Raw genomic sequence first — 230,686 nt, 5'->3', positions numbered from 1 at the left:
CGCCGACATCCCGCTCGACAAGATGTCGGTGTCGATGACCATGAACGGCGCGGTGCTGCCGATCCTGGCCGGCTACATCGTCGCGGCGGAGGAGCAGGGGGTTTCCCAGGACAAGCTGAGCGGCACCATCCAGAACGACATCCTCAAGGAGTTCATGGTCCGCAACACCTACATCTACCCGCCCGAACCCTCGATGCGGATCATCGCCGACATCATCGAGTACACCTCCCAGCACATGCCGAAGTTCAATTCGATCTCGATCTCCGGCTACCACATGCAGGAGGCAGGCGCCACGGCGGTGCAGGAGCTGGCCTTCACCATCGCCGACGGGCTGGAATATGTCCGCGCCGCGATGTCGAAGGGGTTGGCCGTGGACAAGTTCGCGCCGCGCCTGTCCTTCTTCTTCTCCATCGGCATGAACTTCTTCATGGAGATCGCCAAGCTGCGCGCCGCGCGCCTGCTGTGGTCCTCCCTGATGCAGGAGAAGTTCCAGCCGAAGGACGTGCGCTCGCTGGCGCTGCGCACCCATTGCCAGACGTCGGGCGTCTCGCTGACCGAGCAGGACCCCTACAACAACGTCATCCGCACCACCATCGAGGCGATGGCGGCGGTGCTGGGCGGCACCCAGTCGCTGCACACCAACGCCTTCGACGAGGCGCTGGGCCTGCCGACCAAGACCTCGGCCCGCATCGCCCGCAACACCCAGCTGATCGTCGCCGAGGAAGCCGGCGTCACCAAGGTGGTCGATCCGCTCGGCGGCTCCTTCTACATCGAGCATCTGACCCACAGCCTCGCCAACGCCGCGCTTGAGCTGATCGGCCGGGTCGAGGAGATGGGCGGCATGACCAAGGCGGTCGAGAGCGGCATGCCCAAGCTGCTGATCGAGGAGGCCGCCGCCCGCCGCCAGGCCGCCATCGACCGCGGCGAGGAGGTGATCGTCGGTGTCAACAAGTACCGTCCGGAGAACCCGGAGGGCGTCGACGTGCTGGACATCGACAACACCGCCGTCCGCGAATCGCAGATCGCCCGGCTGAAGCAGATCCGCGCCAGCCGCGACGAGGCGAAGTGCCGCGAGGCGCTGGAGGCCCTGACCAGGGCCGCCACCGACAAGACCGGCAACCTGCTGGCCCTGGCGGTCGAGGCGACCCGCGCCCGCGCCACCGTCGGCGAGATCTCCGACGCGCTGGAGAAGGCCTTCACCCGCCATGTCGCGGTCATCCGCTCGGTGTCGGGCGTCTATGGCTCGGCCTATGACGGCGACGAGGGCTTCAAGAAGATCCAGGAGGACGTCGCCGCCTTCGCCGCCGAGGAGGGCCGCCGGCCGCGCATCCTGGTCGTCAAGATGGGCCAGGACGGCCACGACCGCGGCGCCAAGGTGATCGCCACCAGCTTCGCCGACATCGGCTTCGACGTCGACATCGGCCCGCTGTTCCAGACCCCGGACGAGGCCGCCCGCCAGGCGGTGGAGAACGACGTCCACATCATCGGCGTGTCGAGCCAGGCCGCCGGCCACAAGACGCTGGTGCCGCAGCTGGTCGAGGAGCTGCGCCGCCAGGGCGCCGGCGACATCCTGGTGGTGTGCGGCGGCGTCATCCCGCCGCAGGACTACGACTATCTCTACAAGGCCGGCGCCGCGGCGATCTACGGGCCGGGCACCAACATCCCGAAGGCGGCGGCCGACATACTGGGCATCCTGCGCAAGCGCAGGGCGGCGGCGTGAGGCATGGAAACGGGAGGGACTGCGGTCCTTCCCGTTGTTGTTCGTGACGGCCCCGGTCTGGACAGGGAGGGGGCTCGGCCCTATCCTTGAACCATACTGCATGATCGGGAGCCGTTCGATGTCCAGGATCGACCCAGCCGGGAAGAATGAGCCTCCCGCCTCCGATAGGTTGGAAAACGCGTCATGCGTTTCGTCCATCGATGCCGAAAAGAAAAAATGGATGGAAGACAATCGGGCCGCCTTCGCCGCCTATGACGCGCTGGTCGACAGGCTCGGTGTTTTCGGCGAAGAATATCGGGCTTTTGAATGAAGTTTCTTGACGTTTGCCTTAATCCGGCAGCGCAAGGGAAGAAAAACCATCCCATTCCCTATCTTCTGATCGTCCAGGGTGATTATGTCGGCGTCGACCGGACCCGCGTGATCGTCCCTCTGATCCGGTCGTCGGAGGTGGGGATTCCAATTCCCAGGATCATGCCTTCGATCACGGTCGGTGGTGAGGAGTTCGTGATTGTGACGCCGCAAATCGGCGCTTTGCCGGTGACGAAAATCGGTGCCGTCGTCGCATCGGCCTTCGATGCGCAATCGGATATACGACGCGCCATCGATGTCCTGACTGGCGACTTTTGACCGTCGCCACCCGTGGGGCCGGGCCGCTGGTGGTGGTCGAGGGGCTGCAGCGCCAGGGCGCCGGCGACATCCTGGGCATCCTGCACAAGTGCAAGGCGGCGGCGTGAGGCGGCGGGCACTTGATCCTGCCCATGGCCATGCGCATAGTGACTGCGCATGGCCATGGAGAGACCGATGCCCGACACGCGCCTGCCGTTCGACGCCTCCGCCCCGAAACGGGCGACCAACGTCAGCCTCAACAGCGACCTGCTGGAGCAGGCGAAGGCACTTGGCATCAATGTGTCGCGGGCGTGCGAGCGCGGTCTGGCCGACCAGATCGCCGAGTTGCGGCGCAAGCGCTGGCTGGAGGAAAACCGCGAGGCGCTGGCGTCGTCCAACGCCTATGTCGAGGCGCATGGGCTGCCGCTGGCCCGATACCGGCCCTATTGACGGGGCCTTGCCGATGGCCCGCTTCGACGTTCACCGCCGCCTCGACGGTCCAGGCTATCTGGTCGACCTTCAGGCCGACATCCTGCGCGATCTCAACACGCGCTTCGTCGCGCCGCTGCTGCCGCCGGACGAAGCGCCGCGGCCGGCCGTCCGGCTCAATCCCGTCGTCACCGTCGAGGGCAAGGCGCACGTCATGGCCACCCAGTTCGCCGGAGCCGTCCGGGTTGCCGACCTCGGCCCCTGCGTCGGCAGCCTGCTGGCGGAGGACACCGCCATCGTGGCGGCGCTGGACATGCTGATCGGCGCCTGACGCCTTTGGCCGGAGACCCGCATCCCGTGACCGTCGCCGCCGAATCCGACCTCTATGCCCCGGTCAAGGCCTTCCTCGAAGCCCAGGGCTATGACGTCAAGGCTGAGATCCACGGCTGCGACCTCGTCGCCACCCGCGGGGCCGAGCCGCCGGTGGTGGTCGAGCTGAAGAAGCGCTTCACCCTCGACCTCGTGCTCCAGGGCGTCGACCGGCTGGCGCTCAGCGACAGCGTCTATCTCGCCGTGCCGCAGCCGGGGCGCAAGGCGACCGGCCCGTCGCCGCTCGACACGGACGTGAAGAAGCTGTGCCGGCGGCTCGGGCTCGGCCTGATGATGGTCGATCCGGGGCTGGCGGACGGCCACCGCGTCGCCGTGCTGCTCGACCCGGTGCCCTACACCCCGCGCAAGGACAGGAAGCGCACCCACCGCCTGCTGGGCGAGCATGCGCGCCGGGTCGGCGACCCCAACCGCGGCGGCTCGACCCGGGTCGCCATCGTCACCGCCTACCGCCAGGACGCCCTGCGCATCGCCCGGCTGCTGCGCGCCGGCCCGCTGAGCGTCGCGGCGCTGCGCAAGGCCGGGGCGCCGAAGGATGTCGGGCCGATCCTGCAACGCAACGTCTATGGCTGGTTCGAGCGGGTCGGGCGCGGCACCTACGGCCTGACGCCTGCGGGGCTGCAGGGGATCGAGACCTTCGCCCCGGCGCTGATCGAGGAGGTGACGGCGCCTGCGGCCACGCCTATGATCGGCCCGTCGAATCCGTGAACCCAGCCGGGCGGGGCCGCCTTGTCGGACTATATCAGCAACCTCGTCGTCTTCTTCGTCGTCGTCGATCCGCCGGGGCTGGTGCCGCTGTTCATCGCGCTGACCCGCGGTTTCGAGGACCGCCACAAGCGCATCATCGCGCTGCGCGGCACCGCCATCGCCTTCGTCGTGCTGGTCTTCTTCGCCTATTTCGGCAAGGTCGTGCTGGAGACGCTCTCCATCGAAATGCCGGCCTTCCGCATCGCCGGCGGGGCGCTGCTGTTCTGGATCGCCTTCGAGATGCTGTTCGCCAAGCGCTCCGAACGCAAGGAGCGCGACACCGGCGAGGCGATGACCGACGAGGACGCCCACGACGTCGCGGTGTTCCCGCTGGCGGTGCCGCTGATCGCCGGGCCGGGCGCCATCACCTCGATCCTGCTGCTGATGGACCGCGCCGGCGGCACGGTGGCGGGTCAGGCCAGCGTGCTGGGGGCGGCGGCCACCGTGATCGGCGGGGTCACGCTGATCCTGCTGGGCGCCGACCGGGTGGGCCGGCTGCTCGGCCGCACGGTGATCCACACGGTCAGTCGGGTGCTCGGCATCGTGCTGGCCGCGCTGGCGGCGCAGACCATCATTTCCGGCATCACCGCGGTCTATCCGCCGCATTAGGCCGGATCCCCTTACCCCTCCGTCGATCCCCCATCGGCGTCGCGGCCTGAGCCAAGGGACTAGTCCCCTTTCCGGGCGGATCTCCCACCCTACATGGGGTCTTGCCACGGCCGCCGCCGCGCTGTTCCCGGTTCCGGCCCGTGGCTTCGCTCGCCAATCGCAAGGGCCAACCACAAGGGGCGGCGGCCATGGACCTCGACCCGTTGATCCTGTCGCGGATCCAGTTCGCGTTCACGATCTCCTTCCACATCCTGTTCCCCAGCTTCACCGTCGGGCTCGCCTGCTGGATCGCGCTGCTGGAGGCGCTGTGGGTCGGCACCGGCAAGGGCATCTACCGCAGCCTGTCGGAGTTCTGGACCCGCATCTTCGCGCTGTCCTTCGGGCTGGGCGTGGTGTCGGGCATCGTCATGTCCTACCAGTTCGGCACCAACTGGAGCCGCTGGTCGGACACGGTCGGCAATGTGCTGGGGCCGCTGATCCAGTACGAGGTCGTCACCGCCTTCTTCCTGGAGGCCGCCTTCCTCGGCATCCTGCTGTTCGGGCGCGACCGGGTGCCGCGCGGCATCCACCTGATGGCGGCCTGCCTGGTGGCGCTGGGGACGCTGCTGTCGTCCTTCTGGATCCTGTCGGCCAACAGCTGGATGCACACGCCGGCCGGCTTCGAGATCCGCGACGGCCGCTATTTCGTCACCGACTGGTGGCAGGTGGTGTTCAACCCGTCCTTCCCCCACCGCCTCGCCCACATGGTGACGGCGATGTTCCTGACCACCGGCTTCGTCGTCGCCGGCATCAGCGCCTGGTACCTGCTGAAGCGCCGCCATGTCGAGCATGCGCGGATCGGGCTCGGCATGGCGCTGAGCCTGATCACCGTGCTGGCGCCTCTGCAGATCTTCCTGGGCGACCAGCATGGGCTGAACACGCTGGAACACCAGCCGGCCAAGATCGCCGCGATGGAGGGCAGTTGGGAGGGCGGCCCCCGCGCGCCGCTGGTGCTGTTCGCCATCCCCGACGTGGAGACTGAGACCAACCGGTGGGAGATCGGCATCCCCGGCCTGTCGAGCCTGATCCTGACCCACGACATCGACGGCGCCGTGCCCGGCCTGAAGCAGTTCCCCGCCGACGAGCGGCCGAGCCCGGCCATCGTCTTCTGGACCTTCCGCCTGATGGTCGCCATCGGCGTCCTGATGCTGGCGGTCGCCGCGACCCATCTGGTCCTGCGCGTCCGCGGCCGGCTCTACGGCAGCGACCGCTTCCACCGCCTGCTGGTCGGCTGCATGCCCATCGGCTTCGTCGCCATCCTGGCCGGCTGGTTCACCACCGAGATCGGGCGCCAGCCCTGGGCCGTCTACGGCCATCTGCGCACCGCCGACGCGGTGACGCCGTCGCTGACGACGGAGGCCGCGCTGGTCTCGCTGATCTCCTTCGTCGTCGCCTACACCGTCATCTACGGGGCCGGCACCTATTACCTGATCCGCCTGCTGCGCGCCGGGCCGTCCACCGTCGGGGACCGGCCGCCGCCGGAGGCGCGGAGCGCGAAACGGCCGCTGTCGGGATCCGATCCATCCACCGAAGCCGCGGAGTAGACCGATGCAGGAAATTGCGGAAGGCAGCCTGCTGACCCTGATCTGGGTCGGTATCGTCGGCTTCGCGGTGTTCATGTATGTGCTGATGGACGGCTTCGACCTCGGCATCGGCATCCTCTACCCCTTCGCGCCGAGCGGGGAGGACCGCGACACCATGATGACCACGGTGGCGCCGGTCTGGGACTTCAACGAGACCTGGCTGGTGCTGGGCGGGGCGGGGCTGTTCGCGGCATTTCCCATCGCCTATGCGGTGGTGCTGCCGGCGATGTATCTGCCGCTGCTGCTGATGCTGATCGCCCTGATCTTCCGCGGCGTCGCCTTCGAGTTCCGCTTCAAGGCGCGGGCGGGCCGGCATTGGTGGGACCGCTCCTTCTTCGTCGGGTCGGTGCTGGCGACCTTCGCGCAGGGCGTCGTGCTGGGCTCCTTCATCCAGGGCATCCCGGTGGAGGGGCGGCAGTTCGCCGGCGGCATGCTGCATTGGCTGTCGCCCTTCAGCCTGTTCTGCGGCGCGGCGCTGGTGGCCGGCTATGCGCTGCTGGGGGCGACCTGGCTGATCTGGCGGACCGTCGGGCCGCTGCAGGACTGGTGCTACCGGATGGCGCGCCGGCTGATGCTGGTGGTGCTGGCCGGGGTCCTGGCGGTCAGCCTGTGGACGCCCTTCCTGCTGCCGCAGATCGCCGAGCGCTGGTTCTCGATGCCCAATTTGATCCTGCTGGCGCCGGTGCCGATCGTCACCGCCGCGCTGGCCGTCGCCCTGTGGCGGGCCGTCGCCGACGGGCGGGAGGTGGCCCCCTTCGTCCTGTCGATGGCGCTGTTCGGCCTGTCCTATCTCGGCCTCGCCATCAGCCTGTGGCCGACGCTGATCCCGCCCGGCGTCACCGTCTGGCAGGCGGCGGCCCCGCCGGAGACGCAGATTTTCCTGCTGGTCGGCATGGCCTTCCTGATTCCGTCGATCCTCGGCTACACCGCCTATTCCTACTGGGTCTTCCGCGGCAAGGTGACGGGCGGCTTCGGCTATCATTGAAGCGGGGCGGGGGCATCCGCTGTTGAGCCCGGACGCCGCCCCGGCCTAAAAGGAGCCGGTCACGCGGAAGAGGGGAGGGTTCGGACCATGGACTTCGACATCAGCTTTGCCGAGGCGATGCTGCGCCGCGGCGCCGGCCTGCTGGAGGCCGCCGGGGCGGATGCTGCTGCTGCGGACGCCGACCCCTTCGCCGCGCTCGCCCGGCTGCTGGCCGCCGCCGCGGCGACCGACGCGCCGCTGGTGGTGCTGAGCGAGGGCGGCAGCCATCCCGCCCTGTTCGAGGAGGCCGCCCGCCGCAGCGCCGAGCCGCCGGCCGCCCGCCTTGCCGGCCTCGCCGCCACCCGCCAGGGCGAACGCGCAACGATGTACGAGTTCGACGGCAGCGGCCCGCTGACCGGCAACCGCATCGTCGCCGCCCTGCTGCGGCCGGAGGACCGGCCCGACCTGCTGCATGTCTACATCGCGGTCGGCCGGCTGCGCGGCGGCGAGGCGCAGATCACCGTGGCGCCCGCCCTGCTGCGCTTCGACGCCGCCGCCCTTGGCCGGACGCTGGAGCTGCTGGGCGACGCGGTGTCGCGCAGCGCCAACGCCGCCGCCGCGGCGCTGGCCCACGCCTCGGCCATCCTGCCGATGGACGGCCAGGGGGAGGGCGGCATGCCGGCGGCGCTGCTGGACCTCTACTGGCACGGCCTGACCCTCGCGTCGGTGCGGGCATCGTCGGCGCTCCCGCAGCAGGCACATATGGCTCCCTCTCCCGGGGCGTGAGAGGGCATCACCCTCCCCCGCTCCCTATTCCGCCGGGACGTCGCGCTCCAGCTCCTCCAGCCAGATGCGGGCGTTGCCGTCCGACGGCGCCCGCCAGTCGCCGCGCGGCGAGAGCGAGCCGCCGGCCGACACCTTCGGCCCGTTCGGCATCGCCGACCGCTTGAACTGGCTGAAGCCGAAGAAGCGGCGCAGGAACACGCGCAGCCAGTCGCGGATCTCGGCCGGGTTGTAGGCGCGGCGCTTCTCCAGCGGGTAGCCCTCCGGCCAGTCGCCGCGCTCCGGGTCCGACCAGGCATGGCGGGCGAGGAAGGCGATCTTCGCCGGCCGGAAGCCGTGGCGCAGCACGTAATACAGGGTGAAATCCTGCAAATCATAGGGCCCGACCACCGATTCCGAGCTTTGCAGCGCCTTGTCGGAGCCGGCCGGCACCAGTTCCGGCGAGATCTCGGTCTTCAGGATGGCGTCGAGCGTCTGCGACACCTCGGCCTGGAACTGCCCGGTGCGGCCGACCCAGCGGATCAGATGCTGGATCAGCGTCTTGGGCACGCCGGCATTGACGTTGTAGTGGGACATCTGGTCGCCGACGCCGTAGGTGCACCAGCCAAGAGCCAGTTCCGACAGGTCGCCGGTGCCGAGCACGATGCCGTCATGCTGGTTGGCCAGCCGGAACAGATAGTCGGTGCGCAGGCCCGCCTGCACATTCTCGAAGGTGATGTCGTACACCGCCTCGCCGCGGGAATAGGGATGCTCCATGTCGCGCAGCATCTGGTTGGCCGCCGGCCGGATGTCGAGCTCCCGCGCCGTCACCCCAAGCGCGGTCATCAGCCGCCAGGCGTTGGACCTGGTGCCGTCGCTGGTGCCGAAGCCGGGCATGGTGTAGGCGAGGACGCCCGTCCGCGGCAGCCCCAGCCGGTCCATGGCGCGGGCGGCGACGATCAGCGCATGGGTGCTGTCCAGCCCGCCCGACACGCCGATCACCACCCGTTCGATCCGCGCGGCGCGCAGCCGCTGCACCAGCCCGGCGACCTGGATGTTGTAGGCCTCGTAGCAGTCCTGCTCCAGCCGCTCCGGATTGGCCGGGACGAAGGGCAGCCGCGGCACCACGCGCAGCAGCCCGACATCCTCGCCGGGCGGATCGAGCCGGAAGGCGACGGTGCGGAAACCTCCGGTGGCACCTCCGTGCAGCCTGCGGTTGTCGTCGAAGGTGCCCTGGCGCAGCCGCTCCTGCCGCAGCAGGTCGAGATCGACGTCGGCGACCGCCATCTGGGCGCCGTCGGGGAAACGGTCGGTTTCCGCCAGCATCTCGCCATTCTCGAAGATCGAGGTCTGGCCGTCCCAGGCGAGGTCGGTGGTCGATTCCCCCGTCCCGGCCGACGAATAGAGATAGGCCGCGAGGCAGCGCGCCGATTGCGACTGGGCCAGCAGCCGGCGGGTGTCGGCCTTGCCGATGGTGATGTTGCTGGCCGACAGGTTGGTCAGCACCGTGGCGCCGGCCAGCGCCGCCGTGGCGCTCGGCGGCACCGCGACCCACAGATCCTCGCAGATCTCGGCATGGACGACCAGTCCCGGCCGGTCCTCCGCCGCGAACAGCAGGTCGGGGCCGAAGGGGGCGGTCAGGCCGCCGACGCGGATCGTCCCGCCCGCCGTGCCGGTGCCGGACGCGAACCAGCGGCGCTCGTAGAATTCGCGGTAGTTCGGCAGATGCAGCTTCGGCACCACCCCCAGCAGCCGGCCGCGGTGGATCGCCACCGCCGTGTTGTAGAGCCGCCCCTCATGCAGCAGCGGGGCGCCGACCAGCAACAGCGGCATCAGATCGGCCGACGCCTGCACCAGTTCCAGGATCGCCCGCTCTACGGCGTCGATCAGCGGATCCTGCATCAGCAGGTCGTCGATGGCATAGCCCGACAGCGCCAGTTCGGGGAACAGGGCCACCGCCACCGCCTTGTCGTGGCAGGCGCGCGCCGCGTCGAGGATCGCGGCGGCATTCGCCGCCGGGTCGGCCGGGGTGCAGCGGGTGGTGCAGGCCGCCACCCGCGCGAAGCCGTGCCGATAGATCGAGGTGAAGCTCATATCCCGTTCCCGCTGCCGCCCATCGTCCGGACGCATCGCATGATGATGCGCAAGCCGCAAACATAGCAGGATTTTCGGCCGCGTCAGGTCCCTATGCCCGGCTTTCCCGGACTTGCGGCCGGCGAACCGTCAGAGCCGCGAATGAAAAATCGGACTCATACATTGGTTATAAAACCAAAGTCGAATCGATAGATCGGGTCGAGGATGCCAATTGAAACGATGACACGGAAGCCTCGCGCTTTCCGAAAGGCAAGTTGATTTATCGGAATCGGACGGATATAGCCTGTGCTTCGTTTGGTCTATCGACCTGAAGGGACTCGTTTAACGCCGTGACATCGGACAACCCGGTTACGCAATCCTCCCGGAACGATATCGCGGCACAGGAGTCCGATGCCGCGACCGTATCGGTCCCGGATCTCCGGCCGGAGGGTGAGTTGCGGACCGAGCCGGCCTGCTGCATCGTCGGGATCGGCGCCTCGGCCGGCGGGCTGGAGGCGTTGCAGCGGTTCTTCGCCGCGGTGCCGGGCGACAGCGACCTCGCCTATGTCGTGGTCCAGCACCTGTCGCCGGTGCACAAGAGCCTGATGGTCGACCTGCTGGCCAAGCACACGGCGATGGAGGTGGTGCAGGCGACCGACGGCGTTCCGGTGCAGCGCAACACCGTCTATTTGCTGCCGCCGGCCAAGCATCTCAGCATCGAGGACCGCCGCCTGCGCCTGACCGCCAAGGATGCGGGCAGCGGCCTCAGCCTGCCGATCGACATCTTCCTGACGGCGCTGGCGCGCGACCAGGGGCCGCTCGCGCTCGGCGTCATCCTGTCGGGCACCGGGTCGGACGGCACCCGCGGCCTGATGGCGATCAAGGCGGCCGGCGGCTTCACCGCCGTGCAGCGGCCGGAAACCGCGCAGTTCGACGGCATGCCGCGCAGCGCGCTCGCCGCCGGCCAGATCGACGCCATCCTGCCGCCGGACGAGTTGCCGGCCAAGCTGATCGAACATGCGCGCAGGGCGCTGACCCGCGCCCGTCCCCTGCCGACCCGCAGGCCGCGCGACGACGGCGACGACCCGCTGGCCCAGATCGTCGCGGTCATCCGGTCGGTCACCGGGGTCGATTTCTCGCATTACAAGCTGGCGACCCTGCTGCGGCGGATCGAGCGGCGGATGCAGGGCGCCGGGCTGGACTCGATGGAGGAGTATGCCGCCCTGCTGCGGCGGAACAGTGCGGAGACGGTCAGCCTCTACAAGGAGATGCTGATCGGCGTCACCCGCTTCTTCCGCGACGAGGCCGCCTTCCGCGTGCTGGCCGACAAGGTGATCCCCGGACTGCTGGCGAACCGCAGCCCGCTCGACATGATCCGCGTCTGGGTCTGCGGCTGCGCCAGCGGGGAGGAGGCCTATTCCATCGCCATCCTGTTCGCCGAGGCGCAGGAGCGGATGGGCCGCAATGTCGACGTCAAGATCTTCGCCACCGACATCGACAAGGATAGCATCGAGCATGCCAGCCTCGGCGAGTATCCGCGCGCAATAGCCGAGGATGTGTCGCAGGAGCGGCTCGCCCGTTTCTTCACCCTGCGCGGCGAGACCTATGTGGTGGCGCGCGACATCCGCCGCATGGTGGTGTTCGCCGCGCACAACATCATGCGCGACCCGCCCTTCACCAAGATCGACCTGCTGAGCTGCCGCAACCTGCTGATCTACATGGACCAGCCGCTGCAGCGCAAGGTGCTGGGCCTGTTCCAGTACGCGCTGCGCCAGGGCGGCTTCCTGTTCCTCGGCACCAGCGAGACGCTGGGCGACCTGCAGCCCGACTTCCACACCATCGACAGCCGCAACAAGATTTACCAGAGCCTGCGCGCCGGGTCCTTCCGGCTGTCGCGGCTGCTGGTGCCGACCGTCGCCGACCTGCCGTCCCGCCCTGGCGGGGACGGCCTGGCCCAGGGTGGGAGCTATGGGGGAGGCCTCGGCGGCGGCCATGCGCTGGACGAGGGCGCCGCCATCGACGAGGCGATCGGCGCGCTGATGAAGGCCTATGTGCCGCCCTGCCTGCTGGTCGACGAACAGCACAACATCATGCATGTGTTCGGCGACGCCTCCGCCCTGCTCAAGCTGCCGCCCGGCGGGGCGACGCTGAACGTGCTGAAGCTGTTGCCCTCGTCGGTCGCCATGGTGACCGGCACGGCGTTGAACCGCGCCTTCCGGTCGGGCGAGGAGTTCTCGCTGTCCGGTATCCCGGTCAAGGACCGCGAGGGCATCGCCGCCATCGGCCTGCGGGTGCAGCCCTATGCCGTGCGCAAGACCGGGCGCCGCTTCGCCCTGGTGGTGCTGGACCGCGCCGACGTGCCAACCCTGCCGATGCGCGAGTCCGACTTCGACCTGAATGCCGACGCCGCCGAGCGCATCCGCGGGCTGGAGCAGGAGCTGCTGTCGCGCGGCGAGAATCTCCAGGCGACCATCGAGGAGCTGGAAACCGCCAACGAGGAGCTCCAGGCCACCAACGAGGAGCTTCTCGCCTCCAATGAGGAGTTGCAAAGCACCAATGAAGAGTTGCAGTCGGTGAACGAGGAGCTCTACTCGGTCAACGCCGAATACCAGGCGAAGGTCGAGGAGCTGACGGAGATCACCAACGACCTCGACAATCTGCTGCTCTCGACCGAGATCGGCACGGTGTTCCTCGACGACGACTTCGTCATCCGCCGCTTCACCCCGGCGGCGGCCGGCTTCATCAACATCATCCCGCGCGACATCGGCCGCTCCATCGCGCACCTGTCGACCAACATCGATTATCCGGAGTTCCTGGCCGACATCGAGGCGGTGTTCCGGGGCAGCGAGCCGGTGGAACGCCACGTCAAATTGCACGATTACCGGTTGCACGGTTCCCGCCTGCGCGACGGGGGCGGGCCGGGCGCGCGCTGGGTGCTGACCCGCATCCTGCCCTACCTGACCGACAAGAGCCGGGTGGCCGGGGTGGTGGTGACCTTCGTCGACGTCACCGACACCAAGCGGGCGGAGGAGCGGCTGCAGAGCGTGCTCGACAGCCTGCCGGAGCATATCGCCGTCACCGACCGGCAGGGCCGGATCGTCATGGTCAACGCGGCGTGGCGCGGCTTCGCCGAGCGCAACGGCGCCCCGGCGCTGGACCGCTGCGGCGTCGGCACGAATTATCTCGACGTCTGCCTCGCCCCGGACGGGGGAGGGGCAGGGGACGGAGATGGCGAGGAGGGCGGGATCGGCCGCGCCGTGCATGACGGGCTCCGCCGCATGCTGGACGGCGAAGCCGACGGCTTCACCATCGAATATCCCTGCCATTCGCCGGGCGAGCGGCGCTGGTTCCTGATGCATGCGAACCGCCTGAACGACGGCAGCGGCGGCATCGTCGTAAGCCACATCGACATCACCAACCGCAAGCTGATGGAGTTGCAGCTGGGTGGAATCAATGCCGGGGGCACGGGGAAACGATGAGCGACGAGTCCTCCGGCCGTTTGCGGCGGCGTGCCGAAACCGCCCTTGGCGGCGGTGTCGAGGCGGCGGACCTCACCGCCACCTCGATGAAGGAGCTGCTGCACGAGCTCTATGTCCATCAGGCGGAGCTGGAGATCCAGAACGAGGAGCTGCGCGGCGCCCAGCAGGCGCTGGAGGCGTCGCGCCTGCAATATCTCCAGCTGTTCCAGTCGGTGCCGCTGGCCTGTCTGGCGGTGAACGCCGCCAGCATCGTCGGCGAGGCCAACGCCGCGGCCGAGCGGCAGTTCGGCCTGCCGATGCTGCGGCTGAAGGGACGGCCCCTGACCCTGCTGGTCGACAGGCTGGATCATGGCCGCCTGTTCACCGCGCTCGGCCGGCTGCGCGAGACCGGGCAATGGGTCCGGCAGGAGTTCCGCTATGTCGGGCCGCAGGGCGCGGTCATCGACGGGCTGACCGACGCCCGCAGCGTGGCGCTGGACGACGGCGACCGTGGCGACGTGCTGCTGACCATCACCGACGTGACCGAGCGGAATCTCTGGCTGCGCGAGGTCCAGCAGGCGCGCGACGACGCCGAGCGGGCGCGGGCCGACTACCACCACATCCTGCAATCGGTCGGCGACGGCATCCTGGGGGTGGACGCCGACGGGCGCATCCGCTTCGTCAACGCCGCGGCGACGGCGATGACCGGGCGCCTCGACCTCGACCTGATCGGACGCCCGCCGTCCGACCTGCTGGCCGGCCCGGATCCGGAGATGGAGGGTGCCGCGGAGGGCGTGGCGGAGGGCGGTGCCGCGCGGGCGCTGTCGCTGTCGCTGACCGACGGCCGGCCGCGCAGCGTCGTCTGCGAGCGGCTGCGGCGGCAGGATGGCGGCCTGATGCAGGTGGAGGTCTCCGTCTCGCCGATCCTGGCCTCCGGCAAGGGCTTCGCCCCGCTGGCCGCCCCGGTTGCGGAGCGCATCCAGGGTGCCGTCGTCGCCTTCCGCGACGTCACCGCCCGGCGCTCGGCGGAAGCGGCGCTGAATCTCAGCGAGCGGCGGCACCGGGTGCTGGTGCAGTCGCTGCACGACGCGCTGGCGATGATCTCCGCCGACGGCGGCAGCCTGCTGGCGAACGCGATGGCGGAGCGGCTGCTGGGCGGCCCGGCCCGGCCGCTGCTCGACCCCACCGCGCCGGGCTATGACGGCGACGGCCGGCTGGCTCCGGCGACCGCCCCCGACACCCTGGTCCCGACCACCGCCGGGCGCCGCTTCATCGACGCCAACGGCAACCGGATGCACGGGCTGCCCCCGGCGGCGGAGGCGGCGCACAGCGGCAGGCCGGTGGTGGAGCGCATCGTCGGCGTGGTCGAAGGCGACGAGGCGACCGCCCCGACCCGCTGGCTCAGGGTATCGAGCCATCCCGTCGCCGATCCGGCGGGCCGGGTCGAGGCGGTGGTGTCCAGCGTCGCCGACATCACCGCGGTGAAGGCGCTGGAGCGCGAGCTGAACGTCGCGCTCGACGCCCGCGAGCGCTTCCTGGCGGCGGCCAGCCACGATCTGCGCCAGCCGGTGCAGGCGCTCGTGCTGCTGTCGGACCTGCTGCTGAAGGAAAGCCTGTCCGGCGAGGCCCGGCGGATGGCGGAGCAGATCCAATCCTCGCTCGGCGGGCTGGGCGGCATGCTGGACGGGATGCTCGACATCTCCAGGCTGGAGGCCGGCCTGGTCGCGCCGAACCCCGAGCCGGTCGATGTCCGTGCCCTGCTGACCCGCCTGCACGGCGAATTCGCTCCCCTTGCCGAACGGAGCGGCCAGCACCTGCGCATGGTGGCGCCGCCGCTGACCACCCGGACCGATCCCGGCCTGCTGGAGCGGGTGCTGCGCAACCTGCTGGCCAACGCGCTGCGCTATGCCCCCGGCGGTCGGATCCTGCTGGGCGCGCGCCGCCGCGGCGACCGCTTGCAGATCGAGGTGTGGGACAGCGGCATCGGCATCGCCGACCGGCATGTCGACCGCATCTTCCAGGACTTCTTCCAGGTCGGCAACGCCGCCCGCGACCGCCGGGAAGGGCTGGGGCTGGGGCTGAGCATCGCCAGGCGGCTGGTCACCATGCTGGGCGGCGTCATCGACGTGACCTCCTCGCTCGGCCGCGGCAGCCGCTTCACCGTCACCCTGCCGCTGACCGGGGGCCGGCCCGGCGGCCGCGAGCAGGCCGGCACCGGCGGCGGCGGCAAGCCGTCCGGCGAGGGCACCGACCGGCTGATCATGCTGGTGGAGGACGATGCCGTCATCCGCATGGCGCTGGTGCTGATGCTGGAGGAGTGGGGCTACCGCGTGGCCGAGGCCGGCAGCGGCCCCGAGGCCGACGGCCTGCTCGACGATCTGGCCGAAGCCGGCGATGTGCCCGACCTGATCCTAGCCGACTACCGGCTGCCGGAGGGGACCACCGGGCTGATGGTGATGGACATGGTGCGCCGCCGCCTGTCGCGCGACGTGCCGGGCATCCTGCTGACCGGCGACACCTCGGCCGACCGCCTGCGCGAGGCGGCCGGCGCCCAATGCGCCCTGCTGCACAAGCCGATCCAGCCCGCCCGCCTGCAGGACGCGGTGGTCGCGGCCCTGAGCACGGCTCCCGGCGGGTGAGGCGGCGCGGGAGCGGGGCCAGGACCCGGGGCGGTCGAGCTTCCCGCAAAGGCGGGAGCCGGGCTTTTCCGGCAAATCCCCCATGCGACCCCTGGATCCCCGCCTGCGCGGGGATGACGGAAACACGCCCTTTCGCGACACTCTGATTTCCCCGTCACGCTTTCGGTCTTGTCCGATGCCATATCGCACCGACGAAAGCCGTGTGCCGTCCCGAGGCAGGTCGATGCAAGTCACGTCCGTTGTTCTGACGGCATCGCGGCGCGAGGTTTGGCGAGTTCCTGCTCCAGGTAGCCGCGCGCGGTGCGGCAGCGTGCGCGCAGCAGGTCCAGATCCGCAGCAAGCTCAATGTGCCGCTCACCGCTGGCACGGATGAAGTCGAGCTGGTCGAAAAGCGGCTTTGCCCGTTCTTCCGTGCCGGCATAAGAGGCGAGGCGCCCGATTGCCTCGGCCAGATGGATCAGGACAAACGGCGTGGTTCTCCCCGCGTGGCGGATCTGGTCGAAGGCAGTCCGCACGATGGCCTCGTATCCCATCAGCGCGCAATGCACACGGACACGGCCATCGGCATCTTTGTGCACGGACGGCTCAAGAGGCGTCTCGTAGAGACGCGCAAGTGCCGACGTGAGATTGTCAATCACCGCGATGGATGTGAATACGTCGTTGATACCCGGCGATAGTGCGCGAAGAGCGATCTCCACCAGTTGACGGATGCCGAACTCCAGGTCCTGGACCGGCGTCCGCTCGGAGCCGAGGACGACGGCTCCGCGGATTGCCGAGATCAGCGTGTCGTTGCAAGCTGAGGGTGGGTGCACCGCAACATGCCGCCCGCGCGCCAGCACATAGTCACCGGGCCGCACGCCGAGCCAGATCACCGCGTCGGCGCGCCGAGCCTCATCGGCCAAGCGGTCGAACCCGATGGCTTGAACGTAGCCGTGCCGGCCCAGGCAGACCCAGGCGGCACCCTCGCCGGGGGCAGCAATATCGGCCGCTACCGGCTCCTTGCTGTCGACCAATCGGGCGATGGAACGCTCCAGCTGGGCCGTCACATCGCGTACGGCGTTGTCGTACATGATTGATCGGGCCAGCCGGTGCACATAGAACAGCAGCACGAACATGCACAGCGCCGAAAGGCCGGTGCCGACCGAAACGGCCAGATGTGGGACGCCATCCCCCGTCGTGTCGCCGATGGTACGGAACACGACAAGCAGGTAGAGGATCGTCGCGACGAAAAGACCGATCACGACTTGTGTCGGCCAATCGCCCATGAAATTGCGGACCATCCGTGGCCCGAGCTGCCCGGCGGCCAATGTCAGCACCACCACGGTGATCGAGACGACCAGCGAGCTCATGGTGATCATGCCGGACAGGAGCGCCCCCAGCAGCCTGCGGGCGTTGTCGGCATCGCCGCTGTAGAGCAGCCAGAACTCGGCGGCACTGTCGCTCGGCATTCCGGTCGAGGTCAGCAGCAGGACGGCCAATGCAACCGCTGCAATGCTCATCAGCAGCGGCACGAACCAGAGGCTCGCGCGGATGAAGCTCCAGTAAAGGCGCAGGCGTTCCATTATGGGCCTCGGGACTGCTCCGTTGACGCATCCAACGGCCCAGCTTCACCGCTTGATCCTCCGCTGAGTACGATTTCAGGGCTTTTCCCGCTCGTTTGGTGAAACGTCCCAGCTTTCGGCGGGCCGCTGCGTCGAACGACGCACCCGCAAACGCAAGGCTGTTAAATCGCCCACATCAAACGCATCCCGGATCGAATGGCAGCGGTTGAGCGGCCGAATGACGCTTGCAACCCGTTCCATCTTGCAATCACCGTCCAAAGCCTCCGCCATCCCCGCCACCCCGACGGCCAGCCGCCGAACGGTCCGGAAACCCAGCCTGGCGGCGGCTTCCCGGGCAAGCCGGGATGGCTTCGGGAGGGAGGGCGACGCCCTTCGTCGTGGCAGTCGCCCCTCCCGTGGCGCTTCGATGTCCCGGTGCGATTGCGCCGGTCTCAGAACCCGGTGAAGCGGGTGAAACCCTCCGCCGGCTCGCGCTCCGTCGGGAAGTTGTTCTCAGGTGCCGACCGGTCGGCATGGCCGAGCGCCATGCCGCTGGCGATGATCTCGGTGTCCGGCAGCCCGAGATGGCGGGCGGTGATCGCATGGCGGTAGCAGAAGGCCGCCTGCGGGCAGGTCTCCAGCCCGAAGCCGCGGGCGACGAGCATCACGGTCTGCATGAACATGCCGAGGTCGAGCCAGGCGCCCTTGCCCATGTCGCGGTCGATGGTGAAGAACAGCCCGACCGGAGCGCCGAAGAACAGCCAGTTGCGGCCATGCTGCCGCGCCATCCGCTCGCGGTCGCCCTTGCCGATGCCGAGCGCGCCGTAGAGCGCCCAGCCCACCGCGCGGCGCCGGGCGAGATAGGGCTCGCGCCAGTGCTCTGGATAATAGGGATATTCCGGCACCTCGGGATCTCCCGCCTCATGGGCGGCCAGCAGTTCCGCCGACAGGGCGGCGCGCGCCTCCCCGGCGATGGCGTGCACCTTCCAGGGCTGGATGTTGGAGCCGCTCGGCGCGCGGGCGGCGAGGTCGAGGATGCGCAGAACCGTCTCGCGCTCCACCGGGGTCGGCAGGAAGGCGCGCACGCTGCGCCGTCCGGCGACGGCGTCGAGGACGGGCAGGGGGGCGGGCTGGGCGGAGAGGGCGGGGGTATCCTTCATGCTTTCGGGCATCGGCTTTCCGGCGCTGGTTCGGGTCACTCGTCCGGCAGCATGCCCTGCGGCAGGTTCTCGCGGAAGATCACTTCGCCGCGCGGCGTCTCCACCCCCTGCATGGCTGGCCGTCCGGCGCGCAGGTTGGTGAAGATGCCGACGCAGGCCGACAGCGTGTTGCGCGGGTCCTGGGTGATGACCGCGTCCAGCGTGCCGTCGATCAGCATCGCGCGCGTCTCGTTGGTCAGGCCGTGGCCGACGAAGACGATCTCGCGTTCCCGCCGCGTCTCCTTCAGCGCGCGGGCCACCCCCTCCGCCCCGCCGCCGATGTTGTAGACCCCGGCAAGGTCGGGATGCAGGCCGAGCAGCATGCGGGTCTGGCGGTAGCTCTTGCCCTCGTCGTCATGGCCCTCGCGCAGGCCCACCACCTCGATGCCGGGCGCGACCTCCTTCAGGACATGCAGGAAGCCCATCTCGCGGTCCTCGTGGGCGCGGTAGCTGAGGCTGCCGGCGATCATCGCCACCTTGGCCGTCCGCCGCCCGAGGAAGCGCGCGATCAGATAGCCGGCCGTCCGGCCCGCCGCCCGGTTGTCCAGCCCGACATAGCCGGCCCGCCGGCAGTTCAGGATGTCGGAGATCAGCGTCACCGCCGGCACGTTGCGCTCGGCCAGCGCGTCGACCGCCTCGCGCACCGCCGGATGCTCCAGCGCCATGAAGGCGACGCCGTCGGCCCGCCGGCCGTGCTGGAACAGGCTGCGGGCCAGCAGTTCCGGATTGAAGCTTTTGATGAATTCGACCTGGGCCTTCACCCCTTGCGGGGCGAGCAGGGCGTCGGCGCGGCGGATCATCTCGCCGAGCCCGGTCAGGAAGCGGTTGTTGCCGGCCGGCAGCAGGAAGGACAGCCGCATCGGCTTGGCCGCCACCGCCGGATGCAGCTCGGATTCCGGCAGATAGTCGAGATCCGCCGCCGCCTTCAGCACCCGCTGCACCGTGGCGGCGCGCACCCCCGGCCGGTGGTTCAGCACGCGGTCGACCGTCGCGGTCGACACGCCCGCCGCCTGCGCGATGTCGACCACCCGCGGCAGGGCGCGCGACAGGGTGGCGGCTTCCGGTTCATTCTTCAGCGAAACCATCAAAAACCATCATCATTCGTGTTTGACACTGATCGGCTGCGGACCTACCGTCCATTCAACAATCATCAATTGACATCAGATCACATCAGAAACGCAAGGCCGGAAAACACCATCGGCCGCAACCCAATGGGAGGATGGACAATGACCAGTTTGACCCGCCGCAAGATGCTGAAGGCGATGGCGACCGCTCCGGCGGTGCTTCCGGCGCTCGGTGCGGCCGGCGCCGTCATCGGCATGCCGCACATCGCGCGCGCCGCCGAGTTCGACCTGAAATACGGCAACAACCTGCCGCTGAGCCACCCGCTGAACGTCCGCGCCCAGGAGGCGGCGGAGCGCATCGCCAAAGAGTCGAACGGCAAGGTCTCGGTCAAGATCTTCCCCAACAACCAGCTCGGCGGCGACACCGACATGCTGTCGCAGGTGCGCAGCGGCGGCCTGACCTTCTTCACGCCGTCGGCGCTGGTCATCGCCACGCTGGTCCCGGTCGCCGCGATCAACGCGGTGGGCTTCGCCTTCTCCGACTACGATCAGGTCTGGAAGGCGATGGACGGCAAGCTGGGCGCCCATGTCCGCGAGGCGATCTCCAAGGTCGGGCTCTACGCCTTCGAGAAGATGTGGGACAACGGCTTCCGCCAGATGACCAGCGGCGACAAGGCCATCGGCTCGGCCGCCGACATGAACGGCCTGAAGATCCGCGTTCCGGTCAGCCCGCTCAGCATCTCCATGTTCAAGGGCCTCGGCGCCGCCCCGGCCAGCCTGCAGTTCAGCGAGGTCTATTCCTCGCTGCAGACCCGGATCGTCGATGCGCAGGAGAACCCGCTGCCGATCATCCAGGTCGCCAAGCTGTACGAGGTGCAGAAGTTCTGCTCGCTGTCGAACCACATCTGGGACGGCTTCTGGTTCATCGCCAACGGCCGCGCCTGGAAGGGGCTGCCGGCGGACATGCAGGCCGTGGTTGCCAACGCCATCAACGACGCCGGCATGGCCCAGCGCGGCGACATCAAGGCGCTGAACGCCTCGGTCCGCGCCGACCTGGAATCGAAGGGGCTGACCTTCAACCAGCCGTCGCCCGACAGCTTCCGCGCCAAGCTGCGCGAGTCGGGCTTCTACGGCGAATGGAAGGGCCGCTTCGGCGACGAGGCGTGGGGCCTGCTGGAGGAGGCGGTCGGCAAGCTCGCCTGACCGCATCCCTCCCCCCCTCCGGTCCCCGTCGCATGAAGGAATCCCCCGCCATGTCCCACCTGTCCGAACCGGTCCACGGCTATGCGGAGGCGCCCGGCGGCGCGTCCGCCGAGGGGGCCGCCGGCGGTGCCGCTTCGTTGTTCCGCAAGATCGACCACGGCCTGTCCGTCGGGGTGGAGGTCGTGGCGGGCCTTCTGGTGCTGGTCGAGATCGTCGTCCTGCTGGCGGGCGTCGCCGCCCGCTACCTGTTCCACACCCCGCTGGTCTGGTCGGACGAGCTGGCGTCGATCCTGTTCCTCTGGCTGTCGATGCTCGGGGCGGTGGTGGCGCTGCGCCGGGGCGAGCATATGCGGATGACCGGCCTCGTCAGCCGCGTCGGCCCCCAGGCGCGCAGCCTTTTGGAATGCATCGCCATCACCGCGCCCATCGCCTTCCTGGTGCTGGTGCTCTACCACGCCGTCGACTACGCGGTTGAGGAGCAGTTCATCACCACCCCGGCGATGGAGGTCTCCAATGCCTGGCGGGCCTCCGCCCTGCCGGTCGGGCTCGGGCTGATGCTGGTGGCGGCGCTGTTCCGGCTGCTGCGGGTCGCCCGGCCGCGCACCGTGCTGGCGGCGGCGCTGGTGACCGGCGTCATCGTGGCCGGCTTCTGGGTCGCCGGGCCGGTGCTGAAGCCGCTGGGGCAGCTCAACCTCGTCATCTTCTTCGTCGGGCTGGTCGCCGCCAACGTCTTCGCCGGGGTGCCGATCGCCTTCTCCTTCGCGCTCGCCACCTTCTCCTATCTGGCGCTGACAACCTCCACGCCGCTGCTGGTGATGGTCGGCCGGCTGGACGAGGGGATGAGCCACCTGATCCTGCTGGCGGTGCCGCTGTTCGTCTTCCTCGGTCTCCTGATCGAGATGACCGGCATGGCCCGCGCCATGATCCAGTTCCTCGCCAGCCTGCTCGGCCATGTCCGCGGCGGCCTGTCCTATGTGCTGATCGGCGCGATGTACCTCGTCTCCGGCATTTCCGGCTCGAAGATCGCCGACATGGCGGCCATCGCCCCGGTGCTGTTCCCGGAGATGAAGAAGCGCGGCGCCCCTCCGGGCGATCTGGTGGCGCTCTTGTCGGCGACCGGCGCCCAGACCGAGACCATCCCGCCCAGCATCGTGCTGATCACCATCGGTTCCGTCACCGGCGTCTCCATCGCGGCACTCTTCACCGGCGGCATGCTGCCCGGCGTGGTGCTCGGCGCCTGCCTGTGTTTCGTCGTCTGGCGCCGCTACCGCAACGAGGATCTGAGCCATGTCGAGCGCACCCCCGGCCGCGAGATCGGACGGCTCGCCATGGTGGCGCTGCCCGCCATCGCCCTGCCCTTCGTCATCCGCGCCGCGGTGGTCGAAGGCATCGCGACGGCGACCGAGGTGTCGACCATCGGCATCGCCTATTCCGCAATCGTCGGGCTGCTGATCTACCGCCAGTTCGACTGGCGCCGGCTGAAGCCGATGCTGATCGAGACGGCATCGCTGACCGGGGCGATCATCTTCATCGTCGGCTGCGCCACCTCGATGGCCTGGGGCCTGACCCAGTCCGGCTTCTCGTCCGACCTGGCGGCCTTCATGGCCGGCATCCCCGGCGGCGCCTACGGCTTCCTCGCCATCTCCATCGTCGCCTTCATCATCCTGGGCAGCGTGCTGGAGGGCATCCCCGCCATCGTGCTGTTCGGCCCGCTGCTGTTCCCCATCGCCCGCGCCGCCGGGGTGCACGAGGTGCATTACGCGATGGTCGTCATCTTCGCCATGGGCATCGGCCTGTTCGCCCCGCCCTTCGGCGTCGGCTATTACGGCGCCTGCGCCATCAGCAAGGTCAATCCCGACGAGGGCCTGAAGCACATCTGGGGCTATGTCGGCGCCCTGCTGGTCGGGCTGGTGATCGTCGCCGCCATCCCCTGGATTTCGACCGGTTTCCTCGCCCGCTGAAGGCGGGCTCGGTTCTAGCGCCCGCTGAGAGCCGCCGGTTTCCTCAAGTCCCCTTCATATCCGGAGTTCTTTCAATGAGCCGATTCTTCGGCCAGATCCGTCAGGCTGGCTACGTCGTGCGCGACATCGAGGCCGCCATGGACTATTGGAGCCGCACGCTCGGCATCGGTCCCTGGTTCTATAACGAGCGGGTTCCGATCCGGAACTACAGCTACCGCGGCGAGAGCTACGAGGTTCACAACTCGGTGGCGCTGGCCAATTCCGGCCCGCTGCAGATGGAGCTGATCCAGACCCGCAACGACGCGCCGTCGATGTACCGCGACTTCCTCCAGGCCGGGAACACCGGGCTGCAGCATGTCGCCTACTGGACCGAGGATTACGACGCCGACCTCGACCGGCTGCTCGGCCAGGGCTTCAAGCCGGTGATGAGCGGCGAGGTCGGCGAGAAGGGCCGCTTCATCTATTTCGACACCGAATACCATCCCGGCACGGTGATCGAGCTGTCGGAGGTCGCCGGCCCGAAGGGCAGGATGTTCGACCTGATCCGCGAGGCGTCGATGGGCTGGGACGGCAGCGACCCGGTGCGGCCCTTTCCGGACCTGAGCAAGCTGTAAGGGGCGCTTTGCCCCCTCCCTGACCCTCCCCCACCTGCGGTGGGAGAGGGGACTGCCGCCGCTTCGACATTCACGTCGCGCCACCAAGCGTCCTACCCCCTCTCCCGCGAAGCTCTCGCACAAAGCCATGCTTTGTGCTGACGCGACAGGCGGACCGAAGGTCCGCTGAGAGCGGGGGAGGGATGGGGAGGGGGCAACCAGCTCAGCAACTCACGCCATCACAAGGCCACCCCCATGCACGCCGACCGCATCGAAGCGACATACCTGATCGAAACCCCCCTCGCCCCGGCCAAGGTGGCGGAGGTGATGGCGGGCGAGCAGTCCTGCGGCACCTTCACCCGCGTCCATGGCGAGACCGACGACCTGCGCGCCCGCGCCCGCGCCATCGTGGAATCGGTGGAGAAGCTCGACGTCGCCGAAACGCCGGCCCTGCCCAACAGCTGGCTGGAGCGCCAGCGCAATTCCGGCCCGTGGCAGCGGGCGCGCGTCACCATTTCCTTCCCGACCGGCAACATCGGCGCCAACCTGCCGACGCTGGCCGCCACCGTCTCCGGCAACCTCTACGACCTGGGCGAGGTGACCGGCCTGCGGCTGGAGAGCCTGCGGCTGCCGCAGGCCTACCGCGACCGCTTCGACCGTCCGGTCCACGGCATCGCCGGCACCCGGCGGCTGACCGGGGTGGCCGACGGGCCGCTGGTCGGCTCGATCCTCAAGCCCAATGTCGGGCTGTCGGCCGAGGAGACCGGCGATCTGGTCGGCACCCTGTGCGCCGCCGGGCTCGACTTCATCAAGGACGACGAGATCTGCGCCGATCCGGTGCATGCGCCGCTGGCCCGGCGCATCCCCGCGGTGATGGACCGGGTGCGCCGCCACCAGGACCGCACCGGCAAGCATGTGATGGTCGCCTTCAACATCACCGACGAGACCGACGCCATGCGCCGCCATGCCGATCTGGTGGAGCGCGAGGGCGGGTCCTGCATCATGGTCAGCCTGAACTGGTGCGGCCATTCGGCGGTGCAGACGCTGCGCCGGCACAGCGGGCTGGTGCTGCACGGCCACCGCAACGGCTTCGGCGCCCTGTCGCGCCATCCGCTGCTCGGCATCGGCTTCGACGCCTATCAGGCGCTGTGGCGTCTGGCCGGCGTCGACCACATGCATGTGCATGGGCTGGACGGCAAGTTCGCCCAGCCCGACGCCGAGGTGATCGACGGGGCCCGCGCCTGCCTCGCGCCGCTGGCGACCGATGCGGCGGGCCCGTCCGATGCCGTCATGCCCGCCTTCTCGTCGGGGCAATGGGCCGGCACGGTGCCTGTCACCTGGGAGGCGGTGGGGACGGCCGACCTGCTGTTCATGTCCGGCGGCGGCATCATGGCCCATCCCGACGGCCCGGCCGCCGGGGTGCGCAGCATCCGCCAGGCCTGGGACGCGGTGCGCGCCGGCCGCGGGCTGGAGGATGCCGCCGCGGAGCAGCCGGAGCTGCGCCACGCCCTGGATTTCTTCGGAAAGAAGGGCTGAGGGCGATGGCGGCGATCCCGAAGCTCGGCTGGTACGGCGACGACTTCACCGGCGCGACCGACACGCTGGCCGCGCTGGCGAAGGCGGGCCGGCGGGCGCTGCTGTTCCTCGACGTTCCGGACGTCGCCCGGTTGGGCGATGCCGGCCCGCTCGATGCGGTCGGCATCGCCGGGGCGGCGCGCAGCATGGCGCCCGACGCCATGCGGGCGGAGTTGGAGCCGGTCGGCCGCTTCTTCGCGGCGCTGGGCGTGCCGGTGATGCATTACAAATGCTGTTCCACCTTCGACAGCGCGCCCGCGGTCGGCAGCATCGGCGAGGCGCTGCGCACGCTGACGCCCCATTTCCCCAACCGCTTCCGCCCTGTGGTGGGCGGACAGCCGAACATCGGCCGCTACTGCCTGTTCAGCACCCTGTTCGCCGCCGCCGGCACCGGCGGTACGGTCCACCGCATCGACCGCCACCCGACCATGAGCGTCCACCCCGTCACCCCGATGGCCGAGGCCGACCTGCGCCGCCATCTCGCGGCGCAGGGGCTGGGGGGCGTGGCGGCGCTGCATTATCCCGACTACGACCTCGACGCCGCCGGCCTCGACGCCCGGCTGGAACGGATTTTGGACGGGGCGCCGCCGGCGGTCCTGCTGGACGTGGCGCACACCGCCGACCTCGCCACGGTCGGGCGGCTGATCTGGAGCCATGCCCGCCGCAGCCCCCTGCTGGCGGTCGGGCCGAGCAGCGTCGCCCAGGCGCTGGCCGCCCATTGGGACGAGGCGTCTTCCGCCACCGTCCAGAATGAGCCGCCGCTCGTCCCCGCCGCGTCGCCGGTCTTCCTGATGGCCGGCAGCCTGTCGCCGGTGACGCGCCGGCAGGTCGAGGCTGCCGGCTCCTACACCCGCATCCGGGCCGACGCCGCGGCGCTGTGCGACGATCCCGGCTATGCCGCCTCCCTGCTGAACGAGGTCGCCGCCGCGCTCTGCGCCGGCCGCCACACCCTGGTCTGGACCGCTCCCGCCGAGCCCGGCACCGCCGATACCGCGCGCGCCGGCCGGGTCGCCGCCGCCACCGCGGCGTTCGTCGTCGCGGTGCTGCGGGCCGTGGCGCTGCGGGGGGTGCCGCTGCGCCGGATCGGCATCGCCGGCGGCGACACCTCCAGCCTCGCGGTGCGGGCGCTCGGCTGCTGGGGGCTGTCCTACCGCTGCACCCTGGCGCCCGGCGTCACCGTCAGCCGCACCCATGCCGACGACCCGGCGGTCGATGGGCTGGAGTTGATGCTGAAGGGCGGCCAGATGGGCGGCGACGACCTGTTCGAGCGGCTGCTCGGCTAGATCGGATCGCGTAGAATCGCCATCGATTTGAAGCGTGAATCCGATCGCCAGACATAAGGCTGGAGTTGCGAGCGTTTCCTCTTGAACGCTCGCAACTCCAGCCGGGCGTCGGCGAATGGTGCTTGACATGCAAATGATAATCGTTATCATTCAGGCATTCGAACGCACCTATAGCGGAAGCCAGACCGTCAGCCTCCCATGCTCGAAGGTCAGCCACCGTCTTTTTCCACCATGGCCGGGGTGTCCGGCCGCTGGGCGAAGACGGCGAAAACGCAATTGAAAACCGGGTCGACGCTTCCGTAACGGCCCAACCCGGACTGGTCCGGGAAAAGCCGGTGCCATGCGTTCCACGGCCCCGGCCCCGACCGTCAACCAACCAACCGTCAAGCACGTGGGCGCGGCGTCCGGCTCATGACCGCCGAACGCCGCCGGGACGATCACGCCGTGACGGATGCGCCGGGAGCCTGTCCCAGGCGCGCGGCCACGGCTTCCCAATCCACCAGCTGCTCCAGGAACGCCGCGAGATAGTCGGGACGGCGGTTGCGGTAGTCGACGTAATAGGCATGCTCCCAGACGTCGCAGCCCAGCAGCGCGTGCCGGCCGTGCGCCAGCGGGTTCTCCCCGTTCGGGGTGCGCATCAGGGCCAGCCGCCCGTCCGCTTCCTCGGTGAGCCAGACCCAGCCGGAGCCGAACTGTGCGACCCCCTCCTTGACGAACCCGCTCCTGAACGCATCGACGGAACCGAAGCTGTCGACGAGGCGGCGCTCCAGCGCGCCGGGAACCGCCCCGCCGCCGCCCGGCTTCATCCAACTCCAGAAATGGATGTGATTCCAGTGCTGGCCGGCATTGTTGAAGATGGCCTGGGCCTGCGGATCGGCAAAGGACCGCCGGACGACCTCTTCGAGCGGCAACCCGGCGAAAGCCGATCCGGGAACCAGCTCGTTGAGCTTGGCGACATAGGCGGCGTGGTGCTTGCCGTGATGGAGCGTCATGGTTTCCAGCGACATCGCCGGCCCGAGCGCATCCGGGGCATAGGGCAGGTCGGGCAGAACGAACGCAGCGGTCATCGTTTCCTCCTTCGCCAAGGCCGCCCGGCCATTGCAACGAGCCATTGCATCGGCATGGCGGAGCGGCTAAAATTCCAAGGACAAACTTGGTTTATTCGGTGGCGGGTAATATGTCAAGTCATGGCTTGGAAAATTGCGCCTCATCCTCGACGGCTGCGACCGACAGGCTGTTGACCGTCCTGAAGACGCACGGTCCCCAGACCACGGCGGAATTGGGGCAGGCGCTTGGAACGACGGCGGAGAACGCGCGCCAGCAGTTGGGCAGGCTCGCGGCCGAGGGCCTGGTCGAGGCCCGTGCCCGGTCGCGCGGGGTGGGCCGGCCGGCCCAGGTCTGGCATCTGACGCAGGCCGGCCACGCGCGCTTTCCCGATGCCCATGCCGAGTTGGCGGTGCAGCTGATCCGCGCCATCGGCGAGACGCTGGGGCAGGAGGCGCTCGATGCGCTGATCACGGCGCGCCGGGACGACGCCGCGGCGCATTACATGGCGGAGTTGAGGGATGCGACTGCCGTGAAGGACCGCGTGGCGGGCATGGCGGCGATCCGAAGCCGGGAAGGCTATATGGCCGACTGGTGGGAGGAGGCGGACGGTACGCTGCTCCTCGTCGAGAACCATTGCCCGATCTGCGCCGCCGCCGCCACCGATCAGGGCTTTTGCCGTGCGGAACTGGACGTTTTCCAGCGGGTGCTCGGGGACGATGTTCCGGTCCGGCGCATCGAGCATATCCTGGACGACAAGCGGCGCTGCGCCTATCGGATCGCGCCGGCGCCGGTATGAGACGGGGCGCACGGCCCGGCCCGGCCCGGCGTGACGAGGGCGAGGGCGATGGCGGGCGACGAGGACCGCGCTATTTGCCGGCGGTCAGGGTACGGGCCAGCACCTTCGGACTCATCCCCGTGTGGCGCTGGCACAGCGCCACGAAGCTGCTGATGCTGTCATAGCCGAGCATGAAGGCGGTATCCGTTACCGACCTGCCCGCCGCAAGCAGGTCGATGCCGTGCATCAGCTTGGCGATCTGGAGCCACTCGCCCACCGGCAACCCGGTGTCGAGCCTGAACTTGCGGGTGAGGCTTCGGCGCGACATGCCCGCGGCGGCAGCGATCTCATCGAGCCCGACCTGCTCGTCCGGCCGGTCCATCCACGTTTCCACCGCACCGCGCAGGCGACTGTCCTGCGGCATCGGGAGCATCATGAGCCCGCCCCTGGCCTCGATCAACTCGTCTTGCAGGACAGCGAGCAGTCGTCCGGTTGCGCCGGAGATTACCGGATGCAGCCGAGCGGCAGCCAGCCGCTCGACCAGGGCGCCGACCAGGGGGGTGCAGCGCATCACCGCGGGCTCATCGGGAAAGCCCTGGCAGAACTCGGGCGCGAGATAGAGCCGGACGCCGTCGGTATTGGCGGTGTCGCCGGCATGGTCGGTGAAGGGAGGCACCCAGCACAGGTGGCCGGCGGGGATGAGCCAACGGCCGGTCGGCGACTGCGATCTCATATATCCCGACCGAAGCAGGAAGAACTCACCATGCGGATGGCGATGGGCGCCACGGGCGAAATGATCGTCCCCGCCGGTCGCCGCGCTGCGCAGCGCGGCGCCGTCGAGCCCGTCGAGGGCAGGGGCATCGGCTCCCGGCCAGATCGCTGCCATTGGCCCAAAACCATCAAAACTTGACCTGTTGCAAGACGCGCACCTTAGTTGGTTCCGGCATAAAGGCAAGGCATTGCAGGAGGTCGCCATGTCTTTGTTCCGTCCGGGGTCCGCACGCGCGGCCCGGCTGCTCGTCATCGCTGCCGCCCTGTCGATTGCGGGATGTGCCGGCACCACCGTGCACGAGGTTGCGAGCCGGCCGCCGACCCTGTCTTCGCTTCCCCCGAGAAGCATCGGGGTGGTCATCGAGGACGAAAGCCTGCCGCCGGAGAAGCCGTCTCGCCGCGCACGCCAAGCCGCCGACCTGCGCACCGTGTCCGCTGCGCTCTCGGAGCGCATCCCGAAGCTCCTTGCCTCCCATCGCCTTGCCGTGGTGCCGGCCGGGCAGCCTCCGGACCTGATCCTGCGGTGCCGCATTCTGGCTCTCCGCAGTGGCAGCAAAGCACTTCGCGTGTTCGTCGGCTATGGTGCCGGCAAGACCGTGTTGCAGGTCGGCGTGACCTTGGCCGATCCGGCGGCGCGCGACGCGCCTCTGCTCGACTTCGCGACACACTCCACGACCGGGAGCATGCCGGGTGGTGGCTATGGCATTCCCGCGCTGGTGGGCGAAGGGCTCAAAGCGCTGCAGAAGGACGGCCTTGCCGTCGAGGTCGACCAGACCCTGCAGGCGATAGACAGTCGGGTCGGCGCCTACTTCCTGTCGCAAGGCTGGCCCTACCCGACGCTCCCGCAGCAGGGGGAGCCATGAGGCAGCCCATGCAGCCGCGCAACCCGGAAGTTCCGCCATCCATGGCCGAGCGTCGTACCCACCGGCTGCCGGTCCGGGCAAGCCTGCCTAGCCGGCCGAAACCTCGACCTCGACCCCGACCGCCGGCTCGTGCCGCACCGGGAAATTGACCGAGCGGGCGATGAAGCACTTTTCCGCCGCCTCATGGTGCAGGGCCAGCGCCTTCTCCATGTCCGCCGCCCCCGCTCCCGGCGCCAGCGTCACCCGCGGGCGGAGGACGACGGCGCTGAACTGGCCGGCGCCGCTCGATTCCTCGACCATCACCCCCTCGGCCTCGTCGGCATAGGCGGTGACGACGATCCCGGCGGCGGCACAGAGATGCAGGTACCAGAGCTGGTGGCAGGAGGACAGCGCGGCGACCAGCAGCTCCTCCGGGTTCCAGCGCGCCGGATCGCCGCGGAAGGCGGGATCGGCCGAGCCGGGGATCGCCGGCTTGTCCCCCGCGCCCAGCCTGTGGTCGCGGCTGTAGCCCCGGTAGGACGAGGTGCCGCTGCCGAGATTGCCGGTCCAGTCGAGCCGCACGGCATAGCGGTGTTCCCTATGCGTCATCGAACCCCTCCGTCTATTGCATCACCACCATCAGCAGCACCGGCAGCCCGACGAAGGCCATGGCGGTGGATCCCAGCACCATGCCCGCCACATCCTCCGGCGCATTGTCGTAACGCAGCGCCCACAGATAGTTGAAGACGGCGACCGGCATCGAGCTCTGCACCAGCACCACGCCGCGGGCCGCCCCGGTCAGCCCCATCGCCCAGGCGACCAGCAGCCCCATGGCGAAGCCCACCCCCAGCCGGAAGGCCGACATCGACAGCGCCCGCACCGCCCCCGACAGGCGCAGCTTCGACAGCGCCACCCCCAGCGAGAACAGCATCAGCGGCACCGCGCAGTTGCCGAGCAGCGTGGTGGTGTTGCCGATCCACACCGGCAGCGGCACATCGGCCAGCTGGACCGCCACCGCCAGCCCCACCGCATAGATCGTCGGGGTGCGCACCATCTGCCCCAGGTCGAAGCGCCCGGCGGCCAGCGCCGGGCCGAGCGTGAACTGCCCGACCGACATGACGGCATAGAACAGCACGGCAAGGCTGAGGCCGCTCTCGCCGAAGGCGAACAGGCAGACAGGCAACCCGAGGTTGCCAGCATTCGGGAAGGCCATCGCCGGCACATAGACCCGCAGCGGCAGCCCCGCCGCCCGCAGGACCGGCACCGACGCCAGCGCGGTCAGCCCCATGCAGGCGGTCGCCGCGAGCGCCATCTCGCCCATGGCTCCGGCCGACAGGTGCAGCCGGGTCAGCGCGGAGAAGACGAGGCAGGGCGACGACACGTTGATCGCGAAGGTGGTGATGAAGGCGCTGTCATAGGGGAGGCTGGCGCGGGTCCAGCCATATCCCAGCGCCGCCACCACGAACACGGGGGCCAGCACGGCGAAGGCGTCGGACAGAAGGGCGAAGGCGGGCATCGGCGCTGACGGGAACCTGTGCTGCAACCGGTGGCGGGGCGGGCGAACTGTCCGCCACCATGGCGGCATTCCCACCCGGCGTCACCTCCGCGGGGCGGGGGCCGGGCGCAGGGCAGCCTCGCAAAAAAAGCCGCCCGTCCCGCCCGCCCCGGGATGTGCAATCTCCCGCTGTGGCGGAGCGGCGGCACCTGCCGGTAACCCCGAGTCGCCAGGGCCGGGCCATGGCGCTACAGTCGCCCCCAGTCGTCGCCAGTGGGTGGCCGGCCGCTCCGGCCGCAACGACGGCCCGGTCGCGCTCGCTTTTGTGCAAAATTTAACATAAGGCAGTAACGATTTGTAACGAGGCTTGAGCGACAAGAGGGCACCCACTAGGGTAAGACTGGACTCATTCCGCGGATTTGCATGACACCTTCGCCGGGCGCCAAGACCGTTGTTCGACCCCTGAACAATAAGGCGCAATACGCCAAACGACAGCCCAGCCCGAACAGTCGCCGTTTCTCGCTGCGGTCCGTTCTGCTCTGGATTCTTTTGTTGCTGTCCGCCGGCTTGTTTCTTGCGCTGGCAGCCTTGCCCGTCGGGCGACTTGCAAGTGCCGCGATCTCTGTCGGCGTGGTTGTGGCCGCCTTCGTGCTGGGGCGCTTCGCCCAGCGATTCTGGCACGCCCGCACCCTGACCGTGCTGCTGCTGGCCTTCGTCACCTTCCGCTATTTCTTCTGGCGGCTGACCGGCACGCTGCCGCCGGTGGACGATCTGGTCAACTTCGTTCCCGGCGTGACCCTGTTCGCGGCGGAGGCGCTGTCCTTCGTCCTGTTCCTGACCTCGCTGTTCGTCATCATCGATCCCATCGCCCGCGAGCCGTCGGAGCCGACCGGCGATCCCGCCCTGTGGCCCAGCGTCGACGTCTACATCCCCTCCTACAACGAGGAGCCGGAGCTGCTGGAGACGACGCTGGCCGCCGCGGTCTGCATCGACTATCCGCGCGACAAGCTGCATGTCTATCTGCTGGACGACGGCGGCACCGACCAGAAGCTGGCCCATGCCGACCCGGAGCAGGCGGCGGCGGCATTGCGGCGGCGCGAGACGCTGACCGCGCTGTGCGACAGGCTGCAGGTCACCTACATGACCCGCCCGCGCAACGAGCATGCCAAGGCCGGCAACATCAACCACGCCTTCCAGAAGACGTCGGGCGACCTGGTGCTGATCCTGGACGCCGACCATGTGCCGACGGTGGGCATCCTGAAGGCGACGGTCGGCTTCTTCCAGCAGGACAACGGCCTGTTCCTGGTCCAGACGCCGCATTTCTTCGTCAACCCGGATCCGGTCGAATACAACCTCGGCACCTTCGAGCGGATGCCGAGCGAGAACGAGATGTTCTACTACTCGATCCAGCCGGGGCTCGACCGCTGGAACGGCTCCTTCTTCTGCGGCTCCGCCGCCGTCCTGCGCCGGGCGGCGCTGGAGGAGGTCGGCGGCTTCAGCGGCGACACGGTGACGGAGGATTGCGAGACGGCGCTTGAGCTGCATTCGCGCGGCTGGCGCAGCGTCTACCTGCCGCGCCCGCTGATCGCCGGGCTGCAGCCGGAGACCTTCGACAGCTTCATCGCCCAGCGCTCGCGCTGGACCCAGGGCATGATCCAGCTCTTCCTGCTGAAGAATCCGCTGCTGAAGCGCGGGCTGACCGTCTCGCAGCGCCTGTGCTATCTCAGCACGATGCTGTACTGGTTCTTCTGGTTCTGGCGGCCGATCTTCCTGCTGTCGCCGCTGTGCTACGCGCTGTTCGGGCTGGAGATCTACCGGATCAACCTGCCGGACTTCGCCTGCTTCGTCATCCCGCACGTCTTCGCCGCCGCCTTCCTGTCGCAGTTCCTGCACGGGCGGATGCGCTGGCCGCTGTTCTCCGAGCTGTACGAGTATCTCCAGTCCTTCCATGTTTCCCGCGCGGCGCTGGCGACGCTGATCCGGCCGCGCGACCCGGTGTTCAAGGTCACGGCCAAGGGCCAGTCGGTGGAGCAGGACGGCTTCTCGCCGCTTGCCACCCCCTTCATCGTCACCACCCTGCTGCTGCTGGCCGGCCTGGCGATGTGCGCCTGGCGCTATTCCGTCTTCCCGGAACACCGCGCCGCCATCCTGCCGGTGGCGGTGTGGAACTCGCTGAGCCTGCTGCTGGCGCTGGGCGGCCTCGCCGTCGTCTACGAGCGCAAGCGCGTCCGCCGGCAGGAGCGCTTCACCGTCGACCGCCCGGCCGTGCTGACGCTGGCGGACGGCAGCGCCATCGACCTGTCGGTCGCCGACGTGTCGGCCGGCGGCGTCGGCCTGCTGGCCGATCCGCGCTGGCGCGAGCAGCTGGCCCGGCCGGACGCGGCGCCGGTGCTGACCATCACCGCGACCGAGACGGAGGCGGCGACCACCACCGGCGTCCGCATCCACCGCATCGAGATGCGGGGCGGCGAGCTGGCGGTCGGCGCCGGCTTCGCCCCGCGCGACCGCCAGGACATCGTCGAGATGGCGCGCTTCGTCTTCGGCAACAGCGTCGGCTGGGACGATTTCCTCGACCGCAAGCGGGTGGGTGCCCCGACCTTCTTCGGCGGGCTGCTGTTCTTCGCCACGCGGGTGGTGCCGCGGCTCGGGCATGTGCTGCTGGCGCTGCCGGGCGCCCTGCGCCGCATCCTGACCTTCCAGGCGCCGTAGCGATCATGTCCGGTTCGTGCGCACATACCGCCGGCCGCCGCCGGCCCGGCCGGGCTCTGCCGGCCCTCCTGTCGGCGGCCCTCCTCCTGCTGGCCCTCTCGCTGTGGCTCGGCTGGGCCGCCCCGGCGCTGGCCGCCGACAAGCGGGTGATCCCGCTGTCGAACCTGCGCGACGGCCAGGCCGAGGTCACGCTGCATGGCGAGACGGAGACGGTGGCGCTGCGCGCCGTCCTGCCGCCGGTGGTCGGGCTGACCTCCGTGGTGCTGGCGCTGACCTATGAGAACGGCATCGACATCCTGCCCGAGAAGGGCTCGATGTCGGTCTTCATCAACGGCTCGCCGGTGGCCGACCTGCCGCTCGCCGCCTTCAAGGGTCCGGTCAATGCCGCCATCACCCTGCCGGCCAGCCTGATCCGGCCGGGCGAGAACCGGATCGTCTTCCAGACCAACGCCCAGCACCGCGCCATCTGCACGGTGCGCGGCACCTACGACCTGTGGGCGCGGATCGACCTTGCCGCCTCGTCGCTGACGCTGGTGTCCGACGGCGGCGTCCCCACGCCCGACCTCGCCATGATGCGCCAGCTGCTGGCCGCATCCGACCGTGCGCGCGAGCCGCTGGCGATCGTCGAGCCCGGCGGCGGGATCGACGCCGACGAGCTCGGCTGGGGCTCGATGGTGGCCCAGTCCTACGGCCTGCTGCTGGGCGACCAGACGCCGCGGGTGGTGGCGGTTTCCGTGCCGCCGAAGGGGGCGGAGGCTGGAGCGGCCGGTTCCGTGCCGATGCTGGGGCCGACGCTGGAAAGCCTGCCGCTGCCGGGCGGCAAGGCCATCCTGATCGGCACCCGCGACCGCATCGCCCCGCTGCTGGGCGAGGCGCGCGCCGCGGCCATCACCGGCCCCTTCCTGGCCGTCTACCCGCTGCCGGCCGGCGGCGGTACCGGTGGCGGCACCGGTGGCGGGGCCTTCGTCGCCGTCGCCTCCGGCCGGACCCAGCAGGAGGTCGATCAGGCGGTGATGCGGCTGGCCGACGTCACCCGGCCGCTGCCGACCCAGAGCTCGACGATCGTCGCCGACGCGGCCGGCCCGCCTGCCGTCGCGCCGCGCGTGCCGGTCCAGGCGGAGGGGCGCTACCGCCTGTCGGAGCTGGGCTTCCAGACCGTCCGGCACAGCGGCTACCGCTATGCCGGACGCTTCGGCCTGACCCTGCCGACCGGCTTCGCCCCGGTCAGCGACCGCTCCATCCTGTTCCACGTCAATGCCGCCTTCGAGGGCGACCTCGGCCCCGGCGCGATCCTGAACGTCCGGGTGAACGGCCAGCCCGCCGGCGCCATGGAGATCGACAAGCGCTCCAGCAGCATCGTCGAGAATGGCGAGATGCCGCTGCCGATGACGCTGTTCCGCCCCGGCCCGAACCTGATCGAGGTCGAGGCGGAACTGCCGCCGGCCGGCGGCACCGACTGCGTCTTCGCGGTGCGGCGGCCGACCTTCACCCTGTTCGACAGCTCCGCCATCGAAATCCCCGGCTTCGCCCGGCTGGTCACCCTGCCCAGCCTGGGCGGCTTCGCCAACACAGCATATCCCTATGGCGGCACCGCCGGGACCGAGCCGGCGCCGCCCTTCGACCTCGTCGTCGTCGGGCGCGACCCGGCCTGGTTCGGCGCCGCCTGGAGCCTGACCGCCCGGCTGGCGCAGCGGGCGGGCGAGCCGATGACGGTGGTGCCCTATGTCGGCTGGGACGGCGGGCCTGCCGACAACGCGCTGATCGTCGGGCCGGTGGCGGCGCTGCCGCAGGCGGTCTTCGCCTCGGCCCCCATCCCGGCCGACCGGCTGGCCGGGCTGCTGGAGGCGGGCTCGCTGATCGCCCAGGCCGGCGCCCGCGGCGAGCCGATGCCGGCGGCCGACCGCCGGGCGCTGGTCGACCGGCTGCGGCTCGGTTGGTCGGGCATTCCCGCCCGCCAGGGCAGTGCGCGGGCCGGCGCGGTGTCGGCCATGGGGCTGGCCGGCAGCGCGCTGGCGGCGGACGGCGGCGCCCAGGGCGGCGTCCAGGGCGGCTCGCAGGACCGCTGGCAGCGCATGGCCGGCGACGCCAAGGATGCCGGAGCCTCCGGCGGCTGGATCCCCGACTGGGCCCGGCGGGCCATGGCGGCGGCGGCGCGCTACGTCAACCACTGGACGGCGGAGGATGCGCCGGTCGACGTCGTCGCCCTGACCGAGAACACCGAGACGCTGCCCGAAGCCGCCCTGCTGCAATACCGCGCGCCGGGCACCGAGACGCTGACCTGGACGCTGCTGACCGCCTCGGATTCCCGTTCGATCGACCGCGCCATGCGCAGCCTGGGCGAGGCGGGGCAGTGGGACAAGCTGCGCGGCGGCGGCGCCTTGTGGAGCAGCGCCGCGCCGGCCGTCACCACGCTGGAGGCGTCGCGGCCCTACCAGATCATCCTCAACCCCTTTGACATCGGCAACCTGATCCTGATCCTGGCGCGCAACCTGTCGCAGCGGATCGAGCTGCTGTTCGCGCTGCTGATGGGGACGGCGGTGCTGCTGACGGTCGCCATGCGGCTGCTGCTGAAACACGGGAATCGGGAACGGAGCGGGTCATGACGGCGACACGGCGCGAGGTGCTGATCGGGACGGCCGCCCTCGGGCTGGCGGCGGCACTGCCGGCGGCGGGGCCGGGGCTGGTGGGCGGAGCGCTGGCGGCGCCGTTCGACGGGTCGGCATGGCGCCGCTACGCCGACCGCTTCCTGCAGCCGGACGGGCGGATCGTCGACAGCGGCAACAAGGGCGTCAGCCATTCCGAAGGGCAGGGCTACGGCATGCTGCTGGCGGTGGCGGCCGGCGACCGCGCCGCCTTCGACTGCCTGTGGGGCTGGACCCAGCGCATGCTGATGGTGCGCGGCGACGGTCTGGCCGCCTGGCGCTGGATGCCGGACGGCGGCGTCACCGACCGCAACAACGCGTCGGACGGCGACATGCTGATCGCCTGGGCCCTGCTGCGCGCCGCCGAGACCTGGGGCGACGGGGCCTACCGCAGCGCCGCCATCGCCATCGTCAGGGCGCTGGCCGCCGCGGTGCTGGTCGAGCAGGCCGGGCTGACCGTGCTGCTGCCGGGGCGCGACGGCTTCCGCAAGGGCGACGCGCTGGTGCTCAATCCCAGCTATTGGATCTTCCCGGCGATCCGCGCCTTCGCCGCCCTGCCCGACGGGGGACGCTGGGGCCGGCTGGCGGAGTCCGGCCTCGTCCTGCTGTCGAAGGCCCGCTTCGGCGGTTTCCAGCTGCCGCCGGACTGGCTGGCGCTGGACGCGGACGGCGCCGTCGCCGTCGCCGACGGCTTCAAGAAGCAGTACGGCTACGACGCGGTGCGGGTGCCGCTGTATCTGGCCTGGGACGGCTATCGCGATCCCTATTATTTCCGTCCCTACGCCATGCTGGCGGCGAGATATGGCGGGGCGGCGATCCCCGCCACCGTGTCGCTGCCGGGCGGCACCACCACCCAGGTCGCGGCGTCGGTCGGCATGCTGGCGGTCTACCGGCTGGCCTCGGCGCTTGCCGGGGCGGGCAATGCGGTGACGGTGCCGCCGCTGGCGCCGGACGAGGATTACTACTCCAGCACCTTGGCCCATCTATCCGCGCTGGCGGCGCAAAGCCTGGGGATCGAGCCGTGACCCGTCCTGCCTTCCGCACTCTTCCCGCCCTCCTTCTCGCCGGTGCGGCAACGCTGTGCTGCGGGACCGGCGCCTGGGCGCAGGCGAACGGCGGCGGCCGGGCGCTCGCCCCCGGCGTGAAGGTGGAGGTGGCGCCGGCGCCCGGCAGCGGCTCCGCGCCCGCCGCCGGCAAGGTGGACGAGACGGCGCTGCGCTATTACGCCCGCATCGGCGACGTCGAGCGGCTGGAGGCGGAGATCGCCCGGCTGCGCGCGCTCGACCCCGGCTGGGAACCGCCCAAGGATCTGTTCGCGCCGCAGCCGACCGCCCCCGGCGTCGACGAAAGCCCGTTCTGGGCCCAGCTTTCCGCCGGCAAGGTGGCGGAGACGCGCGCCGCCATCGCCGAGCAGCGGCGCAAGACCCCCTCCTGGCAGCCGTCGCAGAAGCTGCTGCAGGAACTCGACCTCGCCGAGGGGGCCGGCCGCCTGCGCTCGGCCAGCGACACCAAGCGCTGGCAGGACGTGATCGACGCCGCCGCCGCCCAGCCGGAGGCGGTGGCCTGCAACCGGCTGGACAATGCGTGGCGTCTGGCCGAGGCCTATGCCGAGCTGAAGCAGGCCGACCGCGCCTTCGAGACCTACCGGACCGTCGTCACCACCTGCCCCAAGGCCGCGGAGCGGCGCGACACCATCTTCAAGGCGTCCCGTTATCTGAGCCCGGAGCGGCTGCGCGAGCTGACGGCGCTGGGCGCCACCGCCAACCCGGCGGCGGGAGAGGATTATTCCACCGTCCGCGCCGTGGAGGCGGAGCTGGAAACCGGCCGCCTGCTGGACCGGCTCGGCGCCGCCGGCGCGGGGGCCAAGGCGGGCGCCCTGTCGGAGGCCGACCGCTCGCGGATCGAGGGCATCGTCCGCGAGAAGCAGGACGCCGACGGCGCCATCGCGCTCGGCTGGTATTTCCAGCGGCAGAAGAACTATGCCGAGGCCCAGGCCTGGTTCTCCCAGGCCAACGGCTGGGCGCCCTCCGACAAGGCGGCGGAAGGGCTGGTGCTGGCCTACAACGGGTTGGGCGAGAAGGCGCAGGCCCGGGCCGCCGCCGCCCCCTGGAAGGGCAAGTCCTCCCGCATCGATCAGGCGCTGAAGGCGGTCGACCCGCCGCGCGGCCCGGCCGGCGGCTCCGGCCGTCCCAGCGGCCCGCAGGGGCCGAGCCCGCTCGACCGGGCGCTGGCCCGCCACGATTATGCCGAATGCCTCGGCATCATCCGCAGCGCCATCGCCCGCAGCGGCCCGACCGCCGCCCTGCTGCAGCAGCGCGGCTGGTGCCTGCTGGAGATGAAGCGCCCGTCGGAGGCCGAGGCCGCCTTCGCCGAGGCGCAGGTCCTGGCGGCGCGCGAACCGGCCAAGGGTGAACCGGCCAGGAGCGGAAGCTCGGGCAAGGGCGCCGCCTCCGGCCTGCCGCAGGCGGCGACGCGCGAGCAGGAGAACGTCTATGGCCAGGCGATCGCCCGGCTGACGACCGGCGACGTCGTCGGCCTGACCCGCGACCTGCCGCGCGCCAACATGACCGCGGCGCAGAAGGCGGAGATCCGGGTCGCGCTGCTGGCGACCGAGGCCAACCGGGCGCTGGAGGACAAGCGCTACAACGACGTGCTGCGCCTGCTCGACGCCCGCAAGGCGCTGGAGCCGGAACCGCGCAATCTCGGCATCGTGCGCGGCTGGGCGCTGTACAACCTGATGCGCTACGACGAGGCCTATGCCCAGTTCAAGGCCATCGACGACCGGCTGAGCACCGAGGACTCGCGCGAAGGCCTCAGCATCACCTGGAAGACCATCTACCATGACTGGTAAGGGGACCGCGATGACTGGAACCTCCAGCGGAAGCCGCGCCGGGCTCCGCCCGCACCGCGCATCCGGGACGGCGATGCGGACCGCGACACGGGGCGCGACACGGGGCGCAACATGGGGGGTGCTGGCCGCTTGCGTCCTGCTGACCTCGGGCTGCGCCGGCTGGGTGCGCGACAACCTGACCCAGTCGCCGACGCCCTGGCGGCGGATCCAGCCCGCGGCCCTGCCGGTGACGCTGCCGGAGAGCCGCGATTTCCCCATCGTCGCGGCGCGGACGCGCGACACCGGGACGGTCTACAAATCCTACATCGTCGTGCTGGGCAACCCGACGGTGCTGCCGGGCGAGAACCGCCTGTCCATCGACGTGCAGACCCTGCCCGACAGCCTGATGGGCGCGCTGGTCCAGCCGCCGCGCATCTTCCCGGTGCCGCTCTACACCATGGAGACGCTGACGGCGGCGACGGCGCGCGAGTTCCCGGAGATGCGCGTCAAGGTAGCGGATTACGCCCGCCGCAACCGCTACGGCGACTACGACTATGTCACCGCGCAGGATGCGGAGAATTCCTGCGTGCTGGCGTGGCAGCTGATCACCGACCGCAAGCGGGTGCTGCCGGAGCGGATCGAGGCGGTGCGGCTGGAATACCGCGCCTGCGGCGTCGGCTCCGATGTCCGCGCCCTGCTGGCGCCCTTCGACGCCATGACGATGACCCTGCCGGAAACCATGCTGGAGGCGCCGGACCCGGACGGCCCTTGACCGGACCGACCAAACGCGGACCTGTCCAAACGCTGGCCTGTCCAAACGCGACAGCGGCCCGTCTTTGCTGTAATCAGGGGTGGTCCTGCACTCCCCGATGACAGAGCCGGCTGCCGATGACCACCGTTTCCGAAGCCCTGCGCATCGCCGTCGGTCTGCACCAGGGCGGCCGGCTGGCCGAGGCGGCGGACATCTACCGCAAGATCGTCCAGGCCGCCCCCGGCACGGCCGATGCGTGGCATCTGCTGGGGGTTCTGAACCACCAGTCCGGCCAGTCCGGCGAAGCGGTGCGCCTGATCGGCGAGGCGATCCGGCGGGATCCCCTCTGCGCCGCCTACCATGACAATCTCGGCTCTGCTCTGCGCGCACTGGGGAAGGCGGCGGAGGCCGGCGGCCGGCACCGGGCGGCGCTGGCGCTCGATCCCGGCTGGGTCAAGCCGTTCGGCAATCTGGCCGGCGCCCTGACCGACCTGGGCGACGGCCCTGCCGCCGCCGCCGCCCTGCGCCGTGCCCTGCGGCTGTCGCCGGACAGCGACTCCCACTTGCTGCGGCTCGGCGATTGCCTCTATGCGCAGGACCGCATCGCCGAGGCGGAGGAGGCATACCGCCGCCTGGACATGCTCCAGCCCGGCCGCCCCGACTGCCTGTACCGGCTGGGCCTCTGCCGGCTGGCGGACAGCCGGCTGATGGCGGCCACCCTGGCCACCGCCGGGCGACTGGTCGACCGCGCGGCGATGGCGGAGGCGGTCGACGCCTTCGCCCGCGCCGCCGCCGGCGGCCATGCCGCCAGCAGCGCGGATGCCGGCCGCAACCTGTTCGGCACCGCCATCGTCGCCCTGCAGACCGGGGTGATGGAGGACGGGATGCTGGCGCGGGTCGCGGAGGCCGGGCGCCGCCGGCTGATGGCCGAGCCGCGCGACGGCGGCGCCCCCTCCGCCGTCCTCTCCTCCGCCCTCTCTGTCGTCTGCTACCACCTCTACCGCAAGGGACGGCTCGACCTTGCCCGCCGCTATTTCCGCAAATACGCCCGCCACTGGCCGGCGCAGGCGATCGCCGCCGATTTCGAGATGCTGCTGTGGTCGATGGTGCGCAGCGAAGCGGCCTTCTTCGACCGGCTGGCCGCCGAGCCGCCCGGCCTGTTTGCCGGCACCGGCCGCCGCATCGCGGTTCCGCCGCGCGCCGATGGCCGGCCGATCCTGCTGGTGGGCTGCGACGAATCCTATTGGCAGCGGTTCGGCGCCGCCTTCCTGGCGTCGGCGCGCACGCACGCCCCGTCCTGCGCCGTGCATGTGCATGTCGTCAACCCGTCGGTCGGGACCGAAGCGGCGCTCGTAGAGCTGGCCCGCGCCGGGGAGCCCGCACTGTCCCTGTCCTTTGAGACCGTCGAACTCGGCGGTTTGCCCGACCCGGTGCGGCTGACCTGGTTCGCCTCCGCGCGCTTCGCGGTGACGCAGCAGCTTCTGCGGCAAGGGCCAGGGCAGGGGGGCGGCCCGGTGATCCAGGTCGACGTCGATGCGCTGCTGCTCGCCGATCCGGGGGCGGCGCTGGCCGGTTGGGGGGACTGGGATGTCGCGGTGATGCAGGACCGGCGGGGCCGCGGGCCGACCCGCGATTTCCTGGCCGGATTCCTGGCCTTCAACCGGACGCCGGCCGCGCAGCGCTACCTCGACCTCGTGGTTGCCTATATCGGCCGGCATTTTGCGGAGGGGCGGGCCTATTGGGGGCTCGATCAGGCCGCCCCCTTCTGCACCCACGATTACATGGTCCGCGCCGGCTGCGCGCCGGCCCTGGTCCGTTTCGACTTCCAGACCTTTCCCTTCCTGCATTTCCTGGAGAAGTGACCCCGCCTCACGCCGCCTTGGCCGTCCGGTCGCGCAAGCTGTCCTCCAACGCCCGCCAGCGCGGCTCGACCGTTTCCCATGCGCGCTGCTTGACCGGCCCGAAGCCGCGGATCTCCTGCGGCAGCGCCGCCAGCTCCACCGCGGCGGCGAGCCGGTCGGCGCTCAGCCGCTCCGCGATCTCCGCCACCGTGGCCTCGTATCGGACGATCAGGGCGCGCTCCATCCGGCGCTCCGCCGTATGGCCGAACGGGTCGAACGCCGTGCCGCGCAGCCGCCGGCAGGCCGCCAGCCCGCGGAACAGCGGCAGCACCCAGGCGCCCAGCGCCATCTTGCGCGGTTCGCCATGGCCGTCGGTCTCCCGCGACAGCAGGGGCGGGGCGAGGTGGAAGACCGGCTTCCAGTCGCCTTCGAACCGCTCGCCCAGGCTCCTGGCGAAGGCCGGATCGGCGTGCAGCCGCGCCACCTCGTATTCGTCCTTGTAGGCCATCAGCGTGAAGGCGCTGCGCGCCACCGCCTCGGCCAGCGCGGTCGAACCGGGGGCGACCCGCGCCTCGGCCTGTCGCGCCCGCTCGACCAGCGCGCGGTAGCGTTCGGCATAGGCGCGGTCCTGGTACTCGGTCAGGAAGCCGGCCCGCCGCTCGACGATGGTGGCGAGATCGCCCGCGGGCGCCTCCTCCTCGACGCCCAGCCCGGCCAGAACCTCCGGCCGATGGGCTGCGAGCCGGCCGAAGGCGAAGGCGCGCAGGTTGGCGGCGACCCCGGTGCCGTTCAGCTCGATGGCGCGGGTCAGCGCCTCCAGCCCGACCGGCAGCAGCCCCTTCTGGAAGGCGACGCCCATCAGGAAGACGTTGGCGAGGATGCTGTCGCCGAACAGGGCGGTCACCACCCGGTTGGCGTCGACCGCCTCGACCCGGTCGGCCCCGGCGGCGCGGCGCAGGCTCCGCAGCAGGGCGCCGGCATCCGGCAGCTTGCTTCCGTCGCGGGTGAAGGCGCCGGTCGGGGCGACATGGCCGTTCGCCACCACCCGCGTCCGCCCCAGCCGCACCGTCTTCAGCGCGTCCGGCGAGGCGGCGACCAGCGTGTCGCAGGCCAGCACCAGCTGCGCCCGTTTCGGGTCGATGCGCGACTGGTTCAGCCTTGCGGCGTCTTCCGCCACCCGCAGATGGCTGTAGACCGCGCCGCCCTTCTGCGCGAAGCCCATGAAGTCCAGCACCGAGGACGCCTTGCCCTCCAGATGCGCCGCCATCGCCAGCAGCGCGCCGATGGTGACGACGCCGGTGCCGCCGACGCCGACGATCAGGATCTCCGCCGGTTCCTCCCTCATCGCCGCCGCCGGCAGCGGCAATCCCGCCAGCTCGTCGGCGAAGCGGGCGGCGACCCGGTCCGGATCCGGCTTGCGCAGGCTCCCGCCGACCACCGAGACGAAGCTCGGGCAGAAGCCGTCGGCGCAGGAATAATCCTTGTTGCAGCTGGATTGGTCGATCTGCCGCTTCATGCCGAACTCGGTCGGCTTGGGCTGCACCGACAGGCAGTTGGACTTCCGGCCGCAATCGCCGCAGCCCTCGCAGACCAGATCGTTGATCACCATCCGCCGCGCCGGGTCGGCCAGGGTGCCGCGCTTGCGGCGGCGGCGCTTCTCGGCGGCGCAGGTCTGCTCATAGACGATGGCGGTGACGCCGGGGATGCCGCGCATCTCGCGCTGGACGGCGTCGAGCGTCTCCCGGCGATGCACCGTCGTGAAGGGGGCCAGCCCCGACCGGCTGTCGTATTTCTCCGGCGCGTCGCTGACCACGGCGATGCGGGTGATGCCCTCCGCCGCCAGCTGGCGAGTGATGGCGTCGACCGAGATCGGGCCGTCGACCGGCTGGCCGCCGGTCATCGCCACGGCATCGTTGAACAGGATCTTGTAGGTGATGTTGACCTTGGCGGCGACCGCCTGCCGGATCGCCAGCAGCCCGGAATGGAAATAGGTGCCTTCCCCCAGATTCTGGAACATGTGCGGGCGCTTGCTGAAGGGAGCCTGCCCGACCCAGCTCACCCCCTCGCCGCCCATCTGGCTGAGGCCGACGGTGTCGCGGTCCATCCAGGACGCCATGAAATGGCAGCCGATGCCGGCCATCGCCTTGCTGCCGTCGGGCACCCTGGTCGAGCTGTTGTGCGGGCAGCCGGAGCAGAAATAGGGCGTGCGGGCCAGCGCGGGGGCGGCGGGCGTCTCTCCCGGCAGCAGCCCGGCCAGCAGCTCGGCCAACCGCCCGGTAAGGTCGCGCTGCGGGAAGCGGCGGCGGATGCGCTCCACCAGCGCCCGGGCGACGATCCATGGGCGCAGCTCGCCGGTGGCCGGCAGCAGGGCGGCGCCGGCCTCGTCGGTCTTGCCGACCACGGCGCGCGGCCGCTCCCCGGCCGGCAGATGGTAGAGCAGATCCTTCAGCTGGCCCTCGACCACCGGGGCCTTCTCCTCCACCACCAGGATCTCCTCGGCCCCGCGGGCGGCCGACAGGGCGAAGCCGGGCTCCAGCGGCCAGGACAGGCCGATCTTGTGGACCGACAGCCCGATCTCCGCCGCCTCGGCCGGGCCGATGCCCAGCACCCGCAGCGCCTCCATCAGGTCGAGATGCGCCTTGCCGGCGGTGAGGATGCGCAGCCAGCCGCCGGTCCCCAGCACCGTGCGGTCGATGCGGTTGACGCCGGCGAAGGCCTTGACCGCCGCGACCTTGGCGGCCAGCCGCTCCTCGATGGCGAGGCCGGGCAGGTCGGGCCAGCGGTAATGCAGCCCGCCCGGCGGCGGCTCGAACGCCACCGGCAGGAACGGCGCATCGAGCCGTGGCAGACGCACGGTCGCCGCGCTTTCCACCGATTCCGAGATCGCCTTGAACCCGACCCAGGCGCCGGAGAAGCGCGACAGCGCGTAGCCATAGAGGCCGAACTCCAGATAGTCGCGCACGCCGGCCGGGTTCAGCACCGGCATCGACCAGGCGATCATGGCGAGGTCGCTCTGGTGCGGCATGCTGGACGACACGCAGCCATGGTCGTCGCCGGCCACCGCCAGCACGCCGCCGCGCGGCGAGCTGCCATAGGCGTTGGCATGCTTCAGCACGTCGCCGGAGCGGTCGACCCCCGGCCCCTTGCCGTACCACAGGCCGAACACGCCGTCGACGGTGCCCTCGCCGGAGGATTCGACCTGCTGCGACCCCATCACCGCGGTCGCGCCCAGATCCTCGTTGACGCCGGGGACGAAGGCGATGGCGTGGCTGTCCAGATGCGGCCGGGCCTGCCACAGCGCCTGATCGAGCCCGCCCAGCGGCGAGCCGCGATAGCCGCTGACGAAGCCGGCGGTGTTCAGCCCGGCCCGCCGGTCGCTGTCCGCCTGGAGCAGCAGCAGCCGGACCAGCGCCTGGGTTCCCGACAGGTAGACCTGCCCCTCGGCGCGGGTGTAGCGGTCGTCCAGGCGATAGCCGCGGTCGATCGCGGCGGCTTCGGCGCACAGGCCGCCCCGCAGACTGCTCGGCATGCCGTCCATGTCCCGTCCCCTCGATTATCGTTCGTTGGGACGAGTGTGCGCCCTTCGCAGGCAAATGATTTTGCGGGTTGGCCGGGGATGGCGGGGGTTCGGAAAATCCTGTTGCGGATTGTTGGCGTGCTGAGCGAAATCCTTGCGCGGTCCAGCCGGCGCCGTTACCGGTTCGGCTGCTCCGCCTGACGCAGGCCGGCGCGGGGTGGGACCGACGTCAGCAGGTCGCGGAACCACCGCTGCGCCGGATGGACATCGTTGCGGCGGTGCCAGGACAGGGCGAAGGGGATCGACGGCAGGTCCAGCGGGGCCGGCATGATGCAAAGCCGCTCCGCATGGCCCGACGCGGCGACAACGCCTTCCATCAAGGTGGCGACCATATCCGACCGGGCCACGAGGACCGGGGCGGCGTACAGGTGCGGCAGCGTCAACGCCAGCCGGCGCTTCAGGCCCCGCTTGGCCAGGGCCGCATCGACCACCCCGTAGCTGTCGTTCTCCGGCGACACCAGAAGGTGCGAATGCTCCAGGAAGCTGTCGAGCCGGAGAGGCGGGCGCAGGGTCGGATGTCCCTTGCGGACGACGCAGACGAAACGTTCCTCGAACAATGGCCGGCTGAGGATCCTGACGGTGGGCGTCGGCGGCACGCCCACCGTCAGGTCGACCTTGCCCGTGTCGAGCATGCCGATGGCATCGTCCCGCGCGATGAAATTGCGGATGCGCAGGGTGATGCCGGGAGCCTGTTCGCGCAACACCTCCAGCAAGCTCGGCAGCAGGGCGTAGGTCGGGTGTTCCGACAGGCCGAGGCCGAAGCTGGCGGTCGAGGTCGACGGATCGAAGCTCTGCGTGAACTCCAGCGCCCGCTGGAGTTCGGCAAGGGCGTGGGTGATCGGCTCCGCCAGGTCGAGCGCGAGCGGCGTCGGCTGCAGCCCGTTCGGCCCGCGGACGAACAGCTCATCCTTCAGCAGCCCGCGCAGGCGCGCCAGGGCGGCGCTCATCGCCGGCTGGGTGCGGCCGATGCGCGTCCCGGCCCGCGTTACGCTGCGCTCGGCCATCAGGGCGTCGAAGGCCACGAGCAGGTTCAGGTCGATGCCATGCAAATCCATGACATGGATGTTGCCACATATCAAAGATCGATTTCAAACATGAACCGGCGCCGGGTAACGTCCCCTCATCGCACCGCAGTCAGGAGACGCCACGATGACACCGAAGACCGAAACGCCGGCCGAAACCGGCCTCACGCCACTGGACCGGCTGGCGATCGAGACGCTCTACCGTGCCTTCAGCGAAGGCAACCCGGACCTTCTCGACGAGGCCGTGACCGAGGATTGGCAGGACATTCCCCTCAATCCGGGCCAGCAGCCGGGGCGCGAGGGGATGAAGCCGCTGATCCGCGCGTTCCGTGCCGCATTCCCGGACACGACCATCGAGATCCTGGAGATCGTCGGCGCCCCTGGCCGGGCCGCCGTGCGCGCCGTGATGACCGGAACGCACAGCGGCGACTGGTTCGGGATCGCCCCGACCGGCCGCTCCTTCCGGATGGCGATCCACGAGTTCCACCGCATCGCCGACGGCAGGCTGACCCATACCTGGCACCTGGAGGATTGGTTCGGCTGGATGAACCAGATCGGTGCCCGCCCTGTCCTGACGCAGGAGACCGCTCGATGAAAGCCATCCGGCTGTCCGCCTGCGGCGCGGGTTCCAGGCGGCTGGCTTCAGGCGGCGTCGACCCGCAGGGACCGGCGCGGCGGAGCGTCTTCCAGCCCATGGAAACGGCACCGCCACAGCGACTCCCGCGATGGAGCGACAGCTTGGTTTCATTCCTGTCCGCGTGAGACGCGAAACCAATGCTCGGCGTATTGCCGGCAGAGTTCCGCTTCCACGCCGTCACCGGCGCGTTCGGCATCGACGGCGCGGGCGAGCCACTGAGACTGTTTTTGAAGCGCCGATCCGTTCACACGGGCAGGTGTCGGTCGAACCCCGGCCGAAGCGGCGGTGGGGCGGGACTTGCTGAAATTCGGTCGCGGCATTGGTACGCGGGGCCTGGAGGGTGGCATTGGGCCTACCGGCTTCCTTGGATGGAATCGAGGGTCATCCTCTGACCCGGCAAAGTCTACGCCGCGCATCGCCACGATGCGCGAAAATTCTCCGGTGCCGCGACGGCACCAACATCCGCCGGCATTCCTGGAATGCGGTGCGGTGCGGTGATTGTCGTCACTCCATGTCCGGTATGTGGCTTCGGCGACAGCAAAAACACCAATGCCGGCCTGACGTCAAAGCCGTAATCCGGCAATAAAATCGGGAATTTCCACTCGGCGGTATTTTTGCGCTTGTAAGAATCCGGGGCATATCTTATTTTCTGTTGGTCGACGTTGCTCTGGGCTTTGTTATTCTGATCCTGAACAAGGATCTGGGTCTCTTCCCGTAGTGAATTGATGCCCTGTCCAATGTTGTGCAGGGCAACGCCAGGAAGGGGACTGACCCATGGCTATCGGTACCGTCAAGTTTTTCAACGCCACCAAGGGCTTCGGCTTCATCCAACCCGAAGACGGCACGCCCGACGTGTTCGTTCACATCTCCGCCGTCGAGCGCGCCGGGATCAGCAACCTCGGGGAAGGCCAGAAGCTTTCCTTCGACGCGATCCGCGATCCGCGCCGTGGCAAGGTCGCTGCGGAAAACCTGCGCGCGCTGTGAACGCAGCGGGTTCGGAAAAGAAGGGCGGCTCAGGCCGCCTTTTTTCGTACCGAAATCCTTTTGCACTGAAATCCGGGACCACCGCCACCGGGACCGCCGGCGCTTGATCCCGGTGCCGCATCGCCACCTTCGGTGCCCGCGCCTGATGCAAGGCGTGCCCGATGCGGGACTTGCCTGACGGCCTGCCTTGGGGGCAGGGCCGAATTCACGAAATGGACAGACATGAACGGTTTTAAGGACGCAGGGCTCTCGGAGCGCCTGAATACGGCTGCGGGCGCAAAGAAGGCCCTGCTCGAGAAATTCAAGGCGCAGCCCGGCGTGAACGATCCTGCCTTCGCGGAGCGGGAAGAGGCCCGGCGTGCCGTGCGCCTCGCCCGCGAGGCCCGCGAGGCCGAACGTCGTGCCGCGCGCGACGCCCGCAAGGCCGCCGAGCAGGAGGCATTGCAGGCGGAACAGGCCGAGCGGGCCGCCCGCGAGGCATTGGAGGCCCAGGAAACCGCCCAGCAGGCCGCGAGCCGGGTGGCCATGGCGGCGGAGGCGAAAATTGCCCGCGACGCCCGCTATGCAGCCCGCAAGGCCAGGAATCGCTAACGCACCGCGTTGGACGGCAGGAGACGAGAAGCGGAAAATCGGGAGATCTCTGCCATTCCGCTTCAAGTCTCCACAGGCCATGCGATAAATACTGCGCATGGCTGGCAAGCATCCGGCTTCGCTCCCGAACGCCGAATAATCTTGATATTGCGGCGCAATGCCCTATTCTACGCATATTGATCGCTGGAGGCTTGAACGTCTCTTGAGAGAGACGCGGTAGGTTTCATGGCGTGGCACTCTGCCGCGCTCCTCAGCAAGTCGCAACTCCCTCGTTCGACCCCCCTCCTGGCGAGATAGCCGGCGCTTGACCGTTCCCCAATCGGGGGCGTGGTCCGCTTTGCGCCGTCATGCTTGTGGAAGGTTCCACTCCTTGTCCGAACTGATTGTTTCCGAACAGACTTTCGCTGAACTCGGCATTCATTCCAAAATCGCCCAGGCTCTCGGTGAGCATGGCTACACCACGCCGACGCCGGTCCAGGCGGCCGCCATCCCGCCGGCGCTTGCCGGCCGCGACATCCTCGCCACCGCCGAAACCGGCACCGGCAAGACCGCGGCCTTCATGCTGCCGGCCCTGACCCGCGTGGCCGAAATGCCGGTTCCGGGCATTGCCGCGCCGCGCATCCTCGTGCTTGCCCCGACGCGTGAACTGGCCAGCCAGGTCACCCAGGCGGCGCGCAAATACGCCCGGCCGCTGCGCATGAACATCATCGACGTGGTCGGCGGCATGCCGTATGGCGAGCAGCTTCGCATGCTGTCGCGCCCGGTGCATGTCGTGGTGGCGACGCCTGGGCGCCTGATCGACCACATCGACCGTCAGCGGATCGATCTCAGCGCCGTCGAGGTGCTGATCCTCGACGAAGCGGACCGCATGCTGGACATGGGCTTCCTCGACGACGTCGAGCGGATCGCCGATGCCTGCCAGGCCGGCCGCCAGACGCTGCTGTTCACGGCCACGCTGGACCGCCGCATGGCCCAGCTGGCCGGCAAGCTGCTGCGCAACCCGGAACGCGTCGCCGTCGAAAGCCAGGCCACCGCGATCAACGTGGAACAGCGCCTGCACCATGCCGACGACATGGACCACAAGCGCCGCCTGCTGATGCACTTCGCCGGCCAGGAAGAGGTCGGCAAGGCGATCATCTTCGCCGCGACCAAGCGCGATGCCGACGCGCTGGCCGAGGAGCTGAGCGCCGCCGGCCATGCTGCCGCCGCCCTGCACGGCGACATGGACCAGTCCAAGCGCAACCGCACGCTCCAGCGCCTGCGCACCGGCCAGGTCCGCCTGCTGGTGGCGACCGACGTGGCGGCACGCGGCATCGACGTGCGCGACATCACCCACGTCATCAACTTCGACCTGCCGCGCTCGGCCGAGGACTATGTCCACCGCATCGGCCGCACCGGCCGGGCGGGCGCATCGGGCATCGCGGTGTCCTTCGCATCCCGATCCGATCGCGACACGCTGTCCCGCATCGAGCGCTTCACCGGCGCGACGCTGGCGATCCACACGATTTCGGGCATCGAGCCGCAACGCTCCTTCTCCGGCGGTAGTGGACGGCCGGCGGGCCGCCCGGCCGGTGGCCGCGGAGGAGCGAGGCCGTGGCAGCGCGACGGCGGCCAGGGCAGGCCGTCGCAGGCCCGCGCCGGCCGCTGGTAAGCGCGGTTCAGGCAGTACGAGACCGAACAATCAGGCGCGGTTCCCCCGGGGACCGCGCCTGATGTCTTGTGGGCCTGATGGCGGCGTCGGGCAATGCCACGGAAAAATGGGGCCGGCCGGTCCGGACGGTGCGTCGTCCGGATGGCGCCGATCCCGATACCCGACAATCGGGAATTCAGGAATTGGGCGGCAATCCAGTCCTTTCCGCGACAATGGCCGGATGCCCCCGGCCGCTCCCTCATGCGACCGCTGGGACGGCCAGCCTCTAAGCAAAAAATCCCCATATCAGAAAATAATCCTATATCCTGCCGCGCAGTCCCAGCCCCCCATGGAGCCGCACCATGCCCCTCGACGCCCGCACCCTTCCGCAAGACCGTCTTCCCTATTGGGCCGAGGAGCCGCCGGCCCCGGCGGGTGGCTCGCTGGTTCCCGGATCGCAGTTCCACGAGGAGCAATGGATCATGGCCGCCGGCATGCTGGCCCGTGGCAGCTCCTTCCTTCATGTCGCCCGCGCTATGGGTTGCAGCCGCACCACCCTGTGGCGGGCCTATTACGGTTCGAAGGATTTCCGCATCCGGGTGTGGTGGGAGCGCGAGGCGCTGAACCGCGAGGCGGAATTGCGCCTTGCGTCGCTGCGCGCCCTGGTGGCCGAACAGATCGAGCGGCTGGTTTCGGCCGGCGACCCCTCGACGGTGCGCTGGCTGGCCGAGCGGCTCGGCCTGTTCGCCGGCCTCGACGCACCGGCCCACCGCGGCATGCCGGCCCAAACCCCGGCCCCGACCTCTGCCCCGACCTCTGCCCCGGCCCCGGCCCAAACCCCGGCCCCGGCCCCTGTCCCGACCCCTGTCCCTGCCGCCGCGCCGGCCTCCGGATGGAACACCGGCCGGAAGATGTTCCACGACGTTCCATCCACCTTCCCGGCCGCCGCCCCCGCCGGTGCTCCCGTCTCTGCTCCCGGCGGGGCGGACGGCCGGCGGCTCACGCCCCCCGGATCAGCTCCGCGTACCAGCGTGCCGACTCCTTCGGGATCCGCGCTTGCGTCGTGAAATCCACCCGGACGATGCCGAAGCGGGTGCCATAGCCGCCGCCCCATTCGAAATTGTCCAGCAGCGACCAGACGAAATAGCCCCGCACGTCGGCGCCCTGCGCCTTCGCCTCCGCCATTGCGGCGATGTAGGCCTGGAGGTAGGCCAGCCGGTCCCCATCCACCACGCGGCCCTCGGCGTTCGGCGTCTCGTCCGCCTTGGTGCCGTAGCCGTTCTCGGTGACGTAGATCGGCAGGCGGTAGCGGCGGGTCAGATCCAGCAGCGTGTCGCGGAAACAGCCGGGATCGAAGGGCCAGTCGATGGCAGTCCGCTCCATCTCCGGCGGCGGTGCGCCGAAGCCGAAGCCCCAGATCAGGCTGTCGTCCTTCTGTCCATAGACCGGGGCGTAATGGTTCAGCCCGAACCAGTCGACCGGCCGGGCGATGCGCGCCATGTCGCCGGCCTGCACATAGGGCTCGATGGCCTGGGCGATGCGCGGCGGGTAATGTGCGAGCAGCTGCGGCTCGGGGAAGGCGCGGTTCCAATGCTCGTCGAACAGGGCCGCCGCCTCGACATCCTCCGGCCGGCCGGTCGCCGGCCGCATCGGCTGGACGCTGTGGACGGCACCGATCGAGGCGCCCGGCACCAGGGCCCGCAGCGTGTCGACCCCGGCGCCATGGGCGAGGTTGACATGGTGGATCGCCTTCAGGTGGGCGGCGCGGTCGGCGATGCTGGGGGCTCCCCAGCCGAAGGCCCAGCCGAACAGGGTGAAGACCGAGAACTCGTTGAAGGTCGCCCAGCGCTTCACCCGGTCGCCATAGCGCCGGGCGCACAGCGCGGCATAGTCGGCATACCAGCCGGCGCTGTCGCGCACCGTCCAGCCGCCCAGATCCTGCAACGCCTGCGGCAGGTCCCAGTGATAGAGGCAGAGCCAGGGCTCGATCCCCTTCTCCAGCAGCCGGTCGATCAGCCGGTCGTAGAAATCCAGCCCCTTGCCGTTGGGCGCCCCCCGCCCGCGCGGCAGCACCCGCGGCCAGGAGACCGAGAAGCGGTAGGCCTGCAAGCCCAGCGCGGCCATCAGATCCACGTCCTCGGGCATCCGGTGGTAATGGTCGCAGGCGACGTCGCCGCTGTCGCCATTGTCGACCCGGCCCTTCAGCCGGCAGAAGCTGTCCCAGATGCCGGGCGCCCGCCCGTCGGCCCCGGCGCCCCCCTCGATCTGGTAGGCGGAGGTGGAGGCCCCCCACAGGAAGTCTTTCGGGAAGGCGGGACGGTCGGCCATGGCGGTTCACCGGGGAAGGGATGCCCCCCGACTCTACCCCTTTCCCGCCGGCGGGGAAGGGGGCGGATCGCCGCCCCGGTCCCGGCTTGCGGCCGTCACGATATCGCGGTCGACAGGACCGCCCGCCGCTCCTATGGTCACGGCGGTTCGACGCGAGATGTCAGAAAGGAACGGGCGCATCATGGCGAAGAAGGACGGAGCCAACGGCAAGGGCGGCCAATTTGCCGGGACGCCGGCCGACCGGCTGGTCCGGCTGTGGCGCAACAACGACGAGCGCTTTCCGGCGCTGCTGGACGAGGTGCTCGACGCCAACCGCCAGGGCGTGATCGAGGCGGCGCTGGGCAAGATGCGCGAGGAGGAGGGCTACGACTTCCTCGACGAGGTCGAAACCTTCGCCGAAGCGGTGCTGGGCACCGACGAGCATGGCGACCCGATCATGACGACGCTGTTCTGGCTGGTGCTGGAGGTCGAGGGACGGCTGGACGCGCCGCCGCCGGTCGACACCATCGAGCGGGCGCTCGATTCGGCCGGGCTGCTGGAGAAGGCCACCGACATGCGGCTCCTGCCGCTGTGGCTCGACCCGGAACCGCTGTCCTACCTGGAGGCCGCCGACCGCCGCGTCCTGCTGCGCCGCCTGCTCTCCTCGGCGGCGGAGGCCGAGGCCTTCGTCCGCGAACAGGATCTGCTGGCCGACCCGGAGGAGGGCGGCACCCGCCTCGTCGGCGTCGTCGGGCTGGTGATGGAGGAGGATCCGGAGCAGGCGGGCGAGGGGATGCCCGACCCGCTGAATCTCGGCTTCGGCGGCGAGGCCGGGGAGCCGGAGATCGACCCGATCGAGCAGGAGCGCATCCGCCAGGCGATGGCCGCCTTCGCCGAGGCGGTGTCGGCCGCCGACCCGCGGGTGCGGCGCTGCGAGCCGGTCGGCGGGCTGAACGACCTGCTCGACTTCACCGCCGAAGGGGTGTGGCCGGACGATCTCGACCTCAATTTCGACGAGGTCGACGACTTCCTCGACATCACCGGCAACGAGACCGGCGACGGCATCCTCGACCTGACGGTGGAGGAGACGCCCGATGGGTTGCAGGTCCGGGCCTTCAACTCCGACGGGCTGCTGCTCGACGAACGCGGCTTCGACCTCACCGGCGACCGCGCCGCCGAGGCGATCGCCCGGATGAAGCGGCGCTGCCGGCGGGTCGGCACGGTCTGATCAGCGCCTTGCCGGCCTGATCAGCACGCAGGCGACGGCGGCGAGGATCAGAACCAGCGCCGCCGCCAGCCGCAGGGTCAGCGGGTCGCCCAGCAGCAGCACGGCGCCGCCGACCCCGACCACCGGGATCAGCAGGGTGCTGACCGCCGCCTCTCCCACCGTCAGGCGGCGGACGGTGACGTACCACAGCGCCTGCGCCACGCAGATCGAGCAGACGATGTGCCAGGCGAAGCCGACCCACACCGCGGCATGCAGCTCGGACAGCGCCGGCCGCGCCTCGCTCCCCGCCAGCACGATCATCGGCAGGGCGCAGAGGACATATTGCCAGCCGGTGATGACCATCGGGTTGCTGCGCCAGGCCCGCCGCTTCATCACGATGGTGCCGAGCGCCCAGGCGAGCGCCGCCACCAGCATCACCGCCGGTCCGGCCAGCGCCGACGCCAGCGCCGATGGGGGGGCGGACAGCGCCTCCGGCCCCAGCAGCACCAGCAGCCCGGCCAGCCCGCAGGCCAGCCCGAGGATCTGCCGCCGCCCCGGCCGCTCCCCCAGCAGCGGAATCGCCAGCAGCGTCGCCCAGGCCGGCATGGTGAAGGCGATGATCGCCGCCTGCGAGGTCGGCATCAGGCTCTGGCCCAGCGCGGTGCAGAGGTTGAAGACCAGCACGTTGCACAGGCCGCCCGCCGCCAGCGCCGGCCATTCCTCCCGCTCGACCCGCAGCCGGTGCCCGGCCAGCTTCGCCGCTCCCAGCAGCAGCACCGCCCCGGCGGTGAAGCCGATGGCGCGCAGGCTGAAGATCGGCATCTGGGTCAGGATGGTCTTCACCGCCGGCCAGTTCAGGCCCCAGAACAGGCTGATGGTGGCGATCAGGATGTATTTGACCGGATCGCGGCCCGCCCCGGCGGCGGCGATTGCCGTCATGCCGCGGCCTTGCCGCCGAAGCCGTCCCCGAAGCCGTCCAGGAAGCTCGACAGGTTGGCGGACAGCGCGTCGATGGCGTAGCCGCCCTCCTGGACCAGCACCGTCGGCAGGCCGGCGGCGGCGATCAGCGCGCCCATCCGGGCGAAGCCGGGGGTGGTGACGCCGAAGGCGGCCAGCGGGTCGTCGATGAAGGTGTCGAAGCCGAGCGAGACGAACAGCATGTCGGGGGCGAAGCGGCCGATCTCCGCCAGCCCATGGCCGATGGTCGCCAGCACGGTGGCCTCGTCGCTGCCGATGGGCAGCGGCAGGTTGAGGGTATAGCCCTCGCCGCGGCCGGTGCCGCGCTCCTGGGCGTAGCCGGCCATGTGCGGATAGAACTCCGCCGGATCGCCGTGGACCGAGACGAAATAGACGTCGTCGCGGTCGTAGAAGATGTCCTGGGTGCCGTTGCCGTGATGGACGTCGACGTCGATGATGGCGACCCGCGCCGGCCGGCCCTGGGCGCGCAGCAGAGGCAGCACCGATTCGGCGGCGATGGCGACATGGTTCAGGTAGCAGAAGCCGCCGGCCATGTCGCGGGTGGCATGGTGCCCCGGCGGCCGGCACAGCGCGTAGGCCGCGCGGTCGGCCCCGGTGGCGACCAGCTTGGCCGCATGGATGGCGGCGTTGGTCGCGGCGCAGGTGGCGGCCCAGGTGCCGGCGCCGATCGGGCAGGCGGTGTCGAACATGTGCCAGCCGGCCTGTCCGACGATGCCGGTGGGGTAGTTGGGCGACGCCTGCATCCGGTGGACGTTGGGCAGCACCACCTCGCCCATGTCGCCGGCCGCCACCCAGCGCGCATGGGCGGTCTCCAGGAACGCCAGATAGGCCGGGGTGTGGATTGCGGCGCGCGGGGCCGGGCCGTAGTCGTCGGGACGGATCAGCTGCTCCCCGCGGCTTTCGATCAGCGAGGCCAGCGCGCCGACCCGTTCCGGCTTCTCGGGCAGGGCGCGCAGCAGCCCCTTGTTGAAGTAGGTGGCGGGGCGGTGCAGGGCGGTGTCGGGATGGTGGACGAACTTCATGGAAGGACTCCGGGAGACTTGTGGACGTGGTGCCCCCACCCTCCCACGCTGCCGCGTGGGTCCCTCCCTCCCCCGCTGGGCAGGAGAGGGAAAGGGCGCATCCCCTCCCCCGCCCAGCGGGGGAGGGTCAGGGTGGGGGCAAGGGCCGGCGCCTTACGGCTGCCCGGCGGTGGCGACCAGCGCCTCGAACAGCACGGCGGCGCCGCGCGCCCCGTCGGCGGGGGCGATGTTCTCGACCTCGTTGTGGCTGATGCCGTCCTCGCAGGGGATGAAGACCATCGCGGTCGGCACCTTGCCCGCCACATAGACCGCGTCGTGGCCTGCGCCCGACACGATGTCGCGATGGCTGAAGCCGAAGCCCGCCGCCGCGTCGCGCACCCGGTCGACCAGCTCCGCCGCGAAGGGCGTCGGCGGGAAGTGCCAGAAATCGGCGATCTCGGCCGCGACCCCGTTCCGTTCGGCGATCGCGGCGACGGCTGCGCGGAAGCGGCGGTCCATGTCGGCCAGCGTGCCGGCATCCGGGTGGCGCAGGTCGACGGTGAAGAAGACCCGGCCGGGGATGACGTTGCGCGAATGCGGGTGGACGTCGAGGATGCCGACGGTGGCGCAAGCGTCACCCGCCGTCTCCAGCCCGACCTGCTGCACCGCCTGCACCATGGCCGAGGCGGCGACCAGAGCGTCGCGGCGCAGGCGCATCGGCGTCGGGCCGGCATGGGCCTCGACGCCCGTCACCGTCACCTCGTACCAGCGCTGGCCCTGGGCGCCGGTGACGACGCCGATCTCCTTGCCCTCGACCTCCAGCACCGGCCCCTGCTCGATGTGGGCCTCCAGATAGGCATGCATCGGGTGGTCGACCGGGGCGTCGCCGGCATAGCCGGTGCGGACCAGCTCGTCGCCGAGCCGCGCCCCGTCCTGCGCCACCTTGTCGAGGATCTCGTCCAGGGCGAAGACGCCGGTGACGACGCCCGATCCCATCATCGGCGGCGAGAAGCGCGAGCCCTCCTCGTTGGTCCACACCGCGATCTCGACCGGGTGCAGCGTCTCGACCCCGCGGTCGTTCAGCGAGCGCACCACCTCCAGCGCCGCCAGCACGCCGAACACGCCGTCGAAGCGGCCGCCGGTCGGCTGGGTGTCGAGATGGCTGCCCATCACCACCGGCGGCAGGCCCGGGTCGCGGCCGGCGCGGCGGGCGAAGATGTTGCCGATGCGGTCGACCGTCACCGTGCAGCCGGCGGCCTCGCACCAGGAGACGAACAGGTCGCGGCCGTCCTTGTCCTCGTCGGACAGGGCGAGGCGGCAGCTGCCGCCCTTGGGCGTCGCGCCGATCTTCGCCATCGCGGCGAGGCTGTCCCACAGGCGGTCGCCGTCGATCGGCAGGTTGGAGGGGAGGGACATGGGGACTCCGGGTGGGGTTTGTTGGTTTCTGGAGGAGGGGCTGTTGCGGTTGCCCCCTCCCTAACCCTCCCCCGCTCTCGCGGGAGAGGGAACTCCGCCGCTTTGGGAAAAGTTCACGTTGACAAGCGTCCTACCCCCTCTCCCGCGAAGCGGGGGAGGGATGGGGAGGGGGCATCGGTTGAGGGGGCCAACTTAAGCCGCCGCCTCCCGCCGCTCCCGCGCCTTCAGGTCGACCATCGCCAGCACCGCCCGCAGCATCGGCACGTCCACGCCGGTGCGCTCGGCCAGCTCGATGACCGATCCCAGGATCGCGTCCAGCTCCAGCCGGCGGCCGGCCTCATAGTCCTGGAGCATCGAGGTCTTGAAGTCGCCGACACCGGCGGCCATGGCGATGCGCTCGTCCACGCTGGTGGCGAAGGCGACGCCCAGCCGCTCGGCGACCTCCTTGGCCTCCAGCATCATGGCGCGGCCGGCCTCCCGCGTGCCGGGGTCGTTGCACAGCCGGCCGAGCGTCGATCCGGTCAGAACGCTCAGGGGATTGAAGGCGAGGTTGCCCCACAGCTTCACCCAGATCGCCTGGCGGATGTCGGCGGTCTTGGCCGGCTGGAACCCCGCCTGCCCGAACAGGGTTACGATGCGGTCCACCGCCGGGTTGTCCCTATCGGCCGCATCGCCGAAGACGAAGCGCTGGTCGCTGACATGGCGCAGGCGGCAGGGGCCGTCGCCCTCGACAGCGACGAAGGTCGTCGCCCCGACCACCCGGTCGGGATCGATCGAGCGCCAGAGCAGCCCGTCGGGATCGACGCTGGCGAGCGGCCGGTCGGCCAGCGGTTCCGGCTGGCGGTGCGGATACCACCAGGGAACGCCGTTGATCATCGGCACGATGGCCGTCTCAGGCCCCAGCAGCGGCGCCAGCGTGTCGATGGTGCCGCGCAGCGCATGGGCCTTGACGCAGAGGAACACCAAATCCTGCGGCCCCAGCGACAGGCTGTCGTCGGTGACGCGGGGAGCGATGCGGGCGACGCGGTTCAGCGGCGTGACCATGGTCAGGCCGTTGCGGCGGATCGCGGCGGCCGCGTTCGGCCGGGCGACCAGCGTGACCTCGGCGTCGGTGGCGCCCAGCCGGGCGGTCAGCAATCCGCCGACCGCGCCGGCCCCGATGATGGCGACCTTCATTCAGTGCGCTCCCGCCCGGTTTGCCTGAACCTTGCCGGACTGCAGGTCGTCGGGGATATGCCACGCCTTGCCGGGAATGGCGTCGAGCAGGCTGCGGGTGTAGGCGTCCTTCGGGTGGGTGAAGACCTCCCGCGCGGTTCCCATCTCGACGATCCTGCCGCGCCGCATCACCGCGATGGTGTCGCAGACCTGGGCGGCGACGCGCAGATCGTGGGTGATGAACAGCATGGCGAGGTTCAGCCGCTTGCGGATGTCGTCCAGCAGTTCGAGGACCTGTCCCTGCACCGACACGTCGAGGGCCGAGACCGGCTCGTCCGCCACCAGCAGCCTGGGTTCCATGGCGAGCGCACGGGCGATGCCGATGCGCTGGCGCTGGCCGCCGGAGAATTCATGCGGGTAGCGGTCGGCCGCCGAGCCGTCGAGCCCGACCATCGCCAGCAGCTCCCGTGCGCGGGCCAGCGCCTTGCTCCGGTCCTCGCCGAAGGCCACCGGCCCCTGTGCCACGATGTCGCCGACGCGGTGGCGCGGGTTCAGCGAGGCGTAGGGATCCTGGAACACCATCTGCACCGCCCGCCGGTAGGGCCGGAAGCCCTTGCGGTCGAGCGCCAGCAGGTCGGTGCCCTCGAACAGGATGCGCCCCGAATCCGGCTTGATCAGCCCGACGATGGAGCGGCCCAGCGTCGATTTGCCGGAACCCGACTCGCCGACCAGCCCGACCGTCTCGCCGGGATGGATGGTCAGCGACAGGTCGTCGCCGGCCACCACCTGCTTGGACTTCTTGAACAGGCCGCCGCCGACATTGAACACCTTGCGCACCTTGTCGGCGACCAGCAACGGCGCGCCGGCCCTGGCGTGGTCGTCGCGATGCTCGATGTAATGCGGGACCGAGGCGATCAGCTGCCGGGTGTAGGGATGCTGCGGCCGGTTCAGCACGTCCGCCGCCGGGCCGTACTCCACCATCCTGCCATGGCGCATCACCGCGACCCGGTGGGCGATCTCCGCTACCACGCCGAAATCATGGGTGATGAACATCATGCCCATATGGCGTTCGGCCTGGATCGAGCGGATCAGGTCGAGGATCTGCTTCTGGGTGGTGACGTCCAGCGCGGTGGTCGGCTCGTCGGCGATCAGGATGTCGGGCTGGCAGGCCAGCGCCATGGCGATCATCACGCGCTGGCGCTGGCCGCCCGACAGCCGGAAGGGATAGGCGTCGGCCAGTTCCGCCGGGTTGGGCAGGCCGACCTGGGCCAGCAGTTCCACCACGCGGGCGCGTCGTGCCTGGGCGGTCAGGCCGGTGTGTTCGCGCAAGCTCTCGGCGATCTGGCGGCCGACCCGCATCAGCGGGTTCAGCGCGGTCATCGGCTCCTGGAACACCATGGCGATGCGGCCGCCGCGCAGGGAGCGCTGTTCCGCCTCCGGCATGGTCAGCACGTCGCGGCCCTTGAACAGCAGGCTGCCGCCGGATACCCGGACATGCGGGGCGGGCAGGAGGCCCATCATGGCGTGGGCGGTCATCGACTTGCCGGAACCGGACTCGCCGACCACGCACAGGATCTCGTCCGGGTTCAGGGTGAAGGTCAGGTTGTCCACCGCCAACGGGCGGTCGGCGCCCGGCGGCAGCGCGATGCTGAGGCCGCGCACATCAAGGAGAGGCGTGGTCATGGCGGCGGTCTCCGGCGGGGTGCGGGACGGTTCGGACAGGCTCATCGGCTCAGCCCCGCGACCGGGCGAGCTTCGGGTTCAGGGCGTCGTTCAGCCCTTCGCCGACGAGGTTCAGCGCCAGCACGGTCAGCACGATGGCCAGTCCGGGGAAGACGCTCATCCACCAGGCCTGACGGATCACGGTACGGGCGGCGCCGATCATGTAGCCCCAGCTCATGGCGTTGGGATCGCCCAGGCCGAGGAAGCTCAGCGAGCTTTCCAGCAGGATCGCGGTCGCGACCATCAGCGAAGCCGAGACGATGATCGGCGACAGGCTGTTGGGCAGGATCTGGCGCAGGATGATGGTGCCGTTGCTCTGGCCGGTGGTGATGGCGGCCTGCACGAACTCGCGCGAGCGCAGGCTGAGGAACTCGGCACGGGCGAGCCGGGCCAGCGGCGGCCAGCTGACGACGGCGATGGCGAGCACGATGGTGGTCAGGCTTGGGGTGAAGATGGCGACCAGCACCACCGCCAGCACGAAGTTCGGTATGGTCTGGAACAGCTCGGTGAAGCGCATGATGGCGTCGTCGATCCGGCCGCCATGGAAGCCGGCGAGCGCTCCCAGGGTGACGCCGATGGCGAGCGCGGCGGCGGTGGAGGTCAGGCCGATCAGCAGCGATACCCGCGCGCCATGGGCGATGCCCGACGCGATGTCGCGGCCCAGCATGTCGGAGCCGAGCAGCGCATCCTCCGAGAGCGGCGGCTGGAAGGGAGCGGTCGCCATCTCCCACGGGTCGGCGGGGAACAGGATGGAGGCGAAGGCCGCCAGCGCCACGATGGCGGCGAGGAGGACGAGGCCGATGACGGCGCCCTTGTTGCGGGCGAAGGCCCGCCAGAAATCCGACTTCATCATTGGGACACCTGAATCCGGGGATCGACGAGGCCGTAGAGGATGTCGGTCAGGATGTTGAAGAGGATCACCATGACCGACGTGACCAGGAAGATGCCCAGCAGCACCTGATAGTCGCGCTGCAGCACCGCCTCGAAGGCCAGCCGGCCGATGCCGGGCCAGGCGAACACGGTTTCGATCAGGATGGAACCGCCGACCAGCTGCCCGGCCTGGATGCCGGCCACGGTGATGACCGGCAGGATGGCGTTGCGCAGGACGTGGCGGGTGACGATGCGGCCCTGCGACAGGCCCTTGGCCTTGGCGGTCTTGATGAAATCGAGGCCGCGCACCTCCAGCATCGAGGCGCGGGTGAGGCGCGCATAGCCCGCCATGTAGAACAGCGCCAGCGTGATGACCGGCAGGATCAGGTGGGCGGCCACGTCGGCGACATGGGCCAAGCCGGTGTATCCGGCGCCGATGGTCTCATAGCCGAAGGCCGGCAGCCAGCCGAGCTGGATGGAGAACAGCAGGCTCAGCATCAGACCGATCCAGTAGATCGGCGTGGCGTAGGCGAGCAGGGCGACCACGGTGATCGCGCTGTCGGCCCAGGTGCCGACCGTCACCGCCGCCAGCGTGCCGAGCGCGACGCCCAGCGCCAGCGCCAGCAGGAAGGCGGTCAGCGTCAGCACCAGCGTCGCCGGCAGCCGTTCCGCCAGGATGTCCCAGACCGGCCGCTGCTGCCGGTAGGAGAAGCCGAGATCGCCCTGCACGATCTTGCCGACATAGGTGGCGAGCTGTTCGTGGAGCGGCCGGTCGAGCCCGAACTGCTCGCGCAGCTGCGCCACGAATCTCTCGTCTGCGGCTCCCGCTTCGCCGGCCATCACCATGGCCGGGTCGCCGGGGGCGGCGTGGACGAGGAAGAAGTTCATCACCACGATGGCGATCAGGATCGCGGCGGCCTTGACCAGGCGGCTCGCGAAGAGTTGGGCGAATCCCAGCATGGGCAGATTCCTAACTTGCGGACGATGCCCCCCTCCCTCCCACGGCTCCGCCGCGGGTCCTTCCCTCTCCCGCAAAGCGGGGGAGGGGCAGGGAGGGGGAAGCAGCGCGTCTCGTTACTTCGCCAGCCAGACGCTCTCATAGGTGTCATTGACACCGATGGCGGTGGTGTTGGCGTTCTTCACCCGCTTGTCGAGGAAGGTCGGGAATTCCATCTCCAGCAGCCAGACGACCGGGAGGTCGTCGGACAGGATGCGCTGGACCTCGCTGTACTGTTCCTGGCGCTTGGCCGGGTCGATCTCCTGCGAGGCCTTGGCGAACAGCTCGTCCACCTTCGGGTTGGAATAGCCCATGGTGTTGGTGAACAGCACGCCCTTGCGGATGTTCGACGAGATGTAGGTGCGGGCGACGCCAAGCGCCGGGTCGCCGTACTGGTAGAGGAAGTTGGTGGTGATCTCGTAGTCCCAGTTGGAGACGCGCTGTGCCCAGCCGGCGGCGTCGGTGCTTTCCAGGACGACGCTGACGCCGACCTTGGCCAGCGCCTGCTTCAGATACTCGCCCAGCCGGGTCCAGGTCTCGCCATAGGGCATCGGCATCAGCTTGACGGTGGCGCGCACGCCCTTGGCGTCGGGCTTCAGCCCCATCTCGTCGAGCAGCGCCTTGGCCTTGTCGAGATTCGGTTCGTAGGTGGTGACCTTCGGATCGTAGAACTTGACCACCGAGTTGATCGGGCCGGTCGGCACGCGGCCCAGGCCGAACCAGATCTTGTCGCGGATGAACTTGCGGTCGATGGCGTAGGCGATCGCCTTGCGGAACCGCTTGTCGTCCAGCGGCTTGACCCGGTGGTTGATCTCCAGCCACGACATCGGCGCGACGAACTCGTAGCCGGCGGTGGTCATGGTCAGGTTGGGCAGCGCCTTCATGCGTGGAACCTCGAAGGGCTCCAGGTCGCTGTACTGGGTCTGCTGCACCTGCCCGCTTTCCAGCGCCAGCGAGCGGCTGGCGGCGTCCGGGATCACGCGGAAGGTGATGCCGTCGAGATAGGGGAGGTCCTTCTTGAAATACTCGTCGTTGCGGACGAGCTGGATGTAGCTGCCCTTCACCCATTCCTTCAGCTTGAACGGGCCGGTGCCGATGGGCGTGTTGTTGGCCGGGTTGGCGCGATAGTCGGTGCCGTCATAGAGGTGGGCGGGGACCATCGGGGCGGACGACACCTCGAAGGACTGGATGAAGGCCGGGAACGGCTCCTTCAGCTTGAACTCGACGGTGTAATCGTCGGTTGCGGTGATGCTTTCGCAGCGGCTGAACACGGCGCGGGCGCGCGGATGCACCTCCATCAGGAACTTGGAGGTCGAGAACACCACGTCCTTGGCGGTGAAGGGCTTGCCGTCATGCCACTTCACGTTCTGGAACAGCTTGAAGGTGTAGGTCAGGCCGTCCGGCGACACCGTCCAGCTCTCGGCCAGCGAGGGGAGCGGGTTCAGCTTCTGGTCGTAGGTCAGCAGGCCCTGGTAGATCTTGCCGGCGACCGTCTGGGTCGGGCCCTGCTGGTTCAGGCCCAGCATCAGGGTCGGGGGCTCGGGCTGGACGATGGAGTTGAGGACACCGCCGCGAACGGGCGTTTCCTGGGCCATGGCCGGGGCGGCGACCAGGGCGGCAGTGCCGGGGATGGCGAGCGATGCTGCCAGCAGGCCGGCGGCGGCGGCGCGGTGGACGCTGCGGCGGAAACCGCGTTGGAAGCTGGCGGGGATACCGGAAAGGCGTCGTGTCATCGGGTGTCCTCGTCTCCAGAAGTTGTCGGTGTGGTCAGCGACCCTGTCGTGTCGATTGTTTTTTGGCCGGGGGGTGTCGGCCGGTGTTCACCGCGGCCCGGTCGGGCCGGTGGTGCCGTCCAGCCAGCGCAGCAGCGAATCCCATTCGAGGACGCCGGCACGCGGATAGGCGCGTTCATATTGCTGGGCGGTGTGCTCGCACACCTCCGGAGCGGGGTAGACCAGCGGACGGCCGCCGGCCAGCGCCATGACCTGCTGCTTGCAGGCCTGTTCCAGGTAGTACATCAGCACCGCCGCCTCGGCGACGTCCTGGCCGACGGTCAGCAGGCCGTGGTTGCGCAGGATCATGCTGTGGTGGGTGCCGAGGTCGGCGACCAGCCGCTCGCGCTCGGCGAGATCGAGCGCGATGCCTTCGTAGGTGTGGTAGGCGATGCGGTTGTACCAGCGCAGCGAATGCTGGGTGATCGGCAGCAGCCCGTCGGCCTGGGCGCTGATTGCCATGCCGGCATCGGTGTGCAGGTGGATGACGGCGCCGACGTCGGGGCGGGCGTGATGGACGGCGCTGTGGATGGTGAAGCCGGCCGGGTTGATGGCGTCGCCCTCGCGCTCGTCCACCAGATTGCCGTCGATGTCGACCTTCACGAGGTTGTCGGGCGTCACCTCGTGGAACATCAGCCCATAGGGGTTGATCAGGAAATGGTCGGGGGTGTCGGGGATGCGGGCCGACATGTGGGTGTAGATCAGGTCGGTCATGCCCAGCCGGTCGAACAGCTTGTAGGCGGCGGCCAGATCGGTGCGGGCCTTCCACTCTACGTCGGAACAGTCGCGGGTGGCGCGCGGCGGGTGGGCGGCGTTTGCTGTCAGCTTTGCAGCGATCATCGGGCGGCGTCTCGTGGAATGAGTGGCTTGCGAAAGGCGGGTCAGACGGGTTCCAGTCCGCACCAGCCGGCGATGAACAGCGCCAGCACGCGGGTCACGTCGCGGAGGCTGTCCAGCGACACCGACTCGTCGATGCCGTGGATGCGCGTCGCCTCCGGGCCGTAGCAGGTGGCGGGGGTATCGCCGTAGAGCTGGAAGAAGCGGGCGTCGGTGGTGCAGGTCAGCGCCACCAGTTCCGGGTCGCCGCCGCGCACCGCGCGGTGGCTGTCGGCCAGCATGGTCACCAGCGGGTGGGCCGGGTCGATCTCGCAGCCGGCGGCCTGGAAGCCGTTCCACACCAGCTCGATGCCGACGCCGGCGAGTGCCGGGTCGGTGGAGCGGGCCTGCTCCACCGCCCGGGTCACCTCGGCGCGGACCGCCTCCGGCTCCTGCCCGGGGAAGAAGCCGAGCCGGAGGTCGAGCGCGCAGCGCGTCGGGACTGACGACGGCCACTCGCCGCCCTCGATCCGGCCGAGATTGATATTGACGGGATGGGCATGGCCGCAGAAAGCCGGGTGGCGGCAGGCCGGCTCGTTCCAGCGCACCTCCAGCGCCTTCAGGTGGGCGGCCAGCGCATAGGCCGCCTCGATGGCGTTGGTGCCGGCCGAGGTGTCGAGCACATGGGCCGGCGTGCCGGTCAGCACCAGCCGCAGCCACATTACCCCGACCTGGGCGATGGAGATGGAATGGTTGAACGGCTCCGGGATCACCGCGGCGTCGGCGCGGTAGCCGCGGTGCAGGCAGGCGAGCGCGCCGTTGCCGGTGCATTCCTCCTCGATCACCGACTGGAGATAGACCGGTGCGGCCGGTTGCAGGCCCAGCTTGCGCAGCGTGGCGAAGGCTGCGGTGTAGGCGGCGATTCCCGCCTTCATGTCGCCGGCCCCGCGGCCGTAGAGGCGGCCTTCGGCGATGCGCGGTTCGAAGGGCGGGGCGGTCCACAATTCGGCCGGTCCAGTCGGCACCACGTCGATGTGGCCGTTCAGGATCAGCGAGCGGCCCTTGGCCTCGCGCGGCCTGTGGATGCCGACGACATTCTCGCGGCCGGCATAGGCGCCGGGGCGGACAGGCGGCGAGAAGCCGGGCATGCGGGAGATGGCATCCTCGTCCACCTCGAACCGGTCGACCTCCAGCCCCAGCGCGGCGAAGCGGTCGGCCATCAGCGCCTGCGCCCCGGCCTCGTCCCCCAGCAGCGACGGCTGGCGCACGAGATCGGACAGCAGGGCCACGCAATCATCCTGCATGGCGTCCGCCGCCTCCAGGATCGCGGCACGCAGGCCGGCGTCCGGCAACGCATGGTCGAGACGGTGTTCCGGTTCCCGTGTCATTCCGAATCCTTTTCGCCGCTGCGGGACGGTCGCGCGGGCCGATGGAAAAAGACGAAGCGATTGCGATGCGGCCCATCACAAATGGATATGGCCGCCATAGCGGAGGTCTGAGTTGTTCTGGCATGGCGATGTTTGAAAGCCGCCATGTGTCGATTAGGCGGTGATGAAAGCGATGAGGCAAATAAGCATTTTTCATTTAGGGCATGAATTTGATTTATGCCGCAGTTGCTCAGTGAGCGATCATGTGCGTAGAATTTGGGCGGACAGGTGCCTGCATCGGATAAGGGCAGCGGAAAAGAGGGGGGTGCGGTGAACGAAACCGAGGCGGAACGGCAGGCTTTGGCCCGTCTGGGCCAGCAGATGGACTGGAACCTGCTGCGCACCTTCATGGTCATCGTGCAGGAGGGGAGCATCACGCGGGCCGCCGTCCGCCTGTTTTTGACGCAGCCGGCGGTCAGTCTCGCCCTCAAGCGGCTGGAGGAGCAGTTGGGCCGGACGCTGATCGATCGCGGTCCCGGCCGTTTCACCGTCACCGCCGCTGGCGAGCAGGTCTATGACGAGGCGGTGACGATCCACGCCACGGTATCGCGCCTGGGTGCCCTGGTGCGCGACGCCAAGGACGAGATCAGCGGCCATGTCCATATCCTGATGACCAGCCGCATCCAGACCCCGTTGCTCGACCGGTCGCTGCGGGAATTCCACCGGATGTACCCGCTTGTGACTTTCCGCATCGACGTCATGGCCTCGGCCGACGCGCACATCGCCTTGCAGCAGCGGGTCGGCGCCATGGCGATCTGCCTGCTGCGCGAGCCGATCCCCGGGCTGTCCAGCCAGGTCTTCCTGCGCCAGACCTACCGGCTCTATTGCGGCCCGGATTTCCGCCTGTTCGGCCAGCGCGACATCGACATCGCGGAGTTGCGGCACGAGAGCTTCGTGTCCTTCACCTCCGACCAGATCGACGGGGCGCTGTCGCCGCTGACCCTGTTCCGCGCGCGCGAGGGCTTCGCCGGCCGCGTCGTCGCCTCCTCCGCCAACCTGGAGGAGGTTCGACGCATGATCCTGTGCGGCCTCGGCATCGGCCCCCTGCCGGAGCACATCGCCGCGCGCGACGTGGATGACGGGATGTTGTGGGAACTGCCGCCTTATGAAGGCATCGCCCCGGTCAACGTCCATCTGATCTGGAATGAGCAGGCCAAGCTGAACCGTGCCGAGCGGGCCTTCCTGGAATATCTGCAGAACGGCATCGCGACCGCGCCGGCTCGGGAATTGGCAGGGGCGTCGGGCGGTTTGGCGGGGGATGCAGCCTCGCCTTAGCAGGCTGTCAGAGGTGCTGTGGTAATCGCTCCAGCAGCTGCTGCTTCGCCACCGGCAGCCGGAACCGTCCCCGTCGACGTTGGAGCCTAAATCGGTTGGAAGTCAGTGTCCAACGCGACCCCCGGCTGCGCCATGAGCTGGGCGGGGAGGGAAGGGGAGCCGTTGCCACGATGCTCCCCACCGTCAACCGATCCGCCTGTCACACGCAAGCTGCTCAGAGGGGAAATTCGTTGGCCAGCGTGACATGATGATGGATGCGGCCATCGAAGTAACGGGCGAGCACGGCCTCCGTTGCTTCCTTCGCCTTCTCGCGCTCCGGGCTTGCCAGTGCCGTCTCGACCGTCTCGCGGTCGGGATAGTTGATCGCCAGGATCAATGGGATTTCCGGCGCGCCGGCATCGCGGTCTTCCGTGAAGGCCACGCGGACATCCAGCGCGCCGGGGAGAGCTTTCCATCTCGGCAGGATGCTCTCCAGCACCGCCGCCCGGAAGGCCTCGGTCTGGCCGGGCTTGACCGTGCCCTCGAACAGGGCAAAACGCGTGATCATTGCGGAATCTCCTTCTTTGCGCCCTTGAAGAACTCCATCAGCGCCGCCTGATCCTCCCCGCCGAGGCCGGCGGCGGTCAGCATGCGGTGCACCTCCGCGCAGACGGCGGTCAGCGGCATGGCGGTGCCGGTGCGCCGCGCGAGGTCCTGGGCGCCGTTGAGGTCCTTGACCATGTTGTCGATGCGGCCGGTGCGCCGGTAATCCTTGGCGACATAGCGCGGCATGTATTCCTGGAGGATGGCGCTGTCGGCCCTGCCGCCCTTCAGCGCCATCGGGATCCTGGCGGCATCGACGCCGGCGTCGATGGCCAACTGGGTCGCCTCGGCCACCGCCAGGAAATTCAGCCCGCACAGAACCTGATTGATCAGCTTCGTCGTCTGGCCGGCGCCGGACGGTCCCATGTGGGTGATGTTGCTCGCGACGTCCTTGAGCACCTCCCGGGCGTCGGCCACGTCGCGATCCGTCCCGCCGAGCATCAGGGTGAGCTGGCCGATGAGCGCCTTCGGCGCGCCGCCCGACAGCGGGCTGTCGACCCAGCGCAATCCCTTGTCCGCCGCATCGGCGGCAAGCGCCCTGGTCGCGTCCGGATCGATCGAGGACATGTCGACGATCAGCGTCCCGGGCTTCGCGCCCTCGGCGATGCCGCCCGGACCGAACATGGCGGCACGGACGATCCCGGGCGAATTGAGGCTGAGAATGACGCAATCGGCCGAGCTTGCCGCCTCGGCGGCGCTGGCTGCCGTGGCGGCCCCCTTCGCCTCCAGCACGGCGATCTTCTCGGGATCGAGATCGAAGACGATCAGGCTGTTGCCGGTCTCCAGAAATCGCGCACCGATGGCGCCGCCCATGGCTCCCGCGCCGATCAGCGCAATCGTCCTGCTCATCGCTCCCCCTCTTCCAACGCTGCGATCACACCCGTGACGATCTGGTCAAGTGGCTGGTCGATGTTAACGATAACGGCGCCTTCGTCGGCCGTTGGCGGCTCCAGCGCCGCGAACTGGCTGTCGAGCAGCGAGGATGGCATGAAATGGCCCGGCCGGGCATTCATCCGCGCCAGGATCACATCCCGTGCGCCAGCCAGATGGATGAAGCGCACCGGCTTGCGGGTTGTCTCGCGGATCCTGTCGCGATAGGCGCGCTTCAGCGCCGAACAGCCAATGATGGTCATCGCCCCGTCCTGGGCCAGCATCTGGCCGACGCGCAGGAGCCAGGGCCAGCGGTCCTCGTCGGTGAGCGGGATGCCGGCGCCCATCTTGCGGATGTTGGGTTCGGGATGAAGATCGTCCCCATCGACGTAGGTGGCGCCGAGCCGCTCGGCCAGCGCGCCGCCGACCGAGGATTTTCCGCAGCCCGATACCCCCATCAGCACGAAGCGGCTGACGCCGCCCGCGCTAGAGCGAAGCCGTGATGCCGCCGTCGACATAGATCACATGCCCATTCACGAAAGAGGAGGCTTCGGAAGCCAGGAACACGCAGGCGCCGACCAGTTCCTCGACCCGGCCCCAGCGTCCGGCCGGCGTCCGCTTCTCGAGCCAGGCCGAGAAGTCCGCATCGGCGACCAGAGCGGCGTTGAGGGGAGTGTCGAAATATCCCGGCGCGATCGCATTGCACTGGAGGCCGTAGCGTGCCCAGTCGGTCGCCATGCCCTTGGTCAGGTTGCCGACCGCGCCCTTGGTCGCGGTGTAGGGGGCGATGGACGGGCGGGCCAGCGTGGTCTGGACGCTGGCGATGTTGATGATCTTGCCGGCCCGGCGGCCGATCATATGGCGGGCAACGGCCTGCCCGACATTGAAGACGCTGGAGACGTTGGTCCGCATCAGGCGCTCGAAGGCGTCGGCCGGGAACTCCTCCAGCGGCGCACGGAATTGCATGCCGGCATTGTTGACGAGAATGTCGATCGGCCCGCTATCCACCTCGAACCGGTCGACCGCCTCGCGGGCGGCCCGGTGGTCGGTCACGTCGAAGGCCAGGATTGCGGCATCCTGGCCGATCTGCGCGGCGGCCCGTGCCAGCTTGTCGCTGTCCCTGCCGTTCAGGACCACCGACGCGCCGGCCGCGGCAAGTCCCTTGGCCAGGGCGAGCCCGATGCCCTGCGACGAGCCGGTCACGAGGGCGCGCCGGCCTTTCAGGCTGAAAAGTTCCAGAGACACCGTTTCCTCCCGATTTTTTTTTGCCTCGACAGGCATCGCAACCCCTGTTTATGTTATCGATAACACGACGGTCAAGAGCTTTCCGAGGGAGGAATTTAAAATGGAAAAACCCGAGATCCTGCAGGTGGGCCCCTATCCGGACTGGGACGAGGGCCCGCTGAACGAAGCCTACCGGACGCACCGCTATTTCGAGGCGGCCGACAAGGCGGCCTTCCTGGCCCAGGTCGGGCCGTCGGTCCGTGCCATCGCGACGCGGGGCGAGCTAGGCGCGAGCCGCGCCATGATCGATGCCTGCCCGAAGCTGGAGATCGTCGCGGTCTATGGCGTCGGCTATGACGCCGTCGATCTGGAGGCCTGCCGCGAACGCGGCATCCGGGTGACCAACACCCCCGATGTCCTGACGAACGACGTTGCCGATCTCGGCGTCGCGATGATGCTCTGCCAGTCGCGCGGGATGATCGGCGCGGAAGGCTGGGTCAGGAACGGCGATTGGGCGGCCAAGGGCCTCTATCCGCTGAAGCGCCGCGTCTGGGGCCGGCGCGCCGGCATCGTCGGGCTGGGCCGCATCGGCTTCGAGGTGGCCAAGCGCCTTCAAGGGTTCGGTATGCAGATCGCCTATAGCGACGTCGGCCCGAAGAGTTATGCGGCGGGCATGGAGTATGTCGCGGATGCGGTCGCCCTCGCGGAGCGCTCGGACTTCCTGTTCGTGACGCTTGCCGCATCTGCCGCCACCCGTCACATCATCAACCGCGACGTGATCGCCGCGCTTGGGCCGGATGGGATGCTGATCAACATATCCCGCGCGTCCAACATCGACGAGGAGGCGCTGCTCGACGCGCTCGAAGCCAAGACGCTGGGCTCCGCCGCCCTGGACGTCTTCGAAGGCGAGCCGAAGCTCAATCCGCGTTTCCTGGCCCTCGACAACGTGCTGCTCCAGCCGCATCACGCGTCGGGCACGATCGAGACGCGCAAGGCCATGGGCCAGCTCGTCCGCGACAACATCGCCGCCCAGTTCGCCGGGCAGCCGCTTCCGACCCCGGTTCTCTGAGGAGATCGTCCATGAAAGCCATCGTCGCCCATTCCGCGAAGGATCTCCGCATCGAGGACCATCCCGATGCGGAACCGGCCGAAGGCGAGGTCGGGCTCGCGGTCGCCGCAGGGGGCATCTGCGGCAGCGACCTGCATTACTACCAGCATGGCGGGTTCGGCGCCGTCCGGCTGAAGCAACCGATGATCCTCGGCCATGAGGTTTCGGCCAGGGTGGCCAAGCTCGGTCCCGGCGTCACCGGGCTGGAGGTCGGCCAGCTGGTTTCGGTGTCGCCGTCGCGGCCCTGCCGGACCTGCCGTTACTGCCAGCAGGGACTGCACAACCAGTGCCTCAACATGCGCTTCTACGGCAGCGCAATGCCCTTTCCCCATATCCAGGGGGCCTTCCGGGAAACCCTGGTCGCCGATGCCGTTCAATGCGTTCCGGCCGACGGACTCGGCGCCGGCGAGGCGGCGATGGCCGAACCGCTCGCCGTGGCCCTGCATGCCACGCGGCGGGCGGGCGATCTTCTGGGGAAACGTGTTCTGGTGACGGGTTGCGGCCCGATCGGCATGCTGTCGATCCTCGCCGCGCGCCGCGCCGGCGCCGGCGAGATCGTGGCGGTCGACCTGATGGACTTCACGCTCGACATTGCGAAAGCCGCGGGCGCCGACCGCGTGATCAATTCGAGGGAGGAGCCGGAGGCACTCTCGGCCTATTCGGCCGACAAGGGCACCTTCGACGTGCTCTATGAATGCTCCGGCGCGGCTGCCGCGCTCACGGCCGGCATAGGGGCGCTCAGGCCGCGCGGGGTAATCGTCCAGCTCGGCCTCGGCGGCGACATGTCGTTGCCGATGATGGCGATCACCGCCAAGGAGCTTGAACTGCGCGGTTCCTTCCGCTTCCACGAGGAATTCGCCATCGGCGTCGATCTGATGCGCAAGGGCCTGATCGACGTCAAGCCGCTGATCTCCCACACCATCGCGCTGCCTGACGCCCATGCGGCCTTCGACCTCGCCTCCGACCGCGGCCGGGCGATGAAGGTGCAGATCGCCTTCGACCCGTCGCTTTCCAGCTCCAGCCTGCCGGTCTGAAGCGGTCGCCGATCGGTCGGCGACCATGGCGGCGGGGTGACCCCCGCCGCCGCCCACCCTATCAACCGCCGGTCGGTATCATCGCTTCCATTTTCCGGGGCGCGTGCTGCCGCGGGTGAGCACCTCGAATCCCAGGTCGTGAACCCTCGTCGGACGTTCCGGGGACTGGCTCTCCTCGGACGCCTGCACGCCGAGGGCCCCAAGGATCACCTCGGCGGTCCTGAGGCCGATCGCCCGCGCATCGACCCGCATCGTCGTCAGCGACGGAACGCACTGCCGGCCGATCTCGAAATCGCCGAAGCCCATGATGGACAGGTCGTCCGGCACGCGGATCGAGCGCCGTTGGCACTCCATCAGCACACCGACGGCGTGCAGGTCCGACGCTGCGAAGATGGCCTCCACATCCGGGGCTTCACGGGCCACCATCTCCATCGCGTCGGCCCCTTCGGTGAAGGACAGCGGAACATGGGAGTGCCGGAAGATCAGATCGTCGGGCGTGCCGGTTTCCCGCAAGCCGGCGGCAAAGCCGGCAAGCCGCTGTTCGGCGCGGAAATCGCGCGCCTCCCCGGTGTCGCAGGGGCCGACGGCGCAGACCCGCCGGTGCCCCAGCCCGACGAGATGATGGGCCGCGGCGCGGCCGACCTCGAAGTTGGAATAGCCCACCACATAGTCGATGGGCCGGTCCTGCAGATCCCAGATTTCCACCACCGGCACGCCGGCCTCGAAGAGCATCCCCGTTGTCTTCCGGGAATGCTCGATCCCGGTCAGCACGATCGCTTCCGGACGCCGCGTCAGCACGGATTGGATGACGCGCTCCTCCTCGTCGAGCCTGTAGAGCGTGTAGCCGATGAGCAGCTGGTATCCTGCGCTGTGCAGCCCCTCGCTCAACGCCTGCGCGGTGTCGGCGAAGTTCGAGTTCATCAGAGTCGGCAGGATCAGCGCGACGAAACCGCTTCGACGCGACGACAGGCTGCCCGCCACCCGGTCCGGAACATAGCGCAACTGCTCCACCGCCTGGAGGACGCGCTGCCGGGTTTCCTCCGCCACCAGGCTGGGGTCGGTGAGGACGCGCGACACCGTCATGGTGGATACACCGGCCAGGCGCGACACATCGCGCATCGTGGGTTTTGCTCGGCGTTTGGTCATGTGCCTCTTCTGGCTGGGGGCAGTTACCGGAAATCACGGCTTGCTGGCAATGGCATCGTCGACGGGGCGCGGAGAGCTGTCCACCATCCCTGTCATCCACAGGAGCAGATTTTCTCATCGCAGATGTTAACGATACCATACCGTGATGCTTTGGCGCGAACAATCAATCACAGATATCATCGGATCGGGGCCGGCCTCAAGCCCGGCGATTGCTTCCCACATTGCTTCTGTTTCAGGCTCGGCAGGAGCGCGCGCCCCCGATAAAATGGCACCCTGCGACTCCAATCCCCCTTGACGAGTGCGGTGTTATCGATAACACTCGACACCCAGTCTAAGACATGCCTGATTGTCAAGTGCACAGCACGGTGATTCGGGCATGAGAAGAATACAAAAGGGGGGAGTGCCATGGGCCGACTTGTGTCGTTCCTCTGGACCTGGATCGACGCCATCATGGCAATACTGATGGCGTCGATGATCGTCCTCGTGTTTACCAACGTGGTCATGCGGTACGGCTTTTCGTCCGGACTTCGGGTGTCCGTCGAGCTGTCCCGCCTGGGGTTCGTTTGGGTGGTGATGCTGGGCGCCGTCGTCGCGTTGCGCCGGGGCGAACACCTCGCGGTCTCGGAATTTTCCGAGGCGTTCTTTCCGCGAGCCGTCCCCTTCCTGCGCCGCTTCGCATGGCTCGTCATTCTCGTGTCGGTTTCGATGCTCTTTTGGGGCGCCTTGCGGCAGACCATCGCGAACTGGAGCAACATTTCACCGCTCACCGGGCTGCCGACCGGGGTGATGTACCTGGCTGGCGCTGTTTCCGGCCTTCTCATGGCGTTCGTGGCGATCGCCCGGCTTTTCGGCCCCCCGGAAACCGTCAAGACCGCGCCGGAGAACAAATGATGGTTTTGATCCTGTTTCTCTCGGTTCTTCTCATCAGCATCCTGATGGGGCTTCCGGTCGCCTTCGCGCTGCTACTCTCCTCCATGGCGCTGATGCTGCATATGGATCTGTTCAGCGCCGATGTGCTCACCCAGTCCCTGATGAACGGCGTCGACAATTTCCCGCTGCTTGCCGTTCCCTTCTTCCTCGTCGCCGGCGAGGTGATGGCGCATGGCGGCCTGTCGCGGCGCATCGTCCAGCTGGCGGCCACCCTGGTCGGCCATCGCAAGGGCGGGCTGGGCTATGTGGCGATCATCACCTCGGTCCTCCTGGCGGGCCTGTCGGGTTCGGCCGTGGCCGACGCTGCGGCGCTGGTGTCGATCCTCTACCCGATGATGCGGAAGTCCGGATATCCGGAAGGGGCCTCGATCGGCCTGCTGGCGTCGGGCGGCATCATCGCGCCGGTCATTCCGCCGTCATTGCCTCTGATCATCATCGGCGTGGCCGGCAACATCTCCATCGCCAAGCTGTTCCTCGGCGGCATCGCGCCCGGCCTCATGATGGGCGCGACCCTGATGGTCGTCTGGTGGATGATCATGCGGAAGGAAGCGGTTGAGACCACGCCGCGCGCCACGGCGGCGGAGCGCCTTGCCGCCCTGCGCGACGGCGTGTGGGCGCTGCTTTTGCCGATCATCATCATCGGCGGCATCCGTTTCGGCATCTTCACCCCGACCGAAGCGGCGGTGGTCGCCGCCGTCTACGCCATCGCCGTGTCCACGCTCGTCTACCGCGAACTGACCTTGAAGGGCTTCTACGACATCCTGATCGTGGCCGGCCGGTCCACCGCCATGGTGATGTTCCTCGTCGGTGCCGCGATGGTCGCCGCCTGGCTGATCACGGTTGCACAGCTTCCCCAGCAGCTGGCGCTGCTTCTCGGCCCGCTGGTCGACCATCCGCGCGTGCTGATGGCCGTGATCATGCTGATCGTGCTGCTGGTCGGCATGGTCATGGATCTGAGCCCGACGATCCTGATCCTGGTGCCGCTCTTCATGCCGATCGTGAAGATGGCGGGAATCGACCCGGTCTATTTCGGATTGATGTTCGTGATCAACACGTCGATCGGCCTCATCACCCCGCCGGTGGGAACGGTTCTCAACGTGGTCTGCGGCGTCGGCCATGCGCAGATGAGCACCGCGGTCAGAGGAGCGCTGCCGTTCATCGCCGCCTACTCGCTTCTGCTGATCCTCTTCATCCTGTTCCCATCTCTCATCATCGCTCCGATGAAGTTCTTCGCCGGCTAATCAAGTCCGGTCAATCAAGGGAGGAATACCAATGAACAAGCTCAAGACTCTGGGCATGACGGCCTTTCTGGTGCTGGCATCCTTTTCCGCCTCCGCCCAGACCAAGTTGAAGCTCGGCCATGCGGCGCCGGAGACGGATCTGCAGCAGGCGATGTCGCTCTACTTCAAGGAGCAGGTGGAAAGCCGCTCCAAGGGGGCGATCAGCATCACCGTGTTCCCACAGGGTCAGCTCGGCAACGACGCCCAGATGATCGACGGAACCCGGTCCGGCATCACCGACATCACCATCTCGGGTCTCAACAATTTCACTGGCCTGGTTCCCGAATCCGGCGTGTTCGAGCTGCCCTTCATCTTCCCGACGCGCCAGGTGGCCTACAAGGTTCTCGATGGCGACATCGGTGCGGGGATCGCCGGCCAGTTCGGCAAGCATGGCCTCAAGGTTCTCGGCTTCCCCGAGAACGGCTACCGCAACATCACCAACAACCGTGGCCCGATCCGCGTTCCCGCCGACCTCAAGGGCCTGCAGATGCGCGTCAACAATTCGCGCGCCCTCAACGACATGTTCGCCCTGCTCGGCGCCAACCCGCAGCAGCTTCCGGTTGCCGAGCTCTACACCGCGCTGGAAACCGGTGTGGTGAACGCCCAGGACCATCCGGTCGGCATTGTCGTCTCCTTCAAGTTCAACGAGGTGCAGAAGTACCTGTCGCTGACCCAGCATGCCTATTCGCCGCTGGCCATGGTGATGAACGACAAGAAGTTCCAATCCCTGAGCGAGGCCGACCGAAAGATCATCGTCGAATCCGCGAGGGACGCCGTCGCCAAGCAGCGCGAGATGAACATCGCCAAGGAAGAGAGCATGATCGCGGAACTGGAGAAGGAGGGTATGAAGGTCAACCGCGACGTCGATGCGGCCGCCTTCCAGACCGCGGTTCGCCAGGTCTGGGACGGGTTCACCAAGGCCAACGGCGACAAGCTCGTCAACGCCATCGTCGACGCGTCGAAGTAATCGGGTCGCAGGCAGCGCGGCCATTCGAGGCGCTGCAGCCGGCTTCAGCAGGAGCCGGCTGCAGCGCTTTTCATGTTGCAGCTGCGGCAAAGCACCGGGCCACGGGGGCACAGGAAGAAGCCCGGGGCTCACGCCCCCGGTGCCACCACGAAGCAGGCCATGCCGAGAGTCACCAGCCCGCTGCAGGCGCTGGCCGCATCCTGCTGCGACAGGCCGGACAGGCGGGCACGGTAGAGCGGCCCGGTCTGGGTATCGACAGCCTGCACGACCCGCTGCGAGCGCGACAGCACCGGCATCGAGGTCCGGGCGCGGTCGATCACGCGCTGGCTGTCGTCGGGCGAGCGGAAGGCGCCGAGCTGCACCGTCCACACCCCCCCGCCGGCGCTGGCGATCGCCGGCATCGCCGTCACCGGGCGGGGTGCCGGTGCATCGGGGGTGGAGGTGTCGGGTGCGACGACCCGCACCGCCTGCGCCGGTGCCGCGGCCGGGGCAGGGAGCGCTGCCACGCTGATCGGTGGCCGGCTCGCCGCCGGGCGATTGCCGGCGGGCGGTGCATAGGATGGAACGGAGTTGGACGAGGACGGCCGCGACGTTGCGTAGGACGAGCCGAAATCGGGGGAGGAGTCCGACGACGGAGCGCTGACCAGCACGATGTCGGCACCGTTGGGCGCCGGGGTGCGGTTCAGCCGCGGCCCGACCGACGCGATATAGCGCCGCGTCTCGCCCGGCAGGTTGCGCTTGCCGGCCAGATAGTCGCCATAGCAGCCCGGGCCGCAATTGTAGGCGCCGAGGAAACCCGGCGCGCCGAACAGATTGTACATCTCGCGCAGATAGGCGGTGCCGGCGATGATGTTGTCATGCGGGTCGAACGGGTCGGAGCCCAGATCGTGCTTGCGCCGCATCTCGTCATAGGTCGCCGGCATCACCTGCATCAGGCCCATGGCGCCGGCCTTGCTGACGATCGGCTTGCCGTTGGCCATGGTGCGCCCGCCGCTTTCCTGGCGGATCACCTCGCGGATCCACAGCTCCGGCATGTCGAACCGCTTCGACGCCTCGGCGACGTGGGTGTCGATCTCGGCCTGGGATACGGCGCGTGGTGTCCCGCCGCCGCCGGCGCAGGCGGTCAGCAGGGCGGACAGGGCGGCGCAGGTCAGCAACGGCTTCAGGCGACGCACGGAACCCCCGGTCATCGTTCGTTTCTATCGTTTGGATAAGCCCGATTTGGAGGTAGCGACCTTTGCACATTCCAGCCCCGCCGTAAACCGTCCCGGCTGTGACCTTCGGCGCGGCCGGGGAACGCGGAGGGGGGAGGGCGGACGAGTCCTTCGGCGGGCAAGCGGCCGGACGGGCATCTATCGTCAGGAGCCATGCCGATCAGCTCTCACGGTTCAGCTCTCGCGGTCGTCGTCGGGATCGCGGCGGGTGGCCAACTCGCGCAGCAGCCGCTCCTTGGCGGTGCGCCGGCTCGGGCGTCCGGCAGCCCGCCCGAACAGCCCGCCCAACAGCCCGCCGGGCCGCGGCCCCTCCTCCGGCTCGTCGGCGGTCTGGGCGCGGTCCGCCTCGCGCCGGGCCAGCATGGCCGCGCGGTCGACCAGCGGGTTGCGCAAGCGGCGTGGCAGCGCCTTGAACGCGAGGTTGGCGCGCTCCAGGTCGGCCATCGATTCGGTGGACCGTGCGATGCGCAGCGCCACCCGGAACAGGTCCAGCCGCCACGCATCGTCCGGCGCATGCGGCAGGGTCTCCGCCGCCGCCAGCAGGGTATCCAGCCCCTTCCCGGTCAGCCCGCCGGTGGTCCCGTCACTCTTCCCGTCGCGTGCCATGCCGCCTTCGTCGCCGTCGCGCTGTGAGCGGACTTTAGGACGCCGGCTGCCGCTTTGTCTGCCCCCAAGCGGGGACCACGCCGTTTGGATAAAGGAGGAGCGCCGTCCGGACGCGAAACGGCCCCTCCCCGGCGCTTGGAGAGGGGCCGCTCAACACTGCGCAGCCCTTATTCGGCCGCCTGCGACACCGTCAGCCCCAGGCGTTTGGCGACGCCTTCGCCATAGGCGGGGTCCGCGGCCAGGAAATGCTTCAGCTGGCGCTGCTGGATGAACAGCGGGGCCTTGGCCAGCGTGCCGGCGATGTTGTCCATCAGCCGGTCCTGCGCCTCTGGGCCGATCAGGCGGAACAGGGCGCCTGCCTGGGCATAGTCGTCGTTGCCCTCGCGATGGTCATAGTGGGCGGCATCGCCGCTGATGCGCAGCGGCGGCTCGCTGGCGACACCGGTCTGGGCCGGGCCGCCGAAGCTGTTCGGCTCGTAGTTGGGCCGGCCGCCGCCGTTGCCGTCGGTGCGCATGGCGCCGTCGCGCTGGTGGTTGTGGACCGGGCAGCCCTGCGGCTTGTTCACGGGGATCTGCGCGTAATTGCCGCCCAGCCGGTAGCGGTGGGCGTCGGCATAGGCGAACAGCCGGCCCTGCAGCATCTTGTCCGGGCTGAAGGAGATGCCGGGCACCACGCTGGCCGGGCTGAAGGCGGCCTGCTCGGTCTCGGCGAAGAAATTCTCCGGGTTGCGGTTCAGCACCAGCTCGCCGATCTCGATCAGCGGATAGTCGGCGTGCGGCCACACCTTGGTCAGGTCGAACGGGTTGATGCGGTAGGCGTCGGCCTCGGCCTCCGGCATGATCTGCACCGACACGGTCCAGGCCGGGAAGTCGCCGTCCTCGATCGAGGCGTACAGGTCGCGGGTTGCGTGGTCGGGGTCGATGCCGCCCATCGTCACCGCCTGCTCGGCAGTGAAGTTCTGGATGCCCTGGCGGGTCTTGAAATGATACTTGACCCAGAAGCGCTCGTTGACCGCATTGATCCACGAGAAGGTGTGGCTGCCGAAGCCGTCCATGTGGCGATAGCTGCGCGGGGTGCCGCGGTCGCTGAACAGGATGGTCAGCTGGTGCATCGTCTCCGGCGACAGCGAGAAGAAGTCCCACATCGCGATGGGATCCTTCAGGTTGGTGGCCGGGTTGCGCTTCTGGGTGTGGATGAAGTCGGGGAACTTCAGGGGATCGCGCAGGAAGAAGACCGGCGTGTTGTTGCCGACCAGATCGTAGTTGCCCTCCTCCGTGTAGAATTTCAGGGCGAAGCCGCGCGGGTCGCGCTCGGCGTCGGCGGAGCCCTTCTCGCCGCCGACGGTGGAGAAGCGCAGGAAGACCGGCGTCTCCTTGCCCACCGAAGACAGGAAGGCGGCCTTGGTCCAGCCGGTCACGTCGCGGGTGACACGGAAGCTGCCATAGGCGCCGGCGCCCTTGGCGTGGACCACGCGCTCGGGAATGCGTTCGCGGTTGAAGTGGGCCAGCTTCTCGATCAGGTGGAAGTCCTGGAGCAGCAGCGGACCGCGCGGCCCGGCGCTCAGCGAATTCTGGTTGTCGGGAACGGGCTGGCCGAAGCTGGTGGTCAGAATGCTCATCCGGGTCGTCCTCTCGAAGGCGGTGTCGCTCGATGCCGCGTTGCTCGGGGCGGCATCATTGTCTCGCCTCTGGTTATCCGGCGTCTTGAACGATATATCCAAGACATTGAAGGAAATGCTCCAATAGGCACTGTCTATGACTCTCGCCGGCCTGTCCCTGCGTGACCTGGAATATGTCGTCGCCGTCGCCGAGCTGCGCCATTTCGGCCGGGCGGCGGAGCGCTGCGCCGTCAGCCAGCCGTCGCTGAGCGCCCAGATCCGCAAGCTGGAGGAGACGCTGGGGCTGGCCCTGTTCGAGCGGACCAGCCGCAAGGTGCTGCTGACCCCGCGCGGCGAGCCCATCGTGGCGCAGGCCCGTATCGTACTGGACGAGGCGCATCGGCTGATGGCGCTGGCCGATGGGTCGGACGGCCGGCTGACCGGCCGGCTGCGGCTTGCGGCGATCCACACGCTCGGTCCCTACCTGTTCCCCCATATCCTGCCGCCGCTGCGCTCGGCTTGGCCAGACCTGACGCTGACCCTGTCGGAGGGGCGGACCGACGCTCTGCTGGAGGAACTGCGCGACGGCCGGATCGATGCCGTGCTGCTGGCCCTGCCGGTGGAGAGCGATGGTCTGGTGGCCGAGCCGCTGTTCTTCGAGCCCTTCCTGCTCGCCCATCCCGTCGGCCACCGGCTGTGCGGAACGCCCGGCCTGTCGCTGGGGGATCTGGACGCCGGCGAGCTTCTGCTGCTGGAGGAGGGGCATTGCCTGCGCGATCAGGCGCTGGCCGCCTGCGGCTTGACCGCGCGCGGGGGTGGCGTCCACGCCACCGGGCTGGAGACGCTGCGCCACATGGTGGCGGCCGGGGCCGGCTGCACGCTGATGCCGCTGCTGGCGGCGCAAGGGGTGGACGGCAAGGCCGCCGATGTGGGCGGACTGGTGGAGTACCGGCCCTTCGATGGCGGAAAGCCCCCCGGCCGTGTCGTCGGCCTGGTCTGGCGGGCCAGCGATCCGCGCGGCCGCGGCCTGCGGGAGCTGGCGGACTTGCTGCGGCGCGGGGCGCCGGCCGGCACGGAGCCGCTCCTATCCCAAAAGGTCGACTGACGGCGGAAGGAACAAGCGCCCATCGGCCGGGTTGAAGGCTCGGCTCGTGCTTCTCACTATCCTGGGGCACGGGCACGACTTTCGATCCAGGCGGAGAATTGGGCGATCATGGCGAATATCCTGAGGCAGGCGACACGGCTCGGTGAAGGATTGCCCTTTCCGCTGGGCGCGACATGGGACGGGCTGGGCGTCAACTTCGCCTTGTTTTCCGCCAACGCGACCAGGGTCGAACTGTGTCTGTTCGACGAGAATGGCGAGGAGGAGCTCGAGCGGATCGAGCTTCCCGAATTCACCAACGAGATCTGGCACGGCTATTTGCCCGATGCCCGCCCCGGCCTGCTCTACGGCTACCGCGTCCATGGGCCGTACGAGCCGGAGCAAGGGCACCGGTTCAACCCGAACAAACTGCTGCTCGACCCCTATGCCAAGGAGCTGGTCGGCGAGATCCGGTGGAACCCGGCCCATTTCGGCTATGTGATGGAATCGGGCGACGACCTGACCTTCGACAAGCGCGACAGCGCGCCATTCATGCCGAAATGCAAGGTGATCGATCCTGCCTTCACCTGGGGCCGCGACCACAAGCCGGGCACCGCCTGGGACCGCACCATCTTCTATGAGATACACGTCAAGGGCTTCACCAGGCTGCATCCGGCGGTGCCCGACAGCCTGCGCGGCACCTATGGCGGCATGGCGGTCAAGGAGGTCGTCGACTACATCAAGTCGCTGGGCGTCACCTCGGTCGAGTTGCTGCCGGTGCATGCCTTCGTCCAGGACCAGCATCTGGTCGACAAGGGGCTCGCCAACTACTGGGGCTACAATTCCATCGGCTTCTTCGCGCCGGAGCCGCGCTACGCCGCGTCGGGCAACGCAATCAAGGAATTCAAGGAGATGGTGGCCCATCTCCACAATGCCGGGCTCGAGGTGATCCTCGACGTCGTCTACAACCACACCGCGGAAGGAAACGAGCGCGGCCCGACCCTGTCCTTCAAGGGCATCGACAACGCGTCCTACTACCGCCTGCTCCCCGACCAGAAGCGCTACTACATCAACGAGACCGGGACCGGGAACACCGTCAATCTCAGCCATCCGCGCGTGCTGCAGATGGTCACCGACAGCCTGCGCTACTGGGCGACGGAGATGCATGTCGACGGTTTCCGCTTCGACCTCGCCACCATCCTGGGGCGCGAGCCCTACGGCTTCGACGAGGGCGGCGGATTCCTCGACAGCTGCCTGCAGGATCCGATCCTCAACAGCGTCAAGCTGATCGCCGAGCCGTGGGACTGCGGCCCCGGCGGCTATCAGGTCGGCAATTTCCCGCCGGGCTGGGCGGAGTGGAACGACAAGTTCCGCGACACCGTCCGCGCCTTCTGGAAGGGCGACGAGGGCAAGCTGCCGGAGGTGGCGCCGCGGCTGTGCGGTTCCGCCGACCTGTTCGACAAGCGCGGGCGCAAGCCCTGGGCCAGCGTGAACTTCATCACCGCCCATGACGGCTACACGCTGAACGACCTTGTCTCCTACAACGACAAGCACAACGGGGCGAACGGCGAGGACAACAAGGACGGCCATTCCCACAACCTGTCCTGGAACCATGGCGAGGAGGGGCCGACCTCCGATCCGGAGATCAGGGAGCTGCGCGAGCGCCAGAAGCGCAACCTGCTGGCCACCCTGTTGCTATCCCAAGGCTCGCCGATGCTGCTGGCCGGCGACGAGTTCGGCAACACCCAGCACGGCAACAACAACGCCTATTGCCAGGACAACGAGACGGCATGGCTCAACTGGGACGGCATCGACGAGGACGGGCAGGCGCTGATCGAGTTCGTCCGCCGGGTCATCGCGGTGCGCCAGTCCTTCCCGATGCTGCGGCGGGGGCGCTTCCTGTCGGGCGAGTACAATGCCGAGTTCGACATCAAGGACGTGACCTGGCTCACCCCCGCCGCCGACGAGATGGACGAAAGCCATTGGCATGACGGCAATGCCCGCTGCATGGGCATGCTGCTGGACGGCCGCGCCCAGGCCAGCGGCATCAAGCGGCCGGCGATGGACGCCACGCTGCTTCTGGTCATCAATTCGCACCATGACGTGGTCGGGTTCACCTTGCCCGAGGTGACGGGCGGCAATGTCTGGCGCTGTCTGGTCGACACCAACCTGCCGGATCCCGACGAGGCGCCGCGCGTCGACACCGGCGACACCTATATGGTGACCGGCCGGTCGCTGCTGCTGCTGGCGCTGGAGCCGGAAGGCAAGACCTCCTTTGCGCTCCGCCGCGCCGCCCACGCCCTGCGCAACGTCGCCGAAAGCCCGACCCTCACCTTCAACGACGACGGTGCGGAGGCGGAAGCCACCCCCGCGCCGTCCGCGGCCCCCGAGGAGAAGGAGCCGGTCGTGGCGGAGGCGGACGAGGCGGAAGCGGCCGAAGCCGCCGCGAACCCCGATCCGGCCAAGCCCGACGGCAAGAAGCCGAGCTGACCCGCCGCATCTCCCTCCCCCGCCCGCCGGGGGAGGGACCTCAGGATCCGACCGTCATGAAACTCTTCGAATGCCAGAACTGCCACCAGCCGCTCTATTTCGAGAACACGCTGTGCGAGCGCTGCGGCTACCGGCTGGGCTATCTGCCGGACGCCCGTACCCTGTCGGCCATCGACCCCACCAGCGATGACGGGGTGTGGAGCGCGCTCGCCACCACCGAACCGCTCTACAAATTCTGCGCGAATGCGGAGCTCGATGCCTGCAACTGGATGCTGCCCGCCGATTCGGCGGAGACGCACTGCGCCGCCTGCCGCCACAACCGCACCATTCCCGACCTGTCCGACACCGCCAACCTCACGCTCTGGCGCAAGCTGGAACTGGCGAAGCATCACCTGTTCTACACGCTGACCAACCTGAATTTGCCGCTCGAAACCCGGACGGAGAATCCGGAGGAGGGACTGGCCTTCGACTTCCTGACCGATACGGTGGCGCCGGACGGCACGGTGACGCCGGTGCTGACCGGCCATGCCAACGGGCTCATCACGATCAACATCGCCGAAGCCGACGACGCGGAGCGCGAACGGCGCCGCTCCGACATGGGCGAGCCCTACCGCACGTTGCTCGGCCATTTCCGCCACGAGATCGGCCATTATGTCTGGGACCGGCTGGTCCGCGACGACGAGGCGGTGCTGGAGCGCTTCCGCGCGCTGTTCGGCGACGAGCGCGAGGATTACGGCGAGGCGCTGCAACGCCACTATGCCAACGGCGCACCGCCCGACTGGCAGGCCAATTATGTCAGCTCATACGCCACCGCCCACCCATGGGAGGATTTCGCCGAGACCTGGGCCCATTACCTGCACATTGTCGACACGCTGGAAACCGCCCGTGCCTTCGGCCTGCGGATCCGTCCGCGCATCACCGAAGGGGCGGACCTGAAATCGGAGATCGACTTCAACCCGCACAAGGCGACGGACATCGACGACCTGATCGAGCCCTGGCTGCCCCTGACCTATGCGGTGAACAGCCTGAACCGCAGCATGGGCCAGCCCGATCTCTACCCCTTCATCCTGTCGCCGTCGGTGATCGAAAAGCTCGGCTTCATGAACCGGATGATGCGGGACCTGTAGCCTGGGGCCGGCCGCCTCACTCCGCCGTCTGCCGGACCCAGCGCACCGCGCGGTTGCGGCCGTCGCGCTTGGCCTTGTAGAGCGCGGCGTCCGCATGCCGCATGACGGTCGCCATGTCGCCGTCATCCTCCGGCCATGCGGCGATGCCGATGGAACAGCCGACGCGCACCTTCTCGCCGTCGATCGACACCGGTTCGTTGACGGCGGCGATGATGCGGGCGGCAAGCTCTCCAGTGTCTGGGGCGGGGCGGCCGGGGCGGCGCGGCAACACGGCGGCGAACTCGTCGCCGCCCAGCCGGGCGATCACGTCGTCGTCGCGGAAGATAGTGGCGAGCCGGCCGCCGACCTGCCGCAGCACGGCGTCGCCGGCGTCGTGGCCCAGCCGGTCGTTCACCGGCTTGAAGCCGTCGAGGTCGATGTACATCACCGTCGCCGAGCCGTTGCCGCCGGTGGAGGCCTCCACATACTGTTCGAAATAGCGGCGGTTCGGCAGCGCGGTCAGCCGGTCCTCGTAGGCGATGTCCTCCAGCCGCATCAGGGCCGCGTCCTTGTTGGTCAGGCTGTCGACCATGTCCCGCAGCGAGGCGGACAGCCGGCGGATCTCCGCCGCGCCGCCGACGTCGGGGATCTCGACCCCGCGTTCACCGTTGCCGATCCGTGCCGCCGCGTCGGCGATGGCGCTCAGCGGACGGGAGATGCGCCCGGCGGCGAACCAACCGGCCAAGCTGAAGAGAAGGGCCAGTACGATGCCCGAGCCGACGATGATCTGCTGCAGCCGCTCGGACTGGGCGAACACGATGTCGGCGGGCTGCCGGGCGACCACTGTCCAGCCCAGTCCGGCGTAGTCGTGGAGCCCCTTGCCGTGGGCCACTCCGGTCACGTAGGTGACGCCGTCCGGCCAGACATCGGCGCTCCAGCCGTCGCGCGCCCTGGTGGACAGCACCGGCACCGGCAGCGGCCTGCCGACCGATCCGTCCGGGCCGATCAGCACGGTGCCGTCGGCCGACAGGATGAAGAGCGACAGGCCCTTGAGGTCCGCCAGCGGTTCGATCAGCTGGCGGATCGAGGCATGCGCCCATTCCCAGCTGTAATGGGTGGCGAGCACGCCGACCACGGTGCCGTCGGATTTCTGCAGCGGGGCGGAGACGTCGACGAATTTCGGTGTTTCGCCCTGCAGGTACGGTACCTGGCCCTTGAGCGCCACCGCCTCGTGGACGTCGCCGACGAACAGCCCCTTCATCCCCTCCTGGTGGACCGGCCGCCTGGAGATGTCCGCTCCCAGCAGCAGCCCGTTGGAGGCGGCGACCACCCGGCCGCTGGCGTCGGTCATGCCAATCCAGGCGATGGTGGTATCGCGACGCTTCAACTCGTCGATGGTCGACTGCGCCACCGCCGGATCCTTCAGCGCGTCGATCCGCGACAGCGCGGCGATCTGGTTGGCACGTGCCCACATGGTCGAATCGAGCTGCCGCGCCAGCGACTGCGCCAGCCCGGTCATCGAACTGCCGACCTCCTGGGCCAGTGCGTCGGCGGCGCTGTCGCCGACGAACAGGCCTTTCGCGAGTGCCGAGCCGAGCACCAGGACAGCGATGGTGACGGCCACGGTTGCGCGGAGGCCGAGCGGACGGCGGCGATGAGGAGCGGCCATTTCGCCGGGTACTTCGGTGGGCGTCGTCGCGGTCACGGTCGGATGATCTCGGTCAATGCTGCCACACGATCATCCTACCCCGAAATGCAAGGTCAAGGAAAACCCTGGGGAATCCCTAAGATATTTCGGCCTGAGGGTCGCGGCCATGGGCCGGGCAGGGTTGCGAATTCGCCGAAAAAGTTTGCCGAGCTGACTTTCAGCGTATTGCTAAAAAAGGAAAAGGCCGCTAGCAATAAAGCCGCGGCCCGAGTTTAGGGAGGAAACGCCTGAAAGGCGATCAAAACAACAAATAATGCTGCGTCGCCGAAAATCCAGCCCCTTACGGCTGGATTTTTCGTTTCCGGCGCAAGGATCCGTCGCATATTCCGTGTTGCCCCGGTGGATGGGGGATTCCCCGAACGGTTGGTTGCGCTATCATGTCGGCCCAACGAACCATACAGCCGGGAAGAAACCCCATCATGAAACGGCGTGCGTTCCTCACCAGCGCCGGCGTCGGCCTTGCCGCCGCCGGAACCGTCGCGGCTCCGGCCATCGCCCAGACCCAGCCCGAGATCAAGTGGCGCATGGCGTCGAGCTATCCCAAGAGCCTCGACACCATCTATGGTGCGGCGGAGTTCATCGCCAAGCGCGTTTCCGACGCCACCGACGGCAAGTTCCAGATCCGCACCTTCGCCGCCGGCGAGATCGTCCCGGCGCTCCAGGTGCTGGATGCGGTCCAGAACGGAACGGTCGAGTGCGGCCAGTCGGCGGCCTATTTCTATGTCGGCAAGGATCCGACCTTCTGCTTCGACACCGCCATGCCGTTCGGCCTGAACACCCGCCAGCACATCGCCTGGATGATGCATGGCGGCGGGCTGGAGCTGATGCGCGAGGTGTTCAAGGACTACAACATCCACCACATCCCCGCGGGCAACACCAGCGCCCAGATGGGCGGCTGGTTCCGCAAGGAAATCAAGAGCCTGGAGGATCTCAAGGGCCTGAAGATGCGCATCGGCGGCCTGGTGGGCCAGATCCTGACGCCGTTCGGGCTGGTGCCGCAGCAGCTGGGCGGCGGCGACATCTATCCGGCGCTGGAACGCGGCACCATCGATGCCGCCGAGTTCGTCGGCCCCTATGACGACGAGAAGCTCGGCTTCCACAAGGTCGCCAAATACTACTACTACCCCGGCTGGTGGGAGGGTTCGGCCCAGATCCCGCTGATGTTCAACATGCAGGCCTGGGAGCAGCTGCCGAAATCCTACCAGACCATCATGGAGCAGGCCTGTTGGGAGGCCAACACCTGGATGATCGCCAAGTACGACACGCTGAACGCCGCCGCGCTGAAGCGGCTGGTCGGCGGTGGCGCCGTGCTGCGCGCCTTCCCGCGCGACATGATGCAGGCCTGCGAGAAGGCGTCGTTCGAATTCTACGACAAGCTCGCCGCCAGCAACCCGCGCTTCAAGAAGGTCTATGACGGCTGGAAGCCGTTCCTGGAGCAGGAGCGCCTGTGGTTCCGCGTCGCCGAGAACGGCTTCGACAGCTTCGTCTACAGCCAGTCGTCGCTGCAGCGCTGACCGGGGTTCCGGAACAGGCTTTGGGGCGGATCCCGTGCGGCGATTCGCCCCGCCCTCCGTGCAAATGGTGGATTTTCACGGTTTCCTCAGTTCGCACCGGCGATCATCGGCCTTCTCAATCGCATGCGAATGGAGCACACTGCCGGTCGAAGCATGGGCATGGGCTTCGCAATTGCACAAAAAATTGGCAAGCTGTTGAATTGATCACAACATAGCCATTCCTCTTGTCTATTTTCTTAAACGCATGGTACCGTCAGGGCCAGAAAGACGGACCGGACCGGGGTGGCGTTCCCGGGTGCCCGGTCCCTTCTGACGGGAGCGGACGGATGGACGGCGGGATGATCGCGACGACACAATCCCTGGTGCGCTTCACCGGGGTGCAGAAGACCTACGATGGCGAGCATCTCGTGGTGAAGAGCCTGGATCTCGACATCCGCAAGGGCGAGTTCCTGACCCTGCTGGGGCCATCGGGGTCTGGCAAGACCACCACGCTGATGATGTTGGCCGGGTTCGAGGTGCCGACCCACGGCGAGATCTTCATCGGCGACCGGCCGATCAAGAACGTGCCGCCGCACAAGCGCGACATCGGCATGGTCTTCCAGAACTACGCCCTGTTCCCCCATCTGACGATCGAGGAAAACGTCGCCTTTCCGCTGTCGGTCCGCGGTGTTCCGAAGGCGGAAATCAAGGAACGCGTGGCCGCCGCGCTCGACATGATCAAGCTCGGCTCCCTCGCCGCCCGCCGGCCCGGCCAGCTGTCCGGCGGCCAGCAGCAGCGCGTGGCGCTGGCGCGCGCCCTTGTGTTCAACCCGGCGCTGGTGCTGATGGACGAACCGCTGGGTGCGCTGGACAAGCGCCTGCGCGAGCACATGCAGCTCGAGATCAAGCGCCTGCACGAGACGATGGGCCTGACCGTCGTCTACGTCACCCACGACCAGGGGGAGGCGCTGACGATGTCCGACCGCATCGCGGTCTTCAACGACGGCATCGTCCAACAGATCGACCGCCCCGACGCGCTGTACGAGCGCCCGGTGAACAGCTTCGTCGCCAACTTCATCGGCGAGAACAATGTTCTGAGCGGGGTTGTTGAAAATATCGAACAGGGCTGGGCCCGCGTGGCGCTGGACGCCGGCGGTTCGGTGGTGGCGCAGGCGGTGAACATCGGCGGCGCCGGCAACCGCACCTCGCTGTCGCTCCGGCCGGAGCGCGTGGCGATCGAAACCGGCGATTCGGGCGACACCGCCATGAATCGCCTGCCGGCCACCCTGACCGACCTGATCTACCTCGGCGACCACACGCTGGCGGTGCTCGCCACCCCGGCCAATCCTGAATTCATGGTCAAGCTGCCGGCCGGCTCCTATGCCGGTCTGGCGCCGGGCCAGGACGTGTTCATCGCCTTCCGCCCGGAGGACTGCCGGGCGTTGGATCCGGTCTGAGGACGTGGTTCCTCGGGTCGGGGTGCCCTCCACCAACAACAACCGCGATTGATAAGGACGGGGAAAATGTCGAAGATTAAGGTGGCTCTCGGTTTCGCTGCGACCTTCACCGCCCTCACGGCCCTGGCCTCCGCCGCCAGCGCCCGCGACCTGACCGTCGTGTCGTGGGGCGGCGCCTACCAGGATGTCCAGAAGAAGGTCTATTTCGAGCCGTTCAAGGCCACCGGCACGGCGATGAACGACGAATCCTGGGACGGCGGCGTCGGCGTCCTGCGCGCCAAGGTCCAGGGCGGCGCCTCCACCTGGGACGTGGTCCAGGTCGAGAGCGACGAGCTGGCGCTGGGTTGCGACGAGGGCCTGTTCGAGAAGATCAATTATTCAAAGATCGGCGGCGAGGAGGCCTATCTGCCGGCCACCGTCAACGCCTGCGGTGTCGGCGCCATCGTCTATGACTTCGTGCTCGGCTACGACAAGGACAAGCTGAAGGACGCGCCGAAGAGCTGGGCCGACTTCTTCGACACCAAGAAGTTCCCGGGTAAGCGCGGCCTGCGCCAGGGCGCCAAGACCACGCTCGAGATCGCGCTGATGGCCGACGGCGTGGCGCCTGCCGACGTCTACAAGGTGCTGGGCACCGATGCCGGCATCGAGCGTGCCTTCAAGAAGCTCGACACCATCAAGGGCGACATCGTCTGGTGGAAGGCCGGCGCCCAGCCGCCGCAGCTGCTGGCGTCCGGCGAAGTGGCGATGACCTCGGTCTACAACGGCCGCATCGACGCCGCCAACAAGAACGAGAAGAAGAACTTCGGCATGGTGTGGAACGGCGCGCTGTTCACCATCGACAGCTGGGTCATCCTGAAGGGCAGCCCGAACCAGGACGCCGCCTACAAGTTCCTGAGCTTCGTCGGCAAGGCCGAGAACCAGGCCAAGCTGTCCGAAGGCATCGCCTACGGCACGTCGAACAAGAAGGCCCCGTCGCTGCTGCAGAAGGCCGTCCTGGCCGACCTGCCGACCGCGCCGGACAACATGAAGAACGCGATCGAGATCAACACCGACTTCTGGCTGGAGAACATCGACCGCCTGACCGAGCGCTTCAACAAGTGGGCGGCCAAGTAAGCGTCTGAGCAGTATCTCCCTCTCCCGTCCCGGGAGAGGGAAGGGTGAGGGGCACCACAGGAATCCCGAACCGCATGGTTCCTTGGATTACCCCTCACCCGGCGCCTTCGGCGCCACCCTCTCCCGGGGCGGGAGAGGGAAGGGATTTTTCAACAGGACAATGCCGATGACAGCCGCCTTCGTTGCCGGCGCCGACGTGCCGTTGAAGCGTCGATTGAAACGGGCCGAGCGCGCCCGGCAGTTCCGCGCGCTGGGTCTGGTGCTGCCGCTGCTGGCCTTCCTGCTGTTCACCTTCGTCGTGCCGCTGGCCGGCATGATCTGGAAGTCGGTCGACGATTGGGAGGTGCCGCAGGTGCTGCCCCAGACCGTGGCGGCGCTGGAGCGCTGGAACGGCCAGGGACTGCCGGACGAGGCCGCCTTCGCCGCGCTGGCCGCCGACATCCGCATCGCGCGCGAGGCCGGGACGCTGGCCGTCGCGGCCAAGCGGCTGAATTATGTCGTCAACGGCTACCGCACCACGCTGCTGGCCACCGGACGCAAGCTGAAGGAGCAGCCGGCGCCCGGCACCGCGAAGGAGACGATGATCGAGATCGCCCCGGCCTGGGGCGAGCGGCAGAGCTGGACCGCGATCAAGAGCGCCAGCGGCCCGGTCACGAGCTATTACCTGCTGGCCGCCGTCGACCTGACCCGCGACGCGGAGGGCGCCATCGTCGCTGCTCCGGCCGACCAGTCGATCTACCGCGACGTCTTCGGCCGCACCTTCGAGATCGGCTTCGGCGTCACCGCGCTGTGCCTGCTGCTGGGTTTCCCGGTGGCCTATCTGCTGGCGAACCTGCCGACCGGCCGGTCGAACCTGCTGATGATCTTCGTGCTGCTGCCCTTCTGGACCTCGCTGCTGGTGCGGACCTGCGCCTGGATCGTGATCCTGCAGAGCGAGGGCATCGTCAACGGCTCGCTGCAATGGCTGGGCGTCATCGACGAGCCGATGCGGCTGATCTACAACCGGTTCGGCGTCTACATGGCGATGACCCATGTGCTGCTGCCCTTCATGATCCTGCCGCTCTACAGCGTCATGCGCGGCATCTCGCCGGCCTACATGCGGGCCGCCGCCTCGCTGGGGGCGCCGCCGGCCACCGCCTTCCTGCGCATCTACCTGCCGCAGACCATCCCCGGGATCGGCGCCGGCTGCCTGCTCGTCTTCATCCTGGCCATCGGCTACTACATCACGCCGGCCCTGGTCGGCGGGGCGGCGGACCAGATGATTTCCGCCTTCATCGCCTTCTACACCACGGAAACTGTCAACTGGGGCCTCGCCTCGGCGCTGGGCGCGGTGCTGCTGCTCTCCACGGTGGTGCTGGCGGTGCTCTACGGCAAGCTGGCGCTCGGCCGCCAGACGACGGGAGGTCTGAAGAATTGAGCGCGAACCACTCCCCGCAGACCGCCAGCCAGCGCATCGCCTGGATCGCGACCGTCGTGTCGGCGACGCTGGTGTTCATCTTCCTGATGGCGCCGATCCTGGCCATCGTGCCGCTGTCCTTCAGCTCCAGCACCTACCTGACCTATCCGTTGCCGGGATTCTCGTTGCGCTGGTACGAGGAGTTCCTCGGCTCGGCGCGCTGGATGAACTCGCTGAAGAACAGCATGATCATCGGCGTGGCCTCGGCCGTGCTGTCGATGGTGCTGGGCACCCTGGCCTCGCTGGGGCTGGCGCAGTGGAAGAGCAAGTGGAAGCCGCTGGTGCTGGCCATCGTGCTGTCGCCGATGGTGGTTCCGGTCGTCATCACCGCGGTCGGCGTCTATTTCTTCTTCGCGCCGCTCGGGCTGACCGGCAACTATCTCGGCCTGATCCTGGTGCATACCGCGCTGGCGACGCCCTTCGTCGTGATCACCGTGTCGGCCACCCTGCAGAGCTTCGACATGACGCTGGCGCGCGCCGCCGCCTCGCTGGGGGCGCCGCCGTTGCTGACCTTCCGCAAGGTGATCCTGCCGCTGATCCTGCCGGGCCTGGCATCGGGCGCCCTGTTCGCCTTCGCCACCAGCTTCGACGAGGTGGTGACCGTGCTGTTCCTCGCCGGGCCCGAGCAGCGCACCCTGCCCAGGGAGATGTTCAGCGGCATCCGCGAGAACATCAGCCCGACCATCACCGCGGTCGCGGTGGTGCTGACGGTGATCTCGGTCTGCATGCTGTCGACGCTGGAGTTGCTGCGCCGGCGCAACGAGCGGCTGAAGGGGAACGCGGGGTAGGGGAGTCGGCGTTGGAGCACCTGCCCCCTCTCCCGCCCAGCGGGGGAGGGGCGGGGTGGGGGCCAACTCAGCCGGGCGTCACAGATACGGCGGCGTGCAGGCGCTGATCAGCTCGCACTCCACGTCGCCGATGTTGCGGAACCGATGCGGGATGCGGCTGTCGAAGAAATAGGCGTCGCCGGGGCCGAGCAGCTGCTTGCGGTCGCCGACCGTCAGCTCGATCTGGCCCCTGACGACGATGCCGCCCTCCTCGGACTCATGCTGCAGCATGGTCCGGCCGGTGTCGGCGCCGGGGGCGTAGCGTTCATGGAGGATTTGCAGGTTGCGGCTGCGCAGGTCGCCGACCTGCCGGAAGGAGACCTGTCCGACCGTGCCCTTCAACTCGCCGGCCAGCTCGATCAGCTCGCTGCCCTTGAAGAAGATCTGCTCGGGCGGTGGCAGATCGTCGGAGGAGAAGAATTCGGCCAGCGTCATCGGAATGCCCTGCAGCACCTTGCGCAGGGACGACACCGACGGGCTGCTGCGGTTCTGCTCGATCAGCGAAATGGTGCCGTTGGTCACTCCGGCTCGCTGGGCGAGCGCCCGCTGGGACAGCCCATGCTGCTCGCGGATCTGCTTCAACCTGGCGCCGACATCGAATTCCATCACCGGACTCCTGCTCCACTCCTGTTAACGCAATAGCCGATTCGCACAACCCCGTCATTAGAATATGAACAGTTAAACAGGGGTTGTTTAATTTATTAAACATGGTACGCTTCTTTCCAACATCGAGGCCCCTGAGCCGGAAGCCCTTGAAGTGAAAGGGCGATCCGGCCGGGCGCGGCCTGCCGGTCCAATCTCTCAATCCAGGGCGATCGAACATGCTGTCGTTGAACGACCAGGGTCTTCTCCGAACCAAGGGCTACGTGAACGGTGCGTGGCGCGCGGCCGATTCCGGGAAGAGCTTCCCGGTCACCAACCCGGCCACCGGCGCCGTCATCGCCGAGGTCGCCGACATGGGCGCCGCCGAGACGCGCGAGGCGATCGCCGCCGCCGACGCCGCGCTGCCGGCCTGGAAGGCCAAGACCGCCAAGGAGCGTGCGGCCATCCTGCGCCGCTGGTACGAGCTGATCCTGGCCGCTCAGGAGGATCTGGCCCAGCTGATGACCGCCGAGCAGGGCAAGCCGCTGACCGAATCGCGCGGCGAGGTGGTCTACGGCGCCTCCTTCATCGAGTGGTTCGCGGAGGAGGGCAAGCGCGCCTATGGCGACGTCATCCCCAGCTTTGCCGCCAACAAGCGCATCGTCGTCCTGAAGGAGGCCATCGGCGTCGTCGCGGCGATCACGCCGTGGAACTTCCCGAACGCCATGATCACCCGCAAATGCGCCCCGGCCCTGGCCGCCGGCTGCACCGTGGTGGTCAAGCCGGCCGAGGACACGCCGCTGTCGGCGCTGGCGCTGGCCGAGCTGGCCGAGCGTGCCGGCATCCCGGCGGGCGTCTTCAACATCGTGATGGGCCGCGACCCGGCCGCCATCGGCCACGAGCTGACCCACAGCCCGATCGTCCGCAAGGTCAGCTTCACCGGCTCGACCGAAATCGGCAAGCTGCTGATGCGGCAGGCCGCCAGCACGGTCAAGAAGGTGTCGCTGGAGTTGGGCGGCAACGCCCCCTTCATCGTCTTCGACGACGCCGACCTCGACGAGGCGGTCAAGGGCGCCATGGCGTCGAAGTATCGCAATGCCGGCCAGACCTGCGTCTGCGCCAACCGCCTGCTGGTCCAGGCCGGCGTCTATGATGCCTTCGCCGCCAAGCTGGCCGAGGCGGTCAAGCAGCTGAAGGTCGGCAACGGCGTCGAGCCGGGCGTGACCCAGGGGCCGCTGATCAACGCCGATGCCATCGCCAAGGTCGAGGAGCTGATGGGCGACGCGCTGGAGAAGGGCGCCAAGGTGACGCTGGGCGGCAAGCGCCACGCGCTGGGCGGCACCTTCTTCGAGCCGACCATCCTGACCGGCATCACCACCGAGATGCGCGTCGCCCGCGAGGAGATCTTCGGCCCGGTCGCCCCGCTGTTCAAGTTCGAGACGGAGGAGGACGCCATCCGCATGGCGAACGATACCGAATTCGGCCTCGCCGCCTATTTCTACAGCCGCGACATCGGCCGCGTCTGGCGCGTGGCGGAGAAGCTGGAATACGGCATCGTCGGCATCAACGAGGGCATCATCTCGACCGAGGTGGCTCCGTTCGGCGGCGTCAAGGAGTCCGGCATCGGCCGCGAAGGCTCCAAGTACGGCCTCGACGATTTCATGGAAGTCAAATACCTCTGCGTCGGCCTCGGCGCCTGACGCTTGCCCGACTTGCCTCAAGGATAAGACGATCATGAGCAACCAGTCCTACGTCGCGCGGCGCGAAGCCGCCGTTTCCCGTGGCGTGTCCGCCGGTCTGCCGATCTATGTCGATCGCGCCGAGAATTCGGAGCTGTGGGACATCGAGGGCAAGCGCTTCATCGATTTCGCCGGCGGCATCGCGGTGCTGAACACCGGCCACCGCCATCCCAAGGTGATGGCGGCGGTCAAGGCCCAGCTCGATCGCTTCACCCACACCTGCGCGATGGTCACGCCCTACGAGAGCTATGTCGAGCTGGCGGAGAAGCTGAACACGCTGGTCCCCGGCCCGACCCCGAAGAAGACCGCCTTCTTCACCAGCGGCGCCGAAGCGGTCGAGAATGCGGTGAAGATCGCCCGTGCCGCCACCGGCCGTCCCGGCGTCGTCGCCTTCTCCGGCGGCTTCCACGGCCGCACGCTGCTGACCATGGGCCTGACCGGCAAGGTCGTGCCCTACAAGGTCGGCTTCGGCCCGTTCCCGGCCGAGATCTTCCACGTTCCCTTCCCCAACCCCTACCGCGGGATCGGCGAGGCCGAGAGCCTGAAGGCGCTGGACAACCTGTTCAAGTCCGACGTCGATCCGGCCCGTGTCGCCGCGATCATCATCGAGCCGGTGCAGGGCGAGGGCGGCTTCAACATCGCCTCCCCGGCCTTCCTCCAGTCGCTGCGCGCCGTCTGCGACACCCACGGCATCGTGATGATCGTCGACGAGATCCAGACCGGCTTCGCCCGCACCGGCAAGCTGTTCGCGGTCGAGCATGCCGGGATCGAGCCCGATCTCGTGACCATGGCCAAGAGCCTGGCCGGCGGCTTCCCGCTGTCGGCGGTGACCGGCAAGGCGCATCTGATGGACGCCCCGGTTCCGGGCGGCCTCGGCGGCACCTATGGCGGCAACCCGCTGGCCACCAGCGCCGCGCTGGCGGTCATCGAGGCCATCGAGGAGGAGAAGCTGTGCGAGCGCGCCCAGGTGATCGGCGAGCGCATCGCCGACCGCTTCCGCGCGATGGGGCAGCGCAACAGCCTGCCGGTGGTCGGCGACGTCCGCAACCTCGGTGCCATGGTCGCCATGGAGCTGGTGACCGACCGCGAGACCAAGGAGCCGGCGGCCGACCTGACCAAGGCGCTGGTCGCCAAGGCGGCGGAGAAGGGCCTGATCCTGCTGTCTTGCGGCACCTACGCCAACGTGATCCGCGTGCTGGTTCCGCTGACCGCCTCGGATGCCCTGATCGACGAAGGTCTGGACATCATCGAGCGTTCGCTGGAAGAACTGGTCTCGGCGTGATGTTCCTCCCTCCCCCGCCCCGCGGGGGAGGGAGACCGATAATGCAGGAGGAAGAGACCTTGGCCGGACCCTTGTCGCACATCCGGGTGCTGGAGCTGTCGCGCGTGCTGGCCGGCCCCTGGTCGGCGCAGACGCTGGCCGATCTCGGCGCCGACGTGATCAAGGTGGAGCGGCCGGGGGCCGGCGACGACACCCGCGCCTGGGGGCCGCCCTGGGCCGGCGACCAGTCGGCTTATTTCCTGTCGACCAACCGTGGCAAGCGGTCCATCACCATCGACTTCGAACGGCCGGAGGGGCAGGAACTCGTCCGCAGGCTCGCCGCCCAGGCCGACGTCGTCATCGAGAACTTCAAGGTCGGCGGGCTGGTCAAGTACGGGCTGGACTATGACAGCCTGAAGGCGGTCAACCCCCGGCTGGTCTATTGCTCGATCACCGGCTTCGGCCAGACCGGGCCGTACCGCAACCGCGCCGGCTACGACTTCATGATCCAGGGCATGGGCGGGCTGATGAGCATCACCGGCCAGCCCGATGGTGAGCCGGGCGGCGGTCCGGTCAAGGTCGGGGTCGCGGTGACCGACATCTTCACCGGCCTCTATGCCACCATCGGCATCATGGGCGCGCTCGCCCATCGCGACCGCACCGGCGAGGGGCAGCAGGTCGACCTCGCCCTGCTCGACGTGCAGGTGGCGGTGCTGGCCAACCAGGCGATGAACTGCCTGGTCGGCGGCACGCCGCCGCAGCGCCTCGGCAACGCGCACCCGAACATCGTGCCCTATCAGGCCTTCGCCACCCGCGACGGCCACATCATCCTGGCGGTCGGCAATGACGGCCAGTTCGCCAAGTTCTGCACCGTCGCCGGGCGACCGGAGCTGGCACGGGACGAGCGCTACGCCACCAACCCGGCCCGTGTCGCCAACCGCAAGGAACTGGTGGCTGTGCTGGAGGAACTGATCCACGGCCGCGACAGCCATGACTGGCTGGGCGCGCTGGAGGCGGTCGGCGTGCCTTGCGGCCCGATCAACGACCTCGCCGCGGTCTTCGCCGACCCGCAGGTCCAGGCCCGCAACATCCGCCAGGACCTGCCGCACCCGACGCAGGGCAGCGTGCCGACGGTGGCGAGCCCGATCCGCTACAGCGCCACGCCGCTTGTCCACGACACCGCTCCGCCGACGCTGGGCCAGCACACCGACGCGGTCCTGGCCGAATCCCTCGGCCTGGGCGAGGCCGACATCGCGGCGCTGCGGGACAGCGGCGTGATCTGAGGCGGCGAAAGCGGACATCGTGACGGGGGGCCATCGGCGTCGGTTGCACCCCCCTCTTGTGGTAACGGACGCTTCGGCGTCAGGCCCGGCGAACGCCACGCAGGAATTCGTCAACCGCGGAACTGAGGGTCCTGGCTTCCCGCGAGAGTTCGCCTGCGGCGTCCAGCACCTGGCCCGCCATGCTGCCGCTCTGGCTGGCGGCTTGCTGTGCCTGAATGACGTTGACCGAGACCTCCTTGGTTCCGGAGGCCGCCTGCGTGACATTGCGTGAGATTTCCCCGGTCGCCGCGTTCTGCTCTTCGACGGCGGACGCGATGGCCGTGGTGATTCCGCTCATCTGGGTGATCGTCGCCCCAATACCCTTGATCGCTTCGACGGCGTCCGTGGTGACCGCCTGCATGCTGGCAATCTGAGCGGCGATCTCGTCCGTCGCACGGGCGGTCTGGGTCGCCAGATTCTTCACCTCCGACGCGACCACCGCGAACCCCTTGCCGGCATCGCCGGCCCGCGCGGCTTCGATGGTCGCATTCAGTGCCAGCAGGTTCGTTTGTCCGGCGATGCTCTGGATCAGCGTCACGACCTCGCCGATCTTCTGCGCGGCGTTGGCCAAGCCGGCAACGGTGTCGTTGGTTCGTGCCGCATTCTGGACCGCCTGCGTGGCGATCTGCGAGGAGGCGTTGACCTGTTTGGAGATTTCGACCAACGACGCCGACATCTCCTCGGCGGCGGCGGCCACGGTCTGGACGTTGGCGGAGGTCTGCTCGGCGGCCGCCGCCGATGCGCCGGCCTGCCGGCTGGTCTGCTCCGCGGTTCCGACCATCGACGTTGCCACCGACTGCATCCTGGTCGACGCAGTCGCGACGCTCTCGACCACCGACTTGACGCTGGCTTCGAAGCTCTGGGCCAGCGCCGCCATGCTCGCCTTGCGTTCCGCTTCCGCCTTTGCCTTGTTTCCCTCCTGTTCGGCAGTCAAGCGGGCATTCTCGATGGCGTTGTGCTTGAACACCTCGACGGCCTTTGCCATGGCACCGATTTCGTCCCGGCGGTCCTGTCCGTCGATCAGAACGCTGTTGTCACCGGCGGCCAGCCGCCCCATGACGGCGGTGATGCCGCGGATCGGTCCGGCGATGCCCCGCGACAGCAGGAGGCCTGCGCCGGCCGCGATGAGGATCTGGGCGGCGCCGCCGACGAGGTTGACCGTGTAGGAGGCTGAAAATGCCTCGGCCTGGTCCGCGGCGCGCTTGACGAGCAGGTCTCGCTCCATCTTGTCGATCTCGGCGATCTTGGCGCGCAACCCGTCCATCGATGCCTTTCCCGCACCGGAAGCCTCCAGGGCGCGTGCCTGTTCGCGGCTTTCCGGCTTGGCCATCAGCGCGATCTCTTTTTCGGCGACCGTCGTTCGCCACATCTGGGCGAACCGGTCCACTTCCGCCAGGCGGGCCTGCTGCACCGGATTGTCCGCAGTCCGTTGCTTTGCTTTCGCGAAGGCCTCGGCATAGGCACGCTGGCCAGCCCGGTACGGCTCTAGGAACTTGTCCTCGCCTGCAACCAGATAGCCACGGACACCGGTTTCCTGGTCCACCATGGACGCCATGATCTTGGAGACCTCTTCGAGAACCTCATATGTATGGGTGGTCCAGTCATTCGATCTCTCGATGAATGAGAGCTTGGAATAGCTGAAAAAGGAGACCGTCATTGATACGGCGACCAGAGATACGAATGCTCCGCCAATTTTCTTTGCGATCGAAAGATTTGCGAGGCTGAACATGGTCTTCTTCACTCCCAATACATCTTTATGACCTTGAGGTCAGGGGGCGGTAACTGGCCGGAAAAAACGCATTCAGCCATGAGATCATGCATTTTATTTCCTGCTCACATCTACCCCGGCATGTCCCTAGAGTATGAATGAGATATTAATGGCGTCTGTTCGTGCAGTTAGGTGTTGCTCCTATTGATATCCTGCAAAGCATTTGGTTCTAATCATTGACTAAGGTGCTGTTTCAAAAGAATGAATAGAGAGCCTCCCGAAAACCGGAGGTGGCTTTTGGCAAGTTCGGTGCATTTTAACGATGCATCCGCAAAAGGGCTGTGGAGCGCTTCCCTGGGTTGAGGCGGCCGGTCGGTGCGGCAGCGCTCCCGTCTCCTTTGTGGCTGGCTTACGGCAAGACATCGAACGTTCGCGCAGATGATGCCCTCGCCGCCCCGGTATCCGCCTGCATCGGCGCCAGCCATGGCGTATCGGCAACCGTCCTTGTCGCTCTTTGCCGTCGGGTGGGGCTTGCGCTGGATCGGTATTCCCGCAATACCGTTTCCCGTACGAAACGGTGGCAGGCCGAAATCTGCCGTCCTTCACGAATCATGCACCCAATCGAACCCCGGGCCGCTTTCCCATGACCGCCGCACCCGCGACCGACACCCGCCTCGGCATCCTGATGATGCTGGGCGGGATGACGCTTTTCACGCTGAACGATGCACTCGGCAAATGGCTGGTGGCCGACCATCCGGTCGCCATGCTGATCGCCGTGCGCAGCCTGTTCGGGCTGGCGGTGCTGGCGCCGATGATCCTGCGCGACGGCGTCGCCGCCGTCTTTGCCGTCCGCCGGCTGCCGCTGCACATGCTGCGCGTGGTGCTGATGACGGTGGACGTGGCCTGCTTCTACTGGGCGGTCGGCTATCTGCCGCTGGCCGACGTCATGACCATCTACATGGCGGCGCCGCTGATCGTCACCGCGCTGTCGGTGCTGGTGCTGCGGGAGAGCGTCGGCTGGCGCCGATGGGTGGCGGTGCTGGTCGGTTTCGCCGGCGTCGTGATCGTGCTCAACCCGACCGGCCGTTTCGATCTTTGGCCGTCGCTGGTGGCGCTGACCGGCGCCTTCATCTTTTCCGGCGGCGTGATCTCCACCCGCATGCTGCGCGACTCGTCCAGCCTGACGCTGGTCGGCAACCAGATGGTCGGCGGCCTGCTGATCGGCGGAGCGGCTCTGCCCTGGTCCTGGGTGGCGCCGGATTGGCTGGGATTCCTCCTGCTGGGGCTGCTGGGCATCTCGGCACTGGCCGGGCATGCCCTGATGAACCGCTCGCTGCAACTCAGCCCGGCCGCGGTGGTGGTCCCGTTCCAGTATGTCTCGATCCTGTGGGCGGTGATTCTCGACCTCGCGGTCTGGGGCACCGCGCCGACAATCCGCATGGGGATCGGCGCCGCCCTGATCATCGGCAGCGGCCTGTTCATCGTCTATCGCGAGCAGCGCCTGAAGCGCGGTGCGGTGGGCGGGGGCGTGGCGGAGGTGCCGTGAGCGGGCGTTCGATGCCGGCCTCCCCTCACTCCGCGAAGAAGCGCGGCTCCAGCGCGATCGTCACCGGTTCCGCCGGGCGCCAGCCATAGTCCCGGATGACGTCGTTGGACTCGGCCGGCCTGCGGTCGCCCTGCAGCGACCAGGTGATGTGATAGGTGGAGCCGTCCGGCCGGTCGCTGGCGCCGTCGATGGCGACGATCAGCGCCTGCACCCCCTCGTCGTCGTCGACGGTGCCGATGACCTCGCCGTGGGTGGCGGCGGGCAGCGCCTCCTGCGGGCCGACGCCGAAGGTCAGCGTCACATGGTCGGCGACCAGCCGTTCATAACGTGGCGGGAACAGGGCAAGCAGACGGTCGCGCTCCTCCGCGGGCAATTGCCATCCGGTGTATCCCGATCCCATGACCCGATCCTCCGAGCCGCAAGGCGCCGACGCACTCACTGCCGGCCGCCATTCATGATCCCGTCCATGATCTTGTTCGCCTCGGCCGACCCGGCAATCAGCTCGATCATGCGGATGGCGGTGTAGCCTGTGCGCGGGTTGCCGCCGGCCTGCCCGGCGAGCGCCTGCCGGGCCTTCTCGGTCAGCGACGCGGTGGTCTTCCGGGTCATCGCCTGCAACTCGCCGCGCAGGCCGAGCGTATCGGCGATGGTCGCGCATTTGCGCAGGGCACGCGCCTGGTTCTCCGCCTGGGCCAGCTGCGCCCGCCCGTCCTTGCCGCCGTCCAGCCCGCCCAGCGCCGCGACGATGCCGCTGTCGGCATCCTGCAGCACCTGGTCCCTGACCATGCCGTGGACGGAATTGCGGACCTGCTTCAGCCGCTGGTCGAACTCCCGGTTGCGGCTGTGCTCCATCGCCGTGCGGGTGGCGTCCAGGCTGGCGACGAGGCCGAGCGCGAGGTCGGCCACCGCCATGCGGTCGGTGCCGGCGCCGGGCGGAGCATTCTGGAAAGCGCGCGAGCGCTCCTCCATCTGGGCGACCACCGTGCCGCTCAGCGCCATGAACAGGGCGGCGCGGTCGGCAGGCTTCTGGCCCAGATCCATGTCCCACAGGCCGCTCAGCAGCACCGACGGGTCGGTCAGGCGCGAGGCGGCGAGCAGGACGAAGATCCGCAGCGCGTCCGGCTTGGTACGCGAGACGCGGCGGCCGATCGCCTGGATCGCCTCGACATGGTCGGCATGCAGCTTCGGCACCGGCTTGGGCGTCAGCGCCGCCTTCAGCTCGGCCACCTCGGGCGCGATCGACAGGATGGTGGCGATGTCGGCCAGCGCGCGCACCCGGTCGGGGTTCATCCGCAGCTCGAGCGCTTCGCTGTAGTGCCCGGCCACGGCGCCGTCGGCAAGCCGTGCCGCGGCGGTCGCGCATTCGGCCCAGAACGCCTCGGTCAGCGCCTTGCGCTCCGGCCCGGCCTGCAGGGCGGGGGCATAGCCGCGCAGTTGCTCCTTGCCGACCTGCGCCTCGACCAGCGGCCACAGGCTGTTCATCAGCGACCGTTCGATCACGCTCAGCGGCATCGGGTCGGCCTTGCCCAGCGCCTCGAACAGATCCTCGAACGGGTCGCAGAACAGCCGTTTCAGGGTCGGCCGGCGGCTCAGCCGCAGTTCGACCAGACGCGGGCGGATGACGGCGATGGTCCGCTGGATGTCGGGATGGTCGTTCATCTGCTCCAGCAGCCCGACCACCTGACGGAACTTGGCCTCGTCGATGTCCAGCAGCCTGTCGCCCAGCGCGACCAGATCCCTCATCTCCATGGTCAGGCCGCCCTTCCCTTGATCGTCTCGATCCGCATGACGAGATCGACGTCCAGCTGGCCGCTGCGCCAGTCGACATAGGCGCGCACCGACCGCCGCTGCGACGTGATCAGCTTGTCGGCCAGCAGCGCCTGGTCGGCGCGGCCCTCGTCCCTGGGCAGCAGCGGGATGACGCGGAAGATGTCGTGGACGGCCATGTCCTGGGTGTAGCGGTCCTGGGTGAGGGCGTCCGACCACAGCAGGATCAGGTATTCCCAGCCATCGAGCAGCCAGGACAGCCGGCTGGACGCCTTGCGGATCTGGGGGCGCTTGGTCTCCCACTGGCGCAGCAGCGGTTCGAAGGCGCCCATCGCCTGGTCGAGCTGGCCCATCACGGTGCGGGCATGGTTGACCGTGTGTTCCGCCACCTCGGCGCAGAAGCCGCCGATGGGGGCCGCTTCCGACACATTGTCCGTCGCCCAGTCGATCATGCTGTCGCGGAAGCCCTGCAGGTCGCGCATCAGCCGCCGCAGCCGCGCCGGCTTGGGCGACGTCGCCAGCCCGATCGGCTCCATCAGCACCGCCAGCTCGGCGATGCGGCCATAGAGTTCGGTCGGCTCCAGCGCCATCCGCTGGGCCGCCTTCATCATCAGCTCGCGGGTCAGCTTCTGCCCGTCCGCCGAGGTCAGGCCGATCCGCAGGATCTCGGTCGATTCCAGCCCGACCGCCTTCAGTGCCTCGACGATCAACTGGTAGTTGATCAGCAGCCGTTGCTCCTCGTCGTCCTGCAGCGCCGCTTCCGCCGCCGCGACGGCGCCGGCGCCGGCCAGACCGCAGCGCGCCGCCTCCAGCACCGCCTTGCGGATGTCGTCGGGCGAGCAGCCATCGGCCTTGGCGATCAGGTCGTGCAGCATGCGATCGTGCACGGTCATCGGGAAGGCCAGCGGCAGCGACTTCCACGGCACCACATAGACGCCGCGCCCTTCCGACAGGTTGGGAACCAGCACCTCCAGCAGGTCGCGGCTGTCCTTGCGCACCCGGGTCTGCGCCAGGACCGGCGTGGTGAAGGCCACCGCGGCGCCGCGTTCCTCGAAGGTGGAGGGGGCGAAATTGGTTAGGGATCGCATCTTGTCTGCGGCCGTGGATGGCAGTGAAGGTCGAAGCCGGCGGGTCGACCGATTACGACGCGTGAAAGCTGAATTTTGCGTTAAATACGATATAGACCGCCAAGGGGATAGCACGTTCGGGCGGGTGTGAAGGCTCTCTCGCGGTAGCCCGCGCCCCGGGCCTTCGCCGTTCCGTCCCCTGGCCCGTTGAGGATAGGGTTGCGCGGGGGAGGGCCGGCAGGATGGCAGCGGTGTTCAAGTGGATCGGCTACGGCCTGTTGGGGTTGGCCGGTTTCGTCGTGATCGGGATCGGGGCGTTCCTGTTGCTGTTCGACTGGAACGATGCCCGCGGCTTTGTCGCCCGGCGCGCCTCGGCCACCCTGAACCGCGAGGTCGCCATCGACGGCAATCTGCGCGTGCAGATCGGTAACCCGATCCGCATCCATGCGGAAGGGCTGCGCGTGGCCAATGCCGGATGGGCCGAAAACAAGGACATGGTGGCGATCCAGGCGCTGGACGCCACGCTGCGGCCCTGGCCGATCCTGCGCGGGAACTGGGAACTGCCCGAACTGACGTTCCAGGCGCCCCGGCTGATCCTGGAGAAGAACGGCAAGGGCGAGGCCAACTGGAATTTCGGCCCGCCCACGGCGGGCAGGGAGATCGCGAAGGAGGCCGCCACCCCCGACAAGCGCGGCGACCTGCCGGTGATCGGCCGGCTGTCGATCGCCGACGGCAGGCTCCGCTACCGCGATCCCACCGGTGACATCGACATCGACAACACCATCAGCACCGCGACCGGCGACAACGGTACCGACACGGTGAAGCTCGACGGCAAGGGCGATTTCGCCGGCAAGCCCTTCACCCTCGCGGTGGAGGGCGGATCGCTGCTGTCCCTGCGCGACGACCGGACGCCCTATCCGATCCGGATCGACGCCGCCGTCGGCAGGACCAAGGGCCGGATCGAGGGATCGGTGGCCGAGCCGGTGAAGCTGGAGGGCATCGACCTGTCTGTGGCGCTCAGCGGCGACGATCTGGCGGAGATCTTTCCCATCCTCGGCATTCCCACGCCCAAGACGCGCCCCTATTCCATCTCCGGCCACTTGTCGCGCGAGGGCGGGCTCTGGGCCTTCCACGGGATGAACGGCAAGGTCGGCGAAAGCGACCTGTCCGGCGACTTGTCGGTGGACACCAACCGCGAGCAGCCTCTGGTGAAGGCCGAGCTGACCTCCGACCGGCTGGCGGCGCAGGATCTCGTCGGCCTGATCGGAGCCTCGCCCCGCGGCAGCGGCGACTATCCCACCCGGGCGCGCGGCCGTGTCATCCCGGCCACGCCGGTCAACGTGGAAATTCTGCGCAACGCCGACATGGACATCCGCCTGCGCGGCAAGCATGTGGAGGCTCCCTTCACCCCGCTGGAGGATCTCGATCTGACGATCCGGCTGACCGGCGGCGACCTTCATTTCGACCCGCTGTCGCTCGGCATCGGCGGCGGGCGGATCACCGGAGCGGTTCAGGTGGACGGCAGCCGCAAGGTGCCGGCGCTGCGCACGAACCTCGACATCCGCGCCATGAAGCTGTCGACCTTCTTCAAGGAGACCTCGTTCGCCGGCCAGATCGGCGGCACGGTGGCCGGGCGCATCCAGCTGGCCGGCAGCGGCGGCACGGTGGCCGACCTGCTGGCGAACTCCGACGGCAAGATCGGCATGTCGGTGGACGGCGGCCGCGTCACGTCCCTCGCGGTCAAGGGGCTCAAGACCAATATCCTGGAGACGCTGGGCGTCGTCCTGACCGGGTCGAAGCCGATGCCCTTCAACTGCCTGGTCGCCAACATGTCGGTGGAGAAGGGCATCGCCCGGGCCGAGGCGCTGGTGCTCGACACGCCGGAAACGCTTGTCACCGGCAAGGGCACCGTCAGCCTGCGCAACGAGGCGCTGGACCTGCGCATCGTCGGCGATTCGAAGGAAGCGCAGATCTTCGCCACCCATGTCCCGGTGCTGGTGCGCGGCACCCTGGGCGCTCCCGACATCGGCATCGACCCCACCGAGTCGGCCGCCCGCGGCGCGGCGGCGGTGGCGCTGGGCGTTCTGCTGACGCCGCTTGCCGGCGTGCTGCCGTTCCTTGACCCGGGCAGCGATGAGCAGCCACAGTGTGGCCGGCTGGTGCGGGACGCCCGCTCGCCGGACAAGGGATCGACCGAGGGGGCGCCCGCATCCGGCTCGGCGCGCTGACCGTCACCCGGCTCCTCCGGAGCCCGGCCGCCGTTTCGTCATATCCCGGTCCAGGTCCACGATCTCCGTCAGGAAGGACACCGCGCCACTCTATGACCATCGAACAGATGTTTTCGTTCGGCATCATCGGCGCGGTGATCGCGCTGCTGATCTGGGACCGGCTGCGCTACGATCTCGTCGGAATGCTGGCCCTGCTGGCGTCGGTGGCTGCCGGCATCGTTCCCGCGAAGGAGGCCTTCCAGGGATTTTCCGACGACATCGTCGTCATCGTCGGCTCCGCCCTGGTGGTCAGCGCCGCCGTCGGCCGCTCCGGCGTGGTCGAGGCGGCGATGAGGCCGCTGGCTGCGCGGATGACCACCGTGTGGGCGCAGGTGGTGATCCTGGCCGGGGCGGTGACCCTGCTGTCGGCCATCGTCAAGAACATCGGCGCGCTGGCGATCTTCATGCCCATCGCCCTCCAGGTCGCGCGCCGGACCGGCACGCCGGTGTCGATGCTGCTGATGCCGATGGCCTTCGGGTCGCTGCTCGGCGGGCTGATGACGCTGGTCGGCACCTCGCCCAACATCATCGTCTCGCGCGTGCGCGCCGAGATGACCGGCGAGCCCTTCCGCATGTTCGACTTCACGCCGGTCGGGCTGGTGATCGCGGTGGTCGGCGTCGCCTTCCTGGCGGTGGGCTACCGGCTGCTGCCGAAGGGGCGGGCGTCGGCCGCCGGGCCGGCCTTCAACATCGACGACTACACGGCGGAGGCGCGGCTGCCCGCCGGTTCCCAGTTCGTCGGCCGCACGGTGGCGGAGCTGGAGAAGTTCGGCGAGGGCGAGGTGACGCTCGCCGCCATCGTGCGGGAGAATTACCGGCGCTACGTCCCGTCCGGCCACTGGGTGCTGTTCGCCGACGACATCCTGGTGCTGGAGGGCGACACCACGGCGCTGGCCGACGTGGTCAAGCGCGCCGGCCTGCGCATGATGCACGACAAGGACCTGGAGGGGGTCGAGAACGAGGACGACATCGCCGTCGTCGAGGCGGTGGTGGAGCAGCGCTCCGCCCTGACCGGGCACAGCATCGAGGAGCTGAGCCTGCGCGAGCGGTACGGCGCGAACCTGCTGGCGCTCAGCCGGCGCGGCCGGCCGATCCGCCAGCGGCTGCGCCGGGTCCGCCTGCAGCCGGGCGACCTCGTGGTGCTGCAGTGCCGGCAGGCCGCCATGTCGGACACGCTGGCCGAGCTGGGATGCCTGCCGCTGGCCGGGCGCGACCTCGCCATCGGCCGCACGCCCAAGCGCGCGGTGGCGGTCGCCGTGCTGGCGCTGACGGTGGTGCTGGTCGCCACCGGCGCGTTGCCGGTCGCCATCGCCTTCTTCGGCGCGGCGGTGGCGATGACCGCCTTCAAGGTGGTCACCCTGCGCGAGGCCTACGATGCCGTGGAATGGCCGATCCTGGTGCTGCTGGGCTCGCTGATCCCGGTCAGCGAGACCCTGCGCACCACCGGCGGGACCGAGCTGATCGCCGGCTTCCTCTCCGGTGCGGCGCAGAGCCTGCCCCCCATCGGAGCATTGGGGCTGATCATGGTGGCGGCGATGGCGGTGACGCCCTTCCTCAACAACGCGGCGACCGTGCTGGTGATGGCGCCCATCGGCGCCAGCCTCGCCACCCATCTGGGTCTGCGGCCCGATGCCTTCCTGATGGCGGTGGCGGTGGGGGCCGGCTGCGACTTCCTCACCCCCATCGGCCACCAGTGCAACACGCTGGTGATGGGGCCGGGCGGCTACCGGTTCGGCGATTACTGGCGGCTCGGCCTGCCGCTGTCGATCATGGTGGTGGTGTTGGGCACCGCGGCCATCGCGCTGTTCTGGCCGCTGGTGCCGCACTGACCGGGCTGACCGGGCTTCGCCCGGGTGGGGCGTGTCGCCCCGGGCGGGACGGGGATTGCGGCCTCACGGATTTGTGTAGCGAGCGACCGGTTCCGTCCACTGCCGGACTGGTGTAGGCTTCCCTCTGGCAAGAGCCGGGCGGGAGGCGGAGATGTCGGTGTGGCGCCGCTATCTGGTGAAGGACGTGACCGGACGACTCGTCGACCTGCCGAGTCGCCTGTTCGACAGTGCCGATGACGGCACAGCCCCCTTGCCGCATTTCGCCGGACGCTGCGTCGAGCTGGTGGCCGCGGTGATCGTCGGCGACCGTGTCTCCCACGGCCGCGTGACCGAGCTGGCCTTCACCAAGCTGTATTTCGACCAGCTCGGCTATGTCGACGCCGCCAAGCGCGAGCGGATGATCCGCCTGATGCTGGAAAGCTGCGCCGACCGCCGCTGCGGTTCGCACCGGCAGGATTCGCACCGGCAGGGCGACTGTTCCCGGCTGGCCCACCGCGCCGGTGCCGCCCGCGACCAGCTCAGCCGCGAATTCGGCTGGGAACCCAAGCCCGACGAACGCGACGCGGCGCTGAGCCGCCTCGACCCTGCCCGCCTGCGCGCCGCGCATCGGGAACCCGCCCAGACGCTTCACTGACGGGCGCCATGGGGGAGGGGGCCTTTTCGATCGGCCGCCCACGGCCCATATGCAGGCCATTCCCAGCTTGGAGCCTTGCGAACCGTCGATGAGTCGTCCCGATCCCGCCCAGACGCTGTCTTTCGCGCGCGTGCGCCAGTTGGCACTGATCGGCGCCGGATGCACCATCATGCTGCTCGGCGTGCTGATCGCACCGCTTCCGGGGCCCGGCGGCCTGCCGGTGCTGCTGCTGGGCGGCGTGCTGGTGTTGCGCAATTCCGCCGACGCCCGCCGCCTGTTCGTGCGGGGCAAGCGGCGTTATCCCCGCATCTTCAGTCCGGTGGAGCGCATCCGCATGAAGCTGCGCGACCGACGGTTGCGCAAGATGAACCGCGGCTGAGCGGAAGGCTATCGGACGGCTTTCCTGGCAGCCTTCCGCAAGGCCCCGGGTCAGCCCTGCGGAAGCGGATGCTGGACAGCGCCGCCCCGCTGCCTCCATCTTGTGCGCCGGTTCGCATGAGGAGGCATACCGGTGAAGTCCGGCAACGCGCTGCTGTCCAGCTACGGCACCACCATCTTCGAGGTCATGTCCCGCTTGTCGGAGGAGCATGGCGCGATCAATCTTGGCCAGGGGTTCCCCGACGACCGCGGGCCGGCCGACGTGCTGCAGACCGCGGCCGATGCGCTGCTGACCGGCTGGAACCAGTACCCGTCGATGATGGGCACCCCCGACCTGCGGCAGGCGCTGGCGGGCCATGCCCGTCGCTTCTACGGGCTGGACGTCGACTGGAAGACCGAGACCATGGTCACCTCCGGCGCGACCGAGGCGCTGACCGCCTGCCTGCTCGGCCTGATCGATCCGGGCGACGAGGTGGTGCTGTTCCAGCCCATGTACGACAGCTACCTGCCGATCGTCCGGCTGGCCGGCGGCGTGCCGCGCTTCGTCTCGCTGAAGGCGCCGGACTGGAGCTTCAGCCGTGCCGACCTGGAGGCGGCCTTCTCGCCCCGCACCAAGCTGGTGCTGATCAACGATCCGCTGAACCCCGCCGCCAAGGTCTTCGGCCGCGAGGAGCTGGAGCTGATCGCCGAGTATGTGCAGCGCTTCGATGCGCTCGCCGTCTGCGACGAGGTGTACGAACACATCGTGTTCGACGGCCGCCGCCACATTCCGCTGATGACGCTGCCGGGCATGCGCGACCGCTGCCTGAAGATCGGTTCGGCCGGCAAGACCTTCTCGCTGACCGGCTGGAAGGTCGGTTACGTCACCGCCCCGCCGCACCTGCTGCAGCCCGTGGCCAAGGCACACCAGTTCCTCACCTTCACCACCCCGCCCAACCTCCAGGCCGCCGTCGCCTACGGGCTCGGCAAGGAGGAGGGGTATTTCACCGCCCTGGCCGGCGGGCTGCAGGCCAAGCGCGACCGGCTGTCGGCCGGACTGCGCTCCGCCGGGTTCGACGTGCTGCCGGGGGCCGGCACCTATTTCGTCGTCGCCGACATCTCCCGCTTCGGCTTCGACGGCGACGATCAGGCCTTCTGCCGCTGGCTGGTGGCGGAGGCGAAGGTCGCGGCCATCCCCGTCAGCGCCTTTTTCGTGGAAAACGCGCCGACCACCGTCGTCCGCTTCTGCTTCTCCAAGAAAGACGAAGTGCTCGATGAGGCCATCGCCCGTCTGCGCAAGCGTTTCGCCACCCAATAGGCGCGGACAACAAAGAATGTTCTCTGTGGTGATTATCGAAATTTTTGACAAGTTTTAACTGATCGATGCGATGATCGGCCTGCCCCCGCCGATCACTCGCCGACAGCAGCAGAGCGGCCGGGGCGGTGGAACGGCGGAGCGCACGGCATGCCACGTCTCCCGGCCTTTCGGTTCCCATCCTTCCGGAACGGCGTCCTGGCGGGCGCCGCCCTGGCGCTCGCCGGGGTGTGGGGCGGCTATGCCGTGATGGCCTCCGCCATGCTGGACAACCAGACCCGCGAAGCCGTCGCCAATGCCGAGGCGACGGTCCGCGCCTATGAAAGCAGCACCAGCCGCACCCTGCACGACGTCGACATGACGCTGCGCTTCTTTGCGGAGCGCTATGCGGAAGGCGGCCTGCCCCGTGCCCGCCGGATCATCGACGACGGGTTGTACGATGCCGCCCTGATCCATCATTTCAGCATCTTCGCTCCCGACGGTACCCAGCTCTTCCGCAGCGAGGGCACCGGTCCGCCCGATACGCTCGACGGCACCGACGCCCTGGCCTACCACCGGGACGAGGGACGGGCGCTGATGAAAATCGGGCCGTCCCGGGGCGCGTCGGCCACCGGCCATCCCCTGCTGCGGCTTTCCCGCCGGCTGGAGGATTCAGCGGGCGAATTCGCCGGGATCGCGGTCGCCAACCTCGACCCGGACCGGCTGTCCGGCTTCTACCGGCAGGCCGACGTCGGTCGTCACGGCGTGGTGACGCTGGTCGGGCTCGACCGGATCATCCGCGCCCGCGGTGCCAAGGACGGGCGCGATGCCGTCGGGCTGGCCGTCCCGGACTCGGCGCTGTGGGCGGCGGCCCGGCGGTCGCTGACCGGGGTCTATTGGCAGGACAGCGCCGTCGACGGCATCCGCCGCGTCATTGCCTATCGCCCGGTCGAAGGCTATCCGCTGATCCTGACGGCCGGCATCGCCGCGGTGGACATCGCCGAGGCGGTCGCCGGCTTCCGCCGCCAGATGCGGATCATCGCCGGGCTGCTCAGCGTGTCGGTGCTGCTGGTCGCCGGCTTTCTTCTGATCCAGCACCGCAATTCCGAACGGCTGGCCGTCGCGCTGGCGGTCAACCGCGATTTCCTGGCCCGCGTCAGCCACGAGCTGCGCACCCCGCTGAACGCCATCCTCGGCTTTTCCGAGATCATCGGGGGCCAGATGTTCGGTCCCGACGCCGGTCCGCGCTATGCCGACTATGCCCGCGACATCCACGCCTCGGGCCGGCATCTGCTGACGCTGATCGACGACATCCTCGACCTGTCGCGCCTCCAGGCCGGCAAATTCGCCCTGCATATGGAGGATGTCGATCCCGTCGCCGCCGCCGAATGGGCGGTCCGCATCGTCACTCCCCAGGCGGAGCAGAAGAACATCCGGCTGGAGATCAACCGCCCTCCAGTGCCGGCCGTCCTGCGCGCCGACGAACGGGCGCTCAAGCAGATGCTGCTGAACCTGCTCGGCAACGCGCTGAAATTCACCCAGGAGAACGGGCGGGTCAGCATCTCGATAGGGCGGGGCGTCCATGGCCGCTGCATCCTGCGGGTGACCGACAACGGCATCGGCATGACGGCGGAGGAATTGCGGCAGGCGTCCGTTCCCTTCGGCCAGGCGTCGGCCCTCACCACTCATCCGGGGCGCGGCACCGGGTTGGGCCTGCCGATCGTCAAGTCGTTGATCGAGGCCCATGGCGGGCATCTCCGCATCGACAGCCGTCCCGGACAGGGCAGCCAGGTGACGCTGGAATTCACCGGCTGACGCTTCGCCGTCCCGGTGGGCGGCCCGGTGGGGCGATCTCCTGGCGGACGATCTGCCGGCGGGCGCCGCAAAGCCATGGCGAAACCCCTGCCGCTTGGGCATACTCCGCGCCGGTTTTGTCCAGGTCCGAGCCGACGCCAGGGCTGTCCCCGGTCATGCGGTTTCGGATCCACCGGGGAATTGGGGCCTGTCTCGAATGTTGCGTGCGCTGGCGCGTGTCTGTGCCGTTCTCGTCGCGTGCTCCGGCACGTTCGTCGTCACCCGGACGCTGGCCGCCGATCCGCCGGCCGAACCAGTCCCCTTCGGCGTCGCGAGCGTCGAGGTGGTGGCGGAGCGTGATACCCCCCAGGCCTGCTTCACCTTCACCGACCGGCTGGAGCGCTCGCGCGCGGTGAACTACCGCGACTATGTCGTGGTCGAGCCGGCGGTGGACGGTGCCGCCATCGCCCGCGACCGCACGCTGTGCGTGGAGGGGCTGCGCCATGGCGAGACCTTCCGGGTCACGCTGAAGGACGGGCTGCCCGGCGCCGACGGCAAGCGGCTGCCGGCCGCCGACACCCGCGAGGTGCAGGTGCCCAACCGCAAGGCGTCGCTCGCCTTCCGCGGCGCCGGCTACATCCTGCCGCGCGTCGGGGCGGAGGGGCTGCCGCTTCGTTCGATCAACCTCGACCGCGCGAAGCTGCAGGTGCTGCGCATCGTCGACCGGGCGCTGGTCGAGAAGATCTATTTCGGCCGCATCACCCAGCAGATGACCGACTACGACATCGGCGAGATCCTGGACAAGGCGGGGCAGGAGGTGTGGCGCGGCGAGATGGGCATCGGCAACCAGCCCAACCGCACCGTCACCACCGCCTTCCCCATCGACGCCGTGCTGGGCCGGCTGGATCCCGGCGTCTATGTCGCCGTCGCCGGCGTAGACGAGATCAAGCCGGGCGGCTGGGACCGCAAGGCGACCCAATGGTTCGTCGTCTCCGACCTCGGCCTGAACACCATCCTCGGCGAGGATTCGCTGGTGGTCTTCGCCCGCTCGGTCCAGACCGCCGCGCCAGCCGCGGGCGTCGACCTGCGTCTGGTCGCCCGCAACGGCGCCGAACTGGGCCGCCTGCAGACCGGGGCGGACGGGCTCGGCCGCTTCGACCTCGCGGCATTGCGCGCCGCCGGGACCGAGCCGGCGCAGGCGCTGTTCGCCGCGCGCGGCGACGGCGACTTCGCCGTGCTCGACCTGACCGCCGGCGGCGCCCCGTCGGCCGAGTCGCCGGACAAGCCGGCGCCGATCCGTCCGGTTGCCGGCGGGCCCGACGCCTATCTCTACACCGAACGCGGCATCTACCGGCCGGGCGAGACGGTGCAACTGACCGCCCTGCTGCGCGACGCCGAACTCAACCCGCCGCCGGCCGGCAAGGCGTTGACGCTGCGCATCCTGCGCCCCGACGGGTTCGAGGTGGAGCGGCGGACGGTCGCCGACAGCGGGGCCGGCGGCTACGCCACCCGCATCGACCTGCCGATGAATGCCTATCCCGGCAACTGGCTCGTCACCGCCCATGCCGAACCGGACGGCCCCGCCATCGGCAAGGTCGAGTTCCTGCTGGAGGATTTCGTGCCGCCGCGGCTGGACCTGACGCTCGCCTCCGCGACGACCGAGCTCGCGGCGGATGGCGAGGCGGACATCGGCCTCGACAGCCATTATCTGTACGGTGCGCCGGCCGCCGGCCTGCCGGGCGAACTGACGGTGACGCTGCGCGCCGCCGCCAACCCCTATCCCACCTTGCCCGGCTATCATTTCGGGCTGGTGCAGGAGGAGGTGAAGCCGGCCCGCGCCGACCTGCCGGGCTTCATCACCGACCAGAACGGATCTGCCCGGCTGAAGGTGAAGCTGCCGCGCCCGCCCGACAGCACCCGCCCGCTGGAGGCGGTGGTGCGCGCCACCCTGTTCGACATCGGCGGGCGCCCGGTCGGCCGCGACTTCGTCCTGCCGGTGCGCCACCAGCCCTTCGCGATCGGCATCAAGCCGCGCTTCGAGGGCGACGGCGTTCCGGAGGGGGCGACCGCCGGCTTCGACGTCGTCGCCGTCGGGCCGGACGGCAAGCCTGCCGACCGCGCCGACCTCTCCTACGAGCTGTTCGAGGAGGAGTACGACTATGCCTGGTACGAGGCGAACGGCCGCTGGGACTACAAGGTCACGGTGAAGGACCGGCGCGTCACCGGCGGCACCCTGTCGGTCCAGGCTGCCGGCCCGGCCGCGGTCGAGGCGCCGGTCGCCGCCGGCCGCTACCGGCTGGAGGTGTTCGATCCCAAGACCGGCGTCGCCACCAGCCTGCGCTTCGCCGCCGGCTGGTGGATGACCCCGACGGCCGGCGAACGGCCGGACGCGGTCGACGTGTCGGTGATGATGCCGGCCTACCGTGCCGGGGAAAGCGCCTGGATCTTCGTCAAGCCGCCCTATGACAGCCAGGTGCTGGTCGCGGTCGCCGACCGCGGCGTCACCTTTGCCGTCACCCGCGCCATCGGCCCGCAGGGCGCCTTCCTGGAAATCCCTGTCGGCCAGGGCTGGACCAGCGGCGCACACATTCTGGCGACCGCCTTCGCCACCTCCGACCCGCAGTCGAAGACGCCGCCGCGCCGCGCCGTCGGCCTGTCCTGGCTGGCGATGGACAAGGCGCCGCGCACGCTGGATGTCCGCCTGTCCACCCCGGCGGAGGTCGAGCCGCGCCGCGCCATGACCGCCGACGTGACGGTGGAGGGCGTGGCCGAGGGCAAGCCCGCCTTCGTCACGCTGGCCGCCGTCGACGAATCGGTGATGCAGCTGACCGACCAGCCCTCGCCGGATCCGGCGCGCCATTATCTGGGCAAGCGGCCGCTGACCGTCGAGCTGCGCGATTCCTACGGCCGCCTGATCGATCCGGCCAGCCTGGACGCCGCCCGCCCGCCGGCCCAGCCGGCGCCGCGGCTGCGCCAGGTTTCCGGGCCGGTCCCGCCCAAGTCGGAACGGGTGGTGTCGCTCTATTCCGGCATCCTGACGGTGGGTGCCGACGGCAAGGTCGCGGTGCCCTTCGAGCTGCCCGACTTTCAGGGACGCCTGCGCCTGATGGCGGTGGCCTGGAGCGAGGGGCGGACCGGCCGTGCCGACAGCCAGCTGCTGGTCCGCGATCCGGTGGTCGCCGACGCCGTGCTGCCGCGCTTCCTCGCGCCCGGCGATTCGGCGCAGGTGCTGCTGTCGCTCGACAACCTCAACGGCCCGTCGGGCGACTACCGCATGACGCTCGGCGCGGAAGGGGCGGTGGCGATCCTGCAGGGCGGGGAGGATGCCGGGATCGACGTGCCGAAGCTGGCGCGCGGCAAGCGGGCCACTGCCGGCCGGGTGCTGACCGCCACCGCCATCGGCGCCGGGCATGTCACGCTGGACGTCACCGGGCCGGACGGCCTGCGCGTCACCCGGCGCTGGGACGTCACCGTCCGTTCGGCCTCGCCTGCGGTGTCGCGCCACAGCGTCGCCGCCCTGCCCACCGACAAGGGGCTGGCGATTCCCGCCGACATCGCCGCCGGCCTGCGCCCGGAGACCGTCGCCATCGGCGCCACCGTTTCCTCCCTGCCCGACCTCGACGTGCCGGGACTGCTGTTCGCGCTCGACCGCGCCGCGCTGGGCGGTGCGGAGCAGACGGCCAGCCGCATCCTGCCGCTGCTGTCGATGAGCGACCTCGCCGCCGGCCTCGGCATCGCGCCGGAGGACCGCATCAAGGCGCGGGTCCAGCGCGGCATCGACCGGCTGCTGACCTTCCAGCGGTCCGACGGTGCCTTCGCGGCGTGGTCGCCGAAGGGCGACCTCGATCCCTGGCTGACCGCCTACGCCGTCGACGTGCTGGGCCGGGCGAAGGCCGCGGGCTACCGCATCCCGGACCAGCCCTACCGCAAGGGATTGGACTGGCTGAAGCAGGCCATCGACAACGCCTGGGTGGAAACCGCCGACCTGCCGGGCCGCGCCTATGCCCTCCATGTGCTGGCGCGGGCGAAGATGATCGACGCCGGTGCCGTCCGTTATTTCCGCGAGAATTACTGGGACCGGCTGCCGACCGACTTCAGCCGGGCGCAGATCGCCGCCGCCATGGCCGTGCTCGGCGACCAGCCGGGGGCGGCCGAGGCGTTCGCCAAGCTGACCGGCGCCCGCATGGTGACCGCCGGCCTGCGCGACCAGGGCTCCTCCCTGCGCGACGAGGCCGGCGTGGTCGCGCTGATGGCCGAGAGCGGCGCGGTGGAGCGCGACCGCATCTTCCAGGCGGGCGACCGCGTGGCGAAGACCTTCGCCGCCGTCCGCACCACCAACCCGCAGGAACAGGCGTGGCTGCTGCTGGCGGCCAAGGCGCTGGCCGACCGGGCGGCGCCGATGAAGCTCGCCATCGCCGACCAGACGGTGGAGAACGCCAAGCCGCAATTCCTGCGCATCGACCCCGCCGCCCCGCCGGCAATCCGCAACCTGGGCGGCGAGGTTCGCCAGACCCTGTCGGTGGCCGGGGTTCCCGACCGGCCGGCGGGGCCGGAAGAGCAGGGGATGACCATCCGCCGCCGCCTGTTCGACATGGCCGGCCGGCCGGTCGACCCTGCCGGGGTGCGTCACAACGACCTGCTGGTGGTGATCCTGGAGGGCGAGGTCGGCGACCCGCTCGACCATTCGGTGCTGGTCAGCGATCCGCTGCCGGCCGGCTTCGAGATCGAGAATGTCCGGCTCGCCAACAGCGGCCAGCTCGGCAAGCTGTCCTGGCTGGGCGACTTGTCGGCGGTGCGCAACGTCGAGTTCCGTGACGACCGCTTCGTTGCCGCCGTCGATCTGCCGAAGTCGGCGCCCCGCTTCCGCCTGGTCTATCTGGTCCGTGCGGTCACACCCGGCGACTTCGCGGATCCGGGTGCCCAGGTGCAGGATCTGCAACGCCCGCACCTGTCTGCCCGCACCGGGGTGTCGCGGCTGCGCGTGCTGCCGGAGTGATGCCAGCGGCACTGGTCATAGACCTGTACCGCTGGAGGGCCGCGACTGCGGCCCCGCGGGCACATGCCCGCGATAGCCAAGCGGGCGGACGCCCGTGCCGGCGATTGAGGAAATGGCTTTCGATGGGGGACCATCGAAAGCCATTGGTATGAAGTGGGCGGGCGGGGCGGACAACCGGTCCCCCGCCCGCCCACAGCCCTACAGATAGCTCTGCTCCCTCCTGTGCTCCTCGCGCCGGCGGGCGAGCAGGGTCAACGCGGCCACCACGACCGCGAAGCACAAGGTCAGCAGAACGTAGAAGGCCAGTGCGAGGCCGACCGTCATGGTGCCGACCAGCACCATGGCCAGTATCCAGACGCCCAGCGATACGATGGCGCGCGCCGACATGGGTTGTCTCCTATACCCTGTCCCGATCCGTCCGAATTTCGGAAGTCCGGAAAACCACCCGGAAATTCCGCCGCGGCCTTCTGCGGCCGTCTGTCCGTCGCCGTGCCCGCTCCCCATCTTCGAAGTACGGGTGAATGCCGGGCGCACGCGTCTGCCGCAAAGCCTGCCATAGCCTCCGGCCGTGCCGGGGCGTGGCATCCTGTCACTGCGCGGGCGCGCCGCACCTGTTCGAACACTCGCCGGACCCGGCGGGACGGCCGGCAAAATGATTTGCTTGGTCAACGAGTCTGTTGACAGCGCGCGGCATCGACCTTACCTTTACGTAAACGTTAAGGACGTGCATCGGAAGGAAGCGGCGTGGAGCGGAGTTCGATCGGCATCGGCGCGATGGAGCGGACGGAGGAGGGGAGTGCGGCGGCCGGCTGCGCCCCCATGCCCACGCCCCGGCTCGCAATCGGCGAACTGGCCGGGGAATTCGGCCTGACCCACCGCACCATCCGCCATTACGAGGACGAGGGGCTGCTGGCGCCGGAGCGGGTCGGCAATGCCCGCGTCTACGGCCACCGCGACCGTGCCCGGCTGGCGCTGATCTGCCGGGGCAAGCGGCTGGGTTTCAGCCTCGCCGAGATCAAGGATTTCCTGAACCTCTACGACACCGACGACGCCCAGGTCGAACAGATGCGCTACATGCGCAGCCTTGCGCGCCGCCGGATTTCCGCCCTCGAACAGCAGCTTGCCGACGTCCAGCAGACGCTGGCGGAGCTGTGCACCATCGACACCCAGATCTCCGAGCATCTTCGCCGCAACGGCATCACGGAGACGCAGGACATGGAGGAGAAGCACTCATGAAGTCGGTCGTCATCGCCGGTTACGCCCGTTCGCCCTTCGCCTTCGCCCACAAGGGCGAACTGACCAAGGTCCGCCCCGACGATCTGCTGGCCCGCGTCATCGCGGCGCTGGTTGAGCGCACCGGCCTGAAGACCGACGACATCGAGGACGTCATCGTCGGCTGCTCCTTCCCCGAGGGCGAGCAGGGGCTGAATGTCGCCCGCACCATCGCCTTCCTGGCCGGGCTGCCGCAGACTGCGGCGGCCACCACGGTCAACCGCTATTGCGGCTCGTCCATGCAGTCGATCCATCAGGCGGCGGGCGCAATCCAGATGGGGGCCGGCGAGGTCTTCGTCTGCGGCGGCATCGAATCGATGACCCGCGTGCCGATCATGGGCTTCAACCCGATGCCGAACCCGGCGCTGAAGGCGAGCTACCCGGAAGCCTATTGCTCGATGGGCGTCACCGCCGAGAATGTCGCCCGCAAATACGCCATCTCCCGCGCCGAGCAGGAGGCGCTGGCCGTCGCCTCCCACGCCAAGGCCGCCGAGGCGCAGGCCTCCGGCCGTCTGTCCGACGAGATCGTCGGCATCGAGACCCCGGCCGGTCTGGTCGACAGGGACGGCTGCATCCGCCCCGGCACCAGCGCCGACAGCCTGTCCGGCCTGAAGCCGGCCTTCACTGCCGACGGCACGGTCACCGCCGGCACCTCCTCGCCGCTGACCGACGGCGCCGCCGCCGTGCTGGTGACGACCGAGGAGTATGCCCGGGCCAACGGCCTGCCGATCCTGGCGAAGATCCGCTCGGTCGCCGTTGCCGGCTGCGCGCCCGACCTGATGGGGCTGGGGCCGGTCCCCGCGACCCGCAAGGCGCTGACCCGTGCCGGCCTGTCGATCGCCGACATCGACATCATCGAGATCAACGAGGCCTTCTCCTCCCAGGCCATCGCCTGCATGCGCGATCTCGACATCGACCCTTCCCGCATCAACCCGGACGGCGGCGCGCTGGCGCTCGGCCACCCGCTGGGCGCCACCGGCGCCCGCATCACCGGCAAGGCGGCCGCCCTGCTGAAGCGCGAGGGCAAGCAGTTCGCGCTGGCCACCCAGTGCATCGGCGGCGGCCAGGGCATCGCCACCATCCTGGAAGCGGTCTGACGACGGGATCGGGGAGGAAACGACCATGAAGATCGAACGCGCCGCCGTGATCGGTGCGGGCGTGATGGGCGCCGGCATCGCCGCCCATTTCGCCAACGCCGGCATCCCCTGCGTCCTGCTCGACATCCCCGCCAAGGAGGGTGCCGACCGCAGCGCCATCGCCAAGGGCGCGGTGGCGAAGATGCTGAAGACCGATCCGGCCCCCTTCATGCACCCGAAGAACGCCAGGCTCATCACGCCGGGCAATCTTGAGGATGACCTGAACCTGCTGGCCGACGTCGACTGGATCGTCGAGGCCATCGTCGAGAATCCGGCGATCAAGGCCGACCTCTACAAGCGCATCGATCCGGTGCGCAAGGCCGGGTCGGTGGTGTCGTCCAACACCTCGACCATCCCGCTGGCGGTGCTGACGGACGGGCAGGGCGAGCGGTTCCGCCGGGACTTCCTGATCACCCACTTCTTCAACCCGCCGCGCTACATGCGCCTGCTGGAGATCGTCGGCGGTCCCGACACCAGGGCGGACGCGCTGGCGGCCATCGCCGACGTCTGCGACCGCCGGCTCGGCAAGGGCGTCGTCCATTGCAAGGACACGCCGGGCTTCATCGCCAACCGCATCGGCGTCTTCTGGATCCAGTCGGCGGTGAATGCCGCGGTCGATCTGGGATTGACGGTGGAGGAGGCGGACGCCGTCGGCGGCCGTCCGATGGGCATCCCCAAGACCGGCGTGTTCGGCTTGGTGGATCTGGTCGGGCTCGACCTGATGCCGCACATCAACAAGAGCATGTCGGCCACCCTGTCGGCCGGCGACGCCTATCGCGGCCAGATGCGCGAGCACCCGGTCATCACCCGGATGATCGCGGAGGGCTACACCGGCCGCAAGGGCAAGGGCGGCTTCTACCGCATCAACAAGGCCGGCGGCGGTAAGGTCAAGGAGTCGGTCAATCTGCTGACCGGCGAATACGCACCCTCGGAGAAGGCCCGGCTCGACAGCGTCCAGGCTGCCAGCCGCGACCTGCGCAAGCTTTGCGAGCATCCGGACAAGGGTGGCCGTTTCGCCCGCCGCGTCCTGGCGCAAACGCTGGCCTACGCCGCCAGCCTGGTGCCGGAGATCGCCGACAGCATCGTCGCCGTCGATGAGGGCATGCGGCTCGGCTACAACTGGAAGCAGGGGCCGTTCGAGCTGATCGACCGTCTCGGCACCGGCTGGTTCGCCGAGCTGTGCCGGTCCGAGGGCATTCCGGTCCCGGCGCTGGTCGAGGCCGCGGCCGGCCGCCCCTTCTACCGGGTGGAGGACGGCAGGCTCCAGCACCTGACGACATCCGGGGTCTACGACACGGTGGTGCGTCCCGACGGCGTGCTGCTGCTGTCCGACATCAAGCGCGCCGCCGGCAAGCCGGTGTGGAAGAACGGCTCGGCCAGCCTCTGGGACATCGGCGACGGCGTGCTGTGCGTCGAGTTCACCAGCAAGATGAACGCGGTCGACGCCGACATCATGGCCGCCTACGAGAAGGCGATGCGTCTGGTCGGCGACGGCAAAGGCGATTGGAAGGCCCTGGTCATCCACAACGAGGCCGACAATTTTTCGGTCGGCGCCAATCTCGGCCTTGCCCTCTTCGCCCTGAACATCGGCCTGTGGCCGCAGATCGAGGAGATGGTGGAGGGCGGACAGCGCACCTACCGCGCGCTGAAATACGCGCCCTTCCCGGTGGTGGCGGCGCCCAGCGGCATGGCGCTCGGCGGCGGCTGCGAGATCCTGCTGCATTCCGACCATGTCCAGGCCCATGCCGAGACCTATGTCGGCCTCGTCGAGGTCGGCGTCGGCCTGATCCCGGCCTGGGGCGGCTGCACCGAGATGCTGGCCCGCCATCAGGCCAACCCCAAGGCCCCGCACGGACCGATGCCCGGCATCGCCAAGGCCTTCGAGATCATCAGCACCGCCACCGTCGCCAAGTCGGCGGCCGAGGCCAAGGAGCTGCTGTATCTGCGCGGCTCCGACGGCATCACCATGAACCGCGACCGCCTGCTGGCCGACGCCAAGGCCAAGGCGCTGGAACTGGCGGCGGGCTACTCCCCGCCGGAGAAGAGCACGGCCTATGTCCTGCCCGGTCCCAGCGCCAGGGCGGCGATGGAGCTTGCGGTGGAAGGCTTCGCCCTGCAGGGCAAGGTGACGCCGCACGACAAGGTGGTGTGCGCCGCCCTGGCCGAGGTGCTGAGCGGCGGCGAGGAGGCCGACATCTCCAAGCCGATCGGCGAGGACCATGTCCTGCGGCTGGAGCGCGAGGCCTTCATGGGTCTGGTGCGCACCGGCGGCACCATCGACCGGATCGAGCACATGCTGCTCACCGGCAAGCCGCTGCGGAACTGAGGGGGAGGAACGAGAGATGCCGATCTACAAGGCTCCGCTTGAGGATGTGCGCTTCGTCCTGGACGAGATCGTCGGGATGGACAAGCTGTCGGCCCTGCCGGGCTATGAGGACGCCACGCCCGAACTCGTCGGCCAGGTGCTGGAGGAGGGCGCCAAGCTGTGCGAGGAGGTGCTGTTCCCGCTGAACCAGTCGGGCGACGGCGAGGGCTGCCGCTTCGAGAATGGCGAGGTCCGCACGCCGGCAGGCTTCAAGCAGGCGTACGACACCTATATCGCCGCCGGCTGGCAGGGCCTTGCCTGCGACCCGGCCTATGGCGGGCAGGGGCTGCCGAAGCTGGTCAACATCATGCTGGAGGAGTTCATCTGCTCCGCCAACCTCAGCTTCGGCATGTATCCCGGCCTGTCGCTCGGCGCCTACAACGCGCTGTCGATGTACGGCTCGGACGAGTTGAAGCAGCGCTTCCTGCCGAAGCTGGTCGATGGCACCTGGTCCGGCACCATGTGCCTGACCGAGCCGCATTGCGGCACCGATCTCGGCATCATCCGCACCAGGGCGGTGCCCGACGGGGAGGGTGCCTACAAGATCACCGGCACCAAGATCTTCATCTCGGCCGGCGAGCATGACCTGACCGAGAACATCCTGCATCTGGTGCTGGCCCGCCTGCCCGACGCCCCGGCCGGAACCCGCGGCATCAGCCTGTTCCTGGTGCCGAAGTTCCTGCCGAACGAAGACGGCACGCCGGGCGCCCGCAACGGCGTCGCCTGCGGCTCCATCGAGCACAAGATGGGCATCAAGGCATCCTCGACCTGCGTCATGAACTTCGAGGACGCCACCGGCTGGCTGGTCGGCGAGCCGCACAAGGGCATGCGTGCCATGTTCGTTATGATGAACGCGGCCCGGCTGGCCGTGGGCATCCAGGGGCTGGGCTTGGCCGAGGTCTCCTACCAGAACGCCGTCAACTACGCCCGCGAACGGCTCCAGGGCCGGTCGCTGTCGGGGGTGAAGGCGCCGGACAAGCCGGCCGACCCGATCATCGTCCATCCCGACGTACGCCGGAACCTGCTGACCGCCCGCGCCTTCACCGAAGGGGCGCGTGCCCTGGGCGCCCTGACCGCCTACAAGCTCGACGTGGCGGAAAGGCATCCCGACGCCCGGACCCGCCGGGATGCCGACGAGTTCGTCCAGCTGATGACGCCGATCGTCAAGGCGCTGTTCACCGACATCGGCTTCGATGCGGCCAACATCGCCGTGCAGGTCCATGGCGGCCACGGCTTCATCTGGGAAACCGGCGTCGAGCAATATGTCCGCGACGCCCGCATCTGCCAGATCTACGAGGGCACCAACGGCATCCAGGCGCTCGACCTCGTCGGCCGCAAGCTGCCGCAGGACATGGGGCGCCTGCTGCGCCACTTCTTCCACCCGGTCGGCCGCGACATCGAGGCGGCGATGGAGAAGGACGAGCTGGGCGAGTTCGTCATGCCGCTGGCCAAGGCCTTCGCCAAGCTGCAGCAGGCGACCGCCCTGATCGCCCAGAAGGGACTGAAGAATCCGGAGGAGGCGGGGGCCGCCGCCAGCGACTATCTGCGCCTGTTCGGGCTGGTCGCGCTCGGCTGGAGCTGGCTGACCATGGTGGAGAAGGCGCAGGCCGGGCTCTCGGCCGGGACGGGCAACGCCGCCTTCTTTGATGCCAAGATCAAGACCGCGCGCTTCTACATGACCAAGCTGCTGCCCCAGGTGAACAGCCTGTTCATCACCATCGCCGCCGGAGCCGCTCCGCTGATGGAGCTGGAAGAGGCCGCCTTCTAGCAGACCCTGTGGCGGCACCTGTCCGTTGCACCCTCCGGGATGCACAACTCCAGGCCGGTCCAGCACCGTCAACGGTGCCGGGCCGGCCTCTTTTCATGCCTTGCGCACAGGATCAAGGGTGCATCCGCACAATGATCTAGAATTGTCATAAGTCTTTGGGAATATCGCCGATGGGCTGTGCCGGTACCGTCCGAACGGCATCCTGCATCGCAGCAAAAGTTAATTTTCGGTTGTCCGCTCTCTCCCCGGCGTGTTACATCTGAATAGAGATTACGTTCGGCCGGTGCCTGCTATATCCTTTGGATTTTAGGGAATATGCGGGTGGCGACAGCCCCCTCCTTTTATCACGTCCCTGGGGCGACTTTCGGAGGGCAGGCATGGTGCGGGAGTTTAAGCGATGAAAATCCTGATCGGTGATGATCACGTCCTGTTCCGGGAAGGTCTTCGCCGTCTGCTTGAGCAGCTTCGCGAAAATGCGACCTTTGCCGAGGCCAGCAATTTCGACGAGCTTCTGGACATGGCGGCGGTGAAGGATGAGGCCTACGACCTTGTTCTGACCGACCTGCGCATGCCGGGATGGCCCGGATTCTCCGGCATCGGCATGCTGCGCGACCGGCAGCCGAACGCCAAGGTGGTCGTCATCTCGGCGTCGGAGGCGCAGACCGACGTGCGGGAGGCGCTGGAGAACGGTGCCGCCGGCTACATCCCGAAATCGTCCAGCGTGAAGATCATGCTGAGCGCGCTCGACCTGATCTTCTCCGGCGGCGTCTATGTCCCGGCGACGGTCCTGCGCGAGGGGATCGAAGGCGACCAGCGCGGTGGCGGATCGGTGATGCCGCCGTCCGACCCGCAGCTGGAACAGTTGCTGACCCAGCGTCAGCGCGAGGTTCTGGACCGTCTGCGCGAAGGCAAGTCGAACAAGCAGATCGCCCACGAGCTTGGGCTGTCCGAGGGGACCGTGAAGATCCACATGACCGCGATCTTCAAGTCGCTGGGCGTGCGCAACCGCACCCAGGCGGCGATGGCCTTTCCGCAGTCGCACTCGGCCTGAGCCGGCCTCGCCCGATCCGAAATGCAAAGAACCCGCCGGAGCAGTCCGGCGGGTTCTTTGCATTTCGGGCCTCGCGGCTCGATCCGTCCTGCCTTGCGGCTCATCCCATCCCGGCGACATAGCCGCGCAGCGATTCGACCTCCAGTTCGGCGTCATCGATGCGGGCCTTCACCACGTCGCCGATGCTGATGACGCCGATCACCCGGCCGGCCTCGACGATGGGGACGTGGCGGATGCGCCGTTCGGTCATCACCGCCATCATGTCGGCCACGGTGTCGGTGGGGGCGGCGGTGATGAGCTCGCGCGTCATCAACTCGGCGGCCGGGCGGTCGAGGGCCGCGGCGCCATCGCGGGCGATGGCCCGGACGACATCGCGTTCCGACAGGATGCCGACCGGCTGCCCGTCCTCGGCCAGCACCAGCACGGCGCCGATCCGGTGCTCGGTCAGCAGGCGGGTGACGGCGGCCACCGTGTCGGCCGGTGCGGCGGCGACGATCCGGTTGCCCTTGCGCTTCAAAACGGCTGCGACATGCATGGCGGTATGGCCCCTCTTCCGATGAACCCGATACTGGAATCATGGGGATGACCGTACAATCCGCAAGGCGATGGGATAAAAGAAAAGGCGGCCTCCCCCGGATGGGGAAGGCCGCCTGCGAGGTGTCCGGGACGGATCCCGAAGCCCGTTCTTAGAAGCGGTAGCCGATGCCGACGCCGACCAGCCACGGATCCAGCGTGACCTTCGAGGTGACCGGCAGCGCGCCGTTGACGGTGGCGGTGACGTCGGTCTTCAGGAAGATCTTCTTGACGTCGACGTTCAGCGACCAGTTGCCGGTCAGCGCCACATCGACACCGGCCTGCAGGGCCCAGCCGAAGCGGTTCTTGTACTCGACGTCGGTGATGCGCAGGCCGGCCGGGTTCGGGTTGTTGGCCGCGTCCTCGTTGTAGAACAGGGTGTAGTTGATGCCGGCGCCGACATACGGGCTGATGCGCTCCTTCGGCATGAAGTGGTACTGCAGCGTCAGGGTCGGCGGCAGCAGGGACACCTTGCCGATCTCGATGCCGCCACCCAGCGCGGACGCCAGGTTGCCGTGGACCTTGTGGCGGCTGGTGCCGGCGATCAGCTCGGCCGCGATGTTGTCGGTGAAGAAGTAGGAGAAGTCGACTTCGGGGATGTAGTCGTTGCCGACCCTGGCCTTCCCGATGTCACCCAGCGCGCTGTTGTTCAGGGTGCCCTTTTCCTGCGGCAGCACGGCCAAGCCGCGCGCACGGACGACGATGTCGCCGGCCGACTTGCCCTTGAAGTCCTGGGCAAGCGACGGGGAAGCGATGGCGACGAGGGCCGAGGTCGCCAGCAGGGCGGCGGCGGCGCGCGACAGGATGCTCATGGGGTCTGCTCCAGGCAATGCGTTGTTTCTGTTCTGTGGCATCAGCCGATGGAGGTATTACCAGACCCGGAGTAAGGGTACTAGGGGGGCACAACCGATCCTCGCCCGATGCAGCAGCTCTGCAACAGTGACGAGTTGTCGCATGGACAATGAAATCAAGGAGTTGGCTTGATGGCCCGCTGTGGAATCAGCGCCACGCAGTTCTGGACGATGGCATAGCACTGTCCAAGTCGCGCGCTTCCGCCGGATGCACCGCCATAGACCACGCGCTCGACCACGCCGTTTCTCAAGCTGAAGGTTGCTTCGCAGTCATAGCTGCTGACTTCGTAGCCATAGCCCGCTCCGCCATAGCCGTAACCGTAATACGGCCAGCCCCAGCCGCCGCCGTAATAGCCCAGCGGCGGCGGGCTGGGGTAGGAGACGAGGCGGGAACTGCGGTAGGTGAAGAATTCCCGGTTGTCGACGGCGGCCTGCCGTTCGGGAACCCCGGCGCAGGACAGCAGCGTCTCCTTGGGCATGCCGATCAGCGCGGTCTGCGCGACCAGCGCCTCGTCGGCCGCCGGATTGGCGCAGCCGGCGAGCGCGGCGGCTGCGGCCAGCGCCGCGACGGCGAGCGAGCGGCGCATCGCGCGATCCTTCATGCTTCGACGCGTGGTCATGGCATGCCCTCCTTGGTCACCGCTGCCGGGCGGGCGACAGGTCGGCCTCCGACACCCCAAGCGCCCGCACATCGTCCGGCAGGCCCCGGCCGGACGCCAGCCCGGCAGCCACCCGGCCCATGGCCGGAGCCGTCTGGATGCCGTAGCCGCCCTGGCCGGCCAGCCAGAAGAAGCCGTCCGCGTCGGGCGCGAATCCGACCACCGGCACCTTGTCTGCCACGAAGCTGCGCAGGCCGGCCCAGCGATGCGCCAATCTGCGAACGGAAAAGCGCGATGCTTGTTCCAGCCGGTCCACCGTTTCGGCGACGTCGATGTCCTCCGGCTGCACGTCGCAGGGGGCGACCGGGGTCTGGTCGGCGGGGGAGGCGAGCAGGCGCCCGGCGTCCGGCTTGACGTAGAAGGTCTCGGCCACGTCCGTCACCATCGGCCAGCTGTCGAGTCCCTGCTTGTCGGCCGGATCCTCGAACACCGGATCGAAGGTGATGGCGGTGCGGCGCTTCGGCACCAGCCCGACGGCGGCAACGCCGGCCAGCGCCGCCAGCTCGTCCGCCCAGGCCCCGGCGGCATTCACCAGCACCGGCGCGGCGAACGCCCCGGCCGCGGTGTCAGCCACCCACAGCCCGTCGCGGCGCTCCAGCCCGCGCACGCCGGCATCCGTCACCACCCGGCCGCCGCGCGCCTTCAGCCCGCGCAGATAGCCCTGGTGCAGGGCATGGACGTCGATGTCGCGCGCCTCGGGCTCCCACACGCCGCCGGCGGCGTAGTCCGGGCGCAGGAAGGGGGCGCGGGCCAGCACCTGCGCCCTGTCGAAGCGTTCGACCGAGGGGGTGAGGCGCCGGCCCTCCTGGTATTCCGAATCCAGCCGGTCCGTCTCATGGTCGCGGCCGACGATCAGCACGCCGCGCGGGGTCAGCAGGGCGTGGTCGGCGAAGCCGGCGGGCGGGTCGGTGTAGAAGTCCCAGCTGGCGACCGTCAGGGCACGGATCGGCGCCGGGCCGTAGGTTTGGGTGTAGAGCGCAGCCGAGCGGCCGGTCGAATGATAGCCGGGCTGCGATTCGCGCTCCAGCACCAGCACCCGGCCTTGCGCCGCCAGCTCATACGCGGCGGACGCGCCGGCGATGCCGGCCCCGACCACCAGGAAATCGACCCGCTCCACGTTCAACGCTCCTCGGCGAATTTTTTCGGCCGCCTACGGCACGGCGGCGCTTTGGCTTGGCATGTGATCGGGCAGGGCCACCATTTCAAGGATCAATTTCTGCCGCAGGGCTGCGATGAAACTGTCCTGGTCCATGGCGCTCTTCACGAAGCTGCCGGGGCCGCCGATGACGTTCTCCTCGAAATACTCCTCCAGCCAGGGGAATTCGTCGAGGATGGCGAGGCCGTTGACGACGATGCCGCGCCGCGTCACCCGGTCGCGCGCCTCCGCCGGGTCGATGCCGCCGTTGGAAAAGCCGTTGGAGATCAGGTCGATCACCTGCCGCGGCGCCTTGCCGCCACGGTCGAACAGCCTGGCGGCCTCGACGATCGCGCTGCCGATGGCGGTGGAGTCGCCCTGGAAGCCGCGGGGCAGGGCATCGATGCGCTCGGCGAGCCGCCCGGCATCCTCCGGCTTCGCCAGCCGGGTCCAGGGGATCAGCACCCGCAGGCTGTTCGGGCCGGAATAGGCGGCCAGCGTCACGAGGGCGCCCGCGGATGCAAGCGCGTCGGCCACCGCCGGGTCGCGGAAGGCGGCGGCGTGGCCCTGCAGCTGGAACTCCAGATCGCCGGTGGTGATGGAGGCCGAGCCGTCGAGCGCCAGCACCAGCGCCACCCCTGCCTTCCCGTCTGCGGCTTTCCCGCCCGCGGTTTCCGCCGCCCGGGCGGCGGCGCCCATCGAAGAACCGGCCATCGTCAGAAGCACGAGCAGGGCGGACAAGACGGCACGCGGCATTCCGGCACTCATTCCATCGTCAGACATGCGCCAGGGCGTGACGCACCACCTTCACCATCACCGACGGCAGCGCGTGATCGCCCAGCCGGTCGAGCGGCACCCAGTTGCCGTCCGCCCGCCGCCAGTCGGCGCCGGCCTGCGCGGCGACCACCTCAAGCTCCAGGTGAAAATGGGTGAATGTATGGCGGACGAGGCCGGGCAGCCGGCGCCAGCGGGCGGCGAGCGGCTGCTGCGCCGTCACCGCCGCGTCGCCGGGCAGCTCAGGCCCCCAGCCGGTCGACGGCACCTCGGCCATGCCGCCCAGCAGCCCTTCCTCCGCCCGGCGCCGCAGCAGCACGGCGCCCTCGGGGTTCAGCAGCCAATAGGCGACGCCGCGCCGGGTCGGCTTCTCCGCCTTGGCGGTCTTGCGCGGCAGGCTCTCGGCGATGCCGGCGGCGCGCGCCTCGCAATGGGCCGCCCAGGGGCACAGCATGCATTTGGGCTTGCGCGGGGTGCAGACGGTTGCGCCCAGATCCATCATCGCCTGGGCATAGTCGCCGGGGCGGAAGTCGGGCGTCAGGGTGGCGGCCAGCCGCCGCAGGGTCGGCTTGGCGCCGGGCAGCGGCTCCTCCACGGCGAAGATGCGGGCGATCACCCGCTCGACATTGCCGTCCACCACGGTCGCCTTGCGGCCGAAGGCGATGGCGGTGATGGCCGCCGCGGTGTAGGCGCCGATGCCCGGCAGCTCCAGCAGCGCCACCTCGTTGTCCGGGAAACGGCCGGCATGCCCGTCCGCCGCCCCATCCGCCACCACGCGGGCGCATTTGTGCAGGTTGCGCGCCCGCGCGTAGTAGCCGAGCCCGGCCCAGGCGACCAGCACGTCGTCCAGCGGCGCGTCGGCCAGGTCGCGCACGGTCGGCCAGCGCTCGGTGAAATTGCGGAAGAAGGGGGCCGCGGCGGGAACCGTCGTCTGCTGCAGCATGATCTCCGACAGCCAGACCCGGTAGGGGTCGGCGGTCTCGCCCGGTCTGGCACGCCAGGGCAGGTCGCGGCGGTGGCGGTCGTACCAGTCCAGCAGCAGCCGGGCGGCCGTCTCGGGGTCTGGTGCGGTGGAGGCTCGATTGTCGGAATTTGGAATCATGGTCGGGAAGAAATAGAGGGTCCGGAGCGTCTGGGGAAGGGAGAGGGCCCGGCGAGCAGGGGCATCGGACCGGTGCGGTGCTGGGCATCGGCCCGGGCTTGCGCTAGGGTGCCGCCAACCCACATGACCCGGAACCCGTCCGCCAAGGCCGGGGCGCCGCACAGGAGCGATCGCAGAGCATGAACGGACCCCGTCGCATCGGCCAATCCGTGCCGGACGTCGCCGGCAAGGTGCTGGGCAAGCGCGGGCTTGCCTTCGGCGCGCTGATCACCGACTGGCCGTCCATCGTCGGGCAGCAGCTGTCGCTGCGCACCGCCCCCGACAAGCTCAGCTTCCCCCGCGGCAAGCGCGAGGAGGCGACCCTGCACATCCGCGCCATGGGAGCCATCGCGCTCGAACTCCAGCATCTGGAGCCGCAGATCATCGAGCGGATCAACGGCTTCTTCGGCTATCGCGCGGTGGCCAGGATCAAGCTGATCCATGCCGCCTTGCCGTCGGCCCCGTCGCCGGTGGTGCGTCCGCGCGCCTTGACGATGGACGAGGAGATCGGCATCACCGCCACCACCGCGGCCGTCGAGGACGAGGAGCTGCGCGCCACGCTGGAACGCTTCGGCCGCTCGCTGATGGCCCGTCCGAAGAGATCCCCTCCTCCCAGGGGGTGAGGGGCAATTCCGGGCACCGCGCTGGACGCGCCGGGACATCATTGTCTATACATCAACATCTTGTAGGGATGAGGGCAAAGTGAACCGCAAAATTTTGGGACGCAGGAATTTCGGGCTGGCCGGTCTTCTGGCCGTCGGCGTCACCGCCGCGTTCGGCACCGCCCTGACCGTGGCCCCGTCGGCCGCGCAGGCCGCGGCGACCCTGCCGCCGGTGTCGGAGATGATGGCCGACCGCGTGCTCGGCGATCCCAAGGCGCCAGTGACGATCCTCGACTATTCGTCGATGACCTGCCCGCACTGCGCCCATTTCCACGTCGATGTGCTGCCGAAGATCAAGGAGGCCTACATCGACACCGGCAAGGTCAAGCTGATCTTCCGCGACTTCCCCTTCGACCAGGCGGCGCTGAGCGCCAGCATGCTGGCCCATTGCGCGCCGGCCGAGCGCTACTACCCGCTGACCGACGTGCTGTTCAAGAGCCAGTCGACCTGGAGCCGCGCGTCCGACCCGACCAAGGCGCTGGCCCAGTACGGCAAGCTGGCCGGCATGAGCCAGGAGACCATCGACGCCTGCTTCGCCAGCAAGGAGCTGGCCGACGCCATCCTGAACAGCCGCCTGACCGGCCAGAACCAGCACAAGGTCGAGGCGACCCCGACCTTCATCCTGAACGACGGCAAGGCCCGCGTCGACGGCGCCCAGTCCTTCGAGGAGTTCTCCAAGGCGATCGACAAGCTGCTTAAGTAAGTCTGTCTGCACGGTTCGTATCAGTTATCGCCCCCTCCCCGGCCCTCCCCCGCTCTCAGCGGACCTACGGTCCGCCTGTCGCGTCAGCACAAACCGCAGGTTTGTGCGAGAGCTTCGCGGGAAAGGGTGCCTTATGCGAAGCGGCGGCAGTCCCCTCTCCCGCGAAGCGGGGGAGGGTTAGGGAGGGGGCAGCCGTCACCCGACGACGTCACCCCCTAAAGCCCAGCACATCGAAGGTTCTTATCCCAGTGCAGTTCACGCGTCTCCGCCTGTCGGGCTTCAAGTCTTTCGTCGATGCCACCGAGCTGGTCATCGAACCCGGCATGACCGGCATCGTCGGTCCAAACGGCTGCGGCAAGTCCAATCTGGTCGAGGCGCTGCGCTGGGTGATGGGCGAGACGTCGGCCAAGCGCATGCGCGGCGACGACATGGACGACGTCATCTTCGGCGGCACCTCCAGCCGCCCGGCCCGCAATCTGGGCGAGGTGACGCTGGCGGTCGACAACCGCTCGCGCACCGCCCCGGCCGGCCTCAACGAGCATGACGAGCTGGAGATCACCCGGCGGATCGAACGCGGCTCCGGCTCCGACTACCGCGTCAACGGCAAGCTGGTGCGGGCGCGCGACGTGCAGCTGCTGTTCGCCGACAACGCGTCGGGCGCCGGCTCCCCGGCGCTGGTCAGCCAGGGCAAGGTCGCGCAGATCATCTCCGCCAAGCCGCAGGACCGCCGCGCCCTGCTGGAGGAGGCCGCCGGCATCACCGGCCTGCATTCCCGCCGGCACGAGGCCGAATTGCGGCTGAAGGGGGCGGAAACCAACCTGACCCGCCTCGATGACGTGATCGGGGCGATGGACACCCAGCTGCAGAGCCTGAAGAAGCAGGCGCGGCAGGCCGCCCGCTACCGCAACCTGTCCGACCAGATCCGCAGGGCCGAGGCGGTGCTGTGGCATCTGCGCTGGCTGGCGGCGCAGGAGGAGCGCGCCCGTGCCCATGCCGCCTTCGCCACCGCTGAGGCCGGGGTGCGCGACCGCATGCTGGCGGTCAACCAGCTGGCCGCCCGCCGGACCGAGGCCGCCGCCGGGCTGCCCGACATCCGCCAGGGCGAGGCGCGCGCCGCGTCGGCGCTGCAGCGGCTGGTGATCGCCCGCGAACAGCTCGACGCCGAGGAGAAGCGAGTCGCCGACCAGCAGCGGGCGCTGGACTCCCGACTGCGCCAGATCGCCGGCGACCTCGGCCGCGAGGAGGCGCTCGCCGCCGATGCTGGCGAGGCGCTGGCCCGGCTGGAGGCCGAGCGCGACCGCCTGACCGCGGCACAGGCCGACGAGGAGATGCTGGAGGAGGCCGCCGCCGACGCGCTGGCCGATGCGCGCGAGCAGGTCGAGGCGCTCGACGGCGAGCTGACCCGCCTGACCGAGGCGGTCGCCATCGACGAGGCCCGCCGCGCCGCCACCCAGCGTCAGGCCGCCGAACTGGAGAACCGTGCGGCCACCCTTGCCAAGCGGCTGGCCGAGCAGCAGGCCCAGCGCGCCGCGCTGGAGGCCGAGATCGCCGCCCGCGCCGACCTGTCGGAGGCCGAACTGGCGGTCGAGCTGGCCGAACAGCGGCTGGAGCAGGCCCGCGACGCCGCCGAGGCCGCCGAGCAGGCCAAGGCCGATGCCGAGCCGGCGCAATCCCGGGCGCGGGAGGCGCTGTCTGCCGCCGACTCGGCCGGTGCCCGGCTGCGCGCCGAGGAACGGGCGCTGGCGGAATTGCTGGAGGCCGGGGCCGGCGGACCCTTCCCGCCGCTGGTCGATGCGGTGACGGTGTCGCCCGGCTATGAGGGCGCCTTGGCCGCCGCCCTTGGCGACGCGCTGACCGCTCCGCTGGACGAGGCCGCGCCGGTGCATTGGCGCACGCTGCCCGGCTATCAGGCCGTCGCGCCGCTGCCGGGCGGGGCCGAGCCGCTGTCGATGCGGGTGGAGGGGCCGTCGGCCGCCGCCCGCGCGCTGGCCCATGTCGGGGTGGTCGCCGATGCCGCCGCAGGGGCGGCTCTGGCCGCCGGGCTGGCGCCCGGGCAGATCCTGGTCAGCCGCGACGGCGGGGCGTGGCGCTGGGACGGGCTGACGGTGCAGGCCGGAGCGCCGACCGCCGCCGCCATCCGCCTGAAGCAGCGCAACCGGCTGGCAGAGCTGCGCGTCGAGCTGGAGCTTGCCGAGGAGCGGGTGGAGCTGGCGCGCGAAGGGCTGGAGACCGCCCGGCGGGCGGTGGAGGAAGCCGCCCAGGCCGACCGCCGCGCCCGCGACGCCGTGCGCGAGGGCTTCGCCGCCGTGAGTGCCGCGCGCGACCGTCATGCCAAGCTGGCGCGCGAGGCCGACGCTGCGTCCTCCCGCCTCGCCGCCCTGGTCGAGGCGCTTGAGCGCCTTGCCGCCGACGAGCGCGAGGCGGCGTCCCGCCGCGACGAGATGCTGGAGCTGCTCGACTCCTTGCCCGACCCGCGCGAGGGGCGCGAGCGGGTGAACGAGCGGCGTGCCGCCCTGGCCGAGCGCCGCGCCGTGCTGTCCGAGCGGCAGAACGCCCTCGACCGCCTGACCCGTGAGGCGCAGGCGCGACGCCAGCGTCTGGCCGCGATCCAGGCCGAAACCGCCTCCTGGGACACCCGCTCCGCCGGGGCCGGCGGCCGGCTGGCGGAGCTGCGCCAGCGGGCAGGGGAGGCGGACGGCGAGATCGCCACGCTGTCCGGCCGCCCGGCGGAGATCGCGGCGGAGCGACAGGATTTGCTCGACCGCATCGCGGTGGCCGAGCGCGAGCGCAAGCGTGCCGCCGACGCGCTGGCCGACGCCGAGGCCCGGCTGGCCGCGACCGAGCGGGCGCTGCACGATGCCGAAGCGGCGCTGGCCGACGGCCGCGAGGCCCGCGCCCGTGCCGAGGCGGCTGTGTCGGCCGCCCTCCAGCAGGAACGCACCTTGACCGAGCGCATCGCCGAACGGCTGGAGTGCCGGCCGGAGGACACCCGCGCCGCTGCCGACCTCGACCCCGCCGAACCGATGCCCGAGCCGGGCGCGGTCGAGTCCCGGCTCGACAAGCTGACGCGCGAGCGCGAGGGTATGGGGCCGGTCAACCTGCGCGCCGAGATCGAGGCGGCCGAGCTGGAGGCGCAGATCGGCGGCCTGCATGGCGAGCGCGAGGATCTGACCGCCGCCATCGCCCGGCTGCGCCAGGGCATTTCCGGCCTGAACCGCGAGGCGCGCGAACGGCTCGTCGCCAGCTTCGACATCGTCAACCGCGATTTCCAGGAGCTGTTCACCCGCCTGTTCGGCGGCGGCAAGGCCCATCTGGAGTTGGTGAATGCCGAGGATCCGCTGAATGCCGGGCTGGAGATCTATGCCAGCCCGCCTGGCAAGAAGCTACAGGTGCTCTCACTGCTGTCGGGGGGCGAGCAGGCGCTGACGGCCTTGTCGCTGCTGTTCGCCGTCTTCCGCTCGAACCCGGCGCCGATCTGCGTGCTGGACGAGGTCGACGCCCCGCTGGACGAGGCCAATGTCGGCCGCTTCTGCGATCTGGTGGAGGACATCGCCCGCCAGGGCGACACCCGCTTCCTGATCATCACCCACCACCGCCTGACCATGGCCCGCGTCGACCGGCTGTTCGGCGTCACCATGGTCGAGCGCGGCGTGTCGCAACTGGTCAGCGTCGACCTGAGCCGGGCGGAGGAATTGCGCGGGGTGGCGTAAGGGGGGTATCGGCTTCGATTGCCCCCACCCCAACCCTTCCCCGCTCTCAGCGGACCTATGGTCCGCCTGCCGCGTCAGCACAAAGCGGAGCTTTGTGCGGGAGCTGGGCGGGGGAGGGGACAAGTGCTTATTCATAGGAGTGGCGGCAGTCCCTCCCCCGCCCAGCGGGGGAGGCTAGGTGGGGGCATTCGTCAGCCAACTCACTCCCCCTTCATCTCCCCCCTCATCCCCCCCGCTTCCACACCGTCGTCTCGATGTAGCGGCTGGCCAGGAACCGGTAGGTCTGCTTCTGCAGCTGCTCGATCTTCGCCGAGCGCTCCATGCTGATCTCGTCCCAGCCGCGCAGCAGATCCTCCCATTCCAGCAGCTTGGCGCGCAGGTCGTCGCGGATCTTGCGGATGAACTGGATGGTCGGGTGGAAGTTGCGCAGGGCGCCGACGATGTCGCCGGTCTGGGCGTCGGCCTGATCGAAGATCATGTCGAATTCGCGCAGCGGCTTGCGGATCAGCCCCTGCATGCGGTTCAGCTCGCTGCAGAAGGTGCGGTCGGTGCGGTAGATGGTGGCGAGCTTGCCCATCGCCAGCTCGATGCGCCGGATGTCCTTGAAGCGGTCGCGCAGCGCCTCGATGTAGGACAGCTCCTGCGCCAGATCGTCGACGCGGTCGGTCAGGTACTGTTCCGCGTTGTTGGTCAGTTTCAGCCGCTCGGCGATCTTCCCGAAGGCGGCAGACATCCGCTCCTTGGTCTGCGGATCCTCGACCAGCTGCTCCAACTGGTCGATGTCGGACACGATCATCTCGCTGCCGGTGAAGGAGGAGACGATCTGCACGGTCAGCCGGCCCTTGGCGATGATGCGGTGCTTGTCGTCCACCGACCAGGAGGCGCGGCCGTCCAGCAACTCGCCCGGGATCTCCTCGCCGGGGCGGATCAGCTTCACGAAGGCCAGCCCCTGTTCGATGATCTCCAGCAGGCGGGCATCGTGGCTGCCATCCTCGATCTGGAAGGACTCGAGCAGGGTGGGAAAGGCCAGCGTCGCCTTCAGGTCGCCCAGCAGGATGTTCAGCACCGCCTCCTTGCCGTTGGGCTCCTGGCAGAAGAAGGCGCCGGGCAGGCTGAAGACCTTGTGCTGGAAGTCGAAATGCGTGTCCCGCATCGGCTGGACCAGCACATTCTCCTTCGCCGCCTTGTCTGCGACCGACGCCTCCGCAGGGTCGGCGGCAGGGCCGGGGCCGGCCGGGTCCGGGGAGGTGGCAGGCTCGCCGCTGGCGGGGGTGTCGGTCATGGGCGGCATGGCGGGGGCGGAACTCGGCGGTGGGTTGCTGCAGTGGATTGCCTGGGCAGACTACAGCAGATCGCGCAAACGGAACCACATCATTGCGAGGACCAGGGCCGGCGTGCGGAAACGCCGTCCGCCGGGGAAGGGCAGGTGGGGGACGCGGGCGAACACGTCGAACCGTCCGGCGGTGCCGGCAACCGCCTCGGCCATCACCCGGCCGGCCATGCCGGCCAGCGCCACGCCATGGCCGGAATAGCCGTGCGCGAACAGCGTGGTCGGCGACAGCCGGCCCAGATGCGGCATGCGGTTCATGGTGATGGCGACCCGGCCGCCCCAGCAATACTCGATCTCGGCGTCGCGCAGCTCCGGGTAGACCGCCAGCATCTTCAGCCGCATCGCCTGCTTCAGGCCCGGCGTGTCGACCCCGGAATAGCTGACGCCGCCGCCGAACAGCAGCCGGTGGTCGGCGGAGCGGCGGAAATAATTCAGCGAGAACTTCAGGTCCGACACCGCGATGTCGGTCGGCAGCAGCGACGCGGCGCGCGCTTCCCCCAGCGGTTCGGTGGCGATCATGTATGTGGCGACCGGCATGATGTGGCGGTCCAGCGCCGGGGCCAGCCCGCCGAGATAGGCGTTGCCGGCCAGGATCAGGTGCTTCGCCCTCACTCCCCCGCGCCCGGTGTCGACCCGCGGCGCCGGGCCGTCGTCGATCGCGATGGCGCGGCTGTGCTCGAAGATGCGCACCCCGGCGGCATCGGCGGCGCGGGCCAGCCCCACCGCGTAGTTCAGCGGGTGCAGATGGCCGCTGCCCTCGTCCAGCAGGCCGCCGATATAGGCGTCGCTGCCGACATGCGCGCGGATGCCCGCCCGGTCGAGCCGCCGGACCCGGCCGTAGCCGTAGCCGTCGCGCATCTCGCGCTCCAGCGCCGCCACGTCCTCCATGTGGCGCTGCTTCAGCGCCGCGAAGGCGAAGCCCCATTTCAGGTCGCAGGCGATGGCGTGGCGCTCCACCCGCTCCGCCAATTGGGCCTTGGCCTCCTCGCCGAAGTCCCACAGGCGGCGCGCATCCTCCTTGCCGACCCAGCCCTCGATGGTCGCCATCGGCTTGTTGTAGCCGGTGATGATCTGGCCGCCGTTGCGCCCCGACGCGCCCCAGCCGCAGCGCTCGGCCTCCAGCAGCACGACGTCGAGGCCGCGTTCGGCCAGTTCCAGCGCCGCGGTCAGGCCGGTGTAGCCGCCGCCGACGATGCAGACGTCGCAGGCGGTCTCGCCTTCCAGGATCGGGCGGTCGGGGCGTGGGGCGGCGGAGGCCGCGTACCAGCTGTTCAGGTAGGTCGCTTTCGGCATGGCCGCAGTTAAGTCCCGGCCGATGGGGCAGGTCAACGGTAAGGCGGAAATTTCACCGGACCGTCATGCTGAACCCACTGGCGCGGGCCGCGGGAAGGGCGTCATAGTGTCGCTGTCGTTCACAGCACGGAGGGGGCTGCCCATCGCCCGGAGCGGTCCGCCATACCCATGGGTTTTATGGAAGACTTCATCAAGAAGAACCGCATCACCGAAGTCGAATGCCTTGTGCCCGACATGTCGGGCATTGCGCGGGGCAAGATCGTCCCCGCCGAAAAATTCCTCCGCATCCTGCGCGACCGCGGCCTGCGCCTGCCCGAGGCGATCTTCGTCCAGACCGTGACCGGCGAGTTCCCCGACGACGAGGACATCACGTCCGACGAGAATTCCGACATCTACATGATCCCGGACGAGCGCACGATCCGCTTCGTGCCCTGGTACACCGAGCCGACGGCGCAGGTCATCACCGACTGCGTCTATGCCGACGGCCGGCCGGTCGACGTCTCGCCCCGCCATGTCCTGAAGCGCGTGCTGGCGCTGTACGAGGAGCGCGGCTGGAAGCCGATGGTGGCGCCTGAGCTGGAATTCTTCCTGGTCCAGGTCAACAAGGATCCCGACTACCCCCTGGTTCCGCCGGTGGGCCGCAACGGCCGGATGGAAAGCGGCCGGCAGGCCTTCGGCATCGATGCCGTCAACGAATTCGACCCGATCTTCGAGGCGGTCTACGATTTCTGCGAGAAGCAGGACATCGACATCGACACGCTGACCCACGAGGCCGGCGCCGCGCAGATCGAGATCAACTTCAACCACGGCGACGCGCTGGAACTGGCCGACCAGGCCTTCCTGTTCAAGCGCACGGCGCGCGAGGCGGCGATCCGCCACCAGATCTATGCCACCTTCATGGCAAAGCCGATGCAGGGCGAACCCGGCAGCGCCATGCACATCCACCAGTCGGTGGTCGATAGCGACAGCGGCCGCAACCTGTTCTCCAACCCCGACGGCACCGACAGCGCCCTGTTCATGGCGCACATCGCCGGGTTGCAGAAATACCTGCCCTACGTGATGCCGCTGCTGGCCCCCAACGTCAACAGCTACCGCCGGCTGGTCCCCAACTCCGATGCGCCGATCAACGTGCATTGGGGCCGGGACAACCGCACCACCGGCCTGCGCGTGCCGGTGTCGCAGCCCGACGCCCGCCGGGTCGAGAACCGGGTCGCCGGGGCGGATGCCAACCCCTATCTCGCCATCGCCGCGTCGCTCGCCTGCGGCTATATCGGCATGACCCAGGGGCTGGAGCCGAACGACCCGATCAAGGGTTCCGCCTACCGCCTCGCCTTCACCCTGCCGCGCCACCAGTCGGAGGCGCTGACCAAGTTCAATGCCTGCAAGCCGTTGAAGGAAATCCTGGGTGAACGCTTCATCGACGCCGTCACCTGCGTGAAGCAGACGGAATACGAGGCCTACAACCGCGTCATCAGCTCCTGGGAACGGGAAAACCTGCTGCTGAACGTCTGATCCCGGCGGCTTCCACCGCTTTCCACCGGGGGGCGGCCCGTGGGGAAACCCGCGGGCCGCCCTTTTACGTATCCGGTCCCCGGCTCCTGCGCCTGCCCGGTGCCGCGCATCCTGCCGGCCGTTTAGCGCTTCGCACCGGCCGACGCCCCGTTTGCCGGCTTTCCTGCCGATGCACCCCGATCGGGCGGAACGGCTGCGCCGGCCGCGAACGGTATCCGCCGGCAGCCCTACCCATACGGGTGCGCCCGCCCAGGCCGTCCGATGGGCCGGCGCCGCATCCATCCCCATCCGCGCCGCCCCTTCGTTGGCGCCAAGCATAAAAACGCAAGATCTCCGCTAACACCATTATGACCGCCGGCGTACCGGAATCGAAGACGGTCCAAGTAAAATTGCAGTGTATTTTCCAAACATATTCGGAGACGGCAAAATGCGGCCCGGTCCGGGCGTCGGATTTCGTGCGCGCTCTATTTGTTATCTCCTTTGAAAACGGTCAAGACGCCAGGCCGTCTTTTCCTGGGCCGCAGCGGTTCACGGCAGCCGCCGTCGCGGCGTGCCTCCGACCGCCCGGCCGGACCCCGCGGCCGGCAAAAAAAGCACCTGTCAGACGCAACCGATGGATGGCCAAGCATGAGCATGCAACCTGCGATCCCGTCCCTTCGAACACGCCTTCACAGCGTCGGTCGGGTCCAGCGCAGCGTCGTCGCCGCATTGATGTTCATCGTGCTGACCACCGGCCTGCTGGGGCTGGTCCTGCATCGCGGCGGCCATGCCAGCAACCTGACCGACATCCAGAATCTGGTCGTGCTGGAGAATCCCGACCTGATCCCGGTCGATTCCTGGGATCCGATGATCGCGGCGCTGGATTGGCTGCACGAGCGCCCCGGCGAGAATGTCTATGACGGGGTCTTCTTCAAGCAGCACGTCAAGTTCCAGTATCCGGTGACCTCGCTGCTGCCGCTGGAGGCGATGAAGGCGCTTGGGGTGCTGGACCTCCACGCCTTCTCGCGGATCAACCTGCTGCTCGTGCTGGCGACGGCGGCCGGCATGGCGATCCTGGTGCTGGAGATGGCGGCCTGGCTGCGGTTGCCCGGCGCTCGCGACGACCGGGCGACCCAGCTTCTGCTGGGCGGCTTCGGCTTCGCCGCGACCCTGTGCTTCTACCCGGTGCTGAAGGCCTTCTCGCTGGGGCAGGTCCAGGTCTGGCTGAACGCCGCCTTCGTCTTCGCCTGCATCGCGCTGCTGCGCGACCGGCGGATGCTGTGCGGCGCGCTCCTGGGGGCGTCCTCCCTGATGAAGCCGCAGATGTCGCTGTTCCTGGCCTGGGCGCTGGTGCGCGGCGACTGGCGGATGGCGGCGGGCTGGGCCGCCGTGGTGGTGCCGGGAGTGGCGCTGGCGACGCTGCTCTACGGCTTCGCGCCGATGGTCGACTATCTCGACGTGCTGCTGTTCATCGGCCGGCATGGCGAGAGCTATCACGTCAACCAGACCGTCAACGGGCTGGTCAACCGGCTGCTGCACAACGGCAACAATCTCGACTGGTCGGCTGACTCCTTCGCCCCCTACCATCCGGCGGTCCATGCCGCGACCCAGATTTCCGGCCTCGCCTTCGTCGCCGTCGGCCTGCTGTGGCGGCGTCGCGACCGCGGGGCGGAACGGATCGTCGCCTTCACCGTGGCCGGCGTCTGCTTTACCGTCGGCTCGCCGGTCGCCTGGGTGCATCACTTCGGCATCCTGCTGCCGGCCTTCGCGCTGGCCTTCCTGATCCTGATGGAACCTGGGGCGCGGCGTTCGGCGACCGCGCCCGCCGTGCTGGCCACCGTGTTGGCGGTTGCCTATTTCCTTGCCGGCAACCTGCTATTCTGGCCGCTCAACGCGCTGGCCGACACGCCGCTGAACATCCTGCAATCCTACCTGTTCCTGGCCACGCTGATGCTGCTGGCGCTGCTGTACCGTCTTGCCGGCTGGCACGACCGTGCGGCCCTGCCGCCGTGGAGCGGGGCCGAGGCCGGCGGCACCGACCTCACTCCCTCCACCCTCACCGCCACCACGCTCACCCCTGCCACTCCTGCGGAGCCCCCCGCCGTCGAAGAGCCGCCCTTGTTCGTCGACCTCGACGGCACGCTGCTGAAGACCGACCTGCTGTATGAATCGCTGTTCGGCCTGATCAAGGCGCAGCCCTGGGCGGCGCTGCTGGTCCCGCTCTGGCTGGCCGGTGGCAAGGCGCGGCTGAAGGCCGAACTGGCCCGTCGGGTGGAGATCGACCCGGCCTCCCTAGTCTACAACCCCGCCGTCCTGGAACGGCTGGAGGCGGAGCGCAGCCGTGGCCGCCGGCTGGTGCTGGCCACCGCCGCGCACCATCGCTACGCCGATGCCATCGCCCGGCACCTCGGCCTGTTCGACCAGGTGCTGGCCAGCAACGACGGCGTCAACCTGAAGGCCGGGCGCAAGTGCGAGGCCATCCGGGCGCAGGTGCCGTCGGGCGTCTTCGACTACATAGGCAACGACGAGGCCGATTTCGCGATCTGGCGCGCCGCCCGCCGCGGCGTGGCGGTGAACGCCTCGTCCGCCGTGATCCGCCATGCCGCGACGCTCTGCCCGCTGGAGACCATCGCCACGCCGGGCCGGCCGCGCCTGCTGCTGATCCTGCGGGCGCTGCGCCTGCACCAGTGGCTGAAGAACCTGCTGGTCTTCGTGCCGCTGCTGGCCGGCAACAAGCTGGGCGAGGTCGGGCCGACCCTGCAGGCGATGGCGGCCTTCCTCGCCTTCGGCCTGTGCGCGTCGAGCATCTATGTGCTGAACGACCTGCTCGACCTGCCGGCCGACCGCCGCCACCCGCGCAAGCGCCGCCGGCCCTTCGCCTCGGGAGAGTTGCCGCTCGATCTCGGCCTGTCGCTGATCCCGGGGCTGTTGCTGGCGAGCGTCGCCGTCGCGGTGCTGGCCCTGCCGCCGCTGTTCCTGGCGGCGCTGGCCGCCTATGCCGGCTCGTCGCTGTTCTACAACCTGTTCGCCAAGAACCGGGTCATCTGGGACGTGATGCTGCTGGCCGGGCTCTATTCGCTGCGCGTGCTGGGCGGCGCCACCGCGACGGCCATCGTCCCGTCCTTCTGGCTGCTGGCCTTCTCGATGTTCCTGTTCCTCAGCCTGGCGATGGTGAAGCGCTATTCCGAGATGGACAGCATGCTGAAGCTCGGGCTGGGGCAGGCGGAGGGCCGCGGCTACCTGACCGCCGACATGCCGGTTCTGCAATCCATCGGCGTGTCCGCCGGCTTCCTGTCGGTGCTGGTGATGGCGCTCTACATCAACAGCCCGGAGGTCGGCCGCGTCTATGACCGGCCCGAGGCGCTGTGGATCGTCTGCCCGCTGCTGCTCTTCTGGATCGGGCGGGTGTGGCTGCAGACCCACCGCGGGCTGATGCACGACGACCCGGTGGTCTTCGCCGCCCGCGACAAGTGGAGCATCGCCATCGGCCTGGTCTGTGCCGTCGCGCTCGCCCTCGGCCGGGCCTGAGCCCGACAGCCGTTCCTTTCCCCTTCTTCCCGCCCCCTTCTTCCCGGAGCCCCCATGCCCATCGGCATCGTCGGATTGATCCTGCTGAGCGTCACCCTGTCGGCCCTGGCGCAGATTTCCCTGAAGATCGGCATGTCCAGCCCCCAGGTCTCGACCGCTCTGGCGGCGGGGGAGGCGGGGCGGATCGCCCTGTCTGTGGTCGCCACGCCGCATATCCTGACCGGGCTCGCCTGCTACGGGTTGGGGATGGTGGTGTGGCTGGCGGTTCTGGCCAAGGTCGACGTCACCATGGCCTATCCCTTCGTCGGGCTGGGCTTCCTGGTCACGCTGGCGCTCGGCGTCCTGCTGCTGGGCGAGACCCTGACGCCGGTCCGGCTGGTCGGCACGCTGCTGGTGGTTCTGGGTGTGGTGCTGACCGCACAGAGTTGACAGGATAAAATCCCGCTCCCGCACCCCGTATTCCTGAATATGACGGCGCTGTGACAATAGTCGCGGCGCCTTCTTTTTTGCAGTGCGTCAATATTATCGGCACACGACTGGCTGTATTTGAGTGAATACCATGATATGGCAACGTTCTGTGCCGTCGAATCTTTCAAATTCAAAATGGAATGTCATGATTCGGGCATTGACCGGAAATGTTCGGTGGGTATAACTGACAGCATATTCGCGAGCAAAAACACCAGAAGACACAATTTTTAGCGACAGGCGGCCCTGTTGCCGGCCGATGGCCGTCATCCGGGAAAAGGATTTCCTTTGCCGGCCGCGACGCCTTCCGTGCGGGATTTTGCATCCGCGCGGTCGCGGACGGCCGCCGTCCTCATCACCACCCGCATCCCCCACTGTCGATCCCACACTGCCGAGGAGTCGTCCGCCGATGAGCACCGAGCCCCAGAACAAGACGTCCGTCCGCCCCTATGGTCCGGCCATTGTCGAGGCCATTTCGACCGGCGACCTCGCGAAGATGAAGGAGGTCGCCGCGGCGGCCGAAGAGCATCTGGCCCAGTACGGCGACGTCGGTCGGCTGCTGCAGCATCTGAAGATCGAGATCGCCAAGGCCGAAGCCTCCGCCTGAGGCCGGCCATACCGGTTCCGCACTCCGTTCCCATCCCGCGTTCCACCGACAGGAGACCTGAAAGATGTCCGAACTGGCCCGCTTCCCGCATTACCCGATGTACATGGCCACCATCACCGACGCGATCGCCAAGGGCGATCTCGCCCAGATGAAGACCCTCCAGGCCCAGGCCGAAGAGGTCCTGACCGCCTATGGCGACATCCCGACCGCGCTGCAGCTGCTGAAGGTCGAGATCGCCAAGGCCGAGGCCGCCGCCGGCTGATCCGGCATGTGCCCGCCCCGACGGACTCCGGTCCGGCGGGGCGGTGCGCCGTCCATCCGCAGATGCTGATTTCGCAGACCGCAGACCGCAGACCGCAGACCAAGGATCCCGGCATCATGGACCAGACGATTCCCGGCCTCGTTCCCGCCCGCTCGCCGTCCGAAGAGCCGCCGCGGGACCATGTCCCGGCGCGTTTCTGCGACGCGGAGGATTACCGCCGGCTGGTTCCCGTCCATGTGGTGTGGGAGATCACGCTGGCCTGCAACCTGAAATGCCTGCATTGCGGCTCGCGCGCCGGCCGCCCCCGCCCGGACGAGCTGGACACCGGGGAGGCGCTGGACCTCGTCGACCGGCTGGCGGCGCTGGGCACCCGCGAGATTTCGCTGATCGGCGGCGAGGCCTATCTGCGCCGGGATTGGCTGGAGATCGTCCGGCGCTGCCGCAGCCACGGCATGCGCACCTCGATGCAGACCGGCGCCCGCAACCTGACCGACGGCCGCATCGATGCGGCGGCGGAGGCCGGGCTGCAGGCCATCGGCGTGTCCATCGACGGCATGCCCGAGCTGCACGACCGCGTCCGCGGCGTTCCGGGATCCTACGAGCAGGCCATCGGCGCCCTGCGCCGGGCCAAGGCGCGCGGGCTGGCGGTGTCGGCCAACACCCAGATCGGCCCGGAAACCCCGGACCATCTGCCGGCGATCATGGACGCCATCATCGAGGCCGGGGCGACCCACTGGCAGATCCAGTTCACCGTCGCCATGGGCAATGCGGTGGACAATCCCGACCTGATCCTCCAGCCCCATCGGCTGATCGAGGTGATGCCGCTGCTGGCCCGGCTCTACCGCGAGGGGCTGGACCGCGGGCTGCTGATGGTGATGGGCAACAATGTCGGCTATTATGGCCCGTACGAGCGGCTGTGGCGCGGCTTCGGCGACGAGGCGCAGCATTGGAGCGGCTGTTCGGCCGGCCAGACCGGGATCGGCATCGAGGCGGACGGCACGATCAAGGGCTGCCCGTCGCTGGCGACCTCGCTCTACGCCTCCGGCAACATCCGCGACATGACGCTGGAGGACATCTGGCGCCTGTCCGACCGCATGGCCTTCGCCCGCACCCGCTCGGTCGACGAGCTGTGGGGCTATTGCCGGACCTGCTATTACGCCGACGCCTGCCGCGCCGGCTGCACCTGGACCTCCGAATCGCTGCTGGGCAAACGCGGCAACAATCCCTACTGCCATTACCGGGTGCTCGACCTCGCCAGGCATGGCCTGCGCGAGCGGGTGGTGAAGATCAAGGACGCCCCGAAGGAGGCCTTCGCCATCGGCGAGTTCGCCCTGATCACCGAGCCGATTCCCGGCGTGGATTCGCCGGGCCTGCCCGAGCGCGACCCGGCCAAGGTGCATCGCCACAGTTACGAGCGGTCGGAGGAAGGCGGCGCGGTGCCGCCCAGCCTGACGCTCTGCCGCGCCTGCAACCAGTATATCTGGCCGCACGAGACCGATTGCCCCCATTGCGGTGCCGACGTCGCGGCGGCGGCGGCCCGCCACGACGTCGACAGCGCCCGCCGCCGCGCCCTGATCCGCGAGACCCAGCGCCTGCTGGACGAAGCCAGAGCGGCGAAGGCGGCGGCGAAGGCGGCGGCGAAGGAGGCGGCAAAGGAGGCGGTTGCGACGGCCGGGGCCGGCGCCAAGTCCTGAGTTCCTCCACGGCGACTTTCGCCATTCCGGCCAAGGCGCTGGGGCCGAAGCGAATCTGCGCCCCCGACCGGACCCAGACCGTTGACAACGCACCCGGGCGTGGGTGCAATAGCGCCCGCGCTCAGGGTTCGCCGTGGGGATGAAGCGGCACCCGCAACAGAAACGAACAGGTCGGGGCAAACCATGAAAAAACTCGCTCTCAGCCTCATCGGCGCGGTCGCGGCGGTCGCCATCGCCGGGCCGGCGCTGGCCCAGTCCAAGAAGCCGGTCAACATCTACATCTGGAACGATTATCTGGGTGAAACGACCCTCGCCGACTTCACCAAGGCCACGGGCGCTGAGACGAAGGTCGACCTGTACGACAGCCTGGAGCTGCTGGAGCAGAAGGTGCTCGTCGGCAAGTCGGGCTACGACGTCATCGTCCCCACCGCCGAGCCGACGCTGTCGCGCCTGATCCAGGCCAAGGTGGTGGGGCCGCTCGACAAGTCGAAGATCCCCAACTACAAGAACATCGATCCCAAGGTCCTGAAGCTGCTGGAGAATTCGGATCCCGGCAACAAGTTCGCGGTGCCCTATCTCGGCGGCACCGTCGGCATCGCCATCATCCCGGAAAAGATCAGGGCGGTCGCCCCCGACGTGGCGCTCGACAGCTGGGACCTGATCTTCAAGCCCGACGTGGCGAAGAAGGTCGCGGCCTGCGGCATCACCGTGATGGATTCGGCCATCGACGTCATCCCGTCGGTGTTGAACTATCTCGGCCTCGACCCGAACTCCGAGAAGAAGGAGGATCTGGAGAAGGTCGAAAAGACGCTGATGGCGGTCCGCCCCTACATCAAGCGCTTCGTGACCGGCGAGAACATCAACATCCTGGCCGGCGGCGACGCCTGCGTCGTGATGGCCTACAATGGCGACGCCATCCAGGGCGCCGCCCGCGCCGCCGAGGCCAAGAGCGCCAAGGTCGAATACGTCACGCCCAAGGAAGGCGTCCAGGTCTGGTGGGACACGCTGGCGGTGCCGGCCGACGCGCCCAACAAGGACGGGGCGTACCAGTTCATCAATTTCGCGCTCGACCCGGCCAACATGGCCAACATCTCCAACAAGGTCAGCTACGCCAACGCCGTGCCGGCCTCGCTGCCGATGGTCGCCGACGACATCAAGTCGAACCCCGGCATCTTCCTGCCGGCCGACAGCACGATGAAGCTGTTCTCGCTGAAGCAGATCAAGCAGGCCACCGACCGCGCCCGCACCCGTGTGTGGACCAAGGTCAAGACCGGCAAGTAAGCCGATCCCGTGGGGCGCCCACCGGCGCGCCGACCCGCCCCGGCCGATCCCCAGCGATGGGGAACGGCCGGGGCGTCGTCATGAAAGAGGATACCGGATGGCCGGTCAGCAGATTCGCAAGCCCACCCGCCTGGAACCATGGCAGGACGCGGGCCAGACCCCTTATGTCCGTATCGAGAAGGTGACCAAGACCTTCGGCGACTTCGTCGCGGTGGACGAGGTCAGCCTGTCGATCTACCGCAACGAGTTCTTCGCGCTGCTGGGCGGCTCGGGCTCGGGCAAGACGACGCTGCTGCGCATGCTGGCGGGCTTCGAACAGCCGACCGAGGGCAAAATCTACATCGACGGCGTCGACATGGCCGGCATCCCGCCCTATGAGCGGCCGGTCAACATGATGTTTCAGTCCTACGCCCTGTTCCCGCACATGACGGTGGAGCAGAACGTCGCCTTCGGCCTCAAGCAGGACGGGGTTGCCAAGGCGGAGATCCGCGACCGGGTGGCGGAGATGCTGGGGATGGTCCAGCTGTCGGCCTTCGGCAAGCGCCGCCCGCACCAGCTGTCCGGCGGCCAGCGCCAGCGCGTCGCGCTCGCCCGCTCGCTGGTCAAGCGGCCGAAGCTGCTGCTGCTGGACGAGCCGCTGGGCGCGCTCGACAAGAAGCTGCGCGAACGCACCCAGTTCGAGCTGGTGAACATCCAGGAGAAGCTCGGCGTCACCTTCATCGTCGTCACCCACGACCAGGAGGAGGCGATGACCATGTCGTCGCGCATTGCCGTGATGAACCATGGCGTCATCGCGCAGGTGGGCACGCCGACCGAGATCTACGAATATCCGCACAACCGCTTCGTCGCCGAATTCATCGGCTCGATCAACATGTTCGAGGGCCGCGTGGTTTCGACGGAGGGCGATCAGGTCCTGGTCGCCTCGGAGGAGGCCGGCTGCGAGCTGCTGATCGCCCACGCCACCCCGGCCCCGGCCGGGTCGCCCGTCTCGGTCGCCATCCGGCCGGAGAAGATCGCCCTGTCCAAGGAGCCGGCGGAGGCCGGAGACGGCCGCAACGGCACCACCGGCATCGTGCGCGAGATCGCCTATCTCGGCGACGTGTCGATCTATCTGGTGCAGCTGCCGACCGGCAAGACGGTGCGGGTCACCGCCCCCAACGTCACCCGCCGCACCGAGATGCCGATCACCTGGGAGGACGAGGTCAGCTTGAGCTGGCGGCCCTTCGCCGGCGTGGTGCTGACCCAATGAACGCGGTCGTCTCCAGCCTCGTTTCCGGGCTCAGCCGGATCGGGCTGTGGGGCCGCGGCGTGGTCGTCGCCATCCCCTATCTGTGGCTGCTGCTGTTCTTCCTGGTGCCCTTCCTGATCGTCTTCGGCATCAGCTTCTCCGAATCGATCATCGCCCAGCCGCCCTATTCGTCGCTGGTCGAGTGGCTGACCGACGAGGATGCCGGCACCTCGAAGCTGCAGATCCTGCTGAACATCGGCAATTACTTCCGGCTGGGCGGCGACGACCTCTACATCCTCGCCTACCTGAACTCGCTGCGGATCGCGGCGGTCACCACGCTGCTGTGTCTCGCCATCGGCTATCCCATGGCCTACGCCATCGCCAGGGCCGACCCGGCGCGGCGCGGGCCGCTGATGATGCTGGTGATCCTGCCCTTCTGGACCAGCTTCCTGATCCGCATCTATGCCTGGATCGGCATCCTCAAGGGCAACGGCGTCATCAGCAACCTGCTGGAATGGACCGGGATCACCAGCGGGCCGGTGGAGATCCTCTATTCCGACTGGGCAGTCTATATCGGCATGACCTATTGCTACCTGCCCTTCATGGTGCTGCCGCTCTATTCCACGCTGGAGAAGATGGATCCCAGCCTGCTGGAGGCGGCGGCCGACCTCGGCTCGCGGCCCTTCAAGTCCTTCCTGGCGATCACCCTGCCGCTGTCGCTGCCCGGCATCGTCGCCGGCTCGCTGCTGGTCTTCATCCCGGCGGTCGGCGAGTTCGTGACGCCGGAGCTGCTGGGCGGTCCCGACACGCTGATGATCGGCCGCGTGCTGTGGAACGAGTTCTTCGCCAACCGCGACTGGCCGGTCGCCTCGGCGGTCGCCATCGCGCTGCTGCTGGTGCTGGTGGTGCCGATCATGATCTTCCAGCATGTCCAGGGCAAAGAGGCGGAGGCCGGCCGATGAGACGGATCGGGTTCCTGTCCTGGGCGCTGTGGTTCGGCTATGCCTTCCTCTACGTTCCCATCGCCCTGCTGATCGTCTACAGCTTCAACGAGTCGCGTCTGGTGACGGTGTGGAGCGGCTTTTCGACCAAATGGTACGGCGAGCTGATCCACAACGACACCCTGCTCGACGCGGCGTTGCTGTCTTTCCAGGTGGCGGCGGTGTCGGCGACCGTGGCGGTGCTGCTCGGCACCTGCGCCGGGCTGGCGCTGACGCGCTTCGGCCGGTTCCGCGGGCGCACCCTGTTCGGCGGCATGATCACCGCGCCGCTGGTCATGCCCGAGGTCATCACCGGCCTGTCGCTGCTGCTGCTGTTCGTGGCGATGGAGCAATGGCTGGGCTGGCCCGACGGGCGCGGCGTCACCACCATCACCATCGCCCACACCACCTTCACCATGTCCTATGTCGCGGTGGTCATCCAATCCAGGCTGGCCGGCATGGACGGCAGCCTGGAGGAGGCGGCGATGGATCTGGGCGCCCGCCCGGCCAAGGTCTTCTTCGTCATCACCCTGCCGCTGATCGCCCCGGCGCTGGTCGCCGGCTGGCTGCTGGCCTTCACCCTGTCGCTGGATGACGTGGTGGTGGCCAGCTTCGTCTCCGGCCCCGGATCGACGACGCTGCCGATGGTGATCTTCTCCAGCGTGAAGTTCGGCATCAGCCCGCAGATCAACGCGCTGGCCACCCTGATGGTGCTGGTGGTGGCGACCGGCATCTTCGTCGCCAGCCTCGTCATGGCAAGGCAGGAGCGCCAGCGCAAACGCGACGAGCAGATGGCGATCCAGAACGGTTGAACCGCCGCTTATCGGCCGGCTTTTAGGCACTGTGCGGGCCGGTCCGCAGGCCTGTCCATCCGCGCGCGGCAGACCCGTGCCGCCGCGGATGGCAATTGCCCGTTTCTTTTGCTATGTTGACGTCATCGTCAACAGCGAAAGAGGCCGTGCCATGCGCGCGCTCCTGTGGTTCCCCTTGTTGAGGCTTGGATTCTTCAGCCCCGTTTCCAGCGCTTATTCGACCACCCGTACGGTCACCGCCCGCCGCGCCCTGCGCCCGCCGTCCGGCCGCTGAGCCGGGCCGCCACCGGCCTGACACCGGGCTGCTTCCGCCGGATTCCTGTTCCGGCGGATCGACGTGGCTCCCCTGCGGGCCTGCCGTCCGTGTCCTTTTTAAAAATCCCTCTGCCATAGTTCCTCTGCCATAAGGCCAAGAGCCCGCTGCGGTGGTCGCGATTGCCAAACGCGCGCTCCCGTGGTTAGGGTGGGTCGGGATGGAAACTGTCACGATCACGCGTTGCGCCGGCCGCTTTGCATGGCTGCGCCCGCGACGGGGCAGGGAAAAAAGCGCAGAGGGATCGACGCATGACGACACCGAACGCCCCGACTCCGGCGGACCAGGGTTTCCGCATGCCGGGCGAATGGGACCGCCACAGCGGCTGCTGGATGGCGTGGCCGTGCCGGCCCGAGACCTGGCCGGAGGGTGGTTTCGACGCCGCGTGCGACGCCTATGCCGAGGTCGCGCAGGCCATCTCCCGGTTCGAGCCGGTGACGATGGTGTGCGACCCGGCGGACGTGGCGGAGGCGTCGCTCGCCTGCGGTCCCGGCATCCAGATCCTGCCCCTGCCGATCAGCGATTCCTGGATCAGGGACACCGGCCCCAGCTTCGTCACCAACGGTTCCGGCGGACTGGCCGGCATCCATTGGGGCTTCAACGCCTGGGGCGGCAATTACGACGGCAGCGAGAAGGACCAGAAGGTCGGCCGCCTGATCCTCGACCATTTGAAGCTGCCCTGCTTCACCGCGCCGCTGGTGATGGAGGGCGGCTCCTTCCATGTCGACGGCGAAGGGACGCTGATCACCACCGAGCAGTGCCTCTTGAACCCGAACCGCAATCCCGGCCTGGGCCGCGACGAGATCGAACGGCAGCTCAAGGATCATCTCGGTATCGAAACGGTGATCTGGCTGGGCGAGGGCTATCAGGACGACGAAACCGACGGCCACATCGACGAGATCGCGCTGTTCGTGCGGCCGGGCGTGGTGATGGCGATCACCACCGACGATCCCGGCGATGCCAACTTCAAGGCGTTCCAGGACAATCTCGACCGGCTGAAGCGCGCCCGCGACGCCAGGGGCCGTTCGCTGGAGGTCATCCCGATCCAGCAGCCCGGCCGCCGCGACGTCAACGGCGTGCGCCTGACCCTGTCCTACACCAACCTCTACATCGCCAACGGCGGCATCGTCATGCCGGCCTTCGAGGATCCGGCCGACGACGAGGCCTTCCGCGCCGTCCGCAAGGCCTTCCCCGACCGCGAGGTGATGCAGATCGCGGCATTGGACATCGTCCGCGGCGGCGGCGGCATCCACTGCATTACGCAACAGCAGCCGCTTCCCTGACGGCATGACGGTATCCGGCCGGTCGTCCGGGAAGGGGCCGTCGTGACGGATCGGAAGGGGTAGGGAACGGCGCGAGCGCGCCGGTGTTCCTGTCGGGCATCCCCCTTACCGGAAAGCCCGACACCCATGGCCGAGGACACCGCCCGCCGGCTCCAGGCACGTCCCATCGCGGTGACGAAGGCGGCGCCGCCCGTCTCCATCCAGACGATCCTGCTGATCATCACCCTGATCGTGGTGACGTTGTATCTGGCGGCCGACATCCTGATGCCGATCGCGCTGGCGGTGCTGCTCAGCTTCGTGCTGACCCCCATCGTCAGCCGGCTGCAGCGCTGGCGGCTCGGCCGGATCCCGTCGGTGCTGGCGGTGGTGGTTCTGCTGTTCGTGGCGGTCATCGGCTTCGGCGCGGTGGTGGGCAGCCAGCTCGGCGATCTGGCCGACAATCTGCCGGCCTACCAGCGCAACATCCACACCAAGATCGAGGCGCTGCGCACCGCCACCGCCACGACCGGCGACCGTGGCGCGCTGAAACAGGCGACCGACGCCTTCCGCGACCTGCAGCAGGAACTGGAGCGCGCCGCCGGCACCGAACCGCCCGCATCCGCCCCGACATCGGCGGGCGCCGCTCCCGGCGCCACCCCCTCCGACGCGCCGCGGAACGCCGGCCCGACCTCCCCGGCCCCACGGCGCGAGCCGGTTCCGGTGCGCCTCGACCAGTCCGACAGCGGGGTGTTCGACCTGATGGGCCGGGTGCTGGGTCCGGCGATGACGCCCATCGCCATGGCGGGCATGGTGCTGGTCTTCACCATCTTCATGCTGTTGCAGCGCGAGGATCTGCGCGACCGGATGATCCGGCTGGTCGGCTCGGGCGACCTCAGCCGGACGACCGAGGCGATGAACGATGCCGGCCAGCGGGTCAGCCGCTATCTGCTGATGCAGGTGGTGGTGAACGTCACCTACGGCTTCCCGATCGGGGTCGGCCTCTGGCTGCTGGGCGTGCCGAATCCGTTGCTGTGGGGCATGCTGGCGACGGTCCTGCGCTTCATCCCCTTCCTCGGGCCGGTGATCGCGTCGGCCTTTCCCATCCTGCTGTCCTTCGCGGTCGACAGCGGCTGGACCCTGCCGTTGCTGTGCATCGCCCTGTTCGTCGCGGTCGAGCTGTTCTCCAACAATGTGGTCGAGCCCTGGCTCTACGGCTCGGCGACCGGACTGTCCTCGCTCGCCATCATCGTGGCGGCGGTGGTGTGGACGACGCTGTGGGGGCCGGTCGGCCTGCTGCTGGCGACGCCGCTGACGGTCTGTCTGGTGGTGCTCGGCCGCCATGTGCCGCAGCTGCATTTCCTGGAGGTGATGCTGGGCGACCGCCCCGTTCTGCCCGACGAGGCGAAGATCTACCAGCGCCTGCTCGCCCGCGATCCGGTCGAGGCGACGGAGATCGCGGAGGAACGGCTCGGCCGCTCCAGCCCGGTCGAGGTGGCGGACGGCCTGCTGCTGCCCGTCCTGTCGCTGGCCGAGCAGGACCGCCAGCGCGGCACGCTGAACCCGGAGGGGCGGCAGGCGGTGGCCGAGGGGATGGCCGGCCTGCTGGACGAACTGGCGGAAACCGCCGCCCCGGCGGAGGGGGCGCCGCGCATCCTCTGCGTCGGCGCCCGCAACAACCTGGACGAGGCGGCGGCCGGGCTGCTGGCCTATCTGCTGATCGGGCAGGGGCTGCGGGCCGACGTCATCCCATGCGAGAAGGTGACGATCCGCGCCATCGCCAGCCTGGGCACGGGCGGCGTGGATGCGATCGTGCTGTCGTCGCTGAACCCGTCGGCGCTCGGCCATGCCCGCCGCCTGCTTCGCCGCCTGCGCCTGCATTTCGGCCCGCATGTGCCGATCCTGCTCTGCCTGTGGAGCGCCCATCCCGAGGCCGAGGTGCCGCAGCGTGCCAGCGCCGAGACCGATGCCAATCTCGTCGCCACCGGCATGGCCGGTGCGCTGGAGCAGCTGACGGAATTGGGACTGGCCGTCCCCGGCCCGAAGCTTAACCCAGATTAACGCGGCCGGCCGGTCTTCGCGCGACAGTGCGCGCACCGGAGCCCATCGCCCCGGCCGCCCGGATCGCCGGTCCGGCCGGGGCGGACCGATGGAGGACATCATGGCCGATACCATCATGACCGATCAGAAGAAACCGGACGTGCAGCCCGCCGCGCCCACACCCGCCCCGACGCAGGATGCGGCCAAGGCGTTGGCAGATCGCAACCGTCATCCCTTCCTGGCCTTGCGCGGCGAGTTCGACCGCCTGTTCGACGAGGCGTCGTCGATGTTCCGGTCGCCCTGGGCGCTCTGGAGCCGCCGTCCCGCCTTCGATCTGGAACCGTTGCTGCGCGGCGAAGACCGCATGGATGCGATCCTTCCCGCCACCCAGGTCGACGAGACCGAGACGGAGTACCGCGTGACCCTGGAGATGCCGGGCATGGAGGAGAAGGACGTCGAGGTCGGCCTGCAGGGCGACATCCTGACCATCCGCGCCGAGAAGAAGGAGGAAAAGGAGGAGAAGGACAAGAACCGCTACGTCTCCGAACGCCGCTACGGCATGTGCGTGCGGTCCTTCCAGCTGCCGGCGACTGTCGATCCGGAGGGGATCGCCGCCAGCCTGAAGCACGGCGTCCTGACCGTGACCCTGCCGAAGACCGCGCCCGGCATACCGTCGAGCCGCAAGATCGCGATCGCGCAGGGTTGAGGAGGGGGAGCACGGGCGCCGGCTCGCCGAAGCCGGCGCCCGTGGCAGTGGGCGCCGGGACGGTGAGCCGGATTCTCAGGTCGCCGTCGCCCACCGGTTGCGGCCTGCGCGCTTGGCGACGTACAGCGCGTCGTCGGCCGCCTGGATGCAGGCATCCGTCGTCCCGCCCGGGCGATGGGCCGCGACGCCGAGGCTGAGCGTGATGGCGATGCCGTGTCCGCGGTGGACGATCGGCTGGCGGGCGACCAGGCCGCGGAGCTTCTCCGCCACCGTTTCCGCCTGGGTCCGGTCGGCGTCGGGCAGCAGGACAAGGAATTCCTCGCCGCCCCAGCGGGCACACAGATCATGGCCGCGCAGGTTCCGGCGCAGCAGGCCGGCGATCTCCACCAGCACATGGTCGCCGGCGGCATGGCCGAAGGCGTCGTTGATCTGCTTGAAATGGTCGATGTCGAGCATGATCAGGGCGAAGCCACCGCCGCTGCGGCCGATGCGGCACAGCTCCGCGTCCAGCCGTTCGATCATGTGGCGGCGGTTGGGCAGCTCGGTCAGCGGATCGGTCTGCGACGCGGCGTGCAGCGCGTGCGTCATCTGGCGGGTATCGGTCTGGATGCGGTCGCTGATCTTGGCGATCTTGGTCAATTGCCGCATCAGCTTGAGATGGTCGGCGGCAAGGGCGCGGAATTCGTCCATCAGGGGATGGGAGGCGTACTCCCCGTTCTCCGACAGGCGCGCGATCCAGTCCTGGAGCTTCTGTTCCTGAAGCATCATCCCAACCGTCCCCCGCCGCAAGGCCCAGCGTCTGTTCAAACCCGCCGCCGTCGTCCCGTCCGCCATCGTCCCGTCCGTCTTCGTCCGGTCCGTCACGACGACGGCTCCTTCACCGGGGGGGTGGCCGGCACATGGCGAACCGTGGGCAGGCGGACGGTGAAGGCCGACCCACGGCCGGGTTCGCTCGTCACCGCGATCCCGCCGCCGTGGGTGTCGACGATGGAGCGGGCGAGGTGCAATCCCAGCCCGGCCCCGGTTGTCCCGGCGGCATTGGACGCGCGGAAATACTTGTCGAACAGCCGCGCCGCGTCTGTCGCATTGACGCCGATTCCCTCGTCGGCCACCTGGATCGTGACCTGCCCGTCGCCGACGGAAAGGTCGAGGCGGACCGCCCCTCCCTTGGGAGAGTATTTCACCGCGTTTTCGAGCAGGTTGGAAAAGACGACGGCCAGAAGGTCGCGGTCACCGGGGATCGGCACCGGCCGGTCGAAGCCCTGCAGCACGAACCGGTGGCCGGGGGAGGAGGCGCCGACCTCCGCCGCCATCGCGGTCAGCAGCGCGGTGAGGTCGAAGGACGACGGCCGCGCCGCCGCGGTGCCCAGCCGGTCGTCGGTCAGGCAGCGTTCGATCAGATGCGCCATCCGCTGGACGGCGTTGCGGATCTTGCCGAGCCGCGGCATGACCGAAACCGGCAGCTTCGGTTCCAGCTCCAGCATTTGCGAGGCGCTGTCGATGATCGCCAGCGGCGTGCGGAACTCGTGGCTGACCATCAGCACGAACTGGCGCTGCTGGCGGGCCATGTCCTTGGTTTCGGTCTGCAGGCGGTCGCTGATCTTGGCGATCTTGCGGAACTGGCGCAGCAGCTTGCCATGCCGTTCCGCCAGCTTCTGGAATTCGGCCAGCAGGGGGTTGCCGGCATTGGCCGGGTCATCGGCCAGCCGTTGAAGCCACTGATGAAGCTCCTGTTCCTGCGAGCGCATCGTCATCTCGGGTACTCAGGGCGCCATGTCAGTGCGCCAGGATTTCGAAGGGCAGGGAGACGTCTTCGGCGAACTCCTCAGCCATGTCGAGCGCACGGTCGTTGTCGCTGTCATAGTGCCAGCGGACCGATACCGTCCGCCCCTGCTGGTGGGCGCCGTCCAGCATCTCCAGCACGTCGATCATGCATTTGATGCTGCTGGTGTTGAGGTAGCTGAGCCCGATGTCCAGCACCACCGCCGGCGCCGGTTCCTTCAGGTAATCCTCCAGCCAGACGAACACCGGCGCATAGAAGTCGAAGGAGTTCTCCGGATAGGATTCCCCTTCGATGCGCAGAAGCCCGACTGCCGGATCGAAATCGATCAGGGGCGAGCAGGAGGTTGCCTCGATCCGCAAACTGTCCATTATGAGTGTTCCGTGATTTCTTATAGCTGGACTTCAAGGCTGAAGAAGAAATAGCGCTCGTCCACCGCGCGCAGGGAGTAGTCCAGTGGCCGGGTCGCCTTGCGCGCCATGTCGATCAGTCCCAGCCCGGCGCCGCTGGCGCCCGCCTCGCGCGGCTTGCGCGACTGTTCCTTGTAGGCGGCCTTCAGCCCGGCCTTGTCCAGTCCGCGCAGCTTTTCCAGCATCGCCGACAGGCCCGGCACGTCGTCCGCCTCCACCAGGTTGCCGGAGCTTACGGCGTAATGGTCTCCGTCCTTGCCGATCACGACGATGCCGCTGTTGGCCGGGATCGGCCGGCCCAGCAGGTCGCGCGACGCCGTGTAGTTGCGGACATTCTGCGCCTGCTCGACATAGACGGAGAAGACGTCCATGATCGCCGACTTCTCGATCCGCTCATTTTCCAGATGGTTGCGGACCGCCTTGCCCAGCTCCTCGATCACGCTGTGGCTGAAGGGGCCGCTGAAGCAGATCAGCAGCTTCTGCCGCGACAGCAGCTCCTGCAGGTTGAAGAGTTCGTTGCCTTTCATCGTGACTTGATGACCTGCCTTACGGGTGGATGGGGCGGAACGGGGATTCGGCGCCGCCTGGATTCGTAGTGGAATCCGTGGCGGAGCCTGCGGCGTAATCCGTCGCAGAATGCGCCGGGGAACGTGGCGGGGCAACGGTGAAGCCGACCAGCGTGATGTCGTCGCGTTGCGGGCGGTCGCCCTGGTGCTCCGCCAGCGCAGCGGCGAAGGCCGCCTTGCGGTCGGCCATCGGGACGGCGGCATGCTCGAGCAGCATGGCGTTGAAGCGGCGGTTGCCGAAGCCGAAGCCGCGCGTGCCGCCGGCCTGGTCGAGGAAACCGTCGGTGGTCAGGTAGAAGCTGCGGCCGGGCGCAAGATCCACCCGGTGCGTGGTGAAGCGGTGGCCGATGTCCGACCGGCGATAGCCAAGGCTCTGCGCGTCGCCCTTCACTTCGCCGACCGAGCCGCTTCCGGCACAGGTCCCAGCACCAGCACCGGGCTCGACGATGTGCAGGCCTATCCGGCCGCCGGCGAACAGCAGGTCGCCGCGATCCGGCCGCACCAGGCAGAGCCCGATGTCCAGGCCGTTGTCGAAGCGCGGGTTGTCGCGCCCGCGGGCGAGCGCGGCGCGTACCATGCGGTTCAGCCCGCCCAGGATGGCGGCCGGATCGCTGTCCGGCGTTTCCGACAGCACATGGTCGAGGATGGCGGAGACCGTCATGGTCATGAAGGCGCCCGGCACCCCGTGGCCGGAGCAGTCGGCGACGCCGATCAGGAAGCGCCCGTCGTCGAACTCGCGGAAGATGTGGAAATCGCCGCCCACCACGTCGCGCGGACGCCACAGCACGCACAGCCCGTCCAGCCGGCGTGCCATCGCCCGCTCGTCCGGCAGGATCGCCGATTGCAGCAGGCTGGCATATTGGATGCTGTCCATCACCTGCCGGTTGACGACGGCGAGCTGTTCGTTGGAATGGCGCAGCTCCTCCGTCCGTTCGGCGACGCGCTGTTCCAACCGCTCGGTGTAGCCGTGGACGGTCTCGGCCATGTGATTGAACGCGACGGTCAATTGGCCGATCTCGTCGGCCCGGCGGTTGCGCAGGCGGACGCGGTAGTCTCCGGCGGCGATCTCCCCGGCCGACCGGGTCAGCCGTGCCAGCGGCGCCAGCACCAGCCGGTTCAGCAGGATGCTGATCATGCCGATGACCGCCAGAAGAGAGAAGAAGACCAGGCCGGCCATCGGTGCCAGCGCGGTCAGGGTCGCGCTCTCCGCCTCCTCCAGCGAATAGGTCAGCCGCAGCAGGCCGACCATCGTCCGTTCGCCGTCGCTGCCGGAAATGCCGATCTGCCGTTCGACCGTCGCCAGCTCCGCCCGCCCGGCCGGGAGTTCCACCGTCACCAGCGGTTCGCCATGCCCGCCGCGTCCGCCGGACGCCGCCCACACCTTGACGCTGCGCACCGCCGGATCCTCGGCCATCAGGCCACGGATCATCGCCTCGACCCCGCGGGTGTCGTATTCCCAGACCGCCTGTCCCATGGCTGACGCCTGGAGCGTGCCGACCAGCGCGGCGCGGTGGGTCAGCGCCTCGCGCTGCTGGCGGCCGACCAGCACCGACGACACGCCCATGGCGATCATCCCGACCAGCAGGGTGCAGCCGACGATCATCAGGATGACGCGGGTCAGCAGCGACGAGCCGCCCGCGAGGGCCGCGCTCTCTTCCCCGCCCTGGGGGCCGGAGCCGCGAAGCGTATAGGACTCGGTGTCGTCCCATCCCGTGACGCTCATCCACATCCTCCTGATCCGTCCGGGCGGGGCCTGTCCGTCCGAAGCGGTCTTCATGGCAGTCCCGGTCCGGTCTGCCCGGTCTGCGGCCAACCCGCGCTCATTCAGTAAATCCACCCCTGCGTGCGGCACGCCGACAGTCATCGAACCGGCCTGCGGACATGATGCGTGTGGCGGATGGGCCAATCCATAACACGTTCGCCCCAACCAGTCGTGAAAGAACATGTGGCAACGGCGCTCTTCATTGGCGGATGTCCGGCCGGATCGAAACGACCGGCCACCGATGGCAACGAAGATCGGCGAATTGCGACTAATTGTGACGATTGTCATGCCGAAGACCGGAAGCCGTTGCCGGGCATGAGCTGTTCAGCAGAGCTTTTCCGGGAAGCTTTTCGGTGGACTGCCGCGGCGCTCCGCATGCTAGGCTCCGGCCCGTTTTCTTGCGGGCGGAGGAGGAAGGGGCATGGCTTTCGGTGTTCGGGCATTCGCCGCGACGGGCATTCCCGTGGCCGTCCTGACCGCCGTATTCGTCCTTGCCGCGGCCTCGGCGTCGGCCCGTCCGGTGACGGTGCTGGCGCCGGAACTGCCGCCGATGATGTCCGCCGACGGGGCCGGGCGCGAGGCCTCCATCATCGGCGAGACGCTGGGCGCCTGCGGACATCAGGTGCGCTTCAAGGTGGTGCCCTTCGGCCGCCACTGGAACGAATTCCGCAACGGCGCCGCGGTCGATGCCGTCGCCACCGTTCCCGCCGGGATGGCGATGCCGGGCGCGCGCAGCATTCCCTACATCCTCTACCGGAACGGCGCGTCGGTGTTGAAGTCCAGCGGACTGACGGTGCGCTCGCTGACCGACCTCGCCGGCAAGCGCGTCGTCGCCTTCGCCGGGGCGCCCGACGTGTTGCCCGGCCTGCGCGCGGCGATTCCCAGCTTCGGCGATTTCCGCGAACGCGCCGACCAGATGGTGCATTCCAACCTGCTGTTCGCCGGCCGGGTGGACGCCGTGCTGGCCGACGGCCTGATCTTCGCCGAATACAACCGCCAACTGCAGGAAAAGGCGAGGGTGGCCGGCGGCCTGCCGTTCGACCCGTCCCAGCCGGTGGCGTTCACCGCGATCTTCCCGCCGACACCTTATGCCATGGTCTTCCGCGACGAGTCGCTGCGCGACGACTTCGACCGCTGCTTTGCCGGCCTCAAGGCGCAGGGCCGGATCGACGCCATCGACCGCGCCACGGTGGCGCGCTATGCGGAAACCGTCGGCGACAGCTACCTGCCGCCCAGGTGAGGGACCGGAACGGAGATTGCGCGCTGTAGGGTCGATTGCTTCGGGTGGATCGGCCGGATTGGCTTTGCGTAACCCGTTCAGACGGTTAATATCGCCTCATACGAATGTGGATGGGGGCGTGAGGCGTCGTGGCCCGGATCATTGTGGTCGAAGACGAAACCGACCTGCGCGACGATCTCGTCGAATATCTGGATCGCTGCGGGTTCGAGGTGCGGGGCGCGTCGCGCGGGGCGGAGCTGGACCGGCTGCTGGAGGCCGGGCCGGCCGACGTGATCGTGCTCGACGTGAATTTGCCCGACGAGGACGGCTTCTCGGTCGCCCGTCGCATCCGTGCCACCTCGCATGCGGCGATCGTCATGCTGACCGCGCGGTCCGGCCTGATCGACCGGGTGATCGGGCTGGAGCTGGGCGCCGACGTCTATCTGGTCAAGCCGGTCGATTTCCGGGAGGTCGAGGCACAGATCAAGGCGCTGATGCGCCGGATGCTGAAGGGCGGCACCGCCGCGCCGGCCCAGCCGGAGCCGCCGCCCGCCCCGGTTGCCGGCGAGGCGCGCAAGGCCTGGGTGTTCGACGACGTCGAATGGCGCATCCAGCCGCCGACCGGTGCCCCGGTGCCGCTGACCGCGACCGAGTACAAGTTCCTGTCGCTGCTGGTCACCGCCCCCGGCGAGCCGGTGAGCCGGCAGGACATCTCCATCGCGCTGACCGGGCGCGACTGGGATCCCTACAGCCGCTCCATCGATTCGCTGGTCCGCCGCCTGCGCATCAAGGTGGAGGAGCGCAGCGGCTGCCCGCTGCCGGTGCAGGCGGTGCACGGCGTCGGCTATGCCTTCGTCGGCCCGGTGGTCGGCAGCGTGGCGGAGGAGGGCGGCGGCGGATAGCGGTCTCGACTCTCGACTCCCGGCCTTCCTTCGGCGATGGTAGCGCCCGCAAGGAAGGGACGAGAGACGACCATGACCGCCAGCGACGCCGGAACCACCGCCGCCACCGAAAACACTGCCGTTGGGGCCACCGCCCCGACCGGCGACGGCAGCGGCCTGTATCTGGTCGACGGCTCCGGCTTCATCTTCCGCGCCTTCCATGCGCTGCCGATGCTGACCCGGCCCGACGGCACGCCGGTCAATGCGGTGCTCGGCTTCTCCAACATGCTGCTGAAGCTGCTGGCCGACATCAAGGCGGAGGCGGTCGCCGTCGTCTTCGACAGCAAGCGGCTGAATTTCCGCAACGAATTCTATCCCGACTACAAGGCCCACCGCCCCGAGCCGCCGGAGGAGCTGAAGCCGCAGTTCGCCCTGATCCGCGAGGCGACCGAGGCCTTCTGCCTGCCCTGCCTGGAGCTGGAGGGCTATGAGGCCGACGACCTGATCGCCACCTATGCCCGTCTGGCGCAGGAGGCCGGCCGCGAGGTCACCATCGTCTCGTCCGACAAGGACCTGATGCAGCTGGTGCGTCCCGGCGTCGGCATGTTCGACCCGATGAAGAACAAGACCATCGGCCCCGACGAGGTGTTCGAGAAGTTCGGCGTCGCGCCGGACAAGGTGGTCGACGTCCAGGCGCTGGCCGGCGACAGCGTCGACAATGTGCCGGGCGTCCCCGGCATCGGCGTGAAGACCGCGGCCCAGCTGATCACCGAATATGGCGACCTGGAATCGCTGCTGGCCAATGCCGGCAAGATCAAGCAGCCGGCCCGCCGCCAGAAGCTGATCGATTTCGCCGACCAGGCGCGGGTGTCGCGCCGCCTGGTCCTGCTCGACGACAACGCCCCGCCGCCCAAGCCGCTGGACGAGCTGCGCGTCCGCGAGCCGGACCACCAGAAGCTGATCGATTTCCTGCGGGCGCAGGGTTTCCGCAGCATCGTGACCCGCGTCGAGATGGAGATGCAGAAGGACGGCCGCCTCGCCGACGGCGCCGCCTTCCCGGCCACCCCCCCGGCCGCCCCCTCTGCTGCCGCCGGGACCCCTGCCGCCGCCGATGCGGCCGTCCCGCCGTCCGCCGCCCCCGCCGCCGGGCCGGAGGAACGCCCCGTCCGCCGGACGGTGCTGGCCGTGCCGGAGGTGCGCTACGAGCTGGTGCAGGATTCCGACGCCCTGCGCGCCTGGGTCGACCGTGCCCGCGAGACCGGGGTGCTGGCGGTGGATACCGAGACCGACAGCCTGACCCCGGCGACCGCGACGCTGGTCGGCGTGTCGCTGTCGACCGCGCCCGGTCTGGCCTGCTACATCCCGCTCGCCCATGTCGCGCCGGGTACCGTCGCCGGCCAGCTCGATTTCGACGCCCCGCCGCCGCCGGTGCAGATCCCCACGGCCGAGGCGATGGCGATCCTCAAGGACGTGCTGGAGGATCCGTCGGTCCTGAAGATCGGCCACAATTTCAAGTTCGACCATCAGCTGTTCGCCCGCAACGGCATCCGGGTGGCGCCGGTCGACGACAGCATGCTGATCTCCTACGTGCTGGAGGGCGGCGCCCACGGCCACGGCATGGACGAGCTGGCCGAGCTGCATCTCGCCTACACGCCGATCCCCTTCAAGGAGGTCTGCGGCACCGGCAAGAACCAGATCACCTTCGACCGGGTGCCGCTGGACAAGGCGCTGGCCTATGCCGCCGAGGATGCCGACGTCACGCTGCGGCTGTGGACCCTGCTGAAGCCGCGTCTGGTCGACGAGCGGCTGGTCACCGTCTATGAGACGCTCGACCGCCCGCTGGTCCCGGTGGTCGCCGACATGGAGCGGGCCGGCGTGCACATCGACCGGCAGGCGCTGGCCGGCCTGTCGCAGGATCTGTCGGTCCGCCTCGCCGAGATCGAGAAGGACGTCCACGCGCTCGCCGGCCAGAGCTTCAACATCGGCTCGCCCAAGCAGCTCGGCGAGATCCTGTTCGACGGCCTGAAGCTCGGCACCGGCAAGAAGGGCAAGACCGGCGCCTATTCCACCGACAGCAGCGTGCTGGAGGAGTTGGCGGAGCAGGGCCACACCATCGCCCAGCGCGTTCTCGACTGGCGCCAGCTCGCCAAGCTGAAGAGCACCTACACCGACGCGCTGCAGGAGAAGATCTCGCCGGTCACCGGCCGGGTCCACACCGCCTTCGCGCTGGCGGCGACCAACACCGGCCGGCTGTCCTCGACCGATCCCAACCTGCAGAACATCCCGGTGCGGACGGAGGAGGGCAGGAAGATCCGCCGCGCCTTCATCGCGTCCCCCGGCCACAAGCTGCTGAGCGTCGACTATTCGCAGATCGAGCTGCGTCTGGTGGCGGAGATGGCGAACATCCAGGCGTTGAAGGACGCCTTCCGCGACGGTCTGGACATTCACGCCGCCACCGCGGCACAGGTGTTCGGGATTCCCCTGGAGCAGATGACGCCGGACATCCGCCGCAAGGCCAAGGCGATCAATTTCGGCATCATCTACGGCATTTCCGGCTTCGGGCTGGGCCGCCAGCTCGGCATCGCGCCGGGGGAGGCCAACGCCTTCATCAAGGCCTATCTGGAGCGCTTCCACGAGCTGAAGGTGTGGATGGAGTCGATCAAGAGCTTCGCCCGCCAGCACGGCCATGTGGTGACGCTGTTCGGCCGCCGCTGCTACATGCCCGGCATCCAGGACAAGAACGCCGCCCGCCGCGCCTTCGCCGAGCGCCAGGCGATCAACGCCCCGATCCAGGGCACCGCGGCCGACATCATGAAGCGGGCGATGAACCGCATGCCTGCCGCGCTGGCCGCCGCCGGCAGCAGCGCGCGGATGCTGCTGCAGGTGCATGACGAACTGCTGTTCGAGGTGCCGGAAGCCGAGGCCGAGGACGCCGCGCGGATCGTCCGCGGGGTGATGGAAGGCGCGGCACAGCTGGGCGTGCCGCTGGTGGCGGAGGCGGGGATCGGCGACAATTGGGAAGAGGCGCATTGAGCGGGTAGAGTGCCGTGACGTGGCGCGCGAGGCTGGTCACTGTTTCTGTTTCGGCGTCTTGCTCGGCCTGGGCAACGGTCGCTGCCTCCTCGTCGTTGCGCGCCGGACCATCCAGGCAAAATGCGCAAGAGCCACCGCACCAGGGCAAGGTCACTGTCCAGCTGTCGGTCTGGGCAGATCCAGAATGATGCGGGTGCCGCCCGGACCGGAGACGATGGCAAGCCGGGCACCGATGGCCAGGGCCCGTCGCCGCATATTGGCAAGGCCGTAGCCGCCGGGGCGGTCGGACGCGCCGCCGCGTCCCTCGTCGGCGACCATCACGCGCACCCCGTCGTCGGTCGGCCGGATCTCGATCGTCACCCGATCCGCCCCCGAATGCCTGGCGGCGTTCATCGTCGCCTCCTGAAGCAGGCGGAACAGCTCCAGCGCAGTCGAAGACGACCAGCCGGCCCCCTCCGGCAGGGCGCGCATCTGCCAGTCCAGGGCGATGCCGAGCGTGCGAAGCTGCGGTTGGATGTGATCCCGGAAATTCGCCAGCATCATGCCGGGGTCGTCCCCGACCTCGGCCATCGAGGCGATGACCAGACGCAGATCGACCAGCGCCTTGCGCGCCGCGGTGCCGAAGTCGCGCACCTTGGCATCCGTCCGCCGGCTGAGCGCCACCATCGACACCAGCTGGCCGGCGATGCCGTCGTGGAGGTCGCGGGTCAGGCGCGACCGTTCGGCTTCGAGCGCGATCGCCCTTTCCTGGTCCTGCTCGCGGGCCAGGCTGATGCGCAGCGCCGCCTCCGCATCGGCGATCTCTCGGCGAAGGTTGGCGTTGAACTGGTCCACAGCGTTCAGCGCCGCCGCGAAGCGCCACATCAGGACGGTGCTGATGACGCTGAGAAGCATGAAAATGGGGATGGAAAACGGGTTGATGAACAGCCGCTTGCCGGCCAAGCCGTAGAGGATCGGCGCTTCATGGAAGATCATCAGCAAGGACAGCAGCGTTGCGCCCAGGACCATATGGGCACTGTTGTTGCCTCGCCGGAAAGCCGCGTAGGAAAGCACTCCGACGGCCCAACAGGACAGGCCCCAGGCGATCGGCATCGCGACGTACCAGTTCAGGACATGAAAGATCTCGGGAGGCAGCAGCAAAAATGCCGTGGTGGCTCCCACCGGAAATGCCGCGAACAGGACGCTGGCCCGCGGCAGCCGGCGGTTCACGAAGCTGAAGGCGAACGGCACCAGCAGCGCCGTCACCCAGGAGAAGGCCAGGTTCGAAAGCTGCATGATCTGTGGAGAAACCAGCGGCTCCGGTACGATGACGACGAGATTGCTGATCGAGTTGAAGAACAGGATGCCGGCATACAGGATATAGGACCACTCGGAGCGGCGAACCGCCCAGACGATCAGCAGCATCACGCTGAAGGCGAACTGCCAGGCGAACAGCAGTTGCGGCAGCATGACCAGAAGGAAATGATGCTGCTGGTACACCGGGCGCAGCAGGCTGTCGGCTCCGGCATGGATGGCGCTGAGATAGCTCTTGCGGCCGAACAGCATCACCGCGCTGATCTCCACGGTGTTGGTGCCGGCCTTCAGCACCGGGGCCGGGATCGCGATGATGTCCGGCCAGATCAGGGTGACGATCCGCCCCGAATGCGTCCAATCGCTGTCGTACAGCAAGGCACCGTTGACCCGGACCAGAATGCGGCCGGAATAGTTTGGAATCAGCACGGACCATTGCTCCGGGCCGTTCGGGGAATGATCGAACTCCAGGCGGTAGAGCCCCCCGCCGAACCGGCCCCCACCGGGCACCCTGAAGCTGTGGGGCAGGGATACGGCGGCCTCGGGAACATCGGCCGGCCGGTCGATGGCTTCCAGCGGCCGGAACATGGCGCGATCGAACTCGATGCCGCCCTCCGGGGGCGACAGGGTGAACAGCGGCGTGCCGATGCCCACCGCCAGAACGGTCAGGTAGAACACGCCGATGACCGGACGGCGCAACAGGCGCAGCCATCCGCGGCCTTCGGGGGCCTCGACCAGGTGCGCGGCCACGGGATCACTCTCCAAGCCGGATCAGCTTGCGCCCGATCGCCTCATAGACCGCCTCCGACCGCGAATTCACCTCCAGCTTGCGGTAGATGTTCTTGATGTAGGACGGCACCGTCTGCCGCGACAGGCCCAGGCGGTCGGCGATGTCGTTGTAGGTGAAGCCCTTCGCGATCCCCCACAGGATGTCGGTCTCGCGCGGGGTCAGCAGCGGCGCCGGCTTGCGGTCCTTGAACGAGCCGTCCTGGACCCGCCTTATGATGTAGCGGGCGATGGAGGCGGAGATGGGCGAACGCCCCTCGATCAGGCCATGGACCGCCTCCACCATGTCCACCGGCTCGGAATCCTTGAGGATGTAGCCGGACGCTCCGGCACGGATCGCCGTCACCACGCTGTCCTCGTCGCCCAGCACCGAGATCACCATGATCTCGGTGGCCGGATAGCGGTCGCGAACCTCGCGGATCAGGTGGGTGCCGTGACCGTCCGGCAATTGCAGGTCGGTGATCAGAACGGTGGGGAGGAAGCGTTCGCAGGCGGCCCGCGCCGCCTCCAGCGTGTCGGCCGTGGCCAGAAGCGCGATGCCGTCGCAGGCGGTCAGGGTTTCCGCCAGATGATCGCGCGTCGGCGGGTCGTCCTCCACCAGAACGACCGTGAGTTGATGGGAACCGGAAAGCGGTCGGTCGTCCGGGCGCGATGACATGAATTCCCTGCTGTCCTCGAACGGCATGGCTCGGACCGGCTGCCGCCGCCCTCATGCGCGGGATGAACGTACCAATCGACGATAATCGGCGTTTTCCGGGCCAACAACCCCTTATCGGTGAGCGTCCCTCCCCTTCCCCCATATTCATGGGGATGCTCCGCCGCATCCATGAACATGGGGTGCCGCACCGTCGAGCCCCCCCGTATGGTTCGCAACATTGGGTGTTCCGCAGCGACGCGCTGCAACTCCTCCTGGTCGTTCCACATTGTCAGGACGATCCAGCCGGGAATGCAGCCGGTACGGCTGCGCCACCAAGCGGAACGACAGGGGTGCGTTGTGAGCGCGATGACGTGTCTTGCCAAGACTGCTCGTATTGCGAAGCCGGCGGCAGTCCACGGTGCCACGCCCGGCCGGGGATCGTCCGGAACACCATGGCACCCGGCGCCCCGGTGTTCCGGACGATCCCTGGCCAGGCTGTCGCTGTGGCTGATCACCAGTGTCGCCCTGATGGAAAGCGCCATCGCACCGGCCTCGGCCCAGACCCTGCCGGCCGGCCCGTCGGTCGCCGCCGGCGCGGTGTCCATCGCCACCCCGTCGGGCACCAGCGTCATCATCGACCAGACCTCCCGGAACGCCGTCATCAACTGGAACAGCTTCTCCATCGGGGCGGGGAACAGCGTCGCCATCAACAATGGCGGCGGCGCGACGCTGAACCGCGTCACCGGCAACATCCCTTCGCGCATCGACGGTTCGCTGACCGCGACCGGCTCGGTCTACCTGGTCAACCCGGCCGGCGTGGCGGTGGGGCCGGGCGGAAAGGTGCTCACCGGCGGATCCTTCACCGCCTCCACCCTCGACATTCCGGACGCGGCCTTCCTGAACGGCGGCGACAAGAGCTTCTCCGGCACGTCCAAGGCGACGGTGACCAACGCCGGGTCGATCGGTTCGCTGGGCGGCGACGTGGCGCTGATCGCGCGTGAAGTGACCAACACCGGCACCCTGACCGCCCCCGACGGCACGGTGGGCCTCGCCGCCGGCTACGAGGTGCTGGTGAAGGATAGCGCGGTCGAGGGCGGCAAGTTCCAGGTCAAGGTCGGCGGGAGCGATACCGCGGCCAAGACCTCCGGGCGGATCGCCGCGGCGACGGCGGAGATCCGCGCCAACGGCGGCAACGTCTATGCGCTGGCCGGGAACACCGGCGGCGTGATCGCCGCCACCGGCACCGCCAGCAGCGGGGGACGCATCTTCCTGACCGCCGGCGACGGCGGCACGGTGGAGGCGGGCGGCACCCTCGCCGCGACCCGAACGACGGAAACCGGCGCGGTCGAGGGCGGCGACATCCGGGTCTCCGGCGGCAAGGCCACGGTCACCGGCACGCTGTCGGCCAGGGGATCGGCGGAAAAAGGCAAGGGGGGAAAGAACACTGCGGGCAAGGGCGGCACGGTGGCGGTGGCCGGCTCGTCGGTGACCGTGACCGGCACGGCCACGGTGGACGTCTCCGGCAGCCGCGGCGGCGCCATTGCGGTGGGCGGCGACTATCAGGGCGGCAAGGACGCCGCCCGCAAGACGCTGAAGGAGACTGTGGCGAATGCCAGGACGACCACCGTCGCCGCCGGGGCGCGGCTGTCCGCCGACGGCGATGGCGGCGATGGCGGCAGCGTGGTGGTGTGGTCGGACGAGCATACCGACTTCGCCGGTGCGATCACGGCGCGGGGGGCCGGTGCGGACGGCAAGGGCGGTGATGCCGAGGTGTCGGGCAAGGCAACCCTGTCCTTCCGCGGCACCGCGGACCTGACCGCGGCGGAGGGCGCGTTCGGCTCGCTGCTGCTCGACCCCTACAACGTGACGATTTCCGCGGGATCGGACAGCACCATCTCCGGCACGTACACCGCCAACGGCAACGACAGCGTGCTCAGCGTTGCCACCCTGAACAACGCCCTGACATCGGCCAACGTCACGGTGTCCACCGGGTCGGGTGGCAGCCAGGACGGCACCATCACCGTGGCGGCACCCGTGACATGGTCCACCGGCTCCATGCTGACGCTCGCCGCGGCCGGCGACATCGTCATCAACGCCCCGATCACCGCAACGGGAAACAGTGCCGGGCTGGACCTGCAATATGGCGTGGGCCGGGGCTATACGATCGCAAGCAACGCATCGGTCACGATGTCGGGTTCCGGCCCCAGGCTGCGGATCGGCGAGACGGGAGCGCTCCAGTACTACCAGACGATTTCCAGCATGGAGGATCTGGATTTCATCGACAGCACCGGGCGGTCGGAGCGTTACGCGCTGGTCAAGAACCTGGACGCGGCGGGAACCACCTACGACAGCTCGTTGGTGATCCAAAACTTCGGCGGAACCTTGGCCGGGCTGGGCAACACAATCTCCAACCTGACGGTCAAAGCCCCCGGGACGGATAACGTCGGCCTGTTCGCGGTGATCGAAAGCGGCGGCATCGTCAGGGATCTCACCCTGACCGGCGCCACCCTGAGCGGCAAAGGCTCCGTCGGCGTTCTGGCCGGCAGCAACGCCGGTACCATCACCCGAACCCACGTCACCGGGAGCGTGACCGGGGCCAGCGGCAAAGTCGGCGTTCTGATCGGCGACAACGCGGGGACCATCACCCTATCCGACGCCATCGGAAGCGTGACCGGGACCGGCGGCGACATCGGCGGTCTGGCCGGTACCAACACCGGGACCATCGGCCAGTCCTATGCCACGGCGGCTGTGACGGGATCTGGTGGCAACGTCGGCGGTCTGGCCGGCACCAACACCGGGACCATCACCCAATCCTATGTCACGGGCAGCGTGACGGGCGGCGGCGGCTCGACCGGCGGCTTTGTCGGTCTCAACAATTTGAGCGGCTCCATTACGGATTCCTACACCACGGCAAGCGTCACCCAAGGCAATAGTGTCGCCGGTTTTGTCGGGATGAACGACGGCAGTGCCACCATTGCGCGATCCTACGCCACGGGATTGATATCGGGGCGGGGGAGATTCTACACGGGTGGATTCATCGGCATTGTCGCCGGCGGCACGGCCTCCTCCTCCTATTGGGACACGGGCACGACAGGCCAGGACAGCAGTGATGGCCCGGTCGATGGCTTGACCACAACGGACGCCTTCTCCTCCGCGTCCTATTCCGGCTTCGACTTCGACAACACCTGGTATATGGTCGAGGGGTATACGCGGCCATTCCTGCGGTCCGAATATTCCACCGTCATCGGCAACGCCCATCAGCTTCAATTGATGGGGATGGACCCGTCCGCCGCCTACACGCTGGCCACCGACATCGACGCCCGGGACACCGGCGCCAGCAGCGCCGCCGGTATGTGGCGCATCAGCGGAAACCAGAGCGGTTTCGCACCGGTGGGGGATTCCCAGCAGCCCTTCACCGGCTCGCTCGACGGCGGCGGCCATGTCATCCGGGGGCTGACCTTCGCCTCCACGGATACGGGCGCGAAGCTGGGGCTGTTCGGCGTCGTCGGCACGGCGGGCAGCATCCGCGACATCGGCCTGACCGATGTCACCATCACCGGCACCGAGGCGCAGGCCGGCAGCCTTGCCAGCGAGAACAACGGCACCATCGTCAACGCCTATGCGACGGGAACCGTGACGGGAGGGGGCGGGGTCGGCGGTCTGGTTGGCAGCAACGCCGGTACCATCGGCCAGTCCTATGCCACGACGGCTGTGACGGGATCTGGTGGAAACGTCGGCGGTCTGGCCGGCACCAACACCGGGACCATCAGCCAATCCTATGTCACGGGCAGCGTGACGGGCGGCGGTGGCTCGACCGGCGGTTTTGTCGGTCTCAACAATTTGAGCGGCTCCATTACGGATTCCTACACCACGGCAAGCGTCACCCAAGGCACGTTCGTCGGCGGTTTTGTCGGGATGAACGACGGCAGTGCCACCATTGCGCGATCCTACGCCACGGGATCGATATTGGGGCGGGGGACTGCCTACACGGGTGGATTCCTCGGCGTTGCGGCCGGCGGCATCGTCTCCTCCTCCTATTGGGACAAGGGCACGACAGGCCAGGACAGCACCGAAGGCATGGTCACTGGCTTGGCCACAACGGACGCCTTTTCCTCCGCGTCCTATACCAGCTTCGACTTCAACAACACCTGGTATATGGTCGACGGGCAAACCCGGCCCTTCCTGCGCTCGGAATACGCGACATCCATCGTCAACGCCCATCAGCTTCAATTGATGGCGCTGGACCTGTCCGCTGCCTACACGCTGGCCGCCGACGTGGACGCCGGCGAGACCGGCGGCAGCAACGCGGCCGGCATGTGGAGCCTCAGCGGGATCAAGTACGGGTTCGTGCCGGTCGGAGGCAGCTCGACCCCGTTCACCGGCTCGCTCGACGGCCAGGGGCACGTCATCCAGCGGTTGGCGATCAAGCCGGAAGATTACTCCGGGATGAACCAGGGGCTGTTCGGCGTCATCGGCGCCGCCGGCGGCGTCAGGAACCTCGGCCTGACCGACGTCGCCCTCATCGGCGCCGGCAATTACGTCGGCGGTCTTGTCGGCGAAAACGGCGGCATCATCACCAACGTCTATATCACCGGCAGCGTCCAGGGATCTTACGTGGGCGGCCTCGTCGCCAAGAACACCGGCACCATCAGCCGCTCCTACAGCACGGTAACGGTGTCGCAATCCACGGTCGGCGGCAACGTGGTCGGCAGCGACGTGATGGGCGGTCTGGTCGGCGAGAACACCGGCACGATCACCCAGTCCTATGTGACCGGAGACGTCACCGGCCGTAGCACGGCCGGCGGCTTTGCCGCCAAGAATTCCGGCACGATCACCCAGTCCTACGCCACGGGGGCGGTGACGGCAACCAACGGCACTGACACCGGCGGTTTCGTCGCCTACAACACGGGCAGCATTTCCCAATCCTACGCAACCGGCGGCGCCGTATCCGGCGATAATACGGCCGGCGGCTTTGTCGGGACGAACAACGGCGCCATCAGTCAATCCTATGCGGCGAAAGCTGTATCGGGATCGTCGTGGGTCGGCGGGTTCGCCGGATTTAACTACATAGGCGCCACCATCACATCGTCCTATTTCGACACCACCGTCGCCGGGACCACCGAACACGCGGGTAGCGCATCCACGGTGACGGGAATGACCGGCCTGACGACGGCGCAGTTCCAGGACACGGCGTCGTTCATGGCGGGGGCCTCCGGCTGGGATTTCGACAGCGTTTGGGTGCCGCCCAGCAGCGGCTATTATCCCGTTCTCTACGCCATGGCGCCCGTGACCTGGGTCAAGGCCCTGTCGGCCGACACGGTCTATGGCAGCGGTTCGGGCACGGTGACTGCGATCGGCACGCAGAGCAGCCTCGGCAGCTACATCTTCGGCAAGGCCGGCGACAGCCTGACCCTGGTCGGAGCCACGATTGCAACCGACCCGACCGCCGCCGTTTCGGCAACGCCGGCCACCGCCAGCCAGCCCGCGTCCAACGCGACGGTCACCAGCGCCAAGGGCACGGATTATCGCGTGTTCTATTACGGCAACGCCGCGCTGACCGTGACTCCGGCGGCGCTGACGGTCACCGCCGACGCCGCCACCAAGACCTACGGCGATACGGCGAGCCTGAGCGGCTACACGGTCACGGGCCTGAAGAACAGCGACAGCGTGACCGGGGTCTCCCTGTCCAGCACCGGCGCGGCGGCGACCGCCGGGGTCGGCAGCTACAGCATTGCGGCGGCGGCGGCCCAGGGCAGCGGCCTGTCGAACTACACGGTGAGCTACACCGGCGGCACGCTGACAGTGAACCCGGCGGCATTGACCGTCGCCGCCGACGACGTGACCAAGACCTACGGCGATACGGCTACTCTGAGCGGCTTCACCGCCACCGGCCTGAAGAACAGCGACAGCGTGACCGGGGTCTCCCTGGCCGCCAGCGGCGGCACGGCGGCGACCGACGGGGTCGGCAGCTATGGCATCACGGCGTCGTCGGCCCAGGGCAGCGGGCTTTCCAACTACACGGTGAGCTACACCGGCGGCACGCTGACGGTGAACCCGGCAACGCTGACCGTCACCGCCGACGACGTGACCAAGACTTACGGCGATACGGCGAGCGTGAGCGGCTATGCGGTCACGGGCCTGAAGAACAGCGACAGCGTGACCGGGGTGACCCTGGCCGCCAGCGGTGGCACGGCGGCGACCGATGGGGTCGGCAGCTACGCCATCACCGCCTCGTCGGCCCTGGGCAGCGGGCTGTCCAACTACACCATCGCCTATGCCGACGGCACGCTGACGGTCGATCCCGCCGCGCTGACGGTCAGCGCCGACGCCGCGCGCAAGACCTACGGCGACACCGCCTCGCTGAGCGGTTACACGGCCACCGGCCTGAAGAACAGCGACAGCGTGACCGGGGTTTCCCTGGCCAGCACGGGCACGGCGGCAACCGCCGGGGTCGGCAGCTATGCCATCGCCGCCTCGTCGGCCCTGGGCAGCGGTCTGTCGAACTACACCATCACCTATGCCGACGGCACGCTGACGGTCGATCCCGCCGCGCTGACGGTCAGCGCCGACGCCGCGCGCAAGACCTACGGCGACACCGCCTCGCTGACCGGCTTCACCGCCACCGGGCTGAAGAACAGCGACAGCGTGTCGTCGGTCGGCCTGACCAGCACCGGCACGGCAGCCACCGCCGGGATCGGCAGCTACGCCATCACCGCCTCGTCGGCCCAGGGCAGTGGCCTGTCGAACTACACCATCACCTATGCCGATGGTACGCTGACGGTCGATCCCGCCGCGCTGACGGTCAGCGTCGACGCCGCGCGCAAGACCTACGGCGACACCGCCTCGCTGACCGGCTTCACCGCCACCGGGCTGAAGAACAGCGACAGCGTGTCGTCGGTCGGCCTGACCAGCACCGGCACTGCGGCAACCGCCGGGGTCGGCAGCTATGGCATCTCGGCGGCGTCGGCCCAGGGCAGTGGGTTGGCAAACTACACCATCACCTATGCCGACGGCACCCTGACGGTCGATCCCGCCGCGCTGACGGTCAGCGCCGACGCCGCGCGCAAGACCTACGGCGACACCGCGACGCTGACCGGCTTTACCGCCACCGGCCTGAAGAACAGCGACAGCGTGTCGTCGGTCGGCCTGACCAGCACCGGCACGGCAGCCACCGCCGGGATCGGCAGCTACGTCATCGCCGCCTCGTCGGCCCTGGGCAGCGGCCTCTCGAACTACACCATCACCTATGCCGACGGCACGCTGACGGTCGATCCCGCCGCGCTGACGGTCAGCGCCGATGCGGCGCGCAAGACCTACGGCGACAGCGCCACGCTGAGCGGTTACACGGCCACCGGCCTGAAGAACAGCGACAGCGTGACCCGGGTCTCCCTGACCAGCACCGGCACGGCGGCAACCGCCGGGGTCGGCAGCTATGCCATCACCGCCTCGTCGGCCCAGGGCAGCGGTCTGTCGAACTACACCATCACCTATGCCGACGGCACCCTGACGGTCGATCCCGCCGCGCTGACGGTCAGCGCCGACGCCGCGCGCAAGACCTACGGCGACACCGCCTCGCTGAGCGGCTTCACCGCCACCGGGCTGAAGAACAGCGACAACGTGTCGTCGGTCGGCCTGACCAGCACCGGCACGGCGGCAACCGCCGGGGTCGGCAGCTATGGCATCTCGGCCTCGTCGGCCCAGGGCAGCGGGCTGTCCAACTACACCATCACCTATGCCGATGGCACGCTGACGGTCGATCCCGCCGCGCTGACGGTCAGCGCCGACGCCGCGCGCAAGACCTACGGCGACAGCGCCTCGCTGACCGGCTTCACCGCCACCGGGCTGAAGAACAGCGACAGCGTGACCGGCGTGACGCTGGCAAGCACCGGAACGGCGGTCACCGCCGGGATCGGCAGCTACGCCATTGCGGCGTCGTCGGCCCAGGGCAGCGGGCTGTCCAACTACACCGTCACCTACGTCGATGGGGCGCTGACGGTGACCTCCCGTCCGATCCTGGTGACGGCGGACAGCCTCAGCCGTCCCGCCGGGACGGGGAACCCGGTCTTGACCTACAGCGTCGGCGGACAGGGGCTGGTCAACGGCGACACGCTCAGCGGGGTCCTGAGCACAGCCGCCGGCACAGCCTCGCCGGCCGGTTCCTACACCATCGAGCGGGGCATGCTGGTGGCCTCTCCCAACTACAGCCTCACCTTCATGCCCGGGGTGCTGACGGTGACCGCCACCGGGGAAACGGTGACGCCGCAGCCCTCCACCCCGGACAGTCGCGACCCATCGGGGCCGGTGCAGGCGGAGGAGCTGACGCAGCTTCTCGCCACTGCGGCCCTGCCGCGAAATCTGGTGGTGGTGACGGCTTCGCAGACGACGCAGCCCTTCCGGGACGACGGTGCTCCGGTGTCCTTCCCGACCGCCGGTCCTCAAGCGGCATCCGGCGATGCGAGCGCCGCCGCCGACGGCACGTCCGGAAACTCCTCGGGCGGCTCCGGCCCCCAGGATGCCGCTGGCGGTGCCGCGGCCTGCATCGGCGGTGCCGTGGCCAGCAGCGGCTGCACGTCGGCCCCCCATCCGGAGAACACACGGTTCGGCCGGTTCCTCCGCTTCTCCATGCCCTGACGAACGGAATGATTCCGGCCCATGATCGTCTCACGCTCCACCGCCACCCGCCCGACCTCCCGCCGCGCCGCCGCGGCGTTGGCCCGGCTGGCCGGACCCTCACGATGGCTCGCCGCTCCGGCAACTCTGCTCGTCCTGCTGCAAGCGCTGTCTCCTGACGTGGCGGTGGCGCAGGCGCCGGTACCGGTGGAGCGCAACCTGCCGCCGGCGGTCGCGGGCGAGGGCGGCGGCCTGCGCACTGGTGGCGACCCGGCAGCCGATGCCGACGACACCCCGCTCGGCGTCGACCTCAAGGGCATCCGGCTCATCGGGCTGACCGATCCGGTGATGCCCGATCCTCCGGCGGGCATCACGTCATCGGGGGTGGAGGGGCTGGACCGGCAGCGCATTGTCGACGCGCTCGGCCCGCTCCTCGGCCAGCCCCTCTCGCGCAGGCGGTTGGCGGAGGCCCAGGCGGCCCTGGCCAAAGCCTATCGCGAGACCGGGCGGCCCTTCGTCTCGATCACCGCCCCGCCCCAGGAGATCACCGCGGGCGTGCTGCAACTCCGTGTCCTGCCCTTCCGGACAGGCAAAATCCGCGTCCTGGAGGCGGACGGCACCGCGGCCGGCGACGGTCTTGCCGCCACCATCCGCGCGCCGGCCGGCGGGCTGATCGAGGCCGAGCGCATTTCCGAGGACCTCGACTGGCTGAACCGCTTCCCCTACCGCCAGCTCAACGGGGTGTTCGAGCCTGGATCCGATCCGGGCTCCAGCGACCTGACGCTGGAGATCACCCGCCGCCGGCCGTGGCAAGCCTTCGCCGGTGTGTCCAACACCGGCAGCTTGCGCAGCCGGAGCCTCGACCGCGTCTTCATCGGCTTCGCTGCGGGGATCGAGACACTCAACGACCTGACCCTGTCGTATCAATTGACCGGCAGCCGCGATACGGTATCCGCCCCCGGTCTCCTGGCCCTGTCGGGAAACAGCCGCCCATCCTACGCCAGCCATGCCGGGCGCATCATCATCCCGACCTTTGCACGGCAGGCGCTGAGCCTGACCCCCAGCTTCGTCGGCACCTCCCAAGACAGCGACGACGGGCTTCTCACCATTCGCAACACCACCGTCGAACTGCCGATCCTATACCGCTCGGCGATGTCCAACATCGACGGGAACCTTGCCGGATGGGGTGACCTCTACGGCGGCGTGACGCCGAAGTGGCTGTCGCGCAAGGTGCTGAGCCAGGGAGCCCGGCTTGCCAGCGGGTCCGCCGGGGTGTTCGACCTGACGGCCGGTTGGGGCGGCTCCTGGTCCCAGGCCGGCGGCGGGTCGACCGCCATCGACCTCCGCGCCGTGGTCAACCGGGCCGGTATGGTGCCCGGCAACAGCCGTGCGGCATGGAACAGCTTTTCCAACGGCCGCGTCGAGGATGCCGATTACGCCTATCTCTACGGGGTGTTCAGCCGGACGGCCCCCTTGACCGGAGTGCCGTGGCTGGGTGATGTCTCTTGGAACACCGAGATCACGGGCCAGATGGTGGACAAGGCACTGCCGGAAACCGAGCAGCTTGCCATCGGCGGCCTGTACGCCACCCGCGGATACACGCTGAACGACGGCAGCGTCGATACCGGTTTCGTGCTGCGCAACGAAGTGCGGGTGCCGCCGTTCTCCGCCCTGGGCCATCTCGGCGATACCGGGATCGGCCCGCTGGAGGACGCCGTTTCTCCCTTTGCGTTTCTCGATGTCGGCCATGGCCACAACTACAATATCGGGACCCTTCGGAGCATCGGCGAACGGGCCGATACCACGCTGGTGGGGCTGGGAGCCGGCGTCGATTACACGCTCGGGCAGACCCTGCAGGCCGGCATGAATGTCGGCATGGCGCTGACCGATGGGCCGGAAACCAGCCGCGGCACCCTGACCGCTCAGGCCAGGATACTGGTTTCCTTTTGACGGACCCGTCCCGTCCCGCGTTTCCTCCGGGTAGATGAAAGCAGCATCGAATGCTTGCGAACGGAGGGGCACGCGCCCGGCGGAACGTGTCACAGACTTTTGGTTGTGGGGGCCGGGCGGACGCCTGGCGGTGGGCTTGACGGCTCGCCGATCTCCACCCAGCCGATCGGGAGGCCGGCATGCGGTGCCAGCGTGCCACCCGCCCTCCGGCGTGATCCGCCTTGCTCGATCTCTCCGTAAATCCGAACCCGAAGGTCCGACGAATGGCTCCGACCCATGATCCACCTCCAACTACGGTGAATCGCGCCAGACGCTCAAGCGCGACCCTCGATTCCGATTCCGGGCGCAAGGTTTCAGGGTATGCTTTGCGAATACCGCCGAACATATAAGAGAAATGTGAATATTGTCTTATTTCTGGAATATCGAGCAATGAATTGAGAATTGTGCGTTGTAAAATTCGGCATTCGACAGGTGCCAATACAATAGGTCGGAACATTCCTGTTTATTTTTCGCTGGCGTCGATCTTTGGGAAATCTACACCGTTGGCCTTACCAAAGCACCGGCCGCATAACTTTCCCATTCCAGCACGAAATGCACATCGCATTGAACCCACATAGTTATGTGTGTTACCCCCGACGGACCAGAAATATCCCTTTGATAAGGAGGGTGTTCGCGTGGCGTCCGTTGCCCAGAAGATCGCGTTCGCGCCGGTGGAAACCCGTCGTGCCCTCGTCTATGCCGCCCTGTCGCGGAGCCAGGGGGCCGTCGCCATGAACATGGCGGTGGACTCCGTCCAGACCTCGATCGACCGTCTCAAGCGGGTGCTGTTCCCCTGGATGGTGCTGGATTTCCGCGGGGAGCCGACCAAGACCAAGGCGCTCTGCATCTTCAAGATGTTCCTCAGCGACAAGGAGGATGACACCGCCGCCTACGCCAAGCTGTCGAGCGAGATGAAGACGGTGGAGCAAAACTCCAAGCTGGCCAAGAGCATGAGCTGGTTCAAGCGGGTGAAGACCTCGAAATCCCGCACCGTCGACAGCAATATCTTCGACGACATGTTCCTCCTGCATCTGGAAAACGATCCCAAGAATACGCTGAGATACCAGATGAACCAGGAACTCTTCGCCCAGATCCTGCGCACGCCGCCGACGCTCAGCCAGGGCAAGGAACTGCTGGCTGCCGTCCGCAAGATCCGCCAGACCTGCAAGGAGGCCGGCTTCGACCTGAAGAATCTCGGGCTGACCGACAGCTTCACCTGATCCGGCGCCGCCCCCTTGCGGCGTTCCGATTGCTCGACCTACCCTCGGGGCCGGCCATGGCGTTCGGCGGTTTCCGGCCGGGCCGCGCACTGGAAGGGGGCAGGGCCATGCAGCGTTGCGGACGGGGCCGACCGGATGCGGCTCCAACTCGGGCCGTGTGCCTGCCGATGCGGGGGCTGGCGCTGGCCGCAGCGGTCCTGCTGGGTCTTGCGCTCCTGCCCATCCCTGCCGCCGCCGGGCCTGTTGCCGGGTCCGACCGCCTGCAACGGCTGCTCGACCGTTTCCTCGCCGACGAGGAGCTCGACGGCGGCGTCCTGCTGGTGTCCGGTCCCGATGGCCGGCGCGTCGTCGTGTCGGGCATCGCCGACCGGCGCGGCAAGCGGCCGGTGACGGAGGACACGCGCTTCTACGTCGCCTCGGTCGGCAAGATGGCGACCGCCGTCGCGGTGCTGCAGCAGGTGGAGGAGGGGCTGGCGGCGCTCGACCAGCCGGTGCGGGAACTGGCGGGGGATCTGGCGCTCGGCCGCCTCGCCAACGCCGGCCGGGCACGGCTGGTCCATCTGCTCGACCACAGTTCGGGCATTCCCGACTATCTCACCGACGCCTATGCGGAGGACGAGGCGGCCGGACCGGACCGGCTGCCGCGCGGCGGCGCACTGCTGGCCTATGCCCATGGCGAGCCGGCGACCGGTCCGGTCGGCGGGCATTACGCCTACTCCAACAGCAACTATGTCCTGCTCGGCCACATCGCGTCGGCGCGCGACGGGGCTCCCTTCGCGCAGGTGCTGCAACGCCGGGTGCTGGAGCGGGCCGGCATGGCGTCGACCAGTGTCGGCGCCGATCCGCGCGACCGCAGCCTTGCCCATGGCTATGGCGAGGAGGGCGACGTCAGCCGCCGGTCCTGGGCTGCCACGACCGGCGACGGGCCGCTGGTCGCCACCGCCGGGGATTTGGAACGGTTCGTCTTCGCCCTGTTCCGCGACGGCCGCCTGCTGGGCCCGGCGATGGTCAAGCGTATGCAGGCTCCGTCGGAGAACGAGGAGGGGCAGGGGCTGGGCGTCGCGCTGTGGAAGGACCGCTGGGGCCGCGGCGTCGGCCATGACGGGCGCTATGACGGGTTCGAGGCCGACGTCCGCTATTACCCCGGCCGGCGGACCGCCTTGATTTTCCTCACCAACGGCAACCAGCAGAGCGACGATGCCCTGCTGGATGCGGTGGCGGCCGAGCTGTTCGGGAAATGAGTCCCGCCGGCCCCGGGCCGGCGTTACACTCTTTCGGCAACGGGGCCGGAGATCCGGCGGTGCCGGGCGGATGGAACAGTGAACAGGGTGCGGAAACCTGTTTCACGGCGTTCCAAACGTTCCATCCGCCGGCCGGCCCGGTCCGGCGAGTCCGGCCCTGTGGGTCAGGGCATGAACTGCCCGCCGTTGACGTCCAGCACCTGCCCGGTGATGTAGCCGGAACAGGCGTGCGAGGCGAAGAACAGGAAGGTCGGGGCGCATTCGGCGGGCTGGCCGAAGCGGCCCATCGGGATGCCGGTCGACACCCGGGCCTTGGCCGCCTCGTCCTTGTCGGCGTGGAAGGCGGTATCGAAGGTGCCCGGCGACACCGTGTTGAAGCGGATGCCGTCCTTGGTGTGGAAGGCGACCCAGTTCTTCTGGATGTTGTGCAGCCACGCCTTGGCCGCGCCATACAGCCCGGCCCCCGGCCCGCCGCCGGTATAGCCGGCGACCGAGCCGACCAGGATGACCGAGGAGGTCTGCCCGCTCTCCCCGGCCGACCGGCGCAGGTGCGGCAGCGCATGCTTGGTCGTCATCAGGGCGGAGCGGGCGTTGAGGTCGGTCACCGCGTCGAAGAAGGAATCGTCGATCTCCTCCAGCGGCTTGCGGCCGACCAGCCCGCCGGCATTGTTGATCAGCACGTCGATGCCGCCGAACCGCTCGACGAAGGCATCCACCACCGCCTTGCAGGCGTCGCCGGAGCAGAGGTCGCCGGCGAAGAAGGCGGCCTCGCCGCCGTCCGCCGCCATGGCGGCCAGCGTGGCGTCGAGTCCGGCCGGCTCCTTGCGGCCGTTGATGCCGACCTTGGCGCCGCGGCGGGCGAAGGCCTGCGCCGCGGCCAGCCCGATCCCCTGGGTGGAGCCGGTGATCAGGACGCGGCGGCCCTTCAGATCGTCGAACATGCGGATGGTCCCTTGTTGTCAGGCTTTGTTGAGTGAGCTGGCGGTACCGCCGGCGCGGTTCTCCAGCCGGTGCGCCCGCCAGCGCTTCACCAGCGGCAGCAGCAGCGTCAGGATGGCGATGGACAGCAGGATCGCGGTGATCGGCCGGCTGTAGAGGAAGTCGTAGCTGCCGCCCGACAGCGACAGCGCCCGGCGGAAATTGGCCTCGGCCATCGGCCCCATGATCAGCGCCAGCACCACCGGCGAGGCCGGGAAGTCCCACTTCTGCATGAAGTATCCGGCGATGCCGGCCGCCAGCATGATGCCGATGTCGAACAGGCTGTTGTTGATGGCATAGGTGCCGACCACGCACAGCACCAGGATGACCGGCGTCAGCACCGACTTCGGCATCTGCAGCACCCGGCCCATGAAGCGCAGCGACCCCAGCCCGATCACCAGCATGGCGACGTAGCAGAACAGCATGCCGGCGAACAGGGTGAAGACCAGATCCGCATGTTCCTTGAACAGCAGCGGTCCCGGCTGCAGCCCCTGCAGCGTCAGGGCGCCCAGCATCACCGCGGTCACCGCGTCGCCGGGGATGCCCAGCGTCAACATGGTCAGCAGCGCGCCGCCGGTGCAGCCGTTGGCCCCTGCCTCGCAGGCGGCGACGCCTGCCAGCTCGCCCTTGCCGTAATTCTCCGGCGTCCGGCTGAAGCGCTTGGCCTCGTTGTAGGCGACATAGGCGGCGATGTCGGCGCCGGCACCGGGGATGATGCCGATCACCACCCCCAGCCCGGTGGAGCGCGCCACGGTGCCGAGCATGCGGCGGTAGGTCGGCCAGTCGGGGATGATGCGGCCCAGCGCCGCCGCCATGCCGAGCCGGACCTTCGGATCCTCCAGCGACTTGAAGGCTTCGGAGGCGGCGAACAGCCCGATCATCACCGGGATGAAGGGGACGTTGAACAGCTCGGTATAGCCGCCGGTGAAGCGGGGGAAGCCGTCCATCGGGTCCATGCCGACCGTGGCGATCAGCAGCCCGAGGAAGCCGGCGATCAGCCCCTTGACCACCGACCGGCCGGAGATGCTGGCGATGATGCTCAGGCCGAAGACGGCGAGCGCGAAGCTCTCCGACGCGCTGAACTCCAGGGCGAAGCCGGCCAGCAGCGGGGCCATGAAGATCAGGACGACGATGCTGGCGGTGCCGCCCAGGAAGGAGGAGAGCGTCGCCGTGCCCAGCGCCACGCCGGCCATGCCCTTCCTGGTCAGCTCGAAGCCGTCCATCGCCGTGGCGGCGGCGGCCGGGGTGCCGGGGATGCGCAGCAGGATGGCGGTGACCGACCCGCCATAGATGCCGCCGAAGAAGACGCCGGAGATCATCAGCAGGCCCGACACCGGGTCCATGCCGAAGGTGAAGGGCAGCAGGATGGCGACGCCCATCGTCGCGGTCAGGCCGGGCAGGGCGCCGATGACGATGCCGAGCGAGACGCCGACCAGCGCCAGCACCAGCGCCAGGGGGTTGCCGGCCAGCGCCGCGAAGCCGCCCATCAGGAGATCGAATTCATGCATGGTGGCGGCCTCCCATCACGGGATTGGTGGTGCGGGTCATTCGAACAGGCTCCCCACCGGCAGCGGCACCAGAAGCGCGTAATGGAAGACCGCATAGATCAGCCCGGTCACGCCGACCGCCAGCACGGGGTTCCAGAGCGGGCTGCGCTGTCCCATCAGCGCCATGATGACGGCCATGTAGACGGCGGTGGCCGGGCCGTAGCCGACATACTCCATGGCGGCGATGCAGCCGGCGGTCGCCAGCATGCCCAGCGCCACGCCGGCATAGCCGGCGACGCCGACCGGCGGCCCGCCGGCTGGCGCGGCGGTCGGTGCCCGCAGCGTGTTGGCGATCAGGATCAGGCACAGCAGGATCAGCGCGCCGGCATGGATGATGGGAAAGCGTGCAGCGCCGACATCGGTCGCCAGCATGCTTTTCGGGAAATCGGCGGTGGTGGCGATGGCCGAGGCGGCGATGGCGATCAGCACGGCGGAAATCACCAGATTGGCGATCTTCGTCGTCATCGGGATCGCGTCGGACTGCCTTGACGCATCGCTCCGGGCGGGGGCGTTGCTCATGGTCCGGTCTTCTCACGAAGGAAGGCGCCCCGGCGGCGGACCGCCGGGGCCGGCAGCGGTCCGGCGTTACTTCGCCATGCCCAGCTTGGTCATCAGGTCCTTGAAGAAGGCGTTGTCCTTCTGCATGGCCTGGCCGAATTCCGGACCGTCGGCATAGGCCCAGGTCAGGTTCATCTTGGCCAGCTGGTCGCGGAAGGCCTGGTCCTCGGCCGCCGCCTTGCTGGCGGTGCGCAGGGTGTCGACCACCGCGGCCGGGGTCTTCTTCGGCACGACGATGCCGCGCCAGGTGGCGACCGACAGGTCGATGCCCTTCTCCTTCAGGGTGGGCACGTCGGGGAAATTCTTCTGGCGCTGGTCGGCCATCACGGCGAGCATGCGGAGCTGGCCGGCGGCGAGCTGGCTCGACACCTCGGCCGGGCTGACCGAAACCGCTTCGATGTGGCCGCCCAGCAGCGAGGTGACGGCCGGATTGGCGCCGTCGAACGGGATGTGGTTGAAGGTCGTGCCGGTCTTCTCCTCCAGCGCCTCGGCGGCGAGATGCCAGATGGCGCCGGTGCCGGAATTGCCGATGCGCACCTTGCCCGGGTTGGCCTTGGCGTTCGCCAGGAACTCCTCCACCGTCTTCCACGGCGCGTCGGCCTTGACGGTGATGGCGCTCGGCTCAGCGTTCAGGCGGGCGACGGGCGTGAAATCGTCGACGGAGAAGCGGGCGACGCCCATGTGGGGCAGCAGGGTGATCTCGACAGTGCCCATGCCGATCTTGTAGCCGTCGGCGCGGGCGGCCATGATTTCGGTCAGGCCGACGGCACCGCCGCCGCCGGTCTTGTTGACCACGCCGATCGACTGGGGCAGCTGCTTCTTGGCCGCATCGGCGAAGGCGCGGGCGACCAGATCGGTGCCGCCGCCGGCGGCGTAGGGGACGATCAGCTCGACCGGCTTGGTCGGGTAGTCGGCGGCCTGGACGGCGGCGGCGCCGGCGATCAGCAGGCCGGCGGACAGGCCGGCCGACAGAATTGTGCGGGACAGGCGTGCGGAAACCTTCATGGCATTCCCTCTATGGTGCGCCGGCTTGCGTGCCGGTCGTTGAAAGGCGATGGGGTGGAAGACGGTGGGGTGGAAACGGGAAACTCAGCGTGCGCCCGCGCCCGCTCCCTCGGCCCAGGCCCGGGCGAAGCGGGCGGCACGGGCGGCCAGCTCCGCCACCGGCAGGCCGGGGCTGTAGAGTGCGGACCCGAGGCCGAAGCCGGAGGCGCCGGCGATGCGGTAGGGTTGCATCGTGTCGGGCGTGATGCCGCCGACCGGCAGAAGCCGCACGCTGTGCGGGATCACCGCGCGCAGGGCCTTGACCACCACCGGCGGCATCTGTTCCGCCGGGAACAGCTTCAGCGCGTCGGCGCCGGCAGCCAGCGCGGCAAAGGCCTCCGTCGCGGTGGCGACGCCGGGGGTGCAGCCCATCGACCGCGCCTTGGCGGCGCGGATGATTGCGGTGTCGGCGTGGGGCATCACCACCAGATCGGCGCCGATGCCGGCCAGCCGGTCGACCTGCTCCAGCGTCATCACCGTCCCGGCGCCGACAAGGGCATCGGCCGGCACGCTGCGGCGGATGGCGTCGATGCTGTCGAACGGGTCCGGCGAGTTCAGCGGAACCTCGATCAGGCGGAAACCCGCCTCGTACAAGGCCGCCGCCGCCGGCTCCGCTTCGGCCGGGGTCAGGCCGCGCAGGATCGCGACCAGCGGCAGGGCGGTGAAGGCGGCGTCGAGGCGGGCGGAAAGCGTGGGATCGGTCATAGTGCGCTCGTGATGCTGGCGGTTGCGGCAGGGCCGGCCGATGCGGCAGCGGACGGCAGCAGCCCGGCTGCGGCCGCGAACTGGAAAAGACCGCGGGGAGCGGTGTTGCCCAACTGTGCGGTCGGCGTGACGCCGAAGCCGGCCAGCCCGCGGGTGTAGCGGCGGCACAGCCGGGGATCGCCGACCAGCAGCAGCGGCGTGTCGGGCGGAAACTCCGTTCGCAGCGCTGCGAGGCCGGAGCGAAGTTCATGCCCGATCAGCAGGCCCGAGAGGTAATGCGACAGGCTTTCCGCGGGCAGGCGCTTGGTCAGGCCGAGCGTGCGGGTGGCGAACAGCTGGTGCGGCAGGTCGCCCGGACCGGCGGCCTGCGCGGCGCGGATGCCGATGGCGAACGCCTCGTCCTCGTCCTCGGGCGAGGCCTCGCGGCCGGCGGGCATCAGCCGGCCGAGCAGCGAATGGGTCTTCAGGACCGCGAACAGCTCGCCCGTCATGTAGGAGGAAAAGCCGGTGATCCGGCCGTCGGCGACACGGACCCATTTGGAATGGGTGCCGGGCATCGCGACGCAGGCATTCCGTGCCCAGGCGGCATTCTCGGCCAGGGCGCCGGCGATCTGGATTTCCTCGCCCCGCATCACGTCGGGGATGCCGTCCGGCGCATCGTGCAAGACGCCGGGGGCAATCGGGATGACGCGGCCGGCAGCGGTCTTCACCCGCGCGGCATGGCCGGCAAGCGTTGCGGCGTCGGCCGGGGTGGTGACATAGGGGGCCTCGACCCAGCCCTGTGCACTGCCGACCATGCCGCCGGCGACAACCGGCAGGCTGGGGTAGGCGTCGAGCCAGTCGCCGCAGAGGCCGGCCAGCGCCGCCTCGAACCCGGCGGGGCCGGGCTGCGGCAGGTTCTGGATGCCGTGGGCCGATGCCCGCTCGGCGAGAATGCCCGCGTCGCCATCCATCAGGAAGCCGCGCAGGCTCGACGTGCCCCAGTCCAGCGCGATCAGCGCAGGCCCGGCGGAGGAGGTTAAGGTGTGGTCCATCCCAGTTCCTTGGAAATCGCTTCCGCCGCGGCGCGGACCAGCGGCCCGAGCGTCGCCATGCGGTCGTCGGGCATATAGGGCACGGCGCTGGCGACGCTGACCGCGGCCACCACCAGATTCCGCCCGTCGCGCACCGGCGCGGAGACACAGCGGATGCCGAGTTCGTTCTCTTCCAAATCCATCGCCCAGCCCTGGGCGACGTAACGGTTCAACTGGGCCTCGAACAGCGGCCAGTCCGCCGGCCGCGGCCGGTCGGCCGGCAAGTTGGGAGGGCAGGTCAATGCATGGAGCGCCGCCCAGCGCGCCGGGGACATGCCCAGCATCAGCGCCTTGCCCAAGCCGGTCGAGGCGATCGGCATGCGTTGTCCGGTGCGGGAGCGCATCTCCAGGCCGCGGGTGCCGGGGATCTTGTCGAGATAGAAGACCTCGTCATGCTCCTCGACGCCGAGATGGACGGTATCGCCGGTCGCCTTTGCCAGCGCCTCGATGTGCGGACGGGCGACGGCGACCAGCGGTCGCTGCTCCAAAGCCTTCATGCCGAGTTGTATCAGCTTCGGGCCCAGCAGATAGCCCTTGTACGGGATGTGGTGGAGATACCCTTCCGCCACCAGGCTGACGAGCATGCGGTGGGTGGTGCTGCGCGGGGTGCCGAGCCGGGCGGCGATCCCCTTCACGTCGCACACCCCCTCCGCCACGCAGTTCAGCAGGGTCAGTCCGCGCAGCAGGGTCTGCGTGCCGGCGCCTTGCGGCTTGCCCGCACCGGTCCCTTGCTCAGCATCTTCGACGATTCCGCCCATGGTTTGTTTAACCACCATTGTTTCGTCGGATGCTAGGAGCGTGTGCCATGGTGTGTCAAATAGTTTTAGAGCATCCCAAATAGTGAGACATTTTGGGGATGGCGACGAACGGTCGCGGTGGGCGTCGGAGCGCTGCGAAACCCATGATCGCGCTTTCAAAATCCTGCCGCTTCGGTCAGAAAAGATCCCATGCCGCGGTCGACGGGTATGGCCCGGCATGAAAACGGTCATCCTTGGAGAACTATCATGCGTCTCACCGCCATTTCCTTCGTCAGCGCGACGGCGCTGCTGGCCGGCTTCGGCACGGCGCAGGCGGACATCGTCATTGGCCTCGGTACGGCGACCACCGGTCCGGTCGCGGCGCTGGGCGAGCAGTCGGTGTATGGCGCCAGGCAGGCGGTCGCCGACATCAATGCCAAGGGCGGCGTGCTGGGCCAGAAGCTGGTGCTGAAGGTGGGGGACGACGCCTGCGATCCGCGCCAGGCGGTCGCCGTCGCCAACCAGTTCGTGCGCGAACAGGTTGCGGCGGTCGTCGGCCATCTCTGCTCCGGCGCCAGCATTCCGGCGGCCGACGTCTACCAGGAGGAAGGCGTGGTGATGGTCACCCCGACCGCCACCAACCCGCTGCTGACCGCCAAGGGCCACCCGAACATCTTCCGCGTCTGCGGCCGTGACGACCAGCAGGGCGTTGTGGCCGGCACCTATCTGGCCGAGACGTTCAAGGGCAAGAACATCGCGGTGCTGGACGACAAGCAGGCTTATGGCAAGGGCTTGGCCGACGTGGTTGTCGAGACGCTGACGAAGGCCGGCGGCAAGGTCGCCTACCGCGGGTCGGTGACGGCCGGCGAGCGCGACTTCTCCGCCCTGGTCACAAGCCTCAAGGACAAGGGCGTCGAGGCGGTCTATTACGGCGGCTACCATCCCGAACTGGGCCTGATCGTGCGTCAGGCGCAGGAACAGGGGCTGAAGCCGCAGTTCATTGCCGGCGACGGGCTGAACAACCAGGAATACTGGTCGATCACCGGTCCGGCCGGCGAGGGCACGCTCTACACCGACAGCCCGTCGGCGGCCAGCGATCCCAAGGCGCAGGAACTGATCGCCTCCTTCAAGACGGCCGGCCTGCCCGAGCCGGGCAACTTCGCCTTCTACAGCTATGCCGCGGTCCAGGTGATCGCCCAGGGCCTGCAGAAGGCCGGCAGCGTCAACGGGACCAAGCTGGCCGCCGCCCTGCATTCCGGCAGCCACGAGACGGTGGTCGGCCCGGTTGAGTTCGACAAGAAGGGCGACATCACCAAGCCGAACTACGTCATGTATGTCTGGAGCAACGGCAAGCCGGAGATGGTTGCCCGCAAGTGACGGTTTCCGGTTCGGCGGGGCGGCTGCGGCCGCTCCGCCGGCCGGGCATCGGACGAGAGGTGGCGAAGGGTTGATTGCGGGATGGCGGTCCCAACCTCTATCCTCGGGGAAGCCGGCTTGGTCGGCCAATTCGGGAAGGGCTGCCGCATGTACATCGCGATGAACCGTTTCAAGGTCCGCCATGGGGCCGAGCAGGAGTTCGAGGAGGTCTGGCTGAACCGGGAGGTTCATCTGCACAAGGTGCCGGGCTTCGTCGAGTTCCACATGCTGCGCGGGCCGGACAGGGACGACTTCCGGCTCTACTCCTCTCACACGGTGTGGGAGTCGGAGGACGCGTTCCAGGGCTGGACCCGGTCGGAGGCCTTCCGCAGCGCCCACGGCAATGCCGGCGCGCGCAAGCCGCTCTATGTCGGCCCGCCGGAGTTCGAGGGGTTCGAGGTCATCCAGACCGTGCGGCGCGACCCGAACGCCTGACTCCGATACCCCTCTCTCCACCCGTCGGGAAGAAATCCATGCTGGAACTGGTCATCGAGCAACGCCGGAAGAGCCTCGGCGGATTCGAGGTCGGACGTGTGCTGCCCTTCGTGCAGCGGCGGATGGTCGGCCCCTTCGTCTTCTTCGACCATATGGGGCCGGTCGATTTCCAGGCGGGCCTGCCGCGCGACGTCGATGTGCGTCCCCATCCGCATATCGGCCTGTCCACCGTGACCTATCTGTTCGACGGCGAGATCATGCATCGCGACAGCGTAGGCTCGGAGCAGGCGATCCGGCCGGGCGAGGTCAACTGGATGACCGCCGGCCGCGGCATCACCCATTCCGAACGCTTCGAGCGGGCCCGGCTGGAGGGCGGACGGATGCATGGCATCCAGGCCTGGGTCGCCCTGCCCGAAGCCGACGAGGAGACGGATCCCGCCTTCGCCCATTACGGCACCGGAGATCTGCCGGTCTTCGAGGATGGCGCGGTCCGCGGCCGGCTGGTGGCCGGCGAGGCCTTCGGGGCCAAGGCCGGGGTGAAGACCCACTCGCCGCTGTTCTACATCCATTGGGATCTCGCCCCCGGCGCCCGGGTGGAACTGCCGGCGGACGGGTGGGAGCGCGCCGCCTATGTGGCGGCAGGGTCGGTCGAGGTGGACGGGCAGCGGCTCGACGCCGGGCGCATGGCGGTCTTCACCCCCGGCCATCCGGCGGTGCTGACCGCCGCCGAGCGGTCGGTCGTGATGGCCATCGGCGGCGAACCGCTGGGCCACCGCTTCATCGACTGGAACTTCGTGTCGTCCCGCAAGGAGCGGATCGAACAGGCCAAGGCCGATTGGCGGGCCGGCCGGATGAAGCTGCCGGACCTCGACGACGGAGAGTTCATTCCGCTGCCGGAAATGCCGAAGCCGCCGGCCAACCCGATGTCGTGAGCGCCAGTGTCTTGCGGGAGGCGCCCGGTCAGCGCTCCCGCGTCCACCAGGACCGGGCCGCGACCGCGACCGGGACCGACAGGGCGACCCAGGACACGGCATCGACCAGCCCGTCGTCCAGCAGGGCGGACACCAGCCCGGCGATGGTGACCAGCGCGATCGCGGTGGGAATGCCGAAGATCGCGGCCAGGGGCAGGGAAGGGCGCGCCCTCATTCCGCGGCCTCCCCTGCAACGGAGCGGAAGCCGGGGGCGGCGTGCTCCTGGCTGCCGCGGCGGCGGGCGATCCACAGATAGAGGCCGCTGCCGAGAATGACGATGGTCAGCACGTCCAGAACCGCCCACAGGATCTTCATCGGCATCCCGCCGTAATCGCCGAAATGCAGCGGCTGCGACAGGCGCAGGGCCAGCATGTACCAGGGCATGGAGCGCATGTCGGTGAAGGCCCCGGTTTCGGCGTCGATCAGGGCGGGGGTGAGGATCTGGCGGGTGGCCGGGGTTGCTCCCTTCAGCCAGACCGCATAATGGTGGTTGCTGGAAAAGCGCACGCCGGGGAAGGCGATGAATTGCGGGCGCATGCCGGGGGCGGCCTCCATCGCAGTGCGGACGGCGGCGTCGACGGAGGAAAAGCGCTCCGGCACCGGCTTGCCCTCGTAGGGGGCGATCATCGCCGCAAGCTCGTTGGCACGCCAGTAGGCGACCAGCGGAACAGACAGGGTGTTGATGACACCGGTCAGCCCGACCACCACCACCCACATCAGCGTGACGATGCCAAGCATGTTGTGAAGGTCCAGCCATTTCAGCCGCGTGCTGCGTCCGGCCCGCACCGTGCCGAAGGACAGCTTGCGCATGAAGGGGGCGTAGACCACCACGCCCGACAGCGTGGCGACGAACAGCAGGAAGCCCATGAAGCCGAGGAACAGCTCGCCCGGCAGGCCGGCGAACAGATCGACATGCAGGCGCAGCATCACATGCATGAAGCCGCCGTCTTCGTTGAGGTCGCCCAGGATCCTGGTGGTGCGCAGGTCGATGGCGGAGATGTGCATCTGGGAAACCGTCGCGCGGGCGAACGGGCCGGTGGTGACGTTCACCACCGGCCGGTCCTCGTCGAAGCTGAGGAACAGCGGCCGTTCGCCGGGGTACGTCGCGAGCGCCGACGCAACCGCCTCGTCCAACGTCTTCAGCGGGGTATCGGCCGGCATGTGCGGCAGGTTGTCCTCCGCCGTCAGCGCCTCGATCTCGTCATGGAAGATCAGCGGCAGGCCGGTCAGGCACAGCAGCAGCATGAAGACCGTGCAGACCAGGCTGGTCCATTTGTGGATCAGGGTCCAGATCCGGATGGTTCGATTGGTCATCGCGCGTTCCTCAAGCGTCCGTCATGCCCCCAGCCGATCGGCGGCCGATCAGAAATCCACCGACACCGACAGCTTCGCCGTCAGCGGGTTGCCCTGGGTCAGGTAGCCGCCGAAGGCCGACGCCCAATAGGCCTTGTCGGTCACGTTCTCCACCGCCGCCCGGAAGGTGACCGGACGGTTCTGGATATCAGTGATCATCCGCGCGCCGACGTCGAAGCGGGTCCAGCTGGGGATCTTCAACGTGTTGGCGGTGTTGACGTACTGCTCGCCGGTGTGGATCACGCGGCCGGTCAGCGTCACCGTCGGGAAGGAGGCCGGCAGGAAGGGCAGGTCCCATTCGATGTTGGCGTTGAACTGGTGGCGCGGCACGCCGACGGCGTCATTGCCCTCGGTCGCCGTGCTGCCGGTGTCGCTCAGCTCCGGATCGATGAAGGTGGCGCCGCCCAGCAGGCGCACGCCCTGCATCGGCTCGCCGTACAGCATCAGCTCGATGCCGCGGTTGCGCTGCTCGCCCGACACGCTGTAGATGCGGGTGGCCGCGTCGGTGACGCCGCTGGGCTGGGTGGTCTGGAACAGCGACAGCGACCCGCCGAAGCTGCCGAAATCCAGCTTGCCGCCGACCTCGTACTGGACCGAGCGGTAGGGTTCGAAGATCTCGCCGGAATTTGCGGCGGTCGAGGGCGCGGTCGGCCCCTGGGCCAAGCCTTCGATGCGGTTGGCGTACAGCGACAGTTCCTTGAGCGGCCTCACCACCAGCCCGACCACCGGCGTCAGTGCCGATGCGTCGTAATCGGACGTGCGGGCTCCGGTGGTACGGTTGTAGCCGCGGACCTGGATGTTCTGCTGGCGCAGGCCGGCGGTCACCATCACCCGGTCATCCAGGATCGACAGCGTGTCGGAAGCGTAGAAGCTGCGCAGCACCGCCTCGGAAACCTTGGGCGGGTCGCCGACCATGCCGGCGGCCAGCGTCGTCCGCGGCCGGGCGATGTCGACCATGTTGTAGAGGTTGACGGTTGAGGTCGCGCCGAACTCGTAGCCGTTGTTGTTGGTGGTGCGCAGCGCCGAGAAGCCGCCGTTCAGCTGGTGCCGCACCGGGCCGGTGCGGACGTCGGCCCGAATGCCGGCCTGACCGGTGACGGTGAAGTCCTCGCGCGGGACGGTCAGGCGGCTCATGGTGGCGGTGCCGTCGGCCCGCGTGACGGTGGGGGTGGAATAATCGCCGTCCTCGCGCATGCTGCGCATGCCGAAGGCGCCATGGACGGTCAGGTTGGGCAGGATGTCGTATTCGGCGCGGATCTGGCCGAAGGTGTCGCGCATCTCCGAATAGGCCCAGGGCTGCGCGTAATTCTGCGAGGCGGACGGCACCGCCGGGACCACGCTGCCGACATAGACCACCGTGCGGCCCTGTTCCACCCGCTGGGTCTGGGTGCCGACGTCGAGCGTCACGCGGGCCCGGTCGCCGCGATAGTCCAGCGCCAGCGATCCGAGCTTCAGCGACCGCTCCTCGTCGTCGATGGCGGTTTCGCCGCCGCGGACCGCGGCGTTGGCCCGCACGCCGAACTGCTTGTTCTCGCCGAACCGGCGGCCGACATCGGCCGACAGGCCGAAGCGGCTGTCCATCGCATAGCTGGCGGTCAGGCGGGTCAGCGGCTCGTCGTCCGCCCGCTTGGGCACCAGATTGACGCCGCCGCCGATGCCGGTGCCGCTGGGGGCGGCGCCGTTCAGGAAGGCGCTGGCGCCCTTCAGCACCTCCACCCGCTCGAACATGTCGGTGGCGACGATCTGGCGGGGGGCGGTGCCGTAAAGCCCGTCAACCGAGAGATCCTCACCATACAGCGGGAAACCGCGGATGACGATGTTCTCGGAGAAATTGCCGTAGCCGAAGCCGGTGCGCACCGCCGGATCGTTGGCCAGCACGTCGGCGACCGTCTCGGCCTGCTGGTTGCGGATCGTCTCCGCGGTGTAGCCGGTGACGGTGAACGGCACGTCCATGGCGTCCTGGTTGCCGAGAGCGCCGATGCGCCCGCCGCGGGCCACCTGGCCGCCGGCATAGGCCGGGGGCAGGGCGCCGGGGCCGGTTGCCGTCCGGTTGCCTTCGATCTGCACCGGATCGAGCTGGACGGCGCCCCCGGCGGCCACCCGCTCCACCGTCACCGTCTCGGTGTTCAGGAAGCGGGCGACCAGCCCGGTGCCGGACAGCAGGCGGTTCAGCCCCTCGCGCGCGGTCATCGCCCCGCTGACGCCGGGGGAGCCGACGCCCTGCGTCACCGCGCCGGGGGTCAGCACCTGGATGCGCGTGGCGGCGGAGAAGGCGGCAAGCGCCCCGTCCACCGACTGCGGCGCGATGGCGAAGGACACCGTCCCGGCCGGCGCGGTCTGCGCCATCGCGGCAGGGGCGTTCGCAAGCAGGACGCCCGGCGCGATCAGCACCGTGGTCGCCAGCAGTCGTCCCAGGAAGGCGCTGCCCCGGCGCCCGTTCTTTACCCTCATGACCCCATACTCCGCCGATGCCATCGCTTGCCTCTGTCGTCCGGTGCGAGCCCGCGCCGCTTGATCGCGACTGCGTCTCATTCTCTTCTTTCCCGGACATGACGATGGCGGAGCGGAAATCCCTGGGAGGTTTTTTCGGAGCCGTACGTTTTTTACCGAAGCAGGGTCAGATAGGGGGTGATGCGGGTGGCATGGACGCCCAAACCGCGTTCCAGCGCGGCGAACACGGCGTCCGGCCGGTCGAGGGCGAACACGCCGGACACCACCCGTTCGGCCGCCTCGTCGTTCAGCAGCACCACGCGGCCGGGCCATTGCCGGTTCAGAGCGGTGATGACGGAGGCGAGCGACTGCTGGCGGAACACGATCTGCCCGTGCCGCCAGGCGAAGGCGACACCGGGATCGGCGGCCTGCGGTCCGGTCAGGCCAAGGGGGCCGGCCTCCGCGCTTTCGCCGGGGCGGAGGCGGATGCTGTCCGGCCACGGCGCATGGGCGTTCCCGCCAGGATGCGTGGCAACCTCGACCAACCCCTCCCCGACGGTGACGGTGGTGCGGTCGCCGTCCCGGCGGACACTGAACTGGGTCCCCAGCACGCGGGCGGCTCCGGCCCCGGCATCGACGACGAAGGGATGGTCGGGATCGCGGACGACCTGGAACCAGGCCTCGCCGCGGAGAAGCCGGACCTTCCGCTCACCGCCCTGGAAGTCGAGCGCCAGCGCGGTGTCGCCGTTCATCTCCGCGCTGGAGCCGTCCGGCAGCATCAGCGTGCGGCGCTGGCCGACCGATGTCACCTGATCGGCGATGGCGTTCTGGTAGCGCGTCGGTCCCTGCCACAGGCCTATGCCGCCGACCGCAAGCAGGATCGCCGCCGCAGCTGCAAAGCGGCGGAAGCCGGCGATCCGCGCCTGTCCAGGTGCTGCGATCCGGTCGGGCGTGGGCATGGCTCGGGCCGCGGCCCTGGCAGGTTCCTTCAGGTCGTGCAGGAGAGTTTCCAACTCGGCGAAGGCACGGGTATGGGCGGGGCTGCGGGCGAGCCAGGCGGCGAATGCGATACGCTCCGCCGGGGTATGATCGTCGGCCTGCAGGCGGAAGAACCACGCGTTCGCTTCCGAGAACAGCCTGTCCTCGTCGGGTCCGCTCCGCTGTTCGTCCTGCCGGTCCATCGTCTGCTCGCTGGGGGTTGCTCGCTGGGGTTCGCCCGCTGACGCGCGGGGGGCGCGGTCCGGTTGTCTTCTGCTTACCAAGACGGCCGGCTGCGGCCAATCCCTCAAATAAAATGTCCGGGAAGCGAAAGAATCCTGCGGATCATCGTGGTGGCCGCCGCTTCATGTGGGTGCGGCATTGCTCCAGGGCCACGCGCAGATGGTATTCGACCGTGCGCGGTGAAATGCCCAGCCGCTCGCCGATGGCGCGGTAGGGCAGCCCTTCGACATGGTAGAGCAGGAAGACATCGCGGGTCTTGGGCGGCAGGGCGTCGATGGCTCCGCGCAGCCGTGCCATCGTCTCGTTCCGTTCCATCACCGCATCGGCAGTCGGATCGGTTGCAGGCAACTGATCGTCGGGCGGTCCGGCCTCGCGCAGTCGCTGGCGATTCGCCGCGCGGCAATGGTCCAGTGCGATGCGGTCGGCCACCACGAACAGCAGCCCTACCGGATTCTGCACCGCCTCGCCGTCGGGTAGCCGCGCCAGCCGCAGGAAGGCGTCCTGCGCCAGATCGCCCGCACTCTGCGGGTCGCCGGTTCGTCGCGCGATGACCCGTTCGACCCGCAGCCGGTGGCTGTCGAACAGCTCCGCGATCTTGCGCGCCCAGGTGCCGACAGGGCCGGTCATCGGATGGACCATGGGCGAAGCGCCGGGGGCAGGGCGAAAGGACGAGGGTCGGTCACGGGTGCGTGGGGTGTCGGATAGGGAAGCCCGGCAGCCCTGGAAATGTTGAACATCTTGCCAAGGCGTGCCGGTCAGCCCGGTATAGCCGGAAAGCGCTTAGAATGCGAACGATTCTTAATACCGAGATCCTGCCGATATCGGTTCACCGGCTGAGCGGCTGAAAACTCTTCCATGGCGGCATCGTGCCCTTGCCCAGTCCCGGAATGTCGAAATCTGCGGCGAAACGGGCCATGGCGTTGTTCTCAAGCTTGAATCCGGCGGCGAAGAGCCGGTCGGCGGCGTCCAACTCGTCCTTGGTCTGGATCTTGTAGGTCGTCGAACTGGTCTCATGGTCGTCTTCACCGAAGTCGATGTCGGCGAAGCGGTTGGCCTTGCTGCCGAACACGACGTTCAGCAGGCGATGATCCTCCTCATTTTCGGCCTCCGTCAATCCGGTGAGCTTTTCGGTGGTCATCTGGGTGTTGGCGTCGCGCAGGCGCTTGTGGATCTCGGCCAAGCTCGCAGCCCCGTCTTCCTGGTTGACGGCGCCGCTCTTCATGGCTTCGCCCAGCCGATCCAGGGCGTTGAGAGCATCTGCGACATCCTTCGGCGGCCCGGCCTTCATGGCGGCAGCCCGCTTGTCGCCGAGCACCTTCATCCGGGCGCTTGCGGCATCTTCCTCGGTCGTGGTCGGAGCTTCGCTCACGAAACGGCCGAACAGCGCGTTCTTCGCCAGGGACCGCAATCCCTTGACGGCGTCATCGGCCGACACGCGCCCGGTTTCCACCAGCGTCTCCAACTGCTTCTTGCTGTCGCCGTCGAGATGCTCGAACGCCTTTGCCGCCATTCCTGTCAAGGCTTGGCCGAGCTTGCTGACCTTTACGCTGTCACCGCCCGGCGCGGCGGCGGTCGTCGAGCCGGATGCGTCGACGGATTTGGCGGTGGGGGCGGTCGTCTTGCCGACGAAGGCGTGAACGCCCGATGCCGGCCCGGACTTGGCGGTCAACGACGCCCATGCGCTGCTGTAGACGCTCTGAACCATGATGCATCCCCCAACCATGCGTGGTATCGGATGCATCATAGTACCCGCACGCGGGCGAGTCAAAATTACGCAGACATTTTCCGGTTGTTTCTTTGGCTGGGGCTGGCGGCGGGGCCGGGGCTGGGGGCGTGCGCCGCCAAGCCACCGGCCGTCATACCCTTTTCCGAGATGTCAGACGTGGAAGCTCTCGCCGCAGCCGCAGCGGCCCTTCTCGTTCGGATTCTTGAAGACGAAGCCGGTCTGGAACTTGTCGTCGACATAGTCCATCTCGCTGCCGATCAGGAACATGACGGCGGCCGGGTCGATCAGGACGGTGACGCCCTTGTCCTCCACCACCTCGTCGAACTTCAGCTTTTCCTTGGCATATTGGACGTCGTAGCTGAGGCCGGAACAGCCGCGCGCCTTCACGCCGATGCGCAAGCCGACGATCTCGTCGTTGGCCTTGGACATCAGCGCCTTGACGCGCTCCGCGGCGGCGTCGGTGATCGTGATCGCCTTGGGCAGGGGGCGGGCCATGGTGACTGTCTCCTAAAACGGCTCAGAACATATCCAGTTGCAGGCGGGCTTCTTCGGACATCATGCCCTGGTGCCAGGGGGGCTCCCACACCAGCGCGATCTTGGCCTCGTTGACGTCCTCGACGCCCAGCACGGCCTGGCGCACCTGTTCGGGCAATTCACCGGCCACCGGACACATGGGGCTGGTCAGCGTCATATCAATCTCGACATTCCGCTCCCCATCCATGTCCACACGGTAGATCAGGCCGAGTTCCCAGATATCGACCGGGATTTCCGGGTCGTAGCAGGTCTTGATCGCCGCCACGACGCGATCCATGATCTCCTCCCGCGGGTCGAAGCCCTCGGGCGGCTTGGGCATCGGGGCGAAGTCCTTCGGTCCGGACGTGTCCGCCTCGGTGTCCGTCTTGATCTGGGCCTCCGCCTCGGCGGGGGTCGGGGCGATGGGGCGTTGCGTCAGGGTTTCATCGGGCATGTCGATCCCCTCCGTCAAAACTGGTCGCTGGAGGCCGTAGCCTCGCCATGCAGGGCCGCGTTCATGGCGTGCCATGCGAGAGTCGCGCACTTCACCCGTACCGGGAATTGGCGCACGCCGGACATCACCATCAGCTTTTCCATCGTCTCGTCGTCGACGCCTTCCGGAATGTCCGGCTCGTCCTGGGTGCACAGCTCGTGGAAGGCGTGGAACAGCCTTTCCGCCTCCGCCGCCGACTTGCCATGCACCAGTTCCGTCATCATCGAGGCGCTGGCGGTGGAGATGGCGCAGCCGCGGCCCTGGAAGGCCACATCCTCGACCACCCCGTCCTTCAGTGTCAGGTAGACCATGAAGCGGTCGCCGCACATCGGGTTCTCGCCCTTCGCCTCGCGGTTGGCGTCGTCGGGATGGCGGAAGTTGCGGGGATGCTTGCCGTGGTCCAGGATCACTTCCTGATACAGCTCGCGCAGATCGTCCATCATGCTCCGAAGAACTCCTTGACCGCCTGGAGGGACTGGACGAGCGCGTCGGCTTCCTCCCGGGTGTTGTAGAGGCCGAAGGAGGCGCGGACGGTCGGCCCTACCCCGAACCGCTCGGCCAGCGGCTCGGCGCAATGGCGGCCGACGCGCACGGCGACGCCATACTGGTCGACGATGGTGCCGACATCGTGCGGGTGCACGCCCTCCAGCGCGAAGGAGACGATCGGTCCCTTGCCGGGCGCGGTCCCTACGATGCGCAGGCCGTCGATCTGCGACAGCTGCTGCGTGGCGTATTGCAGCAGGTCGTGCTCGTGCGCGGCGATGGCGTCGCGGCCGAGAGCCTCGACATAGTCGATTGCGGCGCCCAGCCCGATCACCTCGGTGATCGGCGGCGTGCCGGCCTCGAAGCGCGACGGCGGCGCCTTGAAGGTGGTGCCTTCGAAGCTGACGCTCTCGATCATGTCGCCGCCGCCCTGATAGGGCGGCATCTTCTTCAGGAGGTCGTATTTGCCGTACAGCACGCCGAGGCCGGTCGGGCCATAGAGCTTGTGCGCGGTGAAGACGTAAAAATCGGCGTCGATGTCCTGCACGTCGACCGGGCCATGCACCACCGCCTGGCTGCCGTCGAACAGCACCGGGACACCGCGCTCATGCGCCAGCCTCGCGATGGCCTTGGCCGGGGTGACGGTGCCCAACACGTTGGAGCAGTGGGTGATCGCCACCAGCTTCGTGCGGTCGGACAGCAGATCCCTGTAGGCGTCCATGTCGAGGACGCCGTCCTCGTCGCAGGGCACGACCTTGATGACGATCTTCTTCTCGGCCTGGAGCAGTTGCCACGGCACGATGTTGGCGTGATGCTCCATGATCGAGAGGATGACCTCGTCGCCCTCGTTCAGGAAGGTCCGGCCATAGCTGGCCGCCACGAGGTTGATCGCCTCGGTCGAGCTGCGGGTGAAGACGATGCAGCGGTCGTGCGGTGCGTTCAGGAAGCGCGCGACCTTGGTGCGCACCGCCTCGAACTGGTCGGTCGCGGTCTGCGACAGGAAATGGACGCCGCGGTGGATGTTGGAATAATCCTCTTCCATGAAGCGGGTCATGGCCTGGATGACCTGACGCGGCTTCTGGGCGGACGCCCCGCTGTCCAGATAGACCAGCGGCTTGCCGGGCTTTCCCTTCCTGGCGTGGACGCTGCGGGCCAGCACGGGGAAGTCGTCCCGCACCCGCTGCACGTCGTAGGCTTGGTTCAGGATGGCATCGGACATGGTTACTTCTGCTCCTCCAGCCAGCCGGCCACGATCCCCTGGAAGGCGTCGCGGATCGACGGTTCGGCGATTTCCTCCAGCGATTCCGACAGGAAGGCCCCGATCAGCAGCCCCTGGGCGGTGTCCCGGTCGATGCCGCGGGCGCGCAGGTAGAACAGCGCGTCGTCGTCCAGTTCGCCGGCGGTGCAGCCGTGGCTGCATTTCACGTCGTCGGCGTGGATTTCCAGTTCCGGCTTGCTGTCGATCTCGGCGCCGTCGGACAGCAGCAGCGCCCGGTTCAGCTGGTAGCCGTCGGTCTTCTGCGCATCCGGGCAGACGGTGATCTTGCCCTGGAACACCGCGCGCGCCGTGTCGTCGATGACGCCCTTGTAGACCTCGCGGCTGGTCCCGAAGGGCTGTGCGTGGACGATCAGCGTGGTGGTGTCGGCATGCTGCTTGCCGCGGACCAGATAGCCGCCGCTGACATGCGTCCGCGCCTCGGTCCCGTCCAGCCGGCTGACCACCTCGTTGCGCGACAGCTTCGCTCCGGTCGTCAGGATGAAGTTGTCGTAGCAGCCGCCGGTCGCCACGGTCGCTGCGATGTGCGACAGGTGGATGGCGCCGCTGCCTTCGCGCTGCGACTTGTAATGGTGCAGCGTGGCGCCCTCGCCGACGAAAACCTCGGTGACATGGTTGGCGAGCGTGGTGCCGGCGCCGCGGCCGACATGATGTTCGACCACCACCGCCTTCGACCCGGCCTCGGCGATCAGCAGCGTGCGCGGATGGCAGGAGGTCGCCTGGGCGTCGGACCCGACGGATACGAAGACCAGTTCGACCGGCCGTTCGACCTGGACGCCGGCCGGCACATGAAGGACCGGGCCGTCGGCCAGATAGGCGCTGTTCAGCGCCACCAGCGGCCGGTCGTCGGCTGCGGCGAGGCGGCCGACATGGTCGGCCAGCAGGTCGCCCGGCAGATCGCCGGGGTTGGCCAGCGCGGCGGCGAGGCTCAGCAGCCGGACCCCCGGCTGCAGCCCGTTCGTGGAGGACAGATCCGCCCGGAACCGGCCGTCGACGAAGACCAGCCGCGGCCCGTCCTCCCCCTCCGGCCGGACGCTCGGCAGCAGGTCGATGCTGGCAGCCGCAGCCGCCGGCGCGGCCGGCTGGAAGGACAGCTTGGCGAGGTCGCGCAGGTTGGTGTAGCGCCAGCTTTCGTTCTTGATCGTCGGCAGGCCGACGGCGGCGAAGCGTTCGCGTCCGGCACTGCGCAGATCGTTCAGCCAGGACAGCCCGCTGCCGGGCAGGCCGGCTCCCACCTGGTCGAGCGGCGCCAGCAGGGCCGGCGCCGTCGTCGGATCGGCGCCCCGCGTCGAATAGGTCATCGGGTGCAGGGGAGAGTCGGAGCGGGGGGTGAGCGCCGTCATCACGCCGCCTCGCTCGTGCCGAAGTCGCGGTAGCCGTTCTTCTCCAGCTCCAGCGCCAGTTCCTTGCCGCCCGACTTCACGATGCGGCCGGCGGCCAGCACATGGACATGGTCGGGAACGATGTAGTCGAGCAGGCGCTGGTAATGGGTGATGACCAGCATCGACCGCTCCGGCGAGCGCAGCGCGTTCACGCCTTCCGCGACGATCTTCAGCGCATCGATGTCGAGGCCGCTGTCGGTCTCGTCGAGGATGGCGAATTTCGGCTCCAGCACCGCCATCTGCAGCGTCTCGTTGCGCTTCTTCTCGCCGCCGGAGAAGCCGACATTGACCGCGCGTTTCAGCATCTCGTCCGACATGCCCAGCGCCTTGGTCTTCTCGCGGATCAGCTTCAGGAACTGCATGGCGTCCAGTTCCTTCTCGCCGCGATGCTTGCGGATGGCGTTGATCGCGGTCTTGAGGAAGGTGGTATTGCCGACGCCGGGGATTTCCACCGGATACTGGAAGGCCAGGAAGACGCCCTCGGCCGCCCGCTCCTCCGGCTCCATGGCCAGCAGATCCTTGCCGTAATAGGTGACCGAGCCTTCCGTGACCTCATAGCCGTCGCGGCCGGCCAGCACGTAGGACATGGTGCTCTTGCCGGCGCCGTTCGGCCCCATGATGGCATGGACCTCGCCCGGGCGGATCGTCAGGTCCACGCCCTTGAGGATTTCCTTGCCGTCCACAGTGGCGTGCAGGTTCTTGATTTCGATCATCGTCTTCGCCTCGTTGTCTTCTTCAGGCCGCCGGCACGCCGTCCGGGCTTTACGTTCCGTCCTTTTCCCCGCAGGAGGGGGAGAGCTGCCCTTACCCCACGCTGCCTTCCAGGCTGATGCCGACCAGCTTCTGCGCTTCAACCGCGAATTCCATGGGGAGCTCCTTCAGGACCTCCTTGCAGAAGCCGTTGACGATCAGCGACACGGCGTCTTCCTCGGAAATACCGCGCTGGCGGCAGTAGAAGAGCTGGTCTTCGCTGATCTTGGCCGTCGTCGCCTCATGCTCGATGCGGGCGGAGCGGTTGCGGCTCTCGATGTAGGGCACCGTGTGGGCGCCGCATCGGTCGCCGATCAGCAGGCTGTCGCATTGGGTGTGGTTGCGCGCCCCCTCCGCCTTGGGCAGGATCTTCACCAGCCCGCGGTAGGTCTGCTGCGCCCGGCCGGCCGATATGCCCTTCGACACGATGGTCGAGCGGGTGTTCTTGCCGATGTGGATCATCTTGGTGCCGGTATCGGCCTGCTGGAAGTTGTTCGTGATGGCGACCGAATAGAATTCGCCCACCGAATTGTCGCCCTGCAGGATGCAGCTCGGGTACTTCCAGGTGATCGCGGAACCGGTCTCGACCTGCGTCCAGGAGATCTTGGAGTTCCTGCCGCGGCAGGCGCCACGCTTGGTGACGAAGTTGTAGATGCCGCCGACGCCTTCGGCATTGCCGGGGTACCAGTTCTGGACCGTCGAGTATTTGATGGTCGCGTCGTCCATCGCCACCAGCTCGACGACCGCGGCATGCAGCTGGTTCTCGTCGCGCTGGGGCGCGGTGCAGCCTTCCAGATAGCTGACGTAAGCACCCTCGTCGGCGATGATCAGCGTCCGCTCGAACTGGCCGGTGTTGGCCTGGTTGATGCGGAAATAGGTCGACAGCTCCATCGGGCAGCGCACGCCCTTGGGGATGTAGACGAAGCTGCCGTCGGTGAAGACCGCGCAGTTCAGCGTCGCATAATAGTTGTCGGTGTAGGGCACCACCGAACCGAGATACTTCTTCACGAGTTCCGGATGCTTCTGCACCGCCTCGGAGATCGCGCAGAAGATGATGCCCATCTCCTCCAGCTTCGCCTTGAAGGTGGTGGCGACGGACACGCTGTCGAACACGGCGTCGACGGCGATGGCCGGGCTCTTGCCCTCCGATCCCTCGACGCCGGCCAGGATCTCCTGCTCGCGCAGCGGGATGCCCAGCTTCTCATAGGTCTTCAGCAGTTCCGGGTCGACCTCGTCCAGCGACTTCGGGCCGGCCTTCTGCTTCGGCGCGGCATAGTAATGCGCGTCCTGATAGTCGATGGGCGGGAAGCTGACGGCCGCCCATTGCGGCTCCTCCATCGTCTGCCAGACGCGGAAGGCCTTCAGGCGCCAGTCCAGCAGCCATTCCGGCTCGTCCTTCTTCGCGGAGATGAAGCGGACGATGTCCTCGTTCAGACCCTTCGGCGCGACATCGGACTCGATGTCGGTCGTGAAGCCGTACTTGTACTTCTGTTCCGTGACGGCGCGGACCTGCTCGACGGTTTCCGGTTGGGCGGCCATGGCTTTGCCTCGTCCTTCTCAAGAATTCTGGTCGGTGCGCGCCGGTCAGTATGCCGGGCGGGCCGGCTGGGCGGCTGTGGCGGTTGCCTTGGGGGCGGGAGCCGGGAAGGTGATGGGGATCATCATGTCGGCCAGCGTCACCTCTTCCAGCGCGCCGCGGATGGCGCGGTTCACCTTTTCCCAACCGCCGCGCATGGGGCAAAGCTGCTCCACCCCGCATTGGCTGTCGGCACCCTCGACGCAGGCGGTCAGTGCGATCGGGCCGTCCAGCGCCGTGATGATCTCCGCGATGGAGATTGCATCGGATGGCCGGCTGAGCGCATAACCACCGGCAGCGCCGCGTTGCGAGGTGGTGAGCCCCGCCGGGGTCATCGCCTTCATCAGCTTGGCGACCGTCGGGGCGGGAACGCCGGTGCGGTCGGCCAGTTGGGCGACGGTATGGACCGTGCCCACATGGCGCGCCATCTCGCTCAGCACGACGATGGCGTAGTCGGTGAGCTTGCTCAGCCGGATCATGACCGTACCCCGTTTCGCCCCCGGTTTCGAATACAGGACCAATTTAGTCCTGATTGACCGGCGGGGCAAGGGGCGATTGTCGATTGAAAGGCAGGGTTTCTGCCGCGTTTGCGGCTGATCTGCCAATGCGGAATGACAGGGTCGGCTGGAATACCCTTCGGCTCCACTCGGTTATAAGCCGTCACATGTGCTAAGCCAGGAGAGAAACCGGGCGGGAGGCGCCGGGTTGCGGCGATTTGCCGCACTGTAGGCCTCGGAGCGAAGCGTTTCCCCGGACTCGATGCGAAGGTCTTCACCGAAACGCGAAGCTCTCCACCGAAACGGAAAACCCCGCGCCGGAATGGCGCGGGGTCGTCCCGTGGAAGCATGCTGTGCTGAGGGAGCGGGGCGGTGTCAGCCCGGCTTCTTCACCTCTTCGCGCGCGGCGTCGGTCGCTGCCGACACGACGTCGCGGACATCCTCCTTGGCCGACTCGACCACGGTCTGGGCGGCGGCCTGTGCGGCGCGGGTGCCGCGGTCCAGCGCATCCATCGCCAGGGTCTTCGCGCGCTCGGTCGCCTCGTCGGAATAGTCGCCGACCCACCGGTTTTCATAGCGGGTGCTGGGCAATGCCGCGCCGATGGCGGCGCCCAGGGCGACGCCCATGACGCCGGCGACGATCGGGTGGTCCTCCACCATGTCCCAGAAGCCGGACGAAACGTCATGCATCCGGTGGCGCAGATGATCGGCCGACGGAGCCATGGCGGACAGGCGCGACACGCCGCCGGAGTGGGAGCGGCTCCCCTGGGCATGGCTGCCGTGCTGTCCGGCCCCGTTGTCCCGGCCCTGATCCTCGGTCGAGCGGCCGATCATGCCGCCGACGCTGTCGCTGGCCCGGTCATAGGCGTTGCCCACGGTGTCCGACGCCCGGTCATAGACATCGCCGACGGCACCCGACGCCCGGTCGTAGACGTCCCCTGCGGCGTTGCGGACGCTGTCGGTGGCGCTGCCCAGCGACTCGCGGGCATAGTCGACGGCGTCGCTCACGGTGTGGCGGGCCGAGCGGATGGCGCGGGAACGGACGATCCGGCGGTCGTAGCCGGTGCTGGACAGTGCCAGCCACCCAAGGCCGATGCCGACCAGGGCCAGCGGGATCGGGTTGCTGGTGACGGTGTCGAGCATCGAGCCGGATGGTTGGGCTCCCCTGTAGCGACCACCCGTCCGGGCGGAGTCAGGGCGGTCGTTGCGGTACTGCGAGCTGCTGTCCGGCGTCGCCGGCGTATAGGTGTGCTTCATGGTGTGCTCCATCGGAGAATGGGGGGGCCGTCGCGCCAGACCGTCGCGCAGACGCGCGGTGCGGTCGCGCAGCGCCTCTACTGTGCCGCCGAGGCGCGCGCGGCGGGCGCGGATGACGCCCTCCAGGGCGTCGAGATCCTTGGGATGGCGGGTGTCTTCGGTCATCGGCGATCCCTGTCGCGGCGAACTTTGCCGCCGTCGTCTTTCGGCGGGGGCGGGGGCTTAGCGGGCGAGTTGCGCCTTGGCCCAGCGCTTGTCTTCGTCCAGCGTGTTCATGGTGCGGCGCGGACGGAGGTTGGCAGGGCTCAGCCGGTTCTTGCCGACATAGGCCAGGATGCCCCCCACCGCCAGAACCGCCACGCCGACGATCAGCGCGGACAGCCAGGGTGCCAGCACATTGGACAGGCCGAGAACCGCGGAGGCGAGCAGGACCAGGACGCCGGCGAAGGCGACCAGTCCGCCGACGGCGATGAAGGCGACGCCACCGGCGGCCTCGGTGGCCTTGTCGGTGAGTTCGGCCTTCGCCAACGCGATCTCGGATCGGGCGAGGTTGGCGGATTCGCGGGCGAGATCGGCGAACAGGCCGGCGAGCGGCCGGTCCTGCCGCGGATCCCGCGGCTCGTCATGGCGGTTCTCGGCGGCGCTCATGGACGCTGCCCCTGCGGCTTGGAGGTGGAGGAGGTGCCTGCGACACCGGCGATGCCGGCGTTCGCGGAACCGCCGGCGCTGCCGGTCGTGCCCGTGACGCCCGGAACCGTGCTGGTGCCGAGCGCGGTGTCGGCAGACGGCGTGGCGGTGTGGCCGGTGACGGAAGCCGGGGCGGAGGATAGCGGCATGCCGATGCGGCCGGAGGCTGGCTTGGGTTCACCAAGCGGATCGGCGGCCAGGCGGTCCGGCTGGCTGCCGGTGGAGGGAGTGTCGGCGCTGTGGGCAGGAGTGGTGCGGCTGGCCGGCTCCGCGATGCCGCCGGCTATGCCGCGGCTGGGGGTGCGGGCGGGCTCGCGGTTCATGTCGCGGCCGGGACCGCGGGTGCTGGGCACGGCTTGCGACGGGTGGACACCGGAGCGGAGCCCGGTGGACGCGCGGTGCATGCGGCGCTCGCCCGAGCTCTTGATGAAGCGTGCGACCAGGAAGCCGGCGGCGAAGGCGGCGCCGATGAACACTTCCGGCTGACGGCGGGCGAAGCCCTCCACCTCGCCGACGATGTCGTCGACCGTCGCGTCACGCAGCATGTCGGCGACACGCTCGACTCGGCCGGCGGCCTGCTCGGCATAGTCGGCGACCATGCCGCCATTCTCGGCGTTCAACTGCTCTGCGGCCTTGTGCAGGGCGTTGGCGACGCCGCCCAGCTGGTCGGCGGCACGGCCGGTCTGCTGTTCCAGCAGCGACCGGATGCGGCCCTGGGCCTGGTCCAGCGCCTCGCGGCCGTTGTTCACGGCCTCGTCGGCGGCGCGGTTCACCGTCTTCTTCATGTCCTCGACGCCGGCGCGCGCGCCCGGCAGGCCGCCGCCGGTGGAGGTACCGGCGACCGTGCTGGTTGTTGAACTGCCAATGGTCGGGCCGGCCGGGTTCGGTCCGCCGGTTCCGGTCGTATCGCGGTTCGGCATCGTGTCTTTCCTCCTCGGGATTCCGGTATTCCGCGGCTCCGCGCCTGCGGCATCAAACCGTCCGTTGCGGAAGCGGGTGTCGGATAGAGAAACACCAGCCAAGCCCTGGTGTTCCCCGGCTCTGTTGCGCGAAATGGACAGTCGTCGCGAATGTGCTAAACTTTGCCGCGAACATCCGGGTGCGGTCTGGCCGGAGGGTGGCGACATGAGCGTCTTCAACGTGGTGGCCGACGGCCAGTCGGGGCTGTTCCGGTTGCAACAGGCGAAAAAACCGTGGGAGAAGGAGCTCGAGGCGAAGGACGCCCAGGGCCAGCTTGCCCAGAAGGCCGAGCGCGCGCAGGGGCTGACCCGGCCGCTTGCCAAATGGCAGAGCGACAGCGCCAACGCCAGGACGGCGCTGGAGGAGGCCCGGCGCGTCGGCGGGCCCAAGGCCGCCGCCGCCGCCCGGCTTGAACAGGTCGAACGGCGGATCGAAGAGCTGAAGATGGCGATGCGCTTCGCCCACGGCGACCCGCAGAAGCTGGCCTCCCTGGCGCGCGAGGCAGCACTGCTGGCACGCGAGGCCGGGCGCGCGGCCAAGGAATATGGCGCCGGCATCAAGGCGGCGGCCGACCTCGGGCTGCCCGGCGACAGCAGCGCCGCTGCCGGTGGCGGCAGCCTGCTGTCCAGCGAGACGACGATCACGACCCGCACCACGACGCTGACCGTGCAGCAGACCGAGGTGACGCTGACCATCGGCATCTCGACCGGGGAGGGAACGGGGGAGGGGAAGTCGGCTGAAACCTCCGCCGACCTGATGGCTGCGACAGCCGCTGCCGCAGCCGACTCCGCGGCCGGCGAGATGGTCGAGAGTGGGGCTGCTGCCGGGGACGCCGCAGGGGACGCCGCCGGGGACGCCATGTTGCCGGACGACATCGCCAAGCTGGTCGACGATGTCCTGTCGGGGTTGGGCGGCGGCGGATTCACCGGGGGAGGGCAGTCGGCACCGGGCTCGGCATCAGGCACCGGCGGCCGCAGCGCGATGATCCACCAGCTGATGGCCGACAATGCGGTGAAGATGTCGCGCTACCGCGAGGCCGACACCTTCGGCCAGCGGGTGGAAGGCGTGCTGGCCACCTCCAAGCGGATCATCGGCGAGGCCAAGGCCGCCAACATGCTCGACGCGTCCGAACAGCGGCGGCGGGAGCGACGCGAGGGCTTCAAGGCCGACGACAAGATGGTCGAGGCCGCCCAGAAGGAGGTCAACGCCCTGCGCGCGGCGGCCTTCGGCTCCAGCGGCGCGCTGGGGGCTGCCGGGCTGCTGGCCGGAGCGGACGACGACAGCCCGGACGGCCTCGGCACCGACGCGCTCTCGGGCCTGGAGGACATGGCGGGCGGCATGGCCGGACAGCCGGCGGTCCAGCCGTCCGCGGCGGTCGACCTGCTGGCCTGAGGCGGGTCGCGCCTGCTACCAATTCGCCATACGCTGCGGTGCGACATTGTGTTGACCGGTTCGATCGGATGACGCGATAACCGGTGACCAAGACTCCCGGAGAGGAGTCTGCGAACCGAGCGCAAGAGAATGGGACACGCAACGAGATGAGCAACTGGATTCGCCGCGGCGGCCTCGAGATCGCCCAACCCCTCTACGACTTCATCAATGACGAGGCTTTGCCCGGGACCGGTGTCGACGCCGATCGTCTCTGGAGCGGCCTGGACGCGTTGCTGCACGATCTGGCGCCGCGCAACAGGGCGCTGCTGGACAAGCGCGACAGCCTGCAGGCGCAGATCGACGCGTGGCACACCGAGCGCCGCGGCACGCTCTTCGATCGGGCCGAATACGAGTCCTTCCTGCGCGAGATCGGCTATCTCGTGCCGGAGGGCGAGGATTTCAGCGTCGGCACCGGCAATGTCGATCCGGAGATCGCCTATCTCGCCGGGCCGCAGCTGGTGGTGCCGATCACCAACGCCCGCTATGCCCTGAACGCCGCCAATGCGCGCTGGGGCAGCCTGTACGACGCGCTGTACGGCACCGATGCGATCCCCGGCACTCCGGCGGCCGGCGGCTACGATGCCGCGCGCGGCGCGCAGGTGATCGCCTGGGCCCGGAAGTTCCTGGACGACAGCGTTCCGCTGGCCGGCGGCAGCCATGCCGACGCCACCGGCTATGCGGTCGAGGGAGATGCGCTGGCGGTGACGCTGAAGGGCGGCGGCAAGACCGGCCTGCAGGACAAGGCCGCCTTCGTCGGCTGGCAGGGCGATGCCGCGGCCCCGTCGGCGGTGCTGCTGGTCCAGAACGGCACGCATATCGAGATCCGAATCGACCGCGCCAGCGTGATCGGCAAGGACGACCCGGCCGGCGTCGCCGACGTCGTGCTGGAGGCGGCGCTGTCGACCATCCAGGACTGCGAGGATTCCGTCGCCGCCGTGGATGCCGAGGACAAGGTCGGTGCCTACCGCAACTGGCTGGGCCTGATGACGGGCACGCTGGAGGCCAGCTTCCCCAAGGGCGCCAAGACCGTCGTCCGCAAGCTGAACCCCGACCGCACCTACACCACGCCGGCCGGCACGCTGACCCTGCATGGCCGCAGCCTGCTGCTGGTCCGCAACGTCGGCCACCTGATGACCATCGACATGGTCAAGCTGTCCGACGGCAGCGAGGCGCCGGAAGGCATCCTGGACGGCGTCTTCACTTCGCTGATCGCCCTGCATGATCTGAAGGGCAACGGCCCGCTGCGCAACAGCCGCGCCGGCTCGGTCTACATCGTGAAGCCGAAGATGCACGGGCCCGAGGAGGTCGGCTTCACCGACGAGCTGTTCGGCCGCATCGAGGATCTGCTGGGCATGGCCCGCAACACCCTCAAGGTCGGCATCATGGACGAGGAGCGGCGGACCAGCGTCAACCTCAAGGAATGCATCCGCGCCGCCAAGGATCGCGTGGTGTTCATCAACACCGGCTTCCTGGACCGGACCGGCGACGAGATCCACACCTCGATGGAGGCCGGCCCGGTCGTCCGCAAGGCGGCGATGAAGGCCACCAAGTGGATCTCGGCCTATGAGGACAACAATGTCGACGTCGGCCTGCGCGCCGGGCTGAAGGGCCGTGCCCAGATCGGCAAGGGCATGTGGGCGATGCCCGACCTGATGGCCGACATGCTGGTCGCCAAGATCGGCCATCCGAAGGCCGGCGCCAACACCGCCTGGGTTCCGTCGCCGACCGCCGCCACGCTGCACGCAACCCACTATCACGCCGTCAACGTCGCCGAGGTGCAGGACCAGCTGGCCAAGCGTCAAGCCGCTGCCCTGTCCGACATCCTGACCATCCCGCTCGCCGACCGTCCCAACTGGTCGGAGGACGAGATCCGGCAGGAGCTGGAGAACAATGCCCAGGGCATCCTGGGTTACGTCGTGCGCTGGGTCGACCAGGGCGTCGGCTGTTCCAAGGTGCCGGACATCCATGATGTCGGCCTGATGGAGGACCGCGCCACCCTGCGCATCTCCAGCCAGCACATCGCCAACTGGCTGCATCACGGCATCTGCACCGAGGCCCAGGTGATGGAGGTCATGAAGCGCATGGCCGCGGTCGTCGACAAGCAGAATGCCGGCGACCCGCTGTACAAGCCGATGGCCGGCGACTTCGACGGCAGCATCGCCTTCCAGGCGGCCTGCGATCTGGTGTTCAAGGGCCGAGTCCAGCCGAACGGCTACACCGAACCGGTGCTGCATGCCCGTCGCCGTCAGGTGAAGGCGGCGGTCTGAGGGTATTTCAATTGTAAGCGCTTTACCCCCTCCCCCGCTCAGCGGGGGAGGGTCGGGGTGGGGGCAAGCGCCGCGACCACCTACGACGCGGTGCCAATTCCCAAAACCCGCACCGCCACCTGCTTGGTGTAGGGGCTCGCCGCGAAATACTCGTACCGTACGGCGTGCTCGGCAGCGAATTCCTGGAAGGCCCGGTACTCGTCGTCGCGCCAGCTCAGGTTGCCGATATATTCGTCGAACACGATGATGCTTCCCGGCCGGATCCGGTCGGCGAGCGCGGTCAGCACGGTGCGGGCCGAGGCGTAGATGTCACTGTCCACATTGACGAAACGCACCGGCCCCGGATGGGCGGCGAGGAAGGGCGGCAGGCTGTCCTCGAACCATCCCACATGCAGGCGGGCATTGTCGCGCACCGGCGGCAACTGGTTGGCGGTGGTCAGCACGCCGCGCGGAGAATTGACCCAGCCTTCCGGCAGTCCCTCGAAGGAATCGAAGCCGTGGACCTCCTGCCCGGCCGCCTCGGCGATATGGTCGAGCGAGGTGCCGCGGCGCACGCCGAACTCCAGCACCAGACCCGGCGTTTGCGCACAGGCGAGTGCGTGACGCAGGAGCCGTCCACTGCTGCCGAACAGCCGGAAATCGGCGGAGAGCCGCGGCAGCAGGGCCTTCGCCCCGTCCGGCAGCGGCCGGCGCTTCGGGTTGTCGCCGACCTCTGCGGCTTCGACCCCGTCGGCCTCTTCGCCATGGCCGAGCAGCCGCAGGGTGGCGGCGAGATAGCCCCAGTATTTGCCGTTGGCCCCGCCGCAGCGGGTGGCGCGGCGGAGCCGGCGCAGGGCGTCTTCTGGACCGTGATGATGCAGCGCCTGGGCATGGCTGCCGAACCAGGCGGCGGCATGTTCGGGATCGTCGGCCAGCAGCGCATCGAAATGGGCCAGCGCTTCCTTGTCGCACCCCAGATAGGCGGCGGCCGTCGCCGCCTCGAAGCGGATGTCGGTGGAGGGGTCGCCGCCGGCCAGTGCCTCGCGCGCCAGGGAAAGCGCATCGGCATAGCGGGCGTCGCGGCGCAGCGCGCCGGCAAGCGCAGCGATCAGGTCGGGGCGCCCGGGGGCGAGGCGTACCGCACGCTCCAGCCAGCGGACGGCGGGAAGAGGGGCGTTGTCGGCCTGATGGGCCTTGGCGAGTGCCGCCAGCCGCCCGGCTTCGCCGGGGCTGTCCGCCAGCACGCGGCGCAGGCAGGCGATGGCCGCCGGCGGGTCGCGGTGGCCGAGATAGGCCAGTCCGAGCAGATGAAGCCGCTCCATCCCGCCGGGAGCGGTCGCATTGCGCAGCAGGCGCAGGGCGGGGCGGTGGCGGCGCGCGCCGATCAGGGCGCGCGCTTCGTCCAGAACAGGATCGGTGGTCAAAATCACTCGTCGTCAGGGCAGCCGTCGGAAGGTCCACACCGATGCCGGCGGCAGGTTCCGGGCGATCCAGGCCTGGCGCCGCGGCTTGAGCCGCATCCGGCGGATCAGTTCCGGATTCACCGGGGCGAAGGGGCCGTAGGTGAATTGCACGAAAACCCCGTCGGGCGCCAGCACGGAAAAGGCGCCGCGCACGATCCGTGCCTGGACCGACAGCGGCATGGCGATCAGCGGCAGTCCCGATACCACGGCGTCGCAATCCTGCCAGCCATGGGCCTGCACGATCCGGCGCAGCCGGGTCGCATCGCCACGGACCACCGTCGCGTCCGGATGCAGCACCGAAAGATGGTCGGCGAAGGCCGGGTCGAGTTCCACCATCAGCAGATTGTCGGGGGTGACGCCGTGGGCGAGCAGCGCCGTGGTGACCGGCCCGGTCCCAGGTCCCAGTTCCACCACCCGGCGGCCGGGACCGCACTGCGTCGCCTTGGCCATGGCCCGGCACAGTTCGGGGCCGCTCGGGGTGACGGAGGCAACCTTCAGGGGTGAGCGAATCCAGCGCTCGACAAAAAGCTTGCGTTCAGCAAGTGACATCGACCGACCTCCTCACAGATGCCGGATCAATTCCTCGGCTCTGCTTCAACCCCTTTTACTGAGTTGCGTTTCATTGCGCCAGCCGAATGGATTTTGAACGATCGTTTAACAAAACCGTAAAAATAGATGGTATCAGCATTTGTTAACAGTTGATGGATAGGATAATTTGTATGCGACGCAACGTCCGTGCCGCCTGCGGTGGGCAACTTTCCGGCGAGCGGGACCGGGCGATGCGGCGCCAATGAATCCGGATCAACCGGTGCCTTGCTCTTCCGGGAGGGATACAACCTTGAATAGCCTGCTTTTGCGCCACAAGATTCCGGGGGCGGTGGTCGGGTCGGCGGTGCTGACGGCCCTGCTGCTCGGCAGCTTCGCTTATGTCGCGGCAACCGATCGGCTGCGCACCGCGGCCCAGGACAAGCTGGTGGCGCTGGCCGATGCCCGCGCCGCCAGTGTCGCGTCGTATATCGAGGGGCTGGAGGGCGACATCGTCCTGACGGCGAACACACGCTCCATGCGCGATGCCGCGGTGGCGCTGAACAACGGCTGGCGGATCGAGGCCGACCGCGGCGACCCCGGTACCCTGCTGCGCAAGCGCTATGTCGACGACAATCCCAACCCGCCGGCCGAGCGCTACAAGATGGAGAAGCCGGAGGGCAGCACCATGTACGACATGGCGCATCTGCGGCTGCATTCCTGGATGACCGACCTGATGCTGCGCCGCGGGCTGGCCGACGTGCTGCTGGTGTCGCAGGAGGGGCAGGTGGTCTACAGCGCCGCCAAGGGCGGCGATTTCGGCAAGCCGGTCGCCGATGGGCCGCTGGTCGCCCTGATGGATGCGGTGAAGCGCGATCCCAAGTCCGAAGAGGCGCAGAGCGCCGATTTCACCGCCTACACGCCGGCCGGCGGCGTGCCTTCGGCCTTCCTGGCCACCCCGGTGGTGCTGCGGCAACCGGACGGCAACCAGCAGACACTGGCGACGCTGGTGTTCCGCATGGAGTCGAACGGGCTGGACCGCATCATGCGGGCCACCGGCGGCATGGGGGACAGCGGCGACACGTTCCTGCTGGGGCAGGACGGCCGGCTGCGCAGCACGCCGCGCTTCGCCCGGGAAATGGCCGTGCTGAAGCCCTATGACGGCGGAGCCATCGGCGCGATCAAGAGCGATCCCGGCCGGGCCGGGGTGGTCGAGGCGACCGACGTCGGCGGCAACGGCCCGGCCCTGACCGCCTATCGGCCGATGACACATGGCGGCTTCCACTGGCTGGTGCTGGCGGAGGCGGCGGTGGACGAGATCCTCGCGCCGGTCCATTCCATGCGCAACCAGATGATCGGAGCCGGGGCCGCCCTGTTGCTGGTCGTGTGCCTGGGCGGAATCCTGTTCGCCCGCGGCATCACCCGTCCGCTGTCGGCGATGTCGGAGGCGATGCAGCGTCTGGCCCAGGGCGAACGCCGGCTGGATGTGCCGGCGCAGGACCGCCATGACGAGATCGGCCGGATGGCCGGCGCCATGCAGGTGTTCAAGGAGGCGCTGATCAGGGCCGACGAACTCCATGCCGAACAGGAGCGGATCCAGCTGCTGCGCGAGGAGCGCACCCGCCAGCTGGAGCGGGTGACGGACGGCTTCGATGCGCGGGTCGGCGGCATCGTCCGTGCGGTTGCCAATGCCGCCGGCGGGCTGGAGACGACCGCGCGGTCGATGAGCGACGGCGCCGACCGGACATTGCACGAGGCGACCAGCGTCGCTGCGGCGGCCGACCAGACCGCGAGCAACGTCGGCACGGTGGCGTCGGCGGCCAACCAGTTGCGTGCCTCGATCGGCGACATCGGCCGACACATCCAGGAATCGGGCCGCATCACCCAGGCCGCCGTCGGCGCGGCTGCCCAGGCTGGCGAAACCATGCGGGTGGTGGTGGATACCGCCAACCGCATCGGCACCGTCGTGCAGCTGATCCATGACATCGCGGCGCAGACCAACCTGCTGGCGTTGAACGCCACCATCGAGGCGGCGCGGGCGGGCGAGGCGGGCAAGGGCTTTGCCGTCGTCGCCAACGAGGTCAAGCATCTCGCCTCGCAGACCGCAAAGGCCACCGACGAGATCGGCAGCCAGATCGGCACCATGCAGTCGGTGACCGATGGGGCCGCCGCCTCCATCGGGCAGATCGTGACGGTGATCGAGGACATGGGGCGCATCTCAGACATCGTCGCCAACGCCATCGAGGAACAGGGCAATGCCACGATGGACATCGCCGCCAACGCCGATCAGGCCGCCAAGGCGACCCAGTCGGTCACCGCGATCATCGACGGGGTGGCGCGGTCCGCCGACACGACCAAGACGGTGGCGGGAGAGGTTCTGACCTCGTCCCAGGACCTGACGCGGCAGGCCGGGCACCTGCGGGCGGAGATCGAACGCTTCCTGGCCGACATCAAGGCGGCATAAGGGCGGCATAGGAAGGGGCGGGCGCCTGCCATGGTGGAAACGCTGCGTCCTGTTCTCCTTTTCTTCTCACTGCGCCGTTGACAGGGCCGTGACGGACGGGGCACGGTCGCAGGAGCGGAAGGAAGAGTGAACAGGGGACCACGACACGCCATGCCGACGCTCGCACCCGATCATTCGGACCTGTTCGACGATGCGGGCAAGCCGCCCCGTCTGCTGGAACTCGACGTCGCGAGGATCATCCGCAATCCCAACCTGCCGCGGCGTCATTTCGACCCGGACGAGATGCAGGGACTGGCCGATTCGATCGCGCATTACGGGTTGAAGCAGCCGATCCTGGTGCAGGAGACGGTGGGCGGCCACCGTCTGGTCGCCGGTGAACGGCGGCTGCGCGCGCACGAGATGCTCGGGCTGGCGACCGTCTACGCGCTGGTCACCTCCGGCAATCCGGACGAGCTGACGCTGGTGGAGAACGTCCAGCGCGTCGACCTCGACGCGCTGGAGCTGGCGGAGGCGCTGGCCCGGCTGATCGACCGTTTCGGTTACACCCAGGAGCAGCTCGGCCGCATCATCGGCAAGAGCCAGAGCAACATCAGCCACACCTTGCGGCTGAACGCGCTGCCGGAGACGATCAAGCAGGAATACGCCGCCGCGCACCATGACGTCTCGCGCTCCACCCTGATCGAGATCGCCTGGATCAAGGATCTGGAAGAGCAGATGGCGTTGTGGGAGCAGGTGAAGGCGGGCGACGGCACCGTCCAGGCCGCCCGCAGCCGCAAGGACGCCGCCAAGGAGCCGTCGCTGCGCACCATGTCGGCGGTCGGCCGCTTCCTGGATGCGTTGCGCCGCGCCACCGCCCGGCTGGGCGACCCGCGCGAGCACCGTGCCTATGTCGACGACATGCAGCGCCGCGAACTGATCGGGCTGCGCCGCCGCATCGACCTGCTGCTGGGCGACGATCCAATGGTGGATTGAACGGGGTGGGTCGAAGGAGAACGGTCGGGGACGACCGCCCCTTTTGCGCAGCGGGCCAACGGACAATGGTTCAGGATGCCAGGATGGCGGCACCCTTGGCGCCCCTGACCTCGCTCCTCGGGAAGTCGAGGTCCGGGGCGCCCGCGCCGCCATCCGCGCCGCCGTTACGGACGATTCGGATAGAGGCCGTTGGCGACGATGCACACCGTTTGCCCGATCGCCGGGGACTGGGTGGAGACCATCTGTGTCGCAGCGGCTCCGGCAGGAGCGATCGTCACCGTACCGCCGGTGATGCCGGTGTTCGGAACGGTGATTGTGCCGCTGGCCGTGCCCACCACTTTCGCGCCGGTGCCCGGCCCGGCCGTGTTGTAGGGTCCCGTCAGGATAATGCCGGCGCCGCCGTCATCGATGGCGGTAGCGCCGAGATAGACGGTGCCCGATGTCGGGGCCGACACCGGGGTGCCGCCGCTGGTGACGGGAAGGCTCACGGCGCCGTTGAACGGTACGGTGGTGCTTCCACCCGACCCGCCGCCGGTGCCGGTGAAGGTGGCCGTGTGGGTGTGCGGCTGCAGCGGGACCTGCGCCGCCGACAGCAAAAGCCCCTGCTGGCCGACCTTGGCGCCGATTGCGATGTTCGCCAGGCCGGGGCCGGTACCGGTGCCGATGGCGGCACGGCCGCGCAGGTCGGGAATCCCGAAGACATTCGCGTTGTCGCCGCCGTAGCGGAAGCCGACCAACGCGAACAGTGCCTGGTACTCTCGGATCGGCAGAGTCCGACCATCGGCCAGGATATAGTTTCGGGGGCACCAGTCGAACGCGAATGTGCAGATCGTACCGATATAAGCCTCGTCATTGCAGGCTGAAGCCGGCGTGCTGAAAAGAGCCACGCTTCCCGCAATTGCAAGACTGATCGGGAGCAGAGTCTTTTTCATGATAAGTCCTTTTTGCTTGGATTGCCTTGGACGATATTTCTATTTCTCGCGCGAATATGTGCTGGTCCTTCCGCGCTCATATTTCCGTATATCCGGTAAAAACACCTATGCAAGCTCCGCCGTTGCCGCCGGATGGAAACGGGCCGTATCGTCATACGGCATCGAGAAACGTCCCCTGGCTGCCGACGCCGTCACGGACGACTCGGATAGAGGCCGAGGGTGGCGATGCACACCGTCTGCCCGATCGCCGGGGACTGGGTGGAAACCTTCTGTGTTGCACCGGCGGAGGCCGGAGCGACCGCCACCGTACCGCCGGTGATGCCGGTGTTCGGAACTGTGACTGTGCCGCTGGCTGTGCCCGCCACTTTCGCGCCGGTGCCCGGTCCGACCGTGTTGTAGGGTCCCGTCAGGATAATGCCGGCGCCACCGTCATCGATGGCGGTATCGCCGAGATAGACGATGCCCGATGTCGGGGCCGACACCGGGGTGCCGCCGTTGGTGACGGGAACGCTCACGGTGCCGGTGAACGGTACGGTGGTGCTTCCACCCGACCCGCCGCCGGTGCCGGTGAAGGTGGCCGTGTGGGTGTGCGGATGCAGCGGGACCTGTGCCGCCGACAGCAAAAGCTCCTGCTGGCCGACCTTGGCGCCGATTGCGATGTTCGCCAGGCCGGGGCCGGTACCGGTGCCGATGGCGGCACGGCCGCGCAGGTCGGGAATACCGAAGAGATCGTTGTTGTTGCCGCCGTAGCGGTAGCCGATCAACGCGAACAGTGCCTGGTTCTCCCGGACGGTCAGGGTCCGGCCATCGGCCACGACATAGCCTTGGGGGCACCAATCGAACGCGTATGTGCAGATCGTACCGATATAGGGTTCAACATTGCAGGCTGAAGCAGGCGTGCTGAAAAGAGCCACGCTGCCCGCAACTGCAAAACAGGCCGGGAGCAGAGTCTTTCTCATGATCAGTCCTTTGTGTTTGGATTGCTTTGGGCGATATTTATATTTCTGAAGCGAATATCGGCTGCTTCTTTTTCGCCCATATTTCCGCACATTCAGCGAAAACATTCAAATGGAATTTTTACAAAGATCCTCCCGCACTGCGCATCGTGTTGACGAAATCATCATGAGATTGCGCTTGCCATGGGAAACGGCATCAACCGGCCTGCCTGCAGGCAAGGCATCACATCCCACTTGGTCGGAACTGCGTGATCGACGCCGTGGGGTGTGGGGAAACCGAGATGAATCTACAGCTTTAGATTTGTCTTGCATGCGCAGCCGAGCGCCGCACCGATACGGCGTTCGGGCTGGAACCAATCTGATCGCGCAGATGGGCAGCGGCTGGAGTCTCGGACGTTCGCCATGAAAGGCAAGAAACTCCAGCCCTTTGTCCTGTGATGCGAATCACGCTTCGAATCGATGCCGACGTGGTGCGATCCGCTCTAGTCGTTCAGAAACGGGTTGTACAGCCGCTCCTGGCCGAAGCTGGACATCGGGCCATGGCCCGGGATGAAGGCGAAATCGTCGCCGTAGGGCAGCAGCTTGCCGTGGATCGAGGCGATCAGGTCGCCGTGGTTGCCCTTGGGGAAGTCGCTGCGGCCGACCGAGCCCTGGAACAGCACGTCGCCGACGATGGCGAGCTTGGACGGGCGATGGACGAACACCACATGGCCGGGGGTGTGGCCGGGGCAGTGGCGGACCTCCAGCGTCTGGTTGCCGACGGTCACCGTGTCGCCCTCCTCCAGCCAGCGGTCCGGCGTGAAGGAGCGGACGGGGGGAAAGCCGAACATCTGGCTCTGCATCGGCATGCCGTCGATCCAGAACTGGTCCTCGCGCTGCGGCCCCTCGATCGGCAGCGACAGCTTGTCGGCAAGGTCGGCAACGGCGCCGGCATGATCGATGTGGCCATGGGTGACCAGGATCTTCTCCAGGGTAACGCCCTTGGCCTTCGCGGTGGCAAGGATGCGGTCGAGATCGCCGCCGGGATCGATGGCGGCGCCCTTCATCGTCTCGGGGCACCAGAGCACCGTGCAGTTCTGCTGGAACGGGGTGACCGGAACGATGGCGTACTGCATGTCCTGTCCTTCGAGGCTGCTTGCGGAGTGGCCGTGCCGCACGGATTGGCGGCGCGACCTTAACGCGCCGGGGGCGGCGGCCGCAAATCCTTCGCGCAAACCCTTCTCTTCGGCGGTCGAATCTGGCTACTGTCCGCAGATCGCAACACGGTGCCGGTCCATTCGGTGGAATACCGGAGCGGTACGAAATGTTAACCATCAAGCTTTAGATCGAAGCGGTCGGCCCGACCGCCGCCGCAAAGGAACGGATTCCGCCGGAATGCTCTCGCAGAAAGCCAAATACGCGTTGCGTGCCCTGATCATGCTGGCGGAGAAGGACACTGGCGATCTGATCCTGATCGCCGACATCGCGGAACGCGAGAACATCCCGCGCAAGTTCCTGGAAGCGATTCTGGTCGAACTGCGCAAGGAAGGCCTGTTGTTCGCCAAGCGGGGCAAGAGCGGCGGCTACCGGCTGGCCCGCCCGGCCACGGAGATCTCCTTCGGCGAGGTGATCCGTCTGATCGACGGCCATCTGGCGCCGATCCCCTGCGCCAGCAAGGCGTCCTTCAGGCCCTGCGAAGACTGCATAGACACCGAGACCTGCTCGGTCCGCTGGCTGATGGTGCAGGTCCGCGACGCCACCGCCAATGTGCTGGACAACCGCACCCTGGCCGACGCCCTGCGCCATCGCCAGTCCACCGGCACCATCGCGGCGAATTTCGACATCTGACAGCCCCGGACGGTACCCCCGCCTCGAATCGGGTTTGAGGCGGCGGCCGGCCGACCATATGCTTGCCGGAACTCAAGGCGCCGACATCGGCCGTCGATGCCGGGCGCAGGGCTTCGGGAGGATTCGGAATGTCTGCAGACAAGGTTGCCGTCATCACCGCCGGCGGCAGCGGCATGGGTGCCGCCTCGGCGCGGCGGCTGGCGGCCGACGGGTTCAAGGTCGCGATCCTGTCCTCGTCGGGCAAGGGCGAGGCATTGGCCGGGGAACTGGGTGGCTTTGGCATGACCGGGTCCAACCAGTCCAACGAGGATCTGAAGCGCCTGGTCGACGGCACCATGGAGCGCTGGGGCCGCATCGACGTGCTGGTCAACAGCGCCGGCCACGGCCCCCGCGCGCCGCTGCTGGAGATCACCGACGAGGACTGGCACCGCGGGATCGAGGTCTATTTCCTCAACGTGGTGCGGGCGGTGCGGCTGGTGGCGCCGGTCATGGTGGCGCAGAAGGCCGGCTCGATCGTCAACATCTCCACCGCCTGGGCCTTCGAGCCGAGCGCCATGTTCCCGACCTCCGCCGTCGCCCGTGCCGGGCTGGCCGCCTACACCAAGATCTTCGCCGACCAGTATGCCGGGCAGAATGTGCGGATGAACAACGTCCTGCCGGGCTGGATCGACAGCCTGCCGGCGACCGAGGAGCGCCGCCAGGGCGTGCCGATGCAGCGCTACGGCAGCAGCGAGGAGATCGCCGCCACAGTCGCCTTCCTGGCCTCGCCGGGGGCGGGCTACATCACCGGACAGAACATCCGGGTCGATGGCGGGCTGACCCGCGCGGTCTGACCGCATGACGAGCCTGCGCAAAAGAGAAGGGCCGGCAATGCGCCGGCCCTTCACTGTCTCGACGATCCTGCCGCCGGGTCAGTCGGCGAACGGGTCCGTCATCAGGATGGTGTCGTCGCGTTCCGGGCTGGTCGACAGCAGGGCGACCGGGGCCTGGATCAGCTCCTCGATGTGACGGACATACTTGACCGCCTGGGCCGGCAGCTCCGCCCAGGAGCGGGCGCCGCGGGTGGTGTCCTTCCAGCCCTCGAAGGTTTCGTAGATCGGCTCGACGCGGGCCTGGGCGCCGGCGTTGGACGGGTAATAGTCCAGCTCCTGGCCGTCCAGCCGGTAGCCGACGCAGACCTTGATCTCGTCGAAGCCGTCCAGCACGTCCAGCTTGGTCAGGGCGATGCCGTCGATGCCGCCGGTCTTGATCGCCTGGCGGACCATGACGGCGTCGAACCAGCCGCAGCGGCGCTTGCGCCCGGTCACCACGCCGAACTCCTTGCCCTTCTGGCCGATCAGCTCGCCGATCTCGTCAGTCAGCTCGGTCGGGAAGGGGCCCGAGCCGACGCGGGTGGTGTAGGCCTTGCAGATGCCCAGCACATAGCCGACGGCGCGCGGACCCATGCCGCTGCCGGCAGCCGCGTTGCCCGCCACCGTGTTGGAGGAGGTGACGTAGGGGTAGGTGCCGTGGTCGATGTCCAGCATCGTGCCCTGGGCACCCTCGAACAGGATGCGCTTGCCGGCGCGGCGCAGTTCGTCCAGCTGCTTCCAGACGACGGCGGCATAGGGCAGCACCTGCGGCGCGATCTCGCGCAGGGGATCCAGGATGTCGGCCGGGGTCATCTCCGGCGCGCCCAGCGCGCGGAACAGCGCGTTGTGGTGGGCCAGCAGGGCGTCGACCTTCTCGACCAGCACGGCCTCGTCGGTCAGGTCGCACAGGCGGATGGCGCGGCGCGCCACCTTGTCCTCATAGGCCGGGCCGATGCCGCGGCCGGTGGTGCCGATCTTGCCGGCGCCCTTGGCCTCTTCCCGCGCCTTGTCCAGCGCGCTGTGGACCGGCAGGATCAGCGGCACGTTCTCGGCGACGATCAGGTTCTCCGGCGTGACGGAGACGCCCTTGTCCTTGATCGCGTTGACTTCGCGGATGAAGGCCCAGGGGTCGAAGACGACGCCGTTGCCGATGACCGACAGCTTGTTCTGACGCACCACGCCGGACGGCAGCAGGCTCAGCTTGTATTCGACGCCGTTGATCACCAGCGTGTGGCCGGCGTTGTGACCGCCCTGGAAGCGCACCACCACATCGGCCCGGCTGGACAGCCAGTCGACGATCTTGCCCTTGCCCTCGTCGCCCCACTGGGCGCCGACCACCGCAACGTTGGCCATCTCTCGTCTCCGCAAAACTGCAAAAAGGAACCGCTCGACCGCCCGATCCACCGCACGGCACCATCCGTGCGGCGTGGGGAGCCGATCACCCGCTCTCCGGGTTTACCCGACCGTCCGGACGTCCCCGTCCGCCAGCCAATGGCCGCAATGGAGCCGTCCGGCTTCCGCGGCCGCATCGGCCACCGGGGCCAGCCCGGCCACCGTCACCCAACCCTCGGCCCGCAGTTTGCGTGCCGATTCCCAACTCGTGCCATGCGGCACATAAACGCGCCCCGGAGCCTTGGCTGCCGGGACCGCGCGCAGAAGCGTGTCCATGTAGAGGGTGAAGCCGGTCGCCGGCTCGCCCCGGCCGTCGCCTTTGCCGTCCCCTCTGGCCTCTCCCTGCGCCCCGGCGCGATAGCGCCCGCCCTGGCCCAGTTCCCCCGCCGCGCGGGAGAACAGGGTGAAGCTGAGGCCGGTCTGATATTCGAAGCCGCGATGTTCCACCAGATCGACGGTGACCGTCAGGCCGGGCATCGCCGCGCGCAGCAGCGCCAGCGTCTCGGTCAGCCGGCGGCGGTCCTTCTCGGCCCCCTCCGGCAGCGGCAGGGCGGCCAGCGCCTGCATGGCGCGGTCGGCCGGGCCGGACGCGGTCATCAGCGATTCCAGCAGGGCCGCCGCCGGTCCGCCGACCGCCGCCACCGCGGCGGCGTCCTTGCGGTCGAGCGCCGCGCGCAGCTGCCGGATCTCCTCCTCGCCCAGGCCGAGCCCGGCGCAGATGCGCGACACCATGGTCGGCACGCAGAGATCGACCGACAGGTGCGGCACGCCGATGGCCGTCAATGCCTGGACGGCCAGCAGCACCACCTCGGCGTCGGCCTCCGCCTCCAGCGCGCCGATCAGCTCGACGCCGACCTGGGTGAACTGGCGTTCCGGGCGCAGCTGCGACCCCTTCACCCGCAGCACCTGCCCGGCGTAGCACAGGCGCAGCGGCCGGGCCTCGTTCTTCAGGCGGGTGGTGGCGATGCGCGCAATCTGCGGGGTGATGTCGGCGCGCACCGCCATCATGCGCTGCGAATGCGGGTCCATCAGCCGGAAGGTCTGCTTGGACATCGCGGCGCCGGGGCCGGACAGCAGGTTCTCCTCGAACTCCACCAGCGGCGGGTCGACGCGGCGATAGCCCTGCGCGGCGAATTCCGCCAGCAGGCGTTCGACGGCCGCCGCCTCGTGCGCCGCTTCGGACGGCAACACGTCGTGCAGTCCGGCGGGAAGCAGGGCGGAACTCAATGCGTCGGCGGGCATGACCAGCGTCGTCTCGTTTCAGGCAGAGGTTTCAGGCAGCGGCAGGGGTACCGCGGCGAATGTCGGACACACGGGGCGGGCTAATACCCGACCCCCGCTCCGCATGCAAACGGAAAAGCCCCGCAAGCAACCGGCATCTCCCCTGCGCGGCCGGTGCGGGCCGGCAGAACCGGTTCCGGCGGAGCCCGCCGGCCGCTTCGCGGCAAGACGATTGTCGTCGCGCACAATCGAAGATACGGCAGCGCAAGCTGGACGGTTCCGGGGACAAGAATTCGATTGAATTCGTCGCAAAGATGTTCGAATCCTGGATTGCTGGCACTCGGAATGGGGAGGGTGCGGCGGATGGCTCTGCCCGGCAACAGCTACGAAGTCCAGGTCTATCAGGAGGACCATTGGGTTCTGGACCGCTGCTTCGCGAGCGAGGCGGAGGCGCGGGGCCATGGCTCCCGCATCCTGTCCGGCGGCCGGGTCGAGGGGATCCGGATTCTGCGCGACTGGGCCCGCCCGGACGGCCGCCATGTCGAGACGGAACTGCACCAGGAGTTCCGCAGCCAGTCCGGCGCCATCCTGATCGCTCCGATCGACGAGCCGCCACCGCTCTGCCACGACGCCGAGGGGGTCTTCGCGGTCGAGGGGCGGATGGTCATCAACCGGCTGCTGCGCAACTATGTCGACCGCGCGGTGGTGACGCCGACCGAGCTCCTGCACAGCTATCCCGACCTGAAGCGCCTGCAGGACAAGGACAACCTGTTCGTATCGGCCGTCGGCCGGGTGGCAGCGCTGCAGGCGGAACGGGCGAAGATCGACGGCCGGTCACGGCGCGACGAGCTGTACGGCATCCTGAACGGCGTCATCGAGCGGGCACGGGCGGCTGCGGCGCGCAAGGATCTGCCGGTGCTGGGGGCGGCCGGCTTCGCCCATGCCTTCGACACGCTGAGCGCGCGCGAGGCGCCGGAGGATCGCACCTTCCTCGGCCGCGTCCTGCTGGCGCGCGATCTGGTGCAGATGCGCAACTGGCTGGCCAAGCTGGATTTCCTCGCCGAACTGGTCCGGCAGGATGGCGGGTTGCCGGCGCTGCCGCTGGCGCTGGTCGACGGCGTGGTCGCCGACGTGCTGGGCGCCCCGTCCGTGGCGCAGGAACTGCTGGGGCCGCAGGGCAGCATGGCCGGGGCGCTGTGCAGCCTGATCGACCTGTCGCGCGGCCGGCTGGACGTCACCCGCCGGGCGGAGGACGACCGCGCCGTCCAGATGAACGAGCTGCTGGCCTTCCACGATTTGCCCGAAACCCGCCATGTCGTGCTGGACCTCGTGCGGCGGCAGCTGAAGGGCACGCAGCCGCTTTACCGTCACGACCCGGCGCGCGAGCGTGAGGCCTTCGCCGAGGTGCTGGCCCGTTCCCTGGCGCCGGCGGGGCCGGTCGGCGGCGGGGCGATGGCGGAGGCGCTGGTGCTGCGTTACCTCCGCTTCCTGGAGGCGGGCGGGGCGTCCGGCCGGCGGCGGGCGATGGAGGAGGTGGTGGGGCTGATCCCCGATGCCGCCGACGGCGTGCGCTTCCTGCTGGCGCTGGCGCAGTCGGAACTGGGGCGGTCGCAGGCCGAGGACGTGAGCAGGCTGCTGGACCGCGCCACCGGCGACCCGCAGGGCTTCGGGCGCTTCGTGGCGCGTGGCGGCCCGATCAAGGACAATCTGGAACGGCTGACCATGCTCTATCAGCAGGTGGTCGATTCGGGCGTACCGGAGCCGCTGAAGGGCAGGCTGGCCGACAACATCGACACGCTGCTGGTCACCTACATCCATGAAAGCCATGTGGTGGAGCGGCTGGACAACCCGGCGGATCCGCTGCGGCAGCGCGCCAACCGCCTGATGCGGCTCTGCGCCCCCGGCACGCTGCGCAGCCGCAAGGCGCTGGCGGTCGTGCGCCAGCGCGTCGTCTCCCACCTGCGCCAGCCGCAGTTCGAGGAGCGGTATGTTGCCGATCTCAGCGAACCGGCCTTGCGGCAGAGCGCGCTGCGGGAGTTCCACCGCCTGCTCGGGCAGGCTGGGCTGGTGTGAGGCCGCGTGGCAGCCTTATGCCTCTCCCTCAGCGGGGTGCGTGCGTCTCCGCCCCGTCACCCTGCATCGGCCGGCCCCTCGTCGTCGTCGGGCATGCCCGGCGGTTTGGTGGCCAATGGGCCGATCGCCGGCGGTACGGCATCCGTCCGGCCCGGCGTCACCACCGCGAAGCTGGTTCCGTCATTCTTCGGACGCAGCACGGTCAGCGGCGAGCCGACCACCAGGAAATGGATGATCTCGGCGATGTTGGTGGCGTGGTCGCCGATGCGTTCCAGGTTCTTCGCCATGAACAGCAGATGGGTGCAGGGCGTGATGTTGCGCGGGTCCTCCATCATGTAGGTCAGGACTTCGCGGAACAGGCTGGTGTAGAGGTCGTCCAGTTCCTCGTCGCGTTCCCAGGCGGCGATGGCCTTGTCGACGTCGCGCTCGATATAGGCGTCGAGCACTTCCTTCATGATGGCCTCGACCAGCCGCCCCATGCGCGGGATGCCGGCGGCCGGGCGCACAGCCGGCACCTGGGCCAGCGCCAGCGACCGCTTGGCGATGTTGGCGGCATAGTCGCCGATGCGTTCCAGGTCGGCGGAGACCTTCAGCGCCGACACGATCTCGCGCAGGTCCTGGGCCATCGGCTGGCGCAGGGCGAGCAGCCGCACCGCCTCCGCGTCGATGTCCCGCTCATAGGCGTCCAGCCGCGCGTCCGCCTGCATCACCTGCGAGGCCAGCCCGACGTCGCGGCGCGACACCGCCTTCACCGCGGCCTCGACCTGAGCCTCGGCGACGCCGCCCATCTGGGTGACGAGGTTCGAGAGGCGCTGCAGTTCCTGCGCGAATGAGCGGACGATGTGTTCGGTGGCCATGATCGGTCGTGACGCCCCAGTGATGCCCGTCCCAACCGCCGCAACCGGAACGGTCGCCACGCGCGGGACGCGTACATTAGCCTGTGGTCATGACGGCGGCATGGCGGGTTTGTTGCGGTTTTCTGACAATCCCCCTCCCCGTTACTGCCGATGGGAGGATCGGCGGACGCATTGGATTTGAAGTAACCCGGTAACTTCGCTAAAGGGAACACAGCCGTAATGTTACCGTCCGCATGGGGGACTCCCCATCGCACTGACCGGGAGGCCGATTCCATGACCATCGCGTTCCAGACGCCCGCCCGCGTGTTCGCTGCCGGCGCCTTGCTGTTGCTCGCCGCCTCGCCCGCCGCGCTCGCCGCCGATCCGGCACCCGCCGCCCCCGCTCCCACCGCTCTGGTCGAGGATGTGTCCGACGGCGTCGACGGCGTGCAGCCGATGGATTATCTGGCGGCCGGCCGCAGCGTGGCGCTGAAGGCGGGCCAGACGCTGACCCTGAGCTATCTCGAATCCTGCGTGAACGAGACGATCACCGGTGGCTCCGTCACGGTCGGCGCCCGCGAGTCGGCGGTGGACGGCGGCCAGGTCCAGCGTCATACGCTGCCCTGCGACGGCGGCAAGCTGCTGCTGGCCTCCAACGAGACCGGCAAGGCGGGGGTGACCGTCTTCCGCAGCGCGCCCATCGCCCTGCCGGGCATGAAGGCGCCGCTGCCCAAGCCCGACCTGACCCTGTTCAAGACCCAGCCGGTGCTGATCCTGTCGGCCCCCGGCCCGGTCACCATCGACCGCCTGGACGTGCAGGGCATCGCGCTGACCACGGTCAACGTCCCCGGCACCACGCTGGACACCGCGAAGAAGGACGGGGCGGGGCTTGAGCCCGGCGGTCTCTACAAGGTTTCCGCCGGACAGAAATCCTTCATCGTCAAGATCGACGACAAGGCGGCCGGCGGCGGCGGACCGGCGCTCGGCCGGCTGATCCGTTTCTGACGGCCTGGGATGGCGATGCAACGATTGAGGGTGCGACGATGAAGCTGCCGCGGCGTCTCCGGCTTGTCCTGCTCAGTGCGGTGGCGCCGGTCGTCGCCGCATCGCTGGCGCTGGCGGTGTCGCCGTCGCTCCAGGGGCCGTCGATCGACAGCCTCTACTGGCTGCGCGAGCTGCTGCACGGTCCCCGCCCGGCGCCCGATCCGTCGCCGGTGGTGGTGGTCGGCATCGACGAGGAGACTTATCGTCGCCCGCCCTTCGCCGGCACGCCGCAGGCGCTGTGGGGGCCGCGGCTCGGCACCGTGCTGGGGGCGATGCTCGATGGCGGAGCGGCCGCCATCGGCCTCGATCTCGTCCACCCGACCTCGGTCGAGACGCTGATCCCCGGCTTCGAACGCGACTATCTGCTGACGCTCCGCCGCGGCGGCAGGGAGGGCCGTCTGGTGCTGGCAAAAGTGCAGCATCAGAGCGCTCCGCTGATGCCCTTCCGCGGCTACATGATCGCCGCCGGGGCGGCCAACGTCCGTTCGGTCAATCTGGTGGAGGATCCCGACGGCGTGCTGCGCCGTGTGCCGGTGACGCTGACGGTGGCCGGTTCCAACACTGGCGGGCCCGGCACCGCTGGGCAGGCCGGCCAGCCGAGGCAGGAACCCGGCATGGCGGTCGAGGTCGCCTCCCGAGCGTTGAAGGCACCGCTGGAGCGGTTGCCGGACGGCGGCGCCGCGCTGGCCGGCTACCGTCTGCCGGGCGGGGAGGGCGACCGGCTGCTGGTCAACCATGCGACTTCCGCCGGTGCCATCCCGACCTATTCGCTGGCCGACCTGTTCGCCTGCGCCGAGGCCGGCAAGTCCGACTATTTCGCCAGCCATTTCAAGGGCAAGGCGGTGATGGTCGGTACCGTGCTGGATGTGGAGGACCGCAAGCTCTCCTCCAACCGCTGGGTGACCAAGCCGGAAGGGGTGAACCTGCCCGACCGCTGCGCCCTGCCGGTGATGAGCGACCTGTATGTCGCCGGCCGCACCCGCGACAGCATCCCCGGTGTCTACATCCACGCCGCCGCGATCTCCAACCTGATCAACCGAGACGCCCTGGCGGAGATGGGAGGCACGGCCGCCGCGGCGTTGGTCCTGCTGCTGGCCGGGCTGGCCGCCGTGGTCACCCTGGCGACCCGCCCGCCGGTGGCCGCCGCCGGGTTGCTGCTGCTGCTGGCGTGCTGGAGCGGCGTTGCGGTCGAGCTGTTCCAGGCCGGGCTGGTGCTGCCCTATCTGCAGGCGGCGTCGGCCGCGCTGCTGGTCTTTCCGCTGGCGCTCGGCTTCCGCTTCGCCGTGCTCGACCGCGACCAGCGGCGCATCCGCAGCGCCTTCAAGCTCTATCTGCCCGGCTCGCTGATCGACGACATGATCGCATCCGGCCAGTCGCCCAGCCTGGGCGGGGAGGAGCGCGACCTTTCTATCCTGTTCTGCGACATCGCCGGCTTCACCAAGATGTCGGAGGGGATGGAGCCGGAAGCGCTGGTCCTGGTGCTGAACCGCTATTTCACGGTGATGACCGACATCATCGAGGCGCATGGCGGCTTCGTCGACAAATATATCGGCGACGCGGTGCTGGCGGTGTTCGGCGCTCCCTATGCCATCGACAACCATGCCCGTGCCGCGGTCGCCGCGGCGCTGGCGATGCGGCAGGCGATGGCGGACGACCCGACCCTGCTGGCGACGGCGAGCGGCCGCGGCTCCAACCGCATCGGCATCGCCACCGGGCCGGCGCTGATCGGCAACATCGGTTCGCCCCGCCGCTTCAACTACACGGTGATGGGCGACACCGTGAATCTCGCCTCCCGCCTGGAGGGCGCCAACAAATACTACAGCACCGCGCTGATGGTCAGCGGCGAGACGATGCTGCACCATGGCGACCCGGAGGCGTTCCGCGCGCTCGACACCGTGCAGGTGGTCGGCCGCAGCGAGCCGGTCGCGGTGTTCGAACCCTTGTCCGACGCCCGCCGATCCGATCCGGAAGACCATGCCCAGCGCGTTGCCTATGCCGCCGCACTCGACCATTGGCGTGCCGGCCGTTTCGACCGGGCGGCGGCCGGTTTCCGTTCGCTGGTCGCGGTCGACAGCGCGGCGCTGGCGATGCTGCACAAGGCGGAAAGGCGTGTGGGCAGTGCACCCGAACCGGATTGGGCGGGCGTCACCGCCCTCACCGACAAATAGATAGCTGTCCGAGGATCGTCGTCTCCGCCATGCATCGTCCCGTCCCGCGCCTTGCCATCCTGCATCCCGGCTGCCTGTCCGCCCTGCTTCTGTTGGGCATCGCCGCTCCGCTGCCGGTCCTGGCCCAGGCGGTGCCGCCGCCCCTGCCGCCCTCCCTCGATCCCAACCGGTTGGAACAGCGCTTCGAGCGGCCCGCCGTGCCGCAGTCGGTGCCGGAGATCGAGATGCCGGAGCCGGAAAGGGCGCCGCCGCCGCAGGATGCCGAGCGCATCACCCTGACGCTGACCGAGCTCCGGATCGAGGGCAACAGCGTCTATGACGGTGCCAGCCTCGCGGCCCTGTGGCGGGACAGGCTGGGCAAGCCGGTGACGCTGGCCGATCTCTATGCCATCCGCGACGCCATCACCGCGCGCTACCGCAACGACGGCTATGTGCTGTCCCAGGCGATCGTCCCGGCCCAGCGCATCCGGGACGGCGTCGTCCGGCTGCAGGTGGTGGAGGGCTATGTCAGCGAGGTCGTCATCCAGGGCGGGGCGATGGACCGGCTGGGCCTGCTGCGGCGGATGGGCGAGAAGATCAAGGCCTCCCGCCCGCTCCGCATGGCGGAGATGGAGCGCTATGTCCTGCTGGCCGACGATCTGCCCGGCGTGGCGGTGAAGACGGTGCTGGAGGCCTCGCCGGACACGCCCGGCGCCTCGCGCCTGACGCTGACGCTGGAACGCACGCCGTTCGACGGCTACCTGACGCTCGACAACCGCGGTACCCGCTCGGTCGGGCCGATGCAGCTGACCGGCGTCGCCAGTATAGAGGACCAGCTCGGCCTGTTCGAGCGCACGACGGCGCAGGGCATCGTCACCCCGCAGATCCGCGAGCTGCGCTTCTTCGACCTGGGCCAGCTGGTGCCGGTGGATGCGGAGGGGACGGCGGTGGAGTATGGCGTCCGCCGCTCCTGGTCGCAGCCCGGCGACAGCGTCCGGCCGCTGGAGCTGGACAGCCTGACGACATCCGCGCGCGTCGCGGTTTCGCACCCCTTCATCCGCAGCCGGACGCAGAGCCTGAGGGGCGGGGCCGGCTTCACCGTCCGCGACAGCCGGACCGACGCGTTGGGCGACACGCTGTCGCAGGACCGCCTGCGCATCCTCTCCGTCAACCTCTCCTACGATTTCGCCGATGGCTGGGGAGGGACGAACCTGCTGACCGCGGAACTGTCCAAGGGGCTGGACATCCTGAACGCGACGCGGTCCGGCAGCGCCGCGCTGTCCCGCAGCGGAGGGCGCAGCGACTTCCGCAAGCTCGCCCTGTCGGCCCAGCACAACCAGCCGCTAGACGATTCGACGATCCTGGTCCTGTCGGGCGAGGCGCAGTACAGTCCCGATCAATTGTTGTCGTCGGAGGAATACGGCCTGGGCGGAAAGCAGTATGGCCGGGCCTTCGATTCTTCGGAAATCACCGGCGACAGCGGCTTTGCCGGCCGGGCGGAGCTGCAATATGTGCTGCCGGTCCAGGACGATGGGCTGGATTACGCCATTGCTTACGGCTTCGGCGATTATGGCGCGGTGTACAATTACGAGAGCGGCACGCGCCATGGCCGCCGCTCGCTCGCGTCAACCGGCCTGGGTCTGCGGGTCGGCCTGTTCCGGCGCATCGATGCCGGGGTGGAGGTCGCCCGCCCCTTCATCACCACGCCCTTCAGCACGCAGGACCGCGAGCCGCGCGTGTTCTTTACACTGTCGACGCGGTTCTGACGCGGCGGGTATGCCGCCGCCGGGCCGCTGTAGCCGGGCCGCCGTCGCTGGGGGGAACGCCGCGCGGATGGCCGGCCGGCCATTCGCGCGGCGGCACCCTTCAGATCAACTCGACCCGCTGGGCAACCGGCGCATCCTCCGACCCGACGGCCAGGTAACGGACGTCCTCGCCATCGGCGACGATGTCCAGGCCCGACTGGCGCAGGGTCGCCCGGTCGAAATAGACGGTCGCCCCCTCTTCCCAGGGCTCGATCAGGCCGGACTGGCTGTCGAGATTGTACCAGCGCACCGTACCGTAGGCCATGGTGGCCGGGCCGGCCGGCTCGGCGCTGCGCTCACGCCGTTCACGCGGCGGCTTGGGAGCGCGAACCATGGCCTCGCCGCCATCCTCGCCTTGGAAAGCGGGCTGGACGGCCGATGCGGTGGGGCGGGGGGGACGCTGGTTGCGGGCACGCGGAGCGGGCGGGGTTTCCGGCGGCGTGGCGGAGTGAATGGCGACGACCTGGGGCCCCTTGGCGCCCTGGGCGAGGTCGCAGACGACCGTCGTGCCCTCGACCGGGTTGGGCAGGGAGGCGGCGGCCAGGACCGAAGCGTGCAAGAAGGCCTCTCCCGAACCATCGGCGAGGCGGACGAACCCAAAACCCTTTTCCGGCTTGAACCATTTTACCGTCGCGGTGACGTTGGTCGCGGTGACGTTCTTCAACTCTTCGCTCAAGACAGGTCCCTTTCACGTCCTGTAGGCCGGGGATGGCGGCTCCTACGCTGTACTGGGCGTGGCACCGCTGTGTGACCATGAAAAGACCCCGGCGGTCCCAAGCTTATCATAAAATCCCGGAAAATGACCAGAGTGGTAATGGGGGGCGAAGCAGGAGGGACATGCTCGGCCGATACGCAGCCGGATCTTCGTACGCATTGCGCGGATTTCCTGCGCAGGCATGGGCTGAGAAGCACTGGTTGACTTTGAAATCGAACCGAAACAGAAAT

At 68.7% G+C, this 230,686-nt stretch carries 184 protein-coding genes (1 of these 184 running past the window's edge); 98 read left to right on the top strand and 86 right to left on the bottom strand.

All coding sequences use genetic code 11. The annotated features are described in order from the left end of the window. The 10 genes from scpA to ABMY26_RS05280 form a co-directional block, all read left to right on the top strand. Positions 1-1,720 carry the 3' portion of a methylmalonyl-CoA mutase gene (gene scpA / locus ABMY26_RS05325; protein WP_372394446.1) on the top strand. It extends 434 nt beyond the left edge of the window, so only the last 1,720 of its 2,154 coding nucleotides appear in the window; its start codon lies off the left edge, out of view; its stop codon occupies positions 1,718-1,720. A gap of 118 nt (positions 1,721-1,838) precedes the next feature. Continuing rightward, positions 1,839-2,030 carry a type II toxin-antitoxin system CcdA family antitoxin gene (locus ABMY26_RS05320; RefSeq protein ID WP_372394445.1) on the top strand — a complete coding sequence of 64 codons (192 nt, stop codon included), beginning with the start codon at positions 1,839-1,841 and terminating at the stop codon, positions 2,028-2,030. Further along, positions 2,027-2,347: a CcdB family protein gene (locus ABMY26_RS05315; protein WP_372394444.1), complete on the top strand. Its 321-nt coding sequence runs from the start codon at positions 2,027-2,029 to the stop codon at positions 2,345-2,347. Before ABMY26_RS05320 ends, ABMY26_RS05315 begins: the two co-directional genes overlap by 4 nt. A gap of 174 nt (positions 2,348-2,521) precedes the next feature. Continuing rightward, positions 2,522-2,776 carry a type II toxin-antitoxin system CcdA family antitoxin gene (locus ABMY26_RS05310; RefSeq protein ID WP_045586137.1) on the top strand — a complete coding sequence of 85 codons (255 nt, stop codon included), beginning with the start codon at positions 2,522-2,524 and terminating at the stop codon, positions 2,774-2,776. Between the two features lie 13 nt (positions 2,777-2,789). Next, positions 2,790-3,086: a CcdB family protein gene (locus ABMY26_RS05305; RefSeq protein ID WP_372394443.1), complete on the top strand. Its 297-nt coding sequence runs from the start codon at positions 2,790-2,792 to the stop codon at positions 3,084-3,086. Between the two features lie 26 nt (positions 3,087-3,112). Next, a complete protein-coding gene (locus tag ABMY26_RS05300; protein ID WP_372394442.1) occupies positions 3,113-3,850 on the top strand; it encodes a DUF2161 domain-containing phosphodiesterase in 738 nt (245 codons plus the stop codon). Positions 3,851-3,871: 21 nt separating this feature from the next. Continuing rightward, complete coding sequence (locus ABMY26_RS05295) at positions 3,872-4,498, top strand: MarC family protein (protein WP_372394441.1); 627 nt, start codon at positions 3,872-3,874, stop codon at positions 4,496-4,498. 188 nt (positions 4,499-4,686) lie between these two features. Further along, positions 4,687-6,081, top strand: a complete 1,395-nt coding sequence (locus tag ABMY26_RS05290) for a cytochrome ubiquinol oxidase subunit I (RefSeq protein ID WP_372394440.1) — start codon at positions 4,687-4,689, stop codon at positions 6,079-6,081. A gap of 4 nt (positions 6,082-6,085) precedes the next feature. Beyond that, a complete protein-coding gene (gene cydB, locus ABMY26_RS05285) occupies positions 6,086-7,105 on the top strand; it encodes a cytochrome d ubiquinol oxidase subunit II (RefSeq protein WP_372394439.1) in 1,020 nt (339 codons plus the stop codon). A gap of 87 nt (positions 7,106-7,192) precedes the next feature. After that, entirely contained in the window at positions 7,193-7,870 is a 678-nt protein-coding gene (locus ABMY26_RS05280) for a hypothetical protein (protein WP_372394438.1), read from the top strand. A 24-nt stretch (positions 7,871-7,894) separates the two neighbouring features. Here ABMY26_RS05280 and ABMY26_RS05275 read toward each other — a convergent pair whose 3' ends face one another. Then, a complete protein-coding gene (locus tag ABMY26_RS05275; RefSeq protein ID WP_372394437.1) occupies positions 7,895-9,940 on the bottom strand; it encodes an NAD(+) synthase in 2,046 nt (681 codons plus the stop codon). A 434-nt stretch (positions 9,941-10,374) separates the two neighbouring features. Between ABMY26_RS05275 and ABMY26_RS05270 the strand changes: the two genes are divergently transcribed. Together ABMY26_RS05270 and ABMY26_RS05265 are read left to right on the top strand one after the other, a co-directional pair. Continuing rightward, positions 10,375-13,398, top strand: coding sequence for a chemotaxis protein CheB (locus ABMY26_RS05270; protein ID WP_372394436.1), 3,024 nt, complete (start codon positions 10,375-10,377; stop codon positions 13,396-13,398). Continuing rightward, positions 13,395-16,016, top strand: a complete 2,622-nt coding sequence (locus tag ABMY26_RS05265) for a PAS domain S-box protein (RefSeq protein ID WP_372394435.1) — start codon at positions 13,395-13,397, stop codon at positions 16,014-16,016. The genes ABMY26_RS05270 and ABMY26_RS05265 overlap by 4 nt, the downstream gene beginning before the upstream one ends. Positions 16,017-16,246: 230 nt before the next feature. Here the strand turns inward: ABMY26_RS05265 and ABMY26_RS05260 are convergent, their stop codons facing one another. From ABMY26_RS05260 to ABMY26_RS05245, 4 genes are all read right to left on the bottom strand, one after another. After that, a complete protein-coding gene (locus ABMY26_RS05260) occupies positions 16,247-17,578 on the bottom strand; it encodes a DUF2254 domain-containing protein (RefSeq protein ID WP_372394434.1) in 1,332 nt (443 codons plus the stop codon). A gap of 75 nt (positions 17,579-17,653) precedes the next feature. After that, complete coding sequence (locus tag ABMY26_RS05255; RefSeq protein WP_372394433.1) at positions 17,654-17,818, bottom strand: hypothetical protein; 165 nt, start codon at positions 17,816-17,818, stop codon at positions 17,654-17,656. A gap of 191 nt (positions 17,819-18,009) precedes the next feature. After that, complete coding sequence (locus ABMY26_RS05250; RefSeq protein ID WP_372394432.1) at positions 18,010-18,729, bottom strand: nitroreductase; 720 nt, start codon at positions 18,727-18,729, stop codon at positions 18,010-18,012. A 23-nt stretch (positions 18,730-18,752) separates the two neighbouring features. After that, positions 18,753-19,841: a LacI family DNA-binding transcriptional regulator gene (locus tag ABMY26_RS05245; protein ID WP_372394431.1), complete on the bottom strand. Its 1,089-nt coding sequence runs from the start codon at positions 19,839-19,841 to the stop codon at positions 18,753-18,755. 141 nt (positions 19,842-19,982) lie between these two features. Here ABMY26_RS05245 and ABMY26_RS05240 point away from each other — a divergent pair, with 141 nt between their 5' ends. The 5 genes from ABMY26_RS05240 (at position 19,983) to ABMY26_RS05220 (ending at position 26,435) form a co-directional block, all read left to right on the top strand. Next, positions 19,983-21,023, top strand: a complete 1,041-nt coding sequence (locus tag ABMY26_RS05240; RefSeq protein WP_372394430.1) for a TRAP transporter substrate-binding protein — start codon at positions 19,983-19,985, stop codon at positions 21,021-21,023. 50 nt (positions 21,024-21,073) lie between these two features. After that, positions 21,074-22,984 (top strand): TRAP transporter large permease subunit, encoded by a 1,911-nt coding sequence (locus ABMY26_RS05235; RefSeq protein ID WP_372394429.1) that lies wholly within the window; start codon positions 21,074-21,076, stop codon positions 22,982-22,984. A gap of 74 nt (positions 22,985-23,058) precedes the next feature. Then, positions 23,059-23,598: a VOC family protein gene (locus tag ABMY26_RS05230; RefSeq protein ID WP_372394428.1), complete on the top strand. Its 540-nt coding sequence runs from the start codon at positions 23,059-23,061 to the stop codon at positions 23,596-23,598. A 234-nt stretch (positions 23,599-23,832) separates the two neighbouring features. Next, positions 23,833-25,113 (top strand): ribulose-bisphosphate carboxylase large subunit family protein, encoded by a 1,281-nt coding sequence (locus tag ABMY26_RS05225; protein ID WP_372394427.1) that lies wholly within the window; start codon positions 23,833-23,835, stop codon positions 25,111-25,113. Positions 25,114-25,118: 5 nt separating this feature from the next. Then, positions 25,119-26,435 carry a four-carbon acid sugar kinase family protein gene (locus ABMY26_RS05220; protein ID WP_372394426.1) on the top strand — a complete coding sequence of 439 codons (1,317 nt, stop codon included), beginning with the start codon at positions 25,119-25,121 and terminating at the stop codon, positions 26,433-26,435. A gap of 437 nt (positions 26,436-26,872) precedes the next feature. Here the strand turns inward: ABMY26_RS05220 and ABMY26_RS05215 are convergent, their stop codons facing one another. Beyond that, complete coding sequence (locus ABMY26_RS05215; RefSeq protein ID WP_372394425.1) at positions 26,873-27,502, bottom strand: superoxide dismutase; 630 nt, start codon at positions 27,500-27,502, stop codon at positions 26,873-26,875. Between the two features lie 170 nt (positions 27,503-27,672). Here ABMY26_RS05215 and ABMY26_RS05210 point away from each other — a divergent pair, with 170 nt between their 5' ends. Beyond that, entirely contained in the window at positions 27,673-28,278 is a 606-nt protein-coding gene (locus ABMY26_RS05210) for a helix-turn-helix transcriptional regulator (RefSeq protein WP_372394424.1), read from the top strand. Positions 28,279-28,348: 70 nt separating this feature from the next. On the opposite strand, the gene ABMY26_RS05205 is transcribed toward ABMY26_RS05210, so the two are convergent. After that, entirely contained in the window at positions 28,349-29,143 is a 795-nt protein-coding gene (locus tag ABMY26_RS05205) for an AraC family transcriptional regulator (RefSeq protein WP_045586153.1), read from the bottom strand. Positions 29,144-29,231: 88 nt separating this feature from the next. Between ABMY26_RS05205 and ABMY26_RS05200 the strand changes: the two genes are divergently transcribed. After that, positions 29,232-29,891, top strand: coding sequence for a DUF4410 domain-containing protein (locus ABMY26_RS05200; RefSeq protein WP_372394423.1), 660 nt, complete (start codon positions 29,232-29,234; stop codon positions 29,889-29,891). Positions 29,892-29,978: 87 nt separating this feature from the next. On the opposite strand, the gene ABMY26_RS05195 is transcribed toward ABMY26_RS05200, so the two are convergent. Further along, the gene (locus ABMY26_RS05195; RefSeq protein ID WP_372394422.1) at positions 29,979-30,479 is read right to left on the bottom strand and encodes an OsmC family protein; all 501 of its coding nucleotides are present in this window, start codon (positions 30,477-30,479) and stop codon (positions 29,979-29,981) included. 13 nt (positions 30,480-30,492) lie between these two features. Further along, the gene (locus ABMY26_RS05190) at positions 30,493-31,386 is read right to left on the bottom strand and encodes an AEC family transporter (RefSeq protein ID WP_372394421.1); all 894 of its coding nucleotides are present in this window, start codon (positions 31,384-31,386) and stop codon (positions 30,493-30,495) included. A 402-nt stretch (positions 31,387-31,788) separates the two neighbouring features. Here ABMY26_RS05190 and bcsA point away from each other — a divergent pair, with 402 nt between their 5' ends. From bcsA to ABMY26_RS05160, 6 genes are all read left to right on the top strand, one after another. Beyond that, positions 31,789-34,074 (top strand): UDP-forming cellulose synthase catalytic subunit, encoded by a 2,286-nt coding sequence (gene bcsA, locus ABMY26_RS05185; protein WP_372394420.1) that lies wholly within the window; start codon positions 31,789-31,791, stop codon positions 34,072-34,074. 5 nt (positions 34,075-34,079) lie between these two features. Then, entirely contained in the window at positions 34,080-36,677 is a 2,598-nt protein-coding gene (locus tag ABMY26_RS05180; RefSeq protein WP_372394419.1) for a cellulose biosynthesis cyclic di-GMP-binding regulatory protein BcsB, read from the top strand. After that, positions 36,674-37,741, top strand: a complete 1,068-nt coding sequence (locus ABMY26_RS05175; RefSeq protein WP_372394418.1) for a glycosyl hydrolase family 8 — start codon at positions 36,674-36,676, stop codon at positions 37,739-37,741. Before ABMY26_RS05180 ends, ABMY26_RS05175 begins: the two co-directional genes overlap by 4 nt. Continuing rightward, positions 37,738-39,567, top strand: a complete 1,830-nt coding sequence (locus ABMY26_RS05170) for a hypothetical protein (RefSeq protein ID WP_372394417.1) — start codon at positions 37,738-37,740, stop codon at positions 39,565-39,567. The genes ABMY26_RS05175 and ABMY26_RS05170 overlap by 4 nt, the downstream gene beginning before the upstream one ends. A gap of 10 nt (positions 39,568-39,577) precedes the next feature. Then, positions 39,578-40,318, top strand: coding sequence for a cellulose biosynthesis protein BcsN (gene bcsN / locus ABMY26_RS05165; RefSeq protein ID WP_372394416.1), 741 nt, complete (start codon positions 39,578-39,580; stop codon positions 40,316-40,318). 116 nt (positions 40,319-40,434) lie between these two features. Further along, positions 40,435-42,159: a tetratricopeptide repeat protein gene (locus ABMY26_RS05160; RefSeq protein WP_372394415.1), complete on the top strand. Its 1,725-nt coding sequence runs from the start codon at positions 40,435-40,437 to the stop codon at positions 42,157-42,159. Between the two features lie 7 nt (positions 42,160-42,166). Here the strand turns inward: ABMY26_RS05160 and ABMY26_RS05155 are convergent, their stop codons facing one another. Beyond that, complete coding sequence (locus tag ABMY26_RS05155; RefSeq protein WP_372394414.1) at positions 42,167-45,676, bottom strand: indolepyruvate ferredoxin oxidoreductase family protein; 3,510 nt, start codon at positions 45,674-45,676, stop codon at positions 42,167-42,169. A gap of 155 nt (positions 45,677-45,831) precedes the next feature. Further along, entirely contained in the window at positions 45,832-46,770 is a 939-nt protein-coding gene (locus tag ABMY26_RS05150; protein ID WP_372394413.1) for a LysR family transcriptional regulator, read from the bottom strand. A gap of 94 nt (positions 46,771-46,864) precedes the next feature. Here ABMY26_RS05150 and ABMY26_RS05145 point away from each other — a divergent pair, with 94 nt between their 5' ends. Then, positions 46,865-47,332 carry an ester cyclase gene (locus ABMY26_RS05145; RefSeq protein WP_372394412.1) on the top strand — a complete coding sequence of 156 codons (468 nt, stop codon included), beginning with the start codon at positions 46,865-46,867 and terminating at the stop codon, positions 47,330-47,332. 149 nt (positions 47,333-47,481) lie between these two features. Here ABMY26_RS05145 and ABMY26_RS05140 read toward each other — a convergent pair whose 3' ends face one another. Next, positions 47,482-47,694, bottom strand: coding sequence for a DUF4167 domain-containing protein (locus tag ABMY26_RS05140; protein WP_082109431.1), 213 nt, complete (start codon positions 47,692-47,694; stop codon positions 47,482-47,484). A 454-nt stretch (positions 47,695-48,148) separates the two neighbouring features. Here ABMY26_RS05140 and ABMY26_RS05135 point away from each other — a divergent pair, with 454 nt between their 5' ends. The 4 genes from ABMY26_RS05135 to ABMY26_RS05120 all read left to right on the top strand — a co-directional run bounded on the left by ABMY26_RS05135 (position 48,149) and on the right by ABMY26_RS05120 (position 51,646). Beyond that, the gene (locus ABMY26_RS05135; protein WP_045586163.1) at positions 48,149-48,358 is read left to right on the top strand and encodes a cold-shock protein; all 210 of its coding nucleotides are present in this window, start codon (positions 48,149-48,151) and stop codon (positions 48,356-48,358) included. 222 nt (positions 48,359-48,580) lie between these two features. Next, a complete protein-coding gene (locus tag ABMY26_RS05130) occupies positions 48,581-48,949 on the top strand; it encodes a DUF6481 family protein (protein WP_372394411.1) in 369 nt (122 codons plus the stop codon). A 370-nt stretch (positions 48,950-49,319) separates the two neighbouring features. Continuing rightward, complete coding sequence (locus ABMY26_RS05125) at positions 49,320-50,600, top strand: DEAD/DEAH box helicase (RefSeq protein ID WP_245636876.1); 1,281 nt, start codon at positions 49,320-49,322, stop codon at positions 50,598-50,600. Positions 50,601-50,941: 341 nt separating this feature from the next. After that, positions 50,942-51,646 carry a hypothetical protein gene (locus ABMY26_RS05120; RefSeq protein ID WP_372394410.1) on the top strand — a complete coding sequence of 235 codons (705 nt, stop codon included), beginning with the start codon at positions 50,942-50,944 and terminating at the stop codon, positions 51,644-51,646. Here ABMY26_RS05120 and ABMY26_RS05115 read toward each other — a convergent pair. Beyond that, positions 51,579-52,907, bottom strand: a complete 1,329-nt coding sequence (locus ABMY26_RS05115; protein WP_372394409.1) for a GH1 family beta-glucosidase — start codon at positions 52,905-52,907, stop codon at positions 51,579-51,581. The two genes, ABMY26_RS05120 and ABMY26_RS05115, sit on opposite strands and share 68 nt — an antisense overlap. A gap of 181 nt (positions 52,908-53,088) precedes the next feature. Between ABMY26_RS05115 and ABMY26_RS05110 the strand changes: the two genes are divergently transcribed. Continuing rightward, the gene (locus ABMY26_RS05110) at positions 53,089-54,114 is read left to right on the top strand and encodes a hypothetical protein (RefSeq protein ID WP_372394408.1); all 1,026 of its coding nucleotides are present in this window, start codon (positions 53,089-53,091) and stop codon (positions 54,112-54,114) included. Here ABMY26_RS05110 and ABMY26_RS05105 read toward each other — a convergent pair whose 3' ends face one another. From ABMY26_RS05105 to ABMY26_RS05060, 10 genes are all read right to left on the bottom strand, one after another. Next, positions 54,115-55,032 (bottom strand): DMT family transporter, encoded by a 918-nt coding sequence (locus ABMY26_RS05105; protein WP_372394407.1) that lies wholly within the window; start codon positions 55,030-55,032, stop codon positions 54,115-54,117. Beyond that, on the bottom strand, positions 55,029-56,093 hold the full coding sequence (locus tag ABMY26_RS05100; protein ID WP_045586180.1) for a histone deacetylase family protein: 1,065 nt from the start codon (positions 56,091-56,093) through the stop codon (positions 55,029-55,031). Before ABMY26_RS05100 ends, ABMY26_RS05105 begins: the two co-directional genes overlap by 4 nt. A 153-nt stretch (positions 56,094-56,246) precedes the next feature. After that, positions 56,247-57,488: a Zn-dependent hydrolase gene (locus tag ABMY26_RS05095; RefSeq protein WP_372394406.1), complete on the bottom strand. Its 1,242-nt coding sequence runs from the start codon at positions 57,486-57,488 to the stop codon at positions 56,247-56,249. A 192-nt stretch (positions 57,489-57,680) separates the two neighbouring features. Further along, entirely contained in the window at positions 57,681-58,664 is a 984-nt protein-coding gene (locus tag ABMY26_RS05090) for a ketopantoate reductase family protein (RefSeq protein WP_372394405.1), read from the bottom strand. Continuing rightward, complete coding sequence (locus tag ABMY26_RS05085; protein ID WP_372394404.1) at positions 58,665-60,326, bottom strand: ABC transporter ATP-binding protein; 1,662 nt, start codon at positions 60,324-60,326, stop codon at positions 58,665-58,667. 49 nt (positions 60,327-60,375) lie between these two features. Further along, positions 60,376-61,218 (bottom strand): ABC transporter permease, encoded by an 843-nt coding sequence (locus tag ABMY26_RS05080; RefSeq protein WP_372394403.1) that lies wholly within the window; start codon positions 61,216-61,218, stop codon positions 60,376-60,378. Beyond that, positions 61,215-62,195 carry an ABC transporter permease gene (locus ABMY26_RS05075; protein ID WP_372394402.1) on the bottom strand — a complete coding sequence of 327 codons (981 nt, stop codon included), beginning with the start codon at positions 62,193-62,195 and terminating at the stop codon, positions 61,215-61,217. Before ABMY26_RS05075 ends, ABMY26_RS05080 begins: the two co-directional genes overlap by 4 nt. Before the next feature lie 114 nt (positions 62,196-62,309). Then, the gene (locus tag ABMY26_RS05070) at positions 62,310-63,965 is read right to left on the bottom strand and encodes an ABC transporter substrate-binding protein (RefSeq protein WP_372394401.1); all 1,656 of its coding nucleotides are present in this window, start codon (positions 63,963-63,965) and stop codon (positions 62,310-62,312) included. An 87-nt stretch (positions 63,966-64,052) separates the two neighbouring features. Further along, positions 64,053-64,844 carry a class II aldolase/adducin family protein gene (locus ABMY26_RS05065; RefSeq protein WP_372394400.1) on the bottom strand — a complete coding sequence of 264 codons (792 nt, stop codon included), beginning with the start codon at positions 64,842-64,844 and terminating at the stop codon, positions 64,053-64,055. A gap of 41 nt (positions 64,845-64,885) precedes the next feature. Beyond that, a complete protein-coding gene (locus tag ABMY26_RS05060) occupies positions 64,886-66,208 on the bottom strand; it encodes an ArgE/DapE family deacylase (protein ID WP_372394399.1) in 1,323 nt (440 codons plus the stop codon). 309 nt (positions 66,209-66,517) lie between these two features. Between ABMY26_RS05060 and ABMY26_RS05055 the strand changes: the two genes are divergently transcribed. Next, complete coding sequence (locus ABMY26_RS05055) at positions 66,518-67,522, top strand: LysR family transcriptional regulator (protein ID WP_372394398.1); 1,005 nt, start codon at positions 66,518-66,520, stop codon at positions 67,520-67,522. Between the two features lie 214 nt (positions 67,523-67,736). Here ABMY26_RS05055 and ABMY26_RS05050 read toward each other — a convergent pair whose 3' ends face one another. From ABMY26_RS05050 to ABMY26_RS05035, 4 genes are read right to left on the bottom strand one after another with little or no spacing between them, the layout of a single operon-like run. Beyond that, complete coding sequence (locus ABMY26_RS05050; protein ID WP_045586186.1) at positions 67,737-68,069, bottom strand: hypothetical protein; 333 nt, start codon at positions 68,067-68,069, stop codon at positions 67,737-67,739. Beyond that, entirely contained in the window at positions 68,066-68,953 is an 888-nt protein-coding gene (locus tag ABMY26_RS05045) for an NAD(P)-dependent oxidoreductase (RefSeq protein ID WP_372394397.1), read from the bottom strand. Before ABMY26_RS05045 ends, ABMY26_RS05050 begins: the two co-directional genes overlap by 4 nt. After that, a complete protein-coding gene (locus ABMY26_RS05040; protein WP_372394396.1) occupies positions 68,950-69,492 on the bottom strand; it encodes a gluconokinase in 543 nt (180 codons plus the stop codon). Before ABMY26_RS05040 ends, ABMY26_RS05045 begins: the two co-directional genes overlap by 4 nt. Further along, positions 69,461-70,219: an SDR family oxidoreductase gene (locus ABMY26_RS05035; RefSeq protein ID WP_372394395.1), complete on the bottom strand. Its 759-nt coding sequence runs from the start codon at positions 70,217-70,219 to the stop codon at positions 69,461-69,463. Before ABMY26_RS05035 ends, ABMY26_RS05040 begins: the two co-directional genes overlap by 32 nt. A gap of 100 nt (positions 70,220-70,319) precedes the next feature. On the opposite strand from ABMY26_RS05035, the gene ABMY26_RS05030 reads away from it, so the two are divergent. After that, positions 70,320-71,267 carry a 2-hydroxyacid dehydrogenase gene (locus ABMY26_RS05030; protein ID WP_372394394.1) on the top strand — a complete coding sequence of 316 codons (948 nt, stop codon included), beginning with the start codon at positions 70,320-70,322 and terminating at the stop codon, positions 71,265-71,267. Between the two features lie 11 nt (positions 71,268-71,278). After that, positions 71,279-72,340, top strand: a complete 1,062-nt coding sequence (locus ABMY26_RS05025; protein WP_372394393.1) for an L-idonate 5-dehydrogenase — start codon at positions 71,279-71,281, stop codon at positions 72,338-72,340. Between the two features lie 78 nt (positions 72,341-72,418). Here ABMY26_RS05025 and ABMY26_RS05020 read toward each other — a convergent pair whose 3' ends face one another. After that, the gene (locus ABMY26_RS05020) at positions 72,419-73,486 is read right to left on the bottom strand and encodes a LacI family DNA-binding transcriptional regulator (protein WP_372394392.1); all 1,068 of its coding nucleotides are present in this window, start codon (positions 73,484-73,486) and stop codon (positions 72,419-72,421) included. Positions 73,487-73,891: 405 nt separating this feature from the next. Here ABMY26_RS05020 and ABMY26_RS05015 point away from each other — a divergent pair, with 405 nt between their 5' ends. The 3 genes from ABMY26_RS05015 to ABMY26_RS05005 are packed head-to-tail and all read left to right on the top strand — an operon-like array spanning position 73,892 to position 76,663. Then, the gene (locus ABMY26_RS05015) at positions 73,892-74,377 is read left to right on the top strand and encodes a TRAP transporter small permease (protein ID WP_372394391.1); all 486 of its coding nucleotides are present in this window, start codon (positions 73,892-73,894) and stop codon (positions 74,375-74,377) included. Continuing rightward, positions 74,374-75,657 (top strand): TRAP transporter large permease subunit, encoded by a 1,284-nt coding sequence (locus ABMY26_RS05010; RefSeq protein ID WP_372394390.1) that lies wholly within the window; start codon positions 74,374-74,376, stop codon positions 75,655-75,657. Before ABMY26_RS05015 ends, ABMY26_RS05010 begins: the two co-directional genes overlap by 4 nt. Before the next feature lie 31 nt (positions 75,658-75,688). Further along, complete coding sequence (locus tag ABMY26_RS05005; RefSeq protein WP_372394389.1) at positions 75,689-76,663, top strand: DctP family TRAP transporter solute-binding subunit; 975 nt, start codon at positions 75,689-75,691, stop codon at positions 76,661-76,663. A gap of 128 nt (positions 76,664-76,791) precedes the next feature. Here ABMY26_RS05005 and ABMY26_RS05000 read toward each other — a convergent pair whose 3' ends face one another. The 3 genes from ABMY26_RS05000 to ABMY26_RS04990 form a co-directional block, all read right to left on the bottom strand. Next, on the bottom strand, positions 76,792-77,853 hold the full coding sequence (locus ABMY26_RS05000; protein ID WP_372394388.1) for a transglycosylase SLT domain-containing protein: 1,062 nt from the start codon (positions 77,851-77,853) through the stop codon (positions 76,792-76,794). Between the two features lie 198 nt (positions 77,854-78,051). After that, positions 78,052-78,483: a hypothetical protein gene (locus ABMY26_RS04995; RefSeq protein ID WP_372394387.1), complete on the bottom strand. Its 432-nt coding sequence runs from the start codon at positions 78,481-78,483 to the stop codon at positions 78,052-78,054. Positions 78,484-78,650: 167 nt separating this feature from the next. After that, on the bottom strand, positions 78,651-80,102 hold the full coding sequence (locus ABMY26_RS04990) for a catalase (protein WP_372394386.1): 1,452 nt from the start codon (positions 80,100-80,102) through the stop codon (positions 78,651-78,653). Between the two features lie 136 nt (positions 80,103-80,238). Here ABMY26_RS04990 and ABMY26_RS04985 point away from each other — a divergent pair, with 136 nt between their 5' ends. The 3 genes from ABMY26_RS04985 (at position 80,239) to ABMY26_RS04975 (ending at position 84,779) form a co-directional block, all read left to right on the top strand. After that, on the top strand, positions 80,239-81,186 hold the full coding sequence (locus tag ABMY26_RS04985) for a LysR substrate-binding domain-containing protein (RefSeq protein ID WP_372394385.1): 948 nt from the start codon (positions 80,239-80,241) through the stop codon (positions 81,184-81,186). A 108-nt stretch (positions 81,187-81,294) separates the two neighbouring features. Next, a complete protein-coding gene (gene glgX, locus ABMY26_RS04980; protein ID WP_372394384.1) occupies positions 81,295-83,652 on the top strand; it encodes a glycogen debranching protein GlgX in 2,358 nt (785 codons plus the stop codon). A gap of 56 nt (positions 83,653-83,708) precedes the next feature. Continuing rightward, on the top strand, positions 83,709-84,779 hold the full coding sequence (locus ABMY26_RS04975; RefSeq protein WP_372394383.1) for a putative zinc-binding metallopeptidase: 1,071 nt from the start codon (positions 83,709-83,711) through the stop codon (positions 84,777-84,779). A 16-nt stretch (positions 84,780-84,795) separates the two neighbouring features. Here the strand turns inward: ABMY26_RS04975 and ABMY26_RS04970 are convergent, their stop codons facing one another. Next, entirely contained in the window at positions 84,796-86,427 is a 1,632-nt protein-coding gene (locus ABMY26_RS04970; protein WP_372394382.1) for a diguanylate cyclase domain-containing protein, read from the bottom strand. 458 nt (positions 86,428-86,885) lie between these two features. On the opposite strand from ABMY26_RS04970, the gene ABMY26_RS04965 reads away from it, so the two are divergent. From ABMY26_RS04965 to ABMY26_RS04945, 5 genes are all read left to right on the top strand, one after another. After that, the gene (locus ABMY26_RS04965; RefSeq protein WP_372394381.1) at positions 86,886-87,980 is read left to right on the top strand and encodes a TRAP transporter substrate-binding protein; all 1,095 of its coding nucleotides are present in this window, start codon (positions 86,886-86,888) and stop codon (positions 87,978-87,980) included. A gap of 326 nt (positions 87,981-88,306) precedes the next feature. Continuing rightward, positions 88,307-89,416, top strand: a complete 1,110-nt coding sequence (locus tag ABMY26_RS04960; RefSeq protein WP_372394380.1) for an ABC transporter ATP-binding protein — start codon at positions 88,307-88,309, stop codon at positions 89,414-89,416. Between the two features lie 66 nt (positions 89,417-89,482). Beyond that, positions 89,483-90,529: an ABC transporter substrate-binding protein gene (locus ABMY26_RS04955; RefSeq protein ID WP_372394379.1), complete on the top strand. Its 1,047-nt coding sequence runs from the start codon at positions 89,483-89,485 to the stop codon at positions 90,527-90,529. Positions 90,530-90,695: 166 nt separating this feature from the next. After that, on the top strand, positions 90,696-91,946 hold the full coding sequence (locus tag ABMY26_RS04950; protein ID WP_372394378.1) for an ABC transporter permease: 1,251 nt from the start codon (positions 90,696-90,698) through the stop codon (positions 91,944-91,946). Further along, complete coding sequence (locus tag ABMY26_RS04945; RefSeq protein ID WP_372394377.1) at positions 91,943-92,773, top strand: ABC transporter permease; 831 nt, start codon at positions 91,943-91,945, stop codon at positions 92,771-92,773. The genes ABMY26_RS04950 and ABMY26_RS04945 overlap by 4 nt, the downstream gene beginning before the upstream one ends. A 78-nt stretch (positions 92,774-92,851) precedes the next feature. On the opposite strand, the gene ABMY26_RS04940 is transcribed toward ABMY26_RS04945, so the two are convergent. Next, on the bottom strand, positions 92,852-93,418 hold the full coding sequence (locus ABMY26_RS04940; protein WP_372394376.1) for a cupin domain-containing protein: 567 nt from the start codon (positions 93,416-93,418) through the stop codon (positions 92,852-92,854). A 215-nt stretch (positions 93,419-93,633) separates the two neighbouring features. Here ABMY26_RS04940 and ABMY26_RS04935 point away from each other — a divergent pair, with 215 nt between their 5' ends. From ABMY26_RS04935 to ABMY26_RS04925, 3 genes are read left to right on the top strand one after another with little or no spacing between them, the layout of a single operon-like run. Then, on the top strand, positions 93,634-95,094 hold the full coding sequence (locus ABMY26_RS04935) for an NAD-dependent succinate-semialdehyde dehydrogenase (protein ID WP_372394375.1): 1,461 nt from the start codon (positions 93,634-93,636) through the stop codon (positions 95,092-95,094). A gap of 31 nt (positions 95,095-95,125) precedes the next feature. Then, on the top strand, positions 95,126-96,415 hold the full coding sequence (gabT, locus tag ABMY26_RS04930) for a 4-aminobutyrate--2-oxoglutarate transaminase (RefSeq protein WP_372395102.1): 1,290 nt from the start codon (positions 95,126-95,128) through the stop codon (positions 96,413-96,415). Between the two features lie 59 nt (positions 96,416-96,474). Further along, positions 96,475-97,677: a CaiB/BaiF CoA transferase family protein gene (locus ABMY26_RS04925; RefSeq protein WP_372394374.1), complete on the top strand. Its 1,203-nt coding sequence runs from the start codon at positions 96,475-96,477 to the stop codon at positions 97,675-97,677. 79 nt (positions 97,678-97,756) lie between these two features. Here the strand turns inward: ABMY26_RS04925 and ABMY26_RS04920 are convergent, their stop codons facing one another. After that, positions 97,757-99,457, bottom strand: a complete 1,701-nt coding sequence (locus ABMY26_RS04920) for a methyl-accepting chemotaxis protein (RefSeq protein ID WP_372394373.1) — start codon at positions 99,455-99,457, stop codon at positions 97,757-97,759. Positions 99,458-100,067: 610 nt separating this feature from the next. On the opposite strand from ABMY26_RS04920, the gene ABMY26_RS04915 reads away from it, so the two are divergent. Continuing rightward, positions 100,068-100,970: a DMT family transporter gene (locus ABMY26_RS04915; RefSeq protein ID WP_372394372.1), complete on the top strand. Its 903-nt coding sequence runs from the start codon at positions 100,068-100,070 to the stop codon at positions 100,968-100,970. A gap of 25 nt (positions 100,971-100,995) precedes the next feature. On the opposite strand, the gene ABMY26_RS04910 is transcribed toward ABMY26_RS04915, so the two are convergent. Genes ABMY26_RS04910 through ABMY26_RS04900 form a run of 3 tightly spaced genes read right to left on the bottom strand, consistent with a single transcriptional unit; the run spans position 100,996 to position 103,825 of the window. Further along, positions 100,996-101,370, bottom strand: coding sequence for a hypothetical protein (locus tag ABMY26_RS04910; RefSeq protein ID WP_372394371.1), 375 nt, complete (start codon positions 101,368-101,370; stop codon positions 100,996-100,998). 35 nt (positions 101,371-101,405) lie between these two features. Next, positions 101,406-102,719: a hypothetical protein gene (locus ABMY26_RS04905; RefSeq protein WP_372394370.1), complete on the bottom strand. Its 1,314-nt coding sequence runs from the start codon at positions 102,717-102,719 to the stop codon at positions 101,406-101,408. Positions 102,720-102,721: 2 nt separating this feature from the next. Further along, entirely contained in the window at positions 102,722-103,825 is a 1,104-nt protein-coding gene (locus ABMY26_RS04900; protein WP_372394369.1) for a hypothetical protein, read from the bottom strand. 221 nt (positions 103,826-104,046) lie between these two features. Here ABMY26_RS04900 and ABMY26_RS04895 point away from each other — a divergent pair, with 221 nt between their 5' ends. The 7 genes from ABMY26_RS04895 (at position 104,047) to ABMY26_RS04865 (ending at position 116,975) form a co-directional block, all read left to right on the top strand. Continuing rightward, on the top strand, positions 104,047-106,032 hold the full coding sequence (locus tag ABMY26_RS04895; RefSeq protein ID WP_372394368.1) for an AsmA family protein: 1,986 nt from the start codon (positions 104,047-104,049) through the stop codon (positions 106,030-106,032). Positions 106,033-106,124: 92 nt separating this feature from the next. Next, the gene (locus ABMY26_RS04890; protein ID WP_372394367.1) at positions 106,125-107,900 is read left to right on the top strand and encodes an SLC13 family permease; all 1,776 of its coding nucleotides are present in this window, start codon (positions 106,125-106,127) and stop codon (positions 107,898-107,900) included. A gap of 151 nt (positions 107,901-108,051) precedes the next feature. After that, positions 108,052-108,534, top strand: coding sequence for a hypothetical protein (locus ABMY26_RS04885; protein ID WP_045586215.1), 483 nt, complete (start codon positions 108,052-108,054; stop codon positions 108,532-108,534). 88 nt (positions 108,535-108,622) lie between these two features. Continuing rightward, positions 108,623-108,913, top strand: coding sequence for a hypothetical protein (locus ABMY26_RS04880; RefSeq protein ID WP_372394366.1), 291 nt, complete (start codon positions 108,623-108,625; stop codon positions 108,911-108,913). Between the two features lie 132 nt (positions 108,914-109,045). Next, a complete protein-coding gene (locus tag ABMY26_RS04875) occupies positions 109,046-110,209 on the top strand; it encodes an aminotransferase (RefSeq protein WP_372394365.1) in 1,164 nt (387 codons plus the stop codon). Positions 110,210-110,356: 147 nt separating this feature from the next. Continuing rightward, on the top strand, positions 110,357-112,000 hold the full coding sequence (locus tag ABMY26_RS04870; protein WP_372394364.1) for a sensor histidine kinase: 1,644 nt from the start codon (positions 110,357-110,359) through the stop codon (positions 111,998-112,000). A 196-nt stretch (positions 112,001-112,196) separates the two neighbouring features. Further along, the gene (locus ABMY26_RS04865; protein WP_372394363.1) at positions 112,197-116,975 is read left to right on the top strand and encodes an alpha-2-macroglobulin; all 4,779 of its coding nucleotides are present in this window, start codon (positions 112,197-112,199) and stop codon (positions 116,973-116,975) included. A 198-nt stretch (positions 116,976-117,173) separates the two neighbouring features. On the opposite strand, the gene ABMY26_RS04860 is transcribed toward ABMY26_RS04865, so the two are convergent. Further along, complete coding sequence (locus ABMY26_RS04860; RefSeq protein ID WP_045586219.1) at positions 117,174-117,362, bottom strand: hypothetical protein; 189 nt, start codon at positions 117,360-117,362, stop codon at positions 117,174-117,176. A gap of 357 nt (positions 117,363-117,719) precedes the next feature. Here ABMY26_RS04860 and ABMY26_RS04855 point away from each other — a divergent pair, with 357 nt between their 5' ends. The 5 genes from ABMY26_RS04855 to ABMY26_RS04835 all read left to right on the top strand — a co-directional run bounded on the left by ABMY26_RS04855 (position 117,720) and on the right by ABMY26_RS04835 (position 124,567). After that, complete coding sequence (locus ABMY26_RS04855) at positions 117,720-118,211, top strand: MerR family DNA-binding transcriptional regulator (RefSeq protein ID WP_372394362.1); 492 nt, start codon at positions 117,720-117,722, stop codon at positions 118,209-118,211. Beyond that, positions 118,208-119,344 carry an acetyl-CoA C-acyltransferase gene (locus ABMY26_RS04850; protein WP_372394361.1) on the top strand — a complete coding sequence of 379 codons (1,137 nt, stop codon included), beginning with the start codon at positions 118,208-118,210 and terminating at the stop codon, positions 119,342-119,344. Before ABMY26_RS04855 ends, ABMY26_RS04850 begins: the two co-directional genes overlap by 4 nt. Positions 119,345-119,369: 25 nt before the next feature. Beyond that, on the top strand, positions 119,370-121,709 hold the full coding sequence (locus tag ABMY26_RS04845; protein WP_372394360.1) for a 3-hydroxyacyl-CoA dehydrogenase NAD-binding domain-containing protein: 2,340 nt from the start codon (positions 119,370-119,372) through the stop codon (positions 121,707-121,709). A gap of 16 nt (positions 121,710-121,725) precedes the next feature. Continuing rightward, positions 121,726-123,516, top strand: coding sequence for an acyl-CoA dehydrogenase C-terminal domain-containing protein (locus ABMY26_RS04840; protein ID WP_372394359.1), 1,791 nt, complete (start codon positions 121,726-121,728; stop codon positions 123,514-123,516). 397 nt (positions 123,517-123,913) lie between these two features. After that, positions 123,914-124,567 (top strand): response regulator, encoded by a 654-nt coding sequence (locus ABMY26_RS04835; protein WP_372394358.1) that lies wholly within the window; start codon positions 123,914-123,916, stop codon positions 124,565-124,567. Between the two features lie 100 nt (positions 124,568-124,667). Here the strand turns inward: ABMY26_RS04835 and ABMY26_RS04830 are convergent, their stop codons facing one another. The 6 genes from ABMY26_RS04830 to mutY all read right to left on the bottom strand — a co-directional run bounded on the left by ABMY26_RS04830 (position 124,668) and on the right by mutY (position 129,661). Continuing rightward, on the bottom strand, positions 124,668-125,102 hold the full coding sequence (locus ABMY26_RS04830) for a CBS domain-containing protein (protein ID WP_372394357.1): 435 nt from the start codon (positions 125,100-125,102) through the stop codon (positions 124,668-124,670). Positions 125,103-125,253: 151 nt separating this feature from the next. Then, the gene (locus tag ABMY26_RS04825; protein WP_372394356.1) at positions 125,254-125,952 is read right to left on the bottom strand and encodes an OmpW family protein; all 699 of its coding nucleotides are present in this window, start codon (positions 125,950-125,952) and stop codon (positions 125,254-125,256) included. 155 nt (positions 125,953-126,107) lie between these two features. Further along, positions 126,108-126,611, bottom strand: coding sequence for a hypothetical protein (locus ABMY26_RS04820; protein ID WP_372394355.1), 504 nt, complete (start codon positions 126,609-126,611; stop codon positions 126,108-126,110). 16 nt (positions 126,612-126,627) lie between these two features. Continuing rightward, a complete protein-coding gene (locus tag ABMY26_RS04815) occupies positions 126,628-127,767 on the bottom strand; it encodes an NAD(P)/FAD-dependent oxidoreductase (RefSeq protein WP_372394354.1) in 1,140 nt (379 codons plus the stop codon). Between the two features lie 33 nt (positions 127,768-127,800). Next, complete coding sequence (locus tag ABMY26_RS04810; RefSeq protein ID WP_372394353.1) at positions 127,801-128,541, bottom strand: DUF1194 domain-containing protein; 741 nt, start codon at positions 128,539-128,541, stop codon at positions 127,801-127,803. Positions 128,542-128,560: 19 nt separating this feature from the next. Continuing rightward, positions 128,561-129,661, bottom strand: a complete 1,101-nt coding sequence (mutY, locus tag ABMY26_RS04805; protein ID WP_372394352.1) for an A/G-specific adenine glycosylase — start codon at positions 129,659-129,661, stop codon at positions 128,561-128,563. Positions 129,662-129,840: 179 nt separating this feature from the next. Between mutY and ABMY26_RS04800 the strand changes: the two genes are divergently transcribed. The 3 genes from ABMY26_RS04800 (at position 129,841) to smc (ending at position 134,775) form a co-directional block, all read left to right on the top strand. Beyond that, on the top strand, positions 129,841-130,323 hold the full coding sequence (locus ABMY26_RS04800) for a DUF721 domain-containing protein (RefSeq protein WP_372394351.1): 483 nt from the start codon (positions 129,841-129,843) through the stop codon (positions 130,321-130,323). Positions 130,324-130,402: 79 nt separating this feature from the next. Then, the gene (locus ABMY26_RS04795) at positions 130,403-131,065 is read left to right on the top strand and encodes a DsbA family protein (RefSeq protein ID WP_372394350.1); all 663 of its coding nucleotides are present in this window, start codon (positions 130,403-130,405) and stop codon (positions 131,063-131,065) included. A gap of 248 nt (positions 131,066-131,313) precedes the next feature. Then, positions 131,314-134,775 carry a chromosome segregation protein SMC gene (gene smc / locus ABMY26_RS04790; protein WP_372394349.1) on the top strand — a complete coding sequence of 1,154 codons (3,462 nt, stop codon included), beginning with the start codon at positions 131,314-131,316 and terminating at the stop codon, positions 134,773-134,775. A 223-nt stretch (positions 134,776-134,998) separates the two neighbouring features. Here the strand turns inward: smc and ABMY26_RS04785 are convergent, their stop codons facing one another. Next, the gene (locus ABMY26_RS04785; RefSeq protein ID WP_372394348.1) at positions 134,999-136,057 is read right to left on the bottom strand and encodes a hypothetical protein; all 1,059 of its coding nucleotides are present in this window, start codon (positions 136,055-136,057) and stop codon (positions 134,999-135,001) included. Between the two features lie 60 nt (positions 136,058-136,117). After that, complete coding sequence (locus tag ABMY26_RS04780) at positions 136,118-137,398, bottom strand: NAD(P)/FAD-dependent oxidoreductase (RefSeq protein ID WP_372394347.1); 1,281 nt, start codon at positions 137,396-137,398, stop codon at positions 136,118-136,120. A gap of 168 nt (positions 137,399-137,566) precedes the next feature. Here ABMY26_RS04780 and ABMY26_RS04775 point away from each other — a divergent pair, with 168 nt between their 5' ends. The 14 genes from ABMY26_RS04775 to ABMY26_RS04710 all read left to right on the top strand — a co-directional run bounded on the left by ABMY26_RS04775 (position 137,567) and on the right by ABMY26_RS04710 (position 154,064). Then, a complete protein-coding gene (locus tag ABMY26_RS04775) occupies positions 137,567-138,910 on the top strand; it encodes a glutamine synthetase family protein (protein WP_372394346.1) in 1,344 nt (447 codons plus the stop codon). A gap of 627 nt (positions 138,911-139,537) precedes the next feature. Beyond that, the gene (locus tag ABMY26_RS04770; protein WP_372394345.1) at positions 139,538-142,417 is read left to right on the top strand and encodes a UbiA family prenyltransferase; all 2,880 of its coding nucleotides are present in this window, start codon (positions 139,538-139,540) and stop codon (positions 142,415-142,417) included. Between the two features lie 54 nt (positions 142,418-142,471). Further along, positions 142,472-142,846 (top strand): EamA family transporter, encoded by a 375-nt coding sequence (locus ABMY26_RS04765; RefSeq protein ID WP_045586233.1) that lies wholly within the window; start codon positions 142,472-142,474, stop codon positions 142,844-142,846. A 445-nt stretch (positions 142,847-143,291) separates the two neighbouring features. Continuing rightward, entirely contained in the window at positions 143,292-143,489 is a 198-nt protein-coding gene (locus tag ABMY26_RS04760) for a DUF1843 domain-containing protein (RefSeq protein ID WP_045586234.1), read from the top strand. Positions 143,490-143,553: 64 nt separating this feature from the next. Next, positions 143,554-143,751: a DUF1843 domain-containing protein gene (locus ABMY26_RS04755; RefSeq protein WP_372394344.1), complete on the top strand. Its 198-nt coding sequence runs from the start codon at positions 143,554-143,556 to the stop codon at positions 143,749-143,751. Positions 143,752-143,867: 116 nt separating this feature from the next. After that, on the top strand, positions 143,868-145,445 hold the full coding sequence (locus ABMY26_RS04750; protein ID WP_372394343.1) for a GDL motif peptide-associated radical SAM/SPASM maturase: 1,578 nt from the start codon (positions 143,868-143,870) through the stop codon (positions 145,443-145,445). Positions 145,446-145,628: 183 nt separating this feature from the next. Continuing rightward, on the top strand, positions 145,629-146,726 hold the full coding sequence (locus ABMY26_RS04745; protein ID WP_372394342.1) for an extracellular solute-binding protein: 1,098 nt from the start codon (positions 145,629-145,631) through the stop codon (positions 146,724-146,726). A 97-nt stretch (positions 146,727-146,823) separates the two neighbouring features. Beyond that, positions 146,824-147,975 (top strand): ABC transporter ATP-binding protein, encoded by a 1,152-nt coding sequence (locus ABMY26_RS04740; RefSeq protein ID WP_372394341.1) that lies wholly within the window; start codon positions 146,824-146,826, stop codon positions 147,973-147,975. Further along, positions 147,972-148,916, top strand: a complete 945-nt coding sequence (locus tag ABMY26_RS04735) for an ABC transporter permease subunit (RefSeq protein ID WP_372394340.1) — start codon at positions 147,972-147,974, stop codon at positions 148,914-148,916. Before ABMY26_RS04740 ends, ABMY26_RS04735 begins: the two co-directional genes overlap by 4 nt. Further along, positions 148,913-149,746, top strand: a complete 834-nt coding sequence (locus tag ABMY26_RS04730) for an ABC transporter permease subunit (protein ID WP_372394339.1) — start codon at positions 148,913-148,915, stop codon at positions 149,744-149,746. Before ABMY26_RS04735 ends, ABMY26_RS04730 begins: the two co-directional genes overlap by 4 nt. Before the next feature lie 151 nt (positions 149,747-149,897). Further along, on the top strand, positions 149,898-150,020 hold the full coding sequence (locus ABMY26_RS04725; RefSeq protein ID WP_372394338.1) for a hypothetical protein: 123 nt from the start codon (positions 149,898-149,900) through the stop codon (positions 150,018-150,020). A 290-nt stretch (positions 150,021-150,310) separates the two neighbouring features. Next, on the top strand, positions 150,311-151,342 hold the full coding sequence (locus ABMY26_RS04720) for an agmatine/peptidylarginine deiminase (protein ID WP_372394337.1): 1,032 nt from the start codon (positions 150,311-150,313) through the stop codon (positions 151,340-151,342). 126 nt (positions 151,343-151,468) lie between these two features. Further along, positions 151,469-153,379 (top strand): AI-2E family transporter, encoded by a 1,911-nt coding sequence (locus tag ABMY26_RS04715; RefSeq protein ID WP_372394336.1) that lies wholly within the window; start codon positions 151,469-151,471, stop codon positions 153,377-153,379. Between the two features lie 100 nt (positions 153,380-153,479). Then, positions 153,480-154,064 carry an Hsp20/alpha crystallin family protein gene (locus ABMY26_RS04710; protein ID WP_372394335.1) on the top strand — a complete coding sequence of 195 codons (585 nt, stop codon included), beginning with the start codon at positions 153,480-153,482 and terminating at the stop codon, positions 154,062-154,064. Positions 154,065-154,139: 75 nt separating this feature from the next. Here ABMY26_RS04710 and ABMY26_RS04705 read toward each other — a convergent pair whose 3' ends face one another. The 5 genes from ABMY26_RS04705 to ABMY26_RS04685 are packed head-to-tail and all read right to left on the bottom strand — an operon-like array spanning position 154,140 to position 158,543. Beyond that, positions 154,140-154,928, bottom strand: a complete 789-nt coding sequence (locus ABMY26_RS04705; protein ID WP_372394334.1) for a diguanylate cyclase — start codon at positions 154,926-154,928, stop codon at positions 154,140-154,142. Then, positions 154,925-155,818, bottom strand: coding sequence for a sensor histidine kinase (locus ABMY26_RS04700; protein WP_372394333.1), 894 nt, complete (start codon positions 155,816-155,818; stop codon positions 154,925-154,927). Before ABMY26_RS04700 ends, ABMY26_RS04705 begins: the two co-directional genes overlap by 4 nt. Before the next feature lie 22 nt (positions 155,819-155,840). Next, a complete protein-coding gene (gene siaC / locus ABMY26_RS04695) occupies positions 155,841-156,215 on the bottom strand; it encodes a biofilm regulation phosphoprotein SiaC (RefSeq protein WP_372394332.1) in 375 nt (124 codons plus the stop codon). 20 nt (positions 156,216-156,235) lie between these two features. Beyond that, positions 156,236-156,781 (bottom strand): SiaB family protein kinase, encoded by a 546-nt coding sequence (locus ABMY26_RS04690; protein ID WP_372394331.1) that lies wholly within the window; start codon positions 156,779-156,781, stop codon positions 156,236-156,238. A gap of 19 nt (positions 156,782-156,800) precedes the next feature. Beyond that, the gene (locus ABMY26_RS04685; RefSeq protein WP_372394330.1) at positions 156,801-158,543 is read right to left on the bottom strand and encodes a SpoIIE family protein phosphatase; all 1,743 of its coding nucleotides are present in this window, start codon (positions 158,541-158,543) and stop codon (positions 156,801-156,803) included. 460 nt (positions 158,544-159,003) lie between these two features. Here ABMY26_RS04685 and ABMY26_RS04680 point away from each other — a divergent pair, with 460 nt between their 5' ends. The 3 genes from ABMY26_RS04680 (at position 159,004) to polA (ending at position 163,715) form a co-directional block, all read left to right on the top strand. Beyond that, entirely contained in the window at positions 159,004-159,822 is an 819-nt protein-coding gene (locus ABMY26_RS04680) for a substrate-binding periplasmic protein (protein ID WP_372394329.1), read from the top strand. A gap of 128 nt (positions 159,823-159,950) precedes the next feature. Next, on the top strand, positions 159,951-160,703 hold the full coding sequence (locus tag ABMY26_RS04675; RefSeq protein ID WP_372394328.1) for a response regulator transcription factor: 753 nt from the start codon (positions 159,951-159,953) through the stop codon (positions 160,701-160,703). 72 nt (positions 160,704-160,775) lie between these two features. Beyond that, positions 160,776-163,715: a DNA polymerase I gene (gene polA / locus ABMY26_RS04670; protein ID WP_372394327.1), complete on the top strand. Its 2,940-nt coding sequence runs from the start codon at positions 160,776-160,778 to the stop codon at positions 163,713-163,715. Between the two features lie 150 nt (positions 163,716-163,865). Here polA and ABMY26_RS04665 read toward each other — a convergent pair whose 3' ends face one another. Then, a complete protein-coding gene (locus ABMY26_RS04665; RefSeq protein ID WP_372394326.1) occupies positions 163,866-165,755 on the bottom strand; it encodes an ATP-binding protein in 1,890 nt (629 codons plus the stop codon). 4 nt (positions 165,756-165,759) lie between these two features. Next, positions 165,760-166,449 carry a response regulator gene (locus tag ABMY26_RS04660; protein ID WP_372394325.1) on the bottom strand — a complete coding sequence of 230 codons (690 nt, stop codon included), beginning with the start codon at positions 166,447-166,449 and terminating at the stop codon, positions 165,760-165,762. Positions 166,450-166,956: 507 nt separating this feature from the next. On the opposite strand from ABMY26_RS04660, the gene ABMY26_RS04655 reads away from it, so the two are divergent. From ABMY26_RS04655 to ABMY26_RS04640, 4 genes are all read left to right on the top strand, one after another. Then, positions 166,957-175,059, top strand: coding sequence for a beta strand repeat-containing protein (locus ABMY26_RS04655; protein ID WP_372394324.1), 8,103 nt, complete (start codon positions 166,957-166,959; stop codon positions 175,057-175,059). Between the two features lie 21 nt (positions 175,060-175,080). Further along, positions 175,081-176,988, top strand: a complete 1,908-nt coding sequence (locus ABMY26_RS04650; RefSeq protein ID WP_372394323.1) for a ShlB/FhaC/HecB family hemolysin secretion/activation protein — start codon at positions 175,081-175,083, stop codon at positions 176,986-176,988. A 674-nt stretch (positions 176,989-177,662) separates the two neighbouring features. Next, complete coding sequence (locus ABMY26_RS04645; RefSeq protein WP_372394322.1) at positions 177,663-178,247, top strand: hypothetical protein; 585 nt, start codon at positions 177,663-177,665, stop codon at positions 178,245-178,247. A 167-nt stretch (positions 178,248-178,414) separates the two neighbouring features. Further along, positions 178,415-179,488, top strand: a complete 1,074-nt coding sequence (locus tag ABMY26_RS04640) for a serine hydrolase domain-containing protein (protein WP_372394321.1) — start codon at positions 178,415-178,417, stop codon at positions 179,486-179,488. 164 nt (positions 179,489-179,652) lie between these two features. Here ABMY26_RS04640 and ABMY26_RS04635 read toward each other — a convergent pair whose 3' ends face one another. From ABMY26_RS04635 to ABMY26_RS04605, 7 genes are all read right to left on the bottom strand, one after another. Continuing rightward, on the bottom strand, positions 179,653-180,429 hold the full coding sequence (locus ABMY26_RS04635) for an SDR family NAD(P)-dependent oxidoreductase (RefSeq protein WP_372394320.1): 777 nt from the start codon (positions 180,427-180,429) through the stop codon (positions 179,653-179,655). An 18-nt stretch (positions 180,430-180,447) separates the two neighbouring features. Further along, positions 180,448-181,974 carry a tripartite tricarboxylate transporter permease gene (locus ABMY26_RS04630; protein ID WP_372394319.1) on the bottom strand — a complete coding sequence of 509 codons (1,527 nt, stop codon included), beginning with the start codon at positions 181,972-181,974 and terminating at the stop codon, positions 180,448-180,450. Between the two features lie 36 nt (positions 181,975-182,010). Continuing rightward, a complete protein-coding gene (locus ABMY26_RS04625) occupies positions 182,011-182,532 on the bottom strand; it encodes a tripartite tricarboxylate transporter TctB family protein (RefSeq protein WP_372394318.1) in 522 nt (173 codons plus the stop codon). 66 nt (positions 182,533-182,598) lie between these two features. Then, positions 182,599-183,576 (bottom strand): tripartite tricarboxylate transporter substrate binding protein, encoded by a 978-nt coding sequence (locus tag ABMY26_RS04620; protein ID WP_372394317.1) that lies wholly within the window; start codon positions 183,574-183,576, stop codon positions 182,599-182,601. Between the two features lie 84 nt (positions 183,577-183,660). Then, the gene (locus tag ABMY26_RS04615; protein WP_372394316.1) at positions 183,661-184,320 is read right to left on the bottom strand and encodes a 2-dehydro-3-deoxy-6-phosphogalactonate aldolase; all 660 of its coding nucleotides are present in this window, start codon (positions 184,318-184,320) and stop codon (positions 183,661-183,663) included. Beyond that, positions 184,317-185,354, bottom strand: coding sequence for a 2-dehydro-3-deoxygalactonokinase (locus ABMY26_RS04610; RefSeq protein ID WP_372394315.1), 1,038 nt, complete (start codon positions 185,352-185,354; stop codon positions 184,317-184,319). Before ABMY26_RS04610 ends, ABMY26_RS04615 begins: the two co-directional genes overlap by 4 nt. Then, positions 185,339-186,151, bottom strand: a complete 813-nt coding sequence (locus ABMY26_RS04605) for an IclR family transcriptional regulator (RefSeq protein ID WP_372394314.1) — start codon at positions 186,149-186,151, stop codon at positions 185,339-185,341. The genes ABMY26_RS04610 and ABMY26_RS04605 overlap by 16 nt, the downstream gene beginning before the upstream one ends. 246 nt (positions 186,152-186,397) lie before the next feature. On the opposite strand from ABMY26_RS04605, the gene ABMY26_RS04600 reads away from it, so the two are divergent. The 3 genes from ABMY26_RS04600 (at position 186,398) to ABMY26_RS04590 (ending at position 188,913) form a co-directional block, all read left to right on the top strand. Further along, entirely contained in the window at positions 186,398-187,507 is a 1,110-nt protein-coding gene (locus ABMY26_RS04600) for a branched-chain amino acid ABC transporter substrate-binding protein (RefSeq protein WP_372394313.1), read from the top strand. 147 nt (positions 187,508-187,654) lie between these two features. Beyond that, positions 187,655-187,981, top strand: coding sequence for an antibiotic biosynthesis monooxygenase (locus tag ABMY26_RS04595; protein ID WP_372394312.1), 327 nt, complete (start codon positions 187,655-187,657; stop codon positions 187,979-187,981). Positions 187,982-188,019: 38 nt separating this feature from the next. Then, positions 188,020-188,913: a pirin family protein gene (locus ABMY26_RS04590; RefSeq protein WP_372394311.1), complete on the top strand. Its 894-nt coding sequence runs from the start codon at positions 188,020-188,022 to the stop codon at positions 188,911-188,913. A gap of 28 nt (positions 188,914-188,941) precedes the next feature. Here the strand turns inward: ABMY26_RS04590 and ABMY26_RS04585 are convergent, their stop codons facing one another. The 17 genes from ABMY26_RS04585 to ABMY26_RS04505 all read right to left on the bottom strand — a co-directional run bounded on the left by ABMY26_RS04585 (position 188,942) and on the right by ABMY26_RS04505 (position 205,516). Next, a complete protein-coding gene (locus ABMY26_RS04585) occupies positions 188,942-189,127 on the bottom strand; it encodes a hypothetical protein (RefSeq protein WP_372394310.1) in 186 nt (61 codons plus the stop codon). After that, on the bottom strand, positions 189,124-190,266 hold the full coding sequence (locus ABMY26_RS04580) for a PepSY-associated TM helix domain-containing protein (RefSeq protein WP_372394309.1): 1,143 nt from the start codon (positions 190,264-190,266) through the stop codon (positions 189,124-189,126). The genes ABMY26_RS04585 and ABMY26_RS04580 overlap by 4 nt, the downstream gene beginning before the upstream one ends. A 48-nt stretch (positions 190,267-190,314) precedes the next feature. Continuing rightward, positions 190,315-192,756 (bottom strand): TonB-dependent siderophore receptor, encoded by a 2,442-nt coding sequence (locus ABMY26_RS04575; RefSeq protein ID WP_372394308.1) that lies wholly within the window; start codon positions 192,754-192,756, stop codon positions 190,315-190,317. A 152-nt stretch (positions 192,757-192,908) separates the two neighbouring features. Then, the gene (locus tag ABMY26_RS04570) at positions 192,909-193,916 is read right to left on the bottom strand and encodes a FecR domain-containing protein (RefSeq protein ID WP_372394307.1); all 1,008 of its coding nucleotides are present in this window, start codon (positions 193,914-193,916) and stop codon (positions 192,909-192,911) included. 142 nt (positions 193,917-194,058) lie between these two features. Beyond that, positions 194,059-194,583, bottom strand: coding sequence for an RNA polymerase sigma factor (locus ABMY26_RS04565; RefSeq protein WP_372394306.1), 525 nt, complete (start codon positions 194,581-194,583; stop codon positions 194,059-194,061). A gap of 199 nt (positions 194,584-194,782) precedes the next feature. After that, the gene (locus ABMY26_RS04560; protein ID WP_372394305.1) at positions 194,783-195,661 is read right to left on the bottom strand and encodes a hypothetical protein; all 879 of its coding nucleotides are present in this window, start codon (positions 195,659-195,661) and stop codon (positions 194,783-194,785) included. 171 nt (positions 195,662-195,832) lie between these two features. Then, positions 195,833-196,177: a HesB/IscA family protein gene (locus ABMY26_RS04555; protein ID WP_372394304.1), complete on the bottom strand. Its 345-nt coding sequence runs from the start codon at positions 196,175-196,177 to the stop codon at positions 195,833-195,835. 22 nt (positions 196,178-196,199) lie between these two features. Further along, positions 196,200-196,649 carry an iron-sulfur cluster assembly protein gene (locus tag ABMY26_RS04550; protein ID WP_372394303.1) on the bottom strand — a complete coding sequence of 150 codons (450 nt, stop codon included), beginning with the start codon at positions 196,647-196,649 and terminating at the stop codon, positions 196,200-196,202. A gap of 14 nt (positions 196,650-196,663) precedes the next feature. Continuing rightward, positions 196,664-197,131: a Fe-S cluster assembly sulfur transfer protein SufU gene (gene sufU, locus ABMY26_RS04545; protein WP_372394302.1), complete on the bottom strand. Its 468-nt coding sequence runs from the start codon at positions 197,129-197,131 to the stop codon at positions 196,664-196,666. Next, positions 197,128-198,390, bottom strand: coding sequence for a cysteine desulfurase (locus tag ABMY26_RS04540; protein WP_372394301.1), 1,263 nt, complete (start codon positions 198,388-198,390; stop codon positions 197,128-197,130). The genes sufU and ABMY26_RS04540 overlap by 4 nt, the downstream gene beginning before the upstream one ends. A 2-nt stretch (positions 198,391-198,392) precedes the next feature. Continuing rightward, complete coding sequence (gene sufD / locus ABMY26_RS04535) at positions 198,393-199,790, bottom strand: Fe-S cluster assembly protein SufD (RefSeq protein ID WP_372394300.1); 1,398 nt, start codon at positions 199,788-199,790, stop codon at positions 198,393-198,395. Beyond that, positions 199,790-200,542 carry a Fe-S cluster assembly ATPase SufC gene (gene sufC / locus ABMY26_RS04530; RefSeq protein ID WP_372394299.1) on the bottom strand — a complete coding sequence of 251 codons (753 nt, stop codon included), beginning with the start codon at positions 200,540-200,542 and terminating at the stop codon, positions 199,790-199,792. The genes sufD and sufC overlap by 1 nt, the downstream gene beginning before the upstream one ends. A gap of 91 nt (positions 200,543-200,633) precedes the next feature. Beyond that, positions 200,634-202,118 (bottom strand): Fe-S cluster assembly protein SufB, encoded by a 1,485-nt coding sequence (gene sufB, locus ABMY26_RS04525; RefSeq protein WP_045583246.1) that lies wholly within the window; start codon positions 202,116-202,118, stop codon positions 200,634-200,636. Between the two features lie 45 nt (positions 202,119-202,163). Then, positions 202,164-202,634 carry an SUF system Fe-S cluster assembly regulator gene (locus tag ABMY26_RS04520; protein WP_045583245.1) on the bottom strand — a complete coding sequence of 157 codons (471 nt, stop codon included), beginning with the start codon at positions 202,632-202,634 and terminating at the stop codon, positions 202,164-202,166. Positions 202,635-203,027: 393 nt separating this feature from the next. Then, positions 203,028-204,074, bottom strand: a complete 1,047-nt coding sequence (locus tag ABMY26_RS04515; protein ID WP_372394298.1) for a hypothetical protein — start codon at positions 204,072-204,074, stop codon at positions 203,028-203,030. A 57-nt stretch (positions 204,075-204,131) separates the two neighbouring features. Further along, on the bottom strand, positions 204,132-204,557 hold the full coding sequence (locus tag ABMY26_RS04510; RefSeq protein ID WP_372394297.1) for a phage holin family protein: 426 nt from the start codon (positions 204,555-204,557) through the stop codon (positions 204,132-204,134). Then, positions 204,554-205,516 (bottom strand): hypothetical protein, encoded by a 963-nt coding sequence (locus ABMY26_RS04505; RefSeq protein WP_372394296.1) that lies wholly within the window; start codon positions 205,514-205,516, stop codon positions 204,554-204,556. The genes ABMY26_RS04510 and ABMY26_RS04505 overlap by 4 nt, the downstream gene beginning before the upstream one ends. Positions 205,517-205,721: 205 nt before the next feature. Here ABMY26_RS04505 and ABMY26_RS04500 point away from each other — a divergent pair, with 205 nt between their 5' ends. Further along, positions 205,722-206,948 (top strand): hypothetical protein, encoded by a 1,227-nt coding sequence (locus tag ABMY26_RS04500; protein ID WP_372394295.1) that lies wholly within the window; start codon positions 205,722-205,724, stop codon positions 206,946-206,948. Positions 206,949-207,094: 146 nt separating this feature from the next. Beyond that, on the top strand, positions 207,095-209,254 hold the full coding sequence (locus ABMY26_RS04495; RefSeq protein ID WP_372394294.1) for a malate synthase G: 2,160 nt from the start codon (positions 207,095-207,097) through the stop codon (positions 209,252-209,254). An 80-nt stretch (positions 209,255-209,334) separates the two neighbouring features. Here the strand turns inward: ABMY26_RS04495 and ABMY26_RS04490 are convergent, their stop codons facing one another. Both ABMY26_RS04490 and ABMY26_RS04485 read right to left on the bottom strand, forming a co-directional pair. Beyond that, on the bottom strand, positions 209,335-210,663 hold the full coding sequence (locus ABMY26_RS04490; RefSeq protein ID WP_372394293.1) for a class I SAM-dependent methyltransferase: 1,329 nt from the start codon (positions 210,661-210,663) through the stop codon (positions 209,335-209,337). Positions 210,664-210,669: 6 nt separating this feature from the next. Next, the gene (locus tag ABMY26_RS04485) at positions 210,670-211,245 is read right to left on the bottom strand and encodes a class I SAM-dependent methyltransferase (protein ID WP_372394292.1); all 576 of its coding nucleotides are present in this window, start codon (positions 211,243-211,245) and stop codon (positions 210,670-210,672) included. A gap of 289 nt (positions 211,246-211,534) precedes the next feature. Between ABMY26_RS04485 and ABMY26_RS04480 the strand changes: the two genes are divergently transcribed. Together ABMY26_RS04480 and ABMY26_RS04475 are read left to right on the top strand one after the other, a co-directional pair. Beyond that, the gene (locus tag ABMY26_RS04480) at positions 211,535-213,685 is read left to right on the top strand and encodes a methyl-accepting chemotaxis protein (RefSeq protein WP_372394291.1); all 2,151 of its coding nucleotides are present in this window, start codon (positions 211,535-211,537) and stop codon (positions 213,683-213,685) included. A 150-nt stretch (positions 213,686-213,835) separates the two neighbouring features. Then, positions 213,836-214,657: a ParB/RepB/Spo0J family partition protein gene (locus ABMY26_RS04475; protein WP_372394290.1), complete on the top strand. Its 822-nt coding sequence runs from the start codon at positions 213,836-213,838 to the stop codon at positions 214,655-214,657. Between the two features lie 164 nt (positions 214,658-214,821). Here the strand turns inward: ABMY26_RS04475 and ABMY26_RS04470 are convergent, their stop codons facing one another. The 3 genes from ABMY26_RS04470 to ABMY26_RS04460 all read right to left on the bottom strand — a co-directional run bounded on the left by ABMY26_RS04470 (position 214,822) and on the right by ABMY26_RS04460 (position 217,660). Next, positions 214,822-215,589 (bottom strand): phage tail protein, encoded by a 768-nt coding sequence (locus ABMY26_RS04470; RefSeq protein WP_372394289.1) that lies wholly within the window; start codon positions 215,587-215,589, stop codon positions 214,822-214,824. 191 nt (positions 215,590-215,780) lie between these two features. Further along, positions 215,781-216,548, bottom strand: coding sequence for a phage tail protein (locus tag ABMY26_RS04465; protein ID WP_372394288.1), 768 nt, complete (start codon positions 216,546-216,548; stop codon positions 215,781-215,783). Between the two features lie 479 nt (positions 216,549-217,027). After that, positions 217,028-217,660, bottom strand: a complete 633-nt coding sequence (locus ABMY26_RS04460; protein WP_372394287.1) for an MBL fold metallo-hydrolase — start codon at positions 217,658-217,660, stop codon at positions 217,028-217,030. A 259-nt stretch (positions 217,661-217,919) separates the two neighbouring features. Here ABMY26_RS04460 and ABMY26_RS04455 point away from each other — a divergent pair, with 259 nt between their 5' ends. Then, a complete protein-coding gene (locus ABMY26_RS04455; RefSeq protein WP_372394286.1) occupies positions 217,920-218,372 on the top strand; it encodes an Rrf2 family transcriptional regulator in 453 nt (150 codons plus the stop codon). 128 nt (positions 218,373-218,500) lie between these two features. Further along, complete coding sequence (locus ABMY26_RS04450; protein ID WP_372394285.1) at positions 218,501-219,205, top strand: SDR family oxidoreductase; 705 nt, start codon at positions 218,501-218,503, stop codon at positions 219,203-219,205. A gap of 78 nt (positions 219,206-219,283) precedes the next feature. On the opposite strand, the gene ABMY26_RS04445 is transcribed toward ABMY26_RS04450, so the two are convergent. Together ABMY26_RS04445 and ABMY26_RS04440 are read right to left on the bottom strand one after the other, a co-directional pair. Then, positions 219,284-220,576 (bottom strand): adenylosuccinate synthase, encoded by a 1,293-nt coding sequence (locus ABMY26_RS04445; protein WP_045583233.1) that lies wholly within the window; start codon positions 220,574-220,576, stop codon positions 219,284-219,286. A gap of 102 nt (positions 220,577-220,678) precedes the next feature. Then, positions 220,679-221,857, bottom strand: a complete 1,179-nt coding sequence (locus ABMY26_RS04440) for an ATP phosphoribosyltransferase regulatory subunit (protein ID WP_372394284.1) — start codon at positions 221,855-221,857, stop codon at positions 220,679-220,681. 342 nt (positions 221,858-222,199) lie between these two features. Here ABMY26_RS04440 and ABMY26_RS04435 point away from each other — a divergent pair, with 342 nt between their 5' ends. Further along, positions 222,200-223,909, top strand: a complete 1,710-nt coding sequence (locus tag ABMY26_RS04435; RefSeq protein WP_372394283.1) for a hypothetical protein — start codon at positions 222,200-222,202, stop codon at positions 223,907-223,909. Between the two features lie 56 nt (positions 223,910-223,965). Here ABMY26_RS04435 and phoU read toward each other — a convergent pair whose 3' ends face one another. After that, complete coding sequence (gene phoU, locus ABMY26_RS04430) at positions 223,966-224,766, bottom strand: phosphate signaling complex protein PhoU (RefSeq protein ID WP_372394282.1); 801 nt, start codon at positions 224,764-224,766, stop codon at positions 223,966-223,968. 273 nt (positions 224,767-225,039) lie between these two features. On the opposite strand from phoU, the gene ABMY26_RS04425 reads away from it, so the two are divergent. From ABMY26_RS04425 to ABMY26_RS04415, 3 genes are read left to right on the top strand one after another with little or no spacing between them, the layout of a single operon-like run. Continuing rightward, positions 225,040-225,750 (top strand): hypothetical protein, encoded by a 711-nt coding sequence (locus tag ABMY26_RS04425; RefSeq protein WP_372394281.1) that lies wholly within the window; start codon positions 225,040-225,042, stop codon positions 225,748-225,750. Positions 225,751-225,788: 38 nt separating this feature from the next. Then, positions 225,789-227,957, top strand: a complete 2,169-nt coding sequence (locus ABMY26_RS04420; RefSeq protein ID WP_372394280.1) for a CHASE2 domain-containing protein — start codon at positions 225,789-225,791, stop codon at positions 227,955-227,957. Positions 227,958-227,986: 29 nt separating this feature from the next. Continuing rightward, positions 227,987-229,702 (top strand): ShlB/FhaC/HecB family hemolysin secretion/activation protein, encoded by a 1,716-nt coding sequence (locus ABMY26_RS04415; RefSeq protein WP_372394279.1) that lies wholly within the window; start codon positions 227,987-227,989, stop codon positions 229,700-229,702. A 100-nt stretch (positions 229,703-229,802) separates the two neighbouring features. Here the strand turns inward: ABMY26_RS04415 and ABMY26_RS04410 are convergent, their stop codons facing one another. After that, entirely contained in the window at positions 229,803-230,417 is a 615-nt protein-coding gene (locus ABMY26_RS04410; RefSeq protein ID WP_372394278.1) for a cold-shock protein, read from the bottom strand. Between the last annotated feature and the right edge of the window lie 269 nt (positions 230,418-230,686).

This window comes from Azospirillum sp. HJ39 (genome assembly GCF_041507355.1).
Taxonomy (GTDB): domain Bacteria; phylum Pseudomonadota; class Alphaproteobacteria; order Azospirillales; family Azospirillaceae; genus Azospirillum; species Azospirillum thiophilum.
Note: the sequence above shows the minus strand (reverse complement) of the source record. Positions and strands in the feature narration are given on the sequence as shown.

Excerpts from the sequence above, each read along its gene's own strand:
- ABMY26_RS05215 (WP_372394425.1), bottom strand. The coding sequence starts at position 27,502 with ATGACCGCTGCGTTCGTTCTGCCCGACCTGCCCTATGCCCCGGATGCG.
- ABMY26_RS04880 (WP_372394366.1), top strand. The coding sequence starts at position 108,623 with ATGAGTCGTCCCGATCCCGCCCAGACGCTGTCTTTCGCGCGCGTGCGC.
- ABMY26_RS05140 (WP_082109431.1), bottom strand. The coding sequence starts at position 47,694 with ATGCCGCGACCGAATTTCAGCAAGTCCCGCCCCACCGCCGCTTCGGCC.
- ABMY26_RS05085 (WP_372394404.1), bottom strand. The coding sequence starts at position 60,326 with ATGACCACGCCTCTCCTTGATGTGCGCGGCCTCAGCATCGCGCTGCCG.
- ABMY26_RS04475 (WP_372394290.1), top strand. The coding sequence starts at position 213,836 with ATGCCGACGCTCGCACCCGATCATTCGGACCTGTTCGACGATGCGGGC.
- ABMY26_RS04850 (WP_372394361.1), top strand. The coding sequence starts at position 118,208 with ATGAAGTCGGTCGTCATCGCCGGTTACGCCCGTTCGCCCTTCGCCTTC.
- ABMY26_RS04780 (WP_372394347.1), bottom strand. The coding sequence starts at position 137,398 with ATGCCGAAAGCGACCTACCTGAACAGCTGGTACGCGGCCTCCGCCGCC.
- ABMY26_RS05255 (WP_372394433.1), bottom strand. The coding sequence starts at position 17,818 with ATGGAACGGGTTGCAAGCGTCATTCGGCCGCTCAACCGCTGCCATTCG.
- ABMY26_RS04915 (WP_372394372.1), top strand. The coding sequence starts at position 100,068 with ATGACCGCCGCACCCGCGACCGACACCCGCCTCGGCATCCTGATGATG.
- ABMY26_RS05010 (WP_372394390.1), top strand. The coding sequence starts at position 74,374 with ATGATGGTTTTGATCCTGTTTCTCTCGGTTCTTCTCATCAGCATCCTG.
- ABMY26_RS04885 (WP_045586215.1), top strand. The coding sequence starts at position 108,052 with ATGTCGGTGTGGCGCCGCTATCTGGTGAAGGACGTGACCGGACGACTC.
- ABMY26_RS04495 (WP_372394294.1), top strand. The coding sequence starts at position 207,095 with ATGAGCAACTGGATTCGCCGCGGCGGCCTCGAGATCGCCCAACCCCTC.
- ABMY26_RS04470 (WP_372394289.1), bottom strand. The coding sequence starts at position 215,589 with ATGAAAAAGACTCTGCTCCCGATCAGTCTTGCAATTGCGGGAAGCGTG.
- ABMY26_RS04685 (WP_372394330.1), bottom strand. The coding sequence starts at position 158,543 with ATGAGCGTCACGGGATGGGACGACACCGAGTCCTATACGCTTCGCGGC.
- ABMY26_RS04730 (WP_372394339.1), top strand. The coding sequence starts at position 148,913 with ATGAGACGGATCGGGTTCCTGTCCTGGGCGCTGTGGTTCGGCTATGCC.
- ABMY26_RS04785 (WP_372394348.1), bottom strand. The coding sequence starts at position 136,057 with ATGACCGACACCCCCGCCAGCGGCGAGCCTGCCACCTCCCCGGACCCG.
- ABMY26_RS05245 (WP_372394431.1), bottom strand. The coding sequence starts at position 19,841 with ATGGTTTCGCTGAAGAATGAACCGGAAGCCGCCACCCTGTCGCGCGCC.
- ABMY26_RS05050 (WP_045586186.1), bottom strand. The coding sequence starts at position 68,069 with ATGATCACGCGTTTTGCCCTGTTCGAGGGCACGGTCAAGCCCGGCCAG.
- ABMY26_RS04585 (WP_372394310.1), bottom strand. The coding sequence starts at position 189,127 with ATGAGGGCGCGCCCTTCCCTGCCCCTGGCCGCGATCTTCGGCATTCCC.
- ABMY26_RS04425 (WP_372394281.1), top strand. The coding sequence starts at position 225,040 with ATGACCATCGCGTTCCAGACGCCCGCCCGCGTGTTCGCTGCCGGCGCC.
- ABMY26_RS05020 (WP_372394392.1), bottom strand. The coding sequence starts at position 73,486 with ATGACCAAACGCCGAGCAAAACCCACGATGCGCGATGTGTCGCGCCTG.
- ABMY26_RS04445 (WP_045583233.1), bottom strand. The coding sequence starts at position 220,576 with ATGGCCAACGTTGCGGTGGTCGGCGCCCAGTGGGGCGACGAGGGCAAG.
- ABMY26_RS05135 (WP_045586163.1), top strand. The coding sequence starts at position 48,149 with ATGGCTATCGGTACCGTCAAGTTTTTCAACGCCACCAAGGGCTTCGGC.
- ABMY26_RS05310 (WP_045586137.1), top strand. The coding sequence starts at position 2,522 with ATGCCCGACACGCGCCTGCCGTTCGACGCCTCCGCCCCGAAACGGGCG.
- siaC (WP_372394332.1), bottom strand. The coding sequence starts at position 156,215 with ATGGACAGTTTGCGGATCGAGGCAACCTCCTGCTCGCCCCTGATCGAT.
- bcsN (WP_372394416.1), top strand. The coding sequence starts at position 39,578 with ATGACTGGAACCTCCAGCGGAAGCCGCGCCGGGCTCCGCCCGCACCGC.
- ABMY26_RS04660 (WP_372394325.1), bottom strand. The coding sequence starts at position 166,449 with ATGTCATCGCGCCCGGACGACCGACCGCTTTCCGGTTCCCATCAACTC.
- sufB (WP_045583246.1), bottom strand. The coding sequence starts at position 202,118 with ATGGCCGCCCAACCGGAAACCGTCGAGCAGGTCCGCGCCGTCACGGAA.
- ABMY26_RS05015 (WP_372394391.1), top strand. The coding sequence starts at position 73,892 with ATGGGCCGACTTGTGTCGTTCCTCTGGACCTGGATCGACGCCATCATG.
- polA (WP_372394327.1), top strand. The coding sequence starts at position 160,776 with ATGACCGCCAGCGACGCCGGAACCACCGCCGCCACCGAAAACACTGCC.
- ABMY26_RS05045 (WP_372394397.1), bottom strand. The coding sequence starts at position 68,953 with ATGAGCAGGACGATTGCGCTGATCGGCGCGGGAGCCATGGGCGGCGCC.
- ABMY26_RS04870 (WP_372394364.1), top strand. The coding sequence starts at position 110,357 with ATGCCACGTCTCCCGGCCTTTCGGTTCCCATCCTTCCGGAACGGCGTC.
- ABMY26_RS04595 (WP_372394312.1), top strand. The coding sequence starts at position 187,655 with ATGTACATCGCGATGAACCGTTTCAAGGTCCGCCATGGGGCCGAGCAG.
- ABMY26_RS04970 (WP_372394382.1), bottom strand. The coding sequence starts at position 86,427 with ATGGCCGCTCCTCATCGCCGCCGTCCGCTCGGCCTCCGCGCAACCGTG.
- ABMY26_RS04450 (WP_372394285.1), top strand. The coding sequence starts at position 218,501 with ATGTCTGCAGACAAGGTTGCCGTCATCACCGCCGGCGGCAGCGGCATG.
- ABMY26_RS04550 (WP_372394303.1), bottom strand. The coding sequence starts at position 196,649 with ATGCCCGATGAAACCCTGACGCAACGCCCCATCGCCCCGACCCCCGCC.
- ABMY26_RS05070 (WP_372394401.1), bottom strand. The coding sequence starts at position 63,965 with ATGACACGACGCCTTTCCGGTATCCCCGCCAGCTTCCAACGCGGTTTC.
- ABMY26_RS04975 (WP_372394383.1), top strand. The coding sequence starts at position 83,709 with ATGAAACTCTTCGAATGCCAGAACTGCCACCAGCCGCTCTATTTCGAG.
- ABMY26_RS04510 (WP_372394297.1), bottom strand. The coding sequence starts at position 204,557 with ATGAGCGCCGCCGAGAACCGCCATGACGAGCCGCGGGATCCGCGGCAG.
- ABMY26_RS05205 (WP_045586153.1), bottom strand. The coding sequence starts at position 29,143 with ATGGCAGCGATCTGGCCGGGAGCCGATGCCCCTGCCCTCGACGGGCTC.
- ABMY26_RS05275 (WP_372394437.1), bottom strand. The coding sequence starts at position 9,940 with ATGAGCTTCACCTCGATCTATCGGCACGGCTTCGCGCGGGTGGCGGCC.
- ABMY26_RS04650 (WP_372394323.1), top strand. The coding sequence starts at position 175,081 with ATGATCGTCTCACGCTCCACCGCCACCCGCCCGACCTCCCGCCGCGCC.
- ABMY26_RS05290 (WP_372394440.1), top strand. The coding sequence starts at position 4,687 with ATGGACCTCGACCCGTTGATCCTGTCGCGGATCCAGTTCGCGTTCACG.
- ABMY26_RS04825 (WP_372394356.1), bottom strand. The coding sequence starts at position 125,952 with ATGAGCATCCTGTCGCGCGCCGCCGCCGCCCTGCTGGCGACCTCGGCC.
- ABMY26_RS04575 (WP_372394308.1), bottom strand. The coding sequence starts at position 192,756 with ATGAGGGTAAAGAACGGGCGCCGGGGCAGCGCCTTCCTGGGACGACTG.
- ABMY26_RS04435 (WP_372394283.1), top strand. The coding sequence starts at position 222,200 with ATGGCTCTGCCCGGCAACAGCTACGAAGTCCAGGTCTATCAGGAGGAC.
- ABMY26_RS04640 (WP_372394321.1), top strand. The coding sequence starts at position 178,415 with ATGCGGGGGCTGGCGCTGGCCGCAGCGGTCCTGCTGGGTCTTGCGCTC.
- ABMY26_RS04895 (WP_372394368.1), top strand. The coding sequence starts at position 104,047 with ATGGCAGCGGTGTTCAAGTGGATCGGCTACGGCCTGTTGGGGTTGGCC.
- ABMY26_RS05090 (WP_372394405.1), bottom strand. The coding sequence starts at position 58,664 with ATGAAGGTCGCCATCATCGGGGCCGGCGCGGTCGGCGGATTGCTGACC.
- ABMY26_RS04515 (WP_372394298.1), bottom strand. The coding sequence starts at position 204,074 with ATGACCGAAGACACCCGCCATCCCAAGGATCTCGACGCCCTGGAGGGC.
- ABMY26_RS04865 (WP_372394363.1), top strand. The coding sequence starts at position 112,197 with ATGTTGCGTGCGCTGGCGCGTGTCTGTGCCGTTCTCGTCGCGTGCTCC.
- ABMY26_RS04690 (WP_372394331.1), bottom strand. The coding sequence starts at position 156,781 with ATGAAAGGCAACGAACTCTTCAACCTGCAGGAGCTGCTGTCGCGGCAG.
- ABMY26_RS04505 (WP_372394296.1), bottom strand. The coding sequence starts at position 205,516 with ATGCCGAACCGCGATACGACCGGAACCGGCGGACCGAACCCGGCCGGC.
- ABMY26_RS04420 (WP_372394280.1), top strand. The coding sequence starts at position 225,789 with ATGAAGCTGCCGCGGCGTCTCCGGCTTGTCCTGCTCAGTGCGGTGGCG.
- ABMY26_RS05110 (WP_372394408.1), top strand. The coding sequence starts at position 53,089 with ATGGCGAAGAAGGACGGAGCCAACGGCAAGGGCGGCCAATTTGCCGGG.
- ABMY26_RS04580 (WP_372394309.1), bottom strand. The coding sequence starts at position 190,266 with ATGACCAATCGAACCATCCGGATCTGGACCCTGATCCACAAATGGACC.
- ABMY26_RS04720 (WP_372394337.1), top strand. The coding sequence starts at position 150,311 with ATGACGACACCGAACGCCCCGACTCCGGCGGACCAGGGTTTCCGCATG.
- ABMY26_RS05105 (WP_372394407.1), bottom strand. The coding sequence starts at position 55,032 with ATGACGGCAATCGCCGCCGCCGGGGCGGGCCGCGATCCGGTCAAATAC.
- ABMY26_RS05000 (WP_372394388.1), bottom strand. The coding sequence starts at position 77,853 with ATGACCGGGGGTTCCGTGCGTCGCCTGAAGCCGTTGCTGACCTGCGCC.
- ABMY26_RS04635 (WP_372394320.1), bottom strand. The coding sequence starts at position 180,429 with ATGTTCGACGATCTGAAGGGCCGCCGCGTCCTGATCACCGGCTCCACC.
- ABMY26_RS05005 (WP_372394389.1), top strand. The coding sequence starts at position 75,689 with ATGAACAAGCTCAAGACTCTGGGCATGACGGCCTTTCTGGTGCTGGCA.
- ABMY26_RS05280 (WP_372394438.1), top strand. The coding sequence starts at position 7,193 with ATGGACTTCGACATCAGCTTTGCCGAGGCGATGCTGCGCCGCGGCGCC.
- ABMY26_RS04965 (WP_372394381.1), top strand. The coding sequence starts at position 86,886 with ATGAAACGGCGTGCGTTCCTCACCAGCGCCGGCGTCGGCCTTGCCGCC.
- ABMY26_RS05065 (WP_372394400.1), bottom strand. The coding sequence starts at position 64,844 with ATGATCGCTGCAAAGCTGACAGCAAACGCCGCCCACCCGCCGCGCGCC.
- ABMY26_RS05250 (WP_372394432.1), bottom strand. The coding sequence starts at position 18,729 with ATGCCCGAAAGCATGAAGGATACCCCCGCCCTCTCCGCCCAGCCCGCC.
- ABMY26_RS04770 (WP_372394345.1), top strand. The coding sequence starts at position 139,538 with ATGAGCATGCAACCTGCGATCCCGTCCCTTCGAACACGCCTTCACAGC.
- glgX (WP_372394384.1), top strand. The coding sequence starts at position 81,295 with ATGGCGAATATCCTGAGGCAGGCGACACGGCTCGGTGAAGGATTGCCC.
- ABMY26_RS05155 (WP_372394414.1), bottom strand. The coding sequence starts at position 45,676 with ATGGACGGCATGCCGAGCAGTCTGCGGGGCGGCCTGTGCGCCGAAGCC.
- ABMY26_RS04940 (WP_372394376.1), bottom strand. The coding sequence starts at position 93,418 with ATGGAATTCGATGTCGGCGCCAGGTTGAAGCAGATCCGCGAGCAGCAT.
- ABMY26_RS05095 (WP_372394406.1), bottom strand. The coding sequence starts at position 57,488 with ATGTCCCTCCCCTCCAACCTGCCGATCGACGGCGACCGCCTGTGGGAC.
- ABMY26_RS05145 (WP_372394412.1), top strand. The coding sequence starts at position 46,865 with ATGACACCGAAGACCGAAACGCCGGCCGAAACCGGCCTCACGCCACTG.
- ABMY26_RS04610 (WP_372394315.1), bottom strand. The coding sequence starts at position 185,354 with ATGGACCACACCTTAACCTCCTCCGCCGGGCCTGCGCTGATCGCGCTG.
- ABMY26_RS04735 (WP_372394340.1), top strand. The coding sequence starts at position 147,972 with ATGAACGCGGTCGTCTCCAGCCTCGTTTCCGGGCTCAGCCGGATCGGG.
- ABMY26_RS04560 (WP_372394305.1), bottom strand. The coding sequence starts at position 195,661 with ATGGTTCAGAGCGTCTACAGCAGCGCATGGGCGTCGTTGACCGCCAAG.
- ABMY26_RS04910 (WP_372394371.1), bottom strand. The coding sequence starts at position 101,370 with ATGGGATCGGGATACACCGGATGGCAATTGCCCGCGGAGGAGCGCGAC.
- ABMY26_RS05235 (WP_372394429.1), top strand. The coding sequence starts at position 21,074 with ATGTCCCACCTGTCCGAACCGGTCCACGGCTATGCGGAGGCGCCCGGC.
- ABMY26_RS04615 (WP_372394316.1), bottom strand. The coding sequence starts at position 184,320 with ATGACCGATCCCACGCTTTCCGCCCGCCTCGACGCCGCCTTCACCGCC.
- ABMY26_RS04570 (WP_372394307.1), bottom strand. The coding sequence starts at position 193,916 with ATGGACCGGCAGGACGAACAGCGGAGCGGACCCGACGAGGACAGGCTG.
- ABMY26_RS04725 (WP_372394338.1), top strand. The coding sequence starts at position 149,898 with ATGCGCGCGCTCCTGTGGTTCCCCTTGTTGAGGCTTGGATTCTTCAGC.
- ABMY26_RS05230 (WP_372394428.1), top strand. The coding sequence starts at position 23,059 with ATGAGCCGATTCTTCGGCCAGATCCGTCAGGCTGGCTACGTCGTGCGC.
- ABMY26_RS04555 (WP_372394304.1), bottom strand. The coding sequence starts at position 196,177 with ATGGCCCGCCCCCTGCCCAAGGCGATCACGATCACCGACGCCGCCGCG.
- ABMY26_RS04540 (WP_372394301.1), bottom strand. The coding sequence starts at position 198,390 with ATGTCCGATGCCATCCTGAACCAAGCCTACGACGTGCAGCGGGTGCGG.
- ABMY26_RS04845 (WP_372394360.1), top strand. The coding sequence starts at position 119,370 with ATGAAGATCGAACGCGCCGCCGTGATCGGTGCGGGCGTGATGGGCGCC.
- ABMY26_RS04935 (WP_372394375.1), top strand. The coding sequence starts at position 93,634 with ATGCTGTCGTTGAACGACCAGGGTCTTCTCCGAACCAAGGGCTACGTG.
- ABMY26_RS04950 (WP_372394378.1), top strand. The coding sequence starts at position 90,696 with ATGACAGCCGCCTTCGTTGCCGGCGCCGACGTGCCGTTGAAGCGTCGA.
- ABMY26_RS05115 (WP_372394409.1), bottom strand. The coding sequence starts at position 52,907 with ATGGCCGACCGTCCCGCCTTCCCGAAAGACTTCCTGTGGGGGGCCTCC.
- ABMY26_RS04620 (WP_372394317.1), bottom strand. The coding sequence starts at position 183,576 with ATGAAGGTTTCCGCACGCCTGTCCCGCACAATTCTGTCGGCCGGCCTG.
- ABMY26_RS04775 (WP_372394346.1), top strand. The coding sequence starts at position 137,567 with ATGGGTTTTATGGAAGACTTCATCAAGAAGAACCGCATCACCGAAGTC.
- ABMY26_RS04800 (WP_372394351.1), top strand. The coding sequence starts at position 129,841 with ATGAACGGACCCCGTCGCATCGGCCAATCCGTGCCGGACGTCGCCGGC.
- ABMY26_RS04455 (WP_372394286.1), top strand. The coding sequence starts at position 217,920 with ATGCTCTCGCAGAAAGCCAAATACGCGTTGCGTGCCCTGATCATGCTG.
- ABMY26_RS05200 (WP_372394423.1), top strand. The coding sequence starts at position 29,232 with ATGTCTTTGTTCCGTCCGGGGTCCGCACGCGCGGCCCGGCTGCTCGTC.
- ABMY26_RS05175 (WP_372394418.1), top strand. The coding sequence starts at position 36,674 with ATGACGGCGACACGGCGCGAGGTGCTGATCGGGACGGCCGCCCTCGGG.
- ABMY26_RS04755 (WP_372394344.1), top strand. The coding sequence starts at position 143,554 with ATGTCCGAACTGGCCCGCTTCCCGCATTACCCGATGTACATGGCCACC.
- cydB (WP_372394439.1), top strand. The coding sequence starts at position 6,086 with ATGCAGGAAATTGCGGAAGGCAGCCTGCTGACCCTGATCTGGGTCGGT.
- ABMY26_RS04655 (WP_372394324.1), top strand. The coding sequence starts at position 166,957 with ATGGAAAGCGCCATCGCACCGGCCTCGGCCCAGACCCTGCCGGCCGGC.
- ABMY26_RS04745 (WP_372394342.1), top strand. The coding sequence starts at position 145,629 with ATGAAAAAACTCGCTCTCAGCCTCATCGGCGCGGTCGCGGCGGTCGCC.
- ABMY26_RS04860 (WP_045586219.1), bottom strand. The coding sequence starts at position 117,362 with ATGTCGGCGCGCGCCATCGTATCGCTGGGCGTCTGGATACTGGCCATG.
- ABMY26_RS05225 (WP_372394427.1), top strand. The coding sequence starts at position 23,833 with ATGCACGCCGACCGCATCGAAGCGACATACCTGATCGAAACCCCCCTC.
- ABMY26_RS04710 (WP_372394335.1), top strand. The coding sequence starts at position 153,480 with ATGGCCGATACCATCATGACCGATCAGAAGAAACCGGACGTGCAGCCC.
- ABMY26_RS05130 (WP_372394411.1), top strand. The coding sequence starts at position 48,581 with ATGAACGGTTTTAAGGACGCAGGGCTCTCGGAGCGCCTGAATACGGCT.
- ABMY26_RS05150 (WP_372394413.1), bottom strand. The coding sequence starts at position 46,770 with ATGGATTTGCATGGCATCGACCTGAACCTGCTCGTGGCCTTCGACGCC.
- ABMY26_RS04985 (WP_372394385.1), top strand. The coding sequence starts at position 80,239 with ATGACTCTCGCCGGCCTGTCCCTGCGTGACCTGGAATATGTCGTCGCC.
- ABMY26_RS04750 (WP_372394343.1), top strand. The coding sequence starts at position 143,868 with ATGGACCAGACGATTCCCGGCCTCGTTCCCGCCCGCTCGCCGTCCGAA.
- ABMY26_RS04600 (WP_372394313.1), top strand. The coding sequence starts at position 186,398 with ATGCGTCTCACCGCCATTTCCTTCGTCAGCGCGACGGCGCTGCTGGCC.
- ABMY26_RS04960 (WP_372394380.1), top strand. The coding sequence starts at position 88,307 with ATGGACGGCGGGATGATCGCGACGACACAATCCCTGGTGCGCTTCACC.
- ABMY26_RS05195 (WP_372394422.1), bottom strand. The coding sequence starts at position 30,479 with ATGACGCATAGGGAACACCGCTATGCCGTGCGGCTCGACTGGACCGGC.
- sufU (WP_372394302.1), bottom strand. The coding sequence starts at position 197,131 with ATGATGGACGATCTGCGCGAGCTGTATCAGGAAGTGATCCTGGACCAC.
- ABMY26_RS04565 (WP_372394306.1), bottom strand. The coding sequence starts at position 194,583 with ATGACCGGCCCTGTCGGCACCTGGGCGCGCAAGATCGCGGAGCTGTTC.
- ABMY26_RS04900 (WP_372394369.1), bottom strand. The coding sequence starts at position 103,825 with ATGCGATCCCTAACCAATTTCGCCCCCTCCACCTTCGAGGAACGCGGC.
- ABMY26_RS04765 (WP_045586233.1), top strand. The coding sequence starts at position 142,472 with ATGCCCATCGGCATCGTCGGATTGATCCTGCTGAGCGTCACCCTGTCG.
- ABMY26_RS05190 (WP_372394421.1), bottom strand. The coding sequence starts at position 31,386 with ATGCCCGCCTTCGCCCTTCTGTCCGACGCCTTCGCCGTGCTGGCCCCC.
- ABMY26_RS04810 (WP_372394353.1), bottom strand. The coding sequence starts at position 128,541 with ATGCCGCGTGCCGTCTTGTCCGCCCTGCTCGTGCTTCTGACGATGGCC.
- ABMY26_RS05265 (WP_372394435.1), top strand. The coding sequence starts at position 13,395 with ATGAGCGACGAGTCCTCCGGCCGTTTGCGGCGGCGTGCCGAAACCGCC.
- ABMY26_RS05100 (WP_045586180.1), bottom strand. The coding sequence starts at position 56,093 with ATGAAGTTCGTCCACCATCCCGACACCGCCCTGCACCGCCCCGCCACC.
- phoU (WP_372394282.1), bottom strand. The coding sequence starts at position 224,766 with ATGGCCACCGAACACATCGTCCGCTCATTCGCGCAGGAACTGCAGCGC.
- ABMY26_RS04955 (WP_372394379.1), top strand. The coding sequence starts at position 89,483 with ATGTCGAAGATTAAGGTGGCTCTCGGTTTCGCTGCGACCTTCACCGCC.
- ABMY26_RS05260 (WP_372394434.1), bottom strand. The coding sequence starts at position 17,578 with ATGGAACGCCTGCGCCTTTACTGGAGCTTCATCCGCGCGAGCCTCTGG.
- ABMY26_RS04500 (WP_372394295.1), top strand. The coding sequence starts at position 205,722 with ATGAGCGTCTTCAACGTGGTGGCCGACGGCCAGTCGGGGCTGTTCCGG.
- ABMY26_RS04890 (WP_372394367.1), top strand. The coding sequence starts at position 106,125 with ATGACCATCGAACAGATGTTTTCGTTCGGCATCATCGGCGCGGTGATC.
- ABMY26_RS05320 (WP_372394445.1), top strand. The coding sequence starts at position 1,839 with ATGTCCAGGATCGACCCAGCCGGGAAGAATGAGCCTCCCGCCTCCGAT.
- ABMY26_RS05160 (WP_372394415.1), top strand. The coding sequence starts at position 40,435 with ATGACCACCGTTTCCGAAGCCCTGCGCATCGCCGTCGGTCTGCACCAG.
- ABMY26_RS04835 (WP_372394358.1), top strand. The coding sequence starts at position 123,914 with ATGAAAATCCTGATCGGTGATGATCACGTCCTGTTCCGGGAAGGTCTT.
- ABMY26_RS04905 (WP_372394370.1), bottom strand. The coding sequence starts at position 102,719 with ATGGAGATGAGGGATCTGGTCGCGCTGGGCGACAGGCTGCTGGACATC.
- ABMY26_RS05120 (WP_372394410.1), top strand. The coding sequence starts at position 50,942 with ATGCCCCTCGACGCCCGCACCCTTCCGCAAGACCGTCTTCCCTATTGG.
- ABMY26_RS05240 (WP_372394430.1), top strand. The coding sequence starts at position 19,983 with ATGACCAGTTTGACCCGCCGCAAGATGCTGAAGGCGATGGCGACCGCT.
- ABMY26_RS05025 (WP_372394393.1), top strand. The coding sequence starts at position 71,279 with ATGAAAGCCATCGTCGCCCATTCCGCGAAGGATCTCCGCATCGAGGAC.
- ABMY26_RS05080 (WP_372394403.1), bottom strand. The coding sequence starts at position 61,218 with ATGATGAAGTCGGATTTCTGGCGGGCCTTCGCCCGCAACAAGGGCGCC.
- ABMY26_RS04740 (WP_372394341.1), top strand. The coding sequence starts at position 146,824 with ATGGCCGGTCAGCAGATTCGCAAGCCCACCCGCCTGGAACCATGGCAG.
- ABMY26_RS05075 (WP_372394402.1), bottom strand. The coding sequence starts at position 62,195 with ATGCTGGGATTCGCCCAACTCTTCGCGAGCCGCCTGGTCAAGGCCGCC.
- ABMY26_RS04465 (WP_372394288.1), bottom strand. The coding sequence starts at position 216,548 with ATGAGAAAGACTCTGCTCCCGGCCTGTTTTGCAGTTGCGGGCAGCGTG.
- ABMY26_RS04605 (WP_372394314.1), bottom strand. The coding sequence starts at position 186,151 with ATGGGCGGAATCGTCGAAGATGCTGAGCAAGGGACCGGTGCGGGCAAG.
- ABMY26_RS04700 (WP_372394333.1), bottom strand. The coding sequence starts at position 155,818 with ATGACGATGCGCTCGCAGGAACAGGAGCTTCATCAGTGGCTTCAACGG.
- mutY (WP_372394352.1), bottom strand. The coding sequence starts at position 129,661 with ATGATTCCAAATTCCGACAATCGAGCCTCCACCGCACCAGACCCCGAG.
- ABMY26_RS04995 (WP_372394387.1), bottom strand. The coding sequence starts at position 78,483 with ATGGCACGCGACGGGAAGAGTGACGGGACCACCGGCGGGCTGACCGGG.
- bcsA (WP_372394420.1), top strand. The coding sequence starts at position 31,789 with ATGACACCTTCGCCGGGCGCCAAGACCGTTGTTCGACCCCTGAACAAT.
- ABMY26_RS05180 (WP_372394419.1), top strand. The coding sequence starts at position 34,080 with ATGTCCGGTTCGTGCGCACATACCGCCGGCCGCCGCCGGCCCGGCCGG.
- ABMY26_RS05030 (WP_372394394.1), top strand. The coding sequence starts at position 70,320 with ATGGAAAAACCCGAGATCCTGCAGGTGGGCCCCTATCCGGACTGGGAC.
- ABMY26_RS05305 (WP_372394443.1), top strand. The coding sequence starts at position 2,790 with ATGGCCCGCTTCGACGTTCACCGCCGCCTCGACGGTCCAGGCTATCTG.
- ABMY26_RS04760 (WP_045586234.1), top strand. The coding sequence starts at position 143,292 with ATGAGCACCGAGCCCCAGAACAAGACGTCCGTCCGCCCCTATGGTCCG.
- sufD (WP_372394300.1), bottom strand. The coding sequence starts at position 199,790 with ATGACGGCGCTCACCCCCCGCTCCGACTCTCCCCTGCACCCGATGACC.
- ABMY26_RS05315 (WP_372394444.1), top strand. The coding sequence starts at position 2,027 with ATGAAGTTTCTTGACGTTTGCCTTAATCCGGCAGCGCAAGGGAAGAAA.
- ABMY26_RS04415 (WP_372394279.1), top strand. The coding sequence starts at position 227,987 with ATGCATCGTCCCGTCCCGCGCCTTGCCATCCTGCATCCCGGCTGCCTG.
- ABMY26_RS04485 (WP_372394292.1), bottom strand. The coding sequence starts at position 211,245 with ATGTCACTTGCTGAACGCAAGCTTTTTGTCGAGCGCTGGATTCGCTCA.
- ABMY26_RS04460 (WP_372394287.1), bottom strand. The coding sequence starts at position 217,660 with ATGCAGTACGCCATCGTTCCGGTCACCCCGTTCCAGCAGAACTGCACG.
- ABMY26_RS04625 (WP_372394318.1), bottom strand. The coding sequence starts at position 182,532 with ATGAGCAACGCCCCCGCCCGGAGCGATGCGTCAAGGCAGTCCGACGCG.
- ABMY26_RS04820 (WP_372394355.1), bottom strand. The coding sequence starts at position 126,611 with ATGACCACGCGTCGAAGCATGAAGGATCGCGCGATGCGCCGCTCGCTC.
- ABMY26_RS05040 (WP_372394396.1), bottom strand. The coding sequence starts at position 69,492 with ATGTCGACGGCGGCATCACGGCTTCGCTCTAGCGCGGGCGGCGTCAGC.
- ABMY26_RS04680 (WP_372394329.1), top strand. The coding sequence starts at position 159,004 with ATGGCTTTCGGTGTTCGGGCATTCGCCGCGACGGGCATTCCCGTGGCC.
- sufC (WP_372394299.1), bottom strand. The coding sequence starts at position 200,542 with ATGATCGAAATCAAGAACCTGCACGCCACTGTGGACGGCAAGGAAATC.
- ABMY26_RS04440 (WP_372394284.1), bottom strand. The coding sequence starts at position 221,857 with ATGCCCGCCGACGCATTGAGTTCCGCCCTGCTTCCCGCCGGACTGCAC.
- ABMY26_RS04590 (WP_372394311.1), top strand. The coding sequence starts at position 188,020 with ATGCTGGAACTGGTCATCGAGCAACGCCGGAAGAGCCTCGGCGGATTC.
- ABMY26_RS04715 (WP_372394336.1), top strand. The coding sequence starts at position 151,469 with ATGGCCGAGGACACCGCCCGCCGGCTCCAGGCACGTCCCATCGCGGTG.
- ABMY26_RS04990 (WP_372394386.1), bottom strand. The coding sequence starts at position 80,102 with ATGAGCATTCTGACCACCAGCTTCGGCCAGCCCGTTCCCGACAACCAG.
- ABMY26_RS04630 (WP_372394319.1), bottom strand. The coding sequence starts at position 181,974 with ATGCATGAATTCGATCTCCTGATGGGCGGCTTCGCGGCGCTGGCCGGC.
- ABMY26_RS04840 (WP_372394359.1), top strand. The coding sequence starts at position 121,726 with ATGCCGATCTACAAGGCTCCGCTTGAGGATGTGCGCTTCGTCCTGGAC.
- ABMY26_RS05220 (WP_372394426.1), top strand. The coding sequence starts at position 25,119 with ATGGCGGCGATCCCGAAGCTCGGCTGGTACGGCGACGACTTCACCGGC.
- ABMY26_RS04830 (WP_372394357.1), bottom strand. The coding sequence starts at position 125,102 with ATGCATGTCGCAGCCGTTTTGAAGCGCAAGGGCAACCGGATCGTCGCC.
- ABMY26_RS05060 (WP_372394399.1), bottom strand. The coding sequence starts at position 66,208 with ATGACACGGGAACCGGAACACCGTCTCGACCATGCGTTGCCGGACGCC.
- ABMY26_RS04520 (WP_045583245.1), bottom strand. The coding sequence starts at position 202,634 with ATGATCCGGCTGAGCAAGCTCACCGACTACGCCATCGTCGTGCTGAGC.